The sequence below is a fragment of the Paenibacillus amylolyticus genome (assembly GCF_036894225.1).
GTDB classification, from domain to species: domain Bacteria; phylum Bacillota; class Bacilli; order Paenibacillales; family Paenibacillaceae; genus Paenibacillus; species Paenibacillus amylolyticus.
The window spans coordinates 3,690,969-3,921,654 of sequence record NZ_CP145892.1; the positions used below are offsets into that span (position 1 = coordinate 3,690,969).

The window sequence follows — 230,686 nt, forward strand, 5'->3', positions numbered from 1 at the left end:
TCAGGGGATGATAACCGCCAAAAACCAATCTTCCGAAAACACGACAATGGATGAAATCAGTACAAAAATAAAAAAAGGACCGTAAGTGTTCATCTTCCATCGATGAATGCTTTAGGTCCTTTTATGTTTATCCCATACTAATGAACGACGGGATCGGTTTCCGCCTCTCTATGTTAACGTCTTCGGAAGGCTCCGCAAAACCCGCAATAATGTTCCCAAGTACACCGCCCGGTACGTCCCGCCCAATCAAGTTGCCGCTTAACCAGCCAATAAGTCCACCAACAATGAGTACCCAAAGCAGATCCATGGATTGTTCTCCTTTCTTCGAGTTTATTACAAGTTATGTTGGGCTGAGTGGAATATACCTCACCTTCCAGTTGGTGGAGGAATCTAAAGTGTCTGTGCTAAGATGGGTTAATAGTTGATTGAAGCTGGTGAAAACAAGGCTAGATAGGGGTGTACAGTTGAAGAAAATCCTAGTCATTGATGATGAAATCGCAATTCGAGATTTAATTGAGCTGGTGCTAAGGCGAGAAAACTACGATGTGCAGACCGCAGAGGACGGCAAAACGGGCTTGCAGCTGCTCGACTCTTTTCAACCCGATATAGTGGTGCTTGATTTAATGCTGCCTGACTGCTCCGGATATGACCTGTGCAAGGAAATCACCGGGAAACGTGCCGTTCCTGTGATCATGCTCTCTGCCAAGAACGAGGTAATCGACAAGGTGTTGGGACTAGAGCTAGGGGCGGAAGATTACATGACCAAACCCTTTGACAACCGTGAATTGCTCGCACGGATCAAGGTCATTCTGAGAAGAAACGAGAGCAAGGAGGAATCAAGTGAAGGAACAGAAGTGAAATCTACACGCATCATTCATGAAGAGCTGACATTTGATCTGGAAAGCCGCAGGGTGCTAAAAAACGATGTACCCGTGTCTTTAACGGCCAAAGAGTTTAAAATTCTGGAAACGTTACTCAGAAGGCCAGACAAAATCTTTACCCGGGATGAACTGCTGCAGATCGGATGGGGATATGATTTTATGGGAGACAGTCGCAGTGTAGATATGACCATCATGCGATTACGGAAGAAGCTGGAGGATAACGCCGACGAACCGAAGTATGTCAGGACGATCTATGGATTTGGCTATCAACTTGGAGGTGGCGAGGCCTGAAGTATGCAACCCGGTTACTGCTGAATTATTTATTTTTCTCCGTGCTGTCCTTTGGCATCATCATTTTTGCGGTGAATAAAGCCATCGATTACTACAGCTTCATTACCATTGAGAAACAGATGATGGAGAAAGCGGATCTGTCCGAGTTGTCCTTCCGTGAGGTGTTATCACAGCATAGGTCATCTTCAGGAGACCCCCAGACCAAGGAAATTGTCAGACTTGCTCTAGAGAAGCTGAAAGCTTCGGGCAAGGAAGTACGTATCTATGACAGCTCCAAGCAGTTGCTGGGCTTGGCTGCGGATGGCATCATCATTAATGATGGCAAACCTCTTATTTTTGAAAAGAATATTGAGAAAGCACTGAGCGGCAGTTATGCCTACACCGTAACGGAAGATCATCTGCTTTATTTTGCGACTCCCATTCAGGATCAATTCTACGAAAACGCTTATGTGTATGAGTTCGTGGAGGACATTTCCTACTTTTATGCGATTATGGATCAAATCCGTTATATTCTGTTTGCGGGTGCAGGCGGATTTATTGTGCTGATTACCTTATCCAGCCTGTGGATTGCCCGCAACACAACCAAGCCGATTAAACTGTTGCTTAGCGCTGCGCAAAGTTTCTCTAGACAGGAGTTTCGGAGAGTTCATCTCAACCGGAAGGATGAACTGGGCATGCTGGCAGATGGACTGGATTCCATGGGGCGGCAGCTTCATGATTACATTCAGTACCAGAAACAATTTGTCTCCAACGTATCTCACGAGTTAAAAACACCCTTGGCAGCCATTCGTGGTTTCTCTCAGTACTTGGTTGAAGGGGAGAACGAGGACAAGGAGTTGCAAAAAATCTATGCTCACCTGCTGCAGGAATCAGATCGGCTGACACGTTTGATTAATGAACTGTTGTTGTTATCCCGATTCGACAAGGCTGGTTCTAACGAACTGGAAGTCGAGAAAACGGAGATGAACGAACTGATTCAGCAAGTTGCAATGAGTATGGGTGCCAAGGCTAAGGATAAAGGGATAGAGATCAGAGTTAGTCAGGCGGAGGAAGAACCGGATGATGAGGGTAAAACAAGAGTTTACGCCAACGTGAATCCAATGCTGATGTCCCATGCAATCGCCAACGTTGTGGACAATGCCATCAAATATTCCGGCAGTCCATCGCTGATCGAATTAAATTTGGAACATACGCCAAGCGAGGTAGTTATACGGATACGTGATCAAGGTATCGGTATCTCGGGCGAGGAGCTGGAGCGAGTGCAGGAACGTTTTTACCGGGCCAAAAATGCTAGCACAGCGAACGGTTCAGGTCTTGGGCTTTCTATTTGCAAGGAGATTGTCGAGCGGTTTAATGGTTATATTGACATGGAAAGTCAAATCGGGGAAGGAACAACCGTTACGATTGTGTTGCCCCGTGCGGAAACACGCGGGTAAATAATTAACGTTACAAGATTGGTACATTTCTGTTATGAGACTAACAAATGTTTTATTTATAATCACTTCATAAGAACAAATCACACATTTATGGAGGGATCATGATGAAATTGATAAACAAAGCAACAGGTGTTATCGTACTAGGTGCTCTACTAACGGTGGCATTAGCGGGCTGTCAGTCCAATGATGCTACGCCCCCAGCAACCGGACAGAACACAGCGAATGAACAGAGCAAAGGCGAAGGAGCAACCAATTCTCCTGCGCCTGCTTCCGAAAGTTCGGAAGAAAAGGGTACTGAAGCTATTAAAGAAGGTTCGATGGAGAAGGAAGGTAATGTGGTGCTGAAGGAGCTTGCTTTTGTCTATAATGAGCACACCATTGCGATTTCGGATACAGCGAATGAAGATCAGATGGAACAGATGCTGGGCAAACCGGATAACCTGAAATCTCATACGTACAGTGCCGACGATGGAACCAACATGGATACGTTAATCGGTTTTACAGAAAAGGTCTATACGTATCCTGGTCTGGAGATTAAAACAATCAGTATACCAGAGGGAAAACAAGACTCCATCTTTCATATCGAAATCACAGATCCTAAGTACGCGACAGTGCGAAACATTAAAGCAGGAGATAGCCTGGATACACTCAAAAACGCCTACCCTGAGGGGAAACTGCTTGGTGATGGAGCCCCTAATGAGGAGGATGACTTCCGTTACGAGCCATCCAATTATGTGGATGTGATGTCGTTCCATATCAAGGATGCCAAGGTGGAGAGCATTCAGATCTACAGCCTTTTGGACTAATATTTAGGAATCGATGTTGGTAAGCCATTCATACGATTCACCTTTAATACCTGATAAAAATGAAAAGTTAACCCTCATACTCCTGAAAAGGAGCATTGAGGGTTAACGTAGTTTTAGGACTTTTAAATTAAGCGCTGCTTGGGCAAATGCAGAATAACGTTGAATTGATCACCATGAATTTCGATTTTGATCTCCCCGCCGTGCAGCTCAACGATACTTTTCACAATGGACAGCCCTAGGCCGGAGCCTTCTGTCTGGCGGGATTCATCTGCTCTTTTGAAACGTTCGAACAACTCTTCCGCAGCAAAATCAATCTCATAAGCAGCAGTATTTTGAATTTTGAATAGCACCAGATCATCAGACTCGTCCAAATAAATATAGATTCTGGTTCCCGGAAGCGAATATTTCTGCGCGTTACCAATTAAATTTTCGAATACACGCCAAATTTTATTGCCGTCCAAATGTGCATGGATCGGGAATTTCGCAATCCTCTCCCGAATCACAGGCGACGCTTGTCCCATACTGGTGTTGGACTCGGCAATCGCCTGTGTCAACAATGTCGCGACATCGACGTACTCAATATCCAGCTCTACTGTACCGCTGGCCATCTTTGAGATTTCGAACAGGTCTTCAATCAACAGCTTCATCCGTAGCGCCTTCCGGTCCAGGGTTTCAATATAGGATCGGGTGGTCTCTGTAGACAGATTTTCTTTTTTTAATAAATCAACATAGTTGATAATAGAAGTAAGTGGGGTCTTCAAATCATGCGATACGTTGGTAATCAGCTCTGTTTTTAACCGTTCGCTCTTCATCTGATTCTCCAGCGCGCTTTGATACCCGGCTTTCATATTGTTAATATAGCCAGCAAGCTTGGATAGATCATCCTTGCCGGTATCCTGAATTGTGTTCTGAATGTTCCCTTCGGCAATCTCTTTGCTCCCGTTGATAATGGCGAGGAATCTTCTAAGCTTGGAAAGTATATATGGAACCAAGAACAACACGTAGAGCAACAAATAAAGTAGAAGCCACCCCTGTCCGTAATATGTGACTGCCTGCCAAATACAAATGCCGGCCATCGCGGTTAGCAAAAGCATCATGATGAGGCCAAACGTTAGTCTCCAGTTTTGTAAACTGGCTCTAAGACCGGTTCTCCAAATATGAAAGTAATCCATCAGCAGACTGCCATGCCAGAAGGAACGACTATTATGGGGTGCCTTAAAATAAAGAAACAGTCTGCTTGCCAGCAGGCAAAGAATAATAATGGCAAGCAGTGCCTGGATGTAACTTGAAGTTGAATAGCTCAGACTCAACCCCGTGTATGAATACCTGTTTATGAGTACGAGGCTCCATAAAATCGCGGCGACAATGATGACAATAAGGTCAATTGGAACCTTCCGATCGGCTTTATTTTTTCTCGATTTTGTATCCAATTCCCCATACCACCTTTAAATATTTTGGGTCTTTGGGATTGATTTCAATTTTTTCACGAATGTTTCTCACATGTACGGCAACCGTATTCTCTGAAGTGAAGATCAGTTCATTCCACACGCGCTCATAAATCTCTTCGATTGAGAAAACTCTGCCCTTGTTCTCCATCAGCAGCTCCAAAATTTTGTATTCTTTCGGGGTCAATCTGACGTCCTCTCCATCTATCTCAACAGTCTTCGAGCTTTTGTTCAGCACGAGTCCTCTTACTTGAATGAGCTCATCCCCGTTTGACTGGAAGGAACCTAAATTCGTAAACCGGCGCAGCTGAGATCGGACTCTAGCGATCAGCTCTAGAGGATTGAACGGTTTCGTAATATAGTCATCAGCCCCAACGTTGAGTCCCAAAATCTTGTCGCTATCTTCTGACTTGGCGGAAAGCATAATGATCGGTATATTTTTGTTTTCACGAATTTTAAATGTCGTTTTAATTCCATCGAGCTGTGGCATCATGTTGTCCATGATAATAAGATGAATGGTTTTTTGTTCAAGAATTTCCAGCGCCTCCAATCCGTTAGAGGCAGTTAATACATCCACATCTTCGCTTTTCAAATAAATAACGAGCGCTTCTCGAATTTCCGGTTCATCGTCTACAACAAGAATGTTATTTATAGCCATTATTTCTCACCTTCATCACGATATTTCTTATATTTACTAATCCGGAACTCATGTATTCCGAAAATTCAACATGGCCTGGGGGAGCGTCTGCAAGCATCAGCTCCGCTGGTGATTCTTCCTGATCCGTGTAAAATCCATGCACCCCGAACCTGGACAGAATCTGCATAACCGGTCTGCTGTTGACGGTGTGAACATAGCTTTTTACCCCAAACTTATGTAGTGTTGGAACTAAATTGGGGTTTAGATACACACGGTATACAGGCATGGCAACCGCTGTCAGTTGTTTGTCCCTTACGAATTCTACAATACTTTCGGCGGAGGCGCCAGTTTTGTAAAGTGAATATATTTTGTTTGGAAAGGGGTGGATTCCCATAACCGTGTCATACATTTCCGGGCTGAAAATTTCAGGTATAATCCGGTTGAGCAGTGCAGGATCCGTACGTTGAACCTCATTGACTAGATGCGCAAACTGCTGCTGAATTTGCTCTTTGCTGCCTGCTTTCGTATCCACAATTAAGTCAAAATCAGGATATTGCTGCATCAGCTGCAGTATGTCCGGCAGTGTAAGAGGGTGGAATCTTCCCATAATAAGCGAGTTTTCAAACTGAAGCGTTGTTACGTTTCGTCCGCGATGAGCGGCCAAATCCGGCTGTAGCTTCTGCGACCAATCATGTCTGGCTACAAGTTTCCCGTCCGTCGTCTGCACCAGATCAACCTCGAACAAACGGTACCCTCTATTGTAATTGGTTATAAACGCCTCATAAGAATTGGTGTAGCTAGCCCCGTTAACTCCACCAAATGCATGTGCAATAAGCCTATTCTCCTGCCAGCCGCTGGTGCCAAATGTAGAGTCCGGCTGATTCTGACCTGTCCTAACAAGCCCCCAGTTGAACCAGATCATTCCTGCCGTAATGACTATGAGTAAGGTTAACATCATCGTTTTCTTCATTCGTTGTGCTCCTTCGTTATCCCGATGTAAGACATACTACAGGACGCAAATGAAGAAGGAGTCGTATAAAAACGAAGGAATTTATGAAGTTTTTACATTTCACTACCAAACGAGATTTCTTCACTGAAGAGAAGACATTCACAGTCACAACTTTCCGCCTAGTCACGCCCACCGTATGCACTGTTCAATGACCCCGAATGAAATGAAATTGGTACTTCAGAGTTTAAGAAGAGTTTTTTTGGTAATCAACAAGTATTAACAGATCTGAATTTTCAATTTGAAAAGGATAAATTTATGGCCTTACCGCTGGCAATACTACCAACTCTCTGAACACCGATGCAAACATCACGATGTTAAATAATTATTATCGCTTGTTTGATGCATCTCGCACTGACGATCGGGCTATGAAGGACTTGTTATCCCTGTTCACGCAGAATGCTGAAATTGTTTCAAACGGTAGCAGTCGTACAGGATTCGAGGTGGTTATTAAGACTTTTTATGAATACAATAAAGACATTAAACATATGTGGGATGCATGGGTTCTTCAGCCCGACGGCAGTTATCGAACTAACTGGGCAGTATGCGGGCAAGCAGTAGATGGCACGGTGTATGCGAAGGCGGGTATAGATATTATGCGTGTGAACGAGTCAGGGCAGATCGTGTATCTGAAGAACGTGCAGACGACTGAAGATGCTTACAATGAATATAACTCGTAAGATGAATATAGGTGGTTGTTACTTCATAGGCCTCTGGTAAGCAACCATTGCTAGTTTGCTACATAGTAACCCATTTTTTTGATCAGTAGACATAATTTTATCGACTTATATTTTAGATTCACAGCATCTGTGGCCTTCAACCGAACTATCCTAAAACTAAAGAAACCGATGGGACTTTACATAAGTAAAATGCCCATCGGTTTTTATTTTATCTCAACAATAAGATACCTTCTTATTCTGGTGGTGAAAATAGGTCAGGCTGGATAACTTGGCTAGGTACGTCGCGTAGAGTGAGCTTCATGCTAGTCTAACATGATTTTCTCGTTAACCATTTGATAGTAATACTCATCCATCTGTCCTGCCGTAACATCTTCTTCAAGATGATATATCCACCACGTGACAAGTAAACTAATGACCCCTGAATGATATTCGGCTAAGAGTTCTATGGGGGGTGAAAATGGTTTACCTCTTCTTTTTAGTTCCAGAAAATCTCTTCTGGATATATCTCCGATATAGTTTTTGAAAAAGTCAGTAAATCCCTTGTCATTCTTCTGGTTTTGAACAATCGGCTCCAGTAAATTCTCCAACATGAATCTAGATAGGCTTTGCAAGGGCTGCCGAAGCCGATCTTCTATACTCATTTGTAAATAATCCTGAAGAACCCACGTGAGGGTAGCGGATAACAGCGCAAATTTATCCTCAAAATGTTTGTAAAACGTTGTACGGTGAACCATCGCTTTATCACATATCTCATTAATCGTGATATTGCTGAATAGTTTGCCTTGCTCAGATAACAGATCTCTAAAGGCCGTAATTAACAATTTATGAGTCCTGGCAACTCTTAAATCAAGCTTTTTTTCATTGATTTTCATCTACACCACTTCCATATCGTAGTTTAACTATATGCCATCGCTATATTGATTCTTACTATAAAAGAAATTTTGATTATATATTGGTATTATAAGTAATATTTTGATTGATCTACAAGTGTAGATTAAAATCTAATTTCTAGAAAGGATGAATCTTCGGTGTCTGACATGAAAAAAGCTGTGGTGATCGGAGCAGGGATTGCTGGATTAATTACTGCAAGAATGTTAGCTGATTATTATGAGGAAATATGTGTGATTGAGAGGGATGAATTCCCTTCGGAGCCAAATAACCGACAGGGTGTGCCTCAATCTTTTCATCCACACCGTGTACAACCACGCGGCGCGCTAATTATGGAACATTATTTCCCAGGATACAATGACGAATTGATAGCATTGGGAGCGATCTCTTCACACGATGAGAAGCTTATAGTTACTAATCGATACGGTACATTAGTTAACAAAGAGGATCCTTCTTCATTAAAAATTGCATCGTGCAGCAGAGCTTTGCTGGAATGGGTGCTGCGCAAACGAATCCAAAATATCCCTCATATAAGCTTCTTAACAAGTATGGAAGTTACCGGACTCATCGTATCTGAAGACCAGCATGCTGTTACAGGCATTTATACCAAAGAAAGAAGCGGTGAAAAAAGGGAAGACCAACTTCCAGCGGATATGGTTATTGATGCCTCAGGACGTTCTTCCAAATTGATTAGGTGGCTTGATAAAATAAGGTTGAATGTGCCAGAACCAGAAGTGCTAAAGGTATCTCTTGGTTATAGCACTCGTTATTACAAAATAAAATCCTCTATTCCAAATGAATTCGTGATGTCTGATTCAGATCCTGAGCAAGGTATTCGTGCAGGCATATTTACGCGCATTGAGGATGATATCGCTGGACTCATTCTTTTCAATGCTGGAGGAGAGGAGTATCCTTCAACTCAGCCAGAGGAGTTTCAAGAACAACTCAAGCATCTATTTGCTTCAGATAAAATTGTGGAGTTGATGGAACGGTTGGAGCCTGTGCAAGGGCCGCGCGGATATCGTATATCCGAGTCTATTCGTCAGCATTTTGAACTCATGGAAGATTGGCCCTCTGGTTTACTCGTCCTTGGTGATGCATTTTGCAGCTTTGATCCAATTCATGGACAAGGCATCACCGTTGCTGCGATCGAAGCTGAGACTATAGGAAAATGTTTGGAAGCACAGCGCTTGCATCCCGATCCGCAGTTTGAACGGAACGTATTGCTGCGTATGCAGCAGGCCATCGATCCGGCTTGGTGGCTTAGTTCCGTGGCTGACCTGCGTTGGAGAGGGGTAGAACATGGTGGGCCTTATGAACTGAAAGGAGTGGATTTTGCTCAGAAATATATCAACTTATTTACGAAGAAAGCGATGAAAAAAGCGGATCAGGAAAAAGATAACCATCTCTTTTTTATGCAATTCCTGATGAATGCTTTGATCCTTCCTCCAAGTGAATATTTCAAAGCGGATGTCCTGGACATGATTTTGAACGACAATGGTTCAGAAGAAGAAATGGAATTAAGAGCAGCGCTTCGTATCCAGGATCCGGAATTGTACCAGCAAAAATTAGATGAGGTAATTCCATTATTCCAACTGGACTATGATGAAGAGATTAAGAAACTGCTGGAAACTCTTCAGCCTGCGATGAGCTAATAAAACAACTTAAAAGCTGTGTGTAGGGGTGAGTACAACCACCACAACTAATAGTCGAGAAACCCAGGTGATTCATAGACCTTGGGTTTCTTTCATGTTTGAATGAGGACGTACAATTGAATAACGAGGTGACGGTGCTCGCAAGTGAGGAGGCTGCACCCTGTTTGACCGGAGCCATTCCGCTTATTAAAAGTAAAGTTACCCTCGAGCTAGCATGCAGCAACCCTTTGAAACACTGTGTTACTTTTATGTTACAAATGTGAATCTGTGATACCTTGAACTAAATACGAAATAACATATATTTTATGAATTAATCTATGTAGCATAAGTTGTGCAAACAAATACATGATAAAAAAACCGATAAAGCGGGATTCGTTTTTTATCCAGATCAGCTGAAGGTTTAAAAGAAAGGTGGGCTTACTAAATGAGTCAAACATTTCAATTTCCTAATGGTTTTTTGTGGGGCGGTTCCGTCTCTGCGAACCAAATTGAGGGTGCATATCTAGAGGACGGGAAAGGACTATCCATTTCGGATATCATGCCGCACGGCATTCAGACACCTCCAACAACAGAACCAACAGAGGAGAATATGAAGTTAATCGCAATTGACTTCTATCATCGATACAAGGAGGACATTAAACTCCTTGCCGAAATGGGTTTCAAAGTTTTCCGCACGTCTATCGCCTGGTCCAGAATCTTCCCCAAAGGGGATGAACTTGAGCCAAACGAAAAAGGCCTCCAATTTTACGACAACCTTTTTGACGAGTGCCGGAAATACGGAATTGAACCTCTAGTTACGATCTCTCATTATGAGACTCCTCTACATCTCGTTAGGGAATATGATGGCTGGGCGAATCGAAAAATGATCGGTTTCTATGAACGGTATGTGCGAGCCATTTTCGACAGATATAAAGACAAAGTGAAGTATTGGCTTACATTTAACGAGATTAATTCTATTCTGGAACACCCATTTGTGGGCGGCGGGATTAACACGCATGCGGATCAACTTAGCAAACAGGATCTGTACCAAGCGGTTCACCACGAGTTTGTTGCAAGTGCTCTGGCGGTTAAAATAGGGCATGAAATTAACCCTGATTTCAAAATTGGTTGTATGGTCATTGCTATGCCGATTTACCCATTGACTCCTGACCCTAATGATATGATCAAAGTGATGGAAGCTGATCATAAGAATACAGGTTTCACGGATGTCCATGTGCGTGGTTACTACCCAGGCTACATGAAACGTTATTTGAAAGATAACGGGATTACTATTCATTTTGAACCTGGCGACGAAGAAATATTGAAAAACACCGTTGACTTTATTTCCTTTAGCTACTATCAAAGTTGTTGTGAAACGGCTGATCCTGCCAAGCAAATTAAAGGAGAAGGAAACCTGATTGGTGGTGTCCCAAATCCGCTCTTGGCCGCGAGTGATTGGGGTTGGCAGATCGACCCCCAAGGCTTAAGGTACATCATGAATGCGATGTATGATCGTTATCAGAAACCATTATTCATCGTTGAAAATGGATTAGGAGCCGTAGATGAACTGATCACGGACGAGCATGGCCACAAAACAGTTATTGATGATTATCGCATCAATTATTTGAAGGAGCACTTGCTTCAAGTCGCTGAAGCCATCCAAGATGGTGTTGAATTAATGGGCTATGCAACATGGGGTTGTATTGACTTGGTTAGTGCAACAACTGCAGAAATGAAAAAACGGTACGGATTCATCTATGTGGATCGTCATGATGATGGTTCAGGAACATTGGAACGCTATCGTAAGAAGTCCTTCCACTGGTATAAGGATGTCATTCAGAGCAACGGGATCAGCTTGTTTCGTGAATAGCGACAGCTGCTGATGTTGGAAATACGTTTATTACAGATTAGCGTACAGGCCTACAGAATAAATTAAGAAAGGGCCGCCAGTCAGCGGCTCTTTCTTAGTTTAATATTGATATTTGAACGATTAGGGAGCAGAATATGAGAAAAAAAATGTTTTTAATAATTGCATTATTTGTTGCTACATTGAATTTGCGCCCAGCTATTAATTCTATATCTCCGCTGCTAGATACGATTCGGGAAGATCTGGGGATGAGCGCTGCACTAGCCAGTTTGCTAACTTCTATACCTGTACTGTGTATGGGCGTATTTTCACCTTTTGCCGTCAAAGCAAGTGGGAAATGGGGAATAGAACGAATTATTGGATATTCCCTGATTGTGGTGGGAATCGGAATAGCCACTCGGCTATTTACACAGTCTACGTTCGTTTTACTTTTATCTGCATTAATCGTAGGTATCGGGATCGCTTCGATTGGCCCGTTAACTTCAGGTTTTATTAAAAAATATTTTCCCGATCATGTTCCATCTATGATTGCACTCTATAGTATTGCAATCACTGTAGGGGCTGCGGTCAGTTCAATGGTATCCATTCCTTTAGAAGCATACTTCAATTCTTGGCAGATAGCAGTAGGAGGGTGGGCAGTAATTGCCTTTGTAGCAGCGATCATTTGGTGGATCATGGTGAAGCCGCGATCTGAATCTGCTCATGTGAGTGAACGAAAAGAACGTCCGCAAATTAAACTTCCCTGGGGAAATAGAAGCGCATGGACGCTTACGCTTTCATTTGGATTAATGGCTATGTTGTTTTATTCTTTTACAGCGTGGCTCCCGTTAATGATTCAGGAAATGGGGTATAGCAAATCCTATGCAACGCTTTGTCTGACCATATTTGTTGTCATCCAAATCCCAATTAGTTTTGTACTTCCTGTATTATTGAAGAACTTTCCTTCAAGAAGAGTATGGATGGTTGGTGAATCTCTGTTCATGATTGTTGGTTTGATTTTATTGATGATGAATTTCATACCGATGGTTTCCGTTGTACTCTTTGGAGTTGGAGCAGGGGGCTTGTTCACTTTAAACCTGATGTTACCGATTGATTCTACAACCAATGTGAACGATGCAACTTCCTGGTCAGCGATGCAGCAATCTGCCGGGTATGTTATTGGAGCGATGGGTCCAATATTGCTGGGTTGGATTCATGATGCTTCCAATAGTTTCACACCTGCTATGATTGGAATGATTGTGATCATCATTCTAATGATTATGACGCAAATTGCAGCAACACGAGGAAAAAAAGTAATGGAAAGCGTCTAACGTAGTCCTCCCATAGAGAGTCATTAAGACTGAAAAGAGAGCCTAGAGGGCTCTCTTTCTGGTGCGTGTTTATAAAAAGATCGAGTTCTCTCTCATAGCTCTAATTCTGTATTTACCATTTCTTTGAAAACCTCTCGTCCCAGCCATTCTAAAAGGAACGCAACAGGAACCTGAGTGGTGATGTTAGTGGATTCATAATACTCTTCTTTTACATAATAAGGGATATTCACATCTGATATTTTAGCCATGGTGGATTGGCGATTGTTTGTTATCGCCACAATTTTATTTTGCTCCTGCTTGATCCGTTGGAGATAAGGTAGAACATACGGGTTTTCACCTCGCGTAGATAATGCAATCGTAACGCTGTCTTTTTGCATTTTGATATGAACAGGATAATGAGGATCTTTTATGTACACGGAGCATATCCCTAGATTTGAGAAAAATCGGGCTCCATACTCACCCATTATTCCGGAGCTCCCGATACCAATAAAAATGACGCTACTGGCTTTAGCAATTAATTTTGCTGCCGTTTGAATTTTTTCCTCCAATTCAGGAGATTGAGAACGTTCAAAAAACTCATACACAGCATGATGTGGACTTTTTAACTCCTGCTTCGTTAGTTTACCCTTTTGGGAAATGAGCATCTTAAGTTTTACTTTAAATTCCGAAAATCCCTCACATTGATTCTTTCTGCAAAATCGCATAATGGTGGCTGTAGATACATGAGTTTCATCGGCCAGCTCTCTAATCCGCATGTACGCCACTTTTTCCATGTTCTGAGAAATATAGTTATATAAAGATAATTCCAATTCATTATAGGATGAGATTTGTTCACTGGTGAACATGGATATGCACTCCCTTAGACCATAATAAAAATAATAGGTAACCTGCTTAGGCAGTATACATTACCTGTATTCAAAAAACAACACGTTACATTTTTGTTACAAAAATCATTTCGTGTCAAAGGAAACTAAACACTTAAACAATATATATTTTCTTCTCTGTTCTGAGTAACATGACGTTATAACATATGTTTCGCACTTCCATTATAACTGGCTAACGCGTCCATGGTCAGAGAACGAAGGTGGCAACGAATAAACCAACCTACCCTTAACTAGTTCCAGTTTCAAGCTTGTTGAGCTTCCTTAGTCTGCTTAAGAATGTCACAATAGCTGTCATATGAAAACATAATGAGTTTGTTTTGCCATCCTCAAAATTTTAGCTTTACTACCTTAATATACGTCGAAGGAGCCTTACATCATGGATAAACAACAATTGTCCAAAGATATCCTCAAACTGGTTGGTGGGGAAGAGAATATCGATCAAGTTACGCACTGTATGACTCGACTCAGATTCAATCTAAACGATAACAATCTAGCAGACAGAACGACGTTAAAAAACACACCTGGCGTTATGGGTGTAACGGAAAACGGTGGACAGTTTCAGGTGATTATTGGCAGTGAAGTTTCCGAAGTGTACAAAGCACTAGTGAACAATATGAGCATGAAGCCTAACGCAGAGAGTGCTCCAAAAGGCGGAAAGAAACAAAGGAATCCGATCAGCGCATTATTTGATTTCATATCGGGCATGTTCACGCCAATCCTGCCAGCAATTGCTGGCGCAGGTATGATCAAAGGGATCGTGTCCATTCTGGTGGCTCTTGGTTGGATGACGAATACAAGTTCAACCTATATCATTTTGTCTGCGGTTGGCGATGGCGCATTCTACTTCCTGCCCATTATTCTGGCCATTAGTGCTGCGAAGAAAATGGGGAGCAATGTTTATGTAGGTGCTGCACTAGCGGCTGGTCTCATGCATCCAACCATTACAGCGTTGCTTCAAGAGGGTAATACTTCGTTTGCAGGCATTACGGTTATTGCCACATCCTATGCATCATCGGTTATTCCCATCGTCATTGCAATCTGGATCGCTGCTTACGTGGAGAGAGCGATTGACCGCATCACTCATTCTTCACTGAAACTGATTGTTGTACCAACTGTTACGTTACTCATCATGGTACCACTAACCTTGATCGCGATCGGGCCACTGGGTGGCATTATTGGAAACGGTTTATCTGGGGGTATCAGATGGTTATTTGATAACGCATCCATTTTGGCAAGTATCTTGATTGGTGGCACAATGTCTGTGCTGATTATTACAGGCATGCATTATGCACTGTTGCCGCTTGCAGTTGGTTCGATTGCAACACTTGGTTACGATTTTATCGTTCCGTTAATGTTCGCAGCTAATATGGCCCAGGGTGGTGCTGCATTTGGTGTGGGCTTCAAGTCTAAAAACACCCAAACCAAATCACTTTCATATTCTACAGGACTGACCGCTCTTATGGGAATTACGGAGCCTGCCATGTACGGAATTAACATGAAATTCAAAAAACCATTTATTGCAGCGCTCATTGGGGGCGCAGTCGCTGGGGCGTTTCTGGGAGCCTTTTCGGTTAAAGCCTATTTCATTAGCACTGTAGGTCTTCCGGGAGCTGCCTCATATGTCGGTCCAGACATTAGCAACCTGCTCTTTGCACTGATTGCTGCTTTCATTGCATTCGTTGTAGCTAGCGTAATTACTTATTTTCTGGGCTTCCAGGAAGAGGTACCTGCACTATCAGCAACGTCTGCAACTATACCTGCAGTAGCTGAAGACACTAAATTACAGGATGAACAAATATTCAGCCCTATGAGTGGGGAAGTTAAGCCACTTAGCCTAGTTCCAGATCCTGCTTTTTCAGAAGAAATGATGGGTAAAGGATTTGCCATTCAACCTTCAGAAGGACGTGCAGTTTCCCCAGTTAACGGCACAGTATTCTCTGTTTCTAAGAGTGGTCACGCTATTGGTCTCGTAAGTGATCTTGGCGCAGAGATGCTGATTCACATCGGGATTGATACGGTAAAGCTGAAAGGCCAATTTTTCTCGCCCAAGATTCAGGCAGGAGCAAAAGTATCCGTAGGTGATCTATTGATGGAATTTGACCGTGAAGAGATCGAAAAAGCGGGTTACAATATGATTACCCCGGTCATTATTACGAACATGGTTCAATATACCGATGTCCAATCGGCTGGGCGTACCACAATTAATGAAAAAGAATTGATGTACACAGTCAAAGCCTAATTTGATGTTATTAATAGCGGCAGTGATTCCAAGTTATTTCTGGAACGCTGCCGTTTTTAAATAAAATAAAACACTGCGTTACTTTTGAGTAACAAATGTGATCTCATGTTAATTCAAACTAAAATGCCAAAATGTATATATTTATTTGAATAATAAAAGTAACATAAGTTTTGCAAAACAAAATTTATTACAGACCGATAAGTAGGAATACTCTGAATATGGAGAAATCTCTTACGGAGTTAACACTGAAAGGTGGAACACACAAATGAGTCTAACCATTCGATTAGCGGATGTTTTAATGTGGGAAGGTCTTTAGCTACTAATTCAATAGAAGGGTCTTATATAGAAAATGGTTTTGTCCCAGATGAGTGAATGTAAAATATTTATTTTAGTGAATAGTTAATTAATCTATTTTTCTAGAAATACAGAAATAAGAAGGTGCAATTGTTGAAAAATATGTGGAAAATATATTTATTAGCTGTAATTAGTTTTCTTAATGGCGCATCAGAATATGTTATTGCCGGGATCCTAGACAAAATTGCTGAATCTAGCAACATTTCAGTTTCTTCTGCTGGACAGCTAATTACAGTGTTCTCTATAGCATTTGGCGTAGGTACTCCTTTTTTAATTGCTTTCACATCTAAATTAGATCGAAAAAAACTCTTAGTTTATGCATTAACTGTATTCTCTGTTATTAACATTTTAATTGCAACGATAACAGGATATGAGATGCTTATCGTAGCTAGAATTATTTCAGCACTTAGTGCCGGTGTTATTCAGGTTACGCTCCTTACTCTTGCTGCGGTTTTGGCTGCTCCAGGAAAGCAAGGCAGTTCAATTGCTACTGTTATTATGGGAAATAGTACGGCATTAGTTATCGGTGTACCCATAGGCAGGGTTGTAGCTTCCCATTATGATTGGAACATCATATTTATTGGTCTTGGAGTAATAGGACTTATTCTCTTATTCCTAGCGCTGCTGATCATACCCAAAGTAGTTGCTGAAGAAGTTGTTCCTTTGCGTGATCAGTTTAAATTCATCATGCAACCGCGTATCGCAGCAGCGTTACTGATTACGTTCGTGTGGTTAGGCTCATATTCCATTTTATTTACGTACATTTCACCGTATCTCCTTGATATATTTAGCATGAGTGATCAAGGTGTAACGGTAGCCCTGTTTATATTTGGTATCGCTAGTGCTATTGGTTCCAAAATAGGAGGACTCAGTACAGATAAATGGGGTACATTCCGTACCCTAGCTGGTGGAATGATACTCCACGCCACTGCATTACTGTTGTTCCCGTTTATAGGCCAATCCATATTTCTTCTATATATATTACTTATTTTCTGGGCAATAGCAGCCTGGTCCTCAGGTACGCCGATCCAATTTCAGCTTATAAGTCTCGCTCCCGCTGCTTCAGGCATTGTACTTAGTTTGCATAGCGCGATTGGACAAGTTGGAATGGCTGCCGGAGCTGGTATCGGGGGTATTGCTGTCAACCACAGTTTGTTGAACTACATCCCATGGATCGGCGCGCTTGCCCTTGTGATTGGCATCGTAACAACGTTGCTTGATAACTCTCTATCTAAAAGAAAACAAACGAAAAAATCTTTGCAATAAATAAACACTTGTATCATCTTCGTTTGTTACATGCCTCTTAACGATGTATAAAACCTTCTATAACAATAAGAAAGCAGCTGACCCAAGTGATCAGCTGCTTTCTTTGTTTTATGATTCATAACTCATTAACCCAATGATAGTAGGTCCAACTGCACCAAAGTTTGATGTGATGGGATTAAGTTCACAGCGAATGAAGCTGTAGACACGATCTCGTCAAGCTTATTGACGGTTTCCGCATACATTTATGTACCGATTGAGGCGAGTACTAACCTCCAAGCCTTGTTACACCACAACTAACAGTACGATAATTCCGAGAAAAATCAGCCAGCATACGGGGTGACCGAAATTTAATCCCCAGCCGACTCCAAACCTTTTCTCGACGATTAGGTTTGAATCCTTGCGATTGAAATAAATCATACCTAATAGCCATTTATCATCATCATGGACAGGTCTGGAATTGGAGCGATCTGCCGATTGCTCCAATCGGCTTCCGCCCTGACCAGCCCAGAACGATAAGGCTAAGGCGTATAGGATGATAAAGGCTATTATGATTAGGACAATGGGAATAGCGAAATTGATGTTAAGCAGAGATATCATATTTAGTTGCACGACGGACAACAGGATAACTACTAAGAAGCTTGCTGTAATCATAAAACCTGACCAAGTACGGCGGAAAGTTACGTCTTGTCTGATGGAACGGTTCGGATCAGTGGGTTGAACCTGCTGCTTCACTCTGCGAATACTCCAATTCTCAAATATGAACACAAGTAATAAGAACACTTGCATTATCGTAGGCATAAACACAGAACTATAAGATTTAGCTGCATAGCCGTCTACGTTCCAACTGCTGTTGTAATGGATCGGAATCTGGTCAGGAATTAGTTCGTAGTTGAGTAACACAGTTACAATACCAACAACAATAATGAAAACATGGATGAGGAACCACTTACTAGACAAGCTAATGTTTCTTTTCCGAAAACCAGTGTCCACTGCCATGATCGATGTTTCAAGAGCAATAGGCAGCATAGGTAGTAAACTTTTCATTTTGAAATGATAGCTAATGTTTATGACTAGGGAGATTACGACCATGGCGAGTGAATAAGTGACAATGATCCAACTTTGTTGCTTGGAATGTTCATCACCGTATATTAGGCAGATGATACAAACAATGAATAGGATGGTATGCAAGGTAGCACTAATCCTAACATATAACTTCCGCATCTGGCGCAGAGGTTCGCTGTGAAATTGTACAGCGCTGACGGTGACCCCAAAACTAATCGTCTCTCTTGTTAAATAAGGCATGCTTACCATGAGTACAATGGTAGGTACAAATACAAAGATCATTACTATAACAGGCATTATCGTCATATCATTCTCCCCCTCTTATACATAAGTATGTATTTGAAAACTCTATAACCTTTAGAGCATATGCGATGCATCACTATGTCTTTTTAACTTAGGGTAGGTAATCGACTTGAATATAAATTTAATTATAATCGATTTTAGTGGATATATGGGTGGAATTAACATCTGTTCAGACCAACGATGATCATCAAAAGTTTCTTATCAAAATCCATATCTCAACGATTTCCATTCAATCAAAAGGGAATATCACATCAGAGCTTATTTGGCTTGAAGCTTTGGTTAAAGATACAAATCTTGTCATACCTGTACCTGTTAGAAATCTTCAAGGTGATCTGGTAACAAAAATCTCAACTGATCTTAGCGAAAATACAATCATGGTGACTATTCATCATTGGATTCATGAAAGCGTACTTCAAAGAGAGCCAACAAGTAATGAAACTGAAAATTTGGCTCTCTTAATGGCGGCTCACTTAATCAATTAAAACGGTTAGTAAATTTAGAGCTTATCTCAAGTGAAGTGTTTGTTCATGTGGAAGAGTCAGCACATAAAATAGCAGATGTGATACAAAATTATAAACGTTTGCCAAGTAACTGGGGAGTTATTCATTCTGACCTTCATGAGAGTAACTATGTATTTTATGACGATACTCCTCAACTTATAGATTTTTCGAATTGTGGCTATGGCTTTTATTTATTTTATTTCATCGTATAGCAAAGTAAATCAACTGGAAGAAAATTATGTCGAGTTATTTAGAAGCATTTTTTATTTGGTCATTCATTAGGACTTTCGCATTCCATTCTCTAAATCCAAATGAACAACAATCCTTAGCGGCAAATTTTCCAACAGTTATTGAAAACTATTTTAGGAAATATCTTATAGGAGAAAATTTTTTGTTAAACTAAGGAGTAGGTTAGTGTAATTTCCCGTTTTAGATAACGTTATAATATAAACAGAGTTCAAGACATGAATACAATAAATGGAGGGGTAGGATTGAACAAGTATGTGTTACATATAGTTGCAAGTGTAGTTTGCATATTGTTACCTGCTGTTGGTCTCTTATATGTTTTGTGGGATAGCCACCAACCCAAAATAGGACCTGTAGGAGACGGAAAACCAAATTATCCTTCAATATCTCAATGGATATCTATTAGCTCTTCTTTTATTCTTGGAGTAGTTAATTTACCTCTTTCCATAATTCGATATAGACAAAAGGCTAAAGAAGATATTAAAAGTTAATGCTTTATTACGCTAACGTAGAAACTATAATTGAATAAACGACGAAAATGAAGCTGCCTGTGTCGGCAGCTTTCATTACGTTAACGGGCAGGATAGATGAATTTTGCGAATGTACGCCAGGTATGCGAACGATAAAAACATAAACTTTTAAGATTAAAGACATGCTACAGTCTTCAGAATCGCAGAATTCGTCAAAGGAAGTACGATCGCAGAAAAAAGAGGTCGAACCCGTCCCAATTTTATGGCTATCAGGCCTTCGATGGTGAAGTGCCTTCATGCACAAGATACGATCATAATCCATTAAACCGGAAGGAATATCTCTTACATGTCTTGAATCACGATAAATCTGAATTAAAGCTGGAGGCGAATGAGATGCTGGAATTAGAGTTTACGACTATAGAGGAGTGGGATGAAGCATTGTGGGCGCGGATGGAGCGAATCTATCATGAGGCTTTTCAAAGCGGCGCTAAGACAAAAGCGATTCTGCGCAGTATGCTGGACCGGAAGATTGGTTATTTACACACGGGCGTGCATCATGGAGAAGTGGTTGCGATGGCTGTTACTGGACTGGAGGGGAAGGTTGCGGACCGCATCCTGATCATCGATTACCTCGCGGTTGAACAGAAGTTGCGTGGGTGGGGCATAGGGACCTGGATGCTAGAGCAGCTCAGAGCCTGGGCGTTAAGAGAGCACCGGATCAAAGGTATGATTATCGAGGCGGAGTTCGGGACAACAGAGGCTCATCAGGAACGCATACAGTTCTGGCAACGCAACGGGTTCATCCTAACCTCCTATGTCCATCAATATAGAATGGTGCCAGAGCCGTATCAGGCAATGATGCTACCACTGGATACAAGTACGCATGTGCCTGATGATGGTGAAGCACTGTTTCGTTATATCAATGCTTTTCACAAGGTTGCTTACCGGAAGAGTTAGACCGCATTCAATGGACCTGCAGGAAAATACCGTAGAGATTAGGATGTAAAATGATCAGTTCTTGACTGCATGGTCAATAACTGATACATTAATCCCATGAGCAGACCAAGAGAATTTGATGTCGATCGTGTATTACACCAGTCTATGGAAGTGTTCTGGAATCAAGGCTTCAAAGCAACTTCTTATGAGGACCTTACGCGTACTACAGGAGTCAAAAAGCAAAGTTTGTACTGTGTTTTTAAAGACAAGCGATCGTTGTTTCTGAAGGCGCTGGCAATTTACCGTGAACAGGTTATAGCGAAACTGAAAGAGATTGAAGCCCTGGATTCGTCTCCCGTTGATAAACTGGATACCTTACGATATTCCCTTTTAGACGATGAAACTAGCTGCCAAGGGTGTCTAATTGTGAATGCATCACTCGAATTCGGAACAGATGACGAGCAGGTCACACGCGAAGCTGAGCTCATGGCAGAAGAGATTCAACTGGTATTAGAGAAGATCATAAGTAGTGGCCAGAAACAACAGTTAATTTCCAACCGGTATACGAGTATAGAGCTTGCATCTTATCTAAATAACACCATTCTTGGTGTGAGAGTTATGGAGAAATCAGGTTCATCCCGTGAACAGATCGAGACGGTTCTGCGTACTTCATTTGGCATGATCATGTCTTGATCTTTTTTTTGTGAAATTCTTGACTACGAAGTCAAAAATAATTGAAGGCGGATTAATACACCACGAAAGCTTGAAGGAGGTGGGGCTTTTCGAGAAAAATCGTGTATTGATTCATTTGGAAATAACGTCTAGCTGTTAACCAGGCTGATTGCTGTTTAACATCTCCTAGGTCAATTTATATAAAAAAAACGAAATATGTGGAGGTTATTATGAATTATTCTCAATCCGTAGAAGCATTGTTCCAACCTATAGAGTTAGGTCACTTGAAGTTATCCAATCGGATCGTGATGGCGCCGATGACGCGTCAATTTTCTCCGGAAGGTATCCCGGGTTCGAATGTTGCGGGCTATTACCGCCGCAGAGCAGAGAACGCAGTGGGGCTTATTGTGACAGAAGGGACAATAATTAATCATCCGGATGCATCCAATCAAGCCAATGTGCCGCACTTTTATGGTGAAGCTGCAATGAATGGTTGGGCACATGTTGTATCTGAAGTACATGAAGCTGGTGGTCGAATTATTCCACAGATCTGGCATATGGGAGCCAAAGGTCATGTTAATGATTATTCGGAAGCTGAGATTGCTACAATCGTTCAGGAATTCGCAAAAGCAGCCTCAGAAGCGAAACGCGTTGGGTTCGATGGTGTTGAAATCCATGGAGCACACGGCTATCTGATCGACCAATTCCTGTATGAGAAAACCAACTCTCGTACGGATCGTTACGGTGGAGATATGATGGCTCGCACACGTTTTGCAGTTGAAGTGATTGAGGCTTGCCGTAAAGTAGTGGGATCGGAATTCCCTATTGTACTGCGTTTATCTCAGTGGAAGACAGATGATTATCAGGCTAAATTGGCTGAAACACCGGAATTACTGGAGCAGCTTCTCGCACCGTTGGTTCAAGCTGGAGTTGATATCTTCCACTGTTCCACACGCCGTTTCTGGGAGCCGGAATTCGAAGGGTCTGATCTGAATTTTGCTGGATGGACCAAAAAACTGACTGGTAAACCGACAATCACTGTTGGATCGATTGGTCTTGATGGTGACTTTACAAGTCTGTTCACAGAAGGTAAAGGCGCAAGTAACGTCGGTATCGAGGGATTGGTACAACGACTTCAGAATGATGAGTTTGATCTGGTTGCTGTAGGTCGTGCTCTTCTAGTCGACCCTGAATGGGTTAAGAAAATTCAAGAAGGACGTACTGATGATCTGGTTCCATTCACAAGAGAGGCGATGACTTTACTTACTTAATTGTAGTTATAATCATTAGGAATATGTATTAATCAAACACACCTTCAAGATCATCTTGGAGGTGTGTTTGTAATGGCAACCAGAGTGAGTTATCCGGTGGAACTAAAGATGAACGCCATAGAGATGAGACTGGCAGAGGATGCAAAAGAAACATCGGAATAAGGTCCTCAACTTCATTATTGCTGGTTCCTTCATTTCTACATCATCACTCAACAACACCACTGCTTGGGGGGAGCTCTCCCTCCGAAAGATCAACGCTTCTCTTCACTGAATTCCCAATGCAAGTGACGATCTATTCATTAGTGCTAAGTGACAACAAGTGTTTTAGATTGTCATCAATAAATTGATTATCGGCACTGTTGATTCCACGACCGGCAAAATGGCCCCAGATCGATTGGATTGGTTTCAAGACAGCATTAGGTATACGCTTAGCTTCGTATTCATTATCTTCCGCTGTGCAGAAGAGATCCGTGCTTCCCGGCATGATACAGGCAAAAGCTTTTATGCTCTGAAGTGCTTTATCAAAGTCTCCGTTATAGGAGGGGTTTGCACTGATATCTGCATGTTGACCTGTCCATAACATGGCCAGAACATTATGCGGATCCATATTCATAAAGCTATTTTCCCAGACACCAGCTACAAAATCCTCCAATATGTCAAATCCCATCTCACGGTATAGCTCTTCTCTATAAAACGCATGTGATAGTCCCCATCCCGCATACACCCGACCAACGGCACGCATGTCTGTAGAACTTAGTTGGTTTAATTTACTTGAGTCGAAGCCGACTGCGGATAGCAGTGAAGCTTTCACGCCTTCCAGGACCACAAATGTGTGAGGCCAAGGTTTGGCGATGCCTCCGAAAGGTGCGATTCGTTCAACCACCTCCGGGTAACTTGCCCCCCATTGAAATGCCTGAATGCCGCCCATCGACCACCCGACGACGAGAGCAATCTTTTGAATACCGAATTTTTCGGTCAGCAGTTGGTGCTGGAAACGTACGTTATCATAGATGGTTACCTGTGGAAAGTTAGCCCGATCGAATGGAGGAGGCGTGTTACTGGGAGAGGAAGAGAGTCCATTGCCCATCAAATTCGGAACGATAATAAAATATTTCTCTGGATCCAGTGCCATCCCGCTGCCAATGAGCCATTCATTCTGAATATGCTGATCACCAAAAGCCGTTGGATAGACAATAACATTATCTTTCTGTTCATTTAATTTTCCGTAAGTTTGATAAGCGAGATAAGCGTTTGGTAACGTCACTCCTGATTGTAAGAGTACATCACCCAAATTAAAAATTTCATAATCCATCGTATAATTGCTCCCTTCAAAATGAAACACCACAGGTTCACTGTGATCTCTTGTACTCAGTATAGAGCTGTGATACTCTCAATAAAAGTGAATAGAATTCAAGATAGTAATCAATAAAATTGAAAGATGAAGGAGGGATCATCGGATGGAATTGCGTCAACTGAATACGTTTTGTACGGTTGCAAAAACATTGAATTTCACGCGGGCAGCAGAAGTGCTGAGCTACGTTCCTTCTAACGTCACGATGCAAATTAAAGCATTGGAAGATGAGCTAGGTGTTCGCCTCTTTGATCGGTTGGGCAAGCAACTCGCGCTCACAACTGCGGGTAAACGCTTTTTAACACACGCCCAAGGCGTTCTCGAAAAAATGGACGAGGCTCGTAGTGCTGTCCATGATAATGAAAAACTAAGTGGAACCTTAACGATAAGTGCGAATGAGGTTATTTGCTCCTATCGGCTTCCACCTGTCTTCCAACGGTTTCGTTCGCAGCATCCGGGAGTTCGCTTAATTTTCCGCTCAGTTCCGAATCAAGAGCTCAAGCAAACGCTCTTTGAGGGGACCACGGATATTGTTTATATGTTGGATGAACCTATTCGCTCGAGTGGACTTTCCGTGGAACCTTTGCTGGAAGAACATTTCCGATTGTTAGCTGCTCCAGATCATCCACTCGCCAAACGAACTGTGCTGCAATTGGAAGATTTTCATGATGAAGTGTTCCTGACAAATGAGAAGGGTTGTCCCTATCGGACGATGTTTGATCGGTCATTTGAGAAAGAGGGCATTGATAGCATTACATATTTAGAGTTTCAAAGTGCTGAAGCCATTAAACAATGTGCAATTTCAGGAATCGGTATTGCCTTTCTTCCGGAGATCGTCGCGGAATCTGAAGTTGAACGCGGAGAACTTGTTGTCCTCCCCTGGAAAATTCCGGACTTGCAGGTATATACACAGATGTTGTGGCATAAAGACAAGTGGCTTTCACCAATCATGTTATCTTTTATAGAAGCAACTAGGGAAGTTTTTGGTTCACAGAGTGAAAATAAAACCGTATAGCTTATGTACGAGACATCAAACTCTTGAGCACAGTAAAATGCTGTTGAAAGTGAGGAGACATTATTTATGATTCCATTAGTATATGACCAGATTAACCATTGGGGAAAAGACGATGAATTTTTCCTTGCATTGTTAAAGAGATTACAAGTAGAATCTATAGCTGACCTGGGCTGTGGAACAGGAAGATGGACTACTCATCTTGTTCAGTACGGTTATAAAATTACCGCTATAGATCCCAATGAAGAAGCGATTGAAGTAGCGAGAAGTAAAGATAATTCTGAAAGTGTGGAATGGATTATAGGTGATAGTGCAGATTTACAAACCAATACCTATGATGCGGTAATTATGACAGCGAATGTTGCACAGGTATTTCTTACAGATGACAGCTGGAAACGAGTAATCTCAGACGTATTCCGATCCCTAAAAATCGGGGGTCACTTTATTTTTGATACAAGAAACCCTTTGGTAAAAGTATGGGAAGAATGGGAGAAGGACAAAACTCCTGACTTAGCTAAAGATAGACTAAGCGGAGATCCTTTAGAAATTTATACAGAATATGAAGGGTTTGAGGGAGATATTTACACTTTCTATGAAATTGTAAAAAATACCAAAACAGACAAAGTATTAGTTCATGAAAAAATGCAGCTGAGGTTTCGAAATCAAGAAGAATTCAATGAATCGCTGAAACAAATCGGTTTTTCAAAAATTAAAACATATGGTGATTGGGAATTCAAACAAGCAAATTCTCAGAATAGATCGTTTATTTTTCATTGTGTAAAATACTAAAATAACTACAAACATTGTTTCATTCAAATCCATTCAATGAAATTTGTTCATATATGATGAACTGGAGTATGATTGGGGAAGGCGTTGCTGATAACTATCATATAATCAATGCCATGTACAGAGTGTAATTTGATATCGGTCTAAAGCTTTTGGACCCGGCTATACAACACCATACTTCCTTGAAGGGGGACATCTGTTTTGGATGAGCAGTTTCTAGATTTATTGGCCGAGAAATATGATACGGAAGAAAAAATCATAACAGAGATCATCAACCTTGAAGCGATCTCCAATCTCCCGAAGGGAACCGAGCATTTTGTCAGTGATTTGCATGGGGAGTTTCAGGCTTTTCAGCATGTACTACGAAACGGTTCGGGTACCGTCAAAGAGAAAATCAAAGAATTATTCCGGGAGGTTTGGACGGATCAAGAGATCAATGATTTTGCGGCGTTGGTTTATTACCCTGAAGAAAAAATACAGCTGGTTATAGGGGAACTGAGCAATAAACAGGCTTTGAACCAGTGGTATAGACTAACAATTGAACACATGCTTAAGCTTATTTCTTATGCCTCTTCCAAGTATACACGCTCAAAATTGCGTAAAGCTCTGCCGGAGCAATATGTATATATTGTAGAAGAGCTTTTATACAAGACGGATTCGACCAACAATAAGGATCCTTATTACGAGGAAATATATCGGCAAATTATATCCTTGGGCCAGGCGGACAATCTCATTATCGGCCTTGCTTATACGACACAGCGCCTGGTGGTTGACCATCTTCATGTGGTTGGAGATATCTATGACCGGGGGCCGTACCCCGATAAAATTATGGATACACTGATCAACTACCATTCTGTAGACATACAGTGGGGGAACCATGATGTCCTCTGGATCGGAGCCTACGCAGGTTCTCTGGTCTGCCTTGCGAATATTATTCGAATCTGCGCCAGATACGATAATCTGGACATCATTGAAGATGTATACGGAATCAATCTGCGCCCACTGCTAAACCTCGCGGAGAAATATTATGAAGACAATCCGTCCTTCAGACCTAAGTTACAGGCTGGACATAATGTATCGGAGCAGGAAATTCTGCAGATCACCAAAATTCACCAAGCCATTGCCATGATTCAGTTTAAACTTGAAAGCCCGATTATCAAGAGACGCCCATACTTTAATATGTCTGAAAGACTTTTGCTGGAGCAGATTGATTACGACAACAATGAAATCAACATCTGCGGTAAAACGTACCACCTGGAAAACACCTGTTTCGCAACCGTAAATCCGCAGAAGCCCGAACAATTGCTTGAGGAAGAACGCCAGGTGATGGAAAAGCTGTTGTTTTCCGTTCAGCATTCCGAAAAGATGGCCAGACATATGAATTTTCTCATGAAAAAGGGCAGCCTTTATTTAAAATACAACGGGAATTTGTTAATCCACGGCTGTATTCCTTTGGATGAAGAAGGAAATATGGAAGAAATGCAGATTGAAGACAAGACATATGCGGGCCGTCAATTGCTTGATGTTTTTGAAGATTATTTACGTTACGCCTTTGCGCATCCGGAAGAGACAGAAGATCTGGCGACGGATATGGTATGGTACATCTGGACAGGAGAATGTTCCTCGCTCTTTGGAAAGAGAGAAATGACCACTTTTGAACGGTATTTTATCCAAGATAAAGAAGCACATAAAGAGAGAAAGAATCCTTACTACCATTTACGTGAAAATGAAGATATCTGTCGAATAATCTTGCAGGAGTTTGATTTGAATCCAGATCATGGACATGTCATTAACGGGCACACGCCAGTCAAAGAAATTAGTGGAGAGAGCCCTGTTAAAGCAAACGGAAAAATGATCGTGATTGACGGCGGTTTTTCCAAAGCCTATCAATCCACAACGGGCATTGCCGGATATACCTTGTTGTACAATTCCTTTGGCATGCAGCTCGTTGCCCACAAGAAATTTAATTCAAAAGAAGATGTGTTATGTAACGGAACGGACGTGTTATCTCTAAAAAGATTGGTGGACAAAGAACTGGCGCGGAAGCTGGTGAGGGAAACCAATGTCGGAGAAAAGCTGTTGCAGAAAATTTCAAATTTGAAGGATCTACTAGACTATCGCTACATGAAATGAAACGATTGCTAAAGTACACATTCGGATCAACCGTTTGAGTGCAATATGACATAGACGCTCGTATTGGGCAGGGAAGTAATAATCTCCTGTCTGTACGAGCCTTTCTTTTTTCACAGTGCGATTTAACAACAAACTTTATGACTTACAGTTGAACTAAACGAGGATTTTCAATTGGTGGAGAGGAGGAAGATATGGACTACAATTCACGGAAGGAAGCGGTTTTTGAGACGAAACGGTTCCGTAACTGTACCATAGCGGCAGGTCGTCGTCATACCGTTGCTCTTAAATCTGACGGAACAGTAATAGCTGTGGGTGATAATAAATATGGTCAATGTAAGGTAAGCGATTGGTGCCATATCGTCGCAGTTGCAGCGGGTAATGTTCATATGGCTACGAACACCGGTAATGCACATACCGTTGGTCTTAAATCTGATGGTACGGTAACTGCTATAGGTTGGAATAAGCATGACCAATGCAATGTAAGCGAATGGCGCGATATTGTAACCGTTTCGGCAGGTTGGTGCCGTACGGTTGGGGTTAAATCAGATGGCACCGTGGTTGCGGTCGGGCGAAATAATGAAGGGGAATGCAACGTGAGCAACTGGCGCGATATTGTATCGGTCACGACGGGTGACTGGCATACAGTTGGTCTAAAAATAGACGGAACGGTAACAGCCGTTGGTAACAATAAATATAACCAATGTAGCTTAAACGACTGGGGCGATATATTAGCTGTTTCGGCGGGGTATCTTCATACGGTTGGGCTCAAATCGGATGGCACGGTATTGGCTGTGGGTAGAAATAATAATGGCGAATGCGATGTAAGCGAATGGCGCGATATTGTAGCAGTTGCAGCGGGGAGTTATCATACTGTTGGTCTTAAGTCCGACGCTACAATGGTTGCTGCGGGTTCGAATAAACATCACCAATGTGATGTACGTGGCTGGCACGGAATTAGAGCTGTTTCGGCGGGGTGTGCCCATACGATTGGACTGAAATCGGATGGTACGATGGTTGCTGTGGGTGATAATGATTATGGACAATGTGATGTAAGCGGATGGAGTAACATTCAACAATAAAATGTCGAGGGATAAGGACATATTCCTATGGAAGTCGCTATTTTAGCGGCACGCTTAACGTATAATTTTAATTGATCGTTTTAAGTTATAGAAAGTACTCCAAATGACTATATTGACAAATTTAACGCCTTCCACTAAGATAATCGTACAAGTAAATAATGAATATAATCAGGATTGTTACTGATCAGCAGGCAAGACCGATTAATATGCAAACATGTAGAGTTTAATTACCATGTGTGCACTATTAATGGTCTTTTTTATTTGCTAAATTCTGTTAACGTTTCATTTTAAAAGGAGATTCGTATGAAAATCACGCGAATTATTAATAATAATGTCGTCTGCGCTGTAAATGAAAGACGCCAAGAGATGATGCTTCTAGGAAGTGGCATTGGTTTTCAGAAGAAAAAAGGAGACGATGTGGACACAGAGAAGATTGAGAAAGAATTTTTCCTGAAGTCCAAAAATGTAACTGGCAAATTATATGCCCTGCTCGCGCAGATTCCGATGGAGTACATCCGTGTGTCCGATAGTATTATTCAATATGCCAAGCAGTCCTTGGATAAAGAGCTGAATGAAAATATATATTTGACGCTAACAGACCATATTAACTTCGCCGTATCACGCTATAAACAGGGAATGAACTTCAATAATGCGTTATTGTCTGAAATTAAAGCATTCTACGCCAATGAGTATCGAGTGGCTTTGAAGGCTTTGGATATGATTAATCAAGAATTCAACATTACATTGCCTGAAGATGAGGCTGGATTTATTGCGCTTCATATTGTCAATGCAGAGCTCGGATCTGAAATGGAAGATACCATGAAGATGACACAATTGATTCAAAAGGTTTTAAATATTATTCGTTATCAGTTCAAAATTCACTTTAACGAAAGCTCCCTTCACTACTCCAGACTGATCACGCATCTAAAGTTTTTTGCCTATCGTCTGTTTAACAATACGGTGATGAAAAGTAATGATAACGATTTCCTCAATATTATTAAAGAAAAATATAAGCTAGAGTACCAATGTAGTCTAAGAATTGCGCACTTGATTCGGGTAGACTATGGGAAAGAATTAACCGAAGACGAATTGGTGTATTTAACTGTTCATATCAAAAGGGTGACTGATGAAGAAAGGGATTGACCCATCATCGCTCCATAATGACTATACTAGGATTGTTACTGGTGATGCAGGCAAGACCTAGAGTTCCATCGTGTATAGAGCATATCTATATTCGATAGAACTCTAGGTCTTTTTTTGTAGAATAATACATTGAAGGGGGAACAAAAATGAAGCATGAACAAACGGCTACCGACATTCTAAAACTTGTTGGTGGTGAAAAAAACATTGAAAGTGTTACACACTGTGCTACCAGGCTGCGCTTTAACTTAAAAGACGAGTCGATTGCAAACAACGAAGCACTGAAAAACGTACAAGGAGTTGTGGGCGTTGCCAGTAGTGGAGGTCAGTATCAGGTCATTATTGGTAATGAGGTCAACAACGTCTATAAAGCCCTTGCGCAGCTAGGGAACTTTACAAGCAAGAATGATGCTCCAACTGTGAAAAAAGGAAAAGTTTCTACTGTTCTGGACACGATTTCCGGAATCTTTACACCCATCCTACCGGCGATGATCGGTTGTGCCATGATTAAGGCAGTTCTTCTTATTTTGAAAACCTTTGATCTCGTTGACCTTGACGGTCAATTTAATACGATTATGACTTTCGTCGGGGATGCGGCTTATTACTTCTTGCCAATGCTGCTCGCTTGGAGTGCTGCTGTTAAACTTAAAGCTAATGTGGGTTTTGCGTTAACCATTGCGGGTATCTTGTTACATCCTAGCTTTTCGGCATTGATGTCTGCAGGTGAGCCTGTTACGTTCTTGGGTCTGCCTGTCACACAAGCGACGTATTCTTCTTCCGTTATTCCAATTATTCTAGCTGTATGGATCCTGTCATATGTGGAACGATTTGCTGAAAAGTATTCTCCTTCCGTGATCAAATCCATTTTGAAACCTTTAGTTGTAATCCTTGTTATGGCGCCTCTAACATTAATTATTCTAGGACCATTGGGTGCGATTGCCGGTAACTACCTTGCTTCTGCTGTATCCTATGTCAATACACACGCAGGATGGTTAGTGTCTGGTATTATCGGCGGGGCATTCCCATTCCTGATTCTGACGGGGATGCACTATAGTTTGGGACCCGTTGTCCTCACTGCTTATGCACAGACAAAAACCGATGGCATTGTTGGCCCAGGTATGCTCGTACACAATATAGCTCAAGGTGCAGCTGCGCTCGCGGTCGCATTAAGAACCAAAAATAAAGCATTTAAACAAGTTGCTTACTCTACTAGCGTAACTGCGCTGTTAGGAATTAGCGAACCTGCATTGTTTGGTGTAAATCTACGGTTAAAAAAACCACTGATCGCTGTTGTCATTGGTGGTATTGTAGGCGGAATATACGTTGGCTTGTTCGGTGTAGCTCGATCTGCTCTAGGCATTGCCGGCTTGGCTACGTTACCAGCATTTATCACTGATAATCCATGGAACCTAATCCATGCGGCAATTGGTCTGGTCATTGGCTTTGTTGTTACCTTCTTGATGACGCTTATTTTAGGATTTGAAGATGTGCCTGAGGATGGAGAGGATCAACGAACACCAGCCAATTCATCTTCAACAAACCGTGTGCCTGTTGTTAGTGTTTCTGAACATGTACTCACAGCACCAATGACTGGTCGAGTTCTAGAGTTATCAACAATAAAGGACGAAGCCTTTGCAACTGGAGCTATGGGAAAAGGGATCGCCATTGAACCTACAATTGGAAAGCTTGTTTCACCAGCCGATGGTGTCATATCCGCGGTATTCCCTACCTTCCACGCAATGGGTATTAGCTCGAATAATGGCGCTGAACTCCTCGTTCATATCGGCATGAACACGGTGAAGCTGAAAGGTGAACATTTCAAGGTGCATGTACAAGAAGGTGATGAAGTAAAAGCTGGGGATTTACTTATCGAATTCGATACAGATGCAATAGCCGCCAAAGGTTATGATCTGACTACACCTATTATTGTTACGAATTCAGATGACTTTACAGATGTAATTGGTATAGATAAACCATCGATTACGATCGGGGAAAAACTAATTAAGATCATATAAGGAGGAATTTCCAATGAAGAACACAACCGTATTCCCAGACTCTTTTATGTGGGGCGGCGCAACAGCGGCGAATCAATACGAGGGTGCCTGGAACATTGATGGTAAAAAGGCAAGTACAGCAGATATGATGACGGGTGGAACGCATACTATTCCAAGACGGATCACTAAACACATTGAGGAGGGCGTAAACTATCCTTCCCATGAGGCAGTAGACTTTTACCATCATTACAAAGAAGATATCCGTCTGTTTGCAGAGATGGGCTTTCGATGCTTCAGAATGTCCATTGCTTGGTCCAGAATATTCCCCAACGGGGAAGATGTAACGCCAAATGAAGCAGGACTTCAATTTTACGACAAGGTGTTCAGTGAACTGAAAAAGTATAATATTGAACCTGTCGTTACCATCTCACATTACGAAGCTCCGTTTGCGCTAACTGAGAAATTCAATGCTTGGGCTTCCAGAGAAATGATCGATTGCTACGTACGGTATTGTGAGACCATTTTCACCCGTTACAAGGATGTCGTGAAGTACTGGATTACATTTAATGAGATCAATAGTTTAATTGTTCCAGCAGGTGCATATATAGCAGGGGCATTATTAGTTGATGATAGTGGTGTATTTAACAATACGGTTGTGGATAGTACGCAATTAAGATTCCAGGCTTTACATCATCAATTTATAGCAAGTGCAAAAGCGGTCAAACTTGCTCATGAGATTAATCCGGCGTTCCAAATCGGTTGTATGATTAATTATAGTCATGGTTACGGAAGTACATGTAAACCGGAAGATATGTTGAAGGCTCTGAGAATGGATCAGATTAACAATATGCTGAGCAGCGACGTGCAAGTTAGAGGGGAATACCCTGACTTTGCCAAGAGATATTTTAATGAGAACAATATTCAGATTGAGATGGCAGAAGAAGACGTAGAGGTGCTAAAACAAGGCTGTGTTGATTTCTATAGCTTCAGCTACTACAAATCTCATGTAGTGGGTACCCGCCCAGAGGGTGATGAGACCCAGGGGAATGTCTTTGGTGGATTCAAAAATCCTTATTTGAAGGCAAATGATTGGGGATGGCAAATCGATCCAGTTGGACTTCGTTACGTACTCAATCATGTGTACGATCGGTATAGAATCCCTGTAATGATCGTTGAAAATGGTCTGGGAGCGGTTGATGTCATCGAAGAGGATGGCTCTATCCATGATACGTACAGGATCAATTTCCTGCGAGATCATATCGAACAAATGAGAGAAGCTATCCTCGATGGCGTTAATCTTATCGGCTACACGGCTTGGGGTTGCATCGACATCGTTAGTGCCTCAACTGGCGAAATGGAGAAACGCTACGGATTCATTTATGTAGATAAGGATAACGAGGGCAGTGGTACCCTGAAAAGAAGTAAAAAGAACAGTTTCCACTGGTATAAAAAGGTGATTGAATCCAACGGGGAAAGATTGGATTTGGAAATATAATTTGCAATCGAACGAAAGATGATCCAATCTTTAAATTCTATCAAATAGACCAAGTACTTATCACTTTGTGAGACAAGTACTTGGTTTTTTGTGCATCAATAATAAAACTAAAAATTAATTATTTGGATGGTTAAAGTGGCTGACAATATCCAGTCTACAGTTCATTATGGTGTCCAAGGGTTTTCAAAAGCTAATTATAAATATTTACCTCTTGCATAAAGAACGTGTGTTCGGTCTATAATATATACAAACATACGTTCTCAAATGTACAGGAGTGATTTCAGTGTTGGCTAAGCAGCGAACTATTATGCTCATCGACATGCAGTCGTTTTATGCTTCAGTCGAAAAGGCAAAAATGCCTCAATACCAAAATAGACCATTAGCTGTTGCGGGAGACCCCGCAAGACGCTCTGGAATTATCCTTGCCGCTTGTCCACTAGCCAAAGCGAAGGGTGTGTCTACCGCGGAACCACTCTGGCAGTCTCTTCAGAAGTGCCCTGAACTGATCATTGTGAGACCACACATGCAAGAATATATCGAAGTATCCACTCAAATCATGTCCATTATTGAAGAGTTCACCGATCTGGTCGAACCGTACAGTATAGACGAATTATTCGCTGATTTTACAGGGTCTATGCATCTATTCGGTAATGATCCAGTCGATTTGGCCAAGCAAATTCAAGACAAAATCTATAATGAAACAGGCGTTTACGCGAGAGCTGGCATTGGTGAAAACAAAATCATCAGTAAATTATGCTGCGATATGATCGCTAAAAAAGCAGAGGGGGGTATTTTCCACTTAAAGAAAGAGGAGTTACACCTCCATATTGGAGATAAGCCCATCCGCGATATGTGGGGGATAGGCTCAAGAATGGAAAAACATCTGTGGAAGATGGGGATCCGAACCATTAGAGACTTGGCGAATACGCCTCTTTCCAAATTAAGAAGTAAGTGGGGTGTTAATGGAGAAGTCATCTGGCGAGTCGCAAATGGACTCGACAATTCGCCGGTAACCGTCAACACGCACAGTACACAAAAAGATATCGGAAACGGAATGACCTTGCCTAGAGATTTCACAGAGGCTTGGGAGATCGAAGTGGTTATTCTCGATATCTGCACAGAAGTATGCAGAAGAGCCCGCCAAAAGGGACTGATGGGTAGTGTCGTGTCCGTAAGTGTGTCTGGAGCGGATTTTGACCACCCCACTGGTTTTCACAGGCAGGTTAAACTGTCTGATCCTACAAACATAACCATTGATGTATGCAAGATAGCCAAACGCATATTTCATCAACACTGGGATGGGCAACCTGTGCGCCGTGTAGGCGTGTCCCTGTCTCAATTATCCAACGCGGATACATATCAACTATCTTTTTTTGATGATCAAGAGCAGAAACGGGCCATTGATCAGGTGATGGACGACATTAAGGATCGATTTGGCGACATTGCCATTCTACGAGCGAGCTCCATTACGGCTGCGGGTCAAGCGATCGATCGAGCATCTAAAATCGGGGGGCATTACAAATGAGCAAAAAACTGGAGGCCAATGGATTATGGGAATCGAGCCGCATGATGCTTCCTCAACATAAAGAACGAATTATACAGCATCGTACTCAAGTTCATTATCTAACGAAACCGCTGATCCATGAAGATGAGTGGGAAATTATTACACAAAATATAGATATGTCGCTCAATTATACATTGCAAGCCACCTTTGAAATATTTACTGAGTCAGGCAATCGGGATATACACGGGATCGTCACTTCAGTCAGTACCTTTGGAAAGAAAATCAAAATTGAAATGGAGAATGGATTTGAATGGGTCGATTTTGATCAATTGGTCGCTGTGAAACTTGAAGAAGGAGGCGCATAAAGTGCGACAGACTTTCGAGGAACTTTCACTCGTGAAGAGGGTGCTAGAGCTCCCTTATCTTTTAGGTGCTCTGGAGGTAGATAAGCATAAAATATACGCTTCAAACTTCAAAATGAAATCTGTGTATGTTGACTACCTGGACGGTACCCAAAAGAAAATTGCTTTAGAGATGTACAAATCAAAACAAAGGCTAAAGGAACATCATATAAAAATCATAGATGAAGTGAGATCTGAGCTGAGTTTAACGGTAGATTATTCGGTGAGAGGTTACATTCATAAAATGACATTATTATGGAGCAAAGTGAAAGTAGATGTAACCTTAATGCTTACTGAACATATGAACGTTGATATTACTGAATTGCCCACATGAACATAGAAAATAAGAGTCTAACTTATGGGTGCGGCAACAAATACGAGCAGATCTTTCGGCAAACCGGGAATCACAAAAAAGATAAATAAAGAGGCAGAGTAAACTATGTTTGGATGTCAAAGATAAAAAACTTCATTATTATAAATCTGCCCCTGTATTCAGTAAGGACATTCAAAAGAAAAGCCACGAAGGAGGAGGAATAGCAGCAGGTTTAAGACAGTCGAGAAATCAGTAGGATGCCCAATTTCCCGGTTCGCTTGCGGGACGTAATTTTCAAGTCGTCATTTCAAGTAGCATGAGAAATTTTAAGATAAAACTCAAGAGGAGAAGTGGGCGTAAAAGTAATTGAGGGGATGGTAGCGTCATGCCAATTGAAATCAAAGACATTGTGTCTAAGAAAATATTAAGTGAAGTAAAAGGTTATCTAGATATTGGTTTTACTCATTCACTAAATCCCTATACGGGTTGTGCATTTGCTTGCGAATACTGTTACGTCAGAGAAATGCCAATTCAAAAGTTTAAGGATATTCCTTGGGGATCGTGGGTGGATGTCAAGAAAAATGCAGCAGAAAACTATCTAAAGGAAGTCTCTCTTCTAAAACGTAAAAATAAACCCATAAGTATATTCATGTCATCAGCCACAGATCCTTATCAACCTGTAGAGCAGAAGGCAAACATTACAAGAAGCCTATTAGAAGAAATGGATAAAAACCCACCAGATTCACTTCAAATTCAAACTAGAAGCCCCCTGGTTGCCAGAGACCTTGATATACTGCTGAAATTAAAGGAAAAATGTCGAATTCTGGTTTCAATGACAATCGAGACAGATCGCGAAGATGTGAAACGAATTTTTTCGCCCTATGCTCCTGGAATAGATTTAAGAGTCAAAGCCTTGAAAAAGATGAAGGATGCAGGGATACATACACAAGTATCTATCTCCCCTGTGCTACCTTTTTCACCTAATTTCGCTAACATGTTACAAGGCATAACTGATCGAATTTGGATTGATACGCTATTGATTGGTGATGGTCAAATGGGGATGAGATCTAAGCGGTTAGGGATGCCACAATTATTTGAGGCGAACGGCTGGGAGAAATGGTACGAGAAAAGAATTCATCTGAAAGTCGAAAAATATTTTAAGGCAAGGTTTCCATCTGAAATTATTCATGTATCCAAAAACAGTGCATATCCATTTTGATTTTAAATAGCCATTCATTTAATGAGGATCTTGCCCGTTTTTTCTTCATGCAATTAGAAATATTGCAGAAACTGGTGTTCGAAGATCAACTCTCTCATACGAGTCAATGGAGGACGTATGAGTCCTCCATTGATTTAACTTGAAGATGTAGAGGGATTCATTCTATTTTGAAATGACCGTGGAGTAACAATTTGACATCATTCACTCTGATGAATATCGTTTGGAAGTTCATCATTGAGTTTCTGGTACCCGAGCCCCCATGTTTCCATAGAGAATATAATTGGCTTCAGTGAATTTCCTAAATCACTTAAGCTGTATTCGACTCTCGGAGGGACTTCTGCAAAAACAGTACGAATGACAATTCCATCCTCTTCCATTGAACGTAAATTTTCAGTGAGAACCTTTTGACTGATCTCCGGGATACTTTTACGAAGTTCTCCGAATCGATGAGTTCCCTTCAAAAGATCCCTCATAACCAATAACTTCCACTTGTTACCTATCAATCCAACTGTCGTTGCGACGGGACACAACGGCAACTCTTTTTTTGAAATCACTGTATTATCGCCTCCAATAGTTACTATTAGTTTCCTATATAACAAAAAGGTGCCTACTTTCAAAATCAATACATTGCTTATATTATAATTCTGTCGATGAAAAATCAAATGAAAGGAGGAGGGAGTTTGCAAGAGAGTTTATGCAACTGAGTGACTATTTTTTGAATCATATGTTAACGTTCTTGAATTCTTGGAGACAGCATTTAGAGATCAGTTTATTGGCTCTGCAACCTAAAGATAAAATACTAGTTACAAAAAGGTTCCTATGCAACATTAAGGTGCCTACTTACCAATTATCTAAAGTAGAGATAAAATTTTAATGAAGGTATATGCTCACGAAAATAGAAAGGGGTTTAAATATGACGATTACAGAAAACAAACAATTGATGTATCGTTTCACGAACTTCATTAATACGGCAAGCAAGGAACTTGCTGAAGAATTGATTGCTCCAGATGCTGTTTTTTATGTACCTATGCAAAAAGAACCAATGAATGGTCCAAGTGGTTATCTCTCCATAATTCATATGATGAGATCTGGTTTTTCCGATATACAATGGACTGTTAAGGAGCTGGTAGCAGAAGAGGATCTAGTAGCAGCTCATTTTGTCATGAAGGGCACACAAGACGGAGAGTTTCTCGGGTTTCCACCAACGAGCAAAAAAATCGAAGTAAATGCAATGAATTTTTATCGGATCTCTAATGGCCAAATTATTGAAGAGTATGGTCAACCCGATATGCTTGGCTTGCTTCAACAAATAGGGGCAATTCCAAAAGCATAATTAGATTAAAGTAGAAGAGGGACTGCATTTTGCACTCCCTCTTCTTAGTGATTTTACAATTAGGAAATATAAACTACTAGTTTTAGCCTAGTTTTTGCGAACCATTGAACCACACAGATTTGATTGACAAAGTATCTGAAATATTAGTGATCGGATCACCGTTTATAAGAATAAGATCAGCACGTGCACCTTCGGTAATCCGGCCACGATCTTGTAGACCAAAGCAACGGGCCGGTTTGGAAGTAGCCGACTGAAGAGCTTCGATCGGAGTGAACCCAGCCTTCACCAGCAGCTGCATTTCGTGGTGAACACTGGCCCCATGAGCAAGGCCACCAAGGTTCGGAACGGGAACCGGTGCGACATCCGTCCCTACAAGAATATCAACTCCGGCACGGTGAAGATCCATCACATTTTTAAAGCTGTTCTCCATGTTACCTTGTGGGAATGTATTGAAGCTTGAGTTCAAGATATCGATCCAATCCGGACTTAATTTGGAATGAACTCGTGGATCATTAGCCAATTCTGATGCCGGATTACCTATAATCGATGAATTTAACACCAAGCACGGTGTAACAAAAGCTCCAGAATCTGCTATGGATTTAACCAATTCGGACGTGTACTCGGGTCTGTCGATAAACAAGTGCCCCAAACCGTCGACTCCAAAATCGATGGCTGCTTTCGATGAAAGAGCCGTCAAAACGTGGGCAATGACCAACTTATCGAACTTGTGGGCTTCAGTAACGGCTGTTTTTAGAATCTCATCACTTAGAACAGGCAGGCCGGGTGCACCCATAACCGTTCCCTCTTCAATCATGATCTTAATATAGTCGGATCCATTCTCCACTTGGGTATGCACATGTTTGATCGCTTCATCAACCGTCGTCACTTGAGGTATTTCGTCGTGATCGTGAGCGTAGGCGGCTAACATTGCTTCCCGGTCTTCCTCCGATAACTTCTCTAGTTCCTTTAATACGAATTCAGGTATTTCATCTCCATCAGGTAGTAATTCATCTGGGTGCCCACCAGGAGCGGTAATCGCTGTCCCAGCAGATCGGACGTCTGCGATGTCATCCACATTTTTTAGCTGAATTTCGCGCCCTCTTTTAGTAAAATCGCCGTTCATTTCGAGTTCTGTTGTAACACCGAATTTTAAGGCATCTCGTAATCCACCAATTGAGGTATGGACATGTGCATCAATCAGGCCGGGTATTAATGTCGCATTTTCTCCATCGATAATTGTTGCGTCACTTGGGATGTCTCCGCCCACTGAAATAATGGACACCCCTTTAATGACAATATGTCTGGGAGCAATAATTTGATATCCATCAAAGATTCGTACATTTGTAATCGCCGTAATTTCTTCTAACCCAGCATTCTGATTTAATTTCTCCATCATAACTCCTCCTAATGTGTTTGTGATTCAACACTTCGGAGTATAACTGTTAGATACCTAACAGTCAATAGTCTAACCTTTGTTTGACAAGCCTACTGGGATCACTGTATATTTTAGCTACTTACAATTAGATTCCTAACAATTACAGAGGGGAAGATGGACGGTCATGCATTCCCGAGAAGATACGCCTTATATGGATTTGTTTCAAATTATCGGTCTTAAGTTAAAGAAAAGAGCGGATGAGAGTATAAAAGAGCTAGGATTAAGTTCTCAACAAGGAAAAGTAATCGATTATATTTATGAGAATCAAGATAATCATATTATTCAAAAGGATCTTGCAGATCGGTTTCATCTGCGTGGGGCAAGCGTTACAAGCATGCTTCAAGGTCTAGAGCAAAAAGGTTTCATCGAACGTAAAATCCCGGCCAATAATGAACGGCAAAAAAATATTTACGTATTACCAAAAGCGGTTGACTTGATTGAAGACTTCAATAACTCATTTCAAAAAGTGGAGGATGAAATCCTTCAAGCCCTTAATGACGAGGAGAAGCAAATCTTAAAGAAATTACTGATCAGAATTAATGAACGCATATAATAGATGGGCAGAAGAGGTAAATGGTGGCCATAGAACACTGATGACATTGATTTCTCATCAGGAATTATTACTTACAATGGAACGGAAATCCTGGATCAAGAAGATATTTTTCAAGTCAATACTGCATCGTTTAAAAATCTTTCTATTTAAGGCGGTATATTAATGAACAAACTTGAAATTAAAATATCTAACTATAATCCCAAGTATGCTGAACATACAGTGAAAATGTGGAGAGATAGTAAGGAACGGGCAATTGGTCAGGCTGAAACCCATAGCTTCGAAAACCATCTATATTTTTTAAATCATATACTATCTAAACAGTATCAAATAGATTTAGCGTTAATTGATGAAAAAGTAGTTGGAATGATTGCCTATAGTGAAACTGAGATAAGCCAACTTTATATTCATATTGATTATCAAGGGAATGGAATAGGGCGAACCTTGCTTAATAAAGCAAAAGCACAAGCAAATGGAAAATTAACTTTATATACATTTGAAGTGAATAAAGATGCCCAAAAATTTTATGAGAATAATGGGTTTGAAATTACTGGTAGAGGACAAGAAAATGAAGAGAATTTACCTGATATACGATATGAATTGAAGTTGTAAGAATTGAAGTTGTAAAAATCGAACATAAAGTTACTCTCAAAAAAGTGAACAGTCTGCAGGTTAGCTGGATGCTTGACCACCCAACCAATTCACTGGAAATGTAATCCCATGTATTTATCTTGACAGTAATTGAGTCTGACTCGTAATATTTGAAGTGGAGATATAGGAAAGGGGACTCGTCGGACAATGTGGACTTCCTTGTAATGGTTATCTAAACTGGATCGCACGACTTGGTGTTTTGGTTATAACCACACGCCTGGTTTGTGATGCCGATCCGCAATCATTCAAGGGACGCGAGGAACCGTTTGAATCAAACCCGGGCGCGGATACTTGATGTATCCGCTTTTTGTTATACCTAGGATAATTCCATCTCCAATGAAAAATGGTTTTCTCCCTCCCTTATTAAACGGAGGTAATAAAATGACCAAACTATACGGAAAAACCGCTATTGTGACAGGCACAAGCCGCCCCGGAGGTATTGGAACCGCTGTCTGCCGCACGTTGGCACAAGAAGGCGCTAATGTGTTCTATACCCATCTGTACGATTACGATAAAACAGAGAATCCGGGGGATGCTGACAAAAACTGGCCGGATCTCTTTGCCGAAGAACTTCGCTCCTATGGCGTTAAGGCAGCGCATATGGAGGTCGATCTTACCGATCCCAATTCTCCAGCGCAACTGCTTGATGCATGCCGATCGGCTCTCGGGCTGCCGACCATTCTCGTCAACAACGCTACCTACAGTGTAGCAGCTGATTTCCGTCAATTAAATGCATCATTGATCGATGCGCACTGTGCAATGAACATTCGAGGTACATTCATGCTATCGGCCGAATTTGCGCGTATGCTGGAGGTTGAACTGGCCGTCCATCAGGACCTTTGCGGCGGCCGGATCATCAACCTCACGTCCGGTCAAGGTAAGGGGCCGATGCCTGGCAATCTCGCTTATGCCGCAACAAAAGGCGCTGTCTCCACCTTTACCGAATGTCTATCTGCTGAACTGGCTCCGTTTCACATTACTGTGAATGCGGTTGATCCCGGTCCTACCGATACGGGTTGGATGTCGGAAGAAGTGAAAAAATCTTTGCTACCGGGATTTCCGATGGGCAGGATCGGTCTTCCTGAAGATGTATCCCGTCTGATTGCTTTTCTCGCAAGCGACGATTCTCAATGGATCACCGGACAAATCATTCATTCTAGAGGTGGTTTCTAATTTCCATAAAACCAAAGGAGGCCGCCGATCAACAGGATCGGCGGCTTTATTCGACTACCGGGTGGAAACTACGCTTTGTGAAGAAGATGATGCAACGGTGGCGAAAGAAGCTTTACGTCAATACCCAATCAATTGGGTAAAACTTGTCGTCTCCGCCTTTTTAACGTCTTCGAAACGCTCCAGCGCGCGCCAGAGCATAGAAAATCAAGAGAGCAATGATTGACCCGACGATCGCGGGTATGATATGAAATCCACCCACCACAGGCCCCCTCGGTCCCAACAGTTCATACCCTAACCACGATCCAACAAAGCCAGCAATGATATTTCCAAGTACGCCTCCCGGCACGTCCCGTCCAATCAGATTTCCACTTAACCAGCCAATTAGCCCACCGACAATAAGTATCCAGATTAAATACACGAATTGGTCTCCCTTCCATTGATTTATTACAAGTTATGTTTCGTTAGGGGGAATGTTGCGGATCATCTGCGAATCGTCCACTAAACCATTTCCATTTTAATCCAAGGGTAGTAAAATCGGTTGTACCACCACTAGTATGAATGCTGGTGCAGATGGGGATGGAGATGGCCAGTATAGAAAGGAGGCGCTCAGGTGTTTATGTTTCGAAGTCCTTTTATTTTAGCCTTGTTGATGATGAGTCTGATGTCAGGCTTGTCTGCTTGTTCTGAGTCAGAGCAATCGGAAGATAAGGGTGCTTCGACAAAGGCTGACTTCACGGAGCAGATACAGAGCCTTAATCTGAATCTGGAAGAACCGTCATGGAAGCTGGATACCACCCCCGTGAATCTAACGTGGTTCGTTGGAGCCGAATGGTACGGGCACACTTGGGGTGAGAGCCTGACTTCCAAATATGTCACCCAAAAAACAGGGGTCAATATCGAATTTGAAGTATCAACTGGTGAACCAAGCGAGATGTTATCACGAATGTTGACGACCGGTAGTCTGCCGGATCTGATAACCATCGGCTCCTGGGAGAGTGCGGTTAACAAACTTCGGGAGAGTAATCTCGTCTATGCCCTGGATGAGCTAGCCGACCAGTATGATCCTTACTTTTACAAGGTAGCAGGTGATGGTGCTCTACAATGGTATCGGCAGGAAGACGGCCATACCTATATCATTCCCAATGATGCGTACAGTCCCGAACAGATGCGTTCAACCGGCTTGACGGGAGCGAACCAAACCTTTCTCGTACGTAAAGATCTGTATGAGTCGATGGACAAACCGGACCTTACCACACCAAAAGGTTTTTTAAATGCATTGCAACTGCTGAAGAATCAATATTCTGTTTATAAAGGTCAGCTGATCAGTCCGTTTTGGGCACAGGGGAATGCATCCTATGGGTTGACCGAATATTTGCAAAATCTGCTTGCGATCCCCCATGAACAGAACGGTAAAGTATACGACCGAATGACAGATCCCGATTATATGGAGTGGCTGAAAACATTTCGTACCGCTTACGAGCAGGGCCTGATTAATGTTGATTTTCTGGTCGACTCCAGTGCGCAGGTGCAGGAAAAAACCAACCATGCCCAATATTTTATGATGATTCGGGAATGGACAGACATATCGGACCTCAATTCGAAATTGGAAGTCCTTACGAATCAGAGTTCATACTATATCGCTGTAGATGGACCCCGGAGCAGCAGGGGGGAATCCGCCAAACTGTTTCCCGGCAGCATGGATGGCTGGATGGTTACGATGATTAGCAGATCCACGGAAAACCCTGAACGGGCCATTCGATTTTTGACCTATCTGGCCAGCGAAGAAGGCCAAAGGGATTTATTTTTGGGCAAAGAAGGTGAAACCTGGGAGATGAAGAACGGCAAACCGCAGTTGACAGCGGCAATGGTTCAGTTGCATGACACGGATAGGGAGCGGCTGGAAAAGGAATATGGCATTATGGATACCTACTGGATGCTGCGAAACCCTGCTTTCGTTAACAAGTGGAGACCAGAGAATGCCCCATCCATTAAGCAAATGGAGGAGTTCGCCAACCAACAGGCCGACCTGGACAGCGGCATCTATAAGGGACTAGATCCTATAGGGGATTCCGATATAGCGTTAGCCTGGTCACGTATTTCTCAGAATTGGGAAGAAGTACTGCCAGAACTGATTACAGCGAAGGATGAAGCTGCCTTTGACAAAATTTTTGAGAATTTTCTGATACGTCGTGTGAACTACGGCTTTAACCAGGTGATGGAATATCGCCAAGCTGAACTGGAACTGCGGAAAGCCAAGATAGCCAGATAACCATTCCTACTACATTGTTAATTATCAGCTAACTAGTAATATATGGTATAACAAAGGTGGTGAATACATTAGAATGAAATACCTACTAACGAGATTGAGGAAGCTATATCGCAATGCCCGTATATCCCAAAAGCTGTTTCTGGCATTTAGCCTGATGATTGCCATACCTGTTATTTTGATATCCTTTGTGTATATCCGCATGCAAGAAACCCAGCTATATAAGGATGCTATGGCAACGGGCAACAGCCACGTTTCATGGCTGAATGAACAATTGCGCAGACGAATGGACATGATTGAGAACGCTTCCAATACAGCCCTTACTCAAAAGTCATTTGTGGATTTTATTCATTCCAATATGCTTGTGGATGGACTGCGTCTGGTGAAGTTTAAGCAGAACCAGTTTGAGCAAATGCTTAATATCATTCAAAGCAATGCGATGATCAGTGAGCTTAGCTTTTACGTTGATAACCCAAACTTGTATGAAATCTGGCCTGAAATCTATCATTATAAGAAATTTTGGCCGCAGGATTATTGGATAAAGCTACGGGACGAAGGTGGTGCGGCTTACCGTTTATTTTCTTTTAGGGATGGTGAACACACTTTATCCTACTATCGTCTGGTTCGCCTTCAAGGGCAGGAACAAAAGCGCCCTAGTATTATGGAAGTGCGAGTCCCGCACAGCATGTTTTTCAGCGACCTGCTCCAGGAGAGCAAGGGGGACTTCTTTTCGGTATTGATGAACGCAAGTGATCCTCCCCAGTATGTTTACAATCCCCAGCATGAGTTTTCTGAGAAGTACGGGCAGGGGATGGAGGAGATCCTTGGCAGTATTTATCACCAGCTGGATATAGTGCCGCAGGAAAACCCACTTCTGGTTAAGGTGGGTGGTCAGAGCTTCTATGCATTGTATCGATACATCGCTCCGTTGAACACTTATGTGGTCGAGATTGCTTCCCATCAGGCATTGATGAAGGGGCCGCGCAGTTGGTATGCATTTGTGGTAACGATTACATTATGTGTATTGCTGCTGATTATGCTACTCGTATCCCAAACGACGCGGCGTATTTTCCGGCGGTTGGACAGCGTACTGGTATCCATGCGTCAGGTACGGAAAGGCGAGCTGGATGCAATGATTGATACAGGCCTTGATGAGAACGAAAGAGGGGATGAAATCGATGAGGTGGCGGTGAATTACAATAAAATGTTACATGAGGTCAAACGTCTAATGACACAGGTCGTGGATAAACAGTTAATTGCCAAAAACGCACAGTTGCATTCCCTGCATTCGCAGATTAATTCTCATTTTTTATATAACGCCCTGGAATCGATCCGTATGGTGGCAGAGGTACAGAGGCAGCCTGCTATAGCCAATTCATTGGTGTCGTTGGGCTCCCAGCTACGTTACAGCATGCAGTGGCGTAGCGATACCGTTGCTCTTCGTGAGGAGCTTGCCAATATCCAAAGTTATATTGAATTTATCAACTTTATGGAAGGCGGCAGTATCGTTATGACGGCCGATCTTCCTCAGGAGATACTTCGCTACTCCATTCCCAAGATGTGTATGCAGCCCATCGTTGAAAATGTAGTTCATCACGGGGCACCTTCAGGCGGCAGGGTATCTATAGAGATTACCTTTTCTGTGGAGAATGACAGTCTGCTTTTCATTAACATAAGAGATGACGGAGTGGGGTTAGAGCCTGAGATGTTACACCGTCTTCAGGCAGTACTGCGGAGCGAATCGGATACACCGATGGTGACTAGCAGGAACGGACTTGGTTTGGAAAACGTGAATAAGCGGTTGCAGCTTCATTATGGCAAGAATTGCGGTCTTTGGATTGATAGTGTGCAAGGTGCATATACCTGCGTAACGATACGCTTGCCTTGGGAAAATGTAAATCTTGGAGGGTGGTAGAGCATGATTAATATCCTGATTGTGGACGATCAAAAACACATTCGTGACGGCCTGCAGGCCATGCTGCATCAATTTCCTCTGGAGCTGAACAACATATACTGTGCCGTGAGCGGGATTGAGGCGCTGTCCCTATTGCGGCAGCATTGCATTCACATCGTGATTACCGATATTATGATGCCGGATATGGATGGGTTGACGCTCATGGCTCAAACCAAAGAGGAATACCTGGATGTGGAATACCTCATTATCAGCGGTTATAGTGATTTTACATATGCCCAAAAAGCGATCGGGCTTGGTGCAAAGGGTTACTTGCTCAAACCTTTGAAGCGAGAGGATCTGCAACATTCCCTGGAGCATGTATGGCAAGAGATCCAGACACGGCAGGCACTTACGCATAATATGCAGCGTGTATCCCGCCTCGCCCAAGAGACCGATCGTAAAGAATTAAGAATGTTTATGCAAGGTGCGTTAAGTGATGACGCATGGATCCTTCAGATTGAGGAACAAAATGATGCGTTATGGCGTAATTATCGCCTAGCCCTGCTGCGGGAAGAAGTTTGCATGAACCAGCCCGGAGCCAGCAGCGCCCATAGCATGGAAGCCATTGCTTATCGTGTGTTTGGCAGACAAAGTTGTATTTGCCTGCAACATCGCCCATACCTGATCCTTGCGGTGGATGCGTCCATAGATCCAAGTGTTTTGCCTGCAGCGCTCAAGGAAGGAAAGATCAATGCCATAACGGCCATGACTAACCCGATTCAGGGGTTAAAAGAACTACCCGACAGCTATACCCAAGTGCTTGAGCTCTATCGCCACAGTTACCTGTTTCCTGATCAGTATAGTATCTTCCCAGCACATATTGAGCATATGGAACAGCAGTGGCAACTTCCCTATGAAGACTTATACGAATTGTTCCAGTCGATTGGAACAGATAACAGCGGAACAATTACTCAGGGTATTTCTGCAATATTTCACAAAAAGGTGCTGCAACGCTATCCTATTCGCTATACCCAACAGCTCTGCGCCGCCACTGTTCAGATGATGGAGGAATACGAACGAGTTATCCACCCTTATATGGGGGAAGAAGTGCTGGACCTTGAATCATTGCGTAATCTCTTTGATTATCAAGGGATGCGTGAGTATATACAAGCACTGCAACAGCAGCTGCTTCGGTTGAATCAGTTATATTATGACTATAAGTGCAACTATCGCCATTCGCAGGATCTAAATGAAGCCATTCGTTTTATACACGAGAGTTACCACAAACCGCTGGACCTCGCGATGGTATCCAATCATGTATCGCTTAATTATGCCTATTTTTCAAATCTGTTTAAGAAGAATATTGGTAAAGGTTTTGCTGAATACCTACGAGATGTGCGTCTGGATAAAGCGCGGCGGCTTCTCGCCGAAACCGATCATAAAATTGTTGAGGTGGCTGCTATGGTTGGATATGAAAGCTACAAAAGCTTTACACGCGCGTTCCGACTTGTGATGCAGATCCAACCCACAGAGTACCGACAGATGATGCGGCAGAAGGCAGATTGAATCAAAAGCCAAAAAAATGGGATACCACAAAAACAATTGTACCTTTTCAGCGAATTAACCTATTCGATAGAATAAAGATATTCCCCTATGTAAGCAATTTCCTTAATGCACATGTATTGGGAAAAGCTATTATTCTATTAAAGGAGGGCAATTATGAAACCATCTCACTTTACGGCGAAACGGTTTATGAAAAAGGGACTCGGTATGTTCCTTGTGGTTGTGATGCTGGCTAGTATTGGCATACTGCCAGCTTCAAAGGTTCAGGCAGCGGGAACTACCGTAACCTCAATGGAGTACTTCTCATCAGCAGACGGGCCTGTTATTTCAAAATCAGGGGTTGGCAAGGCCAGCTACGGATTTGTTATGCCTAAGTTCAATGGAGGCTCCGCGACATGGAATGATGTTCACAGTGATGTGGGCGTTAATGTAAAAGTGGGCAACAACTGGGTTGATATCGACCAGGCAGGCGGTTATATCTATAACCAAAACTGGGGGCACTGGAGCGATGGCGGCTTCAATGGTTATTGGTTCACCCTCTCCGCAACAACCGAGATTCAGCTATACTCCAAAGCGAATGGTGTTAAGCTGGAGTATCAACTTGTATTCCAAAACATCAACAAAACAACCATCACAGCGATGAATCCGACACAAGGTCCACAAATCACAGCAAGTTTCACAGGCGGTGCAGGCTTTACATATCCAACGTTCAACAATAATCCTGCGGTCACTTATGAAGCTGTTGCGGATGATTTGAAGGTGTATGTCAAACCTGTAAACAGTAGCACCTGGATTGATATTGACAATAATGCAGCCAGCGGCTGGATCTACGATCACAATTTTGGCCAATTCACGGATGGCGGCGGTGGGTACTGGTTTAACGTAACGGAGTCGATCAATGTCAAATTGGAATCAAAGACTTCTTCGACTAATCTTGTTTATACCATTACGTTTAATGAACCTACAAGAAATTCATATGTCATTACGCCATACGAAGGAACAACCTTCACAGCAGATGCGAATGGTTCCATTGGGGTTCCGCTTCCCAAAATTGATGGAGGGGCGCCAATCGCCAAGGAACTGGGCAATTTTGTATACCAAATTAACATGAATGGGCAATGGGTTGATTTGAGTAACTCCAGCCAGAGCAAATTTGCATACTCCGGTAATGGGTATAACAATATGTCCGATGCCAACCAGTGGGGTTACTGGGCCGATTATATCTATGGTCTTTGGTTCCAGCCAATCCAAGAAAATATGCAGATCCGTATCGGATATCCGCTGAACGGACAGGCGGGTGGAAATATTGGCAACAACTTCGTCAACTATACTTTCATCGGCAATCCAAATGCTCCGCGTCCGGATGTATCCGATCAAGAGGATATCTCAATCGGAACGCCAACCGACCCGGCAATCGCGGGCATGAACCTCATTTGGCAGGATGAATTCAACGGAACTACGCTGGATACAAGTAAATGGAACTATGAAACAGGATATTATCTCAATAACGATCCCGGTACTTGGGGATGGGGAAATGCAGAACTGCAGCACTACACAAACAGCACCCAAAATGTATATGTACAGGACGGGAATCTGAATATCAAAGCCATGAACGACAGCAAATCTTTCCCACAAGACCCGAATCGGTATGCACAGTATTCTTCGGGAAAGATTAACACCAAGGATAAACTGTCCTTGAAGTACGGCAGAGTAGATTTTCGTGCCAAGCTTCCTACAGGTGATGGGGTATGGCCAGCACTGTGGATGCTTCCAAAAGATTCAGCATACGGCACTTGGGCTGCATCAGGTGAAATTGATGTTATGGAAGCGAGAGGCCGTCTGCCTGGATCAGTAAGCGGTACCATACACTTTGGTGGACAATGGCCCGGGAACCAGTATTCGGGCGGCGATTATCACTTCCCGGCGGGGCAAACTTTTGCCAATGATTATCATGTATACTCAGTAGTATGGGAAGAGGACAATATTAAATGGTATGTAGACGGCAAGTTTTACTATAAAGTCACTAACGAGCAGTGGTATTCCGCAGCTGCACCGAATAATCCGAATGCACCTTTTGATGAGCCGTTCTACCTCATTATGAACTTGGCAGTCGGCGGAAACTTTGACGGCGGCCGTACCCCGAACGCCTCCGATATTCCGGCGACTATGCAGGTAGATTATGTACGCGTGTATAAAGAACAGTAATTTGCGATTTCGGATAGAGCGAATGAAGATCAGATGGAACAGATGCTGGGCAAACCGGAGATCCTGAAATCTCATACTCTATAATTGGCTTACGACCGATTCCCAATATTTCTACCTGGGAATCGGTCGTTTAATTTTAGACTTGATAATGTAGTTCATCGGCTGCAACTCTTGTCGAAGGACAACATCATTAGGAGGAAATATGAATCAGAAAGAATTTGAATCAGTCATCAATCTCCCTGCAAATATTCGTTATGAATACTTCATCAAAAAAGTAGTGGATTCAGAAGAAGTGTGGGGGCTTTATGAGAATGGTTGGTCAGTTACTGAAGATGATAAAGGTAATAAATTACTTCCATTTTGGCCTAAGAAAGAATTCGCGGAATACTGTGCAACTGATGGTTGGGAAATTTACTCAAGTAAAAGTATGGATTTGTACAAGTTCATAGACGATTTTCTACCCAATTTAAAAAAAGAGGGTTTTAAACCTTCAATATTCTTAAATAATGCTGATTCTGCTGTATTAGAAGTCGATATACTAATTGAGGATTTAAAGACAGAACTTGAAAAATACTAACAGGATTGTTAGTGGCCATTCCCACGAGCCAAGCCCTCCTTTTACAGGCTTGGCTTGTTTTACATTCAGATGCAAGTAATAATGCAAAGTGTACTTGACACATAATGCAAAGTGAACTATGCTAAAAATGCAAAGTAAACATTGCAAGGACGTGATCACTTGAAGACAAGAATTGCAGAACTGCGTAAGCAGCATAAGCTGTCACAGGAAGAGCTGGGACGAATTGTTGGTGTTACCCGGCAAACCATTACCTCTCTTGAAAGGGGAAAATACACGGCTTCCCTTATTCTTGCTTACAAAATTGCCAACTTTTTTGGACTCGCCATTGAAGATGTTTTTGATTTCAGCGAAGTGGAGGAAATGTAAATGGACAAGTACAAGATTAAAGTAAAAACTCGCAAAAACGTACTGTCACTGGTAGCGACTGCTACCCTATTGATCTATGTAGGACTTATATTTTACCGAGGTGGACTACCCGATTTACCTAGTTTTATAAAGGGATTTCACACAGGAGCTTTTATCGGGGTTGAAGTGGCCGTCGCTTTTTTCCTCGTCAGGTATATAAAAGCCAGTAATAATGAAGCCGAGCTGAAGAAGCAGTATATTGAGGAGAATGACGAGCGGAGTGTAATGATACTCCAGAGAGCCGGCACACTCAGCACAGCAATCATTCTCATTGGTATGGGCATTGCCTCCGTGATCGCCGGTTTCTTTAATCCCTTGATATTCTATACCTTACTAACTTGCTTATTATTTGTTTTAATCGTATTTTTTGCACTGTGGATGTATTATGCGAGAGAAATTTAAGGTTTAGATCAAAGCAGTGGAGAGAGGTGAATGTTTACCGGATATCGATTTACGGACAGGTTATTTTCGGTATATGGTATTATTTGTTTGATGGAGTAAACTAAAGCTTGAGACAAACATCAGTCAGTGTTTTCCAAAAAAAGGTAAGCATAACGATCAAAGTTTTAAAAGGGAGTGAACTATATTAATATACAGCATCCCTATTTACGACAAATTCAGCTTAAGCGGCAACAAGTACCCACCTATAATCGTTACCCCTTTGATTTGGCGGTCATTCGAAACCTAAATACTCTTGATTTTCACCCCAAGGTAACCTATATCGTAGGTGAAAATGGGATGGGCAAATCAACACTGATGGAGTCCATTGCTGTCGCATGGGGATTTAACCCGGAGGGTGGGACGATCAACTTTTCCTTTTCAACCCAGGCTACTCACTCGAGCTTATATGAATATATACAATTGATCAGAGGTCCGCGACGCCCGAAGGATGGCTTCTTCTTCCGGGCAGAGAGTTATTATAATTTAGCCACGACGATCGATGAGTTGGACAGCCAACCATCATTCGCTCGCCCTATTATAGAATCTTACGGTGGGAAGTCCTTGCATGAGCAATCGCACGGAGAGTCGTTCTTTTCCACTTTCATTCATCGGTTCGGGGAGAAGGGATTATATATACTGGATGAGCCTGAGGCTGCATTGTCTCCCCTTCGCCAAATGGCGATGCTGACACGAATCCATGAACTTGTTTTGCAAAACTCTCAATTTATAATTGCGACCCACTCCCCAATCCTTATGGCATATCCAGATTCGATTATTTACAATCTAAAGCCAGATGGTGTCGAAGTCCAAGTATTGGAAGAAACCGACCATTATATGATTATGAAAGAGTTTGTGAATAACAAGGATAGGATGCTCAGAGAGTTATTCGAAGAAACTCAAGATTAAATCCACTGCTATCCTATAGAATCTAAAAGCTTAAGAGAGATCGTTACAAAGAAAGCGATCTATTGTCGAGATTAAGCTAACGGGAAACGTTAGCTTAATCAAACTTAATAAGGCATCAAATTGATCATCTGCTGATTTCAACTAGCGGACTGACGACAGGGATCGTTGCAGAAATGCTAACGATCCTTTTTTGTATATGTTTACGTAGGAGTATTTAAATCACGAAAAAGGGCTCCTCCGTAGACTAGGACGCCCCAAGTGCAGGTCAGCGATCACATACCTGGATATAAAGGGAAAACAGTAGGTGTTGCCCGGCAAAGTGATGTTTTTATTTTTCACAGTCCGATCGGTAATTTTGGTGATGCTGAGTATCTTACATGCTGTAGGCTTAGTAGAAGTGATTTTGTAGAACCATTCAAACGCTCTACACAGAGAAACAACGGATCGAACAGGAAGAACGGTACAACTATATTGGACTGTTATGGAAAAATAAGGATATAAATCCGCTGCTTCTATATATTTTAAAACAGAAGATTCTATTTTCTAGCATGGGTGCTTGTAGGGGGGGATGCATGTTTCATTATTTTCTGAAGATAAGCAGAAACATTGTTAGGATTGCAACTGCGAAGCATTCGTCCTAAATCGAGGAAGTATAAATATACTACTCACTATTTTCATCATCTAATCGCCGACGAAATATCAAAGCCGAAACAGCAAATATAATAAAAGATAATGTTGAAGCAACAGTAACCATCTTCAACACACTTCCTATTGGGGGGTTAAACAACAGAGCAATTGAGATGATTAAAACAGCACCTGTTAAACCCATTCCCAAAATCGAGATCGCTAAAATCTTGTTCATCAAATCACCTCACAGGTTGAAATAGAGTTTCTCATTGCATAATAATAGTTTAATACATGATGAATTAGTATAGAATGTAACAAAAAGTATAGCAAAGATTTAGTAGCGATTGCTTCCGAGAATGGGGAAGCAATCGCTATGTTTTTTTGCGGATTTTTTTATTTTTTTGTCCGCCACATGTGTACAAAAAATAAAAATGATGATACATTGAATTTAGTTTATTTCCTTTTATAACAGGGTTTTTTCGAAGAATACTGTGTCTCCTGTACGAGGACATTCGTATATCGAGGAGGGAATGGAATGTCAAGTCAAGCATTGGACCAATTTTTAAGTTCGAACATCGAAGATCTAAAGACTAAAGGTCTATATAACGTCATCGATACGCTGCAGGGTGCAAATGGTCCTGTTATTCGTATCGACGGAAAGTCCTTAATCAATTTGTCTTCCAATAACTATTTGGGACTGGCAACAGATCACCGCCTGATTGATGCTTCAGTTAAGGCGTCGCAGACATACGGGGCAGGCGCAGGGGCTGTGAGAACAATTAATGGTACGATGGATCTTCATATTGAGCTTGAAGAAAAACTGGCCCGTTTCAAAAAAACGGAAGCCGTTATCGTGTATCAATCGGGATTTAACTGCAATATGGCTGCTATATCCGCGGTAATGGACCAGCATGATGCGATTTTATCAGATGAGCTGAACCACGCTTCGATTATTGATGGCTGCCGCCTGTCGAGAGCCAAGGTGATTCGCTTTAAGCATTCGGATATGAATGATTTAAGACAACAGGCGAAAGATGCCAAGGAATCTGGTCAATACCATAAAATTATGGTCATCACCGACGGGGTTTTCTCCATGGATGGTGATATAGCAAAGCTGCCTGAAATCGTGAAAATAGCAGAAGAATTCGATCTGATTACTTATGTGGATGATGCCCACGGTTCGGGCGTTCTCGGAGCAGGTGCGGGAACCGTGAAGCATTTTGGATTGTCCGACCGCATTGACTTTCAAATTGGTACTCTTTCCAAGGCGATTGGCGTTGTCGGCGGTTATGTGGCGGGTAAAAAACAACTGATCGAATGGTTGAAGCTGAGAAGCCGTCCGTTTCTGTTCTCGACATCGCTACCTCCGGCTGCAATCGCTTCTTGCAGCGCTTCTGTCGACATTTTGATGAATGACAAAGAGCTGATCGAGAAGCTGTGGGAGAACGGCAATGATTTGAAAAATGGCTTGAGCCGGCTTGGATATGATGTAGGCCAAAGCGAAACGCCGATCACACCTTGTATCATTGGCGATGAAGTAACCACCCAACAGTTCAGCAAACGGCTTTATGAAGAAGGTGTTTACGCCAAGGCAATCCTGTTTCCGACGGTTCCGAAAGGAACCGGAAGAATACGCAACATGCCGACAGCTGCCCATACCAAGGAGATGCTCGACCAGGTGATCTCCGTTTATGAGAAAGTTGGCAAGGAAATGAAGCTGATTTAGCTGCATTCGCGGGAGTACATTTCGGGAGGAATGTCTTATGAACAAGATTTTGGTGACCGGAGCACTGGGTCAAATCGGTTCTGAGTTAGTTGTTAAATTACGTGAAATTTATGGTGCGGATCACGTCGTTGCTACGGATCTCAGGTCATCAGCCCACGAAATTACCCGATCGGGGCCATTCGAGCTGCTGGACGTGACGAATGATAAGGCGATGTTCGAAATCGCCAAGCGGTACGAAGTTGATACCTTCATCCATTTGGCTGCACTGCTGTCGGCTACCGCAGAGGAGAAACCGCTGCTTGCCTGGAATTTGAATATGGGCGGATTGATGAATGCACTTGAAATATCCAGGGAGCTCAGCTGCCAATTTTTCACTCCAAGCTCCATTGGATCTTTTGGTCCTTTGACTCCGAAAGACAATACCCCTCAGGATACGATCCAGAGGCCCAATACGATGTACGGCGTGAACAAAGTGTCCGGCGAACTGCTTTGTGATTATTATTTTCACAAATACGGCCTGGATACTAGGGGGCTGCGATTCCCGGGTTTGATATCTTATATGACGCCTCCCGGCGGAGGAACGACGGATTACGCCGTGGAAATTTATTACGCAGCCGTGACGGCTGGCCGGTATACATCTTATATCGCCAAGGACTCAAACATGGACATGATGTATATGCCGGATGCCCTGAACGCTATCATCGATTTGATGGAAGCGGATTCTTCCCGGTTGATGCACCGAAATTCATTTAATGTCACCGCAATGAGCGTGGATCCGGAGGCGATCGCTGCAGCGATTCGGGATGAGCTTCCCGGCTTTATCCTCGATTATGACGTTGATCCGAAGAGACAGGCGATTGCCGATAGCTGGCCGCATTCCATTGATGCGACGGCAGCGAAAACAGAATGGGGATTTCATGCTCGCTACGACCTGAAGGCCATGACGAAGGATATGCTTTCACATCTAAGCGAGAGACAAATGCTTCGCAAGGCTTAAAGTTATTATGAATTCGATCGAAGAGTGACATCGCTAAAAAAAGCAAGAAAGGGGAACTTATAAAAACAAAAACAGAACGAAATTGTCGAGGGACAAGAACATTGTTCCATTAAAGTCGCTATTACAGCGGCTTTTTTTGTTTTAAGGACAAGAACATTGTGTCATTTCGGATTAGGTATCTATCTAAATAGCATCATGATGAAGATCATGTGGCAAGAAAAAAGCACATGAATTTAAGAATTCGCGTAAATAACGATTTTTTTATTAGAAATAACGTTTTTCCGGTAAAGACCAATCAATCTGCGCCAACCATCGGGACGCGTATATGTGCTTACGAACTCGTCGATGTCGGTTTCGTAGATTGCTCTTGGTATCTCACGCTCATGCTTAGGAACACGAATTGTGGCTTCTTGGCAGAGGTAGTAATTCAAATGTTCGTGTCCAAATATGAAGATGTATGAGGATTTATACTTAACGGGGGATATTCTGCTTTGTAGTGGTGGAAATTACCCATTAAGCAAGTTGATTCAAAGTATATCGGACTCGCATTATAGCCACGTAGCTTTTGTCATGTGGATTCATGACAGGCTCATGGTACTTGGAAGCGTTGAGAACGCCGGAGTTAGGACAGTACCGTTATCTTCGTATCTGACTGCAAACATTATTCTATGCCTGCCTAGTTCTGACAGATCTAAGCAGGGAGTCGAGCCAGATCAGATTCGGCAAGAATAGCCTTTCTGTTCAGATCATACTAGTTTATTATCAAGTATCCTTCAGCAAGTCAACCATGTTAGAATAGTGAATTTCACTCAGTTGCTCGATAAAGTTATCTACCCTGTAGTTCTCCGGTTCAACTATCCAGAGACAAATTACTCCTACCAATCCAGATATCATGTATTCGATGCCAATTTTTATCTTCTCATCGTGGCGATGATCGCCGATTCCCGAAAAAATGATCGTTTTAAAAGCCTCTTTCAAGTATACGGAGAAGTTTGGATAAATATTTTGAGTGATCATTGTCTTAAAAAATATCATATTGGCTTCAATATCGTCGAAAATCGTTTTTAACATGGTAGCAAACATATCTTTATCCATCTCATGAATTGAACTCACTTCCAGGCTTAAGCAAGCATTTAAACTCTCCACGTTTTCCTGAAATAACTTCTCCATGAATTGAGGTTTATCTACATAGTGCAAATAAAATGTGTTGCGATTTATCATCGCTTCTTTGGCAATGTCCTGCACAGTAATTCGTTCATAGCCTTTGGTTTGTACTAATCTCAGAAACGCTTCTTTAATGGCTTTCCGCGTTTTGAGAATGCGCAGATCGACTTTATCTTTACCCAATTCGTGCTTCCCCTCCATAAATAATAGTCAAATTTATCAAAAGTGATGTTTATTTAACATATTGAATTATATCGACCATTGAGTCTTTTAATTGTACGTTTTACAATTACAACTGTCAATTGAACTCACTAACTCATTCATAAAAGGAGAATCATAAATGAAAACACTGGCGATTGTTGGTGCAGGTAAGGGATTAGGATTATCTATTGCGAAGAGCTTTGGCAAGCGCGGCTTCCAAGTGGCATTAGTTGCAAGAAATGCTGCAAAACTGCAAGATATGGTGGATGAACTGAAAGCGGATGGTATCGAGGCATCTTATTTCGTAGCAGATATTTTTAACAAGGAACAGATTGAACAGGCTATGACCAACATGAAAGAAAAGTATGGTCAGATTGATGTGTTGGAATTCAGTCCAACAGCAGGCAATTATCCTCCCACTTCTGTATTGGAGTTAACGGCGGAGAACGCCAGGGATGCATTTGAGGCGAATGTGGTTAGTGCCATCCATGTCGTCAATGCTGTTCTCCCTGATATGCTCGCTAGGAAAGAGGGAGCCTTGCTCTTTACCTCAGGATTATCCGCCATGTACCCTGTGTCCATGATGGGGAATATCGGTATTGCTCTTGCAGGGTTACGCAATTATGTTGCTAATCTTCATACTTCATTGTCTGCTCAAGGGATTTTTGTGGGCCACCGCTCATTAGGTTTATTGATCAAGGAGTCAGGTACCGGCGCAATTAATGATCCGGATGTAATTGCAGAGATGTGGTACCAGGCCTATGTAGAGAAAAACGTATGGGAAGAAGAGTATCCTGAGGGGGTTACCCCCGATACCATTCTGTTTTAACATTGGTGATGATTTCAGCAGGTCATAACATACAGTTGTAACCAAGTAGATGAGCTTGAGAACTAGGCATATATTTTGTGCTAAGAAACGCTTGAAAGAGATGAAGAAGCCGCTAATTTAGCGGCTTTTTTGTTTTTCGGTACAATTTCTTGTCCCGAGCCAAAGACAAGAAATTGTACCGATGACAAGACAACGCAAAAAACATCACTTCATTGTAGAATATAAGAATTATGAGATGGGCGGGAATTGTACATTTTTTCGGGGGAAGATCTTTATTATGTGTACTAGGAAAGAATAAGCGGGGCTTATACAATAACATTAGAGGTTGTAAACGCTTGCTTTTAATTCTGAGGGTGCAATCAATGAATTACCGTAATCCCGTACATGAAGTATTTTATTATTCCAATACCAAAGGAGATGCCTTATGAATCAACAACAACTACCTAAGCCCCACCAACCGCTCGTAACCCACATCTTCACTGCTGACCCGTCCGCCCATGTCTACGAGGGCAAAATCTACATCTATCCTTCCCATGACCTCGATCATGACGAGCCGAGCAACGATAACGGCGACCAGTATAAAATGGAAGACTATCATGTCCTCTCGATGAACAACTTCGATTCCCCGGTGGTTGATCACGGCGAAGCGTTGCATCTGAGAGATATTCCGTGGGCCTCCAAGCAGCTCTGGGCACCGGATGCCGCTTATAAGAACAATACCTATTACCTGTTTTTCCCGGCACGGGATCATGACGACATCTTCCGTCTGGGTGTGGCAACATCAGAGTCTCCGGCAGGCCCATTCATGCCGCAACCGAATTATATGGAAGGCAGCTTCAGTATCGATCCGGCCGTACTGGTGGATGACGACAATCAGTCATACATCTATTTCGGCGGACTCTGGGGTGGCCAGTTGGAGAAATGGCAGACTGGCAGCTTCGTGCCAGATGCAGAAGGACCTGCTCCTGACCAGCCGGCGCTTGGACCGCAAGTTGCACTGCTTAGCGACGACATGCTGTCCTTCCAAGGCAAGCCTGCCGAGATATCGATTGTCGATGAAGACGGGAATCCGATTCTGGCTGGGGATGAGGAACGGAGATATTTTGAAGGCCCATGGGTGCATAAATATAACGGCTATTACTACCTGTCCTACTCTACAGGAACCACGCATAAGCTCGTATATGCGATCGGCAAGAACCCGATGGGACCATTCACGTTCAAGGGCGAGATTCTCTCTCCGGTTATCGGCTGGACAACCCATCACTCCATTGTGCAAGTTGAAGACAAGTGGTATCTGTTCTATCACGACAGCTCCCTGTCGGAAGGCGTCAACCACAAGCGCTGCGTTAAATATTCGGAGCTGAACTACAACGAAGATGGAACGATCCAGAAGATCAATCCTTATCCGGGTGCGGAGTAAGTTAGCTGGTTAGCGGAAACAGATAAGATTACAATATAAGGCATAATACATGAGGCAGCTCCTGACGGGGCTGCTTTTTTGATAGGAGGAGGATCAGTTGTTTCACTCAAACTTGGAGAAAATCTCTGCTGAACAAAGAATACTTCAGCAGTATACTGATTGAATTAATAAATTTATCTTAATTAAACATAAAGCCTTCTTTCCTTCGGAGAGAAGGCTTTATGTTTAATTAGAATTTTGTTGACACACATATATCCTAATGGCTTTATCCAGTTGAGTGCGTGAAGCGCGTGTCGACGAGTTTTAGTAGGGAACTTCTTTTCCTGTCGAGGGACAAGAAAATAGTCCGATTAACGATTAGATGAGTATCAAAATAAAAAAGCTATCTAGAGGAGAGTGGGCTTTAACTTGGGTCAGTAGCGCTACAGGGAAATACTTAACCCATAGAAAGGGATGAAATAGTTGTTTACTTAGATACGTATTGTGTCTTATAATTTTCACAAAGATACATATCGTATCTTAAAAGTTTGTATCGCACAAGTTATGTAAGGGTGCTCGCATCTTGGTTCCAGTTTTTGCAGAAAGAGGGGACGACCGATGGAAACGAAAAAAACGCCTTGGTAGGCACCGGAATTAGAGGTGCTGGATGTGCAGCAAACGATGGCCGGCTATGGATTCAGGCAAATTGATTGGATCGAAGAACATGTTGCATACCTATATGATCCATCGTCCTGATGATCATACTTCAAATTGAAAATCGTATTCTTGCTCAAAAGGTCGCCTGTGGGCGGCTTTTTCGATGCTCAGACGAGGGATAAGAACATTGTACCATTCCAAACCAAGACGACTATGATTGATATTGAGCAGCAGCTAATTAAGGCGTAGCATCAGCCTCCTGTTGATGTAACATTTGTTAGAATACGTTGCGAAATTCGTTACGCCGCTCGACAAACATTGTCCAATTGAGGCCTCCACGAAAAAATGATTTCTCCAAAAACGGCTTATACAGACAGTTCATAATATATAACGGAACCTGTTCTTTCAAATCCAGTGGTTGAAACACATGTGATGCATCATCGTAAACGGCTCTTCTTTTGTCAGCTTCAAATGGACGGGGGTGAAGGAGTCAAAAAATACTCGTTTATTATGTTAAAGAGGTTCTACACCATTTATAGCGTTGTGAGAGGGGAGTGATCATTTTGAATACTTCTAAACAAATGATGTCTCATAATTCCAATGATCGTTTTAGTAAACTTGGAATTTATAGCGTCCAAAGTGTCTTTATTATTCTGTTCTTGCTGTTAACCCCTGTCTACTATTTGAACAAATGGGACTTTAAACGTCACAAAAAGCGGAATCCTTTCTACACCAGTAAATTGGTTCGATTGCAAGAGCGTTATCCGATTTTCTACGAATTGGCCATGTACGTTCAAAATTTTCCTATTCCTCGTAATGTTTACAAAGTTTTACCCCCTTTAAAGGGCGATGTTCTTCAGGTGGGCTGTGGTACAGGTTTATTGAACAAGTATCTTCGCAAGCAGAAGGATGTTCGTTTTCTTAACATGGATCCGAATATAAATGCTCTAAAACTTGGAAAGAAGTGGGGAAGGTTTAATTCTTATATCCATGCTTTCATTGATAAACCGACTTCTTTACCTGATCATAGCTGCGATATGATTTTGTTTGCAAGAAGCTTTCATCACATTCGCTATCACAAAAAAGCCTTCATAGAGAGCTGCAGACTGTTACGTGACGGTGGATCTATCATTATTGCGGACCCGGTTGTTCTCAAGTCTCTCTCAGGTTCTGTAACGGACGGTGGTTATATGGCGAACTCTTCGATTGATGGTGTAATTTGGAGATTTACCAAAGAAACATTAATTACTCACATAGAGCGCTGTCTTCCTCCTGAATTAAAGATAGAATCAGTAACCGAAACGAGACAAGTGCATGTAACGAATTATAACTTATTTGTACCTCAGACAGATATCGTAGTGGTACTGCGAAAAAGGGAGGCTGTATACAATGACAACTAAATTTATTTATGGTGTTTGAAATCTGCAGCATTATTCAATGTTTATCCGTTGCTCAGCCAGAAACATGTCTTGCGGATAATATAGGTAAAGGTATCTCTCCACAGAGGTGCCTTTTTTTGTTTTTAGGAACCAAGTCTTGTCCCAAGCTGAAGACAAGATCATTGTGTAGGCTGCAACGTTTGTCGTGTCAAGGGAAGATGAGTTGCACGGGAATAACTGCGTTCTTAGGAGAATAGATATCATCCATTTGTTCACGTAACAGCTTTACGGCTGTTCGTGCCATTTCCTGTTCATCCTGCTGCACATAAGCTACGCCTGAAAGATGTGGATTATCAAAAGATAGCAAGTCGATATTTGAGTGAACGTTCAGAAGACTGATAGCGGCGGATGTAAGGCGTGCTGTTTCTTCAGTCAAGGAAAAGGCTGCCGAAATTCCACTGTGGTTCTGCAAGAAGTTGCTTACATAGTCCAATGCTTGCTCGCTGCGTAGAATGTCGAGAGGGATGTGACACCACAAGCTCTTGTCAATCGAGATGCCTTGATCTGTGTACGCCTGCTCGAAGCCGAGCGTGCGATCCTCGACGGCTGTATTGGCATTTTCAGGTGAGATGAGCGCAATCTGCTGATGACTCTTGGATAACAAATGGGATACAGCTTTATACGCACCGCCGTAATTGTCGGATGTAATGGTGTACGTCTCAATGTTGCGCAGATAGCGGTCGATGAACACACACGGGAATTTATCGAGCGACAGACGCAGTAATGATTCGTTATACTTCTCATCTTCTGTTGGAAAAACGATCAACCCCTTCACACCGAGCTCCGTTAGTGTACGAATGACGTTTGATTCGATAGAGGAGGACTCGCGCGTGATGCTTAGTACCATGCTGAGGCAGGCTTCTTGTAGGAAGTGTTCCGTGTAGTCAACGAGCTTCTGAATGACACGGGTTCTCATCGTCGGAATGATGAAGCCGATGAGCGGCATGGAGCACGCGCTGCTTGGGGATGGCGAGAAATTGATGCTAGAAACAACAAGACTAGAAGAGACGAATGAGCCTTTGCCTTGTACGCGTATAATTAATCCTTCGTCAGCTAGTAGGGTTAGGGCGTTCCTGACGGTTATTTTACTTACTCTGAATTCGTCCATTAGTTCTTGTTCAGAAGGAATGCGGTCCGTTGGCCGAAGCTGCCCTGATTTAATTTTCTGTATAATGTTTTCTCGAATTTGTTTGTAGAGCGCCAGCTTTTTCAAAGAGTAGCATCTCCCCATAAACTTTATGATTTTATAATCAATTGGTTATATAAAGCTTATTTCATATATATTATAATACGGCATGTAAAGCGCTTACAATATGGAATCTGAGAAATTGTTGCGAAGGGGTCTTTTCTTTGAAAGGTTAGAATTATGTTAAGGATGGTGGTGCCAAGATGGATTGTAACCGCTTAAATTAACAGAACTAACTAGTCAGCCGACTTTTCAAATGCATAACAAAAAAGAGAGGATGACGAACAAATGAAAAAACGCAGTGCTTTAATCTCCATCGTTACTCTCCTGATTATGTCACTTGTTTTTACTGCATGTGGTAGTCCTTCTGGTTCAGAAACGGAAACACAACAATTAGGCGCTAATGCCGGTGAGAATGCAACAGAATTATCATTTTGGACATTCGCAGATTTGCACGGCAAGCATTTGGATAAAATGCTGGGGTTATGGAACCAACAGAACCCAGACAAACAGATTAAGTTGAATGTCACGGTTATGCCTTACGATGATATGCACAACAAGCTCTTATTGGCAGTTACAAGCGGAAAAGGTGCTCCTGATATCGCGGATATTGAGCTTGGTCAATTCCCTAAATTCTTGGAAGGTGACAACGTTCCCCTGGAATCTTTGAATGATGTATTTGCACCATACAAAGATGTTGTTGTTCCTTCACGTGTCGAGATTTACTCCAAAGCCGATCAGGTTTATGGCTTTGATTATCACGTAGGTGCTACGCTTGCTTTCTACAACACTGAAATTCTCGAACAAGCAGGTGTTGACTACAAGACAATCAAAACGTGGGAAGATTACAAACAAGCAGGTATCAAGGTTTACGAAAAGACTGGCAAGTACTTAGGTACTGCTGATACATCAGCTTCGTGGCAAGCATCGCTGCTACTAGCTCAGCAAAATGCCGATTTTACAGATGAAAATGGTAATCCAAAAGTGAACTCGCCTGAAATGATTAAAGCGTATGAAATGTTAGTCGATCTGCAGAAGAACAATGTTATTCATACGATCCCTGGCGGACAACCCGACACAGAAGAAGCAAAGGGTGAATATAACAAAGGCAACTACGCAAGTGCATTGATGCCTGAGTGGTACATGTCCCGCTTTGTAAACGAAATGAAAGACCTTAAAGGTAAGTATGCAATAGCTCCATTGCCTGTATTCAAAGAAGGTAATCCTCGTTCCGTTGGCTTGGGCGGTACTGGCACAGTTGTTACTAAGAATGGTAAAGACGTTCAGTTGGCAAAAGAATTTGTAGCCTTTGCTAAGCTTTCGAAAGAAGCTACTACAGAAATCTGGAATACACTTGGATTTGACCCAATCAACATGGAAGTATGGAAAGATGATGCAGTTACGAAAAACCCTGAAAATGAATACGTCCAATACTTTAAAACAAATGCATTTGATACGTTGAATGAAATCAAAGACGAAATTAGAGCGATTAAGTCCGTTAAAGCTTCACCAACCATCGGCAATATATTCAATACGGTTACTTTGAATGCTATCTTTGAAGATGGTCAAGACGTGAAGGAAGCATTGGATGAAGCACAAGCAGCAATTGAACAAGAATTGAAATAAATATAATAAGTAAATGATTTGATTAAACCTGTCGGCAGGTACAGTGGTCGGCAGGTTTAACCATAGTCAAGGGAGATTGAGAATATGATAAAGAAATTTGTATACTCTCAAAAAGTTGCACCTTATGTTTTTGTATTGCCATTTATACTCATATTTTTGATATTCTGGTTTTTTCCGCTTGTAAATTCATTCGTAATGAGCTTTCAAGATAGGATGCTGGGACAGGATCCTAAATGGATTGGTGAAGCAAATTATTCGAAATTACTTACTGATAAAGTGTTTTTGACATCTATTAAAAATAGCGTTGTGTACATGTTAGGAACCTTAGTGCTGTTGATTCCTTTTCCCATGTTATTCGCCGTTATGATCAACAGTAAGTTAATGATGGGAAGAGAGTTTTTTAAATCTTCTTTCTTTCTCCCTGCATTGACATCTGTCGCAGTTGCGGGTACCATTTTCCGCCTTACATTCGGTGAGATGGAAGGTTCATTAATGAACAGTTTCCTAGGTCTATTTGGTGTAGAGCCTATCAAATTTTTGAAAGACGGAAATTGGAGTATGGCAGCACTGTTAATCCTCGCATGTTGGAGATGGACAGGCGTTAATATGCTTTACTATCTATCGGGTTTGAAAAGCATTGACAATGAATATTATGAGGCTGCTTCAATTGACGGTGCATCAGCTTGGCAGAAGTTTAGAACGATCACAATGCCATTATTGAAGCCGACCACGGTATATGTTACCACAATTAGTGTTTATGCAGGTTTAGCAATGTTTACCGAGAGCCTGATGATGTTCAACGGTAACAAATCACCCCAAAATATTGGCTTAACCATTGTTGGATATCTGTATAGACAAGGGATTGAGCAGAATAAGCTGGGTTACGCAGCTGCAGTTGGTATCGTTCTGTTAATCATTGCTATGGTTATCAATTTAACGCAGTTGAAATTTAGTGGAATGTTCAAAAAGGAGGAGGATTAAAGTGGGCAGAAGTCAGACGAGGAGTGATTTCATCTCTAGAATAGTAATTATTTGTTTATTCATTATACTATTCGTTATAATTATGATCCCATTCTACGCAGTGGCCCTATCTTCCTTTAAACCAGGTGAATCATTAGTTAGATATGGTCTTAACCTAAGTTTGGATTTTGAAATCATGAGTTTTGATAATTTCATCTTTCTGTTTACTGGAGAACATGATTATTTTGTGTGGTTTTGGAACAGTATGATTTTAACAATCGTTCAAGTGGTTTTAACACTTTTTGTAAGCGCATTTGTTGCATATGGTTTTGCAGCATATCATTTTAAAGGTAAGAACTTCCTCTTTATATGTGTTTTGCTCATTATGATGGTGCCTTTCGAAATACTGCTGGTTCCTTTGTACAGCCTAATTAATGATTTGGGAATGGTGAATAGCTATTCGGCAATCATTCTGCCCGGTATAGCCAATGCCGCGACAATATTTTTCTTCAGACAATATCTACGAAGCATACCCAAAGAGATTATTCAATCTGGGCGGGTTGATGGCGCAAACGAGTATGCGATTTATTTCAGACTAATTATGCCGATTATGAAGCCATCGTTTGCAGCAATGGCCATATTGAATGGTATGAATAGCTGGAATAATCTATTGTGGCCATTCATGGTGTTGGGAGATCAGAGTAAATATACACTTCCAATCGGTTTGAAAACGTTGTTAACTCCTTATGGCAATAACTATGACTTATTGATCGTGGGCTCCTTCTTCTCCATCATTCCAATTTTCATACTATTCATTGCTTTTCAGAAATATTTCATAGACGGTATGACTGCAGGCGCTGTTAAAGGGTAATCTATATTATGATGAAACAGGTGATAAGATGGAAATCCAACAACGAGCGTCACACGACATTCAACCATTAATTGAACAGAGAGCTGATCCTTTTATTTATAGACATTCGGATGGTTATTATTACTTCGTAGCATCCGTTCCGGAGTATGATCGGATTGAAATCCGTAGAGCCCAGAACCTTGAGAAGCTTGTTACATCAACTCCTGTAGTGATCTGGAGAAAGCGCGAGACTGGTATCCTTAGTGCTAATATTTGGGCACCAGAACTGCATTTTATTGATAACAAATGGTACGTGTATTTCGCTGCCGCACACACGACGGAAACGAATGAAGGCTTGTTCGACCATCGGATGTACGTGCTAGAGAATGAAAATGACAATCCGCTCGAAGGCAGTTGGATGGAAAGAGGGCAGGTTCGTACCGAATGGGAAAGCTTCGCCCTCGATGCCACTACCTTTGAGCATAATGGCAGCCGTTATTACGTATGGGCACAAAAGGATCCGAACATCGGAGGTAACTCTAATCTGTATATATCTAAAATGAGCAATCCGTGGACGCTGACTGGGTCGCAAACGATGATTTCGATGCCGGAATATGACTGGGAGATCATTGGTTATAAAGTGAACGAAGGCGCGGCATTTCTTCGCAAGGGTAATCGGGTATTCCTCTCTTACTCGGCTAGCGCCACCGATTTCAATTATTGCATGGGCCTACTTGAAGCCGATGCGGATGCTGATTTGCTCGATGCCACCTCATGGCGCAAGTCGCAAACAGCTGTTCTCTCGACAGATGAGAGCATCTCAATGTATGGTCCCGGTCATAATTCCTTCACGGTGTCAGAGGACGACGAAGAGACGCTATTTGTGTTTCACGCAAGAACGTACAAGAACATTATAGGAGATCCACTGTACGATCCGAATCGCCATACATTTGTGACAGCGCTTTTGTGGACGGCTGACGGCAGACCCGATTTCCGCGGCTCTGTTGCAGCACTTGCACGTTCTTTACAATGAACGAGTGTCCCAACAAGGTTGGTTGATGGATTTGAGTTCGTTTATCCAACTTGCCAAAGAGAGACAGTTAGAACATCGAAGGCACCCTACTGGGTGCCTTCGATTTCGCTCTACAGATAATACTTCGAACCGTATCATAAGGGCAGGATAGTTTAACAAATAAGTCGAAGAGTTGAGTGGGACTAACCTTGCTTAAAGAGGAAAGAGATAACGTTAAATTATAAAAATGTTGTTCACACTTAAATTAACCATGAATTAACCAAAAGTGAGGAAAAAATACTTGTGATACTTTCGGGTTTTATCGAACAAATGGCTTTAAGTAATGATGTTGATGTTCGAAATGTTGTAAGTGTATCAGTTATGGCTCGGTTAGGCGACGATACAACAGTTCTGACTAACGAGTTGAAATATCTAGGGGAACAAACAAATGTATTGTCTAAAGAAATTGAGGCGAGTTGTCGAGGGACAAGAACATATTCCCATTGAAGTCGCTATTTTAGCGGCTTTTTTATTTTATCGGTACAAGTTCTTGTCCCAAGCTAAGGATAAGAACTTGTACCGATTGCCGAGTAGGTGTATATCTAAATAATCAGCATATGCACTTATTTGGGAACAACTATAAGAATAATGTTACATTAATTAAATCCAAACCCCCGAGTTAACTGTCTATATAACAGGAGGTGAACGACAATGATCGATGCACAGCAACAAATCAACGCCGCACAAAACGGAGATCACGATGCCTTCGTATCTCTTATAAAGGATCGAACGGATAAGCTGCACCGAGTGGCTCGCCATTATGTACGGGAGTCCAAAGATGCGGAGGATATCGTTCAGGATGCCTTGGTTAAGGCTTATGAGTCACTGCAAACGCTGCAGCAAGCCGAAGCGTTTGAGAGCTGGCTTACCAGAATTGTGGTGAACCGGGCGCTCAATCATTTGAAGAAATCCAAGCGTGTTCACCTGAGCGAAGACCCGCAGGCGCAAGAGCCATTGGTCGTTAATGATATCGATCAAACCCTGGATCTGGAGCGTGCATTGGCCAGTCTGAATCCGAAGCTGCGTCAGCTCCTGTTCTTAAAATATAAGAAGGACCTGACCCAGCAGCAAATCGCCCATCTCCTGGATATGCCATTAGGTACTGTAAAAACACAATTACGGAAGGGGCTGGAACATTTGCGCAAGGAAATGGCTCAAGATTTTCTCGAACGAGACCTGGATACATTACGTCTGCAGTTAAGACAACAGGCAGAGCACCAGTTTGCCGTTTCACCGGATTATGATCTGATCGTCAATGACTATCAAGAGAACACCGGGAGGGGAACAGGGAAGGGAGAAGCGGGATTCTTATGGGTTAAAACGGGGAGTGATGACGCCGTTTCTGCCACGCTCTCCAGGGACGGCAACTTGCTAGACTATGCCATTTCCTGGGCCTCATTGGACAACGAGACACGGATATCTGAGGAGGAGCTCAAACAGCAGGCAGAGCAATTCCTGGAAGATCATTATCCCGGCGCACTGCGTGATTTTCCGTATTGTGAGATGGAGTGGATGGAAGGGATGTTTGTGTACACACGACAGCAGAAGGCGATGGGGCTGCCGCTTCCTGAGACGGGATGCCTGATTATGGTTCATCCCAGCGGTCGCGTGGTCGGATTTAGGTACTATGGAACCGTTCCAGGGCCAGCACTCCCAACCATGATCACACCAGAAGAGGAACAGATGGCGTGTATGAAGGCGAATTTTTTGCTACATGTGGAATATTGCGTATTGGACAAAGCCGTGTACACGGATGGTGACGATCAGGTCCATCTTGTTTACGCCCCCCGAAGTAGAGGGCTAATCTATACTGCATCATCACAGGAGGAAGTTCCGACAGCCTATAGGGCAGAAGCTGTCCCCTCTGACCCAAGAACTCTGGACGAGTGGCCAGGTGAGTTCCCGCCCGCACGAAGCCTAGAAGAGTGGATTGGCGTAGACAACGACCAATTTCAGTTAGTACAAGACGACAATATTGGCTCGAACACCAAGTTGATGGTGTGGAAGCAACAGAATGAAGAGCGTCCAGCCAAGAATGACCAGTCTTGGAAGGCCTATTGGGCTGATCAGATGGAGGGAGCAGTCAAGGCGCGAGTAGACAGCCAATCCAGAAAACTGATTGACTTTGTTTCGCATGGTAAGCCAGATCAACTAGCTCCATTAACCTGGGATCGAGACGCATGTATAGAAGTAGCTATGGACTATGTTCGAGGACTAGCAGCCGAAATGTTGCCGTATCTCAAGCTTCTAACTGAAGAGACCGACGACGAAGATCGTTTGGAAATCATTCGCTTTGGTGTATATGTTCAAGACGTATCTGTCAGGGATGAATGCTATCAACTAGCTGTTGACCGCTCTAATGGGAGGGTCAAAAGTTTGATGTCCCCCTCCATAAGGCCAGAACAGTTAAAGAAGCTGGAGACCGTGCCTTCATTTGATTACCAGACAGCCATCCTCCGATGGACGGCACAGGCCAAGCTGCGTCTGCAATGGGAACGGATGCACAATACTAGGGCGGAAGAGGCCCCGTACGAACTAGTGTATCGAATGATTGGTAGCGAGCACGAGCGGACGCCCGAAGTGCTTGATGCGCATACGGGGAAGTTATACGAAAATACTTTTTACTGACAAAACAAAAACATCTAGCCCGAAACTAAGGGCTGGAAGGCATTCAAAAGCCTGCGGACGTAGAACAGCATTGGAAGGAGGTTGGCGTCCATTCCAGAATGCCCATCGATGGTTCCTTATGGAAGGACGATCCCATCCTTTCTTCCTATCCACCGTCCCGTGTATACAAGGTAATCGAGCGAGATCATGCAGGAAGAGCGATGGAGTTTTTGAGAAAGCCAGAGAAGCGGTCTTTGCGTTCAACCGTAATATTGCTGTCGAGGGACAAGAACATGGTCTCATTAAAGTCGCTATTTTAGCGGCTTTTTATTTTATCGGTACAAGTTCTTGTCCCGAGCCAAGGACAAGAACTTGTACCGATTGTCGGAAAAGACAAGAATATAGTCCGATTACCGATTAGGCCTGTATCTAATCGTCATCTTGCCCTTCAATTCATTAAACTAACGGGCAGTATAGTTCCAATATGTGGTACTATTTGTTTAGGCAATGATGGGAAAATTGTAGTCATTAAGGGGGGAGGTATGGCGACCACAATAGGTCTTATTAGACATGGGGTTACTGAATGGAATACTCTTAGCAAGGCTCAAGGAATATCTGATATACCGCTAAACGAAGAAGGAATAGCGCAAGCAACTGCACTGGCAAAAAGACTTTCAAGCGAAGAATGGGATGTTATATTCTCCAGTAATCTTACGAGAGCTAGGCAAACTGCCGAAATTATTCAGCAATGTTTAGGAGTACCCGTATTCACTGATGAACGTATTAGAGAGATTAATTGCGGGCTAATTGAGGGCACCACCGAGGAAGAGCGTATCACTCGTTGGGGAGCAAATTGGCGTGAGCAAAATCTTGGTATGGAAGATTTCAAAATGGTCGCAAAGCGAGGTCTAACTTTTCTCGAAAAACTGATTAAAGAATATGTTGATAAAAGAATATTAGTTATAAGTCATGGAGCATGGATTGGGCTGTCATTACAACATCTTTTGCCGCAACAATTCCAAAAAACGTATATAGATAATACTTCTATAACCATTCTTACATACACTAACAACAAGTGGGCATGCCAATTATATAACTGTACCAAACACCTTTAGCTATTGTGGACTAAGCTAACGGGAAACGTTAGCTCAATAAAACAAAAAAAAGCAACCGATCATTGTGATTGGTTGCTTTATTCAACTAACGGATAGAATACTTTCAAGATTAGACGCGGTGAACCACACTAAAAGTATCGACGAGTTTATCGTCGTTAGCAACTATTAAGCAGGATAATACAGTTTCTGGGTCGAATTTGGTTGGCGGTAAGTTAGAATGGGGGGGGGGATAAGATATGGAAAAGTACGGAAGTGAAAAGGCACGTTTTCTAAAAGAAATAATGGATTTGATGGTACCCATAGAAGGCGGATCAATTGAACTACGCGATTTTCTTAATACAGATAAATGGCTTAGCACTGATTACACTTTATCTAACCCAGGAAGTAGTAAAAAGACTATAACGTGGACTGAAGCTATAGAGCCATTCCATGTAATGAAGTATCCCGTAACACAGCAGTTATATCATTTTATCATGCATGAAGAAGAAATAGAGCCGATTGTGAGTAAGCTGCCAATTACGGAAGTTTCGTGGATGGATGCTATTACTTTCTGTAATGAGTTATCGAGAAAGCTTGGCAGGATGGAATGTTACACAGTTACAAACGAAAGTGAGAACACAATATTTAACAAAATAGCGAATGGATTTCGATTACTGTCAGACGCTGAATGGCAGTATGCGTGTAAAGCAGGATCAACGGGATATCGGTATGCAAGAATTGATCATATTGCATGGTATCAAGGAAATTCCAATGGTTCTGTTCATAAAGTAGGACAGTTACTTCCTAATCCATGGGGACTTTATGACTTGATCGGTAACGTCTGGGAATGGTGCTGGGATCTATATGATGCTGAACGATATGGGAACTATAGAGTTTTCAGGGGAGGCAGTTGGGCTGAAGTGGAGAACAATTGTGGTTCTACGAGTAGAAGGAAAAGCATGCCCAATTTTAAAATAGATGATCTTGGTTTTAGAATAGCACTTACAAATCCTTGAGAAAACGACACATCGAGTATGCTCAAGTCGTTGAGCTGACGGTAGGTGTTCAACTATCCGAAAATATAACTTACTGATGACCAGAAGGCAAGATTATAGAATCACCAAATGTCGCGGGACACAAACATTGTTCCATTCAAAGTCGCTATTTTAGCGGCTTATTTGATTTAAGGAACCAAGTTCTTGTCCCAAGCCAAGGACAAGAACTTGTACCGATTACCGTAATGGACAAGAACATCGTCCGATTGCCGATTAGATGTGTACTTAAGTAAAAAGTACATAAGCCCTCATTAGTAGCAAATAATTTTATATAAGAACATTCACATTAAAATATATTACTAATGTAACATTTCTCAAAGAAAGACTCTTAAATTATAGTTCTCTTTTTTGTCTCAGACTCTCAATAAAAACAGGTAGTTATCTGGATAAACTTAATTGTGCGCGTAAATGAAATAATAATTGCTTCTCGATCGTGTATGCGATATATTGCATATAAGAATAATTGTATTGAGGATGAAAACAATGCCAATACCTAAAGATTTTTCCTTACCAGTCCGTATGTCCGCAAAAGAAAGAGCCTTTTCTCAGATTCAACGATGGATTATTGATGGAACACTGCAACCAGGTGAAAAGCTTATTGATGCGGAAATGGCTGAATCGCTTGGAGTCAGCCGGACACCGATTCGGGAGGCATTTCAGTTACTCGAAGTTCAAGGCCTCGTGTCTATGCATCCAGGAAAAGAAACAAAAGTAACGAATATTGAGAAAAACGATATTTTTAAGATGTATTCAACGATGGCTGCTCTTCAGGCCTTAGCTGCTGAAATCACCGCCCAAACTATTGTTCCAGAACAGATCGAGAAACTAAGATCCATAAATTTGGAATTCGCAAGTTCTATTAAAAATGGACAAGTTTATCAGGCTATGGAGGTGGATGAGCAATTTCATAATTATATTGTGGAGCTCTCAGATAATCCTTATGTAGCTACATTTAATACATCTCTTCAGATTCACATTAGGCGATTTAAATACGTATTTTTAAAACAACCTATTACGGCTACACTAGCTTCAGTTGAAGAACATGATCAGATTATTAAAGCTTTTGAAGGCAAAAATAGCAACGATGCCCATAATTTAATGAAACAAAATTTTATTCGACCGATGCAGGAACTGAACGAAATACTTTGAAATGAGGGAAGAAACATGGAAAATAAAAAAGATCTTCGCATTCGAAGCAAGGTAATCAGTGAAGGTGCTAACCGGGTACCGAACAGAGCGATGCTGCGTGCAGTTGGATTTCAAGATGAGGATTTTAAAAAGCCAATGATCGGAATAGCAAGTACGTGGAGTGAAGTAACACCGTGTAATATGCACATCAATGATTTAGCGGTGCAAGCTAAGCGGGGCGCACGTAATAACGGCGGTGCTCCACTAATTTTTAATACGATTACCGTTTCTGATGGGATCTCGATGGGGCATGGCGGGATGTTGTTCTCGCTACCAAGTCGGGAAGCTATAGCTGATTCGATTGAAATTGTGACCGGAGCCGAGCGTTTTGACGGCGTTGTTGCAATCGGTGGGTGTGACAAGAATACGCCTGCATGTTTGATGGCTATTGGACGGATGAATATTCCTTCTGTTTATGTATATGGAGGAACCATTCAACCTGGTAATCTCGACGGTAAAAAAGTGGATATCGTTTCAGCTTTTGAAGCCGTTGGGCAATATCAAGATGGAAAAATAACAGATGAACAATTGCATAAGGTCGAATGCAGTGTTTGTCCAGGTCCAGGGGCTTGTGGGGGGATGTATACCGCTAATACGATGGCCGCAGCTGCAGAAGCAATGGGTATGTGTTTGCCTGGTTCTTCTTCGACATCAGCTATCTCAGCGGATAAAGCATTAGAATGCGAAGCAGCCGGTAAGCAGGTCATCTCACTTCTTGAACAGGAAATCTACCCAAGAGACATTATGACGAAGAAAGCATTTGAGAATGCGATCACCGTTGTTATGGCTCTAGGGGGATCAACCAACGCATTTCTCCATCTGCTAGCTATTGCGCACTCCGTAGAAGTGGATTTAACCTTGGATGATTTTGAACGAATTCGCTTGCGTGTTCCTCATTTGGCAGATCTGAAGCCAAGTGGTCAGTATGTCATGCAGGATTTGAATGATATTGGTGGTGTTTCCGGGGTAATGAAGCTATTGCTCGCTGAGGGATTACTTCATGGGGATTGCCTCACCGTAACTGGTAAAACGTTGGCGGAGAATTTAGCGGAAGCTGCTCCACTACAGAATGATCAAGAGATTATACGTCCACTCAATAATCCGCTTAAACCAAATGGACCACTGGTTGTGCTTCGAGGAAACCTAGCTCCTGAAGGCGCTGTTGCCAAAATGTCAGGCATGAAGATACAACAGTTTTCCGGACCGACAAAGGTCTACGATAGCGAAGATGAAGCGACAGAAGCGATCATGAATGATGAAATTCAAGAAGGGGACGTATTGGTCATACGCTATTGTGGACCGAAGGGTGGACCAGGTATGCCTGAGATGCTTTCCGTTACAGCACTCATTGTAGGGAAAGGTCTCGGTGGGAAAGTTGCTCTCATAACAGATGGTAGGTTCTCGGGTGGCTCGCATGGATTTGTAGTTGGCCATGTATCCCCTGAGGCACAAGTAGGTGGACCGATCTCTTTGCTCCAAAATGGAGATATTATCACCATCGATAGCGACATTCAGGAAATTAAGGTTGAATTGCCAGAAGAAGAGTTGGCCGCTCGAGCGCAAGCTTGGGTACAACCGCCACTGAAAGTGAAATCCGGTGTACTTGCCAAATATGCTAAATTAGTTTCCTCTGCTTCAAGAGGTGCAGTAACAGATTTGATGGAATAGACAATTAAACATTGATGCTACATATAAAATGGGAGGGGAGAAGCTACTACAACGAATGCATGAAGCGCGCTAAACAAAAAAACGCCAGCTTTAGAGATCAAGAATGTCGCAAGAAAAAGATGAAGAATTTAGTTTCATCATTTGAAAATGAAGTTCACCCCCTAGAATAGACATTGGATTAAACCCCTGAGTTTAGCCGATGAAATTCTAGGGGGTGTATTTTTGCTTGTACCGTTTCTCGACTTTCATTAATTGGGGGTTCGCTACGAATAGCAGGCAGGTTCCGGCTAGTGTTTGGATGGTCTAAATCTCGAATGAGTAAATATTGCCAATGCAGTCGCTAGCCCGTTAGGCAATCCAAACTAGCTGCTTTCAATTAAATTAAACTCTCGAAGAAAGGGAAACAGAAAAATGTCGAGGGACAAGAACATAGTCCGATTACCGATTAGATGAATATCTAAATAGTATCATGACAGAACTTATGGCGAGACAAAAGCACAATTCGCTTTCTGAAACCAAGAACTCAGTTCCATTGCTGAAAAAAATGACGCTGTCAAAGGTGAGTATAGTTATAAAGTTCTTGTCAAAAGAAACTTGGAGCCATGAAATTTATAAGGGTTACGGGTATACGAGCTCCTAAAACGAAACCCTTTTACTTATGTTCAAAATCTAATCTGAAATAACCCTGTATTCTGGTCCCAAAATGGAACAAGAGTTGTCGAGGGATAAGAATATGGCACGATTAGGAAAATAGCTAATCGGTTTTCCCTAGCTAATTCATGCATCTATCGCTCAGGATAGTGTAACTATGGCGATACGAAAAACTGGAACCGCAATCAATATATATTCGCAGATAAGGTTTCTTTTAAAACATCTTCAAATATAAAAAGAAAGTTATCTATTCTAAATAAGAATTAGTACTTTTTTGCAAACAATTTAATGACCATTCTTTATAAAGAATGATGCAAACATCAGTGATTGTTGGACAAGATTTAAATTTTTTCTTCTATTATAGATCTACTCTCATTTGTTCGTTAGTGCAGTTCAACATGTAGTGTTTTGATTCGGTCAGATAACAGGTACAGGAACATCAATTTGTACATTGCGATTGATCTCCTTAATGTACAAATTGTAGATAGGCGCTGGGGCACGTTTAATCTGTCAGCCATTAAACTATTTGAGCAGAAGAACTCGCATATACAAAACAAACATGAGGAGTTGCAACCGGGCAAAGTTCCTTAGAAGTATATAAAATGTTAGTGCGCGCTCCTCTGGTATCCTATACTTAGCAGCTATCATAACAAATTCTCGATGTTGGGTAGGATCACCCCCAGAAACAAGATTAAATCATTCTTCCACATATTACCTTGTTGATCGCTAGAAGGGAACCAAACGGTTCATTTTCGTTTACTAGTACAACTGGGCAAGTTCCAAACAGTCTTGTAATGCTCCAAGTCTTGTTCTGAAATTTTTGGATTATTGCTATATGTGTAACGATAGAATTCACAAATAGCTTTCTCTTTACATCTCTAAGTCTAAAGAGATGTATATTCCTTCATAGAAGATTGTGGTCTTAATCCTCTTTGTCTTATGCTACTAAATGAGATACCGCATAAAATAATAATCACTCCAAGCCATTGAGACCAACCTACAAATTCTCCTAGTACAAGAGAAGACATTATAACGGCCATGGGTAATTCAGATGCGGTCATAATTGTACCCATTCCTGAACCGATATGGGGCATACCTATGGAGTACAGAAGTGGAGGCAATACAACGCCAAAAACTCCGAGAACTAATCCATATGGACTCAATCCTGCCAGCACATCCAGGTTGAATAAGAAGGTTGGAGGGAAAACCACAAAGACAGTAATAACAGCTCCAGTTGAAAGAAGGGCGCTTTTCAATACGGGCGAAGTATCTTTCGCAACAGAACCACTGAGGAAAATAAATAAAGCGAAAGTTGAAGCAGCCAGTAGTCCCCAAATTGTTCCTTGCCACGATAACGAGAGATTTCCTTGAGAAAAGACGTTAGCCGCTAGTACGGAACCGAAAAGCAGTACACCAATCGAGATTAGTTTGCCCCCGGTAGGTTTTTTCTTCTGAAGGACCCATTCGTATAATGTTCCAATCCAAACAAACTGAAATAGTAAGACAATAGCTAGAGAAGCATTTATGCTCTGTAGTGATTGATAATAAAACATACCTGTCAGTCCAAAGGGGATTCCGGATAATAGAAGTTTTGTAATTTGCTTGAGAGTAAGGCTTCTCTTTTTGACAAAGATCACAAATATCCAACTTAAAACTGCACCAAAGAAATATTGTGCGCCAGTGACTTCTGGTGTTGAAAAGCCAGCGTTATAAGCCAGTTTAACAAATGTGGAAAGTATGCCGTAACAACAGCCTCCCAAAAATACAATAAGTGCATAATGCCATAATTTCATAAATATTCCTCCTTTTTTGCATACAAAAAAACCACACAAATGCGCATAGGCATTCGTGTGGCGAAAATAGAGATCACTCTCTAGAAAAATCCACATCCATCGGGTTTTAGTATTTCGTTCATTTCGGTATCAGTATAAAAGCAAAGGTTTGTTCTTGTCAATAACCTGTGACAGAGAATGAGGAGAAAAATTCAAAAGGAAACCTACACCTTCAGTAACAGTTGAGTACATAGTAATGTGCTTGTATAGCAAATATTCTAAAATTCATATGGAATATGTGAACTAAATTTTCTTTCATATATGAAATGTAAGTATGGTCATGTGAATACCTTTTTATAAGTCAAGTCCTAGTAAAAAAACACTTGCATTTTTTGAAAAAAGTGTTTTATTATTGTCCGCAAAGAGAGCTTGTACATCAACTGGGTTGTGACTGTTCAATCAGGCAATACCATTTCTGGCCAGAAAAGACGTACTTTTTGCTAACTTTTCACAAAATTTGAAGGCTGTTGACAAATTTGAAATTACTAAAATAGCCTTGCAGAATTGAGCGTCGTTGTGCAAAAAAACAGAACGCTGAACTTCAGCATGGAAATGATGTTTAGAGTCTATCCACTGGACAGCCATACAGTTTTTTTGATGCAAAGTCACAGCCAGAGAGGAAGAGCACTCATGAATTATGATCAGTTGGCCAAGGAGATTTTGTCTCGAGTTGGCGGTGTTGAAAACGTTAACAGCGTTGTTCATTGTATAACACGATTGCGATTTCAATTAAGGGACGAAGGAATGGCCCAAACAGAAGAATTAAAGAAACTGTCTGGGGTCATTACGGTCATGCAAAGTGGCGGTCAATACCAAGTTGTGATAGGGAATGAAGTTCCGGATGTATATAAGGCCATCACTAAACTTGGAAATTGGTCTGTAGAGGGTGAAGAGACTTTAAGTTCCGATGAAAATAAAACAGCCAAAGGAAATATCTTCAATCGTTTTATTGATATGATTTCAGGTGTTTTTCAACCATTACTTGGTTTGTTGGCTGCGACAGGAATGATTAAAGGGTTCAACGAATTGTTTTTGTCTTTTGGATGGATTTCGGAAACATCTGGAACGTATCAAGTGCTAAAAGCAACTGGAGATTGCCTATTTTACTTCTTCCCCGTATTTTTAGGGTACACTGCAATGAAAAAATTTGGTGGGTCGTCCTTTATAGGAATGGCTATAGGGGCATCACTCGTTTACCCAACGTTATCGAATTTAAGTGAAGGGGACCCTCAATACATTTTGTTTGGAGGGACAATTTTTGAATCTCCAATTCATATTACGTTTTTGGGTCTGCCAGTAATTTTAATGACGTATTCCTCCTCAGTCATACCCATCATTTTAGCTTCGTTCTCTGCATCTAAATTAGAAAAAGTTCTAAAAAGAGTTACACCACAAGTGGTACGAACGTTCTTGGTTCCCTTTTTTACGATGCTTATCATTGTCCCTGCTACTTTTTTGGTAATAGGGCCCATATCTACATGGGCAGGAAATTTAATTGGAGCGGGCGCTACTGAAATTTACGGATTTAGCCCTATTTTAACGGGTATAATAATAGGCTCCATGTGGCAGGTTTTGGTTATTTTTGGACTTCATTGGGGAATCATCCCCATCGCGTTGCTGAATATTGGAACACTTGGATCAGATCCAATTATGGCGCTTTCTTTTGGAGCTTCATTTGCGCAAATCGGTGTGGTTCTAGCGGTTCTGATCAAAACTAAAAATCAAAAAATAAAAGCATTGAGTGTACCAGCATTCATTTCTGGGATTTTTGGCGTCACGGAGCCTGCTATATATGGTTTAACTTTACCCTTAAGAAGACCATTCATTATGAGTTGTATTGCCGGAGGTATCGGTGGAGGTCTTTTGGGGTATGCTGGGTCAAAATTTTACATTCTTGGAGGCCTCGGTGTGTTCGGCTATCCTAACTTTGTAAATAAGGTAGCCGGTATTGATTTCAGTTTTTATATGTCACTCATTGCAACTGCCGTCGCCTTTATTTTTGGGTTTGTCTTAACCTACTTTATTGGTTTTAAAGATCCAACAGAGACGATATCAACCAATATTGCTGAAAAACAAGAATTCGTTCCTAATACAAGTCTATTAAATGACCAACCCTTTGAAATCGTTAGTCCGATGACAGGTACTGTAGTTAGACTCCAAGATATTAAGGACGAAACTTTCGCAGGAGAGTATATGGGCAAAGGGATAGCCATCCTCCCTACAATGGGACGTGTTGTATCTCCAGTAAACGGCATTGTACAAACGATTTACCGTACGAAACATGCTATTGGCCTTATCAGTGATGATGGAGTAGAAATACTCATTCATATTGGACAAGATACCGTTCAGTTAAAAGGTCAGCACTTCAATTCATTCGTGAAAGATGGGGATCGGGTTAAGGTTGGGGATGTCATTGTAGAGTTCGACTTGCTGGCGATCCAGGATGCCGGTTATCAAATGGTAACCCCCATTGTTATTACAAATACGTCCATGTATCACGACATTGTAGGAATTGCAAATGACAGGGTAGATGAAAAAGAACCGTTACTCAAAGTATATGCACAAAAATAGGGAGGTAATTGGATATGTTTAATAAAATCAATAAATTTCCGGATGGTTTTCTGTGGGGTGGTGCTACGGCTGCCAATCAAATTGAGGGGGCATACCTAGCTAATGGTAAGGGACTAACGACCATTGATCTGATGCCGAAGGGGCCTAAACGTGATCAGGTTTCGATGGGTAACTTAAATTCGTTTGAACCCGAGGAAGGCGAGATTTATCCTTCACACGAAGCTATCGATTTTTATCATCGTTATAAAGAGGATATCGCTCTTTTTGCGGAAATGGGCTTCAAATCGTTTCGAATGTCGATTTCATGGGCTCGCATCTTTCCCAATGGTGACGATGTAACCCCGAATGAAGCAGGATTGCAATTCTATGATGACGTGTTTGATGAACTTCTGAAGTATAATATTGAGCCTGTCGTTACTATATGTCATTTTGATTTACCTGTGAACTTGGCGAAAACGTATGGCGGTTGGAAAAACCGAATTATGATTGAGCTATTTGAAAAATACTCCAAAACATTGTTTGAACGCTATAAAACCAAAGTGAAATACTGGATGACATTTAACGAGATTAATATGTTATTGCATCTGCCTTATACAGGAGCTGGCATTATTTTTGAAGAAGGAGAGAATAAACAACAAGTTCTGTATCAAGCAGCGCATCATGAACTGGTTGCAAGTGCTCTGGCGGTTAAGGCTTGTCATGAAATTATTCCTAACGCCATGATCGGATGTATGTTGGCAGCTGGAAATGTGTATCCATACAGTAGTAATCCAGAAGATTACTGGGAAGTTATGGAAATGGAACGAGAGTCCTACCTCTTGATTGATGTACAATCTAAAGGGGAGTATCCCGGATATGCAAAACGCTTTTTCATCGAGAATGGAATTCAACTTCAGTTTGAGCCTGGAGATTTGGAAATTTTGAAGAAATATACAGTGGATTACATTGGTTTTAGCTATTATTCGAGCCGTTGTACCAGTGCTGATCCTGAAATATTGAAGAATTACACAGATGGGAATGTGTTTGGTTCTGTAATAAACCCTTATTTGGAAACCTCAGAATGGGGATGGACAATTGATCCAAAGGGCATGCGGATTACTTGTAACCAGTTACATGAGAGGTACAATAAACCATTATTTATCGTAGAGAACGGACTTGGTGCAAAAGATACTCTTCTGGATAATGATACCGTTGAAGATGATTACCGCATTAAGTATTTAGATCTTCACTTTGCAGAGATTGCTGAAGCAATAAAAGACGGAGTTGATATTATAGGGTATACAAGTTGGGGACCGATCGATCTTGTGAGTAACGGTACCGGCGAGATGAAAAAACGGTATGGGTTCATTTATGTCGACAAAAACAACGATGGCTCTGGCACGCTTCGAAGAATCAGAAAGAAAAGTTTTCATTGGTACAAAGACATTATTGCTAATAATGGGGCAGGGTATTTCCTTGATTAATTGATCGGTAGTATTCGCGTGTTAATTTAATGAAGCAGTATGACAAAAACATTTCAAGTATGTGTGCTAAATAAATACTTGAGGGGAAACAAGGCAGGCCACATAAGAGAATCTCTATATGTGGTCTTCTTTTAACTCCAAAAGACTTTGAGATGTATAATTCAATGTCCTCAGATCAATGTCGGAGGACAAAAACATTGTTCCATTCAAAGTCGCTATTATAGCAGCTTTTTTGATTTAAGGAACCCAAGTTCTTGTTCCAAGCTGAGGAAATGAGCATTGTGTCATTTTGGATTAGACAGTCACCTAAATAGTATTATGATGGATCTTCTATTGCGAGATAAAAGCCACATTAATATAAGACCTCGCTTGATTAACTATTTGTATCCGGAACTCATCAAGTTCCATCGAATATCACTATTTAGAAAATGAAGAAGTGTTGGCTGACAAATACGTTTGCCCATATTAACATGAAAGCCCAAACGTAATATTTTATACACCTCAATCTGTTGCGATGCTGATCAGAAGAAGCATCCAGGATGATTAAAAGAAAGTATTACAAAAATCAGTTGAAGCATATGTGAAGAGATTAAATTTACAGAGCCGTTAATCAGTGCAATGATGATTAACGGCTCTTGGTTGTGGCAAAAAGATAAGAAGAGGAAGGCAATGGAACATTGTTCTTGTCCCGAGCCAAGGACAAGAACTTGTACCGATTGCCGTATTGGACAAGAACATGTTCTTAGGAGAAATTAATTAGACAAGATTTGTTGGGATTGGTCTTCAGGGGATGCGAACGATGCTGACAATTTGGTGCAGGAAATGCAAGGAAAGTTTTTTATTTACGATAGTATTTAACTCGAAGGGAGGGAGAACGATGGATTGGTTGGAGAGGATGAAAAGTTCAATCGATAATATCGAAACAAATTTGGAGAACAATATCTCATATGATGAAATAGCGCAGATAGCTTGTTGCTCTACCTATCATTTTCAACGAATGTTCCCTTTCATTAAAGGAATCACGTTATCCGAGCACATCCGACGTCGTCGTTTGACATTAGCGGCTTTTGAACTGCAGGCAAACGATGCGAGGGTAATCGATGTTGCTATGAAATATGGATACCAATCGCCGGAAGCGTTCGCACCGGCGTTTAAGAATCTCCTTGGGACTATGCCGATATCTGCGCGCGATAAAGGCGTTTCCTTAAAAGCCTATCCTCGAATGTCCTTTCATATCTCAATAAGAGGAGATGTCGAGATAAATTACTGGATAGAACAAAGAGGAGCTTTCGAGATGTTCGGCGTTTTGTCTTGTGAGTCAGGATTTACAAATGTCATTTACTGATGTTCCTCAGTTCCGTAAGAAATGTGATGAGGACGGCAGTATGGATCTAATGAACGAGTTACTATGGCGGTTTGGTAATACCGTGCTGCATGCTGCCTTATATGACCATATGTTAAACGTTAACGGTATTGATCTTGCTTATGACAGTTATAGCGATGAAAAGCATGGAACCATTCTGCTGATTGCCGGGCTGGGAACACAAATGATCCGATGGACTGTTCCATTTTGTGAGATGCTGGTGGCAAAAGGATACAGGGTAATTTTTTTTTTAATCGGGACACAAACTTATCTACCTATTTTAGCCATCACACTACACTGGATTTTTAAGCCCTCGCCAGAACACTTATGTCAGGACAACGCCCGAAAATTCCTTATACGCTTGAGGGTATGTCTGCCATCACAGCTGTTTGAAGCCGTTGGGGAGGAATTGAGCGGATCGCTCGGCACAAGGGTTAACCGATTGAAGGGGGAAGCAAGCATAACAAACATATCCTCAACGTGAATAGTTTAATTTACAAAGCTAATAATAACCAGGAAATATTTCATTTTGTAAGGAGGAAATTCAGGTGAAGGCAGATGCAGTCTTTGAAGGCGGGGGGGTCAAGGGAATTGCTTTTGTGGGAGCCATAGAGGTGATGGAGGCTAGAGGCTATACTTGGAACAAAATTGCAGGTACTTCAGCTGGAGCGATTGTTGCGACATTGTTAGCCTGCGGTTACAACAGTGCTGAAATTCGGAATTTGATGAGCTCGCTAGATTATACTAAGCTGCTGGGACGGACAGGAATAAGCAGGTTGCCTCTGTTTAACAAGACCCTTCCATTCATATTTGACTCTGGAATCTATAGCAATCACATTTTAGAGCAAGTGATGACAGATTGGCTGAAACGTAAGAACATTGTAACGTTTGGAGATCTTCCAGAAGGAAAGCTTTCCATTATCGCCTCGAATATAAGTAATGGTAAGATCGTCGTTTTTCCTAATGATTTGCCTCATTACGGACTGAAAGCATCTGAATTTCCAATTGCTGCAGCTGTGCGAATGAGCACAACACTGCCTTTCTTTTTTAAACCTTATCTATGGCATACGCCATTACAGAAGAAACCGTATTATATGCTGGATGGAGGCATGCTCAGTAACTTTCCGATCTGGCTCTTTGATGTGGAGGGGATTCCACAGTGGCCGACCTTTGGCTTCCGGCTGTCAGAAAAGCGTACGTATGCCCAATCTATGGATATCAACGGTCCGGTTTCTTTACTCAAAGGAATATTCAAAACGATGTTACAGGCCCACGATCAAAGACATGTAGATGAACATACGGAAGAACGAACGATGTTTATTCCTACTGGAAAAGTAACAACGACGAAGTTCAATTTGACGGAAGAAGACCAGCGTTTCTTACTGCAATCAGGACATGTTACAGCAACGAAATTTCTGGAAAGTTGGAATTTTGAAACGTACAAGAATAAATTCAGACAAAATCATGCAATCACACCGATGGAACTTTACTTTGCAGAACAGCAGGAGGGACATAAAATTTACCAATAACTATGATTTTCCCATGATGTATAACATAAAGAAACCATCATGACCACTCGGTGAACGGGTGGTCATGATGACTTAACATTGCCTATATCCTGCCTATTTAGAATAACGGATAGGGGGGTCATCCAATATCATAGATCCCTTTTTGCTTAACCAACAGCCTTCTTTATTACCCAGTGTACATTGATCCCCTTTAGTTTGCTTCGCAATAACTGTACTAGCTAGACCCTCTTCAAGTTCCTCTATATTCATCGTCGCGCCTAATGAAATAAACTCATTTCCATCACGGAGAAGAAGTGTCGGGTAGCTGTTTACTCCAAGGCGGTGTACTTGGGCAAACTCTGCGTGTGCCTCGGCAATTGCCGCTGGATCATTCAGTATTTTCATCACTTCATCAGCATCAAGGTTTTGCTACAGCGCAATTTTAAAGTAGTCTGTGGATTGCTAAGGCTTAAGCCATCTTTGAGGAAAGGAAGCATTTTATATGGTTCTTGCTAGCTTTGATCCGCCAGGTAATTTGGATGACTATAACAATATTTTAAATCAGCTTGAGGCATGGAGTGAATACATCAATGAAGTATTCACTTCTGCTGTTCAAGAAAATGAAGATGTACTTAGCCAAGGCAAAAGTCAGTTCTATAATCCTTTGGGGGCAAGTATGTTTGATGCGTCAGAAGATGCGACCATTGCATGGCCAGCTTTCCCCAAAATCCTATCTGAAGATTCAATGTTAACATGGAGGCAGGCAATGGCAACTGCCGACAAACGTCCTGCACCAGGAGAGTCTCGAATTCATGACGAGTATTTGGAATGGTTTGTGGAATACGACGAAGAAAGTAATAAAATTAAAAGAGTGACATTTACGTGCGAGGGTCCAGAATATTGGCAGGCAATGGCGCATGGACACCCATTTTCATCTATGAATTGGAGAATTAACGCTCTTGGTGATAAACAGAAAGTTCTTGAATTATACCGCCAATATGTTTCTCCTAATGTACAGCACGATGATCTGTTCCCAGAAGGCCAATATGATCCTTTGAATAAATGGAATACGAGTCATGGAGCAATGACGCACCCTGCTAATACATTAAGTGCTGAGATTAACTTGGCAGCTGATGCGACCAAACTTCGGAAAAATGGTGAAGGAGCGATAATTAGCGATCAGAATGAACTAATACGTTGTGCTAAATATGGAATTGAGAAGCGGGCAAGTGACCCCCTGATCGGTGGCGAAGTTAATGCACTGGCACGACAGGGTGCACTGATTACTCTGAAGAATCCTGTCGGGCTCTACATGTCTGAGCCGAACACAAGTGGTTGGACTTCACCTGACAACAGCGATCCACTAGATTATTGGAAGGTAGTGCGTGGTGGTCCAGGGTTTGCGGTAAGAGCTGTGTATGAGGTGCCTTTGAACAAAGAGTTCCTTGTTGGTGATATTGAGATTGGAGGCAGACCTATTGAATTCGGTGGGCAAATTGCTGAGCACCTTTTTGTCAGATTGATCGGCTCATATTCCCGCCTGGGTGGAGAAGCCAGTGAGGCCCAAACGTGTACTAATCAGGGTATGACTTCCCAAATGATAGCTGAGTCGGATATGGGAGATGAAACACTAGGAATACTGAGAAACCGTAGGAGGGAGGTTGGTATAAATGGTAGACGGGCTGGAAGAACCATTACTGGATATCAATGAGATACAAGGTAATTCGGTACCTGGTTTTAATAAGGACTACCAGAGATTTCTATTCTTCGATATTTTTGAACCCGTATTGGCAAAGCGGTGGCTTAGTTATTGGACCCCATATGTCTCGACGGCACAAGGAGTAATTCAGTTCAACCGGCTTTATCAATTAATGCGGGAAAGACGTGGCGAAGAGCCTGACGGGATCATGGCAACGTGGTTGAAAAAAAGTAAAACTACTTATATATAAGAAAGGCCTATATACATATGTACAAAATACGAGTTTTGTGAAACAGTACTAATGATTTAAAAGCTGCACAGTGATTTTTACCCCTGTACAGCGAATTCTTTATATTTTTCGAATTAGTCCCAAACTAATTTTTCGAATTAGTCCCAAACTACTTCTGTTCCTGCTACAAAGTCATGAATCGCACGTCGATCCTCACGCAGACCGACCATAAAAGCACTCACAATAACTCCGATACCCAAAGTTAATACGTACACAAGTCCAGCTACAACAACTCGCATCAGCATCGTACCAATTTTTGGCGGTTCGTGTGTATCGTATTGGCGGATTCGAATTCCACATATGCGTTTGCCTATGGTTCGACCATACCAGTAAACTGGTAATAAAATTGAGTATAACGCACTAAGTAGCTTGGCAATCGGCTCATCCGTATCAAAGTTACCCGTCAGCACACCTGCAATAATCACTAACGGAATTGAAATAATAAGACTATCCAATACACCTGCTCCTAATCTAATCCAAAAACCTGCTTTATACAAAATGCTTTCCTCCAAACTACAATTTTAAACTAAATGGCTAATTTACTTCATGAACTCCCTTCATTAAAATATCTAACTTTATGTACACAACCCAAATAGTATAACAGAAAATTTTACCTTTTTACGATAAAACTCCTAACTCATTTTAATTGCATCCTTTGTGAATTTTATAACAAACTATCGAATTAACTTAACCGCTGTTCATGTTCACTAACTACTTACTCTTACATAATCCTTTCTAACTGAGCCCCTAATGAAAACACCATAATAATTATGTAAACCAAGAAGGCTACTCAACATTTGTTAAGTAGCCTTCTGTTCGTTCTGCATCTGCCCTCTTCGCCAAATCTTATTCTCCACAATGGCATAAACTAAACCGGCGATGGCAAATATCCATATCGATGTCATTCGGTTCAGATGGTATCCATTCACGAAATATGGATTGTACATGAGATCAAAAACCCACAGCCCGCCCCATCCAAACCCAATCATATAGATGAAAGTTCTCACCATAGGAAAGCATACATATTTCCGCAACAACCATGAGATCGGGCTAATAATAACAACATAAAAAGCGACTAAATAGTGACCGAATCCCAGGATAAGCGAAAGAATATATATTAATCCCCCTGCATTGCGTAAGCCGTAATACTCTGTCGTTGTAATATGGTACCCTTCAACCCTTTCAAGAACGAGATATGCAGTCAAGCTTATCCCTATAAATATAAGTCCTAATACCATGTACCGTTGAACCGCGTTCACCAACATCAGATCACCCCAATGTCTAAACGCAGCCAGAACCGCTCAAGTTACATGATTTCGAACAAATTCCACAATTCCACAATTAACATAGGCGTTGTTAGGTTCTGTTAAAAGTTAAATTTAATCTATCGTTTCAATTGCTCTAATCCAACGACTACTTCTGTCCTTCCAGAATCATCGTACCCAAACGGTCCATAAGCTCCATTCTCCCCATCGCTGTGTACGAATAATTGTAATTATCGACATTGGAGATTTTATAGATCTTTTCATTTTTCACTGCGTTCATGTTATTCCAAACCTTGCTGTCTACCATCTTATTCTCGCTATTCTCCATTAATAACAGACGATCCGGATTAACGGTAGCCAAAGCCTCCAGTGCGATCTGTTTACCGCCCCAGCCCTCTGGATCAGGGATCCCCTCTGTGCGCTTGAGGCCCCATTCACCGTATAACATCTCAGCTGCCCCTTTATTGGAATAGATGACTAGGTTGTTTGGATATGTCTCAATTACGGCAAAGGATTCACCATGTACAGCCGCCTCCAGCTTTTGTTTCCACTCTGCAGATTTCGCATCATACTTGGCCAGATATTCATCTTTCTTGCTTTCTTCTCCAAACGTATCTGCCAAGAATGTCAGGCGTTCTCTCCAATCATAGTAAGAGTAAGGCAATGCAATTGTAGGTGCAATTTTAGATAAAGTTTCATATTGATCCGTGTTGAAATCCTTCCCCAAGATGATCAGATCCGGATTGGCTCCTGCTATTGCTTCAATGCTAAACGGTGAACCATACCAGCCCAGATTAACGATATCTGCACTCAGATGATCCTTAATGGTTGGTGTGATTTCCTCCGGGTTACCGTAATCCGCGCTCATCGTGGCCACAGGTGTTTTCCCAATGATCAGTAGCTCTTCTGTAGAGCCGGATAGATCAACAATGCGCTCTGGATTCAAAGGGATCGTAATCTCTTCTCCATTCGGGTTGGTAATCACTTTGGTCGTTGCTTGTGCAGTTCCCTCTGAGGAGCTGGCCACTTCACTGGTGGTCTGGGTCGTTCCACAGGCCGCCAAGGTGAGCATACAACATAGTGCAATCCATACAGGAATTCGTTTAAACATCGTTGTCATTCTCCTTTTATGTCAGTTCATTAGCCACATTAGGCTTATTTGCTTCAGTTACTTTATCTATCTCATCGAACTCATTATCCGTTTACTTTTACCTGCCAGCCTTCTGCATCCTGTTGTAATTGCCATAGACGAGCGTAGATGCCTGAGTAATCTAACAATTGCGCATGTGTTCCCTGCTCTACGAGCTGACCATGGTCCAATACAAGGATCTGATCGGCATTCTGAATGGTCTTTAATCGGTGTGCAATCAAAATAACCGTTTTATCCGCGACCAATTCATTAATCGCTTGCTGCACCGCGGCTTCGTTCTCCGGATCAAGTGAAGCGGTGGCTTCGTCGAGCAAGACGATCGATGCATTTTTCAACAAAGCACGTGCAATGGAGATCCGTTGCTTCTCCCCACCAGATAACGTCGATCCACCCTCGCCAACGAGAGTATCGTACCCTTGAGGCAGACCGGAGATAAATTCATGACAACAAGCTCTGCGTGCTGCCTTTTCAATCTCGTACTGCGTAGCGTCTTTCTTCCCTACACGAATGTTGTTGCCGATTGTATCCTGGAACAGATACACGTCCTGGAAGACCACAGAGATATCCTGCAACAGCTTCTCGGGGTCCATCTGATCAACGGGTCTGCCGCCAATGCGAACGGTTCCTTGCTGTACATCCCAGAAGCGGGCAATGAGACGTGTGACTGTACTCTTACCACTACCGGATGGGCCAACCAAGGCAGTAATGGTATGCGGCTCAATCGTAAACGACAAGTCTTTCAACACAGGCTGCTGATCATCATATCCAAAGGTCACCTGGTCGAACGAAATGGCCTGATTAGGCTGTATATCTCCCTTTCCTGCCATCGGTGCTTCCTGCTGCACATCCATAATGCGCCCTGCGCTATATGCGGAGTACCGCATCTCCCCATAACTCATCAGTACAACCGTTAACGGTTCAAATACCTTCGTGCCCACCAGCAAAAACAACAGAAATACCGGTAACGACAACTCACCGCCTGCAAGCAAATAACTGCCTACCAGAATCATCCACGTAATCCCTGATCTTGCGAGCAACATCGCCCCCATGATCATCGGTCCCATGATACCTTCCAACCGAATGGAAGCTGATTTCAATTCGTCAAAAGAACGACGCAGCCGTTCAAAACGTTTGCCCCCCATATTGTGGGCCTTAATCTCACGAATACCGCTCAGATACTCCTGAAGTCGACTGGCGGCTTCGTTTTTGGCTCGAACATGGTTCTCACTCAGTCGTGCCTGAATGGAATCCGTAAGCCATAACAGAGCCACACCTAAGGGAACCGCAACAAACATGGCTACGGCCATTCTCCAATCCACCAACAGAAGTCCGCCAAAAGCAAGTACCGGAAGCACAATCGCACTGATCAGCTGCGACAGATTGTGAGAGATCGTATGCTCGACCTGACCATAATCACTCAGGATCAGGTTCGTCAGATCCCCAGGATCACGTTTTCCGAAGAATCCTAGCGACAGATGGCGAATATGTTCGGCCAGCTTTAACCTTCCTGAGGCCGCGAGGCTGTATGCTGCCCGATAGGTCTTGTCATAGAGCGAAGCATAAGCTGCATACTCCACTAGAAGCCAGGCAAACAGGATGCAGCATACAACCCACATTCGGTTGATATCCAGTCCTTTGTCCGGATCAGCAAAAGACTTATATATCGTATTGAATATGTCCACAAGCAGCGCCGCAGGAACAATCTTTGCAATCCCGTCCAGAATCGCTGCAATTACCGAAGGAAGCAGACTACGCGGGTTACCCCCAGATATATTGTATAAATAATTCTTCATCGTCCTGCACCTCCAAGCTTCCAGGAAGCCGCACTGATATGGGCCTGCCACATGTGCTCATATACTCCGCCTAATGCACGCAATTGATCATGTGTCCCACGCTCAGCAATTGTCCCTTGCCGGATCACAAGAATTTGCTCTGCTGCACGAATCGTTGTTAGACGATGAGCAATAATCAGTACCGTTTTGCCTTGAACCAATTGGGCCAGACCTTGCTGGATCTTGTGTTCATTCTCTGCATCCGCGTAGGCCGTCGCTTCATCCAAGACCAGAATGGGAGCATTTTTAAGCAGTGCTCGTGCAATTGCAATTCGCTGTGCTTCACCGCCAGATAGATACGTACCGTCTTCTCCGATTTGGGTGTCATATCCGGCATCCAGTTTCTCAATGAATTCATGACAGCAAGCAGTTTGAGCCGCAACTATAACGTCCTGTCGTGAAGCTGATGTATTGCCCATCCGAATATTTTCTTCAATTGTATCGTAGAACAGATGTACATCCTGAAATACAAAGGACACGGTATCCATCAGTTTCTCCGTACCCATCTCCTGAATCGGAATTCCACCAATCGTAATCTCACCTTCCTGTACATCCCAGAAACGAAGCAATAGATTCGCAATGGTTGACTTTCCTCCACCAGAAGGTCCGACAAGTGCGGTCATCTCTCCTGCGTTGGCTACAAAATCAACCTGATCAAGTACAGGTTTATATGCTTCGCTCTCCTTACGTTCATAAGCAAAAGATACCTGACGAAAGGCAACCTCATATGTATCCGGAACTTTGGGCAACTCAGGTTCTTGTACAACCGACTCGGCAAACACCGATTCTATCCGTTTCTGTCCTTCCACAATCTCTCGCATCCCACTACCCAGATACATTAACTTCAATAACGGAGCAGATAGACTCGGGGTAATGATTAGAAACAGAATAAACGTGATCGCAAACGACTGATTGCCTGCATTTCCACTCGACAGCAGAATACCCACCGGAACGATGAAGGTAAATAACGAGATCATAATTACAAAAAACAGCCCGTAGGATGTTTTACACAAATCAGTTATTTTCAACGAAATATCCCGGTACCGCGTCACCGCCTGTTTGAACGTTAGAAACGAATCAGCTGTAATGCCAAATACTTTCACTGCCGGCATACCTCTCACGTATTCAACACCCGTCGCATTCATCTCTTCGATGGCAAGTTGAAAATCACGATAAGCCTGACGGCCTTTTTCGCTGCGGAAAAGGCGACTTTGGAGCCAGAACCCTATTCCAATCGGAACCAAAAGCGTCAGCGCCATGCGATAATCGAGCCAGAACAGATATCCCAAGAGCATCAGTGGAATAACGATCGCACTTACCAGGTCCGGCAACTGATGGGCGATAAATTTCTCGATTTTCTCCACACTGACTTCGATGATCTTCTTGAGCTCACCGGTTGCCGTCCGGGTGTGATACCCCATGGGTACTTTGGCAACATGTTCCGCAAGTCTCACTCTGAGCTGGTACAAAATGTTGAACGCAGCAATGTGTGAGCACATCCCCCCGATATAGAGCGCAACAAGCCCTGCAATCAGGGCTACGAACGCGACCATCCCCCAATAGATCAACAAATCTTTGTCCATGGCAGATGGTTGGCCCGCATGCGCTAGCAGTTCCTCGACGATCTTATACACTCCGACAAAAGGAACAATCTGCAACAGACTCGCCAGGATCGAGAAGATACTTGCTGTAGTAATCAGCAGACCTTTGCGCTCCTTCGTTACTTGCATTAGTCCCGACACTTCAGATGTGTTGTTCATCTCATCCCTCCTGATATTAATAATCATTCTCAATATAGCGCAGTGCTATATACGCACATTAATATCTCATAGAGCCCTGAATGATCACTACCTCTTCACGGAGCAATAATACCTCATCACGGATTATTGTTGTCTCACAGCATCTTATAAGCCCTATTGGACATATGACCTCGTCGCGTAACTTGAGAATGACTGGTGAAGTATTTACATTCTCGCCAAGCAAAGAAAATTGTTGTTGGAGAAAGTTTTCGTTTTTGATTGTATAGATAAATATGACTTCTTTGATCTGTAACTCCCGTAATATTTTCCATTTCGTATGGATAAATATGTGAAGTAGTTACTTACATCATTTAACTGCCGCCTATTGAACTCAACTATAAGTATGTTATATTAAATTTTATAATGCTATAACATACAAAAGGAGTGATGCAATGCAATCGCCAGTATTAACTATTGGAGAACGGTTAAAAGAAATACGAGCAACGAGAAATCTTACACTTGAAGATGTTTCTAAACTTACTGATGTAAGTAAGCCTATGCTTGGACAGATTGAAAGAGGACAGTCTTCACCAACGATTACAACTCTTTGGAAAATCGCAGTGGGCTTAAAAGTTCCTTTATCTTTATTATTGGAAGAGCTAGAAGATGAGTGCAATGTGGTTGATACACGGTCCAAAGACGCTATCATTGAAAATGATGGAAAAATGAGAGCATTTCCTGTTTTTCCTTTTGACCCTACCCGTAACGTTGAAATATTTTATATCGAATTTGATCCTGGATGTCACCATCCATCTGAAAGGCACCTTGATGGTGTGGAAGAATATGTTTTTGTGGTACAAGGTATGTTAGAGCTGGTAGTCAACACAAAAAAAATTGTTCTAAAAGAAAATCAAGCACTCCGCTTTCGTGCTAATGTTTTTCATTCCTATAATAATCCCTATCAAGAACCATGTGTCATTTACAACATGATTTTTTACCCAAGAACATAGGCAAGTTTCATCTATAATCTTCTAGAAAATATTTAAAAATGAGGTGTGATGATTATGGCAATTGAAAAAGTAAAAGATTTTTTTAAACAATATGGTATGGATTCTGAAATTATCGAATTTGAAGTATCTAGTGCAACCGTGGATTTGGCTGCAACTGCATTAGGTTGTGAGCCAGAGAGAATCGCAAAAACACTTTCTTTTATGGTGAATGGACAAGCTGTTTTAGTAGTTGCTGCCGGGGATGCAAAAGTGGATAACAAAAAATTCAAAGAGTATTTCAAAACAAAAGCAAAAATGCTTTCTCCTGATGAAGCCATTGATATGGTTGGTCATGCCATTGGAGGTGTTTGTCCATTTGCTATTAAAAATGATGTTTCTGTTTATCTAGACATATCTCTAAAACGTTTTGAGACAATCTATCCAGCTTGCGGGAGTAGCAATAGTGCTATTGAACTTACAATAGAACAATTAGAAAAATACTCTAGTTATTCAGAGTGGATTGATGTATGTAAAGGATGGAATGATTGATTTATAGTAGTTCTATATGGGGTAGCGCCAACATTTTGACTGTTATATAAGCTAAGCATCAGCGGACATTTGCTTAAAGCAGGAAAAATCCGCTGTCTTTGTGCCTTAACGTCCCTAGCGTATATTTTCGTTAAAATGTTGGCTGTACCCTCAATCACTCATGGAAAGCTTTCCAGAACGAACCTTCTGTATTAATGATATCCTTGATCTGGACAAAAGGAATCGTAAACGTTGGAAACCCTGCCGCATAGGGTGCGATATCATACGGGTTGAAGTAGAGATGAAGAGCATCCGCTGTGACAAAAAACGGCTGCTCCCCACTAATCCCCGTATAGGTGTCCGGAAACACATACGAGTATTGAGGATCATTTTTGATCTGATCCCCCACAATCTGGCTCAACACTTTTACATAGTCACTATTCGGTTTAAATAAATCCTTTAGCTCATACAACTGACCATTTGTCAGATTAATGATCGCATAGATCATCGTAGGCATACCATGCGCTGCACCCGCCGGGTAGTTATAACCTGTGAGTTGCAGTTGCAGCAATTGTTGCTGATAAAACGTAACATCAAAATCACCTGTATACGTATAATCCAGCTGCTGATCGGCAGGGATCGGTTTAACCTGAGAGAGTTGCTTCAACTTGGCATTCAGCGCAATTTGCTCCGCTTGGTTCGTTAATCCCTCCACCTGCGGATAATATACGAGGTAGTCCCTGTTTGGTTTGTACTTCTCTTCGCGTACACGGTACGGTGGATGAAGTGGAACGATTGTATTTTGCCGCCAGATGATCTGTCCTGCCCGATTCACATACGATAAACGCTGGTCTACATAGGCCTTAATCAGATCTGGTGCCACGACCTCCAGCGTACCCGAACCTTCTACATGGGGATACCCAGCGGCAGGTCTTCCACTCAAATCCAACAGATAGGTCTGTCTTCCATCCGATGCGGAAGCAAGGCCGTTTTTGTAATTGCCTACTTCGCGATATAGGAACTCCGTAAGCCTTCTACCGTTGGTATCTGCAATCGCATACACTGAGCCGATATAAGGTTGCTCCGGGTTAATCGCTTGCCCCAGCGCATAACGATGCTCGCCTAGTTCGCGGATGTCATTATAGGCGGGTTGAATGATAAACGATCCTTGCGTATTAATAACACCGTAGATCGATTTGTAGTCCTCTGCTGTATTAACGATCGCTTGCCCGTTGTTAAAAGGAAATGCCGATGAAAATTTGGGCTGAATACGAATATTACCCCGTTCGTCGATGTACCCATATTTGCCCGAGGTTTCTTTTTGAAAAGCAAGCAGTCCATCCCCTAGTGGTCCCACATAGGCATATGGATACGTTGCGAGCCGATGACCATTGCGATTAATGAGTGCATATTCATTGTCCTTAATCTGCACAACCGCTTTACCATCTTGAAAATCATTCGCAGAAGCGAACTGTGCAGGTATCACCTCATTGCCCGACGCATCCAAATAACCATACCGACTCACCGATCCATCTGCCTGACCAGGATTAGAATCGTAAAATAATGCTCGACCGTCGTTCATATTCGAGATATACGGGTACGCCCGTTTGGTCAGGACTGTACCTTGTTCATTAATCATCTTAAATCCTTGAGAATCAATTGTTATCGCCCGTTCTTCGGAAAAGGAATTGATGGAATCGTATACAGGTTGAACGACATACTGTCCCTGAAGGTTAATAACGCCGGCACGACCACCCTTCACAACCACAGCCAATCCATTGGGCTGAAACTCTTGCGCGTCATCCAGTACCGGCTCAAGCCGAATGTGGCCTTGTGCATCCATATACCCCCAACGCGTCCCACTCGTGGTTCGAACGGAGATTGGATATAACCATGTCGTTACCCGGGCATGGCTTATAGGGACCATCGCCTGCTTAATTTTCTTTTCCAACTCTTGTAGTACCTCTCTGGAAGGATACGCTTCCGGGAAGCTGAGTGCCTTCTGAACTGAAGCGAGAGCTGCCGGATACTGGCCCGCGTGGTACTGAGCATCCGCAAGGTAATACCAGTAAAAGATATAATCAGGATATTGTTGGGTTAGTTGCTCGTAATATTGCACCACTTTGGGATAATAGGTTGCATATACGTCCGGTGCAGGAACCCATTTCCCATTCTGCCATCGTATAATCTCCACACGATAGGCTTCCCCTGTGTCATGTATCCAGAGTGCAATCTCCACTTTCCCATCTCGGCCATGCGGACCAGGCATATCTATAATCTCTGCATAGCTATAGTATAGATCGTCAGGCGCCAGATCTTTGAGCCCGGATTCCGTCCACTCATATACGGCAAGCTTAGACCAGATAGAACCAATCCGCCAACCGATAATGAGATTGTTCCTAGCCGTTGAAGTTACAGGGGCTGCGGTCATTAAAGTCACTCCATACCCCAATCCCTTAATTAGTGCCATCTTGATCCAATGTCCTTGAACAAATTTCAGAATGAGCAAATACAGCTCACCATTCAACTGATAGACTGCAGCAATCTCCGGCATACCGTCACCGGTAAGATCGGCCGCATAGATCGCTGGATGTTGAACAGGTTTATCAATAGTGACGACCGTTGCACCAGCCGGAATATGTTGATTCACAATCTGCGTTAACAGCGGTTCGCTCATGGACATCTCAGTTTCCTCCCTTATGACCGCATTCGCCTAATGGTATGCGTCATAAATCGGGATATGACATGTAATTCATTTTATATAAGTTGAACTAAAGAATATTCACACTTACCACTCCGATGACAGAACAACCTTCTGATTGCACTTATTCCCCGATTCTTTGATTCACCTTTTAAATATTCTTCTTACAAAGTCACTTTTTCTCCATTGATTAGCAGGTAGCTCACATCATTCACCGGAATGGTCTTAGGGGAAATCCACTTAATGAGATCCTGATCCAGCTGGAGGAAACCGGATTCGCCAGTCAACTTTGTACCATCCTTCAGGTGCACTTCAATACTCAGATCCTCCATCCGAATCATACTCAGTGCCTCACCTGTAAGTGTGACACCAACCGGGGAAAGAGTAACATTTGCCTGTAAGCCTCCATTTGTATCAAGCTGAATGTTTCCTGTTTTACTCAAAGCATTTTGACTCAAGTTAAAAGTAGTTTTCCAATTTCCTCGCACAACTTCACTAATACTCGTAAAGCTGCCTTGAAGTCTCAGCTTATCTAAATCGTCAACAGCAGACAGATCATACACAAACTCCTCATAATCTCCTCCGTACCCGACCCCATCTTTCATATAATGTCCATAGCTAATGGAATATTCAGGTATATCGAGCTTTCGACCTTGCTCATCCGTGAAGTAGAAATATCCATGATTATACTCGCCAATCTCATTATTCGGATTAATCTGAATGTGTAACTTGCCCTCCACAAAACCTATATTGGAAATATGCATCCAATCAATACCCTCAACGGGGACATTCGTTACATCCTGATGCAGTACGGGAATTGGATCGGTTTCCAATTGAATATCGGTTGTACCTCCCAAGCCACTTATACGATCTCGCTCCATGATTTCATAACTATTGTTTTGCTTTTCTTGTAACAACTGCTTCCAGTCCACTTGTACGTTGTAACCATCTTGTCGAGATGCACCTGACATCAGCGTATTGATCTGAACGGTAATCCGATTTTTGCTGACTTTTCCTTGAATGAGGAATCGGACAATAGCTGTTTGATTCGCATCATCATAATGAATAATCTGAGCGTTGTTTGCATTACCTCCGGTTACTCTGTAATCATATACATCCAGTGTATCGTCAATGCGATGACCCGTCAGATCCGATAATGAAACATAGATTTCCGTTGTATCTCCGTCCCTGACAGCACCTATAACCTCCATTCGAATCCCTTGATCTTCACTCACCTGATGAACAGGCTGAAGAATGCCAATCCGATCTGCACCTAGAAAATGAAGAATAGAAGGCAGGTCAATGATGCCCACCGATGCAGCTGCCCCTGTCACAAGACATAACGATAACGCAGCGGTTACAGGAACATAGATGGCTTTGCGATACTTTCTTCTCCTATTCATGGACTTCTTGGTCTGTGCGGATGGAGCGGATGGATATAATACAGGTGGATAAAATGATGAATCTGATCTCGTAACGGTTGGTGGTTCATTCAGCGCCAATTTATCATAGAACAACTTTTTAATATTAAAGAGGTTCTGCTCAGTGAATTCTTTTTCGGATTTTCGCATTTGATCCCCTCCTTTATTTCCTGTTCATCCACCATGTCCTCAATCGTTGCCTGGAGCGATAAAGCTTGTTATGGACTTGCCTAACGTGTAGGGACAATGCTTCTGATATCTCATGGGGTCTCTGTCCTTCGTAAAACCGACGTTTCATAATCTCACGTTCCGGTTCTGGAAAAGATTCAATCATTTGATTAAGTTCCGTATATGTCTCTTTACTGACCATCTGAACCAACAAATCATCCGTTTGCACCGAATGAATCTCCTCTTCATATGTAAGCTCAGTTCTTCGATTAAGTTTCCGGTAGCGATCAATCGCTTTATGTTTTGTGATTGTTGCAAGGTAATTTTTCAGGCTACTTCGCCCAGACTGGAATGCATCCGGATTCTGCCAAAAAGCAAAAAATGTATCTGCTACGCATTCTTCAATCTCTTCTGTCGATGCATGATGTAGGATGGAATGAGCAATCTTCCATAACAAACCTGCGTAGTGGTTCATCACCCATTCCATGGCTTCAGGATCACGATTCGCTATTGCCTTCCGTATCTGTTCTTCTTCCACGATTAGATGTCCCCTCCCTTCCATGCTCATATGATCACGAATACTCGTGTTGATCTGTGCTTCGTACCTATATTCGTTTAACAAATGACTTTTACTTACTCCACGATAAAAAAAGATTTGCAGTGACCTTGTGGTCTTCCGCAAATCTTCTTATATTCTATACTATATCTTATTTATTACATCATATCGCTTCATGTGCCTTCGCTTGGATTGCTAACTAATATTACGCCTCTTCTTGCACACTGAGCTGTACATATTGGGTGAGACGACAATACTGAAATAACAGCAACTCTTCATTACCTTGTCCAAGAGCCACGCTACGTCCTTCCTTGATGAGGTGATTCAACAACTCATGCAGGAAACTCATCTGCAGCCGCGAGGATTCCGCTGCGAGTTGCTCGAGTACCTCAATATCTCGGATCGTAAACTGGGATAACCCGCGCAGCAGCAACTCTTCTGACCAGCCGTTAATTCTCTGCATGAACTGATTATATTCTTCCAAGTCTGCCCATCCTCCCATTACCGATATCCAGTTTTAGACTGAGCACCGTTTGACCCTTCAGGAAACTGATTGGGCTAATCCGTTTTGGTTCCACACGCACAAAGGCATAGAAGTGTTCAAGCGATTGGGAACCATATCCTGACTCCAGTCTTTGAATCATCGCCTGCCAGTCAGATGAATACGGGAGAGTGAGTGCCAATCTTTCCCCTTCGGTATTCTCAACCGTCAGGACAAGCTCCTGCGTTTGTTTGACAAAGTTATGGTCCACGATTCGAGCAACTTTGATTACAGCCAATCGTTCTTTGGGAGCAGCAAACAAGTCGAACGATCGCGATTCCTCTTGAAGTACAGTCGTTACATCTTGCATGGTTTTGCCCAGATTCAACGTTTCCACACCCGTTCGTGGCAAAATCGCAAGCTTGGCACCTTCCCCGGAAGAGATCCGGCGTTCTTCATTCACTTTAACTGAATGGAATTGAACTTCTTCACCGACGAACTGGCGAAAGGTCAGATTAGGCAGCCATGGTGTGAATGCACCATAATGCTCTGTATATGAGAACTGCTGATCATCATAATATACAGCACGTACATCGCTATAGGTGTAAATTTCCTCATCATCGAAACAATAGAAATAATAGGTGATTCCACGGAAACCGGATCGTGTCTCCCACGCATCAGCTCCCAGTCCATACAGGTGAAGTGAAGGCACCGTATAGTATTTACTTCGAAAACTGCCAATGAGCTGACTCTGCTGAATGACAGATGCCTTTTCTTCTTCAAGAACCTGGAGTGCAAGATACAGCTTGCTTACCCGATCCAACATGGATTGCATGGAGAAACGTATATGTCTGTTAAAAAACAACTGTAGTTCTCCTTGAATCCCTCGTAAACTGCGTTCTATGTCAGGCAGATTGCCACTATGAGCTGCAATTGCCAAAGTCTCCAGTTGTGCCATATAGGACTGAGGAAGGCGGGCCAGTCCCGTCTTCAACAATCCTGCCAGCATAACCCGACATTCCTGCACTGTCTGAAGAGAGAACTTGGCCTCGTACACCCGTCCACTTAATGCATCCGTATCATCCAGGCCTTTTAGGTTCCGGTACCGTAGCAAAGCTTCAAGCTTGGCCATTTTCCCGGCTGTCTGCTGCACCTTACATAGTGCTTTGGCAAGGTTCGGTTCCTCAGTAAAAGACACCTCGATATTCTGGATGGTCAGATGAACCGTAAGAAGTGAATCTTCAATGATCTTAATTTCCTCTGGGTATCTCAGTCGGAAAACAACTTCCTCAATCATGGAAGAACTGTACGATTTAATCAGTGTTGTAAGGTCAGACTCCGTCATCCAGCGGAAGCGAGACTCGATCTCACGTGATACCGTATGCGGAATTTCGCTTGGATCGTCCACATTTGATACTAAGTCTGTTTCTGTTTCTGTTTCTGATACGTCTTTTGATACATCCAACGGATCATTATCCGATATCCCTGAGTCCTTATCCAGCACATGCTTCTCGTCTGCATTCATTGAATCCTCTGCCGTATATTCCCGTTGATCATACAGAATTGCAATCAGCACATGCTTGCAGATATGATCGGCCGGGCAGGAGCATTCCCAATGATCCAGCGTATTTTCAAGCGTACATTGTGTCCCGTCACTGAGCTGACAACTCACAGATGATGCATTCCATGTGTACGTTACACTTACACCATTGTCCAACTCTTTCAAAGACCTTTTGTACAACCCCTTGTTGGCATACCGAATCAAATAATCCTCCGTACACAGCTTCGAAAAAATCCGGAATTTTTCCTTGAATCCATTCACGTCATCAACGCCCCGTTGCTCTCAGAATGTCGTAGATCGTTTCACTGAACACGCGACCTGGAACGTTGCCTAGAGCAATGGATTTGTTGTCACCATAGTAATAATATTGCTTGTTATTCGGTTTGAAGAAATGAAGGGATTCCAGGGTAATGTCATCCAAACCCTCGTAATACGTGATGCTCGTACCACTGAATTGCAATTCCGCAACAAGATCTCCGTACTCTTTATAAAATTCATGATACCAGCCGCCGTCCTGTGCCGGTCCTTTGATCCAACCGTATTTCTCCAGTGCTTTGGGGAAAGCCGTTGGTGAAAAATCAGACTCGGGCAGATGATCGTATTCATTCTTCGTTTTATCCTCATCTTCTGGCTGGTGAATCTCACGATTCAATTGCTCGAATGGCTGCTTGATCTCGTAATCCTCCAACTGCGTTGTCCAACCTTCAAGCGTTGCCTGATCCAGTTCCAACGGGTGTATAAGTCCCACTTGCGCATCCGAAGGCAGATCGACCTCATCTTCATCCACAGAATTGAAGGTGCCGTCCTCCATATAACGGAAGGTGCTGATCAGAGCGCCATCCTCATACGTTCCCCAGATCAGACCAACAGCAAATTTTTGCATGATTACATTTTGTACAAACAATGCTTTCCACTCATCGGCAGACCACAGACGTTGCTTGGACAATGACTCTTCCAGACGTTGCGCCTGAATGTTAACCATGGATTTGAGATCTTTTTTCAGCTGTGTGAAACGTGCCTTGGACTGCGCTGCCAATTCAGGATCATCTTTCTGTGCAGGAGCAGGCAGACTCTTCACGGATTTGCCCGTTTCTTCATTTAAGACAACGACTTGTAAGTCTCCATTAACCTTAACCAGGAAGGAACGCTCTCCGTAACTCAGCTGCATGGTTCCTTTTTCATCAAAACCAAGTGTGGTGACCAGCCGATCTTCGAGTTGTTCCGAGGTAAGTCCCAAATTATCGGCTGCAAGTTGCAACGCTTCTTCTGCTGCACCTTTCACCTGACGGTTCTTCACGCCACGTTTGATCTTGTCAATCGCCATAAGAGCGGATGGATCTTTCAGATAAGCGAGCACTTTTACAGCATCTGCTGCAATCGCGCCACGACTGTTTTCTGTCCATTCCTTAATTTGCGGAGCCAGAATATTCACAATGTGAATATCGCCAAAGAGTGCTGATACATACATCACCCATTTCTCTTTTGCAGGAGCACCTTCCTGAATCCAGACCTGAAGCAGTTCACTTGCAAAACGAGCGAGCGATGCCTCACTTACGTAATCTCGTAATTCATTCAACCGTTCATTAGGACCGGATGTATGATCCAATGATTGGACCAAAGCATACTGCTTAATCCGTTCATCTAAAGGCTGATTGTCTTCAATACGTATCAGTGAAGGGAGATCTTTCAAGGACAACCAGCTCAGTCTCGACAACTTTTTGGCATCCGCCTGATCAGCGAGTGCAGCATGGGCATACTCTGGACTTAGATCTGCGGTATCTAGCAGAATTTGGATCAAGCTCTTCCAATCGTCGGACTTCTCTTTCTTCAAAAGTTCACCGTACAGTTCCTTGCTGTTTTCCAGACTGCGGATTGCAGTCAGAGCCATTTCTTTGATCGCCACTTTTTTCTCCGAGAGGTATATGAGCGTATACAAGTCCTGATCAGGAATTCGGTTGAATTCCGCTAACGCCACGCCGTTGGCCTTTTTGGAAGAATCCTGCAATCCGGCACGAATCGCTTCGGCCAATATTTTCTTCGATAACTCATCACGCTGTTCAAAGGTAATCTCCAGAATTAAAATGCGTGTATCTGTTGGCAGTTTCTTGTACTGTTTCAGTGCATAGTCCAGATTCTGCTGAATGATTCGGCGGTATTCGTCATGCGGCATCGATTTGTATCTGTAGTCGGTCATGCCATTAAGTGAGATCAGGCTGGTTAGCAATTTCTCACGTTGCACCTCAGGGTCTTGCCCGTAACGTTGAAGCAGCTGCTCTCCACTAAAAGCGTATGAATTGTACATGTCCGAGATAATATCCAGTGTCCAATCGGGATGAGTAGTCAGGATTGCGAACCTGCGCATCGCCTCCGAATCCAAGGGCAGAAAACTAATACTAATGAGGTTGTGAACACGCTTCTTATCCCGATTCAGTTGATTAAACAACCCGCGACTATTTGGGTCCTCCCAATATTCCTCCAGGGTGTTTTCCCCACTTAAGTATCTTGCAATCGCAAGTCCTTGACGTCCCCCGTCCAAAGGATGCCGAAGAGCGTTAAATACCGCTTGCTCCAGTGACCCCTCCGCATTAGGCAATGTCAATCCTTGATCCTCCATGAATTTCTGAATGCAGAGTTTGAGGAATGGCGGTTTGATAATCTCGTATGCTCGAATCGCTTGTTCAGGACGATTCGCGATCGCGGAATGTAACATGTTCCAAGATACCGTGTACGAATTAAGCTCGTCCCGCAACATTTCAACCAACTGATAAGGTTCATCCAGAGGCACAAGTCCAGCAAGCAGATCATTTGGACTCTTTGCTCTAGGGTCCATACTCAGCAAGTAACGGCGAACTTCAAGTGGATAAATCTCATGTAATTGATGTACTGTGTGAAGCAAAACATGCCCAATCTCACTATTTGTATCAAGGAACCGTTGTTTACCTCCACTAATGTTAATCAGGTACAACAAGGCACCACTCACAAGTACCATAGTTTGATGGAATACTGTGTTTGAACATTGCTCTTTTGAAGAGAAAGACGTATTGGGATACAGTTCAGCTATGAGCTGACTACGCTTCTCCTTGAGGAATTCATCCTTCAATTCTTGGGAAGATCCGTTATGTTTTCCTTGAATATTACTGACCACTAGAGGTTCAATCAACGTATGTAGCTCGTCCCGCAACTTATCTGCATCATTAGCCATCACATGTTGAAACAACACTGGTAACGATTGAACAGAAGATTGAACCTCTGCAAGATGAGAAGCCGTGTCACTGAGTCTTGAATATAGTTGCAGCAGCATTAATGCATTAATTACATCCCGGTAATCCCCTTGACTGTCCGCTTTTTTGGAATCAAAAAGCCACTGGGCACGCTTTAATTTACTCTTTAATTCAGTCAGAATTTCGTTCTCGCCTGCAAACTGTTTGATCTTCTCCAACCGGGACAACAATCCATCCATACGATCAGCACTTTTGCTCTTCCCGCTTAATCCGTAGGCTTCGGAGTCATTTCCCATACAGACAGTAAAGGCATCCGTTCTCCATGAATTTCTTTTGGAATAATTGGATTCCAGATATATCACAATAGCCCCGGCACGGTAAAAGATATCTCCATTGTCTTTTTTGGCAAGCTTCATGAGCAGATCAATCGTTTGATACACATAATGACTCGAATTTCCCATCATATCCGGGAACTTGTCTGTCGTTCCCAAGACGTAATCGATAATTTCGGAGCTGCGATCTGTTTTTAATGAATACTCGTTTGAACAAGTTACTGCGAATTTCTCCACCAAAGTTTCAACTGCGCGGTCTGCGGTAAGCATTACACATTCCTCCTTGAATTTAAGTGATGATCTCGCCAATCCAATCCGCGAGTTCGTTAGGCGTAATTGCTGCTACATGTGCCCCCATATTGGTTAATGTCTGTGCGGCATGTTTGTTATAGACTGAATCCCCGTTAAAATCGAGCGCGGTGAGAACCAGTAGCTTGCATCCTGCATCGATAATATCTTTATAGGCTTTATACATTTGCGCGATCGGGTACCCTTCCTCCAGATCACTGACCAGAATAAAGATGGTTTTGCCTGGATTATCGATTAACGTCTCGCCATATCGCAACGCTTTGGTAATATGTGTCCCCCCACCGAGCTGTACATTCATGAGCACGTCTACGGGGTCTTCCAGTCTATCGCTCAGATCAACAACCTGCGTATCAAATATGAATAATTTCGTGCGAAGCGCATTCAAGCGGTAGAAGATGCTGGCCATCACCGAACTGTAGATGACTGAATCCAGCATACTGCCACTCTCGTCCACACCAATGATGATGTTCCACTTGTTATGGGACTGGATATTCCCGTCGAAATACAGACGATCAATCACAAACCTGCGCTTGTTTTTATCGTAATTCTTCAAATTCTTGGTAATAGTTCGCTTGAAATTCAGATTGCGCAAAGATCGTACTGAACTCGAGGTATAGCGACTGCGCTTGCCCATGATACTCGCTCGGGTCTGAGATTCCAGCTTACTACGCAGCTCTTCAACCACGGTTCGCACGATATCCTTGGCGCTCTTTAACACCTCACCTTTCATCCGTCCTTTGAACTGCATAATGTTCTTGAGCAGATTCATGTTGGGTTCAAGGGATTCAAGCAACTTTTTGTCCGTTAACAATTCTGTCAGCCCATAACGATCAAGCGCCTGTTTTTCCAATATTTCGACCGTTGGTTTGGGGAATAGATCCCTGACCTTGTGCAGCCATTTCGGTACAGTCAGGTTAGACGCACCGCGTCCTCCCTCTTTTCGATAACCTTGTTCTTCACCGTATTCACGGTTATAGAGATACCCCAGAATCTCATCGATTTCCGTATATTGAAATTCAGCAGAAGTGTATTGGTCTGTATTACACAACCCTTCTTCCGCCGATTCACCGAGAACCAGACGCCACCGATTTAAAGTTTCAGCAGAATGTTGATCCCCTCGTTTGCTTCCATCCGGATTGGAACTTTCATTGATTTCTCCGGTTTCGTCCGTTGTCCGATTCGCTTCATTCATATTAGCTTCCATGCGCCAAACTCCTTTCGAAGCGCTTCGTCCCATGCTTTGGACTGAATCAGCATCTGCTCATCCACCGCAGGCCTCAACATCTCCTCTGGTTCAACCTGATGCAGACTCGCCACCCGTTCAGCAATCAAGCCCGTCTCCATGGGTGTAAAGTAGGTGAATGCCAGCCTTAATTCCGGTACCATACTGATGAAGTCGTCGTAGGATAACTGTTCAATCAGATAATTCAACTCGGATAACAGCTGATCTTCATATAAAAAAGCGTCACGTGCTACAGTGAATACTCCCTGTAAAAAAAGTGCCGTTTGACGGGTCTGATCCGGTGTACCATGGATATATCCGCGAGCACGATCAACAATCTCATCCCTGGGCCTGTCACCAAGCCCTGAGGAAATAGCCACACACACACCCTCCAGCTGAGCGGGAAGCTGGTGATCCGACAGAAGCTCATTCAGATGTATTCGGAATGTCTCATCCTGAAAAGACCCCTCTGATGACTCGGCGAGCATAGCTAGCAACTTCAATCCCTGAATAATGGCTTCATGTTCATCCGGATTGGCTCTGGAGAGCTGTAACAACTTGTCCACGGCGTTGCTATAAGCTTCGGATACCAGGTCAGGGAGATGTTGCTCGTCAGATAGTCCCAGTAGCCTGCGGTGCTGACGAATTCGGTTCAAGACATGCAGACTGTTACATAAGGATATAAAATTCCCGTCCGTTCTCAGCGCTGAGCGGACCTGTTCATAGAGTTTCATCGCAGTGTCCTGAAGCCCCATGAGTAACGCTTGAAGCATGAGTCGGGCAAGTTCACCGCTATGATGATCCGGTACTTCCTGCATCTGTTCTTCCATTTTGCGTGTAGCGGCCCCGGCAAGTGTTCCACCATAGAGAGAGTTCTCTATCAATCTGGCTTCAATGCGGGATGAGTACATATAAACCCAGGTTTCGCGAACAAGATTCATATCACGCTCTGCGATCCAGTCCGGCCCCGATTGCCGTTTCGCGAATTCCGGAACCAGATAGGTGATGCATTGAATCAATTGGCTTATCTGACGATGCTCCGGTTTCGCATACAGATCCAGCACTTTCTTGTGTTGACCTGTTGTACGAATCTGCAGTTTGTACTCTGTACAACGAGCCTTGAAGTCCTCCACGATAGGAATACTGAATGAATTGGGAGCCACGCTTCCAATTACGTCTCCAGTCAATAACTGCTGCAGCTCTTGCAGCGGTTTATCGGTCGCCAAGGTAAGCTCCCCCTTCACAAAGGAAGAGAGTGCTGCATCCATCAACTCATAGACGCCGCCTTCCCTTTTACCCCGAAGCCCGGCAAGACCTTGAATCATGCTGTACGCCTCAATCGCATCACTCGTTGATACATGTTCGTGACCATCCCGTAATTGGCGCATCAGCCGGGATAACAAGTCCAGAGCCGTTAGATTATACGGTGTACTCTTTTTGCGAAGCAGCTGGTTCCAGATCTGATCGTAATAATTTACATAAGGCATGCCGCTCGCATATCCATTGAGCCGATCCGCCTCAGCAAAGGTATAGACCATCGGGTACATTTGTTGGTGAACCGTATCTGGATTAACCGCACTTTGTTGAGACGTTCCTGGTTTACCTTGTCCATCCAAACGTTGGTCTGTATGTCGTTTATTCATTTCTGGCTGTTCCAATTCCGATTCATGTTTCTCTGACATCAACAGTCCATACGTATGAAACCCACCGGTAATGACAAGCACACGGTCATGCTCCTGCACCGCTTGTTGAATATGTTGTTTCATATGTGCTTCTCTTGCCAGATCACCTGAAGACTGTAATCGTTCCGTGGAATAGCACATTCGGGATAAAGTACAATACGTGAATACATCCTGCACGAATGCCTGAGTGGATTTTTCCAGACCACCAATTTCAAACACCTTTTCCCACAATTCATCAAAACTGCGACAGTTTGTTTTTTGGCATAATCGGTTAATGAAATCAGACCCCGCAAGCAAGGTTTCGTCCTGAATAGAGATCTCCTTTTGTTCTGTCTGGCCGGATTTGGATGCACGATTGGAGAAGTGTTGATAGTCCAAATCAATAAACTTCGCCGGAATGTCCAGCCGTTTTGCTTCTTTCAAAGCTACATATTCAGGCGAATACCGAAGCATCGGATAATAGCAAGCTTCTCTCTTCAATTCACTCTCATAGGTATAGTACAGACTGACAGGAGGTATCGTTTCCTCATCACTCAGCACCGAAATTAATGGATTACCGCTCTCCGGTCCTTCGATCAGAATAATATCCGGTTTGTAGTCCCCGATTAATCGTAACAAGTGATATGAACATGCAGGGCTATGGTGTCGTATTGGATAATAAACCGTATGATTACTCAGGTTATATACCTGGGACTCGAACAAGGATTGTAACTGCTCAACATCAGGGTCCAGAACTGCTGTTAACCGATCCATTTTCTCTCCTCATAATAGTCCTTCCACATTCCCTCTTCTCTGGAACGCTCTTTTACGACCTTGGAGAAATAGGTTTTGAGAATGGACAGATCCTTGTCGTTTTCCTTTGCAATGGTCCCCAGCATGTTCTGCACCAACCGATCCAGCCCAATAGCTTTATCTTCGTAATAATAGGAAGTCATCGCACTCTGGACATAGACAGACACCGCTTCCGCCGTACTCATGGATGCTTGAGGGGTGTCAAGCTTGTACCCTTCCCGTGTCATGCCGGTGCGCAGTTCCATAAATGTTGTAGCCAGCAATTCAACCACATCCGGGTTAATATCAATATCAATTCCACTATGTAATAACAGGCTTCGTGCCTGGGATTCAATGATTTTGGCTTCCATTTTTACGTTATGAATTGGCTTGATCGTTTCAAAATTGAACCGACGTTTCAATGCACCACTCATTTCGTTAACACCTTTATCACGAATATTAGCTGTAGCAATGACGTTAAATCCGGGTTGGGCAAACAGTACACCACCATCCAGTTCAGGAATGCTCATGACCTTGTCACTGAGAATACTGATTAGACTATCCTGTGCTTCAGCCGGACAACGTGTAATCTCTTCAAAACGGGTAAGAATGCCTTTCTTCATTCCGTTATATAACGGTGATGGCACAAGTGCCGCTTCCGAAGGGCCTTTATCAAGCAGCATGGCGTAATTCCAGGAATACTTGATCATATCCTCTGTTGTGCCTGCTGTACCTTGAATCGTGTTTAGACTGGTACCGGAGATCGCTGCGGTCAGCAGTTCGCTAAGCATGGTCTTGGCTGTCCCGGGTTCTCCCACGAGCATTAATCCTCGATTGCCTGCCAGAGTAACCACTGCACGTTCAATTAACACGTCATTGCCATAGAATTTGCGGGTAATCGTGATCTCTTCTCCATTTAATAACGCGGGCTTATCCCTGCCAATAATAAAATCGCGCACATAGGCGGGAGATAACAGCCAGTTCGGGGGACGTTTCCCCTGATCTTCCTCTCGCAGCGCGCGTAATTCAACCTCGTATAATGTCTCGGCGGGTGGTTTAAGCATCTCCATCGTCAAGGTGTCTCCTCTCACATAAACAGATCGTATGTTCTTATTCCTATCATTTTATCACAGCACTCCAGCAACTACCCTGTAAAACGATAAAAATGGTTGAAACGTCCTTCTTATCAGCACTCTTCCTAAGTCCATGGACATAGCCTCTAGCGCAAATATGAAGGTGAAACATCCTTACAACCGTGCCAACACACTGGTTTCGGATCCGAATCAGCATGCTTATTACCCATGTATACGCATTGTAGGTCATATGACCTTAGGATTCATTAAACTTTCGATCATGTGTTTCAACCAAATGAAGCCGATTATTACAAAGAAGACACAGGCCATCAGCAGCCTGTGTCTTCTTATATGTCCAAATTTCACCCAACATCTATGAATTTTGATCGAAACTAACCAATCTCTCAGAAGACTCTACTTACATTCTACGCCCACACGAAGCCGAATACAGCTCGTACCACTCATAACGGGTAAGTTCAATATTCGTTGCATCACGACAGGCCAGAATACGTTCTGGTCGAATCGAACCAATGACAGGTTGAATCCCTGCTGGATGCTTCATTAACCAAGCCAATACGATGGATTCCGGTGTAACTCCACGCTCCTTAGCCATTCGATCAACCAGTTGAGCCGTATGCTCAATCTCCGCGCGCTGTCCCTCAACTACCCTGCCAGTAAATCGCCCTTGAGCAAGTGGACCCCAAGCTTGCAGTTGAATATGCTCTGCCTGACAATATTCCATCGTGCCATAGGGAAACACGTTGTCTCTGGCTTGAGGACGATTTACCGTCACACCAGCTTCTACGAATCCAATTTTGTCTAAACTCATCTCTAACTGGTTCACAATCAGAGGTACTTTACTATGAAGCTGAAGAAGACGAATCTGTTCAGAACCCATGTTGGACACACCAAAATGGCGCACTTTACCGGAATGATGCAGCTCAGCCAGTGCTTCTCCAATCTCTTGCGGATGGGCAAGTGGGTCAGGACGATGTAACAGCAAAATATCCAGATATCCGATTCCGAGCCGTTCCAGGATACCGTCCACACTCGCCAGGATATGTGCACCTGAGGTGTCATAACGCTGTGGCCCTTCATCATCACCCACAAGACGTATACCACACTTCGACTGTATAATGATCTGTTCACGCAAACCGGGAGTTTCGGATAAAACTCGTCCCAAGACATGCTCTGCCTTACCACGTGTGTAAATATCCGCCAGGTCAAAGTGATTAATGCCGATTTCAATAGCTGCTTCTACCGCTCGATGACCTTCTACGACAAGATCTGAAGTAATGGGGAACCCATCCCATTCACCCCCAAACCGCATACAGCCAAGAACCATTCGACTTGCCGGAATCTGGTGATGATGCAAAGGAAGTTGTGCGTAAGACATGTCAGCGTTCACCTCATTTTCATTTTTACCAAGCATAATAACCGATTCTCTCTACCATGTCTTCTTCCATCTTCCTCTATTTTCCTGCTCTATCATCCATATGGACCAAAAACAAGGTTTCAAAAGCTTGTGTATTGAATATATAGAGGGTGCAGGTATTATGCAGGAATATGAGAGGAGATTTTGCATTTGAACCCAAATGAACCCAAAGAGTCCTCAAAGCCAGCGTTTTTTACCAAAGAATTCACACACAACCCTTACCCGGTATATGAAATGTTAAGAAAAGAGGAGCCTGTTTTCAGACTCATGTTTCCTCACGGGGAATTCGGCTGGATTATTACGCGATACGAGGATGCAGTCCAGATCCTGAAAGATCCTCGCTTCAGCAAAGATATGGTCCGACGTTACGGAGCTGATAATCAAAGCATCTTCTCCAATAATATGTTGTTCTCCGATCCACCGGATCATAAACGTCTTCGGGGACTTGTGCAGAAAGCATTCACACCCAAACTGGTCGCAGACATGCGGAGCCATATTCAGGACATTGCTGATGAACTGCTGGACAACCTCCCGTCACAGGAAAAAATGAATCTGATCGATGACTTTGCCTTCCCGCTGCCCATCATTGTCATTAGTGAAATTCTGGGAGTCCCTCTTGAGGATCGTGACAAATTCCGCATCTGGTCCAATACGATAATTGATGCTTCCATAGCCGAGAGCGCCGAGCTGTTTGAGCAGCATGCCAGGGAGTTTACGGATTACCTGACGGCCTGGTTTACAAAAGTTCGCCGAGATCCCGGCACTGATCTGATCAGCCAGCTCGTCATTGCGGAAGAATCCGGGCAGCAATTAACTGAACAAGAACTGCTTGGCGTTGTCTCCTTATTAATTATTGCCGGTCATGAAACAACCGTGAATCTGATCGGAAATGGGATTCTCGCCCTGCTGGAGCATCCGGAGCAACGCGAACTGCTCATCAACCAGCCCGAGCTTATTCACAATGCCATTGAAGAGATGCTTCGCTATAACGGACCGGTGGAGTTCAGCACATCCCGCTGGGCTCTGGAAGATATTGAATACCGTGGACAACGTATCGCTCAAGGTGATCTTGTCATTGTTGCGCTTGATTCCGCCAACCGGGACGAACAGCAGTTTAAGGATGCTGATATTTTCGATATCACACGTGAGAAGAGTCCGCATCTGGCTTTTGGCAAAGGCATTCATCTCTGCCTAGGAGCACCGCTTGCTCGTCTGGAAGGTGAGATTGCAGTCAGCACACTTCTGAATCGTTTTCCTAATATGCAGCTACAGGCAGATGTGAATGAACTGGAATGGAGACCCGGTATGAATATTCGTGGTGTCAAGGAAATCCCGGTTCAACTAAAATAATGGCTAAATATGAATAAATGAAAGTGAGGCATATTACATCATGGAAATGAACACCTTGGTATGGATCGTTTTGCTGCTTCTGATCTTTGTGTTACTGGTCAGAGTCACCAGCCTGCAACGCCAATTGAATGAATTGAAAAGAGATGTCGAGCGTCTGGAGAATGGTTCAACCACAGGCACGCGCTCCGACTTCAATTACACCTTGTCGCCGAAGGAAGCATCTCCTTCCCACACAAGCCAACCAGCCCAAACGGATCTGGATCAGGAACTGCTTACACTTATACAACAAGGGAAAAAAATTATGGCGATCAAACGACTGCGTGAAGCCCGAGGTCTTTCGTTGAAGGAAGCCAAAGACTATGTTGATTCTCTGGATCGGTAATATACAACTCACATAACTCTCGGGAGAAGTTACTCCAGACTTTCGGCTGTTAACACAGACGCAGTAGAAAGTGTGGAATCTTCGTCCGAGAGTTTACTTTTCAAACGACATATGCTACTGTTATTTCTATATTACTAGAAATAAGAAATAAAGACGAAAGGACCGATCATTATGCAATCAAACTCAAATGAGATTGAACAAGTTGTCAAAATTCATAAAGCGCTGGGCGAACAAACACGCTACAAAATCATTCAGATTTTATCGGGCGAAAGCAACCTGTGTCCTGCTGATCTGGAGAGCCGCCTTGTTACGGTTGCGCTATCAACTCTGTCTCATCATCTGAAACAGCTATCCGATTGCGGCCTGCTCACATCGCAGAAGAAGGGTACGTATATCTACTACAGCCTAAACACGGAGACCGCACAAAAGTTTGTTCCCTATCTGCTAAATAAATAAAAAATTTGATTTATATTTCTATATAATTAGAAATATTGAAACAATGTACAATATTTATTAGTAAAACTAGGTCACCTAAGTTTACGCTTATACCAATATTCATTATCTAGGTTGTAACATTACCAATCGTGACCATTCGTGCAGATGGTTTGCATCCAGAGCATTCATATCTTGTTCTATCGTCTTTATTTCTATATTTCTAAAAATATAATAATAATCAGAAAGAGGTTATGTTTCCATGTCTTCTACGCTCAAAATCTATGTTCTTGCCTTGGTCAGTTTCCTTGTAGGAACGTCCGAATATGTCATTGCCGGCATTTTGGATCGCATTGCAGATACGATGAATATCTCTTTAATCGCTGCCGGACAGCTCATTACGATTTTTTCACTCGTATATGCGCTAGGTACACCTGTCATTATTGCACTGACTTCGCGCTGGGACCGTCGCAAGCTGTTGTTATACTTCCTCGGTCTATTCGTTGTGGCTAATGTTCTTGCCTACCTGTTGCCGGGTTATGGACTGTTCGTCGCAGCACGAGTGTTGATGGCTTTAGGCGCGGGTGTTGTTGTTGTCACAGCATTAACGGTTGCTTCTCAAATAGCGGCTGAGGGCAAACAAGCTAGTGCAATCGCCACAGTAATCACTGGATTTACGGCTTCTTTGATCGTTGGCGTTCCGCTCGGAAGGCTTGTAGCTGCATCTTGGGATTGGAAGCTTGTTTTTGCCGGTATCGCCGTTCTTGGAGTTCTCGCCATGCTGGTAATCGCGGCCGCCATTCCGCCTTCCAAAGCAGAAGCGCCTGTTCCGCTGAAGAAACAACTGTCTTTGCTCAAACAGCCACGAATTGTACTGGCACTGCTGGTGACATTTTTCTGGTTAGGTGGTTATTCCATTGCCTACACGTACATTTCACCTTACCTTGTATCCGTTTCAGGAATGAGCGAAGCACTACTCAGTTCAGCTTTACTCGCATTTGGCATAGCAAGTCTGATCGGTTCAAAAGTTGGAGGGTTCAGTGCTGACCGTTTGGGTGTCAAACGTACGTTGATCACAGGCATGACATTGCATATCGTAAGTCTGGTCCTGTTAAATATAACGGCAAGCTCTCATCTCGCTGTCTTCCTTGTTCTGATTTTGTGGTCTTTTGCCGCCTGGTCTTCGGGTCCAACTCAGCAATATAACCTGGTCACCATGGCTCCGGAATCCTCTGGCATTATGCTAAGTCTGAACAGTTCGGTGATGCAATTAGCCATGGCTGCCGGCGCAGGTATTGGCGGAATCGCGGTCAGCAGCGTTTCATTATCATCCATTACCTGGATTGGCGCTGTCGGGGTTGCTGTTGCCGTCATCATCGTTATAGGCTCGTATCGTTCAGCACCTCTCAAAAGTACACAAACCAATACATCGCACAACGTTGCATGATATGAATTTGTAGTACAAAAAACAAACCAAAAAGAGAGGTACTGTACGTATACAGTGGCCTCTCTTTAACCATTTTAACGGCTATTCTATTACCGATAAGCAGAACTCTTATTGGGCCGTAACTGCACCATCGATCGGATATACTGCACCATTGATATAAGGCGCTTCATCTCCAAGCAGGAAGGAAACCAAATTCGCGATCTCTTCCGGTCTGCCCAGACGTCCGGATGGAATGCTGTCAACAGTTGCCTTGAACACTTCAGGATTGTCTTTACCGAACTGAATGACCATCGGTGTCTCAATTGTACCTGGGGCAATCGCATTTACACGAATGTTGTCCTTGCCATATTCAATCGCAGCTGTACGCGTCAAGCCCACCACGCCATGTTTGGTTGCTGCGTAAGGTGCAACTGCAGGTACACCAACAATACCGGCTGTGGAGGCCGTGTTCAGAATGGAACCTCCACCTGTTTTGAGCATTTCAGTAATTACATACTTCAACCCGTAGAATACACTTCTCAGGTTAATATCAATGATCTGGTCAAACTGCTCAATCGTATGTTCGATCAGCTTAATACCAGGACCTGCAATACCTGCATTATTAAAGAACATGTCGATTCGTCCGAACTCTTCGACTGTTTTTTTCACATAATTCTCAACTTCAGGTGCTTTACTTACATCTGCTTGTACAAAAATAGCTTTACTTCCCAGCTTCTTAATCTGCTTAACCGTCTCAAGACCTGTCTCTTCGACAAGATCCACAACGACAATGGATGCACCCTTCTCAGCCAGCTTCAATGCTGCTGCTTGGCCCAATCCACTTCCTGCTCCAGTAATAATGGCTACTTTTCCTGCGTGACTCATGTTGATCTCCTCCATGTGTGTGTGTCATCTTGTGATTGGATCGATGAATACGATATGAAACGTACTTACATGCAATGATGCAATATGTAGGTCAAAAATGGCATAAAACCTTCCTGACTTTACCTATTCTAATAGACTTTCGACATAAAAACAAATCATATAATATGTATTCATACTATATGACCTGTCACTTTTTCAGCATTTTAATTGAAGGAGCACACAACTATTACGTCTTGTTGCATGCTCCTCTTTTACATATACAATACTTTTTAAGTCGGTATCTCTATAACTTCAAACGGTGCATATCCGCTTATCAAAACACTTTAACGCAGCAAATTCGTTTTTGCCAATTCAATAATTTCGTCACCGCGTCCATTGAGCACGGCTTTCATCATCCATAAGGTGAATCCTTCCGCCTGTTTGATATCAATCTTCGGAGGTAAGGACAATTCCTGACGATTCACCACCACGTCAATCAGCACAGGACCATCATGCTGAAGGGCACGCTGCACAGCTCCTTCGAGTTCATCCGGATCCTCAACCCGAATACCTTCCATGCCCATGGCTTGAGCAACCATCGCAAAGTTGGGATTTACAAGCTCTGTTCCCGATTCCAGGAATCCGGCAGCTTTCATCTCCAACTCAACAAAACCGAGTGCTCCATTATTAAACACCACAACTTTGATCGGCAGATTATGCTGTTTCAGTGTCAACAGATCACCCATCAGCATCGTAATACCGCCATCACCCGACAACGAGATGACTTGTCTGCCCGGATCAGCGACCTGAGCACCAATTGCCTGTGGCAGGGCATTTGCCATCGTACCATGACTGAATGAACCGAGCAGCCTGCGATTACGAGACATCTCGATATAACGGGCCGCCCATACTGTCGGAGTACCGACATCACAGGTGAAGATAGCATTTTCAGCTGCGGCATCACTAATGACCTTGGTCAGGTACTGCGGATGAATGGGCTTTTTACCCGGTTTTCCAACGGCCAGCTCGTCCAGATCTTTGCGTACTTTCACATAACGATCCACACTTTTACGCAGATGTTTGTCACTGTGTTCTTCTGTCAGATAAGGAAGTAAAGTTTCAATGGTCGCTTTCACATCCCCACATACGCCGTAATCCAGCTTCGTGCGCCGACCCAGATGGGAAGATTGAATGTCGACCTGAAGGACTTTCGCATCTTCGGGATAGAATTGACGATATGGGAAATCCGTTCCCAGCATTAATAATACATCACAGTCCATCATGGCATGATAACCGGATGAATACCCGATTAATCCCGTAAGGCCCACGGAATAGGGATTGTCATATTCCAAGTATTCCTTGCCTCTTAGCGCAATAACCATCGGGGATTTCAATCGATCACAGAGCTGCATGAGGGGTTCCCGAGCGCCCGCGCAACCTGCACCGCACAACAACGTGATTTTTTTGCCTTCATTCAGATATTCCGCCAGTTTCACGAGTTCTGGCTCAGAAGGATGTACCACGGGATTGGTTGCATGATACACATGCTCAGGCACAGGCAGATCCACTGCTTCAAGTCCTGCTACATCCCCCGGCAATACAACGACGGACACACCTGACCGTGCGACCGCTGTCTGAATGGCCATCGTCAGAGAACGCGGCATCTGTTTGGCTGTTGTAATGACTTCACAATAATCGCTACATTCCTGAAACAGATACTCCGGATGGGTCGCCTGAAAATATTCACTGCCAATCTCGTCACTTGGGATATGTGCAGCGATGGCGAGTACAGGAACACGATTGCGGTGACAATCGTATAGACCATTGATCAGATGCATATTACCAGGACCACTACTACCTGCGCAGACAGCGATACTTCCACTGACCTGAGCGTCCGCCCCAGCAGCAAATGCAGCTACTTCTTCATGTCGTACATGAATCCATTCAATCTTCCCAGAACGACGAATGGAGTCGAGTACCGCATTCAAGGAGTCTCCAACAATGCCATATATGCGTTTGATGCCAGCGTTCAATAAGGATTCAACCAGAACGTCCGCGACTGTTTTTTTCATAAGTGATGGGTCTCCTTTAATTGCTCATTTTGATTATGTTTCCACTCGGTTAATATACCTATTCTTATACCCCAATCTTCCGAAAACCGAACCAACTCATATGTATGTCTGGATATATGAAACAAATCCGGCCCCTTAAACCTTTATTCCAGCCACAGCAAAATGCCAAAAAATCCGCTTGTCGAATGACAAACGGATTACGGTTAAACTCAGTTTATTCATTTTTATGTGAAATCCCCGAATTCAATCAGACACTAGATAGCAGGCATCACATTGCCACCACTAACCGGGATATAGGCACCTGTGATAAATGAGGACAGGTCCGAAGCGAGAAAAGCTACCGCATTGGCAATTTCCTGATCTTCACCCCTGCGCTTCAGCGGCACGGTACGTGTATATGCCTCATCATGTCCAGGCTCACTGGACCGATCACGTTCGCTAATTGTCCATCCAGGTGCAACCTGGTTTACGGTAATCTGATACTCGCCAACCTCCTTGGCAAGTACGCGATATACGCCATCCATTCCACGCTTACCAGCGGTGTAGGCCGATTGATGAGCGAAATTTTGCATCGCACATTCCGTATTAATACCAATGAACCGACCAGCTCTGATATCTTGCATATGTGGAATGAAAGCTTTGGCAAGATACACACTCTGCATGACACAGGATTCAAACTGGCTCAAGTAATCTTCAGGAGACTGTTCCAACACCGTTGTCCATTCATATTGAATGACCGCATTGGCAACAACGATATCCACTCCGCCGAGGACAGACTGAATCCCATCACGCATCCGAAATGCTGTATCCTGCTTTGTAATATCTCCCTGTACAATAACAACCTGACGACCAAGTGCTTCAATCTCACCTTGAAGCTCCCGAGCCTTCGTATCATTATTTATGTAATGTAGAGCCAGATTGGCGCCACAGGCTGCCAACGTGCGGGCGATGACTCTCCCCAGCTGTCCGGTTGCGCCTGTAACCAGAGCCGTTTTTCCTGAGAGATCCAATTGCATAACAGTGAAAACCTCCTTGAATTCGTTTGTTCGAAAACGATTTCGTAAATATGCTATTTTTGTTCATCAATTACGCATTATTCAGAGAGATATACAGCATTGTTCAATGCTGTATATGGTAGTTCAACTTTTTTTCTATATTTGGAGACTATTAATTATGATGTTGAATGAGATCAATTTCCTGGAAGCGACTGACTTCCTTTTCCCAACGCTCTTCTACATATTGACGGTGAACCGGGTGATTGTTGTAAGCATCATACGCAACCTGATCCGCAAAGACCATCGAGAAACTGTAGTCAAACTCATTCTTCTCACTTACCTGTTTCAGAACCTGAAATTGCTCTACCCCAGGAATGACAGCCAGTGCATCCGAACTTTCCTTCAAAAAGGCTTCGGCCTCCGGTGTATCTTTACCCGCGTAAAGTGTAAACGTTACCATATGTGTGATGCTGCTCATCTCTATTTCCTCCTCCAATATGTTCGTACTCGTTTCCTAGTGTACATCCGAATGTGTTGTAAGCGCAATAATTGGTTGAATTAATTTTTAATGTACACAAAAAAACCTCAGGACAAATCCCGAGGTTTTTTTGTAATGTATGGACAAACTTATTTGGTGATGTTGTATTTACGGTTAAATTTATCAACACGGCCACCGATATCCACGTTTCTTTGTTTACCAGTGAAGAACGGGTGGGATGCGGAGCTAGTGTCCACACGGATTACTGGGTAAGAGTTACCGTCTTCCCATTCCATAGTTTCGTTAGAGAACTTCGTGGAAGAACTCAGGAATTTGAAATCAGCACTTGCATCGTAAAAAATTACGAGTTGTGTCTTTGGATGGATGTCAACTTTTGGCATAATCTATTTACACTCCTTTAATATGGGTACTTCTTTAGAATCAAACTACATTTTATTATACTCTTTTTTTGGACAAAGTACCAGCAGGTTTTGAGGAATAGCTAAAAAAAATATGATATCTGTGATTTTGCACCTAATCAGGTGTCAAGCCGTCCCTTTCTCCAGTACATTCAACATGTACTCCAAAGCCTCCAGTTCATCCCTGCCTCTTGTCTGTAATCTGACAACACTACCATATCGAATGGGTAGTAACGCCATTCCAAGCAGGCTTTTGACATCTACACGATGCTCATGCTCAGACTCCATATACGACAAAATAATATCCGAGGAAAAACGTGACGCTTGAGAAGATACCGACATCAAATCATCCCGATGAAAATCAGCGTGTATCATAAATTCATGTACTCTCACAACCTTCAGTTCCTTTCGCTAAGTACTTATTCACCAATATGGTGTGTATCCATTTATATATTAAAATCTTCATGAATTATACCATGTTATGGGATCTTGACCCATACTTTTTTTGCAAAAAAAACAAAAAAAGAGTCCTATACCGCAGGACTCTTCCAGGTTGTTCTTACATACCGTTCGGATATACCATGACCTTCAGACTGCCGCTCTTATTGTGTAATGCGCGCTCCATCGCTTGCTGTGTCTCTTCGAGTGAATAACGATCTGTAATCAGGGACATCACGTCATGCTGGCCGGAGCTCAGAAATTCAATTCCTGCCGGATACGTATTGGCATAACGGAATATGCCATAGATATCAACTTCATTGTCCGCAATAAATGGAACATTGAGTGCGATCTCGTCCTGTGCAGGCAGGCCCACAATCGCAAGTTTTCCTCCACGTCGAAGTGAATACAGAGCAGATTGTAGCGCCTTTGGATTCCCCGCTGTTTCCCATGCAGTATCAACACCCACACCACCTGTTAACTCGCGAATCACAGCCAGTGCATCTTCATTCCGCACATTAATGGTATGCGTGGCACCCATGCGGCGAGCTGCTTCCAGCCTAACTTCCTCCAGATCCGTTACAATGATCTTCTCTACACCGAAAGATTTGGCAGCAGCCACAGCCATGAGTCCAACGGGACCCATACCCATAATCGCCAGGGTTGTACCCGGAGCCAACTTGCTGCGGCGTGCAGCGTGAATACCAACAGAGAATGGCTCGTTCATAGCTGCTTCCTCATAAGACAGATGATCCGGGATCGGGAATACCATATCTTCACGTATCACCATGTACTGTACAAATGCCCCATCCACCGGAGGGGTCGCTAGAAATTGTACATCCGGACACAGGTTATAACGACCTTCCTTGCATGCCGAGCAACGTCCGCAAGTCACCCCAGGCTCAATAGCAACTCGATCCCCTGTTTTGAGACGTGATACGTTCGAGCCAACAGCAGCAATGATCCCCGCACACTCATGACCCAGAATGATCGGTTTCTCCACCACAAATCTGCCAATGCGCCCATGTTCAAAATAATGCACATCCGAGCCACATACCCCGACAGCCATTACCTGGATTAACACCTCATCCGCTGCCGGTTGCGGGACGGGTTGTTCCTCAATAATAATGTGTCCTGGCTCTGTCATGATAGCAGCTTTCATGGTCTCGGGCAGTTGATGTTGTCCCATACGGTTCTCCTCCTCATGTATGTCCATGCTGTCTATTGTACATCAAAGAAAACAAGGTATCTTCTTTCTTCCTAATTACCAAGTTCATCTGCATCCGCAATTCCACTCAATAGATAGTTCGACCTTGTTCATCCGCAATGCCGCTCTTGCGATAGAAGTAGGTATTGATCATGTCACGCCATTCCTTCGCATGTTCGGCCTGGTTGTCCTGTAATGAAGCAACTTTACTGAAAATAACCGGGTCGATTTTGCCCTCCAGCTGTCTCCATGTCTCGGCTAACGCCTCCGCCTGCGCAACACCTTCAAAGTGTGTATCATAAATATGCTGAATGACCGTTTTACCCGAATGCAGAACATGGGTGTACGGCACGTGATGGAAAAATAAGATCAGCTCATCCGGACAGGTGTCTACGGACTCATAGCGATCAGCATTCTCAGGGTGATACTGTGAAGTGTATCCTGTACCGCTGTTCACGGTTCGATCTACACCAATGCCATGACAATCGGCAAAGTGATACGTTCCCCATTTGGAATACTCGTATCCATCTACATTCGGCCCGTAATGATGTTCCGGGTTAACCATCCAACCCACACCAAGAGGCGCCGTATAATTCTCATAGATATCTAGTGATGTCAAAAGCATGCCCGTAACTTGCCGCACAACTTCGTCTTCATGCCCAAAAGTGAGTCTCACCCACTCATCGGCAATCTCTTCCGCGGTCAGCTCCGGATTCCACGCCAGTCTCCCGTATCCATATAGATTCGCCTGCGCGAGTGGATGTCCTGTCCAACAGGCATCTGCACCAATATTGGATACTGCAGCGAAGCCACTGTATGGCCGTTTATACAGAGAACCGTCCGCGATTCGCTTGATCTCTGAACCTTCGCCTTTAGCGTATGTGTCAAAGTCCAATACTTCTTTCCACTGGGGAACCAGATAACAGAGATGACGTTGTTGCCCGGTATACTCCTGTGTAATCTGAAATTCAATCACCTGATTTGTATTTTCCATGGCGCCAAACAGCGGGGATACCGCCTCTCTCACCTGAAAGTCCATCGGCCCGTTTTTGATCTGCAAAATGACATTTTCGGCAAAACGCCCATCCAGCGGCGTAAAGTGGTCATAAGCTGCACGTGCACGGTCAGTGGAACGATCCCGCCAGTCCTGCTTGCAGTTATAGACAAAGCAACGCCAGATAACCAATCCACCGAATGGCCGAAGGGCTTCGGCCAGCATGTTCGCACCATCGGCATGATCACGGTTATACGTGAATGGTCCCGGACGATTCTCGGAGTCTGCCTTGATCAGGTAACCGCCAAAATCCGGAATCGCTGCGTACACCTTGGCCGTTTGAATATTCCACCATTCCCGTACCTGCGCATCCAGCGGGTCAGCCGTACGCAATCCGCCAATCTCAATTGGACTCGCGTAGTTGGCGCTCAGGAACAATCGAACACCATACGCTCTGAATTCTGCGGCAACCTTCGCCACATCACTAAGATAACGTTCCGTCAGAAACAGGCTCTCACGGCGGTGTACATTAACGTTGTTGATCGATATGGCATTAATGCCCGTGGAAGCGAGTAAACGTGCGTAATCCCGGATGCGTACCAAGTCCAGCGTAAATTCCCCGTTATCATAGAAAATGGAGTCTCCTGCGTAACCACGCTCAATGCTGCCGTCCACGTTATCCCACTGATTAATCATCCGTAGCGCATTGGTTGGCTGTTCTGTAATGAAGCTCCACTTATTCACAGCGTCATCCGCCTCATGTGCACTTCCTTGATCCATTGTCAGCTCTCGAAGCAGATGGAATGCACCATAGAGCACACCTTGGGGAGTCTCTGACCCAATGACGAGTACACCCTCGGTCTCGGTCTCACGAATGATGTACCCTTCCCCTTGAACAGTTGAACGCTCTGTCTCGCTGAACAACCCAGCCACGGAATCGCTCCCTGTCCAAGTGCCGATTCGTATTGCGGGAGCGGAAGCGAGATTGTCCCGTTCATTTTCCTGAGCATCAGACAGATGACTGACCGACGGTTTCACGCCATATAACCTCTCCAGTCCCCGTGAAAGTTCGGTCAGAGCTGTTGTGATCACTCCATGGTTCTCTTCCGCCAGTATAAGTTTGCTCCATGCAGGAGCCGTCTTTTGGGCAAGTCCATTCGCTTCTGGCAATTCGGAGTGATACCCCAGCCACGCATCGTACTGTGGACCTGACAAGGCAGATTGAATGACGGATTGGCTCATTGTACCGCCTCCTTGCTGGCATAGATCTGCCCAAGGTGATTCCCTTTTCCTTCGAGTAGCCATAGAATCGACGTTACACCACGCGGATAGTACTTGCTGCCAACCGCTACACCAGACAGGATCTGGTCACTCCAGCACCAGTAGGATTCCTCCGGATGCAGCAGCCAGTTGACATGAGCCGCGTCTGCTGCCTTGCCTGTCTCATTCCATTCCACACCCAGCAGCTCTCTAGCGATAAACTGGGACAAATAGATTTTGCTCAGCCACGAGTTATTGCTTGTTGAGGACAGTTTCCAGCCTCCATCTTCGAACAGACATGTTCCCGGTACAAGAACCGTCTTCAGATGAGTTTGGAGTGCTTTCAGATAAGGTCCAAAACGACCATTGACATCCAGTGCTGCTTCACAGCCTGTAAAGTACGGGAACACCAAACCTTCAATCGCCGGAATGATTCGAGAATCATTATTTTCTGCAATAACAGCTGGAATGTAGCCGCCATCAGTCAACTGTGCAGCAATACTGGCAGCGCAGCGATCCGCTTGAAGTCCAGCTTGATGGGACAGATCCGCCAACTTCTCAGTTGCGAACAGCTTCTCCAATGCAACATAGACCGCCCAACATTTACCCGCCAGATAGATATTATTGCGAGACTGACCAAGTGACACATCCAGGCTGTCGTAAGTTGTAATCTCCGCTCCACCTTGGGTACGGCTGCTATCCAGACCCATCAGACCGTTACGCTGCTCTGCGTCGGGATGGTCACGATTAAGCATACTTTCGAAGCAATCTTGGATAACAGGCAACATGTTTTTCACAAAAGCTTGATCCTGTGTCTGTTCAATGTATACTGTCGCGCAGCAGAGCCAGTTCACCAGCTCCTCGTGGCTCATCTGTGAGAAACAGTCGTCAATGCCAACCAGCTCATATGCCGAGTGTCCAGGGCGTGAGAACACATTGGCAACACCAATATCATGGGTAAAGGTGATTCCGCCCGGATATAACTTCTCTTCCCCCGGGAAACGAACCTGATCCGTATAACTGTATCGTTTCACAAACCACTCCAGCTCATTACGCACCGTCCATGGGTTCAAGGCAAGCTCGAAGTACAACTGATCAGCTGTCAGATCAAGTGTGTTCATCATCCGATACTCCCCTTCGTTCACCACCCATAGTGGCTCGCCATCGGCATCCAGCAGTTGAGTACTGGCATAATAGCTGTGAATGGAATGAGCAAGCATGAATGATTGATCTTCGGTCAAAGCAGCCGATCCAAGGCGCTGTTCAACCTCTCCACAGGATGCGGTCAACTCACTGAAGCGTTGTAGTGCATACTCTCCTGCTGCCTGAATATCGGAGAAGTACCGCGTATACCAATACGTTGTGTCCATTCCTGTCGTCACAATGCCCCCGCGATAGAAACATACTGCGAATTGATACGTACGTTTCTCTCCAGCCGGAACCTCCATCAGTAGTGCAGCGGTTGAACCAAGTCCAAATGCCAGATTCTCCCGATGTTTCTCCTGCAACAGTTTCTCCAGCGTAAATCCGCGTGCGGGCCACAGTCCGTCATCTGCTGACATAATCGCTGTAAGTCGACCTTGTCCCACACCTGTGATGGAGCCACCTTCCGGTCCCCCAATCAGACGCATCGCAGAGTACGGATCATTGCCCTGATAACCAAAGTAGGCTTTGCGGGGTTGTTGACCTTCCGTATTGTCAATCGTCATCTCTACCAATACGGCAGGTACGAGTGCATCCATTAATTCTTCACGATCCCCATTCGTTGGATCAGGTACTGGACGTACAGGCGAGTAGATACGGAACGTCAGATCTCCAGCAGTCCACGTATCCGTACCTGAGGTAAATTCACGGGTAATATCTTCATCGCGAAAAGCCGTAATAAGAGGTTGTGGAGCTTTGGTCGCGTTTGTCGACGCCGGGTCCCCATTCTCCAGCTTCTCTACATCATAGCGGCTGCTCTCATCCTCGGAAGCTTCATAAAAAGGAAGCGCCTGATAATTGTCGCCATCGCGAGATTGTAATCCAATATATACATTCTGGTCAGCCGGCTTGCCGAGTTCAAGACCCAGCCCGCCTCTGGCTCCTTTGTAACCCAGTGTAAAACTCGCAAAAGCACCAATCGGTGCGTGATGTGCATTATAAAAGATGGATTTGGACGTATTCATGAATCATAACCCCTCTCAGAATGGTTGCATACGTTTTCATTAGCCCCATCCTAACACGTGGTTCCACCTCCGACCATGATCAAATCAATCGGATATTTACCCAAATCAAGCTGATAGACTATAATAGATTAAAGCGGTTACAAAAAAAACATTCCATTTGATATACGTGCGTAATCAAAATCACATTTTTTGAACAACCTCTTATGAAGGAGGATCTTCCATGTCTTCAACGTATTTGCCTCCTACTTTGGGAGAAAGTGTCCATGAAGTTTTTTATCCAGATGTGCAAACAACGGTCAATCTGTTCGCCATTCATTTACGAAGTGTAGGTGTGGACTGGGATTATCCGGCACATGAGCACCCTCAATATGAATTGAATTATGTCACGGAAGGCGAGCAACGCATGATGGTGAATGGTACCCTATACATTCAAAAGGCTGGCGAACTGCTCCTGATTCCTCCGGGAAGCATTCATTCCAGCCAGAGCCATAACGGCAAGGGATTCACGTATTTTTGCATGCATTTTGACATTGATGATCAGTTGTTCCTATCGTTGCTGGCGCGCATCAAACAAGTGCGATTCAGTGCGGATAGTCCGGTTACACAGCAGATTGAGCCGGTTTTGCGCAAATTGATGTCATCTGCGGATGATGAAACAGCAAATACGATGGTACAGCGTATGCAGCTGCAATCTGCGGTATTTGAACTATTTGGCCATCTGTGGGAGGCGGTCTCGAAAGAGGCAGCTCACTGGTTTACCGACGGACACGAGAAGATCGAACTCGCCCACCAGATTCGTAATCGGTTGCAAGGCCTGATGAGTCAGCAATTCAAACAGGGACACGAGTCCAACGGTCACTATGGCATTGATGATATTGCAGCAGAGCTGGGCATCAGTTCTTCTCACTGTAATCGCGTGTTCAAGGAGGTGTTCGGTCAGTCTCCTCGTGCTGTATTATCCCAGTTGGTTTTGCATGAAGCGAAGCTTCTTCTGGGCAATCCGAAGCTGTCCGTTCAAAATATTGCTGTCATGCTTGGTTATAAGGATATTGCCCATTTCAGTCGTCAATTCAAGCGCTGGTCCGGCATGTCACCCTCCCGTTACCGACAGGAACAGCCTGCTCTGGAATAGGTCTAGTAGCAGGCTGTTTGTCTTTCTTATTTATTTCAACAAACGCTTAATCAGCTTCAGCTTGTTATCATACGGTGGATACAGAATCGGCAGATTCAATTTGGTGCTTTTTTTCAGTACACTTTTGAGATGAGAGAAGGTTTCGAAGCTGTACTGCCCATGATACGAGCCAACACCAGAATGACCAACACCGCCAAACGGCAGACGTGGATTCGCTACATGTGTGATGGTATCGTTAATGCAGCCGCCTCCAAAAGAAACTTCGCGCAGCACTTTGTCCTGAACCTGGGTGTCGGAAGTGAACAGATACAAGGCGAGTGGTTTCGGCCGCTTTACGATTTCTACAATGGCTTCATCCAGGTTACGATAACTAATGATCGGCAGAATCGGTCCAAAAATCTCATCTTCCATCGTTGCTGCATCCCAGGACTCCGCATCAATCAGTGTAGGTTCAATAAAACGATCTTCCTCATCCGAAGCTCCCCCATATATCACGTTGGCCTGATCACGCTCAATCAAAGTCGTCAGCCGTTTAAAATGTCCCTTGTTCACGATTCGCCCATAGTCCTTGTTGTGCTGGATATCCGAACCAAAGAAAGACACGATTGCTGCCTTCATCTCTGTAACTAACTGTTCCTTAACGCGCTCATGCACAAGTAAATAATCGGGTGCGATACAGGTCTGTCCTGTATTGAGCAGTTTGCCCCATATAATGCGCTCCGCAGCCACTTTGATATCCGCCTGTTCATCAACGATGACCGGACTTTTGCCTCCCAGTTCTAACGTAACGGGAACGAGATTTTTGGCAGCTGCCTCCATCACAATCTTGCCAACCGGTACACTGCCTGTAAAAAAGATATAGTCGAATGGCGCGTTAATCAGCGCTGTTGTTGTGTCTTTAGCACCGTCAAGTACCTGTACGTATGCCGGTTCGAACACGCTCGCAATCATTTCACGTACAACAGCGGATACCGCAGGTGTATTCTCTGACGCTTTGAGCACGGCTGTGTTACCTGCTGCAATAGCACCTACCAATGGTTCGATTAAGAGTTGAAAAGGATAATTAAACGGTCCGATAATCAGAACCGCCCCGTAGGGTTCGGGTATGATATAACTTTTCGAACCAAGGAGTGCCATTTGTGTTTTCACTTTAACGGGTTTCACCCATTTATTCACTTTACGAATGGTGTGTGTAATGCTGTCCATCATAAATCCGATCTCGGTTGTGTAGGATTCGAACTCACTTTTGCCCAAATCCTGATAGAGAGCTTCTGTCAGTCTGGACTCGTACTTTTGAATGGCCTGCTTCAGTTGGGTCAGACGGGCAATTCGAGCTTCTGCCAATCTTGTGGCCCCGGAACGAAAGAACTGTCGTTGCTGCTCCAAAATCTGTTCAACTTCCTGACTGGTTACTTCCTGTATAGTCGTTGTCATATATACATACTCCTCTATTCATTATTGATTAAGCGTTTAAACTTACGAACCTATAAGACACATGCAAAAGCATGTTTTATCACTATTAATCTACAGACACTCTTCTTCCAAAGCAGCTACCAGTTCCTTCAGCAGTTCCACCGATGCATTCAATGAAGCCGAATAATAGCGCTGTGTGCCCTTCTGCTCCACAGATATAAGTCCCTTCTCTAACAACAGCTTGAGATGATGAGATATGGCTGGCCGGGATAGGCTGGATTGTTCGGTAATTTCATTCACTGTCATTCTGCCCTTCTCGGTGAGTGTCAGCAAAATGGATTGACGATGGTTGTCACTTAACACCTGAAATAACGGAATACAGGTTTGAAAAACGCTAATTGCTTTTTGTCCCATGGTTTCACCTCTATACTATTTCTTCTTCATTATTTCTACGTATATTTCTCTGTTTGATGTCTGTTGGTTTAAACATTCGAACCTAATGACTGAATTGTACTCTTTAATCACTTGAACTGCAAGTGAACCATCAACTAAATTTAATATAATGCTTATAAAGCGCTTCCATACTACCATACAAGTATGGTAGTATGTCATTGAAGGAGTTGAAGTTGTGGAATATACCCCAAAGTTATCATCCAAAGCCGGTTTGTTGCCTGTTGCGAGCAATATGTCTTCCATGAATAATAAGCAATCTTACTCAACGCGAGATGTCGTTTACTTCACGCTGAAACAACTCATTTTGAGTTTGAAAATGCCTCCGGGAACAGCTATTTCTGAGAAGGAAATTTCGCTGGAGTTCCAGGTAAGCCGGACACCTGTTCGAGAAAGTTTTGTAAGGCTTGCACAGGAAGGTCTGCTGGAAGTGTATCCACAGCGCGGCACATACGTCTCTCTGATTCAGGTCGATCTCGTTGAGGAAGCACGGTTCATGCGTGAACAGCTCGAACGAGCCGTAATCAGGCTCGCCTGCGAGAACTTTCCGAACGAACAGATGGTAGCTCTTGAACAGAACCTTGCGTGGCAACAGGAATGCAGGGTCAAACCGGATGATGAACGAATGTTCCAATTGGATGAGGAATTCCATAGCACTCTTTTTGCAGGCTGCAACAAAAGCAACACCTGGACTGTTATCCAGCAGATGAATGTACATTTGAATCGAAGTCGCATGTTACGCCTGTCCTCGGACCACCAGTGGGATCACCTGATTGAACAGCACCGGTCTATGGTCAAGGCCATTCAGCAGCATGATGCCGACACAGCAGAGCGACTGATGCAGGAACATTTGCATTTAACTGTCACCGATTTGGCTGTCCTGCAGGATACATATCCGTCCTATTTTCAATGACTGAATTTTTCTTCCTACTATTCATGATGAGGTGAACGTGATGAGAATGGTTTTTCGCTGGTTCGGCGAAGGCAATGATACGGTAACGCTGGATCATATCCGGCAGATTCCGGGTGTTGAAGGTATTGTGTGGGCACTGCACGATGTTCCTGCTGGCGAGGAATGGCCGATGGACAAAATACTCGCTGTCAAAACAGCAGCGGACAAGGCCGGGTTACATCTGGATGTCGTTGAGAGTGTGAACATCCATGAGGATATCAAGTTGGGCCTGCCATCAAGGGATAAATACATTACAAATTATATTAAAACAATGGAGAAACTGGCTCAGGTGGGTGTGAAGGTCATCTGTTACAACTTTATGCCCATCTTCGACTGGCTTCGCACGGATATGCACAAGGAAATGGAGGATGGCTCAACTGCCCTCTTCTATGAGCAAAGTAAACTTGCAGATATAGAACCTCTAGAACTCGTTCGACGCATTACGGAAAACTCCGCACTCACCATGCCAGGTTGGGAACCGGAACGATTGCAGTATTTAACAGGTCTGTTCGAAGCCTACAAGGATGTAACCGAGGATCATATGTGGGAGCACGCACGTTATTTCCTGCAAGAGATTATGCCTACAGCCGAACGGCTGGGGATTCGAATGGCCATCCATCCGGACGACCCGCCATGGCCAATCTTTGGATTACCAAAGATTATTACAAGTCAGGAGAATGTTCGGAAATATTTGAATCTTTATGATAGCCCTTACAACAGCGTGACACTATGCAGTGGCTCTTTGGGAGCAAATGCTGATAATGACATTATCGGGATGATACACGAGTTCAAGGATCGGATTCCATTTGCCCACATTCGTAATGTAAAAATATACGATAACGGCGACTTTATTGAAACCTCACATCGCAGTCAGGATGGCAGTGTTGATATTGCAGGGGTTGTTGAGGCTTATCACGATATCGGTTATGAAGGTTATGCAAGACCCGACCACGGTCGTCATCTCTGGGGAGAACAGTGCCGACCTGGCTATGGACTCTATGACCGGGCTTTGGGGATCATGTATCTCTGGGGCGTCTGGGATTCCCTGCAAAGGAGGGCAAAAGCATGAGTGAACGTCAATATGAACGCTCATCTCGTCTCGAAGGCAGAACGGCTGTAATCACCGGAGGTGCTGGAGTATTATGCCGCTCCATGGCAGAAGAACTCGCTCGGCACGGTGCAAGTGTAGCCATCCTGAACCGCACCGTGTCCAAGGGGCAGGAAGTTGTAGCTGCGATTGAAGCTGCCGGTGGCAGAGCGATTGCTATTGCCTGTGACGTAACCCAGGCCGATAGTGTACAAGCGGCGGCAGATGCTGTACTGGAACAGCTTGGACCATGCGACATTCTTATTAATGGTGCCGGTGGCAATAACGCCAGTGCCAACACCACGAATGAAATTTTTAGATTGGAAGATCTGGAAAAGAGCGATGTCACTACATTTTTCGATGTAAGTGTAGAGGGATTTCGTCAGGTGATGGATCTGAATTTTGTCGGTTCTCTCATCCCCACTCAGATCTTTGCAAAACATATGATAGAGCGCGATGTTCCCGCTACTGTCATAAACATTTCTTCCATGAGCGCCCCATCTCCCATGACGAAAGTTCCAGCTTACAGCGCTGCGAAGGCAGCCATTAACAACTTCACGCAATGGCTCGCCGTTCATCTGGCCGAATCCGGAATTCGTGTCAACGCTATTGCACCCGGGTTTTTCCTGACTGAGCAAAACCGTAATCTATTACTGCAACCAGACGGCTCACCTACGGAACGTTCCAGTAAAATTATTGCGCATACACCCATGCGCCGTTTTGGCAAACCGGAAGACCTGCTTGGCACATTGATGTGGCTTGCGGATGAAAGGCAGTCCGGCTTTGTCACTGGCACAGTCATTCCGGTAGATGGCGGATTTATGGCCTATTCAGGTGTATAACGATTAACGTGTAAATGAATCAGTTCAACTAATATAGGTATTTAATGAAACCGAAGCTTGGGATACATACCCAGGTTTCGGTTTTTTGCGTTCAAGCATAAGATCCTCCAGCATAGGAAAAGCTTGTTATAATACGTGTTCAAAAGCAAACTTTTTAAACAACCTCTTATTAGAGCTACGGTGAACTAAAGGAAGGTGATACATATATGATGGAAGAAACATGGGTTGTTGCCGTACGGTCTATTATTGCCTTTCTGACCCTGATCATCTATACAAGGGTGCTGGGCAAACAGCAGATGGGTAACTTGACGTATTTTGATTACATTAACGGTATCACAATCGGTTCCATTGCGGGGACTTTTGCAACCGATCTTTCCTCCAAGGCGTGGATTCATTTTGTGGCCTTGACCATTTTCACAATCATTACGATCATCTTTCAGTATATTACGCTGAAAAATCGCACCATCTCCAAACTAATGGACTCTGATCCCACATTGATCATCCAGAACGGTAAAATTCTTGAACAGAACCTGAGTAAAATGCGAGTCAAATTTGATGAATTGACCATGATGCTGCGGCAAAAGGATGTATTTGATATTACAACGCTGGATTATGCGATTCTGGAGCCGGATGGTAGCCTCTCGGTTGTTTTGAAACCTGAGAATCAACCGGTAACCGCCAAAGACATGCATATGCACCCGCCCAAGAGCAAGCTGATGACCGAGATTATCATTGATGGCCTGCTGATTAAGCAAAATTTGGAGGAAAGACACAAAGATATTAATTGGCTCAGTGAGCAGCTGAAAAAGCAAAACATCACGATACAGGATATTGCTTTTGCGGCCATATTACCCAATGACAAATTGTATGTTGATCTGTTCAAGGATAAGATCACCGAAAAAATCGACATGGGCGATTATGAGGGGCCTTTCTAAACTCTTTACATCAAGGAGGCGGTTGAATGAAAACGCGTTTCTGGCTGTTATATGTGCTTCCGATCTTCCTCATTCTTGTATTCGTTGCGATTATGGCTAGCGGAGCCTTTCTCAAAAAGCCCTTTGGTACCGATGATCGCTTGCTTGAATCTATACAAACGTTAGAGAAACAGGTTGAGGGGAATAAATGGACTGAAGCCAAGTCTCAAGTTAATTACGCAATGAAGGCCTGGGATAAAGTCGTCAACCGCATTCAGTTCAGTGTGGAACGTGAAACGATATATGATATTCTGGGCACGCTTGCTCGGATCAAGGGCGGCGTTGCGGCAGAGGATGATAAGGCGATTATGGAAGAGATTTATTACTTTTATGTGTTATGGGATAATCTTGGAGATTAGGTTCAATAATCTTTAATATCAGACTTTAATATCAGATTGTAAGTCCAAAAACAAAAGGCACTATCCTTTTATGAAGAAAGGAAGTGCCTTCTTTGCTTTGATATAACTTTATATCCATTACGCTCTTCGTAATCCCCGAGACCGTGACGATCGCGAAGTACCTTCTTTGCGGAAAAAGAGACCGAGTGCTCCCTTGGCACACCACAGTGCAAACAAAGCGAACAGCGTGCCCCAAAACAGCGCGGGAAGGAATGTCTGTTGAGCGAGATTCGCTGCATCCCCTGCCCGTGAAGGCTGAGTCCAGGACATAAATCCAACGTATACAGCACTAACAACCGACTCTTCCAGCGTAAGAAACGCCAGTAACAGATAATAGTACTTCACGATCTTGGCACCAAAAATCATAATGACAACGTTCAGTACGATGAACCCGGTCAGCCATAACATGCCGAACTCCCCTCTTACATATAACAGGAGCGACACCAGAGCGACAGCCGTCATAATACCAAGTCCCCACATGTGCAAGCCTTTGCGGTATAAGTAAAACAACAGCAAGGCGAACAGTGATGCACTGATATATCCCGCCAGAGAAACCAGGATCGATCTGCCTGGCGTCAGCATGGAAGAGTAAGTTACACCACTATGATCAGCGTATAATTCAATGCGCAGCACTTTACCGGACAATACCAGTGTCATTAGTGCATGACCGAATTCGTGAATCATCGTATCCAGGTTACGGAACAAGGACGAAAATGGGATGAATCGTGTAAGAAAGACGGAGCCTAGTAGAAAAAGTATCGTTTTGACCCACTTATTCAATCGTGTATACCTCCTTTACCTTAAAGTAAACAATCAAGTAAACAAGCCTATCCTTTATACTACGCTTTTTTCACTCGATTCGTTTCGGCTTCCGAACTGTAAGGCACAGTGCTCCATCCACCAGCAGAAGCTCCGATTGTGTCCAATGAAAAAAGAAGATAGATCATAGCGGCCCTTTTCGGCCTCTAGCGTAACGAGCAGTCGATTCCGCATCCGACGGATAGCATAGTGCACGAATTGATCTGCAACCTCACTTTGTATCAGGGTAACATAAGCATAAAGGGAATGATCGACAGGTTCATCAAGCGGACTCACCCCTGCACATGAAAATTCCGTCCTCACGCCCGCACTCTGAAGTATGGACAATGCCTTCACAAGTTCGGCATCAACTTCAACACCGTTCCAAATCTCTGTTTTCTTCGCGGATACTGTATGTTTATCACGTTCCGTCCAGTGCATCAGCTCCAGCTTACGCCGTCTCCACAGATGGGCAGGCTGTTCACTTAACAGCACTTCATGTTCCTCGTTTAAATTCATGCAATGTGTCCTCCTGTTCTCCTCGATCCGGTCACCTTATTCAACAAAGCAGAGAGCACATCCCTGTGCTCTCTGCTTTGCAAAAAGGCAAAGGAATGGCGATCCATTCCTCAGCATGTTGTATTATTGTACCTTTTTCGGTGACAGGCATCAAACTGATCTTTAATTATTCGTTCAGTGCCAGTTTCAGAGCCTCCAAATTTTGTCTCATCACGCTAATGTAGTCCATTCCCGCCGCAATTTCTTCCTCGGTGAGTCCCTCAATCGGATTCAATACAGCGGTCTTGGCCCCCACTTCACTTGCGATCGTCTCAGACACTTTGGATGAAACCAGTGTTTCGAAGAAAATCGTTTTCACCTGATGCTCTTTTGCAAAATCAATGACAGATGCCATCTGCGCTGCTGAAGGTTCTTGCTCAGGAGACAATCCTGCGATGGGCACCTGTTGCAACCCATATTCCTTGGCAAGGTAGCCAAATGCAGCGTGTTGTGTGATGAAATCCTTGCGTTTGCTATCCGTCACAGCCGCTTTGAAGTCCTGATCCAGTGACTCCAATTGAGCAATGTAGGCATCTGCATTCTGCTTGAACTGTTCAGCATGTTTCGGGGCAGCCTGCGCCAAACCTGCTTCAATATTGCGCACTTCCTTTACAGCCAATGCAGGTGACAGCCATACGTGGGGGTCGAGTCCACCGTGATCGTGATCATGTCCTGCTTCTGCTTCTGCCTCTGCGTCATGATCATGGTCGTGTTCTTCTGTAGTCGCTTCATTCGCATGCTCATGATCGTGGTCATGTTCTGTTGCCTCTGAATCTTCTTGATGGTGTTCATGCTCTCCACCTTCAAGAAGGTTGATGCCTTTGCTCGCTTCCACCTGAATGAGTGAAGCATTGCTCAGACTTCCGGTGACCTGATCAATCCAAGATTCCATGCCCGCACCATTGTATACAAGCACATCCGCTTTTTCAATGCTGGCAATATCTTGTGGTGTGGGCTCCCAATCATGGGGCTCCATTCCTGCTGGAACGAGTGTATGCACATCGGCCAGATCACCTGCCACATTTTTGGTGAACTCATACATCGGGTAGAAGCTGACCTGCACGTTTAATTTTGCAGTTTCCGTCTCGACTGGAACGGAAGTGCCTGTCGAAGCTGTATTTGCATCAGAAGCGGATTTTTGTCCGCAGCCTGCGACGATAAGTGTAAGACTAAACAACAATCCGAGCGTAGCTTTTTTACTGAATTTCATGTGATGTATTCCTCCTAGAATGGTTGACCAGAATGATGTGCTGTGATTTCGTTTCTTTGCGGTGACGCTTGCGGTTATATCGTGCAATCAGCTTTTGCGCTGATATTCCAGTCAATAGGATGACCAACAGGATGAGTGCAATTGTTCCTCCCGGTGGTGTATTCAGATGGTAAGATGTTGTGAGCCCGCTAAAAATACCGATTAATCCTGTAATTACCGCGACAATAATCGCTGCTGTGAAACTGCGAGACACTCTCAGTGCCAAGGCAGCAGGTAATACAATGAGAGCAGACACCAGCAACACACCGACGATCGGCATGGCTGAAGCTACAGTCATTCCTGTCAGAATGGCAAATGCAAACGATAAACCTCTCACCTGAACGCCTCCAATGGAAGCTGTCTCTTCATCAAACGTAAAGCTATAGAGCGGTCTCCGGAGTAAGATGAAAAAAAGTAAACCTATGACACATACTCCTGCCATCATCCACAATTGTATATCGCTAACCGCGACAATAGATCCGAATAAGTAAGAACTGAATGTTTTGGACAGATTGGTTTTGAGACTCATCAACACTACAGCAAGAGCCAGCCCCGAAGTCATGATGATCGCCACAGGTACCTCGCTGTAGGTTCGGTAACTTCGCCGCAGTTGTTCAACCAGTAATGCACCGATAATTGCAATGGCGAATCCGCAGATTACCGGGTTAAGATTCATGACCGAACCGAGCGCAACCCCTGCGAGTGAGACGTGGGATAACGTGTCTGCCATAAGGACCTGCCGCCTGAGCATCAGATAGACCCCAAGAATTGGAGCGATGACTCCAATCAGTCCACCTGCCCAGAAGGCACGTTGCATGAATTCGTACTCAAACACTGCCATTCCTCACTTTCTTGCCGCTCCAGAGTAATCGTTCGGTCCAATCGATCTCCCATCTCTTCCAGTCCATGAGTAACCATAATAATCGTTATCCCATGAGCATCAACATAGTGGCGCATCAGATTGTAAAATCCTTCAGAGTTGTGGCGGTCCATTCCCGTGGTTGGCTCATCCAGTACCAGAACCTGCGGTTGCCCAGCCATAGCCCTTGCAATACAGATCCGTTGCTTCTGTCCACCAGACAGCTCACCGACTCGTGTATTCCGATATTCCCACATGCCAACTTCCCGCAAACTGCGTTCAACGATGGCATCCTGCTCTGCTGTGAAGCTTCGGAATAGTCCCAGCCTGGTGTAACACCCGGACCGGACCAGCTCATTCACCGTACTGGGAAATCCACTATTGAACGATGCCACCTGCTGGGGCACATAACCGATATTGGATTTGTTCCCACGTTTCTGCGGATTCATATGTATCGTGCCGCTCCAGGGCTTTAATAGCCCTAGTAGCAGCTTTAACAGGGTCGTTTTGGCAGAACCATTGGGACCTGTGATGCCTATGAACTCTCCCACATGGATATCCAGCGACAGTTGATCAATGACCGGCTCTTTGCCATATCCAAATACAACATCACGCATGGAGGATAGTATCATGCTATTCCCTCTTTTCGTAAATATTACGATCTAAAAATAACAAAAAAATTTTATCTGGTTTCCCGGTGGATCGTCATTTTCTTCAAACGTGGGGAGTACTTCTTCATCTCAAGTCTCTCTGGATGGTTACGTTTGTTCTTGGTTGTTGTATAGTTGCGGTCCCCGCACTCGGTACAGGCTAAAGTTACAATGACTCTCATGGTTGTTGCCTCCTCTTATTTAATCGTAATTATTACTATTTAATGATATTAGCTGATGCTCTTTCTTTTGTCAACTCCATGCAGGAAAAGGATCTTTCAGTTCACGCCAGTTCTACATATCGATGAAGAATCTTGATTAATCGTAAAAATGTTGATTAGAACATAGGAATGATGTATGTTGCCGCACGTACAAGCATATATTTTAGCAAAGTCCTAGTTGTGGAGGTCTGTTTCATGAAAATGGCAGCCAATCTGAAGCTCCTGTCCTTCCTGGTCCCTTGTACATTTCTTGTTCCCGTGTTGATCACAATGGCTCCAGACTTGAAGGAAACATGGAACAGTGGAGCTTTGCAAAATATGAAAACCGTATTCATAGGTATTTTCCTTGAAGCCGCACCTTTTCTGCTCATGGGTGTGCTATTATCCTCGCTCATGCAGTGGTTCGTATCCGAAGAAATGGTCCGCAAACTCACGCCCAAGAATCCGATAGGCGGTGTGCTGGTCGCAGGACTACTCGGTATTATTTTCCCCATCTGTGAATGTGGCATGATCCCGGTAGTGAGAAGGTTGATGCACAAAGGCATGCCAGCCTATATCGCAGTTACGTTCATCCTGAGTGGTCCCGTAGTCAATCCCATCGTATTTACGGCAACTTTGCTTGCCTTTCCCTCCCATCCTGAGATTACCATTGCCCGCATGGGACTGGCCTTTGCTGTAGCGGCTTCCATAGGCATGCTCGTATATGTGTTTGTCCGTCGAAATCCTCTTCGGATGCCAAAGGTCGCAGTGACAGAGGTCAAGACACATCCTGGGTTTAAAATGGTGCAACCTCACGCGCACGCAAATGCACATGATCATAACCATGTAAAAAACTGGCGCAGCTTCTTCATTCACGCCGGAGATGAATTTGTCGATATGAGCAAATATCTGGTGATCGGTGCCCTGATTACAGCCTGCATCCAGACATTCATTAGCCGCAGCGATCTGATCTCACTTGGTAATGGTCCTGTTGCCTCTTACGTGTTCATGATGGGTTTTGCTTATGTATTGTCTCTCTGCTCCACGTCCGATGCTTTTGTGGCTTCTGCGTTCTCACATACGTTTGCACTGGGGCCGCTGGTATCCTTCCTTGTGCTTGGTCCAATGCTGGACTTCAAAAGCACGCTCATGCTACTCTCCACCTTCCGTACCCGATTTGTTATTGGTCTAAGTCTAGCGATTATTACGCTCGTTTTTGCCGGCTCGTGGTTGATTAACCTACTGGTATAAAGGTTGAGCAACATACTTCATGGCCTGAATGGTTAATCCCATGAACTTTCATCCTGACGATTAATAGAGATGAGGTGATGATATATGAACCACACTATCTATACGATGACAAAAGTCCCTGTTTCAAGGTCACACGTCATCCAATGGCATAACCTGATCCGTGCAGGCTGGATCGGCGGGGTGGCAGTGTACATTATTCAGTTGAATTCAAGTGATTCGCTTCATTATTATTTGGCTCCTACCATGCAAAAACTGCTATTATGCTGTCCTGTTCCCTTATTGTTTATTGCCGTTATCATGGCTTGGCATGGACTGTTCAGTAGAAACGAGGTGCATTGCGACTGTGAGCATCCACCACCTTCCGGATTCCTACGCAGCTCAATGGTATATGGTCTGATTGCTATACCCTTGTTGCTGGGATTTCTGTTACCTGACCGGGCTCTCGGCAGCTCCATGGCCAGTCAGAAAGGCATGTCTCTCACCTATGTCCCTCCCGAGATTCGTCGAAAAGAGCCTTTACCTGATCCGGCAACGCAATTGATTGTACAAGATCGTACACAACAAACAACGGCTGTTCAGTCTGCATCGGTCACCAAAGTACAATTCATTCCCCCAGACGAGTATAGCCGCGAATTCGCTGAACTGGCGGAGAAGTTGTATGCAGAACAGGTCATTCGAGTCTATCCTGAAATTTTCTCTGAAACCCTCGGTACGATCGATATGTTCCAGCGACAATTTGCAGGCAAAGATATCTCGTTAACCGGGTTTGTCTACCGTGACAAAAGCATGGATCATGAATCACATTTTGCACTAGGACGATTTCTCGTCATGTGTTGCCCAGCGGATGCGGCTCCCTTTGGCGTGATGATTCACATCCCCGAAGCGGATAGCTTCCCTACAGACAGCTGGGTGCAAATTGATGGCAGCATCGGCTCAGCACAGGTGAATGGTAAGGATACGATTGAAATTCGCGCCACAAAGGTGACACCTGTAGCCGAGCCATCCATGCCTTATATTTATACCAATGCGGACTCGGTGATGGCTTATGAGAAAATAAAGAGCCCGTAGTTGCTAGTAGTAGTAACAACTTGCACCTCAACGACAAAAAGCCCCAAAGCTATGGATTACATAGCTTCGGGGCTTTCATGTTAAGTCAGACATGAGATTACATCTCGTCTTCTCTGATTGTATTATTCCGTTACGATATCATGAACCAACACAGGAGCATCAGCATGATCCGCAATCGTAATGTTTTCTTTGATCTTCGCGATGACGTCTGCTACGTCTTCACGATTGGCATGGATCGTTACGAGGGACTCACCAGCTTTGACTGGGTCACCCACTTTTTTGTTCAGCATCAGACCAACAGCGAGATCGATCTCGGACTCTTTTGTTGCACGGCCTGCGCCGAGCAGCATTGCTGCAGTTCCGATTTCGTCAGCGACGATTCCGGCAACATAGCCGTCTTTATCTGCTGGGACTTCAACCAGATATTGTGCTTGTGGCAAACGATCTGGATGATCCACAACCGAAGCGTCTCCGCCTTGGTTTGCCAAGAAATCTTTGAATTTCTCCAGTGCTTTACCGTTCTGGATCACTTCTTTCAATTTCTCCTCAGCGTGCTCCAAGGAATCTGCCTTGCCAGCAAGGAATACCATCTGACGTCCAAGTGCCATACACAGTTCTTCCAGATCTTTTGGACCTTTACCTTGCAGGGTGAGGATGGCTTCTTTCACTTCAAGTGCGTTACCAATCGCCAGACCCAGTGGTTGGGACATATCGGAGATAACAGCCATCGTTTTACGTCCAACATTGTTACCGATGCTTACCATGGCATGTGCCAATTCTTTAGCATCTTCCGTTGTTTTCATGAATGCACCAGCACCTGTTTTAACATCCAATACGATTGCATCTGCACCTGCTGCAATTTTCTTGCTCATTATGGAGCTGGCGATCAGTGGAATCGAGTTAACGGTAGCTGTTACGTCACGCAGTGCATAGAGCTTTTTGTCTGCAGGCGTAAGGTTACCACTTTGCCCAATAACTGCAACCTTGTGTTCGTTTACGAGGCGAATGAACTCTTCTTTTTCAAGCTCTACGTGGAAACCAGCAACGGATTCCAGCTTGTCTGTTGTACCACCCGTGTGACCAAGTCCACGTCCGGACATTTTGGCAACAGGAACATCCAGCGCAGCAACAAGCGGAGCAAGTACCAATGTTGTTGTATCGCCCACTCCTCCTGTGGAGTGCTTGTCTACTTTGATGCCTTCGATAGCGGACAGGTCGATCGTTTCACCGGAATTCACCATCGACATCGTCAGATCAGCGCGTTCCTTGTCTGTCATATCTTTGAAGAATACTGCCATCGCCCAAGCGCTGACTTGATAGTCGGGGATTTCTCCTTGTGTGTATCCTTGAACAACAAAATCAATCTCAGCTGTTGTCAGTTCTTTTCCGTCGCGTTTCTTAGCAATAATGTCTACCATTCTCATGATGATCTCTCCTTGTGTGTGTATTAATTGTATTGAACACTTTGTTGTTAGTCCGTTACGGCTCCGGATCGTTCCTTAGATCGCTGTTGTCTCCAAGTTTTTTTGATTCCATTTGCAATGGAGAAAACTCGGAGACAAAGGCGAACGCTTTGCTTCTTCAGAATCGATTCCGGGTCCTTCACTCTGTGCTTAAAACAAAAGTTTCGATCCACATCAATTGATTATGAATATAAAATGCAACAATTACAGTGTGATTGCTGTGTCCAGGGCAACTACCATCATGTCGTTAAACGTTTTTTGACGCTCTTCGGCAGATGTTTCTTCGCCTGTCAGCAAGTGGTCACTTACCGTCAGGATGGTCAGTGCGTTAACACCAAACTTGGCAGCAATAGTGTACAATGCTGTTGTTTCCATCTCTACGCCGAGTACGCCGTGTTTCATCAACTTCTCGGTTACGGAACGGTCATCGCGGTAGAAAGAATCGGAGCTGAATACGTTACCGACGTGAATCTTCATACCTTTAGCTGTTGCACGGTCATAGGCTTCTTTCAGCAGGGAGAACGTAGCAATTGGTGAGAAGTCATAACCACCGAATACGTGTTTGTTCATGCTGGAATCTGTACATGCTGCTTGTGCAAGGATGACGTCACGTACACGTACATGCTCCTGCATACCGCCACAAGTACCCACACGAATCAGGTTTTTTACGCCATATTCGCTGATCAATTCGTTAGCATAGATTGCGAAGGACGGAATACCCATCCCCGAACCTTGCACCGAAATTCGGTGTCCTTGATATGTACCTGTGTAACCGAGCATTCCACGAACTTCGTTGTAACATACAACATCTTCGAGGTACGTATCTGCAATATATTTCGCGCGCAAAGGGTCACCTGGCAAAAGGATCGTTTCTGCGATATCTCCGGGTTTTGCTCCAATATGTGTACTCATGAATGAATCTCCTCCAGTTATACAATTAGTCTATTATGATGGCAGGACCGGAGCAGCTTAAGCTACTCCGACCTCCCCTATCCAGTTTTTGAAAAACTTATTTCAAATCCTTCAGGAAGCTGGTGCCGTATTCCGGCAATTTCACTCCAAAGTTCTCGGCTACGGTTGCGCCAAGGTCAGCAAATGTGCTGCGCAGATCAAGCTTTTTGCCCTCGCTGAAGCGCGGAGAGTAGGCAAGCAGTGGTACATATTCACGTGTATGGTCTGTACCGCGGTATGTTGGATCGTTACCATGGTCAGCTGTGATCAGCAGCAGATCATCATTGGTCATTTTGGCAAAAATCTCGGGCAGCCGTGCATCATAGTCTTCAAGTGCCTGAGCATAACCTTGCGGATCACGACGGTGACCGTAGAGGGCATCAAAATCAACCAGGTTCAGGAAGCTGAGTCCAGTGAACTCTTCATCCATCGTTTCGGACAACTTGTCCATGCCATCCATGTTGGAGACGGTACGAACAGCCTTGGTCACACCTTCGCCATCATAGATATCTGCGATTTTACCCAAAGCAATCACATCAAATCCACCATCTTGCAGTTCATTCATAACAGTACGACCAAAAGGTTTGAGTGCATAGTCATGACGATTCGCAGTACGTTTCCAGTTACCCGCTTCTCCTACAAATGGACGTGCAATAATGCGGCCGAGCATGTACGGATCTTCAAGTGTAATTTCACGGCAGAACTCACAGATCTCATACAGTTCTTTCAGTGGAACAACGTCCTCATGTGCTGCAATTTGCAGAACCGAATCCGCGGATGTATATACGATGAGCGCGCCAGTTTCAACATGCTCTGCACCCAGCTCATCCAGAATTTCCGTGCCGCTGGCCGGTTTGTTACCAATTACTTTGCGGCCCGTTTTCTCTTCAATGCGTTGAATCAACTCATCGGGAAAACCATTCTCGAACACACGGAAAGGTGTATCAATGTAAAGACCCATTAGCTCCCAGTGACCTGTCATTGTGTCTTTGCCTCTGGATGCTTCCTGCATCTTGGTGTAATACGCTTTAGGTGCATCCGCTACAGGGACACCCTCGATTTCTTTGATGTTGGACAGTCCGAGACTGGCCATGTGAGGCATTTTCAGACCTCCGCGTTCACGTGCAATGTGACCGAAGGTATCTACATCAAAATCATCAAATTCTGCTGCATCTGGCGCTTCGCCGATCCCTACAGAATCCATAACGATCAGATGTACTCTTTTGAATGTTGACATAACCTAAGCACTCCTTCCAATAATCCGGTTTACAAGAACAGTCCAGTAATGATCGCTGACAGCACGCTGACAAGCGAAGCACCGTAAAGCAGTTTCAGACCGAAGCGGGCGACCACATTACCTTGCTTCTCATGGAGTCCCTTCACCGCACCAGCAATGATACCGATGGAGGAGAAGTTGGCGAACGACACGAGGAAGACAGATACGATACCCGTTGTTCTGGCAGACATTGCAGTCTCCTTCAAATTAAGCATAGCTACGAATTCGTTGGATACCATTTTGGTTGCCATAATACTTCCTGCCTGAATCGCTTCTTTCCATGGAACACCCATGATGAAGGCAAATGGTGCAAACACATAACCAAGTAGCTCCTGGAACGAAATGCCAAGCACCGCGCTGAAAATTCCGTTAACAAGTGCGATCAAGGCAACAAAACCGATTAACATCGCAGCTACGATGATAGCAACTTTGAATCCATCCAGGATGTATTCGCCGAGCATTTCGAAGAAGGACTGTTTCTCCTCTTCCTGTACTTCCAATATATCTTCTTCCTCTGTAACCTCATAAGGATTCACAATAGAAGCAATGATAAAACCGCCAAACAGGTTCAGTACAAGAGCTGTAACCACATATTTCGGCTCGATCATGGTCATATAAGCACCAACAATCGACATCGATACCGTGGACATCGCCGAAGCACACAAGGTGTACAGCCGATGTTTTGGCAACAACCCAATTTGTTTTTTCACAGAAATGAACACTTCAGATTGCCCCAATACAGCCGAAGCAACCGCGTTATATGATTCCAGTCTGCCCATTCCGTTGATTTTGCTTAATACCAGACCAATATATTTTATAACAAAAGGCAAGATTCGGATATACTGCAATATACCGATAAGGGCGGAGATGACAACAATCGGCATCAATACGCTGAGGAAGAACGGTGCCCCCCCGCTTTCGGCACCTACGGTAGTCAAACCCCCAAATACAAATGCGATACCTTCATTCGCATAGTCGAGTAAACTTTTAAATACGGTCGCGAAACCGCCAATTAAAAAAGTACCCACTCCTGTATTCAACAGAGCATAAGCTAATATAACTTGCAAAACAATCATGATAGCCAGCGGCCGGTAACGAATCTGCTTTTTGCCGTTGCTTGCGATATAAGCCAGTCCAAAAACAACGAGTAAGCCGATAATGGCAATTAGAAATTTCATTTGATTTCTCCTTTGAAGGTAGTTAAGCCGGATGTGAAAATTCAGCTCAAAGGGCTCTTAAGCATTCTTATCAGTAATCTTTCAGAAAACTTATGAAGCGCTTACAATTAGTTCCGTTATTTAAAATAGTGTACGTTGTATTCCCTGTACCTGAGTCGAATGCCCAAGTACAGAGAATATAACATTACTTTTATTTATTAAGCTTTTTCTTGATAAGATGCTTTTGCTTAATAAGAAGATGTAGACTGACCACCCTGCATAATCTTCACGCCAGAACTTGCACCGATACGAGTTGCACCCGCTTCGATCATTTTTTGCATATCTTCCAGGCTACGTACGCCACCGGAAGCTTTAACGCCAACATCAGGACCTACAGTACGACGCATCAAAGCGATATCTTCTGGCGTTGCTCCACCTGTGGAGAAACCTGTAGAAGTTTTAACAAAATCAGCTCCAGCTCGCACAGCTGCCTGACAAGCACGTACTTTCTCTTCATCCGTCAACAGACAAGCTTCAATAATAACTTTCACCAAAGCTTTACCCGCAGCCGCTTCAACGACAACACGAATATCTTGTTCAACGTAATCATCTTTGCCATCTTTCAAAGCACTGATGTTGATGACCGTATCGACTTCAGTTGCACCTTTAGCAATCGCATCTTTAGTTTCGAAAGCTTTTGTCTCCGATGTAGATGCTCCCAGAGGGAAACCAATAACGGTGCAGATATCTACGCCAGTACCCTGCAACTGCTCAGCAGCATAAGCAACCCAGCCTGGATTAACACATACGGAAGCAAACTGGTATTGTTTCGCTTCTTCGGTTAACTTGGCCATTTCACTTTGCGTTGCGTCCGCACGAAGCAACGTATGGTCGATCATTTTCGCTAATTGTGGTGTAGTCAATTGAATCTCTCCCTTATCTGAACTAGTTATTTTCTATACACTTACACTAACATGAACATATGTAAAAATCAACTTGAACTTTTGTTCATAGTTACACTTACATTTCTTCTTCGTTATATTTTCTTCCTAAAAAAGCAAAAACATCCGCCCTTTTTACGTGGCAGATGTTGTCATCCATATCCATTTGAAATTAAAATCGAAGTAATGCCTGCGCTGTGTACTGATCCGTGACCAGAATATTTGCGTAATGACCTTTGAGCGCGGCGTGTATGGCTTCAATTTTGCGTTGTCCCCCAGCGACAAGGATTGATTTTTCCTTATTTCTCAACTCCGCTAGATCAATTCCAACGGTTCTGCTGTTAATCTCTTCACTGATCAACTGACCTTCCGCATCGAAAAAGCGTGAACAAATGTCACCTGCACCGGAGTTCATCAGCAATTGTTGCTCTTCTTCATTGAAGTAACCGAGCCTGAACAATAATGCATCTTCTTTCACAGTACCCACGGTAAACAAAGCAATGTTGGCCTGTCTGCCAAGTTCCACGATTCTGCCGATATGTCGATCCGCTTCTACCATGTTTTTTACTTCAATGTTGTCGAAAATAACAGGCAGCGGCAGATACCTTGGTACCGTATGGAATGCCTCAGCGAACAAATGAACAATCTCAGCGGCATACGTATTGACATGGGAGTGGCTTACGCCCCCCTTCAATTGCACGACTTCGACACCTTTAACCTGCTTGGGACGAAGCTGGCGTGCTACAGCATGCATGGTTGTTCCCCAAGTCACCCCGATAATATCTGCATCCTGAACCGTCTCTTGAAGATAATCCGCTGCTCGTTTACTGATATGCTTCTGTATTTCCTCATCACTCTTCAACGGGGTAAAACACACAAGTGCCGTATCCAGATCATATTTTGACTTAAGTTCTCCGGCAATGATGTCGATATCCTCCAGCGGGTCCATAATTTCAATCCGGACATATCCACGATCTTTGGCGTACTGAAGTAACCTTGATACGGTTGGACGCGACACGCCCAACCTTGCGGCAATATCCTGCTGGCTATAATCGGACTGATAATACAATTTCGCTGCTTCAATGCTTAATCGTTGCTTCTCCAGGTCCATTCCCATGTGCGCTCATCTCACTCATCCTATTGTCTTTGGAAAATAAATACTCGTCCTGTATATTATACATGGATTGAGTATCCGGTCACTATATAGCATCTAATTCAGTATCATGATCAATCCATTCATATCCCTTTCTGACGTATACAACGGGGGAAACGATGCATACTACTGCGGTCGCTTTATTACTAACAAACATCGGTTCCCCCATGAATCGCACAGAGAGGAAGAATTACATGTCTACCTTATTGTATATTACTGCCCATCCTCATGATCATGAAACCTCCTTCAGCATGGCTACGGGCAAAGCATTTATTGATGCTTATCGTGAAAGTCACCCTTCTGATGAGGTAGTTCACCTCGATCTGTATCGTTCGGATATTCCGCATATCGATGCGGATGTCTTCAGTGGTTGGGGCAAACTGCAATCGGGCAGTGATCTGACTGCCGAAGAACAGACCAAAGTAAGCCGTTTGAATGAACTATCGGATCAATTTGCCTCAGCAGATAAATATGTTTTTGTAACCCCGATGTGGAACTTCTCGTTCCCTCCTATTCTGAAGGCTTATGTGGACTCGATCTGCGTAGCTGGCAAAACATTTCGTTATACCGAACAAGGTCCTGTCGGACTGCTGTCTGATAAAAAAGCACTGCATATTCAGGCCCGCGGCGGCATTTATTCCGAAGGCCCAGCGGCTCAGATGGAATCCGGTCATCGTTACTTAAGCATTATCATGTCATTCCTCGGTGTGCCGAAGCTTGATGGCATTTTTGTTGAGGGGCATAATCAATATAAAGATCGTGCAGATGAGATCAAGCAACAAGCTATAGAGCAAGCACGCACTTTCGCAAAACAGTTTTAATAGAAGTAGTTCAAAAAGTTGAATAACACTCAAAACATAAACAAAACCCGCGTGCGACCTAGGGGATAATCCCAGGAAACACGCGGGTTTTCAATGTATAATCAACCTAGAGCTTATTGATGTCCAGCGCTGGCACGGCTCATGGTTTCAAGTTTACGTGTGATCGCATGACGGTCTACTTTCAATCCCCAGATCATTTCAATAATCTGTTCTTTCTCCTCAGGACTGTCGGCATGCTTCAATTGCATTAACAGATCATGCATTTGTTCATTAATGCCTTCAAATTGAATCCATAAATCCTGTCTTACCTCTTTGGAATCCAGATGATGATTCGCATCGACTTCTTCCTTCAATGCTTGCAGAATAGCATCTTTCCATTCGTCATCACCTAGCTGTTTCGCAATGTTCAGGAGATCCAGATAATCGTCAACAAGAAGTGAGTTCAATTCAGCATGTGTTTTCATCGTTTATTGCATCCCCTTTTCGTCTATTTACCAAGTATTATACTCGGTATTTCAGGATATGCAATAGCTGTCGGAAAAAGTTGATTTATGTAGCCTGTCCCTTTAACCTGTGAACAAGCAAATTACACAAGACAAAACCGATCAAAACATACACACCGATCATCCCCACAATGCCTATCCATCCAAGATGACTGTAAAGCAGTCCACCTCCTGTTCCACTTACGCTTGAACCAAGATAGTAGAAAAATAAATACAAAGCATTGGCTTGGGATTTGTGCTGATTAGCCACGAGTCCAACCCAACTGCTTGTGATGGAATGACCGCCAAAGAATCCAAAGGCAAACAGGGCGAGTCCGATAATCTTGACCCAAAGCGCTGGATGAACGGTACAGACTGCACCAGCCAGAATAATTCCCAGCGCGATTCCAAGCACATGTGACCTGCCGTACCGATCTGCCAGCCTGCCCATCCAGGTGCTGCTTACCGTGCCCATCAGATATACCACAAAAAGACTTCCAACGATAGACTGGCTAAGATGATAGGGTCCACCCGTTAATTCAAAACCGATATAGTTGAACAGGGTCACGAATCCCCCCATCAAGAGAAAACCGAGTCCATACAGGCATAACAGCCTTGGATTGCGACATTGTGACCACAAAAGAGGTATTGGATTTTTGAATCCGGGTGCAGCTTTGACAAAATGACGGGATGGCGGGATGACAAGCCAAAAAATAACGGCTGCACACAGTCCAAGAATACCAATGAACCCCACAGCAGCGCGCCAACTGAACCAATCTGTCACCACACCGCTGATGAAACGGCCGGCCATGCCTCCTATCGAATTGCCGCTGATATATAGGCCCATAGCATAACCAAGACTTCTAGGTTCAATTTCTTCTGACAAATATGTCATGGCTATCGCTGGCAACCCCGCGAGTGCCACACCCTGGAGAATACGAAGCAGAAGAAGCTCCGTATATCCCGGGCTGAATGCGCTGAGCAAAGCAATAACAGAAGATATCACCAGTGCAGCTGTCATTATAAAGCGTCGGCCCACAGAATCAGACAAGGACCCGATGAACAGCATCGTCAGTGCCATGGCGATCGTTGTAACGGATAACGTAAGACTGGCGTGTGCCGGCGTAATGGAGAATGCGTTGCTAATCTCAGGCATCAGGGGCTGGAGGCTGTAGAGCAAAGCAAAAGTGACAAAACCTCCGGCGAACAGTGCAAGGCTAATGTTACGAAACGTCTTAGTTCCCTGCTGAATCATGGATGTTCCAACTTTCCCAGTAAGAAAGCTTCTTGGATCGACTGTGGTCTGATCGCCGGTCAGTGAAGCCTTCCATCTATCGTTATTTAGTGAACAATTTCCGCTCCATATGGGTTAGAAACTCATAACCATCTGGCGTTACAACAATTGTATCTTCGATTTGGAACCCACCAGCACCTAGCTCGTAATATGGCACCTCAACACATAACACCATACCGGGCTCCAGTATCCGCTGGTCACCCGGGGAGAGGGTTATATCATCGTACAGTTCCAACCCGATGGCATGTCCGACATGCTGACGTCGGTAATGCGGAATCCCCTCACGCTGTACGCGAGACACTGCCGCATGGAATACTTCCGACGCCTTGACGCCAGGGCGCACGGTCTCAAGTGCCGTCTCCCATCCACTTTTGACCGCAGCAAAATGTTTTTTCATCCAAGCGGTAGGTTCCCCTGCAACAACCGTGCGGCCCGTATCTCCCCAGTATCCTTCCAGCTGCAGGCAAAGATCGAAACGGATCTGATCTCCAACCTCAATCATATGAAAATAATTTTCGATGAGTGGTAGCGCACTACGTGGCCCTGCCCCTACCGCTGTCATTGCCGGAGTTCCACCCGCTCTCATCACAGCCAGACGATAATGATCGGCAAGTTGCTTCTCATGAACACCTGCTGCAATCAGGTCAATTAGTTCCTGCTCAATCCGTTCATTTAATTGGGCAGCCTGACGAAGTTGCTCGATTTCGAAAGGTGTCTTGACCAGACGGATTTCTCGGAACAACTTATATGCGGGAATTACCGGTCTGTCAGGAACCTCCTCCTTGATTCTAGCCAGAATATCGGGAGCGATCCGCATCTCATCGATTCCAATCGGCTGATCTTCGATCTCAAGCTGTTTTAATGCAGCCTTGAGTGCTTCAACAGGACCCGGATGAATAACCGTCGTTTGCAGAAGAGAATAAAAGAGATCAATGTCGTCAGTGGAAGGTTTGCCTTCAATTGAACCTTCCACAAAGAAATCACTGTAGGCAAATATATCTACCCCCGTAATACCGAACTGGGCTACAACGCCTAACCGATTCGTTGGAATGACGATACAAGGCTTAGCAGATCTGTCGGCAGGTAAAACCGCATAAATCTGCATGGTCCAGTTGCTTGCACGCAGCTGGGACCCGATGACATACTGAATGTTCTCTGGAGTTGTTGCGATCAGGGCGCTTAGCCCCTGAGTTTTCATCACTTCTTCCGCCCGGTCCCTGTTCAGACTTGAGCTATGGGATAGATGCTGTGAATTATTCATTTTGATCCAGTCCTCCTTTTGTTTTCCTGCGACCAAACAAACTTTCAAGTCCTGGTACAGAGCGCAACACTAGTTTAATCGTCATAAACAGAGCCAGCGCAAACGCGATCAGAACAACAGACACCACGGCTATCGTTGGGTCCTGCCATTTCTCCATATACAGGAATAGCTGTATTGGCAACGTGTAGCTGTCCTGACGGAGCAACAACAGTGCAGCCTCGACCTGATCAAAAGTGAAGACAAAAGCGATTGACCCTGACAGAAGCAGGGATAGTCGGAGCTGTGGCAGCGTAATTGTGAAAAAAATGCGTATCGGCCCAGCACCAAGGTCCGCGGCAGCTTCCCGATGAGCCGGGTGCAGATTGGCTAACGCACTGCCAACAATAGTGAGCACAAATGGCAGCACAATGACCGCTTCACCCAAAATAAGTGCAAACAGTCCGCCTGCAATATGCATTTTTGAGAATAAAATCAGGTATGCAATACCCAGCGTAATTTTTGGCATAACCATTGGAGATACAAAAAATGCCCTTAAGATACCCGAGCCCGGGAAAGGGTATTGCACGATTGCTAACGCAGCAAGCGTACCTGTAATCAAAGCCAGCAGAACCGCCCCTGTAGAAGCAATAAGGCTGTTCTTGAATGCATCGAGAAACTGGGTCTGCTCACTCAGATTGGCATACCACTTCAAGGTTAGACCTTCCGGGGGAAATTTGCTGGCTGAACCTGAGCCTACAGATGTCAACATAATCATCAGCAGTGGCAGCAGCAAATAAATCGCTACGGCACCCACAAAGATGTAGAGTAACAGCTTGGTGCCCCTGTTCGACTTAACCATACGCCTGACCTCCCTTGCGGGAACGACGGAACATCAGCATTTCTGCTCCTTTATTCACAAGCAACGAAACAACAATGGAAGACACAAGTAAAAACAGGCTGGCAACCGCAGCCATCGGCCAGTTGGTGTCCAAGGTTCGCTGATATATAAATACCGGAAGTGTCATGACTCTTCCCCCGCCGATCAGCTGAGGTGTGGTGAATGCGGTGAGACATAGCGTGAACACAATCTGCACCCCGCTTGCAATGCCTCTTGCCGATAAAGGCAGGGTAATGGTCAGGAATGTTCTCCAGCTGCCCGCCCCCAGATCCTGAGCAGCTGCCTTTAAGGAAGCGTCACTTTGGGACAGTACATTCAAGATCGGAAAGACCATAAATGGCAGAAAAATATGGACAAGGGCCACAACAACACCTGTCTCGTTGTATATCATGCTGAACCCTTCCTCGGTAAGCCCCAACCGGATGAACAGCCAGTTCATGAAGCCCTGTTTGGACAACAAAAGCTGCCATCCGTAAGAACGCACAACGGCACTGACCAGTAGCGGAAGAAACGTGAGCAGCAGCAACAATTGCTTCATGCCAGGCTTCTTTAGACCCGCAATGCAATAGGCCAGCGGATAGGCAAGCAGAAGACTCCATAGCGTAACCTTGAAGGCAATGCGAAACGTTGTGCCAATCAGCTTCCAATAATAAGGGTCGGACAGAAACGCACGATAGGCCCCCCAATCCCAGCCCCGAATAAGCTTTCCATTCTCATACATATCAAAGCTATATCTGCCAAAGATCAGCAACCCGCCCAGATACACGATGCCCATCAGAGCAAGCGCAGGCAACAGAAGCAGCAACCGGGTTACCCATGTGCGGTTTCCAAAGGAATACAGATTCACGATCCGTTCCGCGATCCGGTTCATATTCTTGCCCCCTGTACACGGTCATCAATGGGTTCGGATAACAAGAGCGCGTCCTCTGGATCAAAGCCAATTTGTATTGGCTCACCTGGACTATAACGTGAAGCTCCCCGCTGATGCAGCACACTGGCCTGAACCAGAAAACCTTCAGCAATCTGCACACTGTATCGAATATTTGCTCCGCCATACACCGCTTCAATCACGTGTCCATCCAGCTTGTTCAGGCAATGAGTTGCATCTTCTCCAAGTCGAATATACTCATTGCGGATTGATAAGGAATGTCGTGCTCCCGCTTTCGGTACAGCATTGCCATCACTGACTTTCACCAGCAATGGCTTGCCGAAGCATTCCACCCGAATTCCATTCACATCATGTCCCAGTAATTCCGTCTCAAAGAGATTGGTATCTCCAATAAACTTGGCCACGAAACTATCGGTCGGTCTTTCATAGATTTCATCAGGGGTTGCGTATTGCAGCAGCCTTCCATCGCGCATAACGCCAATTCGGTCAGACATATTCATGGCTTCGCTCTGATCATGCGTTACAAAGATAAACGTTCCGCCGAATTCACGCTGGATGCGTTTCAGTTCACGCTGCATATCGAGACGCAGCTGCATGTCCAATGCAGAGAGAGGTTCATCAAGCAGTAGCACTTCGGGTCTGTTGATCAGTGCGCGAGCAATGGCGACGCGTTGTGCCTGACCCCCGGACAGCTCGGATACAGCACGCCTGCCATAGTCTCCGAGCTGGACCAGATCAAGCATTTCACCTACCTGCCGTTGGATATCGACTTTTGGTAACTTCTTCACCTTTAGGCCATAGGCAATGTTGTTGAATACATCCATATGAGGGAACAGCGCAAGCTGCTGAAAAATCATATTGCTATTGCGTCCATAAGCCGGGATGCCAGTAACATCCCGACCTCCCAGCATAATGGTGCCCTGATCCGGCTGCTCAAGTCCGCCAAGCATGCGCAGCAGTGTTGTTTTGCCACAGCCACTCGGACCAAGCAAGGAAACGAATTCACCCTTTTTCACTTGGAGTGTTACTTGATCAACGGCGGCTCGCTTACCATAAGTCTTCGTGACTTCCCTTGTTTCAATGGATATGGTCTCTTGTCCGCTGCTCATCTCTGATTCCCTCCCATCCATTCCGGGTTCATAACAGAACCCGGAATTATTGTGTGCCTGGCAACAATCCTTTTATTGAAGTTTTGTTTTCACGAGACGGTCCCATAGTTCTTTCCAGGAAGAGCTGTTCTGTGCAAGCACATCCCAGTCTGGATTAATACCATTACTTTGCGTTTCCACGGAGAATGAAGGATCATCCTTGTACTTGTCCGGAACTGCAGCTGTCGTACTGGTTACTGGCGTACCCGTTGCTTCTGCATATTGTGACAGCGCCTCCGCGCTCAACAACTCGTTAATAATTTCATTTGCAACACGTGCCTGCTCAGGTGTTGAGCCCTTCACTACCTGAAGTGTGTATGGGAAGGAGATGGCACCTTCACTCGGATACGCTACGGCAAGTGGAGAACCACCATCAATCCATGTCTGTGCAACCTGTGCACTGAATGGGGCAATGAGCGCATCACCTGACTCCAGGAGTGCCTTCAGCTGATCATTGGATGAAACCAATGTGCCAATCTGGTCACTACGATCTGCCCAGAACTGGAAGGCTGGCTCGGGATTTTCATAGGATGCGCCAATCTCTTGACCTTTGGCAGCAATAAGTGGGGAGATATAGGAATAGAACATATAGTCCCAGAGCGCAGTTTTCCCTTTGAACTCCTCGTTATCCCATAGATCGTTCCAGCTGGTAGGCGGCGTTTTCACCAGGTCTTTGTTATACACCAGGGCGAAGCTTGAAACGCCCCAGACCACACCTTTATTGTCTGGCTTGTGGAAGGACTCCGGAATATCCTTAATATTGGTCACAATGCTGGTATCCAGTGGCTCCCACATGTCATCATTCAATCCTTTTGCCGTCGCATCTGCATTGAAGTAACCGAAGTTAACCACCGGATTGTTGGCATCAGCCTGCTTGCCTGCGACCATCTTGGGGTACATTACCGAATTGGAGGATTCCTCAAAGGTGACTTCAACGTTGGGATGTTCGTTCACATACTCGGCAACCACTTCTTTCGGAACGACATCCTGATTGGAGCCAGCCCAGATAAACATCGTCAGCTTAACTTTGTCTCCGCTTGCTCCTGAAGAGTCGGTCTCTCCGGCAGTATTACTTGAGCTGCCTGCTCCACCGCAGGCGGAAAGCACCAATGTACCAGCCAGTGTTAGAGAGGCGAGGCTGAGAAAGCGTTTTTTGTTGGATTTGAACATGCAAATTCCCCCATCCATGTAGTTGGTTTTACCGATAACACAGAACTATATAGTCTCCATACACTTGATCAATGCAACCCTATTTGCTGGCGTAAACCTTCCATAATGTCGGATATCTCCCGTGGATCTATAGTTAGGGAATCCTTATACTTCTCCTCTACAACGCCCATGGTCTGACGCTTCAGGTAGTCTCTTAGTGCAAGCGGAGCATTCAGCAAGGCCTGATTCAGTGTTACCTGCATCTCATCGCTCCATATGTCTTCAAATTGCTCCCGCGCCTTGCCAAAGGCGAATTCCTCCTGCTGCCGTGGTCGCTTGCCTCGCATTTGTTCGGTATCGCTCTCGTTCAGCTCCAGGCCGTCAATCACAACACCGTATAAATCAAGGGCTTTCTCCGGGGATACTAGTCCACTTCTTACATCCTCCAGAACTAGGCGTGGGTCACGTTCAAGTGGATCACCATATCCGCCTCCGCCTTGCGACAGGAACGTAACCGTTTCTCCAGGTTGAAGTAGTAGCTCATCAATTCTTCCCAGATGATGCTCACTTGCGCGCCCAGCATTAAGAATCGCTTCTCCATGTGAACCTACGCCGCCACCGAGTCTGCCCCAAGGCTGGAACTCCATACGCTCCATATTTCTGGCCGTCATCACAGTATCCGGTGTTAGAATTCTGACACACAGGTCAATCCCGCTTCCTCCGCGGAAGGTTCCTGCACCTGCCGAGTCGGCACGAAGACCATAATGTTCGATCAACACAGGCATCTCGGATTCCACCGTTTCCGCAGGAATATTCCGAAGATGACCGACCGCAAAATCCATGCCATCAATTCCGTCTTTCATCGGCCTAGCTCCCGAACCTCCGCAGATCGGCTGAATCACGCCAACCTTTTTCTTGCCATCGGATGCATCGGTCATCGCCATCATGACGATGCAGGCTTGTCCAGCTCCTGCCGCGGGAACCATACTGCCCTGAGCTTTTCCCAAAGCACCCGTGATGACGTCCATAAGCCGGATAAAGGTCGCAGCACGTGCCCCAACTGCTGCCATCGGCTCCGGGTTAAGTACGGAAGCAGGCGGCGCGTAATTTCGCACCATGCGAATCATGCCCGAATTCCAAGGAATGGTCGGATCGAGCGTACGGAAATAACGAATAAGTGCGGGCACCAGCATGTAATGCCCCTGTTGGTTGTGAGTAGGAATGTTGAATGAAGCCCTGACCTGAGGATCGGTGCCGCTAAAGTCCAGATGAATGTCACTGCCTGCAATCGTCATCTTGCAACGCAACCGCATAGGATATCCCCCTGGTCCTTTCTCCAGATAGTCCCAGAAGTCATAGGAACCGTCCGGGATATCTTGCACGATAACACGTGCCTTCAGCTCGGCATATTCCAGCAAATGTTCGATGCCCTGCTGGATTTTTCCCACGCCATATCGTGCAATGAGTTCCTCAAGCCGCTGCTCTCCCCGATTCAATGCAGCCATAAGCGCTTTGAGATCACCGAGATTTTGCTCCGGAATTCGGCTGTTGTCCAGAAACATGCGCAGGATCTGCTCGTTCAGAACACCAGCTTCATACAGCTTGACTGGTGCGATTCGAATGCCTTCCATATGAATATCGTAGGCGCTGGGAGATACGCTCCCAGGTACCTTGCCGCCCACATCGGATGAATGAACAAAGCACATGCCGTAAGCGATGATTCGCCCTTCGTGAAAATAAGGCTTGATGAGATGAATGTCTGGAAGGTGTGTGACCATGCCTTTAGTGGAATAAGGATCATTACATATGACGAGATCCCCTTCTTTCCAGTCTTCTATGCTGTTAATGGTCGCAGCAGCAGGGATGCCCAGGGACAGATTGTAACCCGTCTCCAGCGGCGACCCGAACGTTTCCCCAGATGGAGATAAGAGGTAGGTTCCAAAATCGCCCGTTTCTTTAACAAAAGCGGTGAATCCTGTCCGCAAAACGACATTCGCCATTTCTTCCACGGCAGCCTGAATCCGGTTGTTGAAAATCTCAAGAAAGACTTTGTCGCCGATCATGCTTCCACCTCCCCAATCACGTTCCCGTGAACATCACGGTATACCTTATATCCAGGTGGGATAAAGATCGTTGTATCATATTCCTCCACAATAATGGGACCGGGAATGGGGGCATCCACCGATGGAATCTGTCCCCTTTTCAGTACCTTCGCTGTCTGCTGTACATGGTCAAAGGTAATAATCCGTGCTTCCGTTTCACTCTCATCGAATGGCAAATTTGCCGGAACTGCAGTGTTATGGGTAGGCAAAACACCAACAATGGTCGCTCTAAGACTTACAAACATAACCTCTGCCTCTGGCTGACTAATGCCAAACACGTTTTGGTAAGACGTATGGAATTTAATCCCTGCCTTCTTGGGATCTTCAATTTCTTCCAATGTCAGCGTGACCTCTATATCAAAGGCCTGTCCCTCATATCGCATATCCGCACTGTATAGGCAATAAATATTGTCCAGCTTGACGCCACCACGGGCTTCCTCATCGACCCAGCTATGTCCCTGGTTTTCCAATTCAGCAAAAAGAGAGCTTAATTCACCAGACTCCAGAGTCTGGGTGCTTTTGTGTAACGTATGAACGAAATCATTGCGGAGATTGGCAACCGTGCAGCCCATGGCACACAATGTTCCCGGAGATGGCGGGATCAGCACTCTGCCGATACCTACCTCACGTGCCATCAGAAAAGCATGCATCGGGCCGGCTCCACCATATGCGAGCAACGTAAAATCGCGGGGATCAACGCCCTTGCGAGCCATGAGGGGAGAAAACTGGGCGTACATATTGGCGGTTGCCACATCAAGAATGGCTTGCGCAGTCTGTTCGGCATTCAGTCCAAGCTTCTCTCCCAGATTGCCCAGAGTACGCTCTGCAAGTTCGGGATACAGGCGCATTTGTCCGCCAAGGAAATGGTCAGCATGCAGGATACCGAGCTGTAGATAGGCATCTGTGGTTGTCGGCTCTTCTCCCCCGCGCTGATAACATGCCGGACCGGGATTGGCTCCCGCGCTGCGCGGTCCAACCTTGAGTACGCCTACGGAATCAAGCCAAGCAATTGAACCACCACCAGCCCCAATCGCTGTTACATCAACAGCGGGAATGATGACAGGAAAATCTCCAACCTTGTTCTCAGAAGAATAACTCGGTTCTTTGTCAATGAGGGCAACGTCAACACTTGTCCCACCCATGTCAAATGTGATGACCTGATGAATGCCCGCTCGTTCAGCAATATGCGTCGCGGCGATTACACCGGAAGCAGGCCCGGACAGAAGCGTACGTACCGGCTCATTAGCCGCTCTGGCAGCCGTCATAATTCCACCGTTGGACATGGTCGACAGCAAGTTGGCTTTGAGGCCGTATGCCTGAATCCCTTCTTGCAGACGCAGGAAGTAAGACCCCATCCGTTCACCTACATAAGCGTTCATGGCCGTTGCGAGTGTTCGTTCGAACTCACGCTGTTGTGGCCAGATGGCGCTGCTTCGGCAGATGAACAGTTGCGGATAACGTTCCCTAATCAGATCTTCCGCAAGCTGCTCATGAGCAGGATTCACATAAGCATGTAAAAAGCTAATCGCCAAAGCGGTAACGCCATCCTCCACCAGCTCATCCACCGATTGCAACAGTTGTTCCTCATTCAGTGGCTGGAGTATGCCCCCACTCGCAATGACCCGTTCATCGACTTCCTTAACGCGATGTCTCGGTACCAGCGCATCAGTCTTTTCACCATACAGATTGGTTGTATCCTCAAGTCGCAACCGGCGGATTTCAAGAATGTCACGGAATCCTTTAGTGACCAGCAGACCTGTAACTGCGCCATTTCGCTCAATCAACGTGTTGACACCAAGCGTTGTTCCATGCACAAACAGATCAATCTCATGAATATTCACGCCACTCGCCTTCAACTGATCAAGTGCGTTAAAAATCGCCTGTTCAGGAGCTACTGCAATCGATGGCGTTTTCAGCGCCGCAATCACCCTGCCCTGATGGTCCATCACAAGCGCATCCGTAAAAGTACCTCCGATATCAATGCCTAGACGGTAGATTGTGTCCACAAGCTCAACTCCTTTATCACCGGGTCTGTTTCTAAGGAATGTTATTGGTTTTGCATGGCGAAATAACGTTTGACATCATCGATCATTTGGTTGATATGATTCACCATTGCCGCTTCAGCCTGCTCCGGAGAGCCCGCTACAATAGCATCCAGAATCTGCTGATGATCCACAACTAATTCACTTCCTACTCTCCGGCGAATATACGCGGTTTCCAGAAAATCGCGGCTTGTCTCCCATACCAGTTCAACCGCATGCAGAAGAATTTGGTTTTGCGCAGCATAAGCCAGCAATCTGTGAAACTCCCGGTCCTCCTCGTATGGTATAATATTCTTGGAAAGCAATTCATGCTGGTTGGCAATAGATGCTTGCAACAGTACTATGTATTCTTTCGAGGCACGTTGTGCTGCCAGGGAAGCGATCTCCCGCTCAAGTGCCCTTCTGGCAACGAGAACATCCAGCAGAGCCTTTTCCCCTGAATGGTTCAGCATCTGAATTAACTGTGAGTTCACGCTTTGTTGCTGCAAATCTTTTTCCAACGTCTTCATTCGATCCAGACCCTGTTCGGTCAAAGTTCTTCCCTTGCGACCTTCCAGAACTGTAAAACCTTCAACATCCATCTCCATAAGTCTTCTTCCGATGGTTGCCTGACTCAGACCATACGTTTTGCCCAAAGTATGAACCAACGTACTGGCCCCGATGGGAGCATTAGCGTCTCGAAGCTGCTTTAACAGTTCGTATTCCAACTCCATTTCGTTTAGCTCAGGACCCACTGATCTCACCCCTCTTAGATACTTAATTGTTTTTTTAATCTTCTTCGTAGTTGTTACTCACTGATGATTAACGTTAGTATACCTTGCAGACATCACATTTTCAACAATTCTCATCAAAATAGTGCGAATTATTCCCTCAGCTATACTGTGCGCCTTTTCAATTCAAATTAAAAATTAAAAAAGAGCAGTTTACATCCTTTATTCCAGCGTTTATCTGGAGAATGCAATCTGCCCTTAACGTAGCAATCTTTTAACATCACAAATGTAATCATTAATATTCAAATCAGGTATCAGGACTTGAGTTGTTGCAATAACTGCACACGGTAGGCTTCACTTTCAAGGGATTGAATTTCCTTATATTCTTCAGCAGTTAACACTTTGGGTTCCCCCGCTGCCTTGGCGATCATATATACCTTCGCGCTTTCTTCCACCACCTGGGTGCGATAATAGGCTTCGCGGAGGTTTTTACCCGTTGTGACCAATCCGTGATTGACGAGAATGAGTGCCGTATGTTCTGCTACCTTTGCTGAGACTGCATCGGCAAGAAGCTTCGTCGTTGGCAGAACATATGGAACGAATCCGATATCGCCCACCAATGCCGACTGATCAGGGAACAAGTGTGGCAATTCATCGAAAACGAGACTAAGTGCGATCGTATATGCCGGATGCGTATGCACAATGGCTTGGATATCAGGGTTCACACGATAACTGTACAGATGCATCAATACTTCGGAAGAAGGACGTGTTGTTCCCGCACGAGTCTCTCCTGTCTCGATATCAATGGCGATCCATTCGTCAGGCTCCAGATCCTCAAGTGCATAACCGCTCGGAGACAACAACATCGTTCCCCCAGAGCGAGCGCTCAAATTCCCACCGGGTCCTACCACCAAGCCTTGGGCAACTGCTCTACATGCATACTTCGTCAACTCTTCCCTTACTTGCTCTTCAGACATGTTGCTCTCCACTCCTCATACTTTTCTTTGTAGCATTTTCGTCAATGCTCATTGCATTGAATCTGTTCATTACCTTTTGATTTGATTCAGACTTTGGTAGCTTTCATAAGCTTCCTGCCACAGCTCTGTATCCTCAGGCTCATAGGTCTCGGGGGAAAAGGAAGCAGCCATGACCTCCCGTACCTCGGCCAAGCTACTCACTTCTCCATGCGCAAGGAATTGCAGCATGCAATTCCCGGCTGAAGTCGCCTCTGCCGGGCCTGCCACCACCGGGACACCGGCTGCATTGGCTGTAAACTGGCATAGTAGTCGATTGTGCACACCGCCACCAACCATATGAATGACACGAGGTCTTGTACCTGTAATCAACTGCAATTCATCCAGCGTTTGTCTGAATTCCAATGCAAGACTTTCCAGAATGCAGCGCACAATCGCTCCAGTCGTTTCAGGCACAGTCTGTCCGGTGAGACTGCATTGTTGCCGTATTCGTTCAGACATATTTCCTGGCGCCAAATACACGCCATCTCCCGGCGATACATAACTTTGATGTGGCGTTGCCAAGGTAGCCAGTTGAATCAGTTCTTCATGTGTAAAAAGTTGATTCTCCTGCTCCCATTGCCGTTTGCATTCCTGTAGCAGCCACAAGCCTGAACGATTTTTCAGGGTGCGTACTTTTCCACTTACCGTCCCTTCATTGGTGAATCCCAATGCACGACTTCGGTCATCCAATACAGGTGTATCACGCTCCACCCCCATAAGAGACCAGGTACCACAGCTGATAAAAGCGAAATCCGAATCATTCGCAGGTATTGCTGCTAAGGCAGATGCCGTATCATGTGAGCCCACAGAGACTACCTGCATCGGTCCAGTCCGTAACTCTTCGCACAACTCATTTGTTAAATCACCCAGCACGGTACCCGGTTGAACGAGTTTTGGAAATAATGTTTCCGGTATACCGAGACGCCCGATCAGATGTTCATTCCAACGCGCCTCGCCTGCATGCAACAGCCCGCTAGTACTTGCAATCGTATACTCACAAGCCTGCTGACCGGATAGATAATAGTGAAATAAATCCGGCATAAATAACATGCGCACATCCGTACGCAAACCTTCGGCCTGCTCTCGTACACTGCCTAGCAGTTGAAATACTGTATTGATCTGCTGCGGCAAAACGCCGGACATGGCATACAGTTCTTCATCTTTCACCATGTGCAGAACTTCTTCCATCCACTGTGCATTGCGTGCTTCCCGATAGTGACGTGGGTTCGAGCACAACCTTCCCGCACCATCCACCAGTCCATAGTCCACTCCCCACGTATCCACTGCTATAGAACGGACTGATGGAGAGACGCCTTGCGTCCCTTTCACAATGCCTTGTTTTAATTCATGAAAAAGTCGCAAGAAATCCCAATACAATCCGTCCCCCAGCTGCACGGGTTCGTTGTTGAATCGATGCACTTCTTGTAACGAGAGTCTGTTTCCATCAAAAGAACCCCGGACTACGCGTCCACTACCGGCACCGTAATCGGCAGCAAGCACATGTGTTGCTTGATCGCCCATTCTTTCAAGCCTCCTTAACTCTACGCGATAAGCCGTATTCGAGTTCTGAGCACAGCTTTCAAGAGAAAGCCATGTTACCTCATCTCACAAGGAACATGGCGTTTGACAGGAATGGAACTTTATTTTAACGATACAACGGGCCAAACACACTGCAAGCACGGTAGTCTGCACTCTCCGGCTCACTTGTGCCGAACAATCCCCATGCACGCGGACGGAAAATTTCCGTTTCAGGTACATTATGCATATTTACCGGAATGCGAAGCATGGAAGCAAGCGTAATCAGATCAGCACCGATGTGTCCATACGAGATGGAGCCATGGTTGGCGCCCCATTGATTCATGACTTCGTATACGGAAGTAAACGCTCCCGCTCCGGTTAGAACAGGTGCAAACCAGGTGGATGGCCAGGTTGGATCTGTCCGCTGATCCAGCGTATCATGCACATCTTCAGGCAGATCGACCGTGTAACCCTGAGCGATTTGCAACACTGGTCCCAGTCCTTTGACCAGATTCAGACGTGTCATCGTTACAGGCATGCCACCTTTGGTCAGAAAATCCGCTGAATAGCCGCCCCCGCGGAAATACTCTACGGATGCCGGTCTCCATGATGTTGCTTTCAGGCAGTCCTGAACTTCCTCATCTGTAATTTCCCAGAATGGCTTGAGTACAGGCTTACCATCTCTGGACTGTTGTCCAGTGCCATCCAAGGCTGCCGAACCAGAGTTGATTAGATGCAGAATGCCATCCTTTGCGTTTCCTTCCAACTGGTGCCCCGTCACACGCTGTACTGAATCCGGACTCCAATACGTACGCACATCAGCAAAGATCTGCGCCGTATGCGTCAGCAGCGAACCGAATAACATCGATACCCCGTTCAGGCTGTCATTCTCCGTTGCAACCAGATAAGGCGCACGTTTGCCATTCCAGTCAAAGGAAGAGTTTAATATCGACTCCAGAAAATCTCCGTTAGGTGAATGATCTGTCCACTGCCGTTGTCCCTGGAAGCCGGATACAATCGCGTGGTGGCCCATCGATTCCTCTGTAAAACCAAGCTCTGCCAATCTTGGGTTGCCCGCCATCAAGTCACGCACAATTTGGGTCATTTTCACAACGGTTTCCCATTCGTACTCTTTGCGTTTGCGATCCGTTTGCAGATGGGCAGCGTTGTTGTCCGGACCCTCGCTACAATTCTCCTTCACCCAGGCCAGTGCGAGCTTATACTCCTCGGGGTCGTAGATTTCTTCTTCGATACGACGAGTGAGTTCACTCATATCCACGTATTCATTACGCATGCCCAGATACTCTTGGAAAAATGAATCGTTCACAATCGAACCTGCAATCCCCATGGATACTGATCCAATAGACAGATAGGCTTGCCCTTTCAAGGTCGCGGCTGCAAGACCTGCACGGCTGAACCGGAGCAATTTCTCACGCACGCCATCGGGAATTGTTGTATCTCCGCCGTCCTGCACATCTTCTCCATAGATCCCAAAGGCCGGAATCCCCTTCTGTGCATGGGCAGAGAGTACCGCTGCCAGATATACTGCACCCGGACGTTCAGTCCCGTTAAAACCCCAGATGGCTGTAGGAATGGATGGTGACATATCCATCGTTTCCGTACCATAACACCAGCATGGTGTCACGGTGATCGTTACGCCAACGTTGGAACGGCTGAATAGTTCTGATGCTGCGGCCGCTTCAGCCACTCCGCCAATACAGGTCTCGGCCACAACACACTCCACCGCGGAGCCGTCAGGATAACGCAGTTCAGCTGCAAGCAGTTCCGCAACAGATGTCGCCATCCTCATCGTTTGTTCTTCCAGTGACTCCCGAACACCTTTGCGTCTTCCATCAATCGTGGGACGAATACCAATCTTGGGAAAAGCCTGTTTATAACGATAATCCTGATGTGTCATACTGGAATGTCCTCCTTCAATTCGTTTCATAGAATTTGGGTTGAATTGAGAAACCTTCTGTCTGATCCATGTGCAGTGATTGGAATAAGATAATGACGGAAATACAACCGATACCCGGGTGGCACGCAAGAGTTACATACACAGATTATCAAGAGCACTACTTGAGTGTTGAATGCGTTTACATATTTTTAAAAATAACAATAAACCACTTCATTAATTAGCTATGAATGTAGTTCCTCTATTCGGAAAATGGAACAAGCATGAGCGAATTCAACGAAATGGTTTATGTAGTAAAGACGTTCAGAACCCTTTAGGGTTATCGGTAACCCTAACATAGCACGAGCCTATCTTGCTGTCAATTGACATTATCCTATAGAATGGTAAGACTATGTTGCGGAAAGGTTAGATTATAATGATTACCATTTACGATATTGCCAAAAAAGCCAACGTCTCCGCCATGACGGTCTCCAAGGTCATTAATCATACAGGCCGTATAAGTTCCGCGACACGTGAACGTGTGCAACAGGTGATCGACGAACTGGGTTACATCCCGAACTCCAATGCACGCAGCCTTGTGCTTCAACGAACCCAGATGCTCTCCCTGCTTATTACGGATATTACCAACCCTTTTTATACAACACTGGCGCGTGGTGCTGAAGATGCAGCCCATCTTCGTGGGTACCGTCTTTTATTCGGCAATAGTGACGAGGATTACAAAAAGGAAAAGGATTATGTAGATGCGATTCTGTCTACTCGTGTGGATGGTGTACTCTTTGCCCCAGCGGGAGATCGTTCTCTCCAACATCTGAAACAGCTGCAGGAACGTCACATTCCGTTTGTCTTTCTGGACCGCACCGTACCTGGCATTACGTCAGATATCATTGCTGGAGATAGCCGGGAAGGCGCGATTGCTCTGATCCGATATCTGGTGCAATTGGGGCACCGGCGCATTGCACTGGTCAATGGTTCTTCGGAGGTTTCTACCGCCAGACTGCGGGAGGAAGGTTATATAGCGGGTTTACGAGAGGCCGGAGCTGATATCAATCCCGAGCTTGTGCTTCGAACCGGGTACCGGGATTTCAGTGATGTAGAGGGACTCGATCGACTACTCTCTCAACCAAATCAACCAACAGCCATTTTTGCAGCCAACAACATGCTGGCGATTGGGGTCATTCGGCTTTTGCGCAAACGGGGACTACGTGTACCAGAAGACATTTCTGTTGTGTGTTTCGACGATCTGGATCTGGCTTCTGCTTTTGATCCTTTCCTGACTGTAGCTGCACAGCCAGCATATGACTTTGGGTTTCAGGGCGTACAGATGCTGATTGACCGAATTGAGGGTAAGTCCCCTTCCGAAGCCCAAACCCTCATTCTACCGTCAGAACTGCGCATACGGGCTTCAGCTACTGCTCCACGTGAGCAAAAATAGAGTTAAGCGCGTGAGTTGACTAAATAATATCGTGTAAAAGATTAGTCCCACTTATCTAAATTAGGTCCCGTTCAAATTCGTAAAAATGTACAACATAAACAGGGTGCACCGGAGATTACGCTCTGGTTGCACCCTGTTGGATGTTCATTCGCTGAAATAATCCGTCATTCGAGCCGTTTGGTTCGTCTGTTTCACTAAGGCTCGTCGAATTCATTTTGGTTCCATCCGGACCGATATTTCTACCGCTCCGACTGTAATGCAAGAGCGACCTCACGAACGAGTCCCGGGAACCAGTCCATCAGAGGTTCGAACGTATACCCCGCTTGTTCAGCTTTGGTCGTCTCCATCGTCCATGATTGCTCAATTCCGAAGGGTGACATGTCCTCTTTCACCGTTTCCGTGAGGATCTGGGACTGCATGCCCGTGACCGTCTCGATCAGATGTATCATGGCTGACAGCGTAATCGCACCCTTGGAAGCTGCATTCACCGGACCTGTAATGGACGAATGTCCAAGCCAAGCGAGAAATCTTGCCGCTTCGGTGGAATTGATAAATCCAATCTCCGCATCCGGATTTGGCATGCCGATCGGTTTTCCTTTTTGCACATGTTTAATATGAAAATGAAGTCTTCTCGTATAATCATCAATCCCGAGTACAATGGGAATGCGCATCGCCACAACCGGGAAATCCGCTTCCTGAAAAAACACAGCCTCCGCAAGCCGTTTGCCTTCTCCATACGAAAAATCCTCTGCACTTCCATACTGCAATGGATATGTATACGGGTCAAAATCCGTTTCCTTAAATCCAGGTCTGGGATCACCGTACACCGAGAGTGTGGATGTCAGAACGTATCTTTTGGTGCGTCCTGCAAAAGCTTCACATGCCGCTTTCGCCGCATCTGGAGAATAACAAATATTATCGTACACAACATCCCACATGTCTGTCTGTGCAACCTCTGCCAGAGATTCCGGGTCTTCACGATCCATCTTGATTCGGTTTACTTCGGGTCCGAAGTCGACATCCGTTTTACCACGAGTTGCGACTGTGATCTGAGACTTCCCTTCCCACAGCAAGTGATCCACCAGACGTTTACCAAAAAAACGTGTACCCCCAAGTATAAGTACTTTATTCATCCAAAAAACCTCCTATCTTGTTCGATTATGTTTAACAATTTGAAGCATGGTATGAGCATTCCGTTGAAACTCATATGAAGTTGGTTCTTCGGATACCGTACACCCACGCTCTTCGAGTATTAATTTCAACTCATCCATGTGTTTGTAACGTTCGCCAGACAGATCCACTGTTGGAAAAATGCGAACCTCTTGTTTGGTCACACGCAGCAACTCCATTATGGTTGCAACATGAAAATCAACATCCAATCGATCCGCATAAGTAAACAGGAAATGGGCGGATAACGTCAGATCGAATTGTTCATCTGCAAAGGGTAGATCCGGGAGCACAGACGCCACATAACGGTCAGGAAACATTCTCATATCTGCGATGCAATCTGTGATGGCACGAGTTCGTTCTTCCTTTAACCCCTGGATTGATCCAAATTGATCCCACACATATATCCCTTGCACGGGTTCCATCTGTTTCATCGTATGCTCAATGTCCTGAAATCCCTTTACTTCAAGCTCGTCGATCTCATGTTCGTAGGCAATATCCACGGCCACGGGATCAGCACCCAACTTGCGCGCCTGGCTACTGAACGAACATGCTCCACCTGGACAATCCAGAATGGACTTGCCATTAATCTCGTCCACCATTAAGTTGAACATCTTCATATATTCCTCGAAGGTTCTTCCTATGAAAACGATCTGTGACAGTTCCAAACCTCCAGAATCATTGGACTGCTGATCTTCTCTACTGTTCTTCTGCACTTCTTTACTGTTGCTCTGCTCATCTCTGCTCATCTCGTCTCAGCTTCCTTTCCTGCGCTTGAATCAATCGTTAGGGAACACAAGCCCAATCTGCTTTCGAATCTGATCCATGACCTGCATCGTAACATAAGAGCGTTCATACGTGTTCATGTCAGACTCTTTTTGGCCCTGCTCAACCAGATTCACGAACTCCTCCACTTCATAATACATCGCCGGATGGTTTTGTTCGACTGTGAGCTGCTCCACCGTACCGTCATTGTAACGTATCTCTGCATGTTCCGGTGAGCCAATCTTGTCAATGATGATGCTGCCCAGCTCACCCATGATTTCGCTTGGTAGATGAGAGTTGGAGATTTTGGAGTATGTAACGACCGCATCCATCCCATCATAGTCCAGCAGCACACTACCTTGTCCATCCACGCCAGATTCCAGCATCATCGCTTGGGATTGAACCCGGTTAGGTGCACCGAACAACGTAATCAATGGATAGAGACAATACACACCGAGATCCATTAACGCCCCATTAGCGAGTTCAGGCTTGAACGCGTTCAGGACAATCCCCTCTTTGTACTTGTCGTAACGCGAAGAATACTGAGAGTATCCTGCTACGTATTTGCGGACAGGACCGATTTTATGCAGGCTCTTCTGCACCATTTTGAACTGGGGAACAAGGGTCGATTTCATCGCTTCCATGAGCAGAACCTCGTGTTCTCGTGCTGTATCGATCATACTCCGAACTTCGGCGCTATTTGCAGCCAGAGGTTTCTCGCACAATACATGTTTACCGTTTCTCAGAAAAAGCTCAGCCTGCTCCGCATGAACCGTATTCGGTGTTGCGATGTAGACTGCATCAATCACATCACTTGCCGCCAACTCTTCCAGATCGGTGAATCGGTGTTCAACATCATATTTATCTGCGAATGCATTAGCCTTATCTTCAGTTCTTGAATACACGGCGGTTAATTTGAATCCTTCAACCTGTGCTGCGGCTTCAAGAAGCCTTTCTGTAATCCAGTTGGTACCCACTACGCCAAAACGAACCATGCCTACCTACCTCTTTCATCTATAAATTTCATTTGAGATATAAACCACTCCATCTTGTATATTGTAGCTCATATTTCGTTCAGATTGAAGGAAGGGGCCATATCCCCAAATATTGATATCTTGCTTTTTAAGTTAGAACTTCGTCAATCCCTTCGAATCAAGGGTATAATTAGAGATGAGGTGATCACAGTGGAAAGTCGAGATCAAGATCGCATACTGCCCGAATCTATAGAGGAAAAATACTGGCATGCCATCATCCACAACGATAGTTCCTATGATGGAACATTCTATTACGGCGTGCAAACAACGGGTATTTTCTGTCGACCTTCCTGTAAATCCAGAGCACCCAAAGTTGAAAATGTGCTGATATTTCAACATATTGAAGAAGCGTTAGCATTAAAGTTCAGACCCTGCAAACGTTGCAAGCCCACAGGCGAGCGGGTACCTGATCAGGAGTGGATATACGGAATCACGGATTACATCGAACATCATTACGCCGAACCTCTAACCTTGGATGTCCTTGCCACTGTAAGTCATGGCAGTCCTTATCATCTGCATCGTGTGTTCAAGCGGATTACAGGCCGCACACCGGTTCAATATATTCAGGATAAACGAATTACCGAAGCCCGGAAGTTGCTTGAACATACCGGACTTACCGTCACCGATATTGGCCGCCATGTCGGTATACCTAACTCAGCTTATTTCATTACTGTATTTCGCAAACACACAGGTCTCACACCTGCACACTACCGCGAAAGGCATGAGAACTTATGAAGACAAATCTTACTTACAAAGTACCCAAAACGTTACTCAACAAGGGGACAGGGTTCCTTAATGGATATACACATACACTGAATCCTTACACAGGATGCGCCTTCGGTTGTTCTTATTGTTATGTCAGACAGATGCCTGTCTCTCTCTTTCGCAAAGAGGATTGGGGAACGTGGGTTGATGTGAAACAACAGGCCTCCCGAGTATTCGCCAAAGAGTTGCAACGTGCCCTGACCAAAGGGAAAGTTACTCTGTTCATGTCATCCAGTACCGACCCGTATCAACCCGCCGAATACAAGGAGTGTATCACGCGTTCATTACTTGAAACGATGGTACAGCATCCTCCAGATTTCGTATTAGTCCAGACCCGCAGTCCACTCGTTACCCGGGATATAGATCTGCTACAGCAGTTAGGTGACCGGGTTCGGGTCAGCATGACGGTAGAGACGGATCTGGACGATATGCGCAAGCATTTCAGTCCTTCCGCTCCCCCAATTGCGGGCCGATTACGTGCATTGGAACAGTTGCGGGATGCCGGAATACCCACGCAGGTTGCGATTGCTCCCGTATTACCCAGCAGTGAACAGTTTGCAGCCATATTGAGACCTCTGGTTCAACGTGTATGCATTGACGATTACTTCATGGGCGATGGCAGTGAGGGCAAGCGCACCCGTCGACTCGGTATGGAGTTGCTCTATCAGCAAGTGGGGATGGAGCATTGGTATCATCCAGATGCGTATCAGACTGTAGTTCAGCGGATGAAAGACTGTTTTGCCGAGGATGAGATCTGGATCAGTCAGGCGGGATTTGAGCCATAAATGGCTATATAAGTTGGACTAAAGATTATTTACACTGGACACTCCAATGACAGAACAACCTTTCGAGCGCTGTTATTCCCAGATTTTTTTGATTTAATAAAAAACAGCCCCTTTCCTTGTTCGAAGGAAAAGGGGCTGTTTATCATGATATAAGTCATAATGGCTATCTTATTTATCCAATGTATACAATGGCAGATCCACCGGCAATGCAGCCGGGCGCTGACACGAGCTTTTCATCTGGTAGAACGTCTGTTCATCTGATGAATCGTGGAATGCCCACATGGCCTCAAGTACGTGGTATGCCAGTTCCCCACTCGCACGGTGTGCACGTCCACTATGTGCTGCATAGGCCATATCTGCCACACCGATGCCGCGTGTATTTTCCTGATATCCTGGAAGGAGCGGAACTTCCGTCCATTCATGTTCACCCAGCAAGCGATAACGAACCGGACCACCAAAGGTGTTGGGGTCAGGTACCTGCAATGTACCGTGCGTGCCATATATCTCAATCGGTGGCAATGCACTTCCGCCAAATACGTCAAAACTTGTAATCAGTGTGCCAATGGCTCCCTGTTCAAACTGTAACAGACCGGTAACGTGAGTTGGAATTTCGACGGGAACCGTCTGACCTCTCTTTTTCTCACTCGTAATCGTCCGTTCTTCCATGGCTTTACCCGTCATGCCTGCAATTGACTTGATCGGGCCCATTAGTTGGACCAATGCGGTGAGGTAGTACGGACCCATGTCAAACATTGGCCCACCGCCTGACGCGTAATAAAACTCCGGATCTGGGTGCCAGTGCTCATGACCACGACTCATCATAAATGCGGTCGCCGCCACCGGCTTGCCGATTACCCCTTCCTCCACCAATTGAAGTGAAGTCTGGATGCCTGAACCAAAGAACGTTTCTGGTGCACAACCCACAAGCAATCCTTTACGCTTCGCTGTTTCGAGCACGGCCTGCCCTTCTTCACGGGTAACCGCGAGCGGTTTTTCTACATAAACATGTTTGCCAGATTCAAGCGCCCGCAAGCATACATTCGCATGAACGGAAGGAATCGTCAGGTTGATGATCAGCTCAATCTCGGGATCAGCCAAGATTTCGTCGACGCTGTATACGTTAGGCACGTTATAGGCTGCTGCCTGCTCCTCGGCACGTTTCCGGTCGAGATCCGCAACAGCAACAAGTTCCAGCACCTCGAACCGGTTACAGTTTTCCATATAAATACCGCTGATTTTACCGCAGCCAATAATGCCTACTTTCATTGTTTTCATACCTGGGGCTCCCTTCGCCGTGGATCAGAAATGGTTTTTATCCATTGAGGATGAATGGTTAACACTGAAGTTACGTTTGCAATCCAGCTACAATCTCATTAGTTCTGGTTGTCCGCCATACCTGTGTACACTTCGGTTGCTGAACTTACTCGACTCTTGGCAAGTTCTTTGCCTGCTGCTGTCCATTTGAACCCACTGCGCATCATTTCAGTCACGGGTTTCATGTCTACAATGTCTGCATGATGTCCCAGGGAGTTGTAGAATACCCGTCCTGCGCCCCAGCGTTTCGTCCAGACAACAGGCATATCTACGGGCCCATTCGCTGCATGCGGACCAGTTACCACTGGGAAACGAGTTGTTGCCAGCACTTCCACTGCCGGGTCTACGTGCAGGTAGTACTGTTCACTTTTCACCTGAAAATCTTCAATATGATCCAATAACGGGCTAGAGCCACGCTTCATGTTCACCATATACTCCACACCATCGTTACCTGGATGGGCAACCCATTGTCCACCCGTCATAAACTGCCAGTCTACGTTATTTCGGAAGGCATCACACATCCCGCCATGAAGACCAGCCAAGCCCACACCGCTCTGAACAGCCGCTGATACGTTATTGACGAGTTCTTGCTCAATCTGTCCCATTGTCCACAACGGCACGATCAGATCCAGACCTAGCAGCTTCTCTGCATCCGCATAAGACTCCAACGTATTCGAGACTTCAACCTCAAACTGCTCTTCCTTCAAAATACGCTCAAATATCGCTGCTACCTGCTCCGGTTCATGTCCATCCCAGCCGCCCCATACAATCAGTGCTTTACTCATCGTTTATTCACTCGCTTTCGCCTAGTTTTATGTGTTCAACCTTATTTCTGACGTCACTGTCTTGCTTGCTCACATCTCTTCAAGCGTCACCCAGCGCCGTTCTGTTACCGAACGTTCTACTGCTTCCAGTACAGCCTGACACGCGACCCCATCGTGGAAACTCGGTGATGGTTGGCGTCCTTCAGAGATCGCTGTCACCAGCTCCAGCATTTCATGGGTGAACGTGTGCTCGAATCCAATCGTATGTCCAGCAGGCCACCAGGCTTCAGCATATTTATGTGCCGGATCGGTCGCCAGTACACGGCGGAATCCCTGTACGTCCTCTTCATCCTTTGTGAAATACACTTCCAGTTCGTTCATCCGCTCAAAATCAAATCGTACACTGCCGAGACTGCCGTTAATCTCAAACGAGTTCGTACTGCGATGCCCCGCTGCAAAACGTGTAGCCTCGAAGCTGCCCAGCGCCCCTCCTGCGAATCGTGCCAGGAACAACGTAGCGTCGTCGACGGTCACTTCTCCTTTCGGTGCATCCGCATTCGAACTGCCCTTTGCACTCAGACCGGTCATCTCAGCTGCAAGCGGTCGTTCTTTGATGAAGGTTTCGCTCATGCCGATGACTTCCTGGAATTCACCAACGAGGAAACGAGCCAGGTCGATTAAGTGTGCACCCAGATCCCCGTGGGAACCGGAGCCAGCCACTTCTTTTTGCAAACGCCATACCAGCGGGAACGAAGGATCCATGATCCAGTCCTGCAAGAAAAAAGCACGGAAATGATAGATTTTACCCAGTCGTCCGCTCTCCACCAGATCCTTCGCTAATTGCACCGCTGGTGAGAAACGGTAGTTGAACCCGACCATATGTGCGACTCCAGCATCCTCAGCTGCCTGAAGCATCTCACGCGAATCCGCAAGCGACAGGGCCAGAGGCTTCTCACAAAACAGATGTTTGCCCTGACGAGCTGCTTCCAACGCAATTTCCTTATGGGCATCACTTGGTGCGTTAATATCAATCAGATCGATATCATCCCGCTTTACCAGTTCACGCCAATCCGTTACACTTTCGGACCAACCGAACTGATTCGCTGCCTGGTGCACTCCCTGCTCGTTACGTCCACAGATCACAGACATCTCAGGTTGCAACGGAGCAGACGGGAAAAACATCGGCAGACTGCGATAGGCATTACTGTGGGCCTTCCCCATAAACTTGTATCCAACCATTCCGACACGAAGACGATTTGACATGATCATTTCCTCCTTTGGAATAATAAAAAGTCTTTCAATATGTGTACCAATAAACTATTGACGGATAGAAGAAGCACGGATAATCAGTTCGGTAGGCAACAACGCTCTCGCAGATTTGGGTACCGCTACAACAGAGTTATTCGCTTCATGTGTATCACCCACAGACCCATGCATAAGCTTCGATACTGCAAGTTCACCCATCTCAAAAAATGGAACCCTGACGCTGCTCAGCGGCGGAACCGCCATCTCGGCGGCATCGGAGTCGTCATAACCCACAAATGCCGGAAAATCCGCAGGCCCTATTCCCCGCTCACGCAAACCATGCATGACACCAATGGCCATCCGGTCATTGGCCGCAAATACAGCATCAATCTCATGTAGGCGATCTGCTACAATCGCTGCCGCCTCAATACCACTTCTTCTACTATAATTCCCTTTAAGCAATAGACTCGGGTCCAGCTCCATACGTGCTTCTTGCAGGCCAAGACGAACGCCTTCCATTCGCTCCTGGCTGTTGGAATAGCTGTCTGGACCATTGAGAAAAGCGATTTTGCGATACCCCTGATCCGTAAGATGACGTATGGCAAGTCTGCTTCCTTCCACATGATCCGCATCCACTTCCGTGAACGATTGGCCCTCAAAATGCTGATTCATGACACAGAATGGGTGTCCTTCCTGATGAAGTTGCTGCATGGCCGCCAGTTCTTCATGATCATCTCTGGCACCAAGGATAATGCAGGCGTCCACTTTCTGACGCCGGAACAGATCCGTATAATTCATCACTTCACCGGGTGTTCGGAACATAACCAACAGGTCCATGCTATTGTCTCTGGCTTTGCTTCCAATCCCACTCAGCATTTCCGAGAAGAAATACGCCGAGAACAGATGCGCCTTCGGAACATAAGGTAATACCACGCCAAGGTTTCCGCTTTTACTTCTGGCAAAACTGCGAGCAAGCGCGCTGGGCACATAGCCTAACTGTTCGGAAGCTTCAAGAACCTTGCGGCGTGTCTCTTCTTTAATAGGGCCTACCCTATTAAGCACCCGGGAGACCGTCGCCTCGGAAACACCCGCAAGATCAGCCACTTCTTTACGAGATGCCATGAATTTCACCCCCTTTTATATAAGTTGAACTAAAGATTATTTACACTGAACTACGATGACAGAACAACCTTCCAATCGCTGTTATCCCCAGATTTTTCGATTCCTTTTTATAAAGGGGAAAATCCGGGGATAGCGTATGCTTCCGATGCAGCTTTCTTTCAGAAAGCTTTTAGGCGAACGCTTCGCTTTTTCAGGTTTTTTCTATCCTCTCCGTTATCGTGCAAATGATTAGTTCAACATATATAGCTCATCATTAAATCATAAAATGGTTAAAAATCGATATTTATGTACGCGCGTACATTTTCTCATGCTATGTAACCGTTGTCAATGCTTTTAACACAAAAAAATAATGAGGGTTTGGGTTAATCCAAGCCTCATTATTATCTTGCCAGAGATGGTACTTTCATTAACTTCATGCTCTGTAATCTTAGGGGTTCAAGTTACTTATCAACCTTAAATACAACGATTTCAGTTGATCCTGTTTGTTCAATTATGGGGAGTGCAGCTCACAACGTCGTTGTAACGCCAAGATCAACGGAGGATTGACTAAACTCAGCTTGCTCCATCGTTTTCGCATGACTCGGAATGCGATCCGAGGGTTCTGGCGTGGATTGGAGCTGTCTTACTTTGTGCAACACTTCTTTGTTCGGCAGGAAGTGTTGGGAACGAATAAACCGAATTGTTTTGGTTTTGGCACGCATAACAATTGAATCGGTCTCGGCCCGATCATCTGCAAGATACCGTACCCCTCCCAAGATCTCACCTGGCGTCACACCTGTTGCGGCAAAAATGACATCCTCTGTGCCGATCATATCCTGCATCGTTAACACTTTGTAAGGATTATCAATTCCCATCTGCAAGCAGCGTTGGAATTCGTCTGCGTTGGCAGGCATCAGACGACCTTGGATCTCACCCCCAAGGCAAGATAGCGCTGCGGCAGCCAGCACACCTTCTGGCGCTCCTCCAGATCCGACATACAGATCAATGCCCGCCTCCGGGAAGGCCGGTGCCATCGCACCCGCAACATCACCGTCACTGAGAAACTTGATCCGTACGCCAACCTTGCGTAGCGTCTTGATGGTACTCTCGTGTCGCACACGATCCAGAATCATCACAGTGAGGTCCGAGATGTTTTTGTTCAATGCGGCAGCGGCTTTCTCCAGTGTGACTTCAACCGGGTCTTCAATGCTGACCTTGCCTACAAGCGCAGGCCCTACCGCCAGTTTCTCCATATACATGTCCGGTGCGTGGAGCAGGTTACCTTTTCCCGCCACTGCAATAACCGATAGAGCGTTGTTTAGTCCTTTGGCCACGATTTCTGTACCTTCGAGCGGGTCTACAGCCACGTCAACCTCAGGGCCCTCAGCGTTGCCCACTTCCTCGCCGATGTACAACATGGGTGCTTCATCCATTTCTCCTTCACCGATTACCACCGTGCCGCGAATGGACACGGAATCGAACATGGCGCGCATGGCCAAAGTAGCCGCTTCATCTGCACTGTTCTTGTCGCCTCGTCCCATCCAGGGTGCTGAAGCTAACGCAGCCAATTCTGTTACTCTGACAATTTCCAACGCCAGTTCGCGTTCCATTTTTCCCACTTCCTTTCCAATTTCCAAAAGCATAACGTGAAAGCGGTACTAAATCCATCGCAAATCCATATGAAATTGATCTATAATCGGCGTAGTAGCGCCTTTCGAACGATTTATACCTTATTTATCCAATTAATATATGGATCGATTTCACTCCTTTTTCCGGCTTGTTTTAAGAGTCCAATCCACCTGATTTCTCACTTGAAATATTAATTTTAATTTCCATTTTCCGCTCTAAAACTAAATAATTCAACATGGTGGATTAACACGTCCGTTTCATGCGCAAAAAGTTCTTTTAACATGAGATATATACAACTTATGTACTGATTATTAAGAACGTAACGCTATCTAACAAACTACGAACTAAAACGATTTTCGGCTGACTGTCCAAACGTAGAAATAAACTAATAAAATGTATTGATGATCCTTGAGATCAGCCTATTTCCTTCACGATTATTGAGCAAAATTATACTGCTAATTATGTATTAATCAGGCCTTTAACTTTTGCTAAAGCCATAGATGCAGCTTATGAAGGTCATCGAAAATAATAAGTTTACATAATATTTGTTATGTAATAAAATTCGTCAATTTCTTCATTTTATTATTCAACGGTTCTGGCAAAACATAAAAAAGCTCAAAAGAATTCTGCTCAATAGCATTTTTCTCCCAAGCTTTTCCCTCGATGATCCCGTTACAGTATCGTTTTGGTCATTATAAAATCAATCTGTTCCTCATCTCCCATGTAAAAAGCATGAGCTCCTGTCTGTACAAACCCCATCTTTTCATAAAATGCGATGGCATTTTCATTTTTCTCCCACACGCCTAACCAAATATTCGTTTTGTGTTGTTCTGTTGCCATCTCTATGGCTTTATGGAGCAGTACCTTACCCAGGCCATGTTTTTGGAACTCTTTTTTGATGTACACCCGCTCGATCTCAAAGGATTCCAAGCCCATCTTCTCAGACTGAGCTTCATTGATATTCACTTTCATGTACCCTGCCACTTTATGGTTGACATAAATAAAAAGAAATTGTGAATCCGCCACGGACAGTTCCGTTTCTAATTGCTCCCGATTAAACGCCTTTTCCAGATAAGCTTTCATATTTTCGGGTGAATTTTGCCCTTTAAACGTTTCATTAAACGTCTCATAACTAATCTCCTGCAGTTCACATACATGTTCAATGGTACATATCTCTATACGAATCGTCATCTATATTCACATTCCTTTAACAAGTTAATCGTTTGTTGCAAATGCACTAAAAAAGGGTTACATTGAATTTAGCTCAATTTTGTTGTATTTGCAACATAATATCAAAAAAGAGGTTGAATGAATTTGAAATATGTACTTTTTGTCGCAGGTATTCTCATCTTAACACTTGGCATCTCCCTTACCATCCAATCTGAACTGGGCACCTCACCGTTTGATGCACTTCTGGTAGGGCTGTCACATCATGTTGGGCTAAGTGTAGGTAGCTGTGAGGTCATCATTGCTTTCCTATTAATTGGATGTAATTCGCTTTTGAAGCAGCAAAAACCCGAGTTTTTGGGTCTCGTCACCGCATTCATTACTGGTGTGGGGATTGATATCTGGCTTTATGTATCTGATTCCTTGATCACACCCGAAGTTTGGTACAGCAAATTAATGACTTTTGTCATTGGTTTAGTGATCATAAGTATTGGCACGGCAATTTATTTACAGACCAATTTTGCACCCATTCCGATTGACCGCTTAACATTAATCTTGCATGAAATCACTCAAACACCCTTATTTATATCGAGAACATTGATTTACCTTGTATTTTTAATTCTGGCGTTTCTGCTCAGTGGGCCAATCGGGGTTGGAACGTTGATAACCGTATGTTGTGCAGGTGTACTTCTTCAGTTCATTATGGGCCATACGAAAAAGATAATAGATCGCATATTAACAGACGTGGATACGTCGTCACATACTACAAGTGAAAAAGAACATTCCGTCTAATCGGTGTACACCTTCTACACCATAAAAAGGCTGAATCAGAGGTTCAAACCCTGATCCAGCCCATTAAACGTGCTATCTACCTTTACGGCTCAATCCCCCATACCAGCTGACCGTTCACATACCCGGTAACCTTATCATGGTTTGCGAACTGACTACCGGATGCCTTGAACGAGTAATCATTAGTCTGTGTGTAATTCGTCCAATTGTTTTTGGAAAAGCGTGTTTGAATCTCTGCGCTCTGGCCCGCATTCAGTGATCCCGCCGTACTTGTAAAGCCCACTTCAAGATAGTGATCCGCTCCGGCAACTGGAGTCGCCAGTTTAACAAATTGGCTCGTTACATTCGCACTGCCCATACTGGCCCAGTCGGACCAGAAACTCTGAGTTTCCTCCCCGTCAATTGTATAGTAATACCGGAGTTTTACATCACTTAACGGAATAGCCGAATTGCCTGAGTTGACCAACTTGAACTTGGGTGATACGCCGTTGGTCGATGCACTTGTATTGCCGTTAAAAGCTTGAATCGTCAAATCCCCTGCTGGCACAGTAACCGTGCTGTCTACCACATTCACCGTTAACACAGCGTTATTTCCTCCATTGAATTGAAAGGTCAATACATTCTGACCCAAGGGCAGCGTAGCGAGATAGGATTTATTCAGAAATACAGCAGAGCTGGATGCCGTATAATTCTGACCTGATACAAGAGTAGCATTCCCCTTCGTGATGCTTGTAAGCTGACGGCCGTTTAAGGTGAGAGATACGGTAATATCCTGTGCTGAATTCGTCGCTTTATCAAATGTTGCATTCACAGGAGAAATCACAGCATTTGTACCCGGTGTTGAATCCACAATTTTGACTTTTAACACAGGGTCCTGACCTTGATTAAAATCCAGAACAATCGAATGCTCACCAACTGGCAGGGCTGCCAGATAAGCTTTTTTCAACAGCAATGTGCTTCCGTTCAAGGTATAGTCTGTCGTTGCGGTCAACGCATTGTTGCCTGCCCGGAGAGCAGTTAGCGTATTGCCGTTTGCATTCACGGTTACGGTTTTATCGCTTTGATTAGGTGTGTATTTGTCAAATTCAACGTTTCCAGGTGTGATGGATGCACTGGGGTTGGGATTGTTAGCCTTTAGATTTGGCAGCTCATCCAACGTAATGACGTAATCACTTTGATAAAGCGTTTTCAATGTTGCCGGGTAATTAAAAGCAGAACTCATCAGATGCTCGCCATACCAAGGACAGAAGTACAGCCATCCTGATTTCTCCTCTGTAAGATTTTTCACACTTGGAATCGTGTCGTTCTCCGTCATGGCTACCATTTTCGTACCGTTCGTCAACTCAACAAGCTTATAGAAAATCGAGGTAATCGCATCTTCATTCGGTACGCCGGATAAACCGTCATAACGGTTGTAGATCGTATTGTATTTATCATATCCGACGAGATCTACCTGATCATCGCCCGGATACCAGGCAGGAGAAGTGCTGTATACGTAGCTGTTGTAGGTCCAGATCAGATTGTGCAAGCCATACGTCTCGGTCAGTTCGGTATACAGCAGATCCCATAGCTCTTTGTACACTTCTGCACCTGCCGAAGCCCACCAGAACCATGCACCTTCCCCGTTCAGCCCGCCGTTGCCTTCTGCTTCATGATACGGACGGAAAAGCACTGGCACATCGTTATCTTGCAAAATCAGCAATTGTTCTGCCAGATCCTCGATGGTCATCATCACGTATTGATACTCTTTGGTACCGGGAATTACCGCATTGGCTGTATTAAAATTCGTTTCTGTTGGCTTGTAGGTCGCCTCTTTCCAATCCACAAAGTCCCCAAGCTCATACGTATTGAAATTACGAGGTACATTGATATGCCAGGAAGCGGTTGCAATACCTTCACGGTTATTCACCCAATCAATCATGCGATCAGTTGTACCGTCCTCCCAACCATACAACGGATTATAGTTCATCAGATCAAAGCCACGGATAGCCGGATACTTTCCAGTCAGATCATGAATCCACTCGAATTCAAGCTCCGAATCTCCGTCATTCCCTCCTCCGTAGATCTCTTGCTGACCAGAAATAATGTTGTTTCCGTATACCTCCGTTAAATAATTCATCAAAATTTGAGTTTCAGGTGTAGCTTCAGGATCAGTGAGAACTGGCTGCACATTCAGGGGATCCAGATCAGCATGATCCACTGTAAAAGTATCAAAATACGCGAAGCCCCAGCCAGCCTTCAGCTCAATCGTGTTGGCACCCTGATTCAGCTTGTGAAAGCCAAAATCGAAGTCTGACCATGTTGTCGTGTAAGGTAGCATGAACGCCCCTTTCGTAACACCATTCACGATTAAATTTTGTGACCTGCCATCTGCACTGAGCTCCTGCATATATCGTGTGGAGATCGCGTACATGCCGGTTTCCGGGACAGTTACTGTGAAGGTTAATGTGCCAGAGTTCTGCATCCAGACAAATCCGGCCCCTGAGAATCCGGGCTTGGGTTGCCCATAGATTGAAGTAACCACTTGAAGATCCGGGGTGAGCTGAGCATCTTCGCTTTCGATGGTGAACAATGGTGTGTCTGCATGAACGGGCGCTGTCATTAATCCAAGCAGTAGGACCAATGCCAGCATCATTGCGGTTGCCTTTTTGAGCAAATTTTTCATCAATTCCATCTTCCTTCCCAAGTGAAATATGATAATGAAATGTCAATGAATCCTTTCATGGTTGCGCTTTCATTTTAAACATATCACGCACACCAATATTTGTAAATATATGGTGAATGAGAATGTTTGAAATTCTTTTGTACCAGTACTTTGAACATTATATTTCCTTTCTCTCATCCGAGTTGATAATTGACGAAAACGGTTCATAATCTAATCAATTTAGCGTATGAAACTTCATCTCACATTAGATGTGCACTTGAAAGAAAAACTGATAAACAACAAAAAAAAGCATTCCTATTCGGATGCTTTTTCACGTATGTTTCTTCAATTGCCCTTGCTTATGTCTGCGTCCTGCGTCCCGCCTCAACTTACGGTTTCCTCGGCAGACGTTTCTTTTACCACACAGCGTTCCCCTGCCTTGCGTACCGCCCGAATAATGCCACCGTAGCCGGTACAACGACACAGATTCCCGCACAATCCTGTTTCAATCTGTTCTTGAGAAGGCTCAGGATGTGCATCCAGTAATGCCTTGGTTGAGATCACCATGCCTGGAGTACAGTAGCCGCACTGGAAGCCACCTTCCTCCACAAAAGCCTGTTGAATCGGATGCAGAGTGCCTTTCTCCTCGCCGTGCAGACCTTCAATCGTCACAATGTCACTGCCTTCACATTGATAAGCCATGACAAGACAGGAATTCACGGGTTCTCCATCCATCAGAACCATACATGCGCCGCAGCGACCAACTTCGCAGGATACTTTGGTACCCGTTAGTTGCAAATGAGTCCGAAGCACATCGACAAGTCGGGTCGTTTGCGCGATCTCCAGATGTTTCTGTTCGCCATTCACAACGGCTGTCCAGTGATTCTCAAGTGGTTTACTCATGATGGACTCACTCCTTCCTGCAAAGGTACATTTAAAGGTCTGACCAGTTGTTCCCTCGGTACAGGAAGACGGTTAACCCATACGCCTGTCGCCTGGTGAATTGCAGCTGTTATGGCCGGCGCAAGCGCAACGGAGCCTATCTCACCGATCCCCCTAGGACCAAACGCATCACCTTCGGGTAAGTCTTCAATAGCCTCAACCTCCAGATTGGTATGAATATCCTGAATGGTTGGGATCAGATACGTGTCGAGGTTCGTGGTTACATAACGGCTGTCCTGCATGACCGCATCCTCCGTTAACGTGAATCCAAGCGCCATGACACTGCCGCCTTCAATCTGTCCGATATAACCCATAGGGTTGATAACTGGACCTGCCGCAACAACATGGCGCGTATCAAGAAGCTTGGTTTCTCCGGTCAACGTATTTACTTCCACCTCTGCCGCAACCGCCGCATACGTATACAAATAATGCCCGCCTACCACGTTGTCTGGCGTAGTTGGGTAATCAAACTTTGTATCAAAAATCCATTCATCGGCTTCGCCCTGCGTTGCGAGTTCGGCATACGAAACCACAAAGCCTGATGAAACTCCCTCTTTCACCAGGTGATGAGATGCACCTAAATAACTACTTTCAGCAGTTTGATCACTTTCAGTCCCTCCAGCAACGATATCAGCCACTTTAGTTCTTTCAGCCTTCTCTAGTTTTCCTGCTTCTTCAGACGTTTGATTTACGCCTTCCAGCGCCAATGCTACTTTCTTCTCGCTCTTTCCTGTTCTTTGCACATCTGTTTCCGCTTCTGAACTTTCGGCAGGAAGCTGGCCTTTACGCCATATACCACCAGGCCCTGTCACCAGTTCATCTGCCGGAACGCCGGACATTTCAGACGCGACAGCGAGAACACGGGAACGAAATGGAGTCTGCAAGCGTTGAAGAGCCATCCATGCCATCGTTGTTGAACGTGAAGCTGTACTTGATCCGCTGTGGGGCACACGATCCGTATCTCCGATAATAATACTGAGATCCAATGTACTGCATTGGAATAGATCACATAACATAATTTCCAGCGTTGCAATGAGCCCCTGACCGAATTCCTCGTAGCTGAACGCCACCTCAATCTGGCCTTCGTTATTCAGGGACAGGCGGCCTCCCGCAGGGTCTGGAATGCCATAACCCAGCCCTGCACCGTGCATGGCGATGGCTGCTCCGACTCCGCGTTTGATCCATGGTGGCAGGGCAGGATGTGCCGGGGGACTCTGATGTTTTTGCCACAGTTCGGAGCGATCCAATGCCTCCCATACTTGGGACAGTCCATCCGTAACCAGAATGCGTTGATTCAGTGGTCCAGGATCATTCTTTTCCCTCATATTACGTCTGCGGAACTCCCAAGGGTCCATGTTCATGATTGCTGCAAGCCGATCCATCTGGCCTTCCATGGCAAAAATCGCCTGATTCCCGCCAAATCCGCGAAACTCACCTGACAGCCCGTTATTCGTATATACAGATACACCTTCCACATCCACATTTGGAATGGCGTAGGGTCCAAGGCAATGCTCGGTACAGAAGTTCAGCACCGGTGCGCCAAGTGTCGCGTACGCTCCGGTATCTGCTGTTATACGGACACGATGCGCTTGGATGATGCCTTCTCGACTCATGCCAGTCTGCATTTCAATCTTCATTGGGTGCCGTTTCAGCCCTGCACGTACGGATTCTTTACGAGAATTATGCATTTTCACAGGACGTCCGCATCTCAAGGCCAGTAGTGCACCATAGGGCTGTACGTTTAGTTCATCTTTTCCGCCAAACGAACCACCAATCGGTGAAGACACCACCCGGATATCTTCTTCAGGACAGCCAATAATGCGTGCAAGCTGCATCCGGTCTTTATAGCCATGTTGCGTTGCCGCGTATACATTCAGCCTTCCCTCTTCATCCGGGACAAACAGGCCACCTTCTGTCTCCATGTACGCATGCATCTGACGAGGCGTATAATACGTCTCTGTCACGATATGATCACACGTGGCAAAGGCTTGCTCAACATCTCCGCGTTTAATCTCCGTCCGATGCAGCACATTACCTGGACCATGCTCATGCAGCTCTGGTGCGCCGGGAGCCAATGCAGCGTCTGTACTATTCAGCGGAGTGAGTTCCTCATACTCTACACGGATCGCATCCAGTGCAAGCGCCGCACGTTCCGGGGAATCCGCAGCAACCGCTGCAATGGCGTCCCCAACATAACGAACAATATCCTCGCAGAACACAGGCTGATCCGGGGTCGCTATGCCAAAACGATTCAGACCAGGCACATCTTTGGAGGTCAAAACCGCATAGACACCTTCCAACGCCTCAGCTTCCGAAGTATCTATAGACAATAGACGAGCATAAGGATATTCGCTTCGCAATACTCTGCCATGGATCATGTCAGGTAACGTCATATCCGTAAGATATTGAAGTTGGCCTGTAACTTTGGGTGCCCCATCTGGCCGCAGGTGCCAGCGTTTCCCGCTCTGTTGCCGATTCAGCAGCATGATGCCTCTCCTCCTTTGCTTGATCGAAGTCTTCTATTCGTGAAGTGCTTCCCATAACCCGGCACCAAGCATGTTGCCTGCGGTCTGTTTGCGATAATGTTCCGTTGCAAATGCATCGCCATAAGTCGTAAATTCGCTAGCCACGGCAGCTGCAAGAGTCGCCGCTTGCATAACAGTAGCTTCGCTACCAAGAAGCTGTCGTTCCGAATCCAGAAGTCGCATCGCCATGCCTGAGCCTCCACCAGCCGCAATCGCAATCTTGGTCCAGCGGTTATCCAAATCAATCTCACCGTATAACGCAACCGTCACCAGCGAAGCACTGAACGTCTCCCGTCGACCCAACTTGCGGTAAAAGGAAACTTCTCGTGCTGCATGTCTCTGCTCACTGTCCGCATCAAGCAGAGAGGACGGTCTCATCGGGATATGAATCGAGATTAATACATCCCCTGGATTACGGATGCCATCCCGTTCACCCTGAAGCCAGGAAGACACGCTGCGGGTCTCGATTACGCTATCCGTCAACCACTGCAGCTTCGCATCATATACAAGCAAAGCAGGCAGCGTATCCCCTACTCCGGACACAATATTCCCGCCAATGGTTGCCACATTACGAATGGAAGGGGCCGCAATTGCATTCACAGCTTCTTGCAGGATCGGCAGTTGATGCAGCAACGCTTGTGCAGCACATTCCTTTAATCGGGTCATGGCTCCAATGACTATCTCATCTCCACGAATAGATATACCGCTCATTTCAGGAATACAACCCAGACTAATCATGTGTTCAGGCGCTGGAACCAAGCCGCCCTCCCACTGGGTTCGCAGCAATGTTCCGCCTGCCGTAAAACAACATATTCCCTTGAGTCTTCTTCTTAACGTTTGCAGTTCTTGCATATTCTCAGGCTGCCATACCGATGGCATGGCTCCAGAACCGTATGCCGGTGTTACCATCGCTGCATCCCCTTTCTCTCTCTTCCTTGGGCAGGAAATTCAACCGTCTGATTCAAATAATTCTTCAAATCATATGAGAGTTCAGCAGCAACGTCAATTACCTTTACATCGTTTTGGATAAATGTATAAAACCTGCGTTTTATTTGTGCTTGATGCATCACGATCTATCGAAAGCTAACATAGACTCTCTTTCATCACATGATAAAAGAAGACAAACAGGCCAACCAGACTGCCTGGCTGACCTGATCATGTAATTAAATTATACATAGTTAATAATCTTCTCCTGTTATTTAGTCTGTCTGCTGCGATTCATATACATGACTCAGAATGCGTTCCAATTCCGGTTCTGTATCCGCATCCCAGAAACTAGTCTCAGACAGTGGTACATGTACACCTGAATAGTTAGCGCTGCGCATAATCTTGCGTGCCCCCTCATCTCCATGCAAGGACAACAGAGGGCCGAACATATGGGAGCGAAAAGCAACGGGCGGCTTGCCTCCCTCTCCGTTGGTAGCTGCGACATAGTCACATAACTTGTGGGTAGCCAGTTCTGTAGTCACCCGATTAATATCCTGCGTTTTTAATAAAGGCTGATCACCCAGTAACATGAGAATGCCCTCCGGTTTGTACTCCATGGCGGACAACACGCCAGAATGAAGAGAATTGGCCATGCCGCAGGCATAGTCAGCACAGACCACAATTCGAAGTCTCGCTGTGGGATGGTAGGCATACGTAGCAGAATCAAACCATTTTACAGGTAGCCATGCCAACGAATCTTCCGGTTTGACCACACAGACCACTTGATCTAGCTCCGAATTCAACGCAGCTTCCAATGACCATGCAGCCAGTGACCTTCCGTCAGGCATGACAACCGAGAGTTTATCCCGACCAAGGCGACGACTCTTACCTGCTGCCAGAACTATGCCCGTCATTCGCATGTGCAACGCTCCCCCTCTGCACCTCAGAACTCAAGGAAGAAACCTTATGTTTACATGCGATCAATTCCGCTACAATGCTGATGGCGATCTGTTCGGGACCGTCTGCTCCGATGCTCAAACCAACGGGAGAATGCACATATTTCAACGGTGGTAAGCCATCCAGCAGACGGGCTGTTCGTGTTTTGGAACCCATGATGCCAAGATACGCGTACTCACAGTCCACTACCATCTCCAACAGTTCACGTTCGCGGGGAAAATTGTGACTCATTAAAATCAAATAATCTCCGTTGTTTACGTTTAACTGAGGCATGATCTCACATGGGAAACCAAGTATAAGTTCAGTTTCTGGGAACCTTTCCGAGGTGCATAAGGACTCTCGCCAATCGGCTACGATTACTCGGAATCCTGCGGATTGGGCGAGTCTGGCAACAGGAATAACATCATTCCCGGCTCCGATGATAATCAGGCGAGGTTTAGGCGTGTACAGCGAAGTAAGTTGCTGCGGGAGGTCCCAGGGATTCGTTGAAACCGTGTTGTTTGTCGCTATTTCAGCATCAGACTCAGAGATATGTTGTGAATCACCGGATAGATGGGAAGAGTGAGATTCGTTTGACAAAACAGGTACCACTTCAGGCACAAGCGTAAGGCGAGGTATGTCGGGAGAATATTGTTTTGATGCCGTATGTTCATGCTTGATATTACCACTGCTGTGTTGTACATCAACCTGCAATGAAGCTGGATTATTGTTCGTCACGCGATCATGAGGTGGGACGAGCGAAGGACGCAAGATTGGCTGGCGCCGAGTACCCGTTGGTTCAATCCGTTTCCAGCCATATTGAACCTTCGTATAATCATCTTGGAACGTTCGGGTTAACGCTGTTGCAGCGCCGGATTGAAAACAATCATACATCTTCTGCAACGTATCTCGGAGTTCACCACACACAGGTTCAAGCAACACAACAACGAGTCCGCCGCAGCCAATCGTCTCACCCCAGGACAGATCATCCTCGGGACGCATGTCGTATTCCGCGAATTCCATCTGCTTCGTATCCAGCACATGGCTCACCCGGGCCTGAAGATCACTCTCCAGACATCCCGGACTGATACTGCCAACCATTTTGCCATCCTCGGTCAACAGCATAGAGACTCCCTGCTTACGGTAAGCATGACCCTCTACCTTAATCGCTGTTGCGAGCACGCAGCGCGTTTCACGGGCTGCAATTGCACACAGATCATGCATTTCCATAGCGGTCTCCATCCTTTCTGGAATTGCATAAACTTCCTTCGATCAGATACGTTTCATCAATCTTGCAATACTCTTATCCGACTCACGCAGCACAATGCCACGATCAATCGTCTGAATCTTACGATTCTTGAGCACGATACTTCCGTCAATAATAACGGTATCCACACAGCTACGTGTTGCGGAATACACTACGCGGGAATAGACATCCGTCTCATAGGAAGGGTACGTGTGGAAATCATCCAGATCCAGCAACAGCATATCTGCCTTTTTGCCCACTTCGAGACTGCCAATTTCCTTTGACAAGCCAAGCACCTCTGCACCGCCCATGGTAGCCATGCGTAATACAGTCCTAGCATCCATCACCGTTGGACCATGAGGAATCTTCTGCATCAGGGCCGTCAGGCGCATCTCCTGAAACATATCCAGATTATTGTTGCATGCGGCACCATCTGCCCCAATCCCAACCGCGATCTGCCGATTCAGTAGATCCGGAATATCTGCTACCCCGGAGGAAAGTTTCATATTTGATCCAGGACAGTGAGTGACTTTGACACCACGTTTGCGGATGATCTCCTTCTCTTCCTCACTCAGCCATACACAGTGTGCCAGTACCAATCTGGGGGTCGCCAGACCGATATGATCGAGGTATACGATGTTACGCATTCCGCGTTCGTGTTCTACCAGTTCAATCTCTCCGCGATTCTCGGAGGCATGGGTGTGGACTTTGACATGATATTTATTCGACAGGTCGCGCACCTCTACCAGCAATTCTTCGGTACACGATACAACGAAGCGTGGACAGAAAGCATACTGAATGCGACCTCCGCCAAACCCGTTCCATTTCTCCAGCAGATCCACACTCTGTTGTAGCGAAGTTGCTGTATCCTCACGCAGGGGTTCCGGAACTTCGTCTCCATGATCCATCATCACTTTGCCAGAGATGACCCGGATGCCGCTCTGTGCCATCGCCTGAAACGCCGAGTCCGTGTGATGTACCGTCTCCATATCCAGAATGGTCGTGGTTCCGCTGGAGATCAATTCGCCGAGTCCAAGCATTGCCGAATAATACACGGACTCCTCATCATGCGCTGCTTCCAGCGGCCAGATACGTTGACGGAGCCAATCCATCAGTTCCAGATCATCCGCACGTCCACGGAACAAGGTCTGACACAGATGAATATGCGTCTGGATGAAACCTGGCAACAGCACTTTACCACGAGCATCAATGACTTGGTCAGCTTGCATGTCGATGTGCGCTGCAATCTCCTTGATTTTATTATCCTCGATCAACAGATCTCCAATGAACACTTCCTCTTCTGCATTCATCGTCACAAGCTGTGCACCTTTCAGCAGGATCGTTCCCATGCCAATCTCCCCTATCTGTGTCTGTCTATATATTACAACTCATACATATTTACACTTGCACTCCAAAGACAGATTAACCTTCCGCTCACTGTCTGTTACCATCCAATAGCCATACCATCACCTCTAGGGTCTGCTGCGCCACTAATCATGCCGTCCTCACGAATGACAATGCCTTGCGACTGTCCCATAATGCCGTCCCACGGCGCTCTCGCTTCAACGTTATGTCCCCATTGGGCAAGGGTTGCACATACGTCATCGTGATATCGGTTCTCCACACGCATCGTATCGCCTTCTTCGCCCCAGGTACGTCCATACACCCAACGCGGCAGGCTAATTGCTTCCTGAATGTTCAGCCCATAATCAAGCACTCCGGTAAGCACAGATAATTGTGTCTGCGGCTGCCCTTCTCCCCCCTGTGTACCCACGAGCATATAAGGTTTGCCATCTCGTGTAACAAGGCCCGGCATGAGGGTGTGGAATGAGCGTTTATTGGGTTCCAGAACGTTGGCATCCCTCGGATCTAAGGAGAAAAACGACCCCCGGTTCTGCATGATAACCCCCGTATCCCCCGGAACATACGCTGCACCGAAGTCAAAATACAGGCTTTGGATGAATGAAACGGCATTGCCTTCGCTATCAACAACCGCTGCATACGCCGTGTCCTGACCTATCGTTTTGGACAAAAACGGCTGTGCCACAGGTGGAGCAGACTGAATCTCATTCCACAGTTGGTCTCCATAACCCTTCGATAACAGATGATCCAGCGGAATATCCCTGAAATCCGGGTCAGTCAGATAACGATCACGATCACGAAACGCCTTTTTCACCACTTCCGCCATCAGATGATAGAATTCCGGTGAGGTACGTGCTACAGAGGACAGATCCGTATGCTCCAGCATATTTAACATCATCAGCATCGAGAATCCCTGCGAGTTGGGCGGCATCTGATGAACTTCATAGCCACGATACCCCGTACTGACCGGTTTCACCCACTCGCCCCGATGGCCTGCAAAGTCTGCTGGGGCAAGCATGCCCCCATCCTCACGAATAGCTGAAGTCAGACGATCCGCGAGTTCTCCTGTATAAAAAGTATCTCGCCCTTCCGTCTGAATCAGACGAATGGAGGCAGCAAGATCAGGCTGGATCAGCAGCTCACCTTCCTGCAAAAGTGTACCCAAAGGCGCAAATACCGCTCGCAGCGGTGTATGGCCCATAATGAAATCTTCATCCCTTTCCATCCACAAGCGGAGATTCCGGGATACAGGGCATCCTTTTTCCGCATACTGCGCGGCAGGTTCAAGCAACTGCTCCCACGGTAACTTACCGTACCGTGACCAGACTTCCCACCATGCATCCACCATTCCCGGAACCGTAATGGCACTAAGCACACCGCGCTGAGGGATGGCACTCATGCCCATCGCTTTGAACGTATCGGCATGAATGCCTGCGGCTGAGCGGCCACTTCCGTTATAGGCGGTAATCTCACGGCTGGCTCCGTCATGAATCAGGAAGAAGGCATCCCCGCCAAGTCCGGTCATATGCGGATATACCACACCCAGAGCTGCACTGACCGCAACAGCGGCATCATAAGCATTCCCGCCCTGCTGGAGGATAGAACTTCCAACTGCACTCGCTAGATAATGAGGAGAGGTGACCATAACCTCTCTGGAGATTGGCATCTGGTTTAACATAAGGCACCCTCCTTCCCTGCATACACATCCAATGCGGCCTGCACTGCTTCACCGGCAGGTAGTACATGACGATGACGGAGAAGAACAGCTTCCAGCGCTCCCAGCACATGAAGTACGTTCTTGCGTTGGCAGCTGAATCCCATTGTACCGATCCGCCAGATCTGCCCTTTCAACGGTCCAAATGAACTGGCTATCTCAATGCTGAAATCGTTCAGCAACATGCTGCGCACCGACTCACCATCGATCCCCTCCGGAATCGTGATACAAGTAACCACCGGAAGTTTACTGGACATATCCCCATACAACTGTAGTCCCATTCCTTGAATTCCAGCAACCAACGCACGTTCATTCACCAGATGTCTCTGGAACCTTGCCTCCAATCCTTCTTGCAGCAGAATACGTAATCCTTCGTGAAGACCGTAGAGCATGGAGGTAGCTTCTGTATGGTGGTTCAACCGTGCTGAACTCCAGTAATCCTGCAATTGGCTCAGGTCAAAATAATTGCTGGCAATCGTGCGGCCTTCTGCCCTCGCACTGGTTGCATCTCGCAGTCCGCGTTCAACTGTTTTGCGGCTCATCAGTTTCTGCTCCACTCGACTGTTGTATGTGAGAGGTGCCATCCCTGAAGGAACAGACAGGCATTTCTGCGTACCACCCATTACCGCATCCAGATGCCACGCATCCGTCTCCACCGGAGTCCCACCAATGGTAGCCACAGCATCTACAACGAGTAAAATATCAAGATCGCGACAGGCTTTGCCAATCTCGGCAAGGGGTTGCATCTGTCCGGTGGAAGTCTCACCATGAACCATCGCAACCAGACTTGGTTTATGGGTATGAATCGCCTTGATCACTTCTTCTGGATCAAATACCGTTCCCCATTCCGTTTCAAAAAAGACAACCTCGGCACCACAGCGTTCCGAGATTTCAACCAGCAGATGTCCGAATCGCCCATAGATCGGGACGAGAACTTTGTCACCGGGCTGGATCAGACTGACCAACACAGCTTCTATCCCTGAACGGGATGTACCGTCGACTGGATAACACCACTCGTTATCTGTCATATATAACTCTCGCAGCATCGCCATCGTCTCGTTCATCAAGGATGTGAACTCCGGGTCAAACTGACCCAGGATCGGAAAGGATAATGCTCTGAGTACACGTGGATCAACCTCAACGGGGCCCGGGGTCATAATGGTCCGCAAGGACGGAGATAACTCTTTATAGTTGGACATCTGCATTCAACTCCCGTAACCGTATTTATAGAGTAGCCGGACCAGAACCCGAAAACCGTGCATCAGGTCTGCCTCAGCTGTATATTCAAGTGGATTATGACTGATACCGTCCTGACTCGGCACAAAAATCATGGCCGTTGGACAAGCCGGCTGAAAAATCTGCGAATCATGTCCCGCGCCGCTTGGCATTAACCAGTAGGACAACTGCTCCTGCTCACAGGTATCCTGAATGTCCGAGATCATCTGCACGTTCATGGGAATGGGTGTGACGGATAGATGCTCTTCCCAATCCAATCCGAGCTGCTGCTCGGCTGCGATACGACTAAATGCCTGGAGCATATCCTGCCAGCAGCGATCAATACTCTCCTGCCGGATATGGCGGATATCCAATGAAAATACCACCCGTGCTGCAACCACATTCCCAACACCCGGATCGGCTGTGATTCGCCCAACCGTGGCTACCAGTGGTTCTCCTGCTTCCAATGCGATACTTCTTACCGCAGTAATCATCTCGGCTGCTCCGGCAAGTGCATCCTTGCGCCAAGACATCGGCGTCGTTCCTGCGTGATTCGCTTCTCCGCTAACGGTAATACTAAACCGTTTCTGACCTACGATATCGGATACAACTCCAATCGAATGTCCAAGACGTTCCAGAACCTGACCTTGCTCAATGTGAAGCTCAATAAAGGCACCGTAATTTTTCGCGGCAGGTCTATATGCACTATCAGGTCCAAAGCCTGCATCGCGGATCGCTTGTGCAAAGGTAACGCCGTCTTGATCCTTCAGATGCTCTACATCTTCCAGAGTCGTCATTCCTGTTATACTGCGTGAACCCCAATACGCAAAAGGGAATCGGCTTCCCTCTTCTTCGCATAACGATACCACTTGAAGTGTGCGCTTCGGTGCTCCAAAATGCTTCTGTAAATACTCCAAAGCAAGAACACCAGCCACCACACCGTAAGCACCATCATATTTGCCGCCATACACCACCGTATCAATATGTGATCCGGTCACAATCGGTAATTCTTCAGCACCAATCGCTGATTCCTTACCCTCACTCTTGAGTGTGCCATACAGATTACCGGACTGGTCAAATTCGGGAGACAGCCCTTTCTCCTGCATTTTGGCTACAAGGGCACCTTGTGCTTCACACCAAGCCGAGTCATACAACAGTCGTGTGACGCCGCCCTGTGCATCCGTACCATATGTCGACAGCCAGTCAAGCATGGCTTGCAGCTCCACCTGTTCCACGTCTGGCAAAGGAAGAGGTGCGTTATTGGTACCGGATGACCGGTATACTCCAGACTCCGTCATGGCGTCTCCTCCGTTCCCGCTTCGATGGGACTCGAAGAGTAAGCCGCAATGTGTTGCCCGAGAGGCACAGGAGATAATCCGGATTCCGAGTTGTAAACACGCTGCCCACGGCAAAATACGTCTGCAATCTGACAGTTAAAAGTACGTCCCACATAAGGACTCTGTTGATGCGTATAGAGCAGATCCTCCGTGTTCAGGCTTGTGCTTCTCTCCCAATCAATCAGGACCAGATCTGCATCCATGCCAACTGCAATCTCTCCTTTGCTTTCCAGACCAAGCCTTCTGGCAGGTTGCAGGGAGAGCACTCTTCCGAGCAACGGGAGGTCGATATTACGCTGAAGATGTCCGTCCTCCAGCATGATCAGCAGTGTGCTTTGCGCCCCGGATATACCGCCCCAGATTTCAAAAAAGTTATCGGATTGTTTCATGGATGGCGGACATGGAGAATGGTCTGAAGCAATAACATCAATTAATCCTGACGTCAGTGCATCCCATAACAGCTCCTGTTCGGAAGAGCTGCGAAGCGGTGGAGCGCATTTCGCTACGGCACCCAATCGGACCACATCCTGATCAATCAGCGTCAGATAATGAGGGCATGTCTCCGAAGTGACATCCTGCCCACGCCGTTTAGCCGCTGCAATCAAGTCCAGTGCTTCCCGGGTGCTAATATGCACAAAATGCAGCGCACACCTAGTCTGTTTACCATATTGCAACGCCCGGGCAACGGCAATGACTTCAGCTTCCACAGGTCGGGACCGGACATAATCCATCGCTTCAGTCCTTCCTTCTGCAATGCTTTTTGCACCGAGTTGGGCAACCATGCCTTCGTCCTCTGCATGAAGTGCCAGCACACGGTTTAATGTTGCAATTTCATGCATCCCATCCAATAGCGTGTGGTCATCGGCTCTGGCAAAGATGTCTTCCCCTTCGCCTCCCGGCTCAGACATAAATGCCTTGAATCCGGCAGCACCCAACCCTGCCAGTGGAGCAAGTTCCTCACGATTGCCGGGAACCAAACCTCCCCAGAACGCATAATCAACATAGGATTGGTCTGCGGCTGCTTTCTTTTTCATCTCCCATGCTTCCGGCCTTGTGGTTGGTGGTACGCCGTTAAGCGGCATATCGACATAGGTCGTGATTCCCCCTGCGGCAAGAGCTGCCGAACCCGATCGAAATCCCTCCCAACTGGCGAGTCCGGGTTCATTGAAGTGTACATGAATGTCCACGACACCCGGCATCACTGTTAGCCCCTCAGCTTCTATAATTCTAGTCGCTTCGCCAGCGGCCAGCCGCGTGGATAGTTCCGTTATTTTTTCACCAGTAATGCCAATATCCAGTTGCTCTACCCGATCTCTCAGCACCACCCGGGCCCCCCGGATGATGGTATCAAATGTTGTCATGTGGATGACCCTCCCCCTGAATCAGAACCGGATGTGTGCATGTTCAGCTTCCCCGGTATGTACTGTAACCTCCTGGAGCAATCAATAACGGAATATGATAATGGCTTGATGCATCAGATACAGCAAAACGAATCGGAACAATCGTCCATAATGCCTGGCCTAGCTCCTCCAACGAACGCTGTGCGTAATAACTCTCGACATGGAATTGAAGTTCATATATGGCTGACTCCAACTTGCCTCCATCCAGCAGCGGTGCATCCAAACGCCCATCCGCATTGGTCACCGACTCAGCCACTTTTATCTTGTTTTCCTGTTTTCCATCCCTCTTCAGGGTATACAGCTCGATCCGAACACCCGCAGCAGGCACGCCTTTGGATGTATCCAGCACATGAGTTGTAATTCGTCCATCAGACAGCGCCATTAGACGTCACCTGCTTTCCCGGAGTCACGGCCGTCTGCTCCCAGATCATCCCTTGTCATCGAGAAACCCTGGAATCCATATGGCGGTCTCGGCTCGGTAAACACTTTGCCTTCCCCCTCTTTCACTTCCTCCAGCACTGTCTCCCATGTCCGGTTGTTGGACTCAAATGAAACCTCACTCAGTTGCTCAAATCGACTTAACAACCTTCGTCCAATCTGGTAGATCAGATGTTGAATGGAAGCGGATCGACACTCATGAAATACCGCAGCAGCCAAATCTCTGACCTGTTCCGCCGCTACATACCGTCCACGCTGATCGTCCATGCCATCTCTCGGGTCTTCATAACGCCAATTGATATTCAGGAAAATAAATAACGGTCGATCCCATGTCTCTGGAAGAGTGGTATATTCATCCTGCATAAAGCCGGCAAATTCACTGCCTTTGACCTTGATCAGTCTCAGATCGGCTACACCACTGAAATGGTTGCTTAGTTCAATCGAGTCTCCTGATCGTTCTGCTTCCACGGCAGCTGTCGCCCGATCATTCTGCGAATAACGAAATACGAGCGCACTCGGTCGATAACTTCCTTCTAATCCAATGGGTATATCTTCAAACGGAATCTGGTCCGCTGTCATCTGAACCTTGCTCATCTGCGGATACGTCTCCAGGAAACGCCGACTTACCAGCGCAAGAAATCCTTCCACCGTCGCCCCTGTGTAGTCCGCTGCATGTTTGAGAATGAAATTTTTCATCGAATCGGTTGCGACCACCAGCGAATTATCCCCTTCTGCAAAAGAAGGCAAGAATTCATCCCCCTGCACAGCCACCTTGATGTTCAATCCAAACAGAATATTGCTGCGTCCCATAAAAGGAGATTCCGGAATGGACTGGATACCCGTCAACGGTTTGGCGTAGGAACGGTACATCCACACATCCCCTTTGCCGTAATACATCGTCCGCTGCTGCACTGTGGCTGGCTTGCTCACGAACTCATGTTCATGACCGATCTGTGCAAGCCACTGCTCCAAACGAATGCCCGCAATTTTGAATACTTCCTTCATTGCAGTCTCGAATTCTTCTTCCCTGCCTCGGCGATGACGTTGCCGCATGGATTCGAGGACGGAACTTGCGGTATGGCCTTTAACGGCCAATATGAATGGAAAGCCAAATTGGCTTGTATATACTTTGTTTAATTGTTGAATTTCGTTGAATTGTTCTTGTGAAAGTGAATCCAGCCCTGCACCAGCCTGCTCCTGAACGGAGTTGCTGCTCATGCTGATTCGTGCTCCAAGATCCGGGTGATTTCGAAGCAACTGCAACTTCACCTGTTCATCCGATGCCTGAACCACGGTTTTCATCACTTTCATCATCTGTTCAAATGAATCAAAAGGTCGTGAAAGCCCGGAACGCTCAGCCACCCATGGTGATTCCTCAAATAAGCCGCCAAACGCATGCACAAACTGTGTGATAGACCAGTTGTTAACAAGTTTAATTAAGTCGCTCATGTTAGAACCTCCGGTCTGTTGTGGATTATTGTTCTTCATTCTAAGTGCCGTTCAATGTCGCGACAACAATATTTACGCAATTTTGTAATATAACATAACATCAGAGTTGTGATTTGTTTGCTGTGCACGGGAAGATCAGCTTTTGTTGTCCTCAAACATGAAAAAACCGCACTCCATCAACGGAATGCGGTTCTTGGGGGTCTAACCCGCTAGCATTGTCATGTTGCACAATTTGCGGTCTAGAGTTGGACATTGTGCGGTCTTGCAGCTGCTTTGTCCCGCACGAACTTGCGGAAGGTGAATACCAGCTTTAACTTAAGCAGATCATTCGTTTTCTTAAAGTCCATTTGCAGCAAGCTGCCGACTTTCTCCATCCGATAAGTGACCGTGTTGCGATGCACAAACAGTTGTTTGGCAGCTTCATTGATCAGTCCATCATTTTCGATAAAGGACTCCAATGTATTCATCAATACCTGATTGGGGTCACCGTCCCTGGCAAGTAACGGTTCAAGTACTTTGTTGCAGTAGTTCTCCATGATGTTATCCGGTACGTGTTGAAACACATAGGCAAATTCAAGCATTTCAAATTGCAACGCACGGTCTTTCATGCCGAATCGACGAGCCAGTTGTCGAGTATCCAGACACTCCTGGTATGCTTCACGGAGCGATTTGGGCTCATGTTTCATTTTGCTGATCCAGAAACGCGGAGCCGGTGCTCCTTTTGCTTCTTGCGCTGCCAGAACATCACCGAAACGGCTCAAGAGAAAACTTGACAGCTCCTCTCCATAATCTCGCCCTGTTGGACAGGTGTAGATGGACAGAATGCCATCCTCAATCTGAAAATGCTGTGAGGCCGTGAATTGCATCAGCGGATTGTATTGCAACTCGCGATGAATCTGTTTAAGCAACTTTCCCTCGGCAAACAGAGTCGGCTCAAGTGTAATCAATACGCACTGATAAGTTCCCTGGAATAGATGTACACCTTTGTTCTCACTCAAGGTGGTCAATTCCTGAACAGTCATTTTGTTATCCAGATACTGTGAAAGCAGTGTACGCATCTCATCTTGCACGGTCGGATTAATATGCTCGCGATAAGTCATATCCATATAAAATGCCAGCACATCGGCAGCCTGTTGAAACAGCTCTTCCTCTGCTCGAAGCGATAGGGCTGAATCCGTAAACACAAGCAACGACCCGTACTCTTCATCATTTTGCTTAATCGGTACGCGATGACAGCTCCCTTGATTCCATTTCACTCGGTGCATGACGGATTTCCAAGGCCAGCCTTGGGTTACAGCATCCCCTGCAATGCCTTCACTACCATACAGCACATGCCCACGTGAACCAATGACGGCAAGCGGATAGTTCAGTACCGTGGCAAGTTCGGCAAACACATTCCGATGTGGCTGCTGTTGCAGCGCAAACTGCATTAATTTTTTCTGCTTTTGCACAACCTCATGCAGCAAACGGTTGCTACGTTCATGTTCAGCCTTGAACAAGGCATTCATCTGGTCGGAGAAGGTGAATTGAAAGGGGAGCTCAAGGAGTGGCAAACGAAGCCGATCAGCTTCCTCGACAATACCTTGGGGAATGGACTGCCAGAAACGTCCCAGCTTGATGCCGAGTCCTGCACAGCCGCGTTCATTCAAACGTCGCATCAAACGTAGTGCATCCGTCTCACTGTCTTTCATAATAAAAGCGGTGGTGAACAACATTTCTCCGGATTTGATCCAATCCGCGATATCAGGAGCGTCCATGACGTTAACGGATTTCATCATCCGTGAAGTCCCTTCTCCACCCGCAACCAGTTTGGCCTCTGACAACGGGTACACCTGTAAAGCCTCTTTAACCGTAAGTTGCATGGACACTACCTCCCATATATATAACACAATGTTATGTCAATCTGGTTATCGAAACTAAATTTTGCATTGTTTTTCTAATTAAATCCATATTTATGCGTTCAACTTTTATTTGTTGTTAAGTATTATAACATCAATTTTCTGAATAAAGCTTACACGGCAAAAAAATAAAACCTATGACCTAATTACAGCGCACTTTCCTGTAATCGGCATAGGTTTTTAGATCAGATTTCCATGGTTTCGTGATTCATCCATAATTTCATACGGGATAATACATCTTTGATATTCAGTGGTTTGCTGAGATAGTCCGAAGCACCTGCTGCAATACATTTCTCCCGATCCTCTTTCATGGCCTTGGCTGTCAGCGCAATAATCGGAAGCTGAGTCAGACCAAGTCGTTCACGGATCTGGCGAGTTGTCTCATAACCATCCAGTTCCGGCATCATAATATCCATCATGATGATATCAGGTTTGACTCCTCCACGCTCCAACAATTCCAGACACTCGTACCCGTTCTGCGCTGAAATGACATTCATACCGTATTGCTCAAGGGCGTTAGCCAGGGCATATACATTACGTATATCATCATCAACGACAAGTACTTGGCGTCCGCTGAGCAACGCTTCTTCCAGAGGTGTCAATAAAACATCCGATTGTCCGGAAGTGATTGAAGGAAGCTTAGTGATCTCAGGTGTAGTGGTAGCCACCTCATTCAGGAACAACCGCGATGCATTCATAGTCTCAGGTTCATCTCTTCGCAGTGGCAGGAATAGCGTGAACACGCTGCCCTGCCCCTCACGACTTGTTGCCGAGATTGAACCCCCCAGCAAATTCGCAAGCGATTGAGAGATAGACAGGCCAAGTCCGGTTCCCCCGTATTTACGTGCTGTAGCTCCATCCGCCTGTTTAAAAGCATCGAAGATCTGCACGAGTTTGTTATCCGCAATTCCGATCCCTGTATCACTGACGGAAAAAGCAATCACGTCGGTCTCTTGATCTTTCAATTCAGGATGAGCCAGACTCATTTTGGAGATGGTTAAGGCAACTTCACCCTCACTGGTGAACTTGAATGCGTTCGAGAGCAGGTTTCGGAGAATCTGATGCAATCTCATCTCATCCGTCACGATCGTTTCCGGTAAAGGACTTTGGAGCTGAATTCGGAAATCTATTTTTTTCTGTTCCGCTGTTTTCAGGAAATACTGGTTCATAACTTCAGGAACACTGCCCAGATAGACATCATCGAAATCCACTTCCATCTGTCCGGCTTCCACCTTGGATAGATCCAGAATATCATTGATCAGATTCAGCAGGTCTTTTCCTGATTTGTGAATGACTGAAGCATAGTTCTGCTCTTCACTATTCAAGTGTTGATTTTTATTTTCAGACAATATCTCAGATAAAATCAACATGCTGTTGAGCGGTGTCCGCAGTTCATGGGACATGTTCGCCAAGAATTCGGATTTGTACCCCGAGCTTGTTCGTAACTGATCTGCCACAACCGAAAGTTCATTGGCTGATGTCTCTGCAGCACTCTTCTGTACTTCCAGACGATCGTTCAGCATATGAAGCTCTTCGGTCTGCATCTGCAGTTCCTCCGTCTGAGACAGCATCTCTTCGGTCTGAGCCTGAAGTTTCTCCGATTGTGCCTGTAATTCTTCATTTAGAACTTGTGACTCATCATATAATTGCTGTAATTCCATGCGAGTGACGGTAGAGTGTAGGGAAACACTAAAAATATCCGTCAGTTCTTGCATAAGCTTCATATCATTCTCTTGCAACGGCTTCATTGAAGCAAGCTCGATTACCGCAATCGTTCTGCCTTCGAAGAGGACCGGTACTACAGTAAGTGATGTGGCAGATGTATACCCAAGACCCGAAGAGATTCGGATATAGTTCTGGGGCAGATCATTCATGCGTAAAACTCGCTTCTCCACAGCACTTTGACCTACAAGCCCCTCACCCGGAGCAAGCGACACTTTACCGAGCGAACGTTCTTTCTCTCCATCCCCAGCATATGCAGCCAAGCGCAGCAGTCGATTGTCTTTCCAGTAATATAAGACGCTATAGGGAACTTCAAACAACATGGCTAGCTCGTTCAGGAACAAGCGGGACAATCCTTCCAGATTGGTCGGGTTCTGTAAGAGTGTGGCAATGCCTGTAATCTGGTCCTTGACCCGATTCTGTTCCTGTACTTCATCCAGTAATTTGTTGGTTTCGTGGCCCAGGTCTCCCACTTCATCATGTGTGCGCACCTGAATCCGCTGCTTCAGGTTTCCACCTTTGGAGATATCACTGATGGTCTGCATAACATCTCGCAACGTTTTGACGATATTTCCGGATATCACAATCGCGGCTACAATGGATAATGCTGCAATAATACCCCACAGCGTGTACATAATCGTCAGCAGTGTGGAGCTACGTCTGGCAAGTTCAGTAACCCTCGCCTCGGTCAGAGCGATCTCTGTATTACGGAAGGTTGTAAGTTGAGAGCGCAGTAGATCAATTTCAGTTTTACCCGGATCAGATTGAAAGAATGTAACAACTTTCGCTTGATCCCCTTGCTTTTTCAAGTCCACCGACGGCTCCCCAGCGATCTCAATCCAGCGTGTAATATGAGCTTTGATGCTTTGCAGACTCTGCTGCTGTGAAGGATTATCGCTAATGAGAGCATTCAACTGATCATAGTTGGAACTCCACTGGGATAGGCCTTGGGAATAAGGCTCCAAGTAACTTTCATTACCTGTAATCATGAATCCACGCTGTCCTGTCTCCATGTTCAAGACATTTTTTTCAATCGCGTTGGTCAGATTATGTACTTCCAGATCATGATGGGAGATAAAATCATTTTCCTTCTGTAACACATTAATTTGGGCCGTAAGCACTAACAGAACAGCTCCAAACAAAAGCACAACCACAAGATAGCCCAATAAAATTTTGGAGCGTATCGTAAATCTTCTCGTTTTTGACAACGCGGAAACCTCCAAATATATACGAATCCCATAATTAAATTAAAACTGGTGCATATGTAGTTTATATGTATACGTATAGTCTGACAAGCATTAAGTTCATCGGTAATCATAAGAAAAACGACCTGCTTGTGCAGGTCGTCCTCTTCAGTGATCTATATTGCTCATTTCGGCTGATTTTAGGCCTTTGGAGCGATCATTTTGGCTGGATCGACATATTGATCAAATTGCTCTTCGGTAAGCAGGCCCGTTTGTAACGTCGCCTGTTTCAAGGACAAACCTTCTTTATGCGCAAGTTTCGCGATTTTGGCTGCATTCTCATAACCAATATGCGGGTTAAGCGCTGTAACCAGCATAAGCGAATTGTTCAGATTATGTTCAATCTGATCCAGATTAGGCTCGATGCCCACGGCACACTTGTCATTAAACGCAATAATGGAGTCCGCCAGGAGTTGCACCGATTGCAAGAAGTTATAGATGATAACCGGTTTGAATACATTCAGTTCAAAATTACCCTGACTTGCCGCGAAACCAATCGCTGCATCATTACCCATGACCTGCGTAACCACCATAGTGATAGCCTCGCTCTGAGTTGGGTTGACTTTACCCGGCATAATGGAGCTGCCTGGCTCATTCTCAGGAATACGGATTTCGCCCAATCCACTACGAGGGCCACTGGCCAACCAGCGGACATCATTGGCAATTTTCATCAAATCAGCTGCAAGCGCTTTAACGGCACCGTGCGCATACACAACTTCATCATGACTTGTAAGTGCGTGGAATTTGTTTGGTGCAGATACAAAATCTTTCCCCGTATGTTTGCCAATCTCCTTGGCAGTGAAGTCCCCAAAGTCCGGATGCGCATTAATGCCCGTTCCGACAGCTGTACCGCCAATTGCAAGCTCCTTCAGATACTGTACACTTTCACGGATCATACGCTCACTCTTGCCCAGCATGGCTTCCCAACCACTGATCTCCTGACCAAGCGTAATTGGTGTTGCATCCTGGAGGTGAGTACGTCCAATCTTGATAATATCCTTGAATGCCTCCGACTTGTCTGCAAAAGTGGCTTTTAATACCGCAATGGCCGGCAAGAGTTGATCCTCAACAGCCAGAACACCTGCAACATGCAGAGCCGTTGGGAATGTATCGTTGGAGCTCTGGGACATATTCACATCATCATTTGGATGCAGACGCTCTTCCTTGCCCTTTTGCTCCAGCAGTTGGTTCCCCAGATTGGCAATCACTTCGTTCACGTTCATATTGGATTGTGTTCCGCTTCCCGTCTGCCATACTACCAGTGGGAAATGGTCATCAATTCGGCCTGCAATAATCTCGTCTGCTGCATAAGCAATAGCATCGGACTTAGCCGCAGATAATTTACCTAATTTATGGTTACTGGCCGCAGCACTTTTTTTCAAAATGGCAAGGGCACGGATAACTTCCATCGGCATATGTTCATTGCCAATCGGGAAGTTCTCCTTGCTGCGCTGCGTCTGAGCTCCCCACAGCCTGTCGGCTGGTACTTTCATTTCGCCTAACGTATCTCTCTCAATGCGGTATTCCACTTGCTTGTCCTCCTCCAAAAAGATGGTTTGGGTCTCTACAAAGCTTGTGTATCTCGTCATATTATACATGATTTACGAGCAGGTTTTCACCTTTTCGACAAAATTGTAAGCGTAGCGCAAAATGAACGTGAATTATTTTTGTGACGCAATTGGATACAATCGGCTACTCTGTTCGAATAGTTCACCTGGTTCCAAACCGATCAATCCGATTTCTTCTGCAGGTATGCCTTCAACATTAGGAGCGTTAACCAGGTTCATCTGTGGTTCAGGACAGAAGAATTCGCCACCCATGTTATTATTCCAGATCATCCAGTGCTTGTAGGATGTACCCACATCATATACCAGTTTGTCTCCAGTACGGTTGTCCGTAAGTTCCATATAGTTACGTCCATTCTGCGGTTCCGCAGTGTAATGATTATCCATGGCAGCAAAGAACGGACTAACCCCGTCTTTCTTCAATTGTTCTTCCTCAGGTGTAAGCGGTTGAAATTTTCCTGTTGGCAGAGAACGCTCATTCAATTCACGACGTTGTCCAATCGTAACTTTGGCCGTGTAATCCGAGGCTTGACTGTCCGGTGCAAAAGGTACAGCAATCGCCGTGTGGAATGCAAACAAATTCGGCATATATTCAGTCCCGTTGTTGCGGACGATCAATTGTTGCTGAAGTCCTTGGCTGCTCAAAGAGTAACGAAGTGTCACCGTAAACGTAAACGGCAGGTATTGATGGAATGTATGTCCTTCTTTCACGTCCTGGCTAAGCAACACATAACTCTCCAGCTGATCAGAACCGTATCCCTCAACCTTCCACTCGGCATCATGCAAAAATCCATGCAAATGGTTACCTGTAGCTGGTTCGTTCACAGGCAACTGATAGACTTTACCGTTCCAGGGGAAGCGTCCATCCTCATAACGGTTCGGTGGAGAAAGAATCGGAATTCCATAGACCGCAGGTGCAGCCATAAACTCATCCATCTGATCCTGATTCGGTTCTCTCAAGTAACGAAAACCCTTTTCTGTATCACGGAAAGCAACGAGGTTCGCACCTACGCTTGGAATAACTGCCGCTTCAAACTGATTAAAACGAAGCCAAATGGCTGGTATCCCTCCAAATTGTTCTTCAAATGCTGCATTTTGCTGTGTCATCGTTATATGTACCTCCTGCATACTAAGGTTATATTATACGGCTCGACTATATCATGCCCGAGCGTAAAATACCAATCTATGATAGAGAACAAATTCATAATAGAAAAACAAAAAAGACAGGAAAAAGACAGCTGCAATACGTTACGGCTGTCTCTGCTGTCTTTCATATGATGGTTCAATTAATCCACATATTTGCCATGATCCGGCACAGTGCTCTCTTCAAAGTCCAGATCAAGCCGCTTCAAGGATTCACTCAGCATATCTCCGCTCAAGGCATGCCCGTGCCCGGTAATCGCAAGTTTCGGCTCCAGGTGCCTGATATACTGGACAGATTGATGAGCAGCCTGCCAATCGGTTGTGAAATAAGATGGCGGGCCATGCAACTGTTTGTCCTGAAGCAACACATTCCACAGCGACTCCTGCTTCACTGTGATGATTGCGTCTCCCGCAATTAACAAACGGTCTGCTTCTCGAAACAGCGACACATGCCCAGGCGTATGACCTGGCGTGTGAACCCACTCCCATCCTGATACGACTGGAACGGAATGATCTTTGGGTAGACTGAATATCCGATCATCCAGATTGATTGCCTCATTGGGATAAGCAAATGACAACCTGGACATTAGACCTCCACCTACAGAAGGGTCCGCTGGCGGGTAATCTTTTAATCCCGTTAAATACGGAATTTCAAGCGGATGAGCATACACTGGCACACCCCAGAATTGTTCCAGCTCAATAACGGTTCCTACATGGTCGAAGTGACCATGCGTCAATATGATCGCAGACGGCGGACCTTGAAATCGTTCTGTTGCAACCTGAACAATATGATCTGTGAACCTCGCCATTCCGGTGTCCACGAGGACCCAGTTCCTGCTTCCTGGCTCTCCGATGAACACGACATTAACGAATAGTGTACGTAGACTGAGAATATCGGGCGCGACTTCTTCAAGTCCCGTCAATCCTTCTGTAATCAGATTGTCAGATGCCATTCACGGTTACCTCCCATTAGGCGGATTGTCTCTCTGGTTCCATTCATCTCGTAGACTTCCCTTTTCTGGATCATCTATTCAACATTTCCAATAAAATAGACGGTATACACCCTGTTTTGGGCATACACCGTCTAGTATAGTCATCGACACAACACAATAGAACAAGAACATCTCAGCTAGTTAAGCTGGAAATGCCTCCAAAGCAGCATCGAGCAATTGATTGTACAGATCGTCATCATTCTCAAGCAACTCGTCCATACGCAGTAACTCTTCTTCATCACCGGATTGCTCTGTGAAATGCAAGCTATAGTCCCAGTCTTTTCCGTTCTTGCTCATGAAGGTAATCTCATATACTGACTTTTCGCCTTCTGTGCGGTAAACGGTATTTCCCACGTATCCTTTTTCACCTTCACGGCGCATTTCAGCACTTATAATTTCAATATTCACAATCATTCTCTCCTTTAATCTTTCATCTACAGTCGGTCTCCAACATTTCTGGTAAACCTAGGTTTGGTAATTATTATTGGTTAATTGTACAATATATAACGTAGCAACGTATACCTTATTCAATGAAGGAACCATTCTGAGTCCTTACATAGTTGTAATGAGGACTATAATAGCCAACAAGCTACGATATTATTATCACATTGGAGGAAAAAATAGCATGAATACTTTTGAAACGAATCTGCAGCAATATGCTGAACTGGCTGTACAAGTCGGTGTCAATGTCCATCCTGGACAGACACTCGTGGTTAACGCTCCAATCTCGGCAGCACACTTTGTACGACTGATTGTCAAAGCAGCCTACGGTAAAGGTGCGAAATTGGTCAAAGTAAACTGGAGTGATGAAACCGTTACACGTCTTCATTACGATCTTGCACCTGATGAAGCCTTCTCCATTGAACCGAAATGGTTTGCAGCTGAAATGACTGAACTGGTTGAAGAAGGTGCCGCTATTCTGCACGTCATCGCTGAAAATCCAGATTTGCTGAACGGTGTAGCGCAGGAACGCATTATTACTAGCCAAAAAGTGCGCGGCAAAGCGCTCGAAAAATATCGTTCTTATCAGATGGCTGACAAATTCAGCTGGTCTATCGTGGCCGTTCCTTCTCCGGAATGGGCAGCTAAAGTGTTCCCGGATCTGCCGGAAGCGCAACAAGTGGACCGCCTGTGGGATGTCATTTTCAAAACGGTACGGATCGGTGAGCAGGATGCTGTTGCCGAATGGAAAACCCATTTGCAAAACCTGGATTCCCGCGCTGATCTGTTGAACAACAAAAAATACAAGAAGCTTCACTATACAGCTCCAGGCACAGACTTGACCATTGAACTTCCAGAAGGCCATATCTGGGTATCCGGTGGAAGTGTGAATGAGCAAGGACATGTCTTTATTGCCAATATGCCTACGGAAGAAGTATTCACGGCTCCGCTGAAAACGGGTGTTAACGGTACAGTGCGAAGCACGAAACCACTGAGCTACGGCGGCAACCTGATTGACGGTTTCTCACTAACATTCGAGAACGGCCGAATTGTTGACTATACCGCCGATCAAGGTCTCGATGCACTCAAAAACCTGATCGAGATAGATGATGGCGCACACTATCTGGGTGAAGTAGCCCTCGTTCCACATCAGTCCCCAATTTCCGATACCAATATTTTGTTCTACAATACTTTGTTTGATGAAAATGCCTCCAACCATTTGGCGATTGGTAATGCTTATGCCTTCTGTCTGGAAGGTGGTAAAACGATGTCCAAAGAAGAGCTGATTGAACGTGGTATGAACTCCAGCCTCACTCATGTAGACTTCATGATTGGATCCGGAGAAATGAACATCCACGGTGTGACCTCCGAAGGCGCGGAAGAGCCGATCTTCCTGCAAGGAAACTGGGCATTCTAATCCCGTTTGATGTGATTTAGGAGAGAGGAGATTACTCCTCTCTTTTCCTGCGTCAACAGGTCAAAAATTCAACAATTGGAGGGAACTCATATGTTAAGTTTTGAACAAAAACTGGATCGTTACGCTGAACTTGCTGTAAGAGTAGGTGCTAATGTGCAACCAGGGCAAGTATTTGTCATCTCTGCGATGATTGATACCGCTGAATTTGTACGTTTGCTGGTACGTAAGGGATATGAAGCTGGAGCCAAGCAGGTGATTGTAAAATACGGAGATGAAACCGTCAATCGATTGCGGTTTGAGATGGCCCCTGAGGAATCCTTCCAAGAGCCGCCGAAATGGCATGCAGCGGAGCTTGAAGAACTGGCGGCCAATAATGCAGCCTTCCTGACCGTATTGTCATCCAGCCCAGACCTAATGAAAGGTATTGACCCGGAGCGGATTTCCACCCATCAGCGTACATATGGTCAGGCGATGGCCAAGTACCGTCAGTATCAACAGGCGGATAAAATGAGCTGGACGGGTGTGGCATGTCCTTCGCCCGATTGGGCAGCCAAAGTATTCCCGGATCTCCCGGCAGCTGAGCAGGTTAGCCAGTTGTGGGAAGCCATTTTTGCTGCGGTGAGAGCCGATCTGGAGGACCCTGTAGCGGCTTGGGAACAGCATATTGAACGACTGGAGACCAAAGCCGTTGCCCTGAACAACAAGAAGTATCAAGCATTACATTTCCTCTCCCCAGGGACGGATCTTACTGTCGAGCTTCCAGAAGGTCATATCTGGGCGCAGGCAGGTAGCGTGAATGAGCAAGGCACCCCTTTTGTCGCGAATATCCCGACAGAGGAAGTATTCACCGCTCCAGCCAAACATGGCGTTAATGGCAAAGTGTCCAGCACCAAACCACTCAGCTATGGCGGTAGTATCATTGATCGTTTTTCACTCACATTTGAGAACGGACGTATCATTGATTTTCATGCTGAAGAAGGTCAGGATACGCTGGAAAGACTCATTTCCATGGATGAAGGATCTCATTACCTCGGCGAAGTCGCTTTGGTTCCCTTCCATTCACCGATCTCTGAGAGTGGCATCCTGTATTACACTACATTGTATGATGAGAATGCGTCGTGCCATCTTGCGATTGGCAGTTCCTATGCATTCAATATCGAAGGTGGCAAAACGATGTCTCCTGAAGAACTTGCGGCTCGTGGCATGAACACCAGCATCACCCATGTGGACTTCATGATGGGCTCTCCCGAGACGGACATCTACGGTATCACGGCAAACGGCGAACGTGAAGCCATCTTCCTTAAGGGAGACTGGGCGTTCTAAATGATCGCGGAGAGTTATCTCCCGTAATGTATGTTCTCTGAATAGTCGAAAGGCTGTCTTGCAACCATGTATTCATGGTTGGCGAGACGGCCTTTTATTAATTTTCAGCAAACTTTCCCGCATGTTATACACACTTCTCTCATCTGGTTTTTCCCTGACCAACCTCCCATTGTACCGTTTCCATATTATGTTGTAAAATGTAATGATACCAATGTTTGTGGACTGTTCACCAGAAAGGAGAACATCATGGCCAATCGGCTCCAGTTATTACTAGCCTCAGATTTCCATAATTTAGGCTCTGCACTTCAAGAAGAAGTGTATTATGAATATTATAATATGGTACATGGTCTTATTGTTTATATCATCAAGGAGCGTGCTGCAGCAGAAGATATTATTCAGGAAGCTTTTATCAAAATCATTAAAAACAAACCCATCTTTGAAGACGAGGTCAAACTGAAAGCCTGGCTCAAGGTTGTCACACGGAACACAGCTATTAATTATCTGAGAAAAAATAAAAATAACCGTAACCAATTGGATACGGATAGTGTTTTTATAGATATGGAGACGATGAATCAGACCGCAGCTTCCGTGGAAAGCATGGTAGAAACGCAGATGATGGAAGAGTCCATTGAATATTATCTCAGACAGCTCAAACCGGAATATCGTGTACTGGTGGAGTTACGGTGGAAAAAAGGTCTCTCCTACCGAGAGATGGCCGAACTGCTGGATACCTCCGAAGACATTGTGAAGCAACGCTTGTTCAGAGCCCGTGGCAGTATTAAGAAGAAATTACATAAGGAATGGGGTGGAAGCATTGAGCAAAGGCAAGTCCGATAAAAACGTGGAGCGATTCGATTCAGAGCTGGAAGACGAATATTTCGACGCTGCGTTTGACCTGGCTTTTGATGAAGCTTTCCATCAGGCCGTCTCTGCCCCTTCCGCCTCCCATACCGAATCCATGCGGCAATCCTGGCAGAAGGTAAACAGGGAAATTAACAGAATCGGTTTACGTAAAAAAAGAATACGTACCTTGCGACTTTCAGTTGTAGTCGCTGCATCCGTAACTATCGGGGCCGTTATTTTCAGCCTGCCGTCCGGTACGCAAGCGGTATCCCCTTTTGTGCAATCCATCAAGGATTGGGGCAATGGCATGAAATCCATTATCATTGAGGATCGTACGACCCAACTGGGGGCTGATCCGTCAACAGCCAAAACGCCTCCACCACCAGAAACCAGCTTGGACGACATTCTTAAGGTACAAGAAGAAGAAGCTCTTAATACACCTTCGTATGAGTTATCGAGCCATCAGTTTCGTCCAGTACTTGTTACGGAAGAGATTGCACGCGAAGGGTTCATGGGTGACTTTCTGTTATCCAAGGCCATTCCCGAGCGATTCAACAAGGTCAAATTCGAACTCGTGCTTGATACTGAAAACCCTGTGAATCCAGACGATTATTATGAGTCCAACCAAATGAGAGTTCAATATACCAGTGAAGGCAAAAGCATAGAAGATGAGATTATCCAGTTTGATTATATCTATGTCATGCCTGGGGAGAAAATTGAAGGAGCCATGCTTCGTGATATGAGCACCGTAAAGCTGGCGGATGGCTCGGAAGCACTGATGTATATCGGCCCACCTTATAACTCCTTTCAGTGGATGATGGGTTCCAACAATATGAGTCTGTTTGGCACCCTTTCGGAAGAAGAAATGACTGCTATTGCCAACGATTTTCAAGAGCAGAAGTTTCCGGGTAGCACCCGTCGATAAGATCAAAATAACACGGTGCCAGAGACATGTTTGCTTGTTTCCGTGGCACTTCCATCATACGCTGTATGAATACTGGTAACGCGATAATAATATCCTGGCATTACGGTCCAATCCGATGCGGCATTCAATAAGTTTGTATTCGTTGCATTGTTGGAACCCGTTTTGAAAGTTACCCATGCTGTTCCTGTCCAGCGCTCAAGTCGATAATCTACGGAAAGTGTCTTCATTGCTGTATATGTCATGGTCTTGGTATTGACGATAGCCGATAGTCCACCCCCCGGAATGACTGCACCGACCGCTTGATAGATATGTCCACGTTCGGAATTGGTAGCAAGCGAATGGATGGATGGTTCTGGCGGTGGCGGAGCTGTAAGGGCACCAGAGGACACGTTGATTATCGGGCTTGCAACGGCTGGTTCGGACGTAGGTATAGCCAGGATTGTTGGCACCATTAACAAGACAACAAGGGTTATTTTTAGCATAGATGCTGCACTCTTTGTTTTCATTTTCCGCATATTGATCCATCCTCCGCTTCCATACTTGATTTTGTGTAAGGGTATAAACGGACGGATCGGGTGACAGGTTTCAAAAAAAAATTAGACGCTCCGATGTTTCTGTCGGCAGCGTCTTTTATCTTTGCATGCATCTCCAGCATAGTTGAAACCTAAATTATTCCAGCCCGTATGTATTGGGTAATGGATACACGAAACCATATGAACCAACAAGATTTGCAAATGAGGTGTATAACTTGAGTAAATTTCAATTCAAATCCAGAAGGCATCGTCACAGCTCCAATCCGAATCAACTACATATCGAAGTTTCCGGCTCGTTCAAACGTTGGCTTGTTATCTTGGTGAGTGCGCTTACCGCAGGGACCTTAATATATTTCTTGGCTACAGCTCGGGAAAGCTGGATAAGCATGGGGATTGAACGCTATGTATTGCCCTTTATGATCTGGGGACTTGTACTGTCCCCCGTCCTTGCTTTTCTTTTACTCAAGCAGAGCGGACGAACCCTTTCCCATGTCAAATTTTTACGTGTTTTCGGGATTGCTTTCTGCCTTCTGCCTCTGGTACTTCTGTTTTATGTGTTACCCGTAACACTTGGCATGGTGAATGATCACCTGACCCAGTTTAAGCAAAATCCCGTGTTATCCACCACTAAGGTGGGGGACTACAATTCTCACGAGGTTACTTTTGTCGATACGCCTATGTACGCCATCATCACCATTAAGACACCGATAACAACCCAATCCACTCGAAAAAAGCTGAATATCCAGTATGATCTTGCTCCGGGAGAGAATGTTTACGTCACTTATAAGCGAATTTCTATCGAGAACAGCTTGGTCACGGAGAATCGTTACGCCGATATTGTCATTCATGCACCCAAAGAATCATGAGCATGCAAAAAAAGCTGTACGATGACCATTACGTCACCATACAGCTTCATTTGTTACAATTTCGATCCGGCTACGCGCCTTCTTCTTCAACCAACAGTTCCAGCTTAATCACATTTACTCGGGAAATCCGCTTATGCTCTGTCTCTTGAATGACAAATACATAACCCCCATACTCAACCGATTGACCGACCTCAGGTGGAATGGCATCTACTCTGGAGTATAACCAGCCCCCGATGGTATCGTAATCGGCACGATCCATCTCCAGTCCGAATCGTTCGCTGACTTCTTCAATCAGCATCAATCCATCAATAGAGTATTCCATCTCATCCACTTGTTCAATGACAGGACGCTCATGGTCGAATTCATCCTGAATCTCGCCTACGATCTCTTCCATGATATCTTCAAGTGTGACAAGGCCGGAGGTTCCGCCGTATTCATCAATCAGAATCGCAATCTGTGTCTTGCTACGCTGCATACGTTTGAGCAGATCACTGATTAGCGTGGTATCTGGCACAGCCAGGATGGGCCGGATCACAGAGATGGTATCCGTAAGTTGGGATCGCATCAGATCCTTAATGTGAATAAAGCCGATAATATGATCCTTGTCTCCGTTATATACCGGATACCTTGTTCGCATACTCTCACTGGCAATCTCCAGATTCTCCAGCATGGACTCATTGGCATTCAGACAGATCATTTCCGTTCGAGGAATCATAATTTCACGGGCGGTTGTATCCGTAAAATCAAATATATTATCAACAAGTGCTAATTCAGTGTTATCAATTAAACCGCTCTTATTGCTTTCTTTCATCAGAATGCGTATTTCATCTTCGCTATGTGCGGAGTCCATCTCCGAAGCTGGTGCCATTCGGAACAGTCTCAACAAGCCGTTAGCCATACCGTTCAGTGCCCATATGAATGGATACATTAACTTGTAGAAGAACGTTAGCAAAGCCGCAGACCACAACGTGATCGTCTCAGACTTTCGAATTGCCATCGTTTTGGGAGCAAGTTCTCCCAGTACAATGTGCAAGATCGTAATAATCACAAATGCAATGGCAATAGAGATTCCATGAACGTAGACTGGTCCCAGTCCAAATGCGGTAAACATGGGCTCTAACAGATGTGCAATTGCCGGTTCTCCCAGCCACCCGAGTCCCAGTGAAGCCAAAGTTATACCTAGTTGGCAAGCTGACAGATATGCATCCAGATTACGTACGATATTGGAAGCATAGATGGCATTTTTGTTGCCTGTTTCCACCAAAGCCTCAATCCGGCTTCCACGAACTTTCACCATCGCAAATTCCGCCGACACAAAGAAACCATTCATTAATACAAGTAAACCAATGATTACTAAATTTAAAATACTCGGTAAGGGGTCACTCAAATTTTCATCCTATTCGCCGTCATTCTTCGGCAAATAGGTCCACCTCCTTCGAAAATGTAGGATATTTGCCATTCTGCCGCTCATATGCAATTTCAACTTCCCAATGCTTCCACCTCCACCTTTTTCTGTCGAATAAAAAAGATATGCTTCTTTTATTATATAATTCTAAACTACACAGTCAATCCGTGTCCTATGACAACGAAATGGCACAAACGCCTTTTTTCTTTAACAAAAGTCTCGATTACGCTGTTTCCCGGAAAAATTTTTACTCAATACGCCGTTATGCTTCCTATTTTCTCAGTTGTATTGAGTGATTAACTTTCAGATCATTAGATAGTTAATCACTTATCATTTTCTGTAATACGTGTGACTGCTCGAATTACAACATCAGGATAGTTATTTTGAATGATAATTTTGGCTTCAGCTATACTTTCAGCTCTCAATTCTCGAGTGTATATGATCCCATAAGAATCTTGGAATTCTATGGAATATTCGATTGCCTCTTGGTCCATTTTTATCACCTGCCCATTGTTATTGTGCTTTACATATCACATTATCAATAAGTTTACGCATTCATAAAATACGTTGAGCGCTCCCTTCCACTAGTAGTTTATTCGATAGTCCTTTTCAAGATAAGCATACTCACTGTCCCTTGTTTGATAAGTCCTTGGTCTGATAACTAATAATTCACTATCTGAGCCAGCCTTGCTAGACGAATTAATTTCGAGTTTCATCACTCGTTCAATGACTTGATGATCGATATGCTCATCATCTACATCTTCCTCATCTACAAAGCGAACTGTTATGTCCTGTTTTATTCCTTTCCAATTTAGATGACTACTTTGATAACATAATTCCACATTAATCAATGCCTCATCACAATCTATTCTCGACTGTGTATAAAGCTCAATAAATACGTCTTTGTCTCGTGACACTAATTTTATTTCACCTGTTTCTGTTTCAAAATTCCCATTCAAATTTAATCCTCGATAAAGACCATTTGGGAGGTGAATACGTAATATTGCATTTTCATTTAAATTATTGGTATGGGTGAGCTCAATCCATAAATGATTCATTCCTTCTTCTTTTTCCATCTTTTTTTTAGCCAACCGTAAATTAAGCATCATTAAACTCCCCCCTTAAAACCTGTGAGACAGAATCAATTACCTTCTGTTTTAATTCGGCAGAAACTCGAGGACTTAATGTAATTGAAACATCATCTGTTATTGTCAGAGTTTCGTTTTCCAAGACACGATCTGGGCTATATAAACTCATCAATTGGCCGATTTTTTCCACTTCCTCTACAGAAAGAAGCTTCAATTTTCCTTGAATGGATGCTAAGTTCTCACCAGTTCTTGATAAAGTTATAATTGCTCGAAAATAATGAATGTGTTTATCGGTGTATACTCTTTTATTTCCTACCAACTCTAACGGAGGAACCATGCCTATTTGTGTATAGTACCGAACCGTCCTCAGATTCATCTTAGTATCATCTTCTTGAAGAATTTCTGAGATACGCTTTGCAGTGTACTGATTCATAACCTCACTCCTTTACACTTTAGTTTATACCCATACAGTAAACTGTAATATGTACAGTTTACTGTATGGATATGCATCTAGTCAAAAAACTATTAAAAAAGGAGAATATCATTTTGAGAAACATAACTAATTCTTAACCAAACCAAAGAGAGCATCCTCGCTCATGCTTCGACATGGCTGGATACTCTCTTTTTTGTAATACGTTATTTTCTCAGATTCTATCCGCCGATTACGATGTGGACTCAATCTCCACTACGGTTTCCGAAGCGGGGTTCCAACGCCACTTCGCTCGTCCCCCGCTTGCGTTATGCAATCCACCGATCCAGAATTCATCCTGCTTAAGCAATGCCCAATCGACTTCTCCATTCAACACCTGAATTCCGAGTTCCGTTAGCGACAGGATTCCGTCACGGAATTTTTCATCATGCTGCTTGAAATTAGGGAAAGTGGTTGCACCGCTCATCTGAAGAAGAGCATGAGGTCCTTCTGTCATCCGCTTCAGATGTGCCCAGTATTCAAGATCACCCATCCCGAGAATATGCAGTTTGTCTCCTACCTCGCGAAATAATGGATACGGATGCTCCACACCTGCTCTAATAGTCTCCAGTGTTGTCTGCTCAATGAGTCCCAGACCGTTCGATACAGATGGCAGACGGGACAAATGTGCCTTAAAGGCAGCTTTCGCAAAGGGTAGCGCAGAAGTATCTGCCTGCAAGTAATCCAGATGATGCCGGGAATCAGTCGACGTATAGGCTTCCCAGAACTGTGCACCGGCTTGTAACTCGTTTTTCTCAATCACATGCCAACTGCCGGACAGACGTTCAATCTGTGTGGAGGTAAGCTGTCCCAGTCCTCTAAAGTGCTCGATCTCTGGATACGAGTCAATGCAGAGCAGATTCAGTTTTGTATTCTGGAGTGCTTGTCCTTTGAAATAATGCAATAGATACGATAACATCGTCTGATCATAGAGATCGTATTCGAACCATAAGACAATTTCCTTGTATTGTTGAAACGAGTTCAACTTGCGTTCAAGTTCCTCAATCTTCAAGTATTCCGCCTGTGGAATGCCCAACTGCTGCTCTAACACGGATGCCCGAGTCTGCCGCTCCTTCGTATCTCCCATCTCTTTGGCTACCGGGCCGAACGTGTACAACTCTCTCCATACCAGGATGTCTCCCTGAATTCCACTCTCTCTTAAACGATTGGCAGCATGATCACCATTCATAATGTGTAACAATCCTTTTCCTCCTTCATACAAGTCACTGAATACAGAGACCAGATCCCTTACAGGCATAGAGCGCTTGAGTTTGGATCGGGCATCGAACAGTCTTTTCTTTAATGCAGGTACCTTCACCCCGAGGAACTCCGATATTTCCCTGAGTGAGTATCCTTCCAAATAAAACAGTTCAACAGCAATCCGCATCGATGATGGCAGTATTGTAATGGAATCACGCAGCGTACGATGCATTTCATTTTGCACCGCTTGTTTTTCAGGATCATACGACTGATCCTCTTCATGGAATACATGCTCCAGCTCCTGAACTGGAATCATGGTATGCTGCTTGCGTCTTAGCCAGCGATAACACTGCCTCTCCACGATCACCTTGAACCACCCGGGAAAAGCCTCAGGAGCTTCCAGCTTGGACAGATTGCCAAAGGCTTCAGTAAATGCTTCCTGTACGACATCTTCAGCCCAAAATGTATCTCCTAAACGATTGTAGGCAACAGCAAGAGCCATCCCGCGATATTGAGACATCAGTTGTGCGTAAGCTTCGGTTTCGCCCTTCATCGCTCCTTCAATCCATGAATTCAATGCTATGGACTCCCTTCATATAAGCATGCTGCTTGTTCTATTCATGTATAAGTGCCATGTTATCGCCAAAAGGTTACGTATGACTTTAAACCTATAGTAACCTTCGTATATATGTTTATGTAAAAGCTGTCCTGTCTGCGGATTACCTCCACATTCAGGACAGCGAAATAAATCAGTATGTGTTAGACATGTGACATGTCAGTTATCAATCAACATGATGAAGTGCCAATGATTATCTGCTTGGAGCTTGCGGGTAATTGCCTACCACGCCCGGATATTGATACAACAACGGCTCATCAAATGTAGCATAGTCGAAGTTGACCATCAACAGCATGATTCGTCTACCTGTCTTTGGGTCGCTGATGATAATATGGTCACGTCCCGCTGCTTCAATGATACCTTGGAATATGCGAGCGTTCCATTCTTTGTTGCCTTCATATGTCATGTAGAATGTACCGAATTTACCAAGATTCAAACGTAAAATATTCTCAATGTATGACTGCTCAAACTGTGGAGCTGTTGTTGTAATCACTGCACCCGTTGGTGTCATTGGGCTACCACTGGATACGAGTGGGGGTACACTTGTGGAGCTTGGTGATACCATCCCTGGCGTTGGTGACATGGCAGGCATTCCGTTACCGATTTTGTAAGACGTACCTTGAACCTGAGAATTGGCTTGTTGACCCATCACAGAATTTGCTTGCTGCCCCAGTGTTTGAGTTGTTGGTTGATAAGGCTGATTAATCATTGTGATTCCTCCCAAAATTTAATATACTTCCGGACAGTCATCGCCTGTCGGACTGAAGAAACAATGCGCTTTGAAACGTCCTGTATTTTGCTGGTCATACCACGTTGGTGGGCAGTCGCCCACAGGTCGGAAAAACCACAATGAATTGCTCGCTGGCCAGATGCGCTCTCCATTGATCACCCGTTGTGCGAGACGAATCTCGGACTGTCTTGCCCGTTGGTAAAAGTACCCCTTCTGTGTTGACTCGTAGCCTCCTGGATTCTGGAATACCATACGATTGATATCGCGAATATCCTTAAAATCCAGACAATCCACCAGCACCCGGTTCACACCTACATTGCCCACAAGCAACATACCCTGATCGCCGTCACCTTCAGCCTCTGCCCTCATGAGCCTAGCCAGCAGCTTGACGTCCTCTGAGTTGGCTTTAATAACAGCCATAGTCTGTTTCCTCCCTTGTTTCAGCTGTTCATCACCGTACATCGTATTGTGCAGGAGCCCATTCGGTGACACGATTCCATCTTTTTTCCATAAAAAAAAGCCCGGAACCTCACCCAAGGTGAAGTCCCGAAGCAACTCGTTTCTTATAATACTCGCCTGTTTAAGGCTTGGCTTCAATCCAATAATCATAGGCATGAACAATGTTGCCTTGGTAAGCCTGATATTCGGCCAGCAGATCCGGAAGCTTGGCAAGCTGAAGTTCCATCTCCGTTGCCCCTTTCTCATAAAAAGAAATGTGAGGACCTTCGTGGTTCTGCTTCATTTCGACCGAGATCATCAACCTTTTTCCCAAACGATCCGCGATCTCCATCTCCTGACTCACAACAGCAGCAATCCCATTGGAACCTTCGGCGTTGTTACGGAAAGCCATCAGCGACACATGATCGAGTGTACGGATCATAAATTCAGCCACAGATGTATCCTTTCCTGGCAAAGCGAAGCTATCCAGCCATACAGCAAGGTCTGCGCTTGTTTCGAGATCACTGTCCTTCTTTGTTTCTTCCTGGAAAAATGTAATGTTGGCAGCCCATTCGATCAACAGGGTGTCCCGACTATTCTCCCACTCTGGCAAAGTGTACGGCTCAATATCCAGATGGATGCCTTCAAATCGTTCATCCGGCTCGGATTCAGCATTATAGTTTTTCACATAATCAATCAATCGCTTAATGCGTGGACGATTCTCCTTTTTGCCCCAGATGGGGTGTCCACCCATCGCATGGATCTCAATGCCCTGCGCTTTTGCCCGTTTCACAAAACTGCGGTAACTGGAATAGGGTTGATCCAGGTCCAAACGGACATACAACCAGTTAATATTCTGCTCTCTAGCAAACGCTAGTATGTGCTCTCCCCCGTCATTTGTCACCTGAGAGGCCTCCCAGATATACGTTCCCCGAATCTCTGGTTGATTGGATGGAATCTCCGGTGATGGCAGTTCTGATGGCTCCAGTTGTCCCCAGTATACGATGTCATGTACAGCAGAACCTGCGTAGGAACTATGTTCGCTGAATGCGGAGGCAACTTCTTCAATAACGCTTTCCAGTTGTGCTGCACCTTTACCGGCAAATGTCGTGAACTCCTCGCCAGGCATGGGCTTGGTGTTCAACCCAACCGTAACGCTCACATTGCTAGTATCGGCCCAGTTCATTTCCTGTTCAATTAAACGTATAATACCATTGTTCCCTTGCGCGTTATCACGGTAAGCGAGTAAAGTGACATGCTCCACTCGTTCAATGAACCAACGTGACAATGGTTCGTTATCTGCATCCTCAGAAACTCTATTTCCTGTGACGGTGTAGGAATCCAGCCAAAATGGCAGGTCAATATTCACTGCAACTGCGCCATCCTGTCTCACTTGCTCAAATAACAGATTCATATTGGCTACCCAGGATTGTACCAGTGGCTTAGCATCTTCTTTCCAGGCTGGTAACACATAGGGCTTGATATCCAGATGTATGGCATCAAATTGCTCGTTGGGCTCAGCAGCTTGATTGTAATCACTTACCCACGACGCTAATCTGAGCATGGGGCCTTCACGACCACTGAGTGCCCAGGATGGATCGCCTCCCAGCGCTTCAACCGCAATACCTGCACGGCTTGCTTTGGCTATAAACGTCTGGTATACCTCCTTGGATAGCGTCATGTCTACATTCACGTACAGCCTGTTTATCTTATGTTTAGCTGCATTGGCCAACAGCTCATCTCCGTTGCTAACAGACTGTGCCTGCCATACCCAGGCCGCCCGTATATCTGCGCCGTCAGCTTCAGCAGGTGACTCATTCCCTATCATTATCATCCCTCCGATCAGCAGTAACAGCCAAAATACCTTCCGGGATTGTTTCCCGAACATATACTCCCTCCATTCCTCTACTGTTGTAAAATCACATTTATTATAGCAACCGAGTTATTAAAAACAAATAAGCCCAAGTGCTTAACTTGGGCTTATCACTCTGAAGTTGGGACAGCTTAGGGCTCGCCCGGTTCAATCCCGGTTCTAGTCCTCATATATCATTTTTCGGGTCATGCCTCCATCAATAACGAGGTTGGTCCCTGTGACAAAGGTATTGCTTGGATCAGACAAATATAAACAAGCACGGGAGATATCCGAAGGAACACCCACACGACCGGAGGGATGCTGTTCATGATCCTCCTTTTTCAGTTTTTCCACGTCTCCTGTCTCAATCCATCCCGGACTGATACAATTGACCCGAATTTGGTCCTTGCCCAGTGAGACCGCCAGCGCATGCGTCAGAGCTACAATCGCTCCTTTGGATGCGGCATAAGCTTCGGTATCCGGCTCAGACATCAGCGCACGGGTAGAAGCCATGTTGATAATGGCACCCCCGTGTTCATTGCTTTTCATATGTTTGGCTGCTTCCCGACTCGCCAAAAAGCAACTTCTCACATTGGTATTGAGTACATCGTCCCATTCTTCCAGCGTCAGCTCATAGGGTGACTTCCACTTGGCGAGTCCTGCATTATTCACCAAAACATCAATTTGTTTGAATTCTTCCACGGTTGTACGAAACAGATTCGTAATATCCTGCTCGCTCCGAACATCACATTGGACAAAGATGGCTTCTCCGCCTTCATTACGAATGGAAGCTGCCGCTGCCGCCCCTTCTGCTTCCTTGTAGTCAGCAAGTACAACTTTGGCGCCAGCGACTGCATAAGCCTCAGCCACACTTCGTCCTATTCCCTGAGCGGCCCCGGTTACAACAACGACCTGATCTGTAAATGACATATTGATTGCCTCCTCTATGGTAATGATCCTTTGATCATAATCTCATTAAGCCTCTTCTTATATAAAAACACGTTAGGCCCATTAAGAAACGCTTGTCCAGTAAATAATCAAAAAAAGCTCACGCCATTCTGGCGCAAGCTGCTCAGTTTAACCCCGTAGGCGTTCAGAATATACGCGATTATATCGCTCGAAGCCTACATAACGTGTTCCTTTGAACGAGAGCCGTCCTTCATCCCCCTCAGCGCACAAACCATACTCTTCGCCATTGACTTTGAATTCGAGCCGATCTCCACTTTCTACTTCAAAGGTGACGTAGTATAACGTTCGTGCTGTACTGCCCGGTTCAGATTGCGACTGACTCATCTTCATCCGTCTGCTGGTGATTCGTGAAGGCACGGTCAATAGCGGCTCCGAGTTGTTGCGTCCCCACCTCCATACCTCCTTTCCCATCGACAGAAGGACTATACCTATAATCAGAACAAATACAACCGGAAAGACGGTTCCAAACAAATCAAACATCCAGGATGATTCAATGCCCATGTCTCTCCCTCCGTTCATACAACTTAGGACAGCCGGAGTCTTGACCCGTCTCCTGTAATGTATATGCACGTAAACAAGGAACTTGTTATCCGGATTGAAATCCAACGATTTGAAGGGAAAAACCCTCAGGCAGAATATCGAAGGGTTGCTTCATACGAAAAATAAGTACTATTTCATTATCTAATACCCTGCTGCCTAGCAGCCATATTTTACTTAAAGGTTGTTGCAAATCGTTGATCCGACAATATAACCTGATTAACCTGTCCCTCTTTTGTCAGCATAAACGATGCACGATAGATAGCCAGATCATCTTTTTCCGCTTGCAGCGACTTCTCATCCAGGAATGTTTCCTTCTGAATATGATAGGCATAATCGATATTACGTTCAGATTCGACCAAAACATGTTCCTTGCCATACAGATCAAGAATCTCTTGATGTGTCATCCCCGCCTCTGCCTCGCGAGCCGTCTTAAAGTACCCTTTCGAGTCCTTGTTCAAGATGATACTAACGACTTTGGCATCCCTATAACCAATCGTGATCCCGTTATTGTATTGATAGGATTCACCCACACCCGTTGATGTTCCCTCGCCGAGAATTTTCTCCGCCTCTTCCTGACTCATTCCATACGTAATCTTATCCTCACTGTCAGTCTTCGTCACAGCCAGATCCTGTTCTGAAAATTCATTTGGATTGAATTTGCTATTGCTGCAAGCCGTGACCATGATTAATAATAATACCGCAACAATCCATGTTATTTTTCTCCAGTGTCCATTCTTCATGTACTCACCTCTGATGTTTTTCCAATATTTTATCATATTATCAACTGAAAAAATAATTAGTAGTGACGTTTTCACCATTCCTCGCAAACAAAAAGAGTATCCGATATGTAGTTACTCCTGTACCATTATCCGCTCCAACTGAGATAACAGCCTCAGGTAAAGCACTGCTATCTCAGTTCAAGCAAACCCATGTTACCCTTGTGGATGCATATTTAATAAAGCTGAGGACAATTAGCTAGCCTGTTAACTGATTCACGCTAATTGTGTGATCACAAGATGTGCCGATACAGGTCTTGTTCCGCCCGCAAGTGGCGTGATTGTTAATGCAGTAGCATTACCAGCCGGGTTCCGAACGGTCAGAATAGAATTAATCACGGTTGTCTGCACTAAAGCCATACCCACAATCTGAGACGTTCCCGTTGCTCGCCCAACTACAGTAGGAGCCAAATCTGCCCCATTGAGAGTTAAGATTAATTGACCGGCTTCATTGATGCTCACCTGGAACAAAATCTGATACGTACCAATGGCTGCCAGATTGAATGAACTAGGCCCCGTACGTGCGATAGTTGTTCCACTTGTCGGCCCATCCTGAGGAAAGCTTACATCAGTACCGGGAGCAACCGTTGCTGCATTATCAGGTGGCATCAGTGCGAAAAAGTCAGCAAATCCCAGTACGCTTCCGGCTGCTCCTGTTGCACCTGTACCTCCCGTGGCTCCAGCTGGACCAGCTACTCCTGTCGCACCAGTCGGGCCTACTGCTCCTGCTGCACCGGCTGGCCCTGCTGGGCCTACTGCTCCTGCTGCACCGGCTGGCCCTGCTGGGCCTACCGCTCCTGCTGCACCGGCTGGCCCTGCTGGGCCTACCGCTCCTGCTGCACCGGCTGGCCCTGCTGGGCCTACCGCTCCTGCTGCACCGGCTGGGCCTGCCGGGCCTACTGCTCCTGCTGCACCGGCTGGGCCTGCCGGGCCTACTGCTCCAGCAACACCTTGAGGCCCAATTGCCCCGGCAGGTCCAGGATTACCCTGCGGACCTTGTGGCCCTACGGCCCCTGCTTCTCCCGGAATCCCCTGTGCTCCCATAGGTCCAGCAGGCCCGACCGGACCTTGAGAACCTACCGCTCCAGCAGGACCAGGCTGTCCCTGAGGCCCTTGTGGTCCAGGTGGCCCCCCTGCTGGTCCTTGAGCTCCAGTTGGCCCTTCAACCCCTTGTTTACCTGGAATACCTTGTACGCCCTGTACGCCTTGTATACCTTGTGGTCCTGTTGGGCCAACGACAGTAGGGGTAGATATATTCACTTCTGGAGGGGGGACATTTTACTTGAACGAACTTTTTGACCACTTTCAACCGGCGTTCTTTTCTTTTAACTTTACACGGATGGAATGTTGCCTTTTTTCTCTTCATACGTTTCTTCACTTCTGAATGACTCACAGTGTGGACACCTCCCTATAGACATGGTTTAACGTACGTATGTAGATGAAAAGATGCGTGGACGAACAACCATTTTAACTAAAAAACTCCGCTAATTATCAGGTAAAACAATAAAATCAGTAGCAACTGCCTATACGTTTGATCTATTTTGTTCAAAACCATTAATTGAGTCGAGCTGGTTTACGTGAGGAGATTTGTTCAAAAAAACTCATGCCATTTGGGCATGAGTTGCTTGGTTTAACTAAGCAGACGTTCCGAATAAAGCAGATTAGTTCGTTTAAAGAAATATATCTTGTCCCTTGAAAGAGAGCCGTCTTAAATCTGCATCGGGTGTACGACGATATAGGAGTTTTGAGAAAAAGGTAACCACGACCTCCATAACATGTTGAGTTCATTTATGCTGATTTTTCGATTGTAATATTCTTCATTACAATTAATCTTGTGGTCTAACGATTCTGCCAAGTAAAAATGCGTTTCATCATAACCAACGACGGGAACAAAATGTAAATAACGTTGTTTGGGATGTACTCTAATAAATAAAATAACAGGCACACCTTGGCTGATCTGTTTTTTCAACGTATTCACATTTCCTCGTAAGTACATTGCCTGATATCCTAGTTTTCTGAAAAAAACAACGACCGCTTTGGGATATACCGTCCCATCCAGTAATTTGCGAGGATAGGTTTCATAAAGCTTTGTTCCGTTGGACTCCAAACCGAAATGTCTCAAGACAAACGCACTGGAAAATGCAGCGCATTCGTAGTTTTTCTGCATATCCAACCGATTTGAAGATTGAATGTAATATGTGCTTGGCACATTGTCTGTGTACATGCGATCCTTCTTAGGAAAACTAAAATAAAGGGAGATCACCCAGAAAATAATCAACCAAAGTAATACATTGAGAAACAATTCGTGGCCTCCTTCGTCTCATCAAGATGTCTTTTAAATGTTCATTCAACACACCAGTTCTTTAAAATAAAATTTGATTTATTACGTTCTCCATTGATCTGCTTTCAACCCATAAATAATAGCGATACATAGGTAGCAGTATCCATTTGATATTTAAACATAGCCCACTTTCCGATTCATTTCAGTTAATCACCGTTTTCTTGCTTTAATCACAAAGGATACAGGTAACATCTTTGCTCTTTTAAGGAGACTATCGCTATTATTATGTAATTGCATGATATCCTCATCGGATTCTTCTATCATTTGTTCAATGACAAATCCCGCTTTTGCTAACGCATTGACATAGGTTGATAGTTGACGATCAGCCAAGGTTAATTCACCCTGACAAAAATCAGGAGATATCGCATACCAAGATTCATCAGAATATGGCTTATTGAAGACAAATCTATCATTTTCTTCAACGACACATCTATGAATTGGATGAGACCAACTGAAAATAAAAATACCATCTTTCTTTAGATAAGAAGCGATTCGGCTGAAAGTACCTTCAAGATCGGTTGTCCAACCTATGGCATAAATCGAATACACAGCGTCAAAATAATTAGTAGGAATACCGCATTCCTCTTCCATGGGTGAACATATCAATGTTGCAGAAATGCCGTATGTCCTCAAGTGATGTTCTGTCTTTTCTATCTGTTTCTGGGATATATCCATACCCCATAGCTCACCAGCTTTGCGGTCTCCATGATACTGCAAGGATTGACCATTTCCACAGCCCACCTCTAACATCTTTAATCCTGAGACATCACCAAAAAGTTGGTGTTTTTCTTCTGAGATAAATGCTCCATAATGTGGAAGCACGATTGCTCTCAAAAAGTCATTCCCTTTTGTATCCCAATAAAAGCTGTTTGTTTCATAAACACTGTACTTGTTCATCTGATAGCCTCCTTTATACACTACATTCAGAACATTACTTGTTACCTTCGTTGAAATATGTAATCTCATTGCCATTAAGTAAGTTTTTAAAGCCATTCTTGTAGTAAGGCATAAGCTCATCTGCCTGTGTTATATCCAACCATGCAATCTCAGAGATTTCGTCTGGTCTTGATATCTCTTCTCTCCCTCCGACGATTTACATCGACTCGTTTCATTGATTGAACTTCCTTTCCGGAAACTTTTAAATATTATTCTTATCACTGAACTCAATGCAAAAAGGTTGCATCTCAGGTTTTAAGCAATACTCTATTCTTTCTCTGAAGTTTTTCCATTCGACTTTTAAAATGGCTTCTTCGATCGGAAAGAAACCAGACTCTAAACTCTCCGTTGATGTGATTAATTCTCCTCCTATTGGTTTGGCTAGAAATAATGTGTTGCATATTGAATTTTCGATATTTTGAAATATTCCACAGAATTTGATGATTTCAATGTCGATTCCGGACTCCTCTTTCGTTTCTCTGATCGCAGCTTGACTTAGGGATTCTCCTTCTTCTACTTGACCGCCTGGCATTTCCCATCCTCTTCGTGGTCCTCTAATAAGTAATAATTCATTTTGTTCGTTTATCACGATTGCAGCGGCAGATAAGATATGTTTTGGAGGGCTCATTTATTCGACTCCTTCTAGAGAGATTGGATATGAATTGAAGTTCTTTATTCTAATACGGAGTCATTAATCCTTCTTTGACAAAGCGAGCGTATAGTTCTTGCCATCATAGTTATTCACATTTTCAATGTGTCCTTGTAAATGCCTATAATAACGTTCAGAATTTTCATTATTCCAATTCCAGAAATGCGCGCCATTACATATAATCAGTCTTTCAAACCATCTCTCAAAATTCATATTTACCTTAATTGCGCTATCAACGAACAACATTTCAGTCCAATACAAATAGCTAGAAAATCTATCAATGCATTCATTCGTATTTATAAAAAGCATATCTCCATTATCCGAACCTATTGGAATCCAACCCTGCGGTATCATGCTAACATAATCATAATCAATGTATACCTGTCGAATCATGTTTAAGCTATACAATTGGATGCCCCCTCCATAAAAGGGATGCACGAATAGATCTGCTCCATTATGATTTAGTAAAAAAGCTTTATAGTCCCAAGGTATAACTAAATTTAACTCTTCAAATAAAGAATCGATCTCCTGATTTGATGAACCCGGATAAAACGTAAATCTTGCAGGCTCACTATAACCAGTTGAACCTTGTATTAATAATGAATTATTACTATCTAATCTTTTCTTCAAACCCTCTAGAGTTAACTCAACTATATTGAAGATTTCCGAAGATTCCATAAGATTTCATCCCTTTGCTTAAAGTTATCGTATACCGATCTTGAGTTCAGGACTTCCTCCGAATTAAGCCCAATCGCTAGTTGCTATGTGGATAGTCCGTGCGGTTGTGTTCGTGTGAACTTACCTCTCTATGCATTCAACAGATCAAGAGTCAAATGACTGAAACGGAACATTTTTTAATCTGAAAGAACATGATTTTTAGCCAGACTAAAAGAAGTTATATATCCCGTCTTCAAAATAATTATATTCTTCATCCGTTATTCTAAACTTTCCATACCCTTTATAAAATATTTCTCTATCTCTTTCATTGTCAAACGCATTATGTTTCGGTCTAATGGCTAATGCTACATCATATCTTGGGTCGCCATAAGCTGCTCCTGCCCAGTCAATAACTCCAACAATATTGCAATCATTAACTAGCACATTATCTATAGTAAAATCTCCATGGATGAAAGTGTTCTCTATTGGTTTTGGTCTTCCTTCTTTCAACTGTTGAAGTAGTTCTGCTGAGCCGTCTACAGCAAAGTGAGTTAGATTATATTCTGCTTTATTAAGCATTGTATCTAACCAAGGAGTGTTATTGTTCAATAATTCAACAGGACAAGAGCATTCATGTATTTTCTTTAAACAAAGCCCAAAGTTAAAAATCGCTTTTTCTTTACTTTGGAGGTCAGGCATCTTAGAGAGAAATTCTCTTAAACTTATTCCATCAATGTAATCCATCAGAAGCCATCTCGATGTGTCCTCAATATGAAATGAATATACCTTTGGAACAGGGAGTCCCGTATGGTAAAGGTATTGGAGCACCTTATATTCATCGGATAACCATTCATTATAAAGATCGTTTTCTGTTTTCTTGATGATGTACTTTTGATCAAACGTATCCAGTATAGCCACAGTAGAAGTATGACCTTGCTTAGGAAAAGTGATTTTCTGGACTTCCCCTATATGTTCTTTTATTTCAATTGGAAGATCTTGAATGTTCATAGTTTAGTCCTTTCTACAATTTCATGCCCTTTCTCTTTCAGATAAAGTCAATAAAAAAATCCACATTTTGAGTGATTCACCTTAATTATTTCTATAATAACCCATGCTACAATATTTGCGAAGTGAATTTAGAGCGTATACATTTCTCTCCAAATCAAAAAGAACCCTCCCGCAGGAGCGTTCTCTGTGAATGATCCGTGAATCATAAGCCTATGCGTACATTAGATCCATAAACCCGCGAGTTACATCTTCACCTTCGGCTGGTTCGGGCTGGTCTGCCTGTGCGTGTTCTGCCATGCAAGCCTTCACTGCTTCCTCTGTGGTACAACGATTCGCATCGTCACATGTGTAGCATAATTGAAGCATATATCTGGTTAATTCATCCGCCTGCGTGAATTGAGTTTGACCGTTGGTTCTCATCTTCATCACTCCTTCTCTTGTTGAGTTAAATATATCACCTTCTAGTGGATTTATTTGTGATTTATTTCACAAACTAAACAAAAAAAGAAAGGAACCCTCAGGCTCCTCAACTTTTCCCTATCTATTCACATCTGTAACACCTTACTATTAAAGCACTTTCCAATGTACACCGCCGTCCACCGTTTGCAATAACAACGATCTTTTGGCATCTGTATTTTCAACCAGTATCCAACCAAGCTTGGAGGTAACCATCTGCATCTTCACAATCTCAGGATAGTCTTCGAGAATTTTCTCCAGTACACTACTTGCAGGAAGAGCGCTCCATGTTTTGCCCGCATCCTTGGTGTAGTAGGTTATGCCCTTTTGCATCGCCCAACCTTCTAAAGCGTTCAGAAATACCGGTGAAAGGTTACGATTCGCACCCGTTTGTTTATTCAAAGTGAAATTCGACAGCTTCCAGCTCTTTCCTCCATCTGTTGTGAAGAATCCATTGAATGTCGTGCTCTCCCCTTGGGAACAGGACATTGATATCCAGGCTGACTGCGCTTCACGTCCAAAAAATTGTGGTGAACTAACACTGAAATTACCACACCCGTTGAATTTTTTTCGATCAAAAAAGGATGGTCCAGTATCCCAGTTCTCTCCGCCGTCTGATGTTACATACAACTTCGGTGTACCGAACTCAAGCGCTGTTAAGAAACCATGCTTTGGATCCGAGAAAGTCATCCCCGTTGTGTATCCACGTTTGGAAATCTCTTCTGCTTCCTGTTTGCCGTCTTCATCACTGGATGACATGCGGTTCCAAGTGATTCCACCGTCCTCGGTGAAGTAAAGTTTCTTGTCCTGTTTACCAATAGCGGTATCAACCGTGGTGAGAATCCAGCCTTTTTCAGGAGATACAAATGAGATCGCAGTCACTTTATCCGTTTTGGACAGAGAAGACAGGCTCCAAGTTACGCCCCCATTGTTGGTGCGAAGCACCATGGTATCTGTTCCACCCATGCCTTCACGAACAATCCAACCATGTGCACGATCTACAAAATAAATGCTTTGTCCATATTTAGGGTTAGCCGGAAATTGTACATTTTCCGAAGGTGAAATATTGGTCCAGGTCTTTCCCTGATCCTGAGTGTAGTACAGACGCAGCGCATTCCGCGTCACACCCCACGCCAATCCTCCGTTGTCATTGAGCAACTGAAAATCGGTCAAACGGGTCTGTATTTGGTACTTGGCCATATCTGCAGATTCTGTACTGTTCACAGGGGGAACGACAGTTAATGTCTGCCCTGTATTCCCGGCGTCCTCCTGCTGCTGCGGAGGTTCTGCTACCGGAGGTTGATCTGAGTCGGTGCATGCAGCCAATACAGCTGCTATACCTATAGACAGCAATGCTGTCTGCGCGATTTTAATCCATTGCGAACGCAAGTGGGTTCCACCTCTCTCATCCAATATACAGGCGCGCATGCCTGTCCTATGGCGTTTTATTTACGATTCATCAGAATCCACTGCTCCTATTCTACCACAAACCTTATGTAAAAGGCTCATTGGCCACTCATGGTTGGCCCGCTCCCTTTTTCCAGCTCATACTCTGGGCTATAGGTCGCACATTTATTGCCATTAATTTCATCCTAAACTGTTTTTCGACGGAATAATTGGTAAAAAGACATGAAATGTGAACTATTTTATAGACAACACTCGCTTTATATTCTCTAATCCCTTAATATGGATGGGAGTATAACCCAAAAAGGAGATGATATGAACATGACAAATAGTGCAGCTCTGAAACCAAGTCGTGTCGTGATTGTAGGCATGGGTGCGGTGGGAACAACAACGGGATACACGCTAATGTTGAGACAGCGTTCGTCCGAGTTGGTATTTGTGGATGTGAATCATGATAAAGCAACCGGCGAAATGCTGGATATGAACCACGGTCTTCCATTTACGGGAGGAGTGAAAGTATGGGCTGGCGATTATTCCGACTGCAAAGATGCAGATATCATTATTATTACAGCCGGTGCTTCCCAGAAGCCGGGCGAAACCCGGATTGATCTGCTGAAGAAAAATGCAAGCATTTTCAAAGATATTATCGAGCGTATTACTGAAGTGAATTCTCATGGTATTTTGCTGATTGCAACCAATCCTGTAGATATTTTGTCCTATACTTCATGGAAACAAAGTGGATGGCCTGCTTCCCGTGTCATCGGTTCAGGTACATTGCTCGATAGCGCACGTTTCCGTTACCTGATTGGTAAAAATAAAGGGATCGACCCGCGTAGTATTCACGCACACATTATTGGTGAGCATGGAGATTCCGAAGTACCGGTATGGAGCCTGGCTAACGTTGCAGGAACAGATCTGGAATTGGATGAAGAAACACAACAGGATATCTTCGACAGTACCAAAAATGCAGCGTATGAGATTATTAATGCCAAAGGAGCGACTTCCTATGCAATCGCCCTTGCTCTGGACCGCATTGTAGCTGCAATTCTCGGCAACGAAGGCTCCGTTCTGAACGTATCCACGTACCTTGAAGACTACAATGGTGTATCGGATGTTTATCTGGGCGTTCCTTGTGTCGTAGATCGCAACGGTGTGCGCGAAATTCTGCCTCTTCCGTTGAATGAAACCGAAAAAGTGGCTTTCCAGGCTTCTGCTAACAAATTAAAAGAACAGATCGCTGGACTCGAGTAATTCAATCGCGCAATCATTCATATCGTGAACGATTCAGCACGTTAAAAGTTGTAAATTAAGATATCTGTCTTAGCCAAAAGGGCCATTTGTTTCTTCTAAAGAGAAGAGGCGAATGGTTCTTTTGTTTGATTTCTATTATAGGCCTATTTAGATTTCAGATATTAGTTTACATAATATTAATTATGTTTAAATCTCCACCATCCAAATCAATAACAAAAAAAGCCTGTACTTGGACAGACTCCTTTTTGGATTAATTATTGGCTTTTTTCTTCTAATATGACGGAAGTTTAACGTCCAGCAGAGCCATAGCCTCTTCTTTCTCCCTACTGGTGACGTGTGTGTACACGGTTGTTGTTTGAATCGATGCATGACCAAGCAGTTCCTGTACCGTACGCAAGTCGGCTCCACGCCGTAACATCATGGTCGCGAACGAGTGACGCAGCTTATGACTGGAGTAGTTTTGACGTTGATTGGCTGGTGATTCCTGCTGGAAACGTTCAAAGGTTTCTGTAGATATGAGCTGGATGCTGCGAATCGACAGTCTCTTCCCTTTCTGCGAGACAAATAGTGCTTCCTCTTTTGGCCGCCAAGGATCGAGACGCTCAGCCATCGCTTGAGATAATACTTTTGCCACAGTCTCCGGTACAGGGAGTGAGCGCCATTTACGACCTTTACCAAATACATCTAATGTACGCCGCTCCGCATTATAGTCTTTGCAATCCAACGCATGCACTTCTCCAACCCGTAATCCCATATACCCCATCAATAGAAAAACAGCCAGATTACGTGTACGATACTTGCCTTCTACCGACTCCAGAAAACGTGTCAGCCCACTTTCATCAAGGAAAACGGGCGCACGGTTTTTCTCGGTTTTGGATTTTTTGATCCCAAACGCCGGATTATTGGTTAACAATTCGAGTTCAATGAGGGACTTGTAAAAACAGTTCACCGCCGCATGTTTGCGATTTCTCGTGGCATCACTAACCCCACGCTCCCGGGCACGGGACAGAAAAGACAACACATGCAGCTTTTTGACCTGCTCCAGTGACTTTCCTTGAATGGAGACCAGGAATTCCACCACGTCACCGGTGTATGATTTTACCGTATGGCCTGTATATCCGGCGTCCTTCATCCATATGTAAAAAGCTTCTAGCTCGTCCGCATATTGCTCCTGAATCTCCTCGGTCATCATCTGTCTACGTCACCTCGATTCGGTTCTTTATAAGTTGAACAGTGCTCTACGCTTCATCCACAATGACAACGTCAATTAGCGGAATGATCGCTTCGGGTTTGCCTTGA

Annotated in this window: 199 protein-coding genes and 2 pseudogenes (1 of these 201 running past the window's edge); 84 read left to right on the plus strand and 117 right to left on the minus strand. The window is 44.7% G+C overall.

Features of this window, described 5'->3' with window-relative positions; all coding sequences use genetic code 11:
* Positions 1–196 precede the first annotated feature (196 nt).
* Positions 197–307 (minus strand): annotated as a pseudogene (locus V6668_RS16385) (GlsB/YeaQ/YmgE family stress response membrane protein); the annotation flags it as partial.
* Between the two features lie 157 nt (positions 308–464).
* Between V6668_RS16385 and V6668_RS16390 the strand changes: the two are divergent.
* From V6668_RS16390 to V6668_RS16400, 3 genes are all read left to right on the plus strand, one after another.
* Positions 465–1,172 carry a response regulator transcription factor gene (locus V6668_RS16390; RefSeq protein WP_338706139.1) on the plus strand — a complete coding sequence of 236 codons (708 nt, stop codon included), beginning with the start codon at positions 465–467 and terminating at the stop codon, positions 1,170–1,172.
* A gap of 71 nt (positions 1,173–1,243) precedes the next feature.
* Positions 1,244–2,608: a HAMP domain-containing sensor histidine kinase gene (locus V6668_RS16395; protein WP_338706141.1), complete on the plus strand. Its 1,365-nt coding sequence runs from the start codon at positions 1,244–1,246 to the stop codon at positions 2,606–2,608.
* A gap of 101 nt (positions 2,609–2,709) precedes the next feature.
* Positions 2,710–3,414, plus strand: coding sequence for a hypothetical protein (locus tag V6668_RS16400; RefSeq protein ID WP_338706142.1), 705 nt, complete (start codon positions 2,710–2,712; stop codon positions 3,412–3,414).
* Between the two features lie 122 nt (positions 3,415–3,536).
* On the opposite strand, the gene V6668_RS16405 is transcribed toward V6668_RS16400, so the two are convergent.
* From V6668_RS16405 to V6668_RS16415, 3 genes are read right to left on the minus strand one after another with little or no spacing between them, the layout of a single operon-like run.
* On the minus strand, positions 3,537–4,844 hold the full coding sequence (locus V6668_RS16405; RefSeq protein ID WP_338706143.1) for a HAMP domain-containing sensor histidine kinase: 1,308 nt from the start codon (positions 4,842–4,844) through the stop codon (positions 3,537–3,539).
* Positions 4,819–5,517, minus strand: a complete 699-nt coding sequence (locus V6668_RS16410) for a response regulator transcription factor (protein ID WP_076317761.1) — start codon at positions 5,515–5,517, stop codon at positions 4,819–4,821. Before V6668_RS16410 ends, V6668_RS16405 begins: the two co-directional genes overlap by 26 nt.
* Positions 5,504–6,466, minus strand: coding sequence for a phosphatidylinositol-specific phospholipase C/glycerophosphodiester phosphodiesterase family protein (locus V6668_RS16415; RefSeq protein WP_076317760.1), 963 nt, complete (start codon positions 6,464–6,466; stop codon positions 5,504–5,506). The genes V6668_RS16410 and V6668_RS16415 overlap by 14 nt, the downstream gene beginning before the upstream one ends.
* Before the next feature lie 350 nt (positions 6,467–6,816).
* Between V6668_RS16415 and V6668_RS16420 the strand changes: the two genes are divergently transcribed.
* The gene (locus V6668_RS16420) at positions 6,817–7,182 is read left to right on the plus strand and encodes a nuclear transport factor 2 family protein (RefSeq protein WP_256721204.1); all 366 of its coding nucleotides are present in this window, start codon (positions 6,817–6,819) and stop codon (positions 7,180–7,182) included.
* 302 nt (positions 7,183–7,484) lie between these two features.
* Here V6668_RS16420 and V6668_RS16425 read toward each other — a convergent pair whose 3' ends face one another.
* Complete coding sequence (locus V6668_RS16425) at positions 7,485–8,054, minus strand: TetR/AcrR family transcriptional regulator (protein ID WP_076317758.1); 570 nt, start codon at positions 8,052–8,054, stop codon at positions 7,485–7,487.
* Between the two features lie 165 nt (positions 8,055–8,219).
* Between V6668_RS16425 and V6668_RS16430 the strand changes: the two genes are divergently transcribed.
* From V6668_RS16430 to V6668_RS16440, 3 genes are all read left to right on the plus strand, one after another.
* Positions 8,220–9,725 carry an FAD-dependent oxidoreductase gene (locus V6668_RS16430; protein WP_338708963.1) on the plus strand — a complete coding sequence of 502 codons (1,506 nt, stop codon included), beginning with the start codon at positions 8,220–8,222 and terminating at the stop codon, positions 9,723–9,725.
* Between the two features lie 424 nt (positions 9,726–10,149).
* Positions 10,150–11,574, plus strand: a complete 1,425-nt coding sequence (locus V6668_RS16435; protein ID WP_338706146.1) for a 6-phospho-beta-glucosidase — start codon at positions 10,150–10,152, stop codon at positions 11,572–11,574.
* A 134-nt stretch (positions 11,575–11,708) separates the two neighbouring features.
* Positions 11,709–12,881: a CynX/NimT family MFS transporter gene (locus V6668_RS16440; RefSeq protein ID WP_338706147.1), complete on the plus strand. Its 1,173-nt coding sequence runs from the start codon at positions 11,709–11,711 to the stop codon at positions 12,879–12,881.
* Between the two features lie 92 nt (positions 12,882–12,973).
* Here the strand turns inward: V6668_RS16440 and V6668_RS16445 are convergent, their stop codons facing one another.
* Complete coding sequence (locus tag V6668_RS16445; RefSeq protein ID WP_076250570.1) at positions 12,974–13,726, minus strand: MurR/RpiR family transcriptional regulator; 753 nt, start codon at positions 13,724–13,726, stop codon at positions 12,974–12,976.
* Positions 13,727–14,141: 415 nt separating this feature from the next.
* Between V6668_RS16445 and V6668_RS16450 the strand changes: the two genes are divergently transcribed.
* Both V6668_RS16450 and V6668_RS16455 read left to right on the plus strand, forming a co-directional pair.
* Entirely contained in the window at positions 14,142–16,004 is a 1,863-nt protein-coding gene (locus tag V6668_RS16450; RefSeq protein ID WP_338706150.1) for a beta-glucoside-specific PTS transporter subunit IIABC, read from the plus strand.
* 456 nt (positions 16,005–16,460) lie between these two features.
* Entirely contained in the window at positions 16,461–17,624 is a 1,164-nt protein-coding gene (locus V6668_RS16455) for an MFS transporter (RefSeq protein WP_338708964.1), read from the plus strand.
* Between the two features lie 282 nt (positions 17,625–17,906).
* Here V6668_RS16455 and V6668_RS16460 read toward each other — a convergent pair whose 3' ends face one another.
* The gene (locus V6668_RS16460) at positions 17,907–18,992 is read right to left on the minus strand and encodes a DUF1648 domain-containing protein (protein WP_338706151.1); all 1,086 of its coding nucleotides are present in this window, start codon (positions 18,990–18,992) and stop codon (positions 17,907–17,909) included.
* Positions 18,993–19,141: 149 nt separating this feature from the next.
* Here V6668_RS16460 and V6668_RS16465 point away from each other — a divergent pair, with 149 nt between their 5' ends.
* From V6668_RS16465 to V6668_RS16485, 6 genes are all read left to right on the plus strand, one after another.
* Complete coding sequence (locus V6668_RS16465) at positions 19,142–19,471, plus strand: hypothetical protein (RefSeq protein WP_338706152.1); 330 nt, start codon at positions 19,142–19,144, stop codon at positions 19,469–19,471.
* 77 nt (positions 19,472–19,548) lie between these two features.
* Positions 19,549–19,701 (plus strand): phosphotransferase, encoded by a 153-nt coding sequence (locus V6668_RS32235; RefSeq protein ID WP_422395285.1) that lies wholly within the window; start codon positions 19,549–19,551, stop codon positions 19,699–19,701.
* Between the two features lie 279 nt (positions 19,702–19,980).
* Positions 19,981–20,226: a hypothetical protein gene (locus tag V6668_RS16470; protein ID WP_076327461.1), complete on the plus strand. Its 246-nt coding sequence runs from the start codon at positions 19,981–19,983 to the stop codon at positions 20,224–20,226.
* A 372-nt stretch (positions 20,227–20,598) separates the two neighbouring features.
* Positions 20,599–21,162, plus strand: coding sequence for a GNAT family N-acetyltransferase (locus V6668_RS16475; RefSeq protein WP_101313857.1), 564 nt, complete (start codon positions 20,599–20,601; stop codon positions 21,160–21,162).
* A gap of 96 nt (positions 21,163–21,258) precedes the next feature.
* Positions 21,259–21,834, plus strand: coding sequence for a TetR/AcrR family transcriptional regulator (locus V6668_RS16480; protein ID WP_036673614.1), 576 nt, complete (start codon positions 21,259–21,261; stop codon positions 21,832–21,834).
* 209 nt (positions 21,835–22,043) lie between these two features.
* A complete protein-coding gene (locus V6668_RS16485; RefSeq protein WP_338706153.1) occupies positions 22,044–23,084 on the plus strand; it encodes an NADH:flavin oxidoreductase in 1,041 nt (346 codons plus the stop codon).
* Positions 23,085–23,376: 292 nt separating this feature from the next.
* Here V6668_RS16485 and V6668_RS16490 read toward each other — a convergent pair whose 3' ends face one another.
* Complete coding sequence (locus V6668_RS16490; RefSeq protein ID WP_338706154.1) at positions 23,377–24,396, minus strand: alpha/beta fold hydrolase; 1,020 nt, start codon at positions 24,394–24,396, stop codon at positions 23,377–23,379.
* 145 nt (positions 24,397–24,541) lie between these two features.
* Between V6668_RS16490 and V6668_RS16495 the strand changes: the two genes are divergently transcribed.
* From V6668_RS16495 to V6668_RS16545, 11 genes are all read left to right on the plus strand, one after another.
* On the plus strand, positions 24,542–25,450 hold the full coding sequence (locus V6668_RS16495; protein WP_338706155.1) for a LysR family transcriptional regulator: 909 nt from the start codon (positions 24,542–24,544) through the stop codon (positions 25,448–25,450).
* Positions 25,451–25,516: 66 nt separating this feature from the next.
* Complete coding sequence (locus V6668_RS16500) at positions 25,517–26,236, plus strand: class I SAM-dependent methyltransferase (RefSeq protein ID WP_036673619.1); 720 nt, start codon at positions 25,517–25,519, stop codon at positions 26,234–26,236.
* A 198-nt stretch (positions 26,237–26,434) separates the two neighbouring features.
* The gene (locus V6668_RS16505) at positions 26,435–28,366 is read left to right on the plus strand and encodes a fructose-1,6-bisphosphatase (protein WP_076317751.1); all 1,932 of its coding nucleotides are present in this window, start codon (positions 26,435–26,437) and stop codon (positions 28,364–28,366) included.
* A 191-nt stretch (positions 28,367–28,557) separates the two neighbouring features.
* The gene (locus tag V6668_RS16510) at positions 28,558–29,445 is read left to right on the plus strand and encodes a chromosome condensation regulator (RefSeq protein ID WP_338706156.1); all 888 of its coding nucleotides are present in this window, start codon (positions 28,558–28,560) and stop codon (positions 29,443–29,445) included.
* Between the two features lie 303 nt (positions 29,446–29,748).
* Entirely contained in the window at positions 29,749–30,588 is an 840-nt protein-coding gene (gene licT / locus V6668_RS16515) for a BglG family transcription antiterminator LicT (protein WP_076327452.1), read from the plus strand.
* Between the two features lie 146 nt (positions 30,589–30,734).
* Positions 30,735–32,600, plus strand: coding sequence for a beta-glucoside-specific PTS transporter subunit IIABC (locus tag V6668_RS16520; protein WP_076250544.1), 1,866 nt, complete (start codon positions 30,735–30,737; stop codon positions 32,598–32,600).
* Between the two features lie 13 nt (positions 32,601–32,613).
* Complete coding sequence (locus V6668_RS16525) at positions 32,614–34,074, plus strand: glycoside hydrolase family 1 protein (RefSeq protein ID WP_338706158.1); 1,461 nt, start codon at positions 32,614–32,616, stop codon at positions 34,072–34,074.
* 307 nt (positions 34,075–34,381) lie between these two features.
* Positions 34,382–35,599 carry a DNA polymerase IV gene (locus V6668_RS16530; RefSeq protein WP_422395286.1) on the plus strand — a complete coding sequence of 406 codons (1,218 nt, stop codon included), beginning with the start codon at positions 34,382–34,384 and terminating at the stop codon, positions 35,597–35,599.
* A complete protein-coding gene (locus tag V6668_RS16535; protein WP_338706161.1) occupies positions 35,596–35,943 on the plus strand; it encodes a YolD-like family protein in 348 nt (115 codons plus the stop codon). Before V6668_RS16530 ends, V6668_RS16535 begins: the two co-directional genes overlap by 4 nt.
* Positions 35,924–36,313 carry a hypothetical protein gene (locus V6668_RS16540; RefSeq protein WP_338706162.1) on the plus strand — a complete coding sequence of 130 codons (390 nt, stop codon included), beginning with the start codon at positions 35,924–35,926 and terminating at the stop codon, positions 36,311–36,313. Before V6668_RS16535 ends, V6668_RS16540 begins: the two co-directional genes overlap by 20 nt.
* A gap of 364 nt (positions 36,314–36,677) precedes the next feature.
* Positions 36,678–37,511: an SPL family radical SAM protein gene (locus V6668_RS16545; protein WP_338706164.1), complete on the plus strand. Its 834-nt coding sequence runs from the start codon at positions 36,678–36,680 to the stop codon at positions 37,509–37,511.
* A 197-nt stretch (positions 37,512–37,708) separates the two neighbouring features.
* Here V6668_RS16545 and V6668_RS16550 read toward each other — a convergent pair whose 3' ends face one another.
* Positions 37,709–38,065 (minus strand): winged helix-turn-helix transcriptional regulator, encoded by a 357-nt coding sequence (locus tag V6668_RS16550; protein ID WP_036613919.1) that lies wholly within the window; start codon positions 38,063–38,065, stop codon positions 37,709–37,711.
* 359 nt (positions 38,066–38,424) lie between these two features.
* Here V6668_RS16550 and V6668_RS16555 point away from each other — a divergent pair, with 359 nt between their 5' ends.
* A complete protein-coding gene (locus V6668_RS16555; protein ID WP_076317746.1) occupies positions 38,425–38,844 on the plus strand; it encodes an ester cyclase in 420 nt (139 codons plus the stop codon).
* A gap of 82 nt (positions 38,845–38,926) precedes the next feature.
* On the opposite strand, the gene V6668_RS16560 is transcribed toward V6668_RS16555, so the two are convergent.
* The gene (locus V6668_RS16560) at positions 38,927–40,237 is read right to left on the minus strand and encodes an amidohydrolase family protein (protein ID WP_127549440.1); all 1,311 of its coding nucleotides are present in this window, start codon (positions 40,235–40,237) and stop codon (positions 38,927–38,929) included.
* A 166-nt stretch (positions 40,238–40,403) separates the two neighbouring features.
* Between V6668_RS16560 and V6668_RS16565 the strand changes: the two genes are divergently transcribed.
* The 3 genes from V6668_RS16565 (at position 40,404) to V6668_RS16575 (ending at position 42,653) form a co-directional block, all read left to right on the plus strand.
* On the plus strand, positions 40,404–40,832 hold the full coding sequence (locus V6668_RS16565) for a MarR family winged helix-turn-helix transcriptional regulator (protein WP_076327443.1): 429 nt from the start codon (positions 40,404–40,406) through the stop codon (positions 40,830–40,832).
* A gap of 162 nt (positions 40,833–40,994) precedes the next feature.
* On the plus strand, positions 40,995–41,441 hold the full coding sequence (locus V6668_RS16570; protein ID WP_036613913.1) for a GNAT family N-acetyltransferase: 447 nt from the start codon (positions 40,995–40,997) through the stop codon (positions 41,439–41,441).
* A 420-nt stretch (positions 41,442–41,861) separates the two neighbouring features.
* Complete coding sequence (locus V6668_RS16575; RefSeq protein ID WP_338706165.1) at positions 41,862–42,653, plus strand: SDR family oxidoreductase; 792 nt, start codon at positions 41,862–41,864, stop codon at positions 42,651–42,653.
* A gap of 160 nt (positions 42,654–42,813) precedes the next feature.
* Here the strand turns inward: V6668_RS16575 and V6668_RS16580 are convergent, their stop codons facing one another.
* Positions 42,814–43,071 carry a GlsB/YeaQ/YmgE family stress response membrane protein gene (locus tag V6668_RS16580; protein WP_036613911.1) on the minus strand — a complete coding sequence of 86 codons (258 nt, stop codon included), beginning with the start codon at positions 43,069–43,071 and terminating at the stop codon, positions 42,814–42,816.
* 198 nt (positions 43,072–43,269) lie between these two features.
* On the opposite strand from V6668_RS16580, the gene V6668_RS16585 reads away from it, so the two are divergent.
* The 8 genes from V6668_RS16585 (at position 43,270) to V6668_RS16620 (ending at position 52,910) form a co-directional block, all read left to right on the plus strand.
* Positions 43,270–44,922 (plus strand): extracellular solute-binding protein, encoded by a 1,653-nt coding sequence (locus V6668_RS16585; protein ID WP_338708965.1) that lies wholly within the window; start codon positions 43,270–43,272, stop codon positions 44,920–44,922.
* A 73-nt stretch (positions 44,923–44,995) separates the two neighbouring features.
* Positions 44,996–46,834, plus strand: coding sequence for a sensor histidine kinase (locus V6668_RS16590; protein ID WP_338706166.1), 1,839 nt, complete (start codon positions 44,996–44,998; stop codon positions 46,832–46,834).
* 3 nt (positions 46,835–46,837) lie between these two features.
* Positions 46,838–48,379: a response regulator gene (locus V6668_RS16595; RefSeq protein WP_036673643.1), complete on the plus strand. Its 1,542-nt coding sequence runs from the start codon at positions 46,838–46,840 to the stop codon at positions 48,377–48,379.
* Between the two features lie 153 nt (positions 48,380–48,532).
* A complete protein-coding gene (locus tag V6668_RS16600) occupies positions 48,533–50,581 on the plus strand; it encodes a glycoside hydrolase family 16 protein (protein ID WP_036673645.1) in 2,049 nt (682 codons plus the stop codon).
* 202 nt (positions 50,582–50,783) lie between these two features.
* Positions 50,784–51,158, plus strand: coding sequence for a DUF2750 domain-containing protein (locus V6668_RS16605; RefSeq protein WP_036673646.1), 375 nt, complete (start codon positions 50,784–50,786; stop codon positions 51,156–51,158).
* Positions 51,159–51,317: 159 nt separating this feature from the next.
* On the plus strand, positions 51,318–51,524 hold the full coding sequence (locus V6668_RS16610) for a helix-turn-helix transcriptional regulator (RefSeq protein WP_036613900.1): 207 nt from the start codon (positions 51,318–51,320) through the stop codon (positions 51,522–51,524).
* Entirely contained in the window at positions 51,525–51,965 is a 441-nt protein-coding gene (locus tag V6668_RS16615; RefSeq protein ID WP_036673647.1) for a hypothetical protein, read from the plus strand.
* Between the two features lie 174 nt (positions 51,966–52,139).
* On the plus strand, positions 52,140–52,910 hold the full coding sequence (locus tag V6668_RS16620; RefSeq protein ID WP_422395217.1) for an AAA family ATPase: 771 nt from the start codon (positions 52,140–52,142) through the stop codon (positions 52,908–52,910).
* Between the two features lie 661 nt (positions 52,911–53,571).
* Here V6668_RS16620 and V6668_RS16625 read toward each other — a convergent pair.
* Positions 53,572–53,772: a hypothetical protein gene (locus V6668_RS16625; protein ID WP_036673648.1), complete on the minus strand. Its 201-nt coding sequence runs from the start codon at positions 53,770–53,772 to the stop codon at positions 53,572–53,574.
* Between the two features lie 300 nt (positions 53,773–54,072).
* Between V6668_RS16625 and V6668_RS16630 the strand changes: the two genes are divergently transcribed.
* Both V6668_RS16630 and V6668_RS16635 read left to right on the plus strand, forming a co-directional pair.
* On the plus strand, positions 54,073–55,263 hold the full coding sequence (locus tag V6668_RS16630) for a glycine C-acetyltransferase (protein ID WP_036673649.1): 1,191 nt from the start codon (positions 54,073–54,075) through the stop codon (positions 55,261–55,263).
* 37 nt (positions 55,264–55,300) lie between these two features.
* Positions 55,301–56,260, plus strand: a complete 960-nt coding sequence (locus V6668_RS16635) for an NAD-dependent epimerase/dehydratase family protein (RefSeq protein WP_036673651.1) — start codon at positions 55,301–55,303, stop codon at positions 56,258–56,260.
* A gap of 762 nt (positions 56,261–57,022) precedes the next feature.
* Here the strand turns inward: V6668_RS16635 and V6668_RS16640 are convergent.
* Positions 57,023–57,607 carry a TetR/AcrR family transcriptional regulator gene (locus V6668_RS16640; RefSeq protein WP_051447337.1) on the minus strand — a complete coding sequence of 195 codons (585 nt, stop codon included), beginning with the start codon at positions 57,605–57,607 and terminating at the stop codon, positions 57,023–57,025.
* A gap of 157 nt (positions 57,608–57,764) precedes the next feature.
* On the opposite strand from V6668_RS16640, the gene V6668_RS16645 reads away from it, so the two are divergent.
* From V6668_RS16645 to V6668_RS16660, 4 genes are all read left to right on the plus strand, one after another.
* A complete protein-coding gene (locus tag V6668_RS16645; protein WP_338706170.1) occupies positions 57,765–58,454 on the plus strand; it encodes an SDR family NAD(P)-dependent oxidoreductase in 690 nt (229 codons plus the stop codon).
* 424 nt (positions 58,455–58,878) lie between these two features.
* Entirely contained in the window at positions 58,879–59,874 is a 996-nt protein-coding gene (locus V6668_RS16650; RefSeq protein ID WP_036613892.1) for a glycoside hydrolase family 43 protein, read from the plus strand.
* Positions 59,875–60,522: 648 nt separating this feature from the next.
* Positions 60,523–60,609 carry a hypothetical protein gene (locus V6668_RS16655; protein ID WP_405144675.1) on the plus strand — a complete coding sequence of 29 codons (87 nt, stop codon included), beginning with the start codon at positions 60,523–60,525 and terminating at the stop codon, positions 60,607–60,609.
* Between the two features lie 464 nt (positions 60,610–61,073).
* Positions 61,074–61,910: a class I SAM-dependent methyltransferase gene (locus V6668_RS16660; RefSeq protein ID WP_047843251.1), complete on the plus strand. Its 837-nt coding sequence runs from the start codon at positions 61,074–61,076 to the stop codon at positions 61,908–61,910.
* A gap of 187 nt (positions 61,911–62,097) precedes the next feature.
* Here the strand turns inward: V6668_RS16660 and V6668_RS16665 are convergent, their stop codons facing one another.
* On the minus strand, positions 62,098–63,162 hold the full coding sequence (locus V6668_RS16665) for a GntR family transcriptional regulator (RefSeq protein WP_017688249.1): 1,065 nt from the start codon (positions 63,160–63,162) through the stop codon (positions 62,098–62,100).
* A gap of 261 nt (positions 63,163–63,423) precedes the next feature.
* Between V6668_RS16665 and V6668_RS16670 the strand changes: the two genes are divergently transcribed.
* From V6668_RS16670 to ilvD, 9 genes are all read left to right on the plus strand, one after another.
* Positions 63,424–64,761 carry an ABC transporter substrate-binding protein gene (locus tag V6668_RS16670; RefSeq protein ID WP_338706171.1) on the plus strand — a complete coding sequence of 446 codons (1,338 nt, stop codon included), beginning with the start codon at positions 63,424–63,426 and terminating at the stop codon, positions 64,759–64,761.
* A gap of 84 nt (positions 64,762–64,845) precedes the next feature.
* On the plus strand, positions 64,846–65,742 hold the full coding sequence (locus V6668_RS16675) for a sugar ABC transporter permease (protein ID WP_315372012.1): 897 nt from the start codon (positions 64,846–64,848) through the stop codon (positions 65,740–65,742).
* A 31-nt stretch (positions 65,743–65,773) separates the two neighbouring features.
* Positions 65,774–66,592: a carbohydrate ABC transporter permease gene (locus V6668_RS16680; RefSeq protein WP_370739079.1), complete on the plus strand. Its 819-nt coding sequence runs from the start codon at positions 65,774–65,776 to the stop codon at positions 66,590–66,592.
* 28 nt (positions 66,593–66,620) lie between these two features.
* Positions 66,621–67,604, plus strand: a complete 984-nt coding sequence (locus tag V6668_RS16685; RefSeq protein ID WP_338706175.1) for a family 43 glycosylhydrolase — start codon at positions 66,621–66,623, stop codon at positions 67,602–67,604.
* Positions 67,605–68,294: 690 nt separating this feature from the next.
* Complete coding sequence (locus V6668_RS16690) at positions 68,295–70,271, plus strand: sigma-70 family RNA polymerase sigma factor (RefSeq protein ID WP_338706176.1); 1,977 nt, start codon at positions 68,295–68,297, stop codon at positions 70,269–70,271.
* Positions 70,272–70,792: 521 nt separating this feature from the next.
* Positions 70,793–71,365 (plus strand): histidine phosphatase family protein, encoded by a 573-nt coding sequence (locus V6668_RS16700; RefSeq protein ID WP_338706177.1) that lies wholly within the window; start codon positions 70,793–70,795, stop codon positions 71,363–71,365.
* A 236-nt stretch (positions 71,366–71,601) separates the two neighbouring features.
* Complete coding sequence (locus tag V6668_RS16705) at positions 71,602–72,360, plus strand: formylglycine-generating enzyme family protein (RefSeq protein WP_338706178.1); 759 nt, start codon at positions 71,602–71,604, stop codon at positions 72,358–72,360.
* Positions 72,361–72,882: 522 nt separating this feature from the next.
* Entirely contained in the window at positions 72,883–73,548 is a 666-nt protein-coding gene (locus tag V6668_RS16710; protein ID WP_100527506.1) for a GntR family transcriptional regulator, read from the plus strand.
* A gap of 15 nt (positions 73,549–73,563) precedes the next feature.
* Entirely contained in the window at positions 73,564–75,255 is a 1,692-nt protein-coding gene (gene ilvD / locus V6668_RS16715; protein WP_338706179.1) for a dihydroxy-acid dehydratase, read from the plus strand.
* A 1,535-nt stretch (positions 75,256–76,790) separates the two neighbouring features.
* Here the strand turns inward: ilvD and V6668_RS16720 are convergent.
* Positions 76,791–77,699 carry an EamA family transporter gene (locus V6668_RS16720; RefSeq protein WP_036613873.1) on the minus strand — a complete coding sequence of 303 codons (909 nt, stop codon included), beginning with the start codon at positions 77,697–77,699 and terminating at the stop codon, positions 76,791–76,793.
* Between the two features lie 669 nt (positions 77,700–78,368).
* Here V6668_RS16720 and V6668_RS16725 point away from each other — a divergent pair.
* The 4 genes and pseudogenes from V6668_RS16725 (at position 78,369) to V6668_RS16740 (ending at position 84,664) form a co-directional block, all read left to right on the plus strand.
* Entirely contained in the window at positions 78,369–80,309 is a 1,941-nt protein-coding gene (locus V6668_RS16725; protein ID WP_338706182.1) for a beta-glucoside-specific PTS transporter subunit IIABC, read from the plus strand.
* A gap of 14 nt (positions 80,310–80,323) precedes the next feature.
* Positions 80,324–81,772 (plus strand): 6-phospho-beta-glucosidase, encoded by a 1,449-nt coding sequence (locus V6668_RS16730; RefSeq protein WP_036613869.1) that lies wholly within the window; start codon positions 80,324–80,326, stop codon positions 81,770–81,772.
* Positions 81,773–82,649: 877 nt separating this feature from the next.
* Positions 82,650–83,226 (plus strand): annotated as a pseudogene (locus V6668_RS16735) (helix-turn-helix transcriptional regulator); the annotation flags it as partial.
* Positions 83,227–83,683: 457 nt separating this feature from the next.
* Positions 83,684–84,664 carry a patatin-like phospholipase family protein gene (locus tag V6668_RS16740; protein ID WP_047843258.1) on the plus strand — a complete coding sequence of 327 codons (981 nt, stop codon included), beginning with the start codon at positions 83,684–83,686 and terminating at the stop codon, positions 84,662–84,664.
* 93 nt (positions 84,665–84,757) lie between these two features.
* On the opposite strand, the gene V6668_RS16745 is transcribed toward V6668_RS16740, so the two are convergent.
* Positions 84,758–85,048: a hypothetical protein gene (locus V6668_RS16745; RefSeq protein WP_036613868.1), complete on the minus strand. Its 291-nt coding sequence runs from the start codon at positions 85,046–85,048 to the stop codon at positions 84,758–84,760.
* Positions 85,049–85,145: 97 nt separating this feature from the next.
* On the opposite strand from V6668_RS16745, the gene V6668_RS16750 reads away from it, so the two are divergent.
* Positions 85,146–86,354, plus strand: coding sequence for a hypothetical protein (locus tag V6668_RS16750; RefSeq protein WP_051447335.1), 1,209 nt, complete (start codon positions 85,146–85,148; stop codon positions 86,352–86,354).
* Entirely contained in the window at positions 86,314–86,592 is a 279-nt protein-coding gene (locus V6668_RS16755; protein ID WP_036613867.1) for a hypothetical protein, read from the plus strand. Before V6668_RS16750 ends, V6668_RS16755 begins: the two co-directional genes overlap by 41 nt.
* 137 nt (positions 86,593–86,729) lie before the next feature.
* On the opposite strand, the gene V6668_RS16760 is transcribed toward V6668_RS16755, so the two are convergent.
* From V6668_RS16760 to V6668_RS16780, 5 genes are all read right to left on the minus strand, one after another.
* The gene (locus V6668_RS16760; RefSeq protein ID WP_081746009.1) at positions 86,730–87,128 is read right to left on the minus strand and encodes an RDD family protein; all 399 of its coding nucleotides are present in this window, start codon (positions 87,126–87,128) and stop codon (positions 86,730–86,732) included.
* Between the two features lie 303 nt (positions 87,129–87,431).
* Positions 87,432–87,641, minus strand: coding sequence for a hypothetical protein (locus tag V6668_RS16765; protein WP_143780989.1), 210 nt, complete (start codon positions 87,639–87,641; stop codon positions 87,432–87,434).
* 403 nt (positions 87,642–88,044) lie between these two features.
* A complete protein-coding gene (locus V6668_RS16770) occupies positions 88,045–89,007 on the minus strand; it encodes an ABC transporter substrate-binding protein (protein ID WP_338706184.1) in 963 nt (320 codons plus the stop codon).
* Between the two features lie 83 nt (positions 89,008–89,090).
* Complete coding sequence (locus V6668_RS16775) at positions 89,091–90,839, minus strand: ABC transporter ATP-binding protein (protein ID WP_338706185.1); 1,749 nt, start codon at positions 90,837–90,839, stop codon at positions 89,091–89,093.
* The gene (locus V6668_RS16780) at positions 90,836–92,638 is read right to left on the minus strand and encodes an ABC transporter ATP-binding protein (protein WP_338706186.1); all 1,803 of its coding nucleotides are present in this window, start codon (positions 92,636–92,638) and stop codon (positions 90,836–90,838) included. Before V6668_RS16780 ends, V6668_RS16775 begins: the two co-directional genes overlap by 4 nt.
* A gap of 431 nt (positions 92,639–93,069) precedes the next feature.
* Between V6668_RS16780 and V6668_RS16785 the strand changes: the two genes are divergently transcribed.
* Together V6668_RS16785 and V6668_RS16790 are read left to right on the plus strand one after the other, a co-directional pair.
* Positions 93,070–93,627: a helix-turn-helix domain-containing protein gene (locus V6668_RS16785; protein ID WP_036673696.1), complete on the plus strand. Its 558-nt coding sequence runs from the start codon at positions 93,070–93,072 to the stop codon at positions 93,625–93,627.
* Between the two features lie 54 nt (positions 93,628–93,681).
* On the plus strand, positions 93,682–94,155 hold the full coding sequence (locus V6668_RS16790; protein ID WP_036673697.1) for a YbaK/EbsC family protein: 474 nt from the start codon (positions 93,682–93,684) through the stop codon (positions 94,153–94,155).
* Positions 94,156–94,309: 154 nt separating this feature from the next.
* Here V6668_RS16790 and V6668_RS16795 read toward each other — a convergent pair whose 3' ends face one another.
* From V6668_RS16795 to V6668_RS16840, 10 genes are all read right to left on the minus strand, one after another.
* Positions 94,310–96,817 (minus strand): WG repeat-containing protein, encoded by a 2,508-nt coding sequence (locus tag V6668_RS16795; RefSeq protein ID WP_036673698.1) that lies wholly within the window; start codon positions 96,815–96,817, stop codon positions 94,310–94,312.
* Positions 96,818–96,999: 182 nt separating this feature from the next.
* Complete coding sequence (locus V6668_RS16800) at positions 97,000–98,406, minus strand: hypothetical protein (protein WP_338706187.1); 1,407 nt, start codon at positions 98,404–98,406, stop codon at positions 97,000–97,002.
* A gap of 13 nt (positions 98,407–98,419) precedes the next feature.
* Positions 98,420–98,962: a sigma-70 family RNA polymerase sigma factor gene (locus V6668_RS16805; RefSeq protein ID WP_036673700.1), complete on the minus strand. Its 543-nt coding sequence runs from the start codon at positions 98,960–98,962 to the stop codon at positions 98,420–98,422.
* Positions 98,963–99,185: 223 nt separating this feature from the next.
* Entirely contained in the window at positions 99,186–99,464 is a 279-nt protein-coding gene (locus V6668_RS16810; protein WP_036673701.1) for a hypothetical protein, read from the minus strand.
* Positions 99,451–101,283: a hypothetical protein gene (locus tag V6668_RS16815; protein WP_338706188.1), complete on the minus strand. Its 1,833-nt coding sequence runs from the start codon at positions 101,281–101,283 to the stop codon at positions 99,451–99,453. The genes V6668_RS16810 and V6668_RS16815 overlap by 14 nt, the downstream gene beginning before the upstream one ends.
* Positions 101,284–101,287: 4 nt before the next feature.
* A complete protein-coding gene (locus V6668_RS16820) occupies positions 101,288–104,845 on the minus strand; it encodes a DUF4132 domain-containing protein (RefSeq protein ID WP_338706189.1) in 3,558 nt (1,185 codons plus the stop codon).
* 19 nt (positions 104,846–104,864) lie between these two features.
* Complete coding sequence (locus tag V6668_RS16825; RefSeq protein WP_338706190.1) at positions 104,865–106,088, minus strand: VWA domain-containing protein; 1,224 nt, start codon at positions 106,086–106,088, stop codon at positions 104,865–104,867.
* Positions 106,073–108,541 (minus strand): DUF5682 family protein, encoded by a 2,469-nt coding sequence (locus tag V6668_RS16830; RefSeq protein ID WP_338706191.1) that lies wholly within the window; start codon positions 108,539–108,541, stop codon positions 106,073–106,075. The genes V6668_RS16825 and V6668_RS16830 overlap by 16 nt, the downstream gene beginning before the upstream one ends.
* The gene (locus V6668_RS16835; protein ID WP_017688223.1) at positions 108,529–109,629 is read right to left on the minus strand and encodes an ATP-binding protein; all 1,101 of its coding nucleotides are present in this window, start codon (positions 109,627–109,629) and stop codon (positions 108,529–108,531) included. The genes V6668_RS16830 and V6668_RS16835 overlap by 13 nt, the downstream gene beginning before the upstream one ends.
* A gap of 421 nt (positions 109,630–110,050) precedes the next feature.
* On the minus strand, positions 110,051–111,028 hold the full coding sequence (locus tag V6668_RS16840; RefSeq protein ID WP_047844366.1) for an aldo/keto reductase: 978 nt from the start codon (positions 111,026–111,028) through the stop codon (positions 110,051–110,053).
* 189 nt (positions 111,029–111,217) lie between these two features.
* Here V6668_RS16840 and V6668_RS16845 point away from each other — a divergent pair, with 189 nt between their 5' ends.
* From V6668_RS16845 to V6668_RS16860, 4 genes are all read left to right on the plus strand, one after another.
* On the plus strand, positions 111,218–112,417 hold the full coding sequence (locus tag V6668_RS16845; protein WP_338706192.1) for a cytochrome P450: 1,200 nt from the start codon (positions 111,218–111,220) through the stop codon (positions 112,415–112,417).
* Positions 112,418–112,457: 40 nt separating this feature from the next.
* Positions 112,458–112,799: a ribosomal protein L7/L12 gene (locus V6668_RS16850; RefSeq protein ID WP_076328616.1), complete on the plus strand. Its 342-nt coding sequence runs from the start codon at positions 112,458–112,460 to the stop codon at positions 112,797–112,799.
* A 171-nt stretch (positions 112,800–112,970) separates the two neighbouring features.
* The gene (locus V6668_RS16855; protein ID WP_036613842.1) at positions 112,971–113,255 is read left to right on the plus strand and encodes an ArsR/SmtB family transcription factor; all 285 of its coding nucleotides are present in this window, start codon (positions 112,971–112,973) and stop codon (positions 113,253–113,255) included.
* 238 nt (positions 113,256–113,493) lie between these two features.
* Positions 113,494–114,678 carry an MFS transporter gene (locus tag V6668_RS16860; protein ID WP_338706193.1) on the plus strand — a complete coding sequence of 395 codons (1,185 nt, stop codon included), beginning with the start codon at positions 113,494–113,496 and terminating at the stop codon, positions 114,676–114,678.
* 108 nt (positions 114,679–114,786) lie between these two features.
* On the opposite strand, the gene V6668_RS16865 is transcribed toward V6668_RS16860, so the two are convergent.
* From V6668_RS16865 to V6668_RS16905, 9 genes are all read right to left on the minus strand, one after another.
* Entirely contained in the window at positions 114,787–115,542 is a 756-nt protein-coding gene (locus V6668_RS16865) for a glucose 1-dehydrogenase (protein ID WP_338706194.1), read from the minus strand.
* A gap of 323 nt (positions 115,543–115,865) precedes the next feature.
* Positions 115,866–117,593 (minus strand): ubiquinone-dependent pyruvate dehydrogenase, encoded by a 1,728-nt coding sequence (poxB, locus tag V6668_RS16870; protein ID WP_338706195.1) that lies wholly within the window; start codon positions 117,591–117,593, stop codon positions 115,866–115,868.
* Positions 117,594–117,847: 254 nt separating this feature from the next.
* Positions 117,848–118,609, minus strand: coding sequence for an SDR family NAD(P)-dependent oxidoreductase (locus tag V6668_RS16875; protein WP_338706196.1), 762 nt, complete (start codon positions 118,607–118,609; stop codon positions 117,848–117,850).
* Between the two features lie 151 nt (positions 118,610–118,760).
* The gene (locus V6668_RS16880; RefSeq protein WP_036673713.1) at positions 118,761–119,066 is read right to left on the minus strand and encodes a Dabb family protein; all 306 of its coding nucleotides are present in this window, start codon (positions 119,064–119,066) and stop codon (positions 118,761–118,763) included.
* Positions 119,067–119,215: 149 nt separating this feature from the next.
* Complete coding sequence (locus V6668_RS16885; protein ID WP_036613829.1) at positions 119,216–119,467, minus strand: type B 50S ribosomal protein L31; 252 nt, start codon at positions 119,465–119,467, stop codon at positions 119,216–119,218.
* A gap of 144 nt (positions 119,468–119,611) precedes the next feature.
* On the minus strand, positions 119,612–119,878 hold the full coding sequence (locus tag V6668_RS16890) for an HPr family phosphocarrier protein (RefSeq protein WP_026081056.1): 267 nt from the start codon (positions 119,876–119,878) through the stop codon (positions 119,612–119,614).
* Positions 119,879–120,044: 166 nt separating this feature from the next.
* Positions 120,045–121,112 (minus strand): NAD(P)-dependent alcohol dehydrogenase, encoded by a 1,068-nt coding sequence (locus V6668_RS16895; RefSeq protein WP_076250436.1) that lies wholly within the window; start codon positions 121,110–121,112, stop codon positions 120,045–120,047.
* Between the two features lie 106 nt (positions 121,113–121,218).
* Positions 121,219–123,366, minus strand: coding sequence for an alpha-glucuronidase family glycosyl hydrolase (locus V6668_RS16900; protein WP_051449948.1), 2,148 nt, complete (start codon positions 123,364–123,366; stop codon positions 121,219–121,221).
* The gene (locus tag V6668_RS16905; RefSeq protein WP_338706198.1) at positions 123,363–125,552 is read right to left on the minus strand and encodes a glycoside hydrolase family 52 protein; all 2,190 of its coding nucleotides are present in this window, start codon (positions 125,550–125,552) and stop codon (positions 123,363–123,365) included. Before V6668_RS16905 ends, V6668_RS16900 begins: the two co-directional genes overlap by 4 nt.
* A gap of 220 nt (positions 125,553–125,772) precedes the next feature.
* On the opposite strand from V6668_RS16905, the gene V6668_RS16910 reads away from it, so the two are divergent.
* Positions 125,773–126,684, plus strand: coding sequence for an AraC family transcriptional regulator (locus tag V6668_RS16910; protein WP_036673718.1), 912 nt, complete (start codon positions 125,773–125,775; stop codon positions 126,682–126,684).
* Between the two features lie 30 nt (positions 126,685–126,714).
* Here the strand turns inward: V6668_RS16910 and V6668_RS16915 are convergent, their stop codons facing one another.
* Both V6668_RS16915 and V6668_RS16920 read right to left on the minus strand, forming a co-directional pair.
* Positions 126,715–128,118: an aldehyde dehydrogenase gene (locus tag V6668_RS16915; RefSeq protein ID WP_338706199.1), complete on the minus strand. Its 1,404-nt coding sequence runs from the start codon at positions 128,116–128,118 to the stop codon at positions 126,715–126,717.
* Positions 128,119–128,208: 90 nt separating this feature from the next.
* Positions 128,209–128,511: an ArsR/SmtB family transcription factor gene (locus V6668_RS16920; RefSeq protein ID WP_017688208.1), complete on the minus strand. Its 303-nt coding sequence runs from the start codon at positions 128,509–128,511 to the stop codon at positions 128,209–128,211.
* 271 nt (positions 128,512–128,782) lie between these two features.
* Here V6668_RS16920 and V6668_RS16925 point away from each other — a divergent pair, with 271 nt between their 5' ends.
* The 5 genes from V6668_RS16925 (at position 128,783) to V6668_RS16945 (ending at position 132,761) form a co-directional block, all read left to right on the plus strand.
* The gene (locus V6668_RS16925) at positions 128,783–129,460 is read left to right on the plus strand and encodes a GntR family transcriptional regulator (protein ID WP_026081054.1); all 678 of its coding nucleotides are present in this window, start codon (positions 128,783–128,785) and stop codon (positions 129,458–129,460) included.
* Between the two features lie 40 nt (positions 129,461–129,500).
* Positions 129,501–130,568, plus strand: coding sequence for a mannonate dehydratase (gene uxuA / locus V6668_RS16930; RefSeq protein ID WP_338706200.1), 1,068 nt, complete (start codon positions 129,501–129,503; stop codon positions 130,566–130,568).
* The gene (locus V6668_RS16935) at positions 130,565–131,428 is read left to right on the plus strand and encodes an SDR family oxidoreductase (protein ID WP_091029632.1); all 864 of its coding nucleotides are present in this window, start codon (positions 130,565–130,567) and stop codon (positions 131,426–131,428) included. Before uxuA ends, V6668_RS16935 begins: the two co-directional genes overlap by 4 nt.
* Before the next feature lie 206 nt (positions 131,429–131,634).
* On the plus strand, positions 131,635–132,363 hold the full coding sequence (locus V6668_RS16940) for a DUF421 domain-containing protein (protein WP_091029630.1): 729 nt from the start codon (positions 131,635–131,637) through the stop codon (positions 132,361–132,363).
* A gap of 26 nt (positions 132,364–132,389) precedes the next feature.
* Complete coding sequence (locus V6668_RS16945; RefSeq protein ID WP_338706201.1) at positions 132,390–132,761, plus strand: DUF4363 family protein; 372 nt, start codon at positions 132,390–132,392, stop codon at positions 132,759–132,761.
* 117 nt (positions 132,762–132,878) lie between these two features.
* On the opposite strand, the gene V6668_RS16950 is transcribed toward V6668_RS16945, so the two are convergent.
* The 6 genes from V6668_RS16950 to rpmG form a co-directional block, all read right to left on the minus strand.
* Entirely contained in the window at positions 132,879–133,580 is a 702-nt protein-coding gene (locus V6668_RS16950; RefSeq protein ID WP_036613817.1) for a M50 family metallopeptidase, read from the minus strand.
* A gap of 54 nt (positions 133,581–133,634) precedes the next feature.
* Positions 133,635–134,117, minus strand: coding sequence for a hypothetical protein (locus V6668_RS16955; RefSeq protein WP_315371516.1), 483 nt, complete (start codon positions 134,115–134,117; stop codon positions 133,635–133,637).
* Positions 134,118–134,283: 166 nt separating this feature from the next.
* On the minus strand, positions 134,284–135,366 hold the full coding sequence (locus V6668_RS16960) for a metal ABC transporter substrate-binding protein (protein WP_338706202.1): 1,083 nt from the start codon (positions 135,364–135,366) through the stop codon (positions 134,284–134,286).
* Positions 135,353–136,246 (minus strand): metal ABC transporter permease, encoded by an 894-nt coding sequence (locus V6668_RS16965; protein WP_338706203.1) that lies wholly within the window; start codon positions 136,244–136,246, stop codon positions 135,353–135,355. Before V6668_RS16965 ends, V6668_RS16960 begins: the two co-directional genes overlap by 14 nt.
* Positions 136,192–136,896, minus strand: coding sequence for a metal ABC transporter ATP-binding protein (locus V6668_RS16970; RefSeq protein ID WP_338706204.1), 705 nt, complete (start codon positions 136,894–136,896; stop codon positions 136,192–136,194). Before V6668_RS16970 ends, V6668_RS16965 begins: the two co-directional genes overlap by 55 nt.
* A 50-nt stretch (positions 136,897–136,946) precedes the next feature.
* Entirely contained in the window at positions 136,947–137,096 is a 150-nt protein-coding gene (gene rpmG, locus V6668_RS16975) for a 50S ribosomal protein L33 (RefSeq protein ID WP_036613813.1), read from the minus strand.
* Positions 137,097–137,330: 234 nt separating this feature from the next.
* On the opposite strand from rpmG, the gene V6668_RS16980 reads away from it, so the two are divergent.
* Together V6668_RS16980 and V6668_RS16985 are read left to right on the plus strand one after the other, a co-directional pair.
* Positions 137,331–138,365, plus strand: coding sequence for a permease (locus tag V6668_RS16980; protein WP_338706205.1), 1,035 nt, complete (start codon positions 137,331–137,333; stop codon positions 138,363–138,365).
* An 84-nt stretch (positions 138,366–138,449) separates the two neighbouring features.
* The gene (locus V6668_RS16985) at positions 138,450–139,433 is read left to right on the plus strand and encodes a TIGR03943 family putative permease subunit (RefSeq protein WP_338706206.1); all 984 of its coding nucleotides are present in this window, start codon (positions 138,450–138,452) and stop codon (positions 139,431–139,433) included.
* Positions 139,434–139,555: 122 nt separating this feature from the next.
* Here the strand turns inward: V6668_RS16985 and V6668_RS16990 are convergent, their stop codons facing one another.
* The 6 genes from V6668_RS16990 to V6668_RS17015 all read right to left on the minus strand — a co-directional run bounded on the left by V6668_RS16990 (position 139,556) and on the right by V6668_RS17015 (position 146,332).
* Positions 139,556–140,857 carry a pyrimidine-nucleoside phosphorylase gene (locus V6668_RS16990; RefSeq protein WP_047843307.1) on the minus strand — a complete coding sequence of 434 codons (1,302 nt, stop codon included), beginning with the start codon at positions 140,855–140,857 and terminating at the stop codon, positions 139,556–139,558.
* A 243-nt stretch (positions 140,858–141,100) separates the two neighbouring features.
* Positions 141,101–141,808, minus strand: a complete 708-nt coding sequence (gene deoD / locus V6668_RS16995) for a purine-nucleoside phosphorylase (protein WP_017688193.1) — start codon at positions 141,806–141,808, stop codon at positions 141,101–141,103.
* Positions 141,809–141,905: 97 nt separating this feature from the next.
* Positions 141,906–143,084, minus strand: coding sequence for a phosphopentomutase (gene deoB / locus V6668_RS17000; protein WP_036613806.1), 1,179 nt, complete (start codon positions 143,082–143,084; stop codon positions 141,906–141,908).
* 29 nt (positions 143,085–143,113) lie between these two features.
* Positions 143,114–144,301, minus strand: coding sequence for a NupC/NupG family nucleoside CNT transporter (locus V6668_RS17005; RefSeq protein WP_036613804.1), 1,188 nt, complete (start codon positions 144,299–144,301; stop codon positions 143,114–143,116).
* Between the two features lie 227 nt (positions 144,302–144,528).
* Complete coding sequence (gene deoC / locus V6668_RS17010) at positions 144,529–145,179, minus strand: deoxyribose-phosphate aldolase (RefSeq protein WP_036613998.1); 651 nt, start codon at positions 145,177–145,179, stop codon at positions 144,529–144,531.
* A gap of 214 nt (positions 145,180–145,393) precedes the next feature.
* Entirely contained in the window at positions 145,394–146,332 is a 939-nt protein-coding gene (locus tag V6668_RS17015) for a sugar-binding transcriptional regulator (protein ID WP_036613997.1), read from the minus strand.
* Between the two features lie 236 nt (positions 146,333–146,568).
* Here V6668_RS17015 and V6668_RS17020 point away from each other — a divergent pair, with 236 nt between their 5' ends.
* Positions 146,569–147,195, plus strand: a complete 627-nt coding sequence (locus tag V6668_RS17020; protein ID WP_036613802.1) for an FMN-dependent NADH-azoreductase — start codon at positions 146,569–146,571, stop codon at positions 147,193–147,195.
* Positions 147,196–147,308: 113 nt separating this feature from the next.
* Here the strand turns inward: V6668_RS17020 and V6668_RS17025 are convergent, their stop codons facing one another.
* The 13 genes from V6668_RS17025 to V6668_RS17085 form a co-directional block, all read right to left on the minus strand.
* Entirely contained in the window at positions 147,309–147,659 is a 351-nt protein-coding gene (locus V6668_RS17025; protein WP_036613800.1) for a hypothetical protein, read from the minus strand.
* An 85-nt stretch (positions 147,660–147,744) separates the two neighbouring features.
* Entirely contained in the window at positions 147,745–148,932 is a 1,188-nt protein-coding gene (locus tag V6668_RS17030; protein WP_076317690.1) for an MFS transporter, read from the minus strand.
* A gap of 82 nt (positions 148,933–149,014) precedes the next feature.
* Entirely contained in the window at positions 149,015–150,232 is a 1,218-nt protein-coding gene (locus V6668_RS17035; RefSeq protein ID WP_338706208.1) for a Xaa-Pro peptidase family protein, read from the minus strand.
* Positions 150,225–151,070, minus strand: a complete 846-nt coding sequence (locus V6668_RS17040) for an ABC transporter permease (RefSeq protein WP_036613795.1) — start codon at positions 151,068–151,070, stop codon at positions 150,225–150,227. Before V6668_RS17040 ends, V6668_RS17035 begins: the two co-directional genes overlap by 8 nt.
* Complete coding sequence (locus tag V6668_RS17045) at positions 151,063–151,980, minus strand: ABC transporter permease (RefSeq protein ID WP_076317687.1); 918 nt, start codon at positions 151,978–151,980, stop codon at positions 151,063–151,065. Before V6668_RS17045 ends, V6668_RS17040 begins: the two co-directional genes overlap by 8 nt.
* Positions 151,977–153,107, minus strand: coding sequence for an ABC transporter ATP-binding protein (locus V6668_RS17050; RefSeq protein WP_076250384.1), 1,131 nt, complete (start codon positions 153,105–153,107; stop codon positions 151,977–151,979). Before V6668_RS17050 ends, V6668_RS17045 begins: the two co-directional genes overlap by 4 nt.
* Positions 153,108–153,179: 72 nt before the next feature.
* Positions 153,180–154,316 (minus strand): ABC transporter substrate-binding protein, encoded by a 1,137-nt coding sequence (locus V6668_RS17055; protein ID WP_338706209.1) that lies wholly within the window; start codon positions 154,314–154,316, stop codon positions 153,180–153,182.
* A 68-nt stretch (positions 154,317–154,384) separates the two neighbouring features.
* Positions 154,385–156,358 (minus strand): hydantoinase B/oxoprolinase family protein, encoded by a 1,974-nt coding sequence (locus tag V6668_RS17060; protein ID WP_338706212.1) that lies wholly within the window; start codon positions 156,356–156,358, stop codon positions 154,385–154,387.
* On the minus strand, positions 156,355–158,403 hold the full coding sequence (locus V6668_RS17065; protein ID WP_338706213.1) for a hydantoinase/oxoprolinase family protein: 2,049 nt from the start codon (positions 158,401–158,403) through the stop codon (positions 156,355–156,357). Before V6668_RS17065 ends, V6668_RS17060 begins: the two co-directional genes overlap by 4 nt.
* A gap of 41 nt (positions 158,404–158,444) precedes the next feature.
* Positions 158,445–159,173 (minus strand): FCD domain-containing protein, encoded by a 729-nt coding sequence (locus V6668_RS17070; RefSeq protein ID WP_245838229.1) that lies wholly within the window; start codon positions 159,171–159,173, stop codon positions 158,445–158,447.
* Between the two features lie 290 nt (positions 159,174–159,463).
* Positions 159,464–160,126 (minus strand): class II aldolase/adducin family protein, encoded by a 663-nt coding sequence (locus V6668_RS17075; RefSeq protein ID WP_338706216.1) that lies wholly within the window; start codon positions 160,124–160,126, stop codon positions 159,464–159,466.
* A gap of 69 nt (positions 160,127–160,195) precedes the next feature.
* Positions 160,196–161,686 carry a rhamnulokinase family protein gene (locus V6668_RS17080; protein WP_338706217.1) on the minus strand — a complete coding sequence of 497 codons (1,491 nt, stop codon included), beginning with the start codon at positions 161,684–161,686 and terminating at the stop codon, positions 160,196–160,198.
* A 124-nt stretch (positions 161,687–161,810) separates the two neighbouring features.
* On the minus strand, positions 161,811–163,601 hold the full coding sequence (locus V6668_RS17085; protein WP_338706218.1) for an L-fucose isomerase: 1,791 nt from the start codon (positions 163,599–163,601) through the stop codon (positions 161,811–161,813).
* A 412-nt stretch (positions 163,602–164,013) separates the two neighbouring features.
* Here V6668_RS17085 and V6668_RS17090 point away from each other — a divergent pair, with 412 nt between their 5' ends.
* Entirely contained in the window at positions 164,014–165,030 is a 1,017-nt protein-coding gene (locus V6668_RS17090; RefSeq protein WP_338706219.1) for a LacI family DNA-binding transcriptional regulator, read from the plus strand.
* Between the two features lie 239 nt (positions 165,031–165,269).
* On the opposite strand, the gene V6668_RS17095 is transcribed toward V6668_RS17090, so the two are convergent.
* From V6668_RS17095 to V6668_RS17105, 3 genes are read right to left on the minus strand one after another with little or no spacing between them, the layout of a single operon-like run.
* Positions 165,270–166,163 (minus strand): NAD-dependent epimerase/dehydratase family protein, encoded by an 894-nt coding sequence (locus V6668_RS17095; protein ID WP_338706220.1) that lies wholly within the window; start codon positions 166,161–166,163, stop codon positions 165,270–165,272.
* A 12-nt stretch (positions 166,164–166,175) separates the two neighbouring features.
* Positions 166,176–166,946 carry an SAM-dependent methyltransferase gene (locus V6668_RS17100; protein WP_338706222.1) on the minus strand — a complete coding sequence of 257 codons (771 nt, stop codon included), beginning with the start codon at positions 166,944–166,946 and terminating at the stop codon, positions 166,176–166,178.
* A gap of 30 nt (positions 166,947–166,976) precedes the next feature.
* Positions 166,977–167,957 (minus strand): Gfo/Idh/MocA family protein, encoded by a 981-nt coding sequence (locus V6668_RS17105; RefSeq protein ID WP_036613784.1) that lies wholly within the window; start codon positions 167,955–167,957, stop codon positions 166,977–166,979.
* A gap of 189 nt (positions 167,958–168,146) precedes the next feature.
* On the opposite strand from V6668_RS17105, the gene V6668_RS17110 reads away from it, so the two are divergent.
* Positions 168,147–168,731: a bifunctional transcriptional activator/DNA repair enzyme AdaA gene (locus V6668_RS17110; RefSeq protein WP_076317676.1), complete on the plus strand. Its 585-nt coding sequence runs from the start codon at positions 168,147–168,149 to the stop codon at positions 168,729–168,731.
* Complete coding sequence (locus tag V6668_RS17115) at positions 168,728–169,546, plus strand: SPL family radical SAM protein (protein WP_076317675.1); 819 nt, start codon at positions 168,728–168,730, stop codon at positions 169,544–169,546. Before V6668_RS17110 ends, V6668_RS17115 begins: the two co-directional genes overlap by 4 nt.
* A 168-nt stretch (positions 169,547–169,714) precedes the next feature.
* Here V6668_RS17115 and V6668_RS17120 read toward each other — a convergent pair whose 3' ends face one another.
* From V6668_RS17120 to V6668_RS17145, 6 genes are all read right to left on the minus strand, one after another.
* Positions 169,715–170,821, minus strand: coding sequence for a Gfo/Idh/MocA family protein (locus V6668_RS17120; RefSeq protein WP_036613782.1), 1,107 nt, complete (start codon positions 170,819–170,821; stop codon positions 169,715–169,717).
* A 98-nt stretch (positions 170,822–170,919) separates the two neighbouring features.
* Entirely contained in the window at positions 170,920–171,645 is a 726-nt protein-coding gene (locus tag V6668_RS17125) for a ThuA domain-containing protein (protein WP_036613781.1), read from the minus strand.
* 69 nt (positions 171,646–171,714) lie between these two features.
* Entirely contained in the window at positions 171,715–172,887 is a 1,173-nt protein-coding gene (locus V6668_RS17130) for a Gfo/Idh/MocA family protein (protein ID WP_076317674.1), read from the minus strand.
* Between the two features lie 54 nt (positions 172,888–172,941).
* A complete protein-coding gene (locus V6668_RS17135; RefSeq protein ID WP_338706226.1) occupies positions 172,942–173,991 on the minus strand; it encodes a LacI family DNA-binding transcriptional regulator in 1,050 nt (349 codons plus the stop codon).
* A 506-nt stretch (positions 173,992–174,497) separates the two neighbouring features.
* Positions 174,498–175,580, minus strand: coding sequence for a class II fructose-bisphosphatase (gene glpX / locus V6668_RS17140; RefSeq protein ID WP_036613775.1), 1,083 nt, complete (start codon positions 175,578–175,580; stop codon positions 174,498–174,500).
* Between the two features lie 691 nt (positions 175,581–176,271).
* On the minus strand, positions 176,272–176,790 hold the full coding sequence (locus tag V6668_RS17145; RefSeq protein ID WP_338706229.1) for a GNAT family N-acetyltransferase: 519 nt from the start codon (positions 176,788–176,790) through the stop codon (positions 176,272–176,274).
* Positions 176,791–176,913: 123 nt separating this feature from the next.
* Here V6668_RS17145 and V6668_RS17150 point away from each other — a divergent pair, with 123 nt between their 5' ends.
* Positions 176,914–177,558 (plus strand): YitT family protein, encoded by a 645-nt coding sequence (locus V6668_RS17150; RefSeq protein WP_338708966.1) that lies wholly within the window; start codon positions 176,914–176,916, stop codon positions 177,556–177,558.
* 82 nt (positions 177,559–177,640) lie between these two features.
* Here the strand turns inward: V6668_RS17150 and V6668_RS17155 are convergent, their stop codons facing one another.
* The 19 genes from V6668_RS17155 to V6668_RS17245 all read right to left on the minus strand — a co-directional run bounded on the left by V6668_RS17155 (position 177,641) and on the right by V6668_RS17245 (position 204,668).
* Positions 177,641–180,220: a glycosyl hydrolase gene (locus V6668_RS17155; RefSeq protein ID WP_338706230.1), complete on the minus strand. Its 2,580-nt coding sequence runs from the start codon at positions 180,218–180,220 to the stop codon at positions 177,641–177,643.
* 363 nt (positions 180,221–180,583) lie between these two features.
* On the minus strand, positions 180,584–181,102 hold the full coding sequence (locus tag V6668_RS17160; RefSeq protein WP_338706232.1) for a (2Fe-2S)-binding protein: 519 nt from the start codon (positions 181,100–181,102) through the stop codon (positions 180,584–180,586).
* Complete coding sequence (locus tag V6668_RS17165; protein WP_338706233.1) at positions 181,099–183,627, minus strand: molybdopterin cofactor-binding domain-containing protein; 2,529 nt, start codon at positions 183,625–183,627, stop codon at positions 181,099–181,101. The genes V6668_RS17160 and V6668_RS17165 overlap by 4 nt, the downstream gene beginning before the upstream one ends.
* A 33-nt stretch (positions 183,628–183,660) precedes the next feature.
* On the minus strand, positions 183,661–184,575 hold the full coding sequence (locus V6668_RS17170; RefSeq protein WP_338706235.1) for an FAD binding domain-containing protein: 915 nt from the start codon (positions 184,573–184,575) through the stop codon (positions 183,661–183,663).
* A 290-nt stretch (positions 184,576–184,865) separates the two neighbouring features.
* Complete coding sequence (locus tag V6668_RS17175; protein WP_338706236.1) at positions 184,866–185,507, minus strand: nucleotidyltransferase family protein; 642 nt, start codon at positions 185,505–185,507, stop codon at positions 184,866–184,868.
* Positions 185,479–186,771, minus strand: a complete 1,293-nt coding sequence (locus V6668_RS17180; RefSeq protein WP_338706237.1) for an XdhC family protein — start codon at positions 186,769–186,771, stop codon at positions 185,479–185,481. Before V6668_RS17180 ends, V6668_RS17175 begins: the two co-directional genes overlap by 29 nt.
* Before the next feature lie 30 nt (positions 186,772–186,801).
* On the minus strand, positions 186,802–188,124 hold the full coding sequence (locus V6668_RS17185) for a 5'-deoxyadenosine deaminase (RefSeq protein WP_047843321.1): 1,323 nt from the start codon (positions 188,122–188,124) through the stop codon (positions 186,802–186,804).
* Between the two features lie 95 nt (positions 188,125–188,219).
* Positions 188,220–189,815, minus strand: coding sequence for a gamma-glutamyltransferase (ggt, locus tag V6668_RS17190; protein ID WP_338706239.1), 1,596 nt, complete (start codon positions 189,813–189,815; stop codon positions 188,220–188,222).
* Positions 189,809–191,050: a pyridoxal-phosphate-dependent aminotransferase family protein gene (locus V6668_RS17195; RefSeq protein ID WP_076250345.1), complete on the minus strand. Its 1,242-nt coding sequence runs from the start codon at positions 191,048–191,050 to the stop codon at positions 189,809–189,811. The genes ggt and V6668_RS17195 overlap by 7 nt, the downstream gene beginning before the upstream one ends.
* A 6-nt stretch (positions 191,051–191,056) precedes the next feature.
* Positions 191,057–192,364, minus strand: coding sequence for a Zn-dependent hydrolase (locus V6668_RS17200; RefSeq protein ID WP_338706241.1), 1,308 nt, complete (start codon positions 192,362–192,364; stop codon positions 191,057–191,059).
* Complete coding sequence (gene allB / locus V6668_RS17205; RefSeq protein WP_338706242.1) at positions 192,361–193,764, minus strand: allantoinase AllB; 1,404 nt, start codon at positions 193,762–193,764, stop codon at positions 192,361–192,363. Before allB ends, V6668_RS17200 begins: the two co-directional genes overlap by 4 nt.
* A 43-nt stretch (positions 193,765–193,807) precedes the next feature.
* Positions 193,808–194,185, minus strand: a complete 378-nt coding sequence (gene uraH, locus V6668_RS17210; protein WP_338706243.1) for a hydroxyisourate hydrolase — start codon at positions 194,183–194,185, stop codon at positions 193,808–193,810.
* On the minus strand, positions 194,185–195,690 hold the full coding sequence (gene pucL, locus V6668_RS17215) for a factor-independent urate hydroxylase (protein WP_338706245.1): 1,506 nt from the start codon (positions 195,688–195,690) through the stop codon (positions 194,185–194,187). The genes uraH and pucL overlap by 1 nt, the downstream gene beginning before the upstream one ends.
* A gap of 239 nt (positions 195,691–195,929) precedes the next feature.
* Positions 195,930–197,552 (minus strand): PucR family transcriptional regulator, encoded by a 1,623-nt coding sequence (locus tag V6668_RS17220; protein ID WP_036613758.1) that lies wholly within the window; start codon positions 197,550–197,552, stop codon positions 195,930–195,932.
* Between the two features lie 221 nt (positions 197,553–197,773).
* Positions 197,774–200,518, minus strand: coding sequence for a CHASE3 domain-containing protein (locus V6668_RS17225; RefSeq protein ID WP_338706247.1), 2,745 nt, complete (start codon positions 200,516–200,518; stop codon positions 197,774–197,776).
* A gap of 176 nt (positions 200,519–200,694) precedes the next feature.
* Positions 200,695–202,083 (minus strand): class II fumarate hydratase, encoded by a 1,389-nt coding sequence (gene fumC / locus V6668_RS17230; RefSeq protein WP_017688147.1) that lies wholly within the window; start codon positions 202,081–202,083, stop codon positions 200,695–200,697.
* A 132-nt stretch (positions 202,084–202,215) separates the two neighbouring features.
* The gene (locus V6668_RS17235; RefSeq protein WP_338706248.1) at positions 202,216–203,226 is read right to left on the minus strand and encodes an aldose 1-epimerase; all 1,011 of its coding nucleotides are present in this window, start codon (positions 203,224–203,226) and stop codon (positions 202,216–202,218) included.
* Between the two features lie 179 nt (positions 203,227–203,405).
* Entirely contained in the window at positions 203,406–204,215 is an 810-nt protein-coding gene (locus tag V6668_RS17240) for an MBL fold metallo-hydrolase (RefSeq protein WP_338706249.1), read from the minus strand.
* A 180-nt stretch (positions 204,216–204,395) separates the two neighbouring features.
* Positions 204,396–204,668 carry a hypothetical protein gene (locus tag V6668_RS17245; protein ID WP_047843332.1) on the minus strand — a complete coding sequence of 91 codons (273 nt, stop codon included), beginning with the start codon at positions 204,666–204,668 and terminating at the stop codon, positions 204,396–204,398.
* 211 nt (positions 204,669–204,879) lie between these two features.
* Between V6668_RS17245 and V6668_RS17250 the strand changes: the two genes are divergently transcribed.
* The 4 genes from V6668_RS17250 to V6668_RS17265 all read left to right on the plus strand — a co-directional run bounded on the left by V6668_RS17250 (position 204,880) and on the right by V6668_RS17265 (position 209,203).
* The gene (locus tag V6668_RS17250; RefSeq protein WP_036613753.1) at positions 204,880–206,112 is read left to right on the plus strand and encodes an aminopeptidase; all 1,233 of its coding nucleotides are present in this window, start codon (positions 204,880–204,882) and stop codon (positions 206,110–206,112) included.
* A gap of 90 nt (positions 206,113–206,202) precedes the next feature.
* Complete coding sequence (locus V6668_RS17255; RefSeq protein ID WP_036613751.1) at positions 206,203–207,435, plus strand: aminopeptidase; 1,233 nt, start codon at positions 206,203–206,205, stop codon at positions 207,433–207,435.
* A 246-nt stretch (positions 207,436–207,681) separates the two neighbouring features.
* Positions 207,682–208,272 (plus strand): RNA polymerase sigma factor, encoded by a 591-nt coding sequence (locus V6668_RS17260; protein WP_017688141.1) that lies wholly within the window; start codon positions 207,682–207,684, stop codon positions 208,270–208,272.
* Positions 208,250–209,203, plus strand: coding sequence for a hypothetical protein (locus tag V6668_RS17265; RefSeq protein ID WP_127550687.1), 954 nt, complete (start codon positions 208,250–208,252; stop codon positions 209,201–209,203). Before V6668_RS17260 ends, V6668_RS17265 begins: the two co-directional genes overlap by 23 nt.
* 2 nt (positions 209,204–209,205) lie before the next feature.
* Here V6668_RS17265 and V6668_RS17270 read toward each other — a convergent pair whose 3' ends face one another.
* Positions 209,206–209,718, minus strand: coding sequence for a hypothetical protein (locus tag V6668_RS17270; protein ID WP_338706250.1), 513 nt, complete (start codon positions 209,716–209,718; stop codon positions 209,206–209,208).
* 233 nt (positions 209,719–209,951) lie between these two features.
* Between V6668_RS17270 and V6668_RS17275 the strand changes: the two genes are divergently transcribed.
* Complete coding sequence (locus V6668_RS17275; RefSeq protein ID WP_338706251.1) at positions 209,952–210,602, plus strand: hypothetical protein; 651 nt, start codon at positions 209,952–209,954, stop codon at positions 210,600–210,602.
* A gap of 70 nt (positions 210,603–210,672) precedes the next feature.
* Here the strand turns inward: V6668_RS17275 and V6668_RS17280 are convergent, their stop codons facing one another.
* From V6668_RS17280 to V6668_RS17370, 19 genes are all read right to left on the minus strand, one after another.
* Positions 210,673–211,989 carry a hemolysin family protein gene (locus V6668_RS17280; RefSeq protein ID WP_036613746.1) on the minus strand — a complete coding sequence of 439 codons (1,317 nt, stop codon included), beginning with the start codon at positions 211,987–211,989 and terminating at the stop codon, positions 210,673–210,675.
* A gap of 341 nt (positions 211,990–212,330) precedes the next feature.
* Positions 212,331–212,501: a hypothetical protein gene (locus V6668_RS17285; protein ID WP_338706252.1), complete on the minus strand. Its 171-nt coding sequence runs from the start codon at positions 212,499–212,501 to the stop codon at positions 212,331–212,333.
* Between the two features lie 90 nt (positions 212,502–212,591).
* Entirely contained in the window at positions 212,592–213,116 is a 525-nt protein-coding gene (locus tag V6668_RS17290) for a hypothetical protein (RefSeq protein WP_338706254.1), read from the minus strand.
* Positions 213,106–213,528, minus strand: a complete 423-nt coding sequence (locus tag V6668_RS17295) for a MerR family transcriptional regulator (RefSeq protein ID WP_127550679.1) — start codon at positions 213,526–213,528, stop codon at positions 213,106–213,108. The genes V6668_RS17290 and V6668_RS17295 overlap by 11 nt, the downstream gene beginning before the upstream one ends.
* Positions 213,529–213,757: 229 nt before the next feature.
* Positions 213,758–215,341, minus strand: coding sequence for a sigma-70 family RNA polymerase sigma factor (locus V6668_RS17300; protein WP_338706255.1), 1,584 nt, complete (start codon positions 215,339–215,341; stop codon positions 213,758–213,760).
* Positions 215,342–215,573: 232 nt separating this feature from the next.
* Positions 215,574–216,032 (minus strand): spore coat protein GerQ, encoded by a 459-nt coding sequence (gene gerQ / locus V6668_RS17305; protein ID WP_036673979.1) that lies wholly within the window; start codon positions 216,030–216,032, stop codon positions 215,574–215,576.
* Between the two features lie 75 nt (positions 216,033–216,107).
* Positions 216,108–216,530 (minus strand): cell wall hydrolase, encoded by a 423-nt coding sequence (locus V6668_RS17310; protein WP_036613979.1) that lies wholly within the window; start codon positions 216,528–216,530, stop codon positions 216,108–216,110.
* Between the two features lie 160 nt (positions 216,531–216,690).
* Positions 216,691–218,376, minus strand: a complete 1,686-nt coding sequence (locus tag V6668_RS17315) for a hypothetical protein (RefSeq protein WP_338706256.1) — start codon at positions 218,374–218,376, stop codon at positions 216,691–216,693.
* Positions 218,377–218,580: 204 nt separating this feature from the next.
* Positions 218,581–219,330, minus strand: coding sequence for a glucose 1-dehydrogenase (locus V6668_RS17320; protein WP_017688133.1), 750 nt, complete (start codon positions 219,328–219,330; stop codon positions 218,581–218,583).
* 147 nt (positions 219,331–219,477) lie between these two features.
* Positions 219,478–219,870, minus strand: a complete 393-nt coding sequence (locus tag V6668_RS17325) for a DUF2500 domain-containing protein (RefSeq protein ID WP_017688132.1) — start codon at positions 219,868–219,870, stop codon at positions 219,478–219,480.
* Between the two features lie 209 nt (positions 219,871–220,079).
* Complete coding sequence (locus tag V6668_RS17330; protein ID WP_338706257.1) at positions 220,080–220,685, minus strand: hypothetical protein; 606 nt, start codon at positions 220,683–220,685, stop codon at positions 220,080–220,082.
* Positions 220,686–220,901: 216 nt separating this feature from the next.
* Positions 220,902–221,945 carry a collagen-like protein gene (locus tag V6668_RS17335; RefSeq protein WP_338706258.1) on the minus strand — a complete coding sequence of 348 codons (1,044 nt, stop codon included), beginning with the start codon at positions 221,943–221,945 and terminating at the stop codon, positions 220,902–220,904.
* Positions 221,946–222,393: 448 nt separating this feature from the next.
* Positions 222,394–222,987, minus strand: a complete 594-nt coding sequence (locus tag V6668_RS17340) for a C39 family peptidase (RefSeq protein WP_036673781.1) — start codon at positions 222,985–222,987, stop codon at positions 222,394–222,396.
* Positions 222,988–223,176: 189 nt separating this feature from the next.
* A complete protein-coding gene (locus tag V6668_RS17345; protein ID WP_036673783.1) occupies positions 223,177–223,923 on the minus strand; it encodes a class I SAM-dependent methyltransferase in 747 nt (248 codons plus the stop codon).
* Between the two features lie 241 nt (positions 223,924–224,164).
* On the minus strand, positions 224,165–224,590 hold the full coding sequence (locus V6668_RS17350; RefSeq protein ID WP_036673784.1) for an NUDIX hydrolase: 426 nt from the start codon (positions 224,588–224,590) through the stop codon (positions 224,165–224,167).
* A gap of 63 nt (positions 224,591–224,653) precedes the next feature.
* Positions 224,654–225,289, minus strand: coding sequence for an SMI1/KNR4 family protein (locus V6668_RS17355; RefSeq protein ID WP_253509045.1), 636 nt, complete (start codon positions 225,287–225,289; stop codon positions 224,654–224,656).
* Between the two features lie 207 nt (positions 225,290–225,496).
* Positions 225,497–226,276 (minus strand): phosphotransferase family protein, encoded by a 780-nt coding sequence (locus tag V6668_RS17360; protein ID WP_338706260.1) that lies wholly within the window; start codon positions 226,274–226,276, stop codon positions 225,497–225,499.
* 210 nt (positions 226,277–226,486) lie between these two features.
* The gene (locus V6668_RS17365) at positions 226,487–226,696 is read right to left on the minus strand and encodes a hypothetical protein (RefSeq protein ID WP_338706261.1); all 210 of its coding nucleotides are present in this window, start codon (positions 226,694–226,696) and stop codon (positions 226,487–226,489) included.
* 147 nt (positions 226,697–226,843) lie between these two features.
* On the minus strand, positions 226,844–228,121 hold the full coding sequence (locus V6668_RS17370; protein ID WP_338706262.1) for a WD40/YVTN/BNR-like repeat-containing protein: 1,278 nt from the start codon (positions 228,119–228,121) through the stop codon (positions 226,844–226,846).
* A gap of 336 nt (positions 228,122–228,457) precedes the next feature.
* On the opposite strand from V6668_RS17370, the gene V6668_RS17375 reads away from it, so the two are divergent.
* Positions 228,458–229,387, plus strand: a complete 930-nt coding sequence (locus tag V6668_RS17375; RefSeq protein ID WP_338706263.1) for an L-lactate dehydrogenase — start codon at positions 228,458–228,460, stop codon at positions 229,385–229,387.
* Positions 229,388–229,658: 271 nt separating this feature from the next.
* Here V6668_RS17375 and V6668_RS17380 read toward each other — a convergent pair whose 3' ends face one another.
* Both V6668_RS17380 and V6668_RS17385 read right to left on the minus strand, forming a co-directional pair.
* On the minus strand, positions 229,659–230,579 hold the full coding sequence (locus V6668_RS17380; protein ID WP_338706264.1) for a tyrosine-type recombinase/integrase: 921 nt from the start codon (positions 230,577–230,579) through the stop codon (positions 229,659–229,661).
* A gap of 46 nt (positions 230,580–230,625) precedes the next feature.
* Positions 230,626–230,686 carry the 3' end of a hypothetical protein gene (locus tag V6668_RS17385; RefSeq protein WP_338706265.1) on the minus strand. It continues 1,019 nt past the right edge of the window, so 61 of the gene's 1,080 nt are visible here — the last part of the coding sequence; its start codon lies beyond the right edge, outside the window — the gene reads right to left on this strand; its stop codon occupies positions 230,626–230,628.

Coding starts and splice junctions, on each gene's coding strand:
- pucL (WP_338706245.1), bottom strand. CDS start 195,690: ATGAGCGACTTAATTAAACTTGTTAACAACTGGTCTATCACACAGTTT.
- V6668_RS16475 (WP_101313857.1), top strand. CDS start 20,599: ATGCTGGAATTAGAGTTTACGACTATAGAGGAGTGGGATGAAGCATTG.
- V6668_RS17095 (WP_338706220.1), bottom strand. CDS start 166,163: ATGAATAAAGTACTTATACTTGGGGGTACACGTTTTTTTGGTAAACGT.
- V6668_RS16885 (WP_036613829.1), bottom strand. CDS start 119,467: ATGCCAAAAGTTGACATCCATCCAAAGACACAACTCGTAATTTTTTAC.
- V6668_RS16795 (WP_036673698.1), bottom strand. CDS start 96,817: ATGTCCATGAGCGAACCGCTGTTAACGCAGATTGTGAATCAACATATT.
- V6668_RS17100 (WP_338706222.1), bottom strand. CDS start 166,946: ATGAGCAGAGATGAGCAGAGCAACAGTAAAGAAGTGCAGAAGAACAGT.
- V6668_RS16555 (WP_076317746.1), top strand. CDS start 38,425: ATGACGATTACAGAAAACAAACAATTGATGTATCGTTTCACGAACTTC.
- V6668_RS16570 (WP_036613913.1), top strand. CDS start 40,995: ATGAACAAACTTGAAATTAAAATATCTAACTATAATCCCAAGTATGCT.
- V6668_RS16940 (WP_091029630.1), top strand. CDS start 131,635: ATGATGGAAGAAACATGGGTTGTTGCCGTACGGTCTATTATTGCCTTT.
- V6668_RS16485 (WP_338706153.1), top strand. CDS start 22,044: ATGAATTATTCTCAATCCGTAGAAGCATTGTTCCAACCTATAGAGTTA.
- V6668_RS16965 (WP_338706203.1), bottom strand. CDS start 136,246: ATGGCAGTGTTTGAGTACGAATTCATGCAACGTGCCTTCTGGGCAGGT.
- ilvD (WP_338706179.1), top strand. CDS start 73,564: ATGGAAAATAAAAAAGATCTTCGCATTCGAAGCAAGGTAATCAGTGAA.
- V6668_RS17155 (WP_338706230.1), bottom strand. CDS start 180,220: ATGAAAAATTTGCTCAAAAAGGCAACCGCAATGATGCTGGCATTGGTC.
- ggt (WP_338706239.1), bottom strand. CDS start 189,815: ATGTTAAACCAGATGCCAATCTCCAGAGAGGTTATGGTCACCTCTCCT.
- V6668_RS16820 (WP_338706189.1), bottom strand. CDS start 104,845: ATGCTTACCGCAGACCGCGCAGTTGAAACTTTGGTGGAGAAATTCGCA.
- V6668_RS16430 (WP_338708963.1), top strand. CDS start 8,220: ATGAAAAAAGCTGTGGTGATCGGAGCAGGGATTGCTGGATTAATTACT.
- V6668_RS17125 (WP_036613781.1), bottom strand. CDS start 171,645: ATGAGTAAAGCACTGATTGTATGGGGCGGCTGGGATGGACATGAACCG.
- V6668_RS16535 (WP_338706161.1), top strand. CDS start 35,596: ATGAGCAAAAAACTGGAGGCCAATGGATTATGGGAATCGAGCCGCATG.
- V6668_RS17055 (WP_338706209.1), bottom strand. CDS start 154,316: ATGTTCAAATCCAACAAAAAACGCTTTCTCAGCCTCGCCTCTCTAACA.
- V6668_RS16525 (WP_338706158.1), top strand. CDS start 32,614: ATGAAGAACACAACCGTATTCCCAGACTCTTTTATGTGGGGCGGCGCA.
- V6668_RS16840 (WP_047844366.1), bottom strand. CDS start 111,028: ATGTCTTACGCACAACTTCCTTTGCATCATCACCAGATTCCGGCAAGT.
- V6668_RS17245 (WP_047843332.1), bottom strand. CDS start 204,668: ATGATTGTGAATATTGAAATTATAAGTGCTGAAATGCGCCGTGAAGGT.
- V6668_RS16420 (WP_256721204.1), top strand. CDS start 6,817: ATGTTAAATAATTATTATCGCTTGTTTGATGCATCTCGCACTGACGAT.
- V6668_RS16645 (WP_338706170.1), top strand. CDS start 57,765: ATGAAAACACTGGCGATTGTTGGTGCAGGTAAGGGATTAGGATTATCT.
- V6668_RS16615 (WP_036673647.1), top strand. CDS start 51,525: ATGGACAAGTACAAGATTAAAGTAAAAACTCGCAAAAACGTACTGTCA.
- V6668_RS17025 (WP_036613800.1), bottom strand. CDS start 147,659: ATGAAAACACATGCTGAATTGAACTCACTTCTTGTTGACGATTATCTG.
- V6668_RS16825 (WP_338706190.1), bottom strand. CDS start 106,088: ATGGAAGCTAATATGAATGAAGCGAATCGGACAACGGACGAAACCGGA.
- deoC (WP_036613998.1), bottom strand. CDS start 145,179: ATGATCGACCATACGTTGCTTCGTGCGGACGCAACGCAAAGTGAAATG.
- V6668_RS16480 (WP_036673614.1), top strand. CDS start 21,259: ATGAGCAGACCAAGAGAATTTGATGTCGATCGTGTATTACACCAGTCT.
- V6668_RS16900 (WP_051449948.1), bottom strand. CDS start 123,366: ATGAGCCAATCCGTCATTCAATCTGCCTTGTCAGGTCCACAGTACGAT.
- V6668_RS16790 (WP_036673697.1), top strand. CDS start 93,682: ATGGCAATTGAAAAAGTAAAAGATTTTTTTAAACAATATGGTATGGAT.
- V6668_RS16835 (WP_017688223.1), bottom strand. CDS start 109,629: ATGGAGATGCTTAAACCACCCGCCGAGACATTATACGAGGTTGAATTA.
- V6668_RS16990 (WP_047843307.1), bottom strand. CDS start 140,857: ATGAGAATGGTAGACATTATTGCTAAGAAACGCGACGGAAAAGAACTG.
- V6668_RS16925 (WP_026081054.1), top strand. CDS start 128,783: ATGTCTTCCATGAATAATAAGCAATCTTACTCAACGCGAGATGTCGTT.
- V6668_RS16765 (WP_143780989.1), bottom strand. CDS start 87,641: ATGGTGAGAACTTTCATCTATATGATTGGGTTTGGATGGGGCGGGCTG.
- V6668_RS16935 (WP_091029632.1), top strand. CDS start 130,565: ATGAGTGAACGTCAATATGAACGCTCATCTCGTCTCGAAGGCAGAACG.
- V6668_RS16770 (WP_338706184.1), bottom strand. CDS start 89,007: ATGTTTAAACGAATTCCTGTATGGATTGCACTATGTTGTATGCTCACC.
- V6668_RS16700 (WP_338706177.1), top strand. CDS start 70,793: ATGGCGACCACAATAGGTCTTATTAGACATGGGGTTACTGAATGGAAT.
- V6668_RS16915 (WP_338706199.1), bottom strand. CDS start 128,118: ATGACAACGACTATACAGGAAGTAACCAGTCAGGAAGTTGAACAGATT.
- V6668_RS17175 (WP_338706236.1), bottom strand. CDS start 185,507: ATGACGGGCATAGTTCTGGCAGCAGGTAAGAGTCGTCGCCTTGGTCGG.
- V6668_RS16675 (WP_315372012.1), top strand. CDS start 64,846: ATGATAAAGAAATTTGTATACTCTCAAAAAGTTGCACCTTATGTTTTT.
- V6668_RS16955 (WP_315371516.1), bottom strand. CDS start 134,117: ATGAATTTAAACGAGGAACATGAAGTGCTGTTAAGTGAACAGCCTGCC.
- V6668_RS16850 (WP_076328616.1), top strand. CDS start 112,458: ATGGAAATGAACACCTTGGTATGGATCGTTTTGCTGCTTCTGATCTTT.
- V6668_RS16400 (WP_338706142.1), top strand. CDS start 2,710: ATGATGAAATTGATAAACAAAGCAACAGGTGTTATCGTACTAGGTGCT.
- V6668_RS16510 (WP_338706156.1), top strand. CDS start 28,558: ATGGACTACAATTCACGGAAGGAAGCGGTTTTTGAGACGAAACGGTTC.
- V6668_RS17260 (WP_017688141.1), top strand. CDS start 207,682: ATGGCCAATCGGCTCCAGTTATTACTAGCCTCAGATTTCCATAATTTA.
- V6668_RS16530 (WP_422395286.1), top strand. CDS start 34,382: ATGCTCATCGACATGCAGTCGTTTTATGCTTCAGTCGAAAAGGCAAAA.
- V6668_RS16585 (WP_338708965.1), top strand. CDS start 43,270: ATGTTTCGAAGTCCTTTTATTTTAGCCTTGTTGATGATGAGTCTGATG.
- V6668_RS16830 (WP_338706191.1), bottom strand. CDS start 108,541: ATGGATCGGTTAACAGCAGTTCTGGACCCTGATGTTGAGCAGTTACAA.
- V6668_RS17220 (WP_036613758.1), bottom strand. CDS start 197,552: ATGCAACTTACGGTTAAAGAGGCTTTACAGGTGTACCCGTTGTCAGAG.
- V6668_RS16410 (WP_076317761.1), bottom strand. CDS start 5,517: ATGGCTATAAATAACATTCTTGTTGTAGACGATGAACCGGAAATTCGA.
- V6668_RS17310 (WP_036613979.1), bottom strand. CDS start 216,530: ATGGCTGTTATTAAAGCCAACTCAGAGGACGTCAAGCTGCTGGCTAGG.
- V6668_RS16945 (WP_338706201.1), top strand. CDS start 132,390: ATGAAAACGCGTTTCTGGCTGTTATATGTGCTTCCGATCTTCCTCATT.
- V6668_RS16880 (WP_036673713.1), bottom strand. CDS start 119,066: ATGAGCAGCATCACACATATGGTAACGTTTACACTTTACGCGGGTAAA.
- glpX (WP_036613775.1), bottom strand. CDS start 175,580: ATGGAACGCGAACTGGCGTTGGAAATTGTCAGAGTAACAGAATTGGCT.
- uxuA (WP_338706200.1), top strand. CDS start 129,501: ATGAGAATGGTTTTTCGCTGGTTCGGCGAAGGCAATGATACGGTAACG.
- V6668_RS16875 (WP_338706196.1), bottom strand. CDS start 118,609: ATGCAATTGGATCTCTCAGGAAAAACGGCTCTGGTTACAGGCGCAACC.
- V6668_RS17235 (WP_338706248.1), bottom strand. CDS start 203,226: ATGACACAGCAAAATGCAGCATTTGAAGAACAATTTGGAGGGATACCA.
- V6668_RS17040 (WP_036613795.1), bottom strand. CDS start 151,070: ATGGTTAAGTCGAACAGGGGCACCAAGCTGTTACTCTACATCTTTGTG.
- V6668_RS17105 (WP_036613784.1), bottom strand. CDS start 167,957: ATGGTTCGTTTTGGCGTAGTGGGTACCAACTGGATTACAGAAAGGCTT.
- V6668_RS16415 (WP_076317760.1), bottom strand. CDS start 6,466: ATGAAGAAAACGATGATGTTAACCTTACTCATAGTCATTACGGCAGGA.
- V6668_RS17045 (WP_076317687.1), bottom strand. CDS start 151,980: ATGAACCGGATCGCGGAACGGATCGTGAATCTGTATTCCTTTGGAAAC.
- V6668_RS16440 (WP_338706147.1), top strand. CDS start 11,709: ATGAGAAAAAAAATGTTTTTAATAATTGCATTATTTGTTGCTACATTG.
- V6668_RS17130 (WP_076317674.1), bottom strand. CDS start 172,887: ATGTCAAATCGTCTTCGTGTCGGAATGGTTGGATACAAGTTTATGGGG.
- V6668_RS16960 (WP_338706202.1), bottom strand. CDS start 135,366: ATGAAATTCAGTAAAAAAGCTACGCTCGGATTGTTGTTTAGTCTTACA.
- V6668_RS16745 (WP_036613868.1), bottom strand. CDS start 85,048: ATGAAAATACTGAATGATCCAGCGGCAATTGCCGAGGCACACGCAGAG.
- V6668_RS16800 (WP_338706187.1), bottom strand. CDS start 98,406: ATGCGAAAATCCGAAAAAGAATTCACTGAGCAGAACCTCTTTAATATT.
- V6668_RS16450 (WP_338706150.1), top strand. CDS start 14,142: ATGGATAAACAACAATTGTCCAAAGATATCCTCAAACTGGTTGGTGGG.
- V6668_RS16425 (WP_076317758.1), bottom strand. CDS start 8,054: ATGAAAATCAATGAAAAAAAGCTTGATTTAAGAGTTGCCAGGACTCAT.
- V6668_RS16500 (WP_036673619.1), top strand. CDS start 25,517: ATGATTCCATTAGTATATGACCAGATTAACCATTGGGGAAAAGACGAT.
- V6668_RS16895 (WP_076250436.1), bottom strand. CDS start 121,112: ATGGGACAACATCAACTGCCCGAGACCATGAAAGCTGCTATCATGACA.
- V6668_RS17320 (WP_017688133.1), bottom strand. CDS start 219,330: ATGTCATTTACAGATCAGGTCGTTGTTGTAACCGGGGCCGCTCAGGGA.
- V6668_RS17115 (WP_076317675.1), top strand. CDS start 168,728: ATGAAGACAAATCTTACTTACAAAGTACCCAAAACGTTACTCAACAAG.
- V6668_RS16685 (WP_338706175.1), top strand. CDS start 66,621: ATGGAAATCCAACAACGAGCGTCACACGACATTCAACCATTAATTGAA.
- V6668_RS16970 (WP_338706204.1), bottom strand. CDS start 136,896: ATGATACTATCCTCCATGCGTGATGTTGTATTTGGATATGGCAAAGAG.
- V6668_RS17255 (WP_036613751.1), top strand. CDS start 206,203: ATGTTAAGTTTTGAACAAAAACTGGATCGTTACGCTGAACTTGCTGTA.
- V6668_RS17295 (WP_127550679.1), bottom strand. CDS start 213,528: ATGAATCAGTACACTGCAAAGCGTATCTCAGAAATTCTTCAAGAAGAT.
- rpmG (WP_036613813.1), bottom strand. CDS start 137,096: ATGAGAGTCATTGTAACTTTAGCCTGTACCGAGTGCGGGGACCGCAAC.
- V6668_RS16495 (WP_338706155.1), top strand. CDS start 24,542: ATGGAATTGCGTCAACTGAATACGTTTTGTACGGTTGCAAAAACATTG.
- licT (WP_076327452.1), top strand. CDS start 29,749: ATGAAAATCACGCGAATTATTAATAATAATGTCGTCTGCGCTGTAAAT.
- V6668_RS17180 (WP_338706237.1), bottom strand. CDS start 186,771: ATGGAGACCGCTATGGAAATGCATGATCTGTGTGCAATTGCAGCCCGT.
- V6668_RS16560 (WP_127549440.1), bottom strand. CDS start 40,237: ATGGAGAAATTAAATCAGAATGCTGGGTTAGAAGAAATTACGGCGATT.
- V6668_RS17375 (WP_338706263.1), top strand. CDS start 228,458: ATGACAAATAGTGCAGCTCTGAAACCAAGTCGTGTCGTGATTGTAGGC.
- V6668_RS16755 (WP_036613867.1), top strand. CDS start 86,314: ATGGTAGACGGGCTGGAAGAACCATTACTGGATATCAATGAGATACAA.
- V6668_RS17325 (WP_017688132.1), bottom strand. CDS start 219,870: ATGGGCATTGAATCATCCTGGATGTTTGATTTGTTTGGAACCGTCTTT.
- V6668_RS17250 (WP_036613753.1), top strand. CDS start 204,880: ATGAATACTTTTGAAACGAATCTGCAGCAATATGCTGAACTGGCTGTA.
- V6668_RS16600 (WP_036673645.1), top strand. CDS start 48,533: ATGAAACCATCTCACTTTACGGCGAAACGGTTTATGAAAAAGGGACTC.
- V6668_RS16630 (WP_036673649.1), top strand. CDS start 54,073: ATGTCAAGTCAAGCATTGGACCAATTTTTAAGTTCGAACATCGAAGAT.
- V6668_RS17355 (WP_253509045.1), bottom strand. CDS start 225,289: ATGGAATCTTCGGAAATCTTCAATATAGTTGAGTTAACTCTAGAGGGT.
- V6668_RS16720 (WP_036613873.1), bottom strand. CDS start 77,699: ATGAAATTATGGCATTATGCACTTATTGTATTTTTGGGAGGCTGTTGT.
- V6668_RS16705 (WP_338706178.1), top strand. CDS start 71,602: ATGGAAAAGTACGGAAGTGAAAAGGCACGTTTTCTAAAAGAAATAATG.
- V6668_RS17345 (WP_036673783.1), bottom strand. CDS start 223,923: ATGAACAAGTACAGTGTTTATGAAACAAACAGCTTTTATTGGGATACA.
- V6668_RS16520 (WP_076250544.1), top strand. CDS start 30,735: ATGAAGCATGAACAAACGGCTACCGACATTCTAAAACTTGTTGGTGGT.
- V6668_RS17285 (WP_338706252.1), bottom strand. CDS start 212,501: ATGGACCAAGAGGCAATCGAATATTCCATAGAATTCCAAGATTCTTAT.
- V6668_RS17380 (WP_338706264.1), bottom strand. CDS start 230,579: ATGATGACCGAGGAGATTCAGGAGCAATATGCGGACGAGCTAGAAGCT.
- V6668_RS16625 (WP_036673648.1), bottom strand. CDS start 53,772: ATGAACAAGATTTTAGCGATCTCGATTTTGGGAATGGGTTTAACAGGT.
- V6668_RS17030 (WP_076317690.1), bottom strand. CDS start 148,932: ATGATTCAGCAGGGAACTAAGACGTTTCGTAACATTAGCCTTGCACTG.
- V6668_RS16605 (WP_036673646.1), top strand. CDS start 50,784: ATGAATCAGAAAGAATTTGAATCAGTCATCAATCTCCCTGCAAATATT.
- V6668_RS16460 (WP_338706151.1), bottom strand. CDS start 18,992: ATGACGATAATGCCTGTTATAGTAATGATCTTTGTATTTGTACCTACC.
- V6668_RS16780 (WP_338706186.1), bottom strand. CDS start 92,638: ATGAACAACACATCTGAAGTGTCGGGACTAATGCAAGTAACGAAGGAG.
- V6668_RS16860 (WP_338706193.1), top strand. CDS start 113,494: ATGTCTTCTACGCTCAAAATCTATGTTCTTGCCTTGGTCAGTTTCCTT.
- V6668_RS17120 (WP_036613782.1), bottom strand. CDS start 170,821: ATGAAAACAATGAAAGTAGGCATTATTGGCTGCGGTAAAATCAGCGGT.
- V6668_RS16920 (WP_017688208.1), bottom strand. CDS start 128,511: ATGGGACAAAAAGCAATTAGCGTTTTTCAAACCTGTATTCCGTTATTT.
- V6668_RS17160 (WP_338706232.1), bottom strand. CDS start 181,102: ATGAGTAAACCACTTGAGAATCACTGGACAGCCGTTGTGAATGGCGAA.
- poxB (WP_338706195.1), bottom strand. CDS start 117,593: ATGAAAAAAACAGTCGCGGACGTTCTGGTTGAATCCTTATTGAACGCT.
- V6668_RS16455 (WP_338708964.1), top strand. CDS start 16,461: ATGTGGAAAATATATTTATTAGCTGTAATTAGTTTTCTTAATGGCGCA.
- V6668_RS16710 (WP_100527506.1), top strand. CDS start 72,883: ATGCCAATACCTAAAGATTTTTCCTTACCAGTCCGTATGTCCGCAAAA.
- V6668_RS16690 (WP_338706176.1), top strand. CDS start 68,295: ATGATCGATGCACAGCAACAAATCAACGCCGCACAAAACGGAGATCAC.
- V6668_RS17270 (WP_338706250.1), bottom strand. CDS start 209,718: ATGCGGAAAATGAAAACAAAGAGTGCAGCATCTATGCTAAAAATAACC.
- V6668_RS17330 (WP_338706257.1), bottom strand. CDS start 220,685: ATGATAAAATATTGGAAAAACATCAGAGGTGAGTACATGAAGAATGGA.
- V6668_RS16635 (WP_036673651.1), top strand. CDS start 55,301: ATGAACAAGATTTTGGTGACCGGAGCACTGGGTCAAATCGGTTCTGAG.
- V6668_RS17365 (WP_338706261.1), bottom strand. CDS start 226,696: ATGAGAACCAACGGTCAAACTCAATTCACGCAGGCGGATGAATTAACC.
- V6668_RS16750 (WP_051447335.1), top strand. CDS start 85,146: ATGGTTCTTGCTAGCTTTGATCCGCCAGGTAATTTGGATGACTATAAC.
- V6668_RS16490 (WP_338706154.1), bottom strand. CDS start 24,396: ATGGATTATGAAATTTTTAATTTGGGTGATGTACTCTTACAATCAGGA.
- V6668_RS16865 (WP_338706194.1), bottom strand. CDS start 115,542: ATGAGTCACGCAGGAAAAGTAGCCATTATTACTGGAGCAGGAAGTGGA.
- V6668_RS16650 (WP_036613892.1), top strand. CDS start 58,879: ATGAATCAACAACAACTACCTAAGCCCCACCAACCGCTCGTAACCCAC.
- V6668_RS16980 (WP_338706205.1), top strand. CDS start 137,331: ATGAAAATGGCAGCCAATCTGAAGCTCCTGTCCTTCCTGGTCCCTTGT.
- V6668_RS16435 (WP_338706146.1), top strand. CDS start 10,150: ATGAGTCAAACATTTCAATTTCCTAATGGTTTTTTGTGGGGCGGTTCC.
- deoB (WP_036613806.1), bottom strand. CDS start 143,084: ATGTCAACATTCAAAAGAGTACATCTGATCGTTATGGATTCTGTAGGG.
- V6668_RS17170 (WP_338706235.1), bottom strand. CDS start 184,575: ATGGTAACACCGGCATACGGTTCTGGAGCCATGCCATCGGTATGGCAG.
- V6668_RS17290 (WP_338706254.1), bottom strand. CDS start 213,116: ATGATGCTTAATTTACGGTTGGCTAAAAAAAAGATGGAAAAAGAAGAA.
- deoD (WP_017688193.1), bottom strand. CDS start 141,808: ATGAGTACACATATTGGAGCAAAACCCGGAGATATCGCAGAAACGATC.
- V6668_RS17020 (WP_036613802.1), top strand. CDS start 146,569: ATGTCTACCTTATTGTATATTACTGCCCATCCTCATGATCATGAAACC.
- V6668_RS17050 (WP_076250384.1), bottom strand. CDS start 153,107: ATGAGCAGCGGACAAGAGACCATATCCATTGAAACAAGGGAAGTCACG.
- uraH (WP_338706243.1), bottom strand. CDS start 194,185: ATGGCGCTGTCTGATGGACGAATTACAACTCATGTGCTGGATACATCC.
- V6668_RS16670 (WP_338706171.1), top strand. CDS start 63,424: ATGAAAAAACGCAGTGCTTTAATCTCCATCGTTACTCTCCTGATTATG.
- V6668_RS16575 (WP_338706165.1), top strand. CDS start 41,862: ATGACCAAACTATACGGAAAAACCGCTATTGTGACAGGCACAAGCCGC.
- V6668_RS17200 (WP_338706241.1), bottom strand. CDS start 192,364: ATGACGGAGTCTGGAGTATACCGGTCATCCGGTACCAATAACGCACCT.
- V6668_RS16985 (WP_338706206.1), top strand. CDS start 138,450: ATGAACCACACTATCTATACGATGACAAAAGTCCCTGTTTCAAGGTCA.
- V6668_RS16725 (WP_338706182.1), top strand. CDS start 78,369: ATGAATTATGATCAGTTGGCCAAGGAGATTTTGTCTCGAGTTGGCGGT.
- V6668_RS16910 (WP_036673718.1), top strand. CDS start 125,773: ATGTCTTCAACGTATTTGCCTCCTACTTTGGGAGAAAGTGTCCATGAA.
- V6668_RS16545 (WP_338706164.1), top strand. CDS start 36,678: ATGCCAATTGAAATCAAAGACATTGTGTCTAAGAAAATATTAAGTGAA.
- V6668_RS16445 (WP_076250570.1), bottom strand. CDS start 13,726: ATGTTCACCAGTGAACAAATCTCATCCTATAATGAATTGGAATTATCT.
- V6668_RS16565 (WP_076327443.1), top strand. CDS start 40,404: ATGCATTCCCGAGAAGATACGCCTTATATGGATTTGTTTCAAATTATC.
- V6668_RS17240 (WP_338706249.1), bottom strand. CDS start 204,215: ATGGCATCTGACAATCTGATTACAGAAGGATTGACGGGACTTGAAGAA.
- V6668_RS16595 (WP_036673643.1), top strand. CDS start 46,838: ATGATTAATATCCTGATTGTGGACGATCAAAAACACATTCGTGACGGC.
- V6668_RS17135 (WP_338706226.1), bottom strand. CDS start 173,991: ATGGCATCTCGTAAAGAAGTGGCTGATCTTGCGGGTGTTTCCGAGGCG.
- V6668_RS16785 (WP_036673696.1), top strand. CDS start 93,070: ATGCAATCGCCAGTATTAACTATTGGAGAACGGTTAAAAGAAATACGA.
- V6668_RS17090 (WP_338706219.1), top strand. CDS start 164,014: ATGATTACCATTTACGATATTGCCAAAAAAGCCAACGTCTCCGCCATG.
- V6668_RS17165 (WP_338706233.1), bottom strand. CDS start 183,627: ATGCTGCTGAATCGGCAACAGAGCGGGAAACGCTGGCACCTGCGGCCA.
- V6668_RS17080 (WP_338706217.1), bottom strand. CDS start 161,686: ATGGGCGATCAAGCAACACATGTGCTTGCTGCCGATTACGGTGCCGGT.
- V6668_RS16590 (WP_338706166.1), top strand. CDS start 44,996: ATGAAATACCTACTAACGAGATTGAGGAAGCTATATCGCAATGCCCGT.
- allB (WP_338706242.1), bottom strand. CDS start 193,764: ATGACAACATTTGATACCATCATCCGGGGGGCCCGGGTGGTGCTGAGA.
- V6668_RS17075 (WP_338706216.1), bottom strand. CDS start 160,126: ATGTCTGAAGAGCAAGTAAGGGAAGAGTTGACGAAGTATGCATGTAGA.
- V6668_RS17005 (WP_036613804.1), bottom strand. CDS start 144,301: ATGAAATTTCTAATTGCCATTATCGGCTTACTCGTTGTTTTTGGACTG.
- V6668_RS17360 (WP_338706260.1), bottom strand. CDS start 226,276: ATGAACATTCAAGATCTTCCAATTGAAATAAAAGAACATATAGGGGAA.
- V6668_RS17015 (WP_036613997.1), bottom strand. CDS start 146,332: ATGGACCTGGAGAAGCAACGATTAAGCATTGAAGCAGCGAAATTGTAT.
- V6668_RS17185 (WP_047843321.1), bottom strand. CDS start 188,124: ATGGGAACGATCCTGCTGAAAGGTGCACAGCTTGTGACGATGAATGCA.
- V6668_RS17035 (WP_338706208.1), bottom strand. CDS start 150,232: ATGAATAATTCACAGCATCTATCCCATAGCTCAAGTCTGAACAGGGAC.
- V6668_RS16905 (WP_338706198.1), bottom strand. CDS start 125,552: ATGAATACGTCCAAATCCATCTTTTATAATGCACATCACGCACCGATT.
- V6668_RS16730 (WP_036613869.1), top strand. CDS start 80,324: ATGTTTAATAAAATCAATAAATTTCCGGATGGTTTTCTGTGGGGTGGT.
- V6668_RS16775 (WP_338706185.1), bottom strand. CDS start 90,839: ATGAAGAATTATTTATACAATATATCTGGGGGTAACCCGCGTAGTCTG.
- V6668_RS17085 (WP_338706218.1), bottom strand. CDS start 163,601: ATGACACATCAGGATTATCGTTATAAACAGGCTTTTCCCAAGATTGGT.
- V6668_RS17350 (WP_036673784.1), bottom strand. CDS start 224,590: ATGAGCCCTCCAAAACATATCTTATCTGCCGCTGCAATCGTGATAAAC.
- V6668_RS17315 (WP_338706256.1), bottom strand. CDS start 218,376: ATGATAGGGAATGAGTCACCTGCTGAAGCTGACGGCGCAGATATACGG.
- V6668_RS17060 (WP_338706212.1), bottom strand. CDS start 156,358: ATGATCGGCGACAAAGTCTTTCTTGAGATTTTCAACAACCGGATTCAG.
- V6668_RS17145 (WP_338706229.1), bottom strand. CDS start 176,790: ATGACGATTCGTATAGAGATATGTACCATTGAACATGTATGTGAACTG.
- V6668_RS17195 (WP_076250345.1), bottom strand. CDS start 191,050: ATGTCCAACTATAAAGAGTTATCTCCGTCCTTGCGGACCATTATGACC.
- V6668_RS16855 (WP_036613842.1), top strand. CDS start 112,971: ATGCAATCAAACTCAAATGAGATTGAACAAGTTGTCAAAATTCATAAA.